The sequence below is a fragment of the Chryseobacterium sp. SNU WT5 genome (assembly GCF_007362475.1).
GTDB lineage: Bacteria > Bacteroidota > Bacteroidia > Flavobacteriales > Weeksellaceae > Kaistella.
In genome coordinates, this window is the sequence record NZ_CP041687.1 from 57,672 (window position 1) to 288,357 (window position 230,686).

Consider the following 230,686-nt stretch of genomic DNA (forward strand, 5'->3'; position numbering starts at 1 on the left):
ACGATCGCAAACATATATTTATTAGCAATTCTCGCTTTCAAAGCTTCTTCTGTAGCGAAAATTAATGGTCGGATATATAATGCATTTCCTTCACCATAAGGAATCCATTCTCTGTCTAAGTTTACCAATGCTTTCAAACCTTCCAAAAAGATCTCTTCAGTTACTTCTGGCATTGCAAGACGAGTAGCAGATTTATTAATTCGTGAGAAATTTTGTTCTGGTCTAAATAAAAAGACTTGATCATCTTTATCTTTATAAGCCTTCATCCCTTCAAAACAAGCTTGACCGTAGTTAACCGCCATCATAGCTGGCGAAAAAGGAAGCGGTCCATAAGGCATAATTTTAACATCACCCCATTTCCCATCCTCGTATTCACAAATCACCATGTGATCACTAAACATATTTCCGAAAGAAAAGTTCTCCGGATCAAATTCTGAAATTCTCGGATGAGTAGATTTTTGAATTATCATTTTTAAAATTTTTATAGATGTTCTACAAATTTAACATAATTTTTTAATTTTCAAAATTTTAAATTATTTTTACAAAAAAATAGCATGGAAAGGGAGATTAAAACTACTGAAGATGGCAGTAAAACATTATACATCAGTGCATTAAATGAAAATTACCATTCTTACCATGGAGCCTTACAAGAAGCACAACACGTCTTTATAGAAAACGGATTAAATTTGATAGATCATTGCGATATTAATATTTTAGAACTCGGTTTCGGTACAGGTCTTAATGTTTTAGCAACAATTAATGAATTTTTGAAAACTGACAAAAGTCATATCATTCATTATTTTACCTTAGAAAAATATCCCGTAAGCGAAAAAGAAGTTAAAGAACTCGATTATGGGAGTCTATTTGATGAGAATAGCGTAAAAAAGAGCTATTTAAAAATACACAGTACCGATTGGAATGAAACTTTTGAAATTCTACCAAATTTCTTCCTAACAAAATATCAGTGCAATTTTTTCGAACTTGTAAATCTCCAACTTCCTAAAATCAATTTAGTTTATTTTGATTGCTTTGGAGCTCGCGTACAACCTAATCTATGGGAGAAACCTTTGTTTGAAATGATTTCTAATAAGATGGAAACCAGCGGACTTTTAACGACCTATTCTTCTAAAGGAAGTGTTCGCAGGATTTTACATGATTTAAATTTTACCGTGGAAAAGAAAAAAGGTCCACCAGGGAAAAGAGAAATGATTAATGCAATAAAAAATTAGGAATTGGTAAAAAGTAATAACTTTGTATCTAACCTCAGAAGTATAATATTATGATTGATAAAGTTAATGTAAGAGTATATGCAACTATTGTAAAAGATAACAAAGTCCTTTCGTTAAGGGAAGAATATGTAGGAGAGCAATTATTAAAGTTTCCAGGTGGCGGGCTGGAAAATGGAGAAGGCGTTCTTGCATGTTTACAACGAGAATTACAGGAAGAACTCAACATCAACATACAAAATATAAAGCATTTATACACTCAAGAAGATTTCATGGCCTCGAGATTTCGTGACAACGAGCAACTGCTAAGCATCTATTATACCGCTGAAATCATAGACGAAAATGATTTACTCATTATGGATCCGTGCATTGAAAAAATAGAATGGGTTTCCCTCGACACCGAAGAAAACCCATTTCCTTTACCTATTGATAAAATTGCATTTGATGTTTTAAAAAAGCAATTGTTATAAGACGTCATTTAAAACCTTAGCCAAACGCAACCCGCCATACAACAATTGTCTTTCCATTAAAGACTCAAATTTATAATTATAATCATAAGAATAATTGGTATCTGCTATTGAGTTTGCATAAATTCTGTTCGCAGCTTTATGGCTGTCATACAACCACTCTTCAAGTGTTCCAGATTGTATTATTTTTTTTTCCTGTTTTGATCTTACGTCTAAAACGCGTGCATATTCAGTATAACTGTATTTCTGAAAATCTACTAATTTAGAATCCCATAAGGTGTGTAAATTAGTATTTTCTCCAAAAAATTTTATTTTAACTCTGTTACCTCCCAAATCTTCTAACCTACCTAGGTGTAAAGGCTGAGCAGCATCGCCTACAAGATGAATTAAGAAACGTAAAGCGATCTCCCGATCTAGCGGAGAAGTACTTTTATCTTTAATTTGACCTGATAGTATATTAATTTGTGTATAAATATTAGGTGCTTTTTGAGCCTTTAGTGCATTAGTAAACTCACTGAAATTCGCTTGAGGGGAAACATTTACATAATGCCATTGATCTGTTGCTTTCCAAACTCCGGTGGTATCAGATTTAATGAAATCTGGCCAGTTTGCCCAATAAGCTAGTTTTTGATCTCCTAAGATTTTCTTCAAGTGTCTTTTAGCTTTTGGGGTAAGATTGTTCTGTGCAATTTCTGCAATCACTCTGTGACCAGTTGTTCCCCATGAATAGGCGAAATTAAAACTCAGCAATGTTAAAATTACTATTGAGTTCCTTAAAATATTCTTCATATTATTTTTTAACTTTAAAACTTTGATATCCTGGATATGGCTGAAGGTAACCACTGTTCCAGTTGCTCTGTAAAAGCGATTCTATAAACTCATCACTTCTGTCTACATGAGGATTATATGGTTCTTTGATGCTTACATCTGCAATATTCCCTTTCACATTCCACCAAAATGCACTCCATCCACCACGTAACTCTTTTATAATATCATAAACAGTTTTTCCGGTAGCGCGATTCATCAGTTTTGCGAAAACTCTTCCTTCAGTTGTGGTAAGATCACGCAGTTGTAATTCGTATTCATTTGCAAGATCCTTCTGCCTTTCATTAACATATTGCCGTTGAGATTCTTTACTCAGCGTTTTTAATTCATCCTGAATATCCTGATATTGTTCCAAAGCAGTTAAGAAGAGAGGATACACGCGACTCAATTTCTTATTTAAAAAATAATAATAATTCTGATCGAGTTGATTGTTAAAGCGTGGTTTATTCACCAAAAGCAGCTCGTCCATTACTACAACATTTTCGCCGTTTATTTCATAAATTCTAGCTCTCTGACTTACATCATAGTAAAATTTATTCCCGTATTCGTCCGTTTTTAATAATTCCTGGGGATACTCACTGAGTGGTTTTGGCATTATTGAATCTCGTTGTGCGTTTGCAAATAGTCCGAAAAACAATAGAAATAGTAAGATCAGTTTGTTAAAATTCATTATTTTTACCTTCTATAAAATCAAAACTTAACGCAACAAAATTCATTCCTTTCCCATGAAATTTGAAAAAAAATCTCTCGAATTTTTAGAAAAATATCTAAATACCGCTTCTCCAACAGGTTACGAACATAACGGGCAGAAAATTTGGATGAACTATCTGAAACCTTACGTAGACAAAATTGAAGTAGATCATTATGGAACTTGCTACGGAATCATCAATCCCGACGCGGAATTTCGAGTCGTTATTGAAGCCCATGCCGATGAAATTTCCTGGTACGTAAATTATATCACCGATGAAGGGTTAATCTACGTCATCAGAAATGGAGGCTCCGACCAAATGATCGCTCCCTCCAAAGTAGTTCATTTACATGGTGAAAAAGGAATTGTAAAAGGTGTTTTTGGATGGCCAGCAATTCATACAAGAGGTGTAAATGCCGATGAGCCCATCCCAAAAATAGAAAATATTTTTATTGATTGTGGGGCAGCAAACAAAAAAGAAGTTGAAGATCTCGGAATTTTTGTAGGAACGATGATTACCTATCCCGATGAATTCTTTACATTAAATGAAAAATATTTCGTTTCCAGAGCATTGGATAATCGAATTGGCGGATTTATGATTGCCGAAGTAGCGCGCCTATTAAGGGAGAACAATAAAAAACTTCCATTCGGTTTATACATTACAAATTCGGTACAGGAAGAAGTTGGTTTGTATGGTGCAAATATGATCGCAGATACAATTAAACCCAATATCGCAATTGTTACAGATGTTACCCACGACACCTCTACTCCGATGATTGAAAAGAAAAAAGAAGGAGATACAAAATGTGGTGATGGCCCTGTGATTTTCTTTGCACCTAGCATTCATCACAATATTCGTGAATCAATCGTAGCTACCGCAAAGAAAAATGAGATCCCTTTTCAAAGAGCTGCTTCCAGTAGAGCAACAGGAACAGATACTGATGCGTTTGCCCATTCTAATGGCGGAGTTCCATCCGCATTAATTTCACTTCCTTTAAGATATATGCATACCACTGTGGAGATGGTTTCTCAGGAAGATGTTGCTCATGTCATTCAGTTAATTTATGAATCTTTACTGCAGATTACGCCTGATATGAATTTAAAATACCATTAATTAAAGTTCTAAAAAAAGCCAAAAAGTAAAATATAAAAAAGTAAAAATGAAAACAAAATTAATTGCTCCTTCTCTTTTGTCTGCCGATTTTGGACATTTGAAACGAGATATCGAAATGCTAAATGAATCGCAAGCAGATTGGCTTCATGTAGATGTAATGGATGGTAGATTTGTTCCAAATATTTCATTTGGTTTTCCTGTAATGAAAACTGTACAGGAACATTCTACAAAATTTGTGGACGTTCACTTGATGATTGTAGAACCTGAAAAATATGTGGAAGAATTTATTGAACGAGGTGCCGATTTAGTTTCTGTTCACTATGAAGCTTGCAATCACCTGAATAGAGTGATTAAATTGATTCAAGATAAAGGGGCGAAAGCAGGAGTGGTATTAAACCCAGCAACACCAGTTTTAATGTTAGAAGATATTATTGCTGAAGTTGATCTGGTATTACTAATGAGTGTAAATCCTGGTTTTGGAGGTCAAAAATTTATTCAGAATACGTATAAAAAAATTGCAGAAACCAAAGACCTTATCTTATCAAATAATTCTACAGCACTCATTCAGGTTGATGGCGGAGTGAATCTAGATAACGCAGCGAAACTTTTTGATGCTGGAGCTGATGTTTTGGTGGCGGGAAATGCAGTGTTCTCCTCAGAAAATCCAGCAAAAACGATTGAATTGCTGAAAATATAAATAAAACAGTTTTAAGATTAAAAGAAAATACCTTTCATCAGTGATGAAAGGTATTTTTTATAAAAGGATTTCCTAAGCAATTTCTTAAAAAATTTCTCTTCCTGAAAAATGGAAATTAGCTTCAATTAGAGCATTTTCATCAGAGTCAGATCCGTGTACCGCATTTTCTCCAACGCTTCTTGCAAACATTTTTCTAATGGTACCTTCTGCAGCATCTGCAGGGTTTGTAGCTCCAATTAATGTTCTGAAATCTTCTACTGCATTATCTTTTTCCAATACTGCAGCAACGATTGGTGCAGAACTCATAAAGTCAACTAATTCCCCGTAAAAAGGTCTTTCAGCATGAACTTCATAAAATTTTTGTGCGTCCGCTTTCGTAAGCTGAGTTAATTTAATTGCTTTTAATTTAAAACCTGCTTCTGCAATCTTCGCTAAAATAGCACCAATGTGGCCATCTGCAACTGCATCTGGCTTTATCATCGTAAATGTAATGTTACTTGACATAATGTTGTTTTTTTTGTGGTGCGAAAATACAAAATCTTTTATATATTTGTATCGAAAATTCTTACTAGAGCGTCCATATTTTTATTTGGCATGAAAATTGTCAATTTGTATGTGATTCTCATGTTTAATTTGAGTTTTCATGGTTATTAGTTTTTACCCAGCTTCGGCTGGGTTTTTTATTTGGCCGAATTCTCTTCAGCTTCCTCCATAATCTTCAAATAAGTGATATACCTGCTCTCTTGGATTTCTCCCTGTTCTATCTTCTCCAAAACCACACATTTTGGTTCATTAATATGCATACAGTTATGATATTTGCATTTTCTTCCTGCAACAAAAATTTCAGGAAAATAATGTTGAATTTCTTCTTTTTGAACATCTATCATTGCAAATTCACGAACTCCGGGTGTATCGATTACACTCCCACCAAAAGTCCAGAAATGCATTTGGGCAAAAGTAGTAGTATGTTTCCCTTTCAAGTGAGTAGATGAGATTTCGGACGTTTTCAAGTTCAGGTCTGGCTGCATCGCATTTACTAAAGTCGATTTCCCACTACCCGAATGTCCAAAAAACACCGAAACCTTATCCTTAATAATATCTTTCAACAGTTCTAAATTCAAATTGGAATAAGAAGAAATCTCTAAAGTATCGTAGCCAATTTCTTGATAGATGGTTTCAATTTCGGCCGTTATCTCTTTTTCTTCCCCTGAAAGGACGTCCATTTTATTAAATAGAATCAAAGGTTTGATATTGTACGCTTCGCAACACGCTAAAAACCGATCAAGAAAACCAAAAGAAGTTTCTGGATGTTTTAGGGTGAATATAAAACAAGCAATATCAATATTGGAAGCGATAATGTGCGCCTCTTTTGACAAGTTGACCGACTTTCTAATCAGGTAATTTTTCCGCGGTTCAATCTTTGTAATCCAGGCTACTTCATCCTGTTCCAACGAAAATTCAACCAGATCACCTACGGCAAGCGGGTTAGTAAGGCGGGTTTTTATTAATTTAAATTTCCCTCGAATTCTAGCTTCAAAGAATCTTCCGGTTTCATATTCTAAAACCTGATACCAACTTCCGGTGGATTTTGTAATTAATCCTTTCACTATTTTAATTTGAGGAACATTAATGTAAAAATATTTTTAAAGACTATTTTGGACTTCGATTGATTCCTCATGAATTGCTTTAAATATTCTCTCGATAAATTCAGCGGACATGCCTGATTCATCAGCCTTCTGTGTTGCATACTCGGTGATGACCTTCCATCTTTCCGGTTGGAAAATTGCGATATTATTATCTTTTTTCAAGCTTCCAATCTTCTCAGAAATTTTCATTCTTTGCGCAAGTAATTCAATAAGTTGAAAATCTAAATCGGAAATCAGTGTTCTATGACGACCCATTTCTCCATCAAATGCAGAAATATCTGAATTTCTTATTTGCAAATTAGCGATCAAACCACTTAAAACCTCAGGTGTTATTTGTTGAGCCGCATCACTCCATGCTTCGTCTGGCGTACAATGGCTTTCAATCATCATTCCCTCATAACCTACATTTAAAGCTTCTTGGGCGATACCAGCCAATCCCGTTCTGTTACCACAAATATGTGATGGATCAACAATCATTGGAATATTTGGAAATTGATTCTTAAAATCAAGCGCAATCTGCCAATTTGGAATATTTCGGTACTTTGTTTTCTGATAAGTAGAGAAACCACGGTGAATCACTCCCAAATTTTGAACATCTTGTCCTAAAAGCCTCTCTAAGGCTCCGATCCATAAAGCTAAATCCGGATTAACGGGATTCTTTACTAATATTGTTTTTTTTGTTCCTTTTAATGCTTCAGCAATTTCCTGAACCGTAAATGGATTTACCGTAGACCGAGCCCCAATCCATAAAATGTCTACATCGGCTTCAAGCGCTGCTGCAACATGATGTGCATTTGCTACTTCAGTTGCTGTTTTAAATCCATACTCTTCTTTAACTTTCTTTAGCCAGTTCAGGCCAATTACTCCTACTCCTTCAAAACCGTTTGGTTTGGTTCTGGGTTTCCAAATTCCTGCTCTAAAGACGGGAATATCTGCATTTGATTCTTTAATCCTTTTTGCGGTTTCCATCATCTGCATTTCACTTTCAGCGCTGCAAGGTCCTGCAATAATTAAGGGTTTGGGGAATTCTTTTACCCAATTGTTTTCTAAGGTCTGTAAATTCATAGTAAGTTTGGTAGGATATCGTTTAATTAAAATCTAATTTGAAAAGATCGTCGAGCTCTTTTAAAACTGGATTTATTTCAGCAAATTTATCAAAAATCTTTCGCTTCGTCATAATTTCTTTTTTCATTGAAAAATCCAGTAAATATTCAATACTAATATTGAAATGACTGACTTTATGCATAAAATGATTGAAGAAATCTGCGCGAATTTTTTCAAATTCAACTTTGGATGATTCTGAAGGATAAGTAATCTGGACTATATTTTCATCTTTCTTCTTCAATTTGAATGAACCTATAGCGTTAAAGATGATGGCATCTTTCTTTTGTAATTCCACTAAAAACTCCTGCCATTCTTTTTGTAAATCAGTTTCGCTAAAATGCTGACTTGGAAGATTTTGTTTTTTTGCATCTACCTCCGTTTCTATCTTTTCGTCGGATTTTTCTAAGGCAGCATTTATACTGAATTTTGAGGGTTTTTTCGCAATACCAATAGGTTCTGAGGTTTTTAGAATAACCTTTGCAATTTCTTCCTGGATTTTTTTCGGTTTTTCTTCTTTGACTAAAATAGACTCAGCAATTTCCTTAAGAAAAGGAGCTAAAATCAGATACTTTTTTTTTTTGTACTTGCCGTGTCTGCAGATAAGGATGATAATTGCATCAAGGCAATCTCGACGGTTAAACGAGGATTTTTAGAATTTTTATAATTGATATCCGCATGATTACAGATTTCAATGGCATCAACGAGTTGCTGTGCATTCCACTTTTTACTCTGTGCTAAGAATTTAATTTTGGTTTTTTCGCCAACCTCTATTAAACTTAAAGTTTGAGGGTTTTGTGCTAACATTAAATCTCTAAAATGATTTCCTAAACCTGCTATAAAGATATGCGAGTCAAACCCTTTCTTAATGATTTCATTCAAAGCCAGTAAAGTCTCGGTAATTTTATTTTCATGAGCTAGGTCAACAATGCTTAAATATTCATCGTAATCTAAAACATTCAGCACTTCAGCAGCTTTCGCTAAAGTTATTTTCTTCTGGGAAAAGGTAGATAATCTATCAAATATAGAAAGAGCATCCCGCAGAGCACCATCGGCTTTTTGCGCGATTAAATACAAAGCATCTTCTTCATAAGCAACACCTTCTTTATCAGCAATTCCCTTCAGATGAAGCTGTATATCTTCAATGGTGATTCTTTTAAAATCATAGATCTGGCATCTTGACAAAATTGTTGGAATAATTTTATGCTTTTCCGTAGTTGCCAAGATAAATATTGCGTGTGCTGGTGGTTCTTCTAACGTCTTCAGAAAAGCATTGAATGCTGCTTGCGACAACATATGAACCTCGTCAATAATATAAATTTTATACTTTCCTACTTGAGGTCCAAAACGTACTTGGTCTGTTAATTCGCGAATATCATTTACGGAGTTATTAGAAGCTGCATCCAGTTCAAAAATATTGTATGCAAAACCATCTTCTGAAGTGGATCCATCCCGCTCGTTAATTTTTCTCGCTAAAATTCTGGCACAAGTCGTTTTTCCTACGCCTCTCGGTCCACAAAATAACAAGGCTTGCGCCAACTGATTCTCACCAATGGCATGTTCGAGTGTTTCTGTAATATGGGATTGTCCTACAACAGTATCAAACTCTTGAGGCCGGTATTTTCTTGCAGAAACCACGAAATTTTCCATTGGTCAAAAATAGGGAAATAAATCAGAAAACAAAACAGGAAAACGACTTTCTTGCGAATGATTTCTAACTTTATATTTCATTCTTTTAAATAAAAAAACCTTCCAAATATATAAATTTGAAAGGCTTAAATGAATAGAAATGAAGATTAAGAAATACTACCTTCTTCCAATATTTCTCGATTCTGATATTCCTGAACCAAATCAATAGCATTGGCAACAACATCACTCAACGCTGTAATAAACGTTCCATCTTCTGCCATGCTCATTGCATGTTTCAATGCTTCAATTTCTTTAGGAATACATTCATAACTTACTGTACTATCAGATTCTTGAATTCCTGAAATGATCAAATCATTTATTTCCTCTTCTGTTCTACCACGTAAATGTTTTTCATTTCGGATGATGATATAATCAAACATACGACCTGCAATCTTTCCACATTCGCGAATATCTTCGTCTCTCCGATCTCCAACTCCAGAAATAATTCCTATTTTCTTGGTAGCTTCCACATTTTTCAGATAATCTTCGATCGCAGCATAACCTGCGGGATTGTGAGCAAAATCGATCAGCACCTGGAATTTCTTAAACTTAAATATATTTAATCTTCCTGGCGTAAGGGTCGCACTTGGTATAAAGGTTCTAAGAGAATTGGCAATGTCTTCAATTTGGAAACCATGAAGATAGGTCGCCAAAGATGCTGCCAAAACATTTGAAATCATAAATCTGGCTTTACCCTCCATGGTAATAGGAATATTAGTGGCTTTTGCAATCCGAATTTTCCAGTCGCCTTTTTTAATGGTTACAAATCCTTCTTCATAAACACAGGTAATTTTTCCTTCTTTTGCAAATTTCTTGATGTGAGGATTATTTTCATCTAAACTGAAAATGGCCACTTTAGCATCCAGATCATTAATAATTCTCATTGAATAATCATCATCCGCATTCAAAACGCACCATCCATCTTTTTTCACAGAATCCATTACCACTCTTTTAACTTTCGTCAAATCTTTAAGATTATGAATATCATTCATTCCTAAATGATCTTCCTTAATATTGGTAAGCACACCGATATCACAAGTACTGAAACCGAGTCCAGAGCGTAAAATTCCGCCCCGTGCTGTTTCTAAAACTGCAAATTCTACAGTGGGATCTTTTAAAATAAATTCTGCAGAAATAGGGCCTGTAGTATCGCCTTTGGTAAGCATGGTATTTTGAATGTAAATCCCATCGGAGGTTGTAAACCCTACCCTATATCCATTATTTTTTATAATCTGCGCGATTAATCTCGTCGTTGTTGTTTTACCATTTGTTCCGGTAACTGCAATAATTGGGATTTTTACGGGTTTACCTTGCGGATATAACATATCTACTATTGGTGCAGCAACATTACGAGGTAATCCTTCACTTGGTGCTAAATGCATTCTAAAACCTGGAGCAGCATTCACTTCTAATATTGCACCGCCACTTTCCTTAAGGGGTTGCGTAAGATTTTCTGCCATGATATCGATACCACAAACATCTAATCCTATAATACGGGAAACTCTCTCGGCCATAACAATATTCTCAGGATGCACCATATCAGTCACATCAATTGAAGTACCACCCGTTGAAAGATTTGCGGTCGACTTTAAATAGACAATCTCCCCATTTTTCGGAATTGATTCAAGAGTATAATTCAGCTTTTCAATAAGTTCATTGGTGTCTTTATCAACTAAAATTTCCGTTAACACTTTTTCGTGCCCATACCCTCTTCTCGGATCTAGATTTTCTTTGTCTATTAATTCTTGGATGGATAATGAGCCATCTCCAATTACATGTGCAGGAACTCGTCTCGCAGCGGCAATCATTTTATGATCGATAACTAAAATTCGGAAATCATATCCAGTTACATATTTTTCCACGATTACTTTCTGGGAGTATACCTGTGCATGCAAAAGTCCCACTTTGGCGGTTTCAAAATCATTTACATTAATAGAAGAACCTTTACCATGATTACCATCCAGAGGTTTTAGAACTAAAGGATAGCCAATCTTACGAACTACTCTTTCTAAACCTTCCTCATCCGAAACCAGGTCTCCATCCGGCACAGGAATAGCTGCTTCACTCAGCATTTTTTTAGTTAGTTCTTTATTACAAGCAATATCTACGGCAATAGAACTTGTCTTCCCGGTAATGGTAGCTTGAAATCGCTGTTGATTAACCCCATACCCCAACTGGACTAAGGAGTTTCTACCCAATCTGATCCAAGGAATTTTACGTGCTACTGCTTCCTGAACGATACTTCCAGTTGATGGTCCCAAACGTTCTTTTTCTCTTATCTCTCTTAAGTTTCTAACACATTCATCAATGTTATAATCTCTCCCTTCAATTAAGCAATGGGCAATCTCTACAGATTGCTCAGCAGCATAGACACCGGCATTTTCTTCCAAATAACTAAACACGACATTATAAACTCCCGGAGTTCTTGTTTCCCGAGTTCGCCCGAAACCTGTATCCATTCCGGCAACAGTTTGTATCTCCAGGGCAATGTGCTCAATAACATGACCCATCCAGGTACCCATATCTACCCTTTGGAAAAAACCACCTTCAACTCCTTCTGAACATCTATGGGTAATTAATGAAGGTATCAATTTCTGAAGTCGTTCGCGGAAACCCTCAATTTTGTTGGTTGGTAAATGCTCCACTTCTTCCAAATCCAAACGCATTTGAATAAGGTTTGGTCGTCTGATACTCCAAATATTGGGTCCGCGTAAAATTTGTATTTTCTCAATTTTCATATATAATTGCTGTCTTTTTTTATAAAATTAATTTATCTGAAAACCAAAGATAATAGAAAAGCTTTATAGTTACAGAAAAAATAATGAAAAAGAATAGAGGTTTATTGACTAACCATGCACTTAAGGTATAAAGTTGTTAAATATTTTAGTAACCAATTCATGAAACTACAGAGATTATTTTTCTAAATTTGCACCATATGGAAGCAGTAGGAAAATTAGTGATCATTGGGGGCGCAGTAAACAAAGGCAGCTTTTCGGAAACTGATTATGATCAAAATATAGAGAAAAACTTAAATTTCTTCGAACGTGGCATTTTAAGGAAGATTATTAACGAGTCCAGATTGAAAGAGGATTCTGTGATCGAAATTATTACTACAGCTTCACAGATCCCCCAAATTGTAGGTCCAGAATATAAAAAAGCATTTGAATTTTTAGGTGCTAAAAATGTCAATATTTTAGATATTCAAAATCGAGTTGAAGCAAACAGTGACGAAATTACTGCACGGGCAACCGCTGCGGATGTAGTGATGTTTACTGGTGGTGATCAGCTCCGGTTAACTTCTATTTTGGGCGGAAGTCGATTTCACGATATTATTTTAATGAAGTATTTAAAAGAAGATTTCATTTACGCAGGAACTTCTGCGGGTGCTGCAGCATCTTCTGAAAATATGATTTACCAAGGTTCAAGTGGTGAAGCCCTGCTTAAAGGAGAAATCAAAACAACCCAGGGTTTAGGTTTTATCGAAAATGTAATCGTTGACACGCACTTTGTTCAACGTGGGAGAATAGGCAGATTATTTCAAGCAGTGGTAAACAATCCCAGAACTTTAGGAATTGGACTGGGCGAAGATACGGGCCTTTTTATCTATAAAGATGTCATGACTGCTATTGGTTCTGGATTGGTAATATTGGTTGATGGTCGATTTATTAAAGACACCAATTTGACGATGATTGAGTTAGGAAAACCAATTTCTATCGATAATCTAGTGGTTCACGTTTTATCTCAAAATGATTATTACGATTTGAAAACTAAAGATCTTACCATTGTAAATTCCCAATATAGCCCTATTCCTCAAGAGAATTAATTTCTGAATTTTGAAAATTATTTAATAAAATGAAAATTATTATACACGGAGGATTTTTCTCCGAAAGCGATCAAAGTCACGAGGTAAAAGTTTCAAAACAGAATTCCCTACAAGCAATTGCTAAAAAATCTTTCGAATTTTTAAAAAATCATTCTGCCGTAGAGACTGTGGTTTATGCAGTGACTCTTTTAGAAGATGATGAATTATACAATGCTGGTACAGGCTCACAAATTCAAAGTGATGGCAAGATCCGAATGAGCGCTTCCTTAATGAATGGTGAAACACAAAAATTTTCAGGAGTTATAAATATTGAAAATGTAAAAAATCCCATTAATATTGCTCAGATTTTGATGAAGGAGGACGATCGCGTTCTGGGTGGAAACGGGGCAAAGAAATATGCTTCAGAAAACGGTTTTACAGAATTCTCTACTGAAATCCCACAACGTAGAAAAGAATATGAGGAGAAATTAAAAAACGGTGGAAAAGGAACAGTAGGTTGTGTAGCCCTTGACTCAAATGGAAAATTAGCAGCAGCTACTTCTACTGGAGGGAAAGGTTTCGAAATTGTAGGAAGAATCTCAGACTCTGCAACTGTTGCAGGAAATTATGCCAACGAATATTGTGCGGTAAGTTGTACCGGTGTTGGTGAAGATATTGTGAGTAATGCGACCGCTGCAAAAATTGTCGTACGAGTTACGGATGGTCTTCCATTAAAAGAAGCAGTAGAGAGAACATTTAAAGAACTTAAAGAAATCAATGGTTTTGCAGGTGCAATTGCAATCGATAAGCATGGGAATATTGCTCATCAGGATTCTCATCCAACAATGGTATTTACGAGTTTCGATGGTGAGAATTTCGATATTTTCAATTAAATTGAATTAAAAATAGAACTTAATTATAAAATTGCATCAATTTTGCAAGTGTAATCAATATCATTAAAATAAAAAATTATGAAAAGATTATTTGCAGTTGTAGTATTAGGTACATTGTGTTTCACGAGCTGTGCACAAAAAGAAGAGAAAAGAGAAGAATTTAAAGATGAACACAGCGTTGAACAAAAAAGAAATGCAGGCGTTGATTCTGCGGCATTTAATGATGAAAATCAGCGGCAAGATTCTCTTTCTGTAAAATAAATGAAAAAAAAATGCGTCTGCGGACGCATTTTTTATTTCTATAAAACTGTTTAGAATTACTAAAATATCGTTAGTATTCAAATAGAACAGATCCCCAAGTAAACCCACTTCCAAAGGCGGAAATAAGGACGAGGTCTCCTCTGCTGATTTTACCATTCTGTATAGCCTCACTTAGCGCAATCGGAATAGATGCTGCCGTTGTATTCCCGAACCGCTGAATATTATTATATATTTTTTCGTCTGGTAATCCAAAACGCTTCTGTACAAACTGTGCAATTCTTAAATTGGCCTGATGAGGAATAAACATATCCAGATCTTCAGGTATTTTCCCAGCCTTTTCAAGTGCTTCGATCATGGTTTCCGGAAATCTGGTTACCGCATGTTTGAAAACAAAATTACCATTCATCACTGGATAAATTTCCGCATCAGTTACCGCTTCCGGTTCTAACCTCATACGATCACTCCATCCAAATTTTGAACCTGGAAATTTAGTGCACAACTCTTCAGCATGTTTTCCTTCAGAATGCATATTTGTAGCTAGAATATCTCCTTTTTGGTCGTCTTCTGAAGCGGATAAAATAATTGCTCCGGCTCCATCTCCAAAAATAACAGATACTCCTCTACCAGCATCAGAAAAATCTAATCCAAAAGAATGCACTTCCGCACCAACAACCAAAATATTTTTATACTGGCCAGCCTTAATAAATGCATTTGCAACGCTCATTGCATAAACAAAACCTGAACATTGGTTCCGGACATCTAAAGCCCCAATCGTATCACAACCCAGCATTTCCTGCAATAACACTCCTGACCCTGGAAAGAAATAATCTGGCGATAGTGTTGCAAAAATAATAAAGTCGATATCTTTACCGGTCATATCAGCCATTTTCAACGCAGACTCTGCAGCTTTGAATCCAAGATAGGCCGTGGTTTCTTCTGAGTCATTCCGGTTTTTCCGGTGATGTCGTTCTTTTATACCCGTCCGTTCTGTAATCCACTCGTCATTAGTGGTCATCAATTTTGAAAGATCGTCGTTGGTTACTATATTTTCTGGAACATAATGTCCAATTCCTTTAATGAAACTTTTAATCATAAATTAAAATATTTTTGCAAAGATAAATTATATTTGACACATAGAATATTTTGGAAACTTGAAACCTAATTTTATCCTAAATTTGCGAGATGCCGTTAGAAATTTTATTTAAAAATGATTTTTGTGAATGGGTTGATGTAGAATCGCCTACCGAAGAAGATTTGAACTATCTACATAACAAATACAACATCAATGTTCTTTTGTTAGAAGATACCATAGATGCAAACCATTTACCTAAGTTCGAACAGGACGGAAATTTAAACTTCTTCCTGATGCGAGAAAATACGCAATTGGAAAGATCCAATCTCAACACTATCAGCGATATTTCAACCAAATTAGGAATTTTTTTGTTGGACAATGTGATTATAACGATTCACCGGATGAAAAATCGAAGTGTTTACGAACTCAAAAAAGAGATCCTTCTTCCAGTGAATAAAGATATCAGCAGGGATCGAATCGCTCTTAATTTGGCTTTGAAAGTGATGAAATCGTTTGATGATGAATCTAAAAATCTGATAGAAATAATGGATCAGATTGAGAGCGAAATATTTCTAAAAAACACGAATCACTCTAATCACATTAGAAGACTTTATCGTTTAAAAAGAAAATCAGGTTTAAATACAAGAATTCTCAATATTTCTACCGCATGGGTAGATAAATTTAAACTATTAGATCTAGATGAAATTGCGGTAACTGATCTAAAAGATAAGAGTAAAGATGCAATTGCGGATTTTGAACATTTGAATACTCAGGTTGCCAGTTTAATTTCGATGTTTCTCGCCATGAGTGATCAAAAGGCAAATCAGGTAATGAAAGTTCTCGCAATATATTCGATGTATTTCTTCCCGATTACTTTTATTGCGGGGATTTATGGGATGAACTTCGTTTTTATGCCTGAACTTAATTTGAAATATGGTTATTATATTACGCTCGGATTAATGGCCGGCATTACATTGATTACTTTTTTTTACGTGCGGAAAAAAGGTTGGTAACTCTTTAGATGTTAGATGTTAGATGTTAGATGTTAGATGTTAGATGTTAGATGAAATTTACGAATTCTAAAAAAGATTACATATGTTAAAGGTCACTTTTAAAAACAAAAAAAATCCCAACTTTTCAGCTGGGATTTATGATTTCTAAAAGAATTTTTTAAAAATTCAAAACACGAACATCAATTCTTCTGTTTTGTGCTTTACATTCATCAGTATCATTTGCTTCACAAACTGGAAACTGAGAACCATATCCTTCAGCTTCAACTCTGTCAGCAGCGATTCCCATTTCTAACAGTTTTAATTTAGCAGCTTGTGCACGAAGATTTGAAAGCTTTAAATTTCCCTGTTCACTTCCTGTATTATCGGTATAACCACCCAATTTCACTTTTGTATTTGGATAAGCATTTAAAATTTCAGCCAAATTGTTCAATTGCTCCTCAGAGCCTGGTTTCAAATCACTACTGCCAGTCTGGAAATAAAGGTTTTCAATAGTGAACCATTTATCTTTATTTAAAACATTCTGGTCTTCTAATTTTAATCCATTATACAAAGCAAACAACTGGCTATTTTCTCCAACTCCGATTGATTTGTTGCTCAATTTTATTTCTTGAATATTTCCAGTGTCATACACGAAATCACCATCTTCATTAAGCGTTCCTTTTACTACTACTGGAACAATAGCATTCTGGCCAGCTACGACAATAGGTGCAGCTGTTATTCCAACTAATTTTTGTAATGATTCTAATTTATCTTTTCGATTTTCTTCGATTTTATCTTTATGCATCACCGCTAAAGTCGGAGCAATTACTAAAGAAATTATCGACATTAATTTTATCAAAATATTCATCGATGGTCCAGAGGTATCTTTGAAAGGATCACCTACGGTATCTCCGGTAACTGATGCTTTGTGGGCTTCAGAACCTTTGTAATGCGTTTCACCATTGATTTCAACTCCTTGCTCAAAAGATTTTTTAGCGTTATCCCAAGCACCTCCGGCGTTATTTTGAAAGATTCCCATCAACACTCCAGAAACAGTAGCACCTGCTAAAAATCCTCCTAAAACTTCTGGTCCAAAAATGAATCCCATAATTAAAGGTGACACCAAAGCAATTGCTCCGGGAAGCATCATTTTTTTAAGCGATGCATCTGTAGAGATCGCTACACATTTCTCATATTCAGGAACTGCTTTTCCTTCTAAGATTCCAGGAATCTCCCGGAACTGACGACGAACTTCTTCTACCATCGCCATTGCAGCAGTACCTACCGCTCTAATCGCAAGAGATGAGAAGATGAATGGAATCATGGCTCCAACAAATAGTCCTGCCAAAACATCGGCTCTATAAATATCAATTCCATCAATACCTGCAATTCCTACGAAGGCAGCAAATAATGCCAACGCTGTTAAGGCAGCAGAAGCTATTGCAAATCCTTTTCCTGTAGCTGCTGTAGTATTTCCTACTGCATCAAGAACATCTGTTCTTTCTCGCACTTCTTTTGGTAATTCACTCATCTCTGCAATACCACCTGCGTTATCAGCAATCGGTCCGAAAGCATCAATCGCCAACTGCATTGCTGTAGTTGCCATCATTCCTGCGGCAGCAATTGCTACACCGTAAAGTCCTGCACAATAATAGGATCCATAAATACCACCTGCTAAAACAAGAATTGGTAACATGGTAGATTCCATCCCAACTGCGAGTCCGCCAATAATGTTGGTTGCGTGACCTGTAGAAGATTGTTTGATGATACTTTTAACCGGTTTTTTACCCATCGCGGTGTAATATTCTGTAATGATACTCATTAAAGTACCAACTACTAATCCTACGATGATTGCACCAAAAACTCCCATTTTTGTAAATTCATGACCTCTTAAAGTCATCGTTTCCGGCATTAAATAATTCACCAGGAAGTAAGAAGAAATCGCTGTTAAAACAATACTTCCCCAGTTTCCTAAGTTTAACGCATTCTGAACTGGAGCAATATCTAAACTTGTAGTTTCACCAATTTTCACAAACAAGGTTCCGATCATTGAATAGATAATCCCTGTTCCTGCAATTAACATTGGTAAAAGAATTGGAGCAAAACCTCCAAATGCATCGATAGATAAAGTCTCTCTACCCAAAACCATCGTTGCTAAAACTGTTGCAACATAAGAACCGAATAAATCGGCGCCCATTCCTGCAACATCTCCCACATTGTCTCCAACGTTATCAGCGATCGTCGCTGGGTTTCTAGGATCATCTTCTGGAATTCCAGCTTCAACTTTCCCAACTAGATCGGCACCAACATCGGCTGCTTTGGTATAAATACCTCCACCAACTCTAGCGAAAAGTGCAATAGATTCTGCACCTAAAGAGAATCCTGTAAGAATCTCAATGGTTCTTTCCATCTCATGAGAATCTACTCCCGCACCTGGCGCAAAAATTTGTTTAATGATGATGTACAAACCACCTAAACCTAAAACTGCTAAACCAGCGACCCCCATTCCCATTACGGAACCTCCAGTGAATGAAACTTTCAATGCTTTTGACAATGAAGTTTTTGCTGCTTCAGCTGTTCTTACGTTAGATTTGGTCGCAATCTTCATTCCGATAAATCCTGCAAGCGCAGAAAGAATTGCACCTAGAACGAATGCAATACCGATACTCCAGTGAGAATTGGCACTTGATCCACCCATTACAGCTAATAAAATTGCAACGACTATTACGAAATAACCCATTACTTTGTACTCCGCTTTTAAGAAAGCCATTGCTCCATCTGAAATATAACCGGCAATTTCCTTCATGCGGTCATTACCTGCATTTTGCTTACTCACCCAAGAGCTTTGAACAAAGGTGTAGATTAAGGCTATAATACCAAATATTGGTACTAAATAAAATAACTCCATAGACTACTTTTTAATGTTAATTTGTTAATGTTAATTTTATGTTAATAAAATTGATTACCGAAAGTACACTTTTTTTTTAAATTGTTGATGGTTTCTTAAAAAATAAAAATAGACAAATGCAAACATTTGTCTATTTAAAATTAATATATTATCAGAGGAATTACCCTCCAAATTTATTAGCATAATCTTTTTGCGAAGCTTGAATCACTTTTTTGGCATGTTCTGCTCCGTATACTTCATGAATGGTACACTTTGCAGGTTCATCTGGGAGATTCTTGTACGTTAAGAAATAGTGCATTAATCGCTTCACTTCAGCCTCAGGTAATTCTGTAATATCTCGGAAATGACCAAAAGCATGATCTCCTTTCATTACTGCAACAATTTTATCATCAGCTTCTCCTTTATCGATCATTTTGAAACCACCGATTGGCAAAGCTTCCATCAACATACCACCAGAGTGAATGTTGTGAGAACTCAATACACAAATATCAAGAGGATCCAAATCCCCCATATCTACATTTTGCGCCCCACTTTCAACTGCTAATTTCAAAACTTCGTCATGACAATATGTTCTAGGAATAAATCCATATAATGCAGGAATAATATTAGAAAACTGTTGTGGACGGTCAACTTTCAGGTAACCACTTTGCTTATCGATTTCATATTTGATAGTGTCACTAGGCACAATTTCTACAAATACATTTACAACATTTGGCGATTCATCCCCAACAGGGATTCCATGCCATGGGTGTGCTTTAAAATTAGGTATCATTTTTATTTTTTAATTTACAATTAAATTTTCTTTTCTAAGGTCTTCAATACATGACGAAATATAATCGTCTTCGTTCATATAATTCATTAAAAAAACAGTTTTAAAATCCTGTAAAGTACTTTCGCTACTTAGATTTTCGTATGTTTTATGCATTAAATGCACTACGTTATTTTTACTGTTAACCACTTTGTTCCAGGAATTCTTCGTGAGGTATAATTGTTGGGAGGCATTGTAATCAAATTCTTCATTAATAGTCTTTTCTACTAAAAAAAGATATTCATGTGCTGCAAGACTGCCATCAAATTTTGTAACCAGATTCGCGGGTTTTAAACGTTCTAAAAAAAGAGTAATTCTTTCATATGCTTGTACGCGGTGCTCAGATTGTCCTTTTATCGTCAATAATTTTATTTCATTTTCTTTCAGCTTGATGTAAGTAAACACAAACTGTCTTAGTAATATTAGAAAAGGAATTGCCAATAATACTGCAAAGAAATAAGGAAAATAGGCAGTGTTAAAAAAATTGTATATGATCGACATTACAGGATTTGAGGGTGCAAATTTACGGAAATTTTAATTCAACACCTTACACATATTGCAAATTTGATATGCAATATTTTATTTTCGGCTTACTTTATAAATAATTTCACGTTTCCCATTCCCTAAAGACATTTTAATCTTTTCTTCTTCACTGAAATTCATCCGATAATCAATCTTTTCAATAATCATTTTTTCATTCCCAATTCTGGCAGCAAAATCGTTTCCATAGAGTCGTTCCAGATCTTTCTCTCCATAGACATTAAGTCTTTCTCGCGGAGTTTTATATTTTTTATCTTCGATTGTTTTCTGAGAATTTAGATCCATTAATGAAAGTAAAAACAAATTACCATCTTTTCCCAACACCCGGTAAAGCTCGTGCAGTGCTTTATTTTCTGCAGAAACATGTCCTAATACATGCGAGCAGATGATAAAGTCAAACTTTTCGTTTTCGAATTCCAATCTGGTAATATCCATTTTATAGGTCGCAAGATTCGGATTGAGGTCTACATCAATATAATTTGGATTTTTCTTCAATCTATTTTTCAAAGGTTGTTCTGGTGCAAAATGAAGAACATTCGGAGTACCTTCAAAAATTGTAGTTTCATTTTTAAGATAAAGGTAGAGCAGACGGGTTCTTTCTAGAGAACCACAGTTGGCACAAACCGCATTCTCTCTGAGTTCCATACCATTTCCCTTCTCCAAAAACTTAGCAGAAGGCTTCTCACAACAAGGACAATAGAACTGATTACCTTTTAAAAACAAGGCTTTTATTTTCCTGATGTCAACATGAATTTGATTGCGTACTTTTTCAGGAACTACTTTCCTATAAAGCATTTTTATCATCGTCTGATTTTATTTTTATTTAAAAAAGCTTTTGCAAAGTAATACATATATTCGCCTTTAATTATTTGTTGAGCGGTTAAATGAGGATATTCCATCAAGATTCGATGAAAATGATTCGGAAAGTGATCCTTCTTCAGCCCCGCCGTTCCGAATGATTTTAAAATTTCCCCCTCAGAACACAACCACTCAAAAAATTGATTTTCAACCCGATCATCGCCATATGGAAAGCAGAAATATAAATCTTCTGCAAGAAGTTCATTTTTTAAAAAATTATTAACCTGCTGTACTTCTATTTTTTGATTTTTAAAAGCAAGTGTGCTGAAACGAGGGTGACTAAGACTATGGTTACCTATATTAAAACCCATTTTCTTCATCTCTTTTAATTCCGCCGTAGAAAGATATGGCCTTTGCTCCATTAAATAATCACTGAAATTGATTTGCAACAAAGCAGCAAGTTCATCAACTTTTTTCTCTTCTAATATTTTTTTTACTTTACCTTCAAGATCGATTTCTTCACACTTCATATATTCTGAAGCTACTCTTAGATTTGATTCCGAGTGATTAAGTTGGTGTAGAATAAGGCTTATTTTGTGTCTTATAAACATTTTTTTGTTATCAATGAAATCCAAATTGATAAAAAAAGTGGCGTGTATTTTTCGTTCATTCAATAATTTTGCAACAAGCGAAAAGTTTTCACTTAAACCATCATCAAAAGATAAATGGAATGCTTTTTTCGAATCGCCGAAATCATGTAAATCAATACTTTCAAAATTTCCCTGAAAAAAATCAAGGTCTTTTATGAACATTTCCTGATCTCGGTAATATCCTAATTCTGAAAAATGAGGTGCTGGCAAATCACTGACCGTATGGTAAAAGGGCAGAATCATTTTCTGACCAGACTGGCGCAAAAATTGGTCAAGAGGAATTATTTTAGTGAGCCAACTTACATTATTATAAAACTGTACACTCATAGGTTCAGGAAATTTTTAATGAGAGTTTTCTTTGTATTTTCAATGACTGCAAATTCTTGTAATTTCGCACCAAAACTTTTGAAAAACAGTTCTATTCCACGAATATTCCCACCCATAAAATCAAAGTCTTTCTCCGCGATATGATCTTGCAAAATTTGATCGACTAACATCGATGCACCATTAAATTCCTGAAGTGACTTGTCATTAATCAATGCCATAAGAATCATTTGATCATTATGATGTGCAACAACCGCCAAACTCGCTGTTTTGCTTTGATAGGAACTTTCATAAACATTAAGTGAATTTTTGTATTCAAGAAATTCCATAAAATCGATAAAACCATTCAAATCTGTGGTTTTTTGCAATCCTTTGAAATGTAATTTTATAAAATCTGTTCGATTATCATCATTTGATAAAACGCGGTAATCCAACAACTTTATACTTTTAGGGAGAACTGCTTTTCTACCTTTCATGTAATTTCTTTTTAGTTCAGAATAGTCGCGTTTAGGAATAATATAATTCTTTTTACACAAGACTTCTATATCGAAAGAATTTTTATAATTGAATGGATAGGATATTATAAGATAATTCCGACTGAGATAATCGTAGAAAGCAGTATTAATTTGTTTATTGTCGTCTTTACTAAATACTCCTAATTGTTGACAAAAAATAGGTGCTACTACAAAAGTAATCTTCCATTTGTTCTTAACCGGTACCGGCATAACTGCTTCGTAATCTCTATATACCAAAAGTTCCCACCCTTCACATAGAAAATCCAGGATTTCTTTTTGAACATAAAAATTGCGCTGACAAGAATTCTCTAGACAATGTTGGTATTTCTCAAAATCAATTTCATGATATCTAAGTCGTTTAATCATAGTAACCCTTCATCTGCAAAACTTAAATAAGAATTCTGAGCAATTATTAGATGGTCTAACAATTGGATATTCAAAATTTTTCCTGCTTCTGCAATCTGCTTGGTAATTTTTAAATCTTCAGAACTTGGTTTTAGGTTCCCGGACGGATGATTATGAGCTATAATAATTCCAGTTGAAAAATGTTCCAAAGCCGTTTTAAAAAGTATTCTTACATCGACCACCGATTGATTAATGCCACCAGAAGATAATTTGCTTTTTCCTAAAACCCGGTTATTTTGATTGAGATAGATCGCCCAAAATTCTTCAGTATGGAGATCACTCAAAAATGGTAAAAGAACTTTATAACTTTCGCAGCTACTGCTCACCTGTACTTTTTCGGGTACTTCTTGTGAGGCTCGTCTTCTTCCAATCTCTAAAGCTGTTGCAATTGAAATCGCTTTTGCCTCGCCAATTCCTTTAAATTTCATTAGATCAGAAATCTGCATTAGAGACAGGTTATGCCAGTTATTTGAAACAGAATGTAGTATTTTTCTTCCCAACTCGACTGCAGAATCCTCTCTATTCCCGCTTCCCATAATAATTGCCAATAATTCAGCATCAGATAAAGCATTCTTACCTTTTAGTAAAAATTTTTCTCTGGGTCGGTCGTCTTCAGCAAGGAATTTAATAGACATGGTTTGAATGATGAAAAATTAATAATTAGTAATTAAAAATTGAGATCTACTAATTTAATAAAATTCGTATTGCTAATCGTTCATAGATTTTAAATAATTTGTCCATCCTTCATCACAAGCTTACGATCTGTCGTATCTGCAAGATGCGTGTTGTGGGTAACAATAACGAAAGTTTGATGATATTTATCTCTTAAATCAAAAAAAAGTTGGTGCAGATCATCTGCATTTTTTGAATCTAAATTCCCTGTGGGTTCATCGGCAAAAATAATTTTTGGAGAGTTGATTAATGCTCTTGCAACAGCCGTTCTTTGGGCTTCACCACCCGACATTTCATTAGGTTTATGATGAATTCGATGTGCAATATTTAAATCTTCAAAAAGAGAATATGCTTTATCCAAAGATTCTTTTTCATTTTTTCCAGCAATTTTGGTTGGTAAAAGAACATTTTCCAAAGCTGAAAATTCAGGTAAAAGTTGATGAAACTGAAATACAAATCCAATATTTTCATTTCGGAACCGCGACAATTGTCGGTCGCTCATGTTGACAAAGGACTGGCCGGCCAATTCGAGTGTGGTGTTAAATTTATTGGGATTGCTAGGTTTATCAAGTGTTCCCAGGATTTGCAGTAAAGTCGATTTACCAGCGCCGGATTCGCCGACGATAGAGATCACTTCTCCTTCCTGAATGTGGATATCCACTCCTTTCAACACTTCTAAATTGCCGTAGAATTTATGAATATTAGTCGCTTTAATCATGGTTTCAAAAATAGTGAATTGATTTTGATATCTAGTTAATTTTTACGAGTTTTTGCGCAAGGGCGAAGTGCATTGTTGGAGTTCCTTTTTGATTTTTGAAAAAAATAAAAAGAACGACTGCACGCAGACCGACCCGAGGGGTAGGAAAAGCAATGGCGAGGGTTGCGCCCTAATAAAAATCCTTCCAAAATTAATTGAAAGGATTCATTTAAGTATCGTTTGAAACTTAGAGCAACAAAGTCAAAGGTTGTTCTAAATACGTTCTCAAAGTCTGTAAAAACTGCGCTCCGGTAGCACCATCAACTACTCTATGGTCACATGCCAAAGAAAGTTTCATGGTATTTCCGACCACAATTTGTCCGTCTTTTACAATTGGTTTTTCAACAATCGCTCCCACTGAAAGAATCGCAGAATTCGGCTGGTTGATAATTGACGTAAAAGTTTCGATCCCAAACATTCCTAAGTTAGAAACTGAGAAGGTAGAACCTTCCATTTCATTGGCTTTCAAACCTTTGGATTTCGCTCTTCCTGCCATATCTTTAACACCTGCAGAAATCTGATTGTAATTCATTTGATCTGCATTTTTCAGAACAGGAACCACCAATCCGTCAGGGATTGCAACAGCAACACCAACGTTGATATTTCCGTGGTGAATTATTTTATCTGCTTTCCAGGTCGAATTCACTTGTGGATGTTTTCTTAAAGCCATCGCGGTAGCTTTTATGATCATATCGTTAAATGAAATCTTGGTATCTGGTAAAGAATTAATTTCTTTTCTCGCTTCAATCGCTTTATCCATGTTGATTTCTACGATCAAATAATAATGCGGTGCAGTAAATTTACTTTCAGAAAGACGTTTTGCAATAATATTTCGAACTTGAGAATTCGGCGTTTCAGAATCTTCACCCTGAACAAAATTGACAGCTACTTGCGCTGGAGCAGCTACTGCAGCAGGCGTTGAAACTTTTTGTATTGGTTGTGCAGAAGTACCAGCGCTTGGTTGATAGTTTTCAATATCTTTTTTTACAATTCTGCCATTCTCGCCACTCCCTTTTAAAGACTGAACATCAATACCTTTGTCTTCGGCCATTTTTTTAGCCAAAGGAGAAATTGCCAATCTTTCAGTTGAAGAAGTTTGAACTGAAGTTTCTGTTTCTTTATCTTCAGAAACAGAAATGGTTTCTGAAGGTTTTTCAGGTGCAGGTTTGGATTCCCCTTTTTTCGGAGCACCAGATTTCAATCCTGAAATATCAGTACCTTCTGGACCAATAATTGCCAACACCGTATCTACAGGACTCGCTTCGCCCTCACCAACACTGGTATAAAGCAAAGTGCCATTGAACTCAGACTCGAAATCCTGTACCGCCTTATCGGTTTCTATTTCAGCAAGAATATCTCCTTCTTTAACTTTATCTCCAACTTTAAAGTGCCATTTTGCTACTTTACCTTCGGTCATGGTATCAGAAAGTCTAGGCATTGTAATCACTTCTACTCCTTCGGGAATTTCAGCAGTCGTTTGTTCAATGCTTGTAGATTCGTCTTCGGTTTTATGTTCCTCGTCTATTTTCTTTTCTTCTTTTTTCTCAGAAACGCCTTCATCAACCATTCCACCTTTGAGTTTAGAGATATCTTCTCCTTCCGCGCCGATAATCGCTAAGACAGAATCCACTGGTGAGGCGTCACCTTCTTCTGTTCCGATATATAATAAAGTCCCATTGAACTCTGTTTCGAAATCCTGGACCGCTTTATCCGTCTCAATTTCTGCTAAAACATCACCTTCCTTTACTTTATCTCCGACTTTGAAATGCCATTTTGCCACTTTTCCGTCCGTCATCGTATCAGAAAGTCGGGGCATGGTAATTACTTCTGCCATAATTATTATTTGTTAATATATTTAAAATGATGAAAATTGATTCTGAGAAAACTATCAAATTAATTTCTTGCAAAATCCTTTACGATCATTAAATTCAATTTAGTTATTTTCTACCTTGTCCACAAAAGGATAATCTTCCTGCGCATATACGTAATCGTACACTTTTGAAACGTCTGGATAAGGAGATTGCTCCATAAATTCCACACATTCATCTACAAACTCACGGGATTTATCTTCTAAAGCTTCTAATTGCTCTTTTGTAGCCCACTTATTTTCTAAAATTCTGTGTTTTACGATTTCGATAGGATCATTTTTCTTATGTTCTGCAACTTCATCTTTGGTTCTATACGGCTCTGCATCAGACATAGAGTGACCTCTATATCGGTACGTTCTTGCTTCAATAAATGTTGGTCCATCTCCCCTTCTTGCTCTTTCAATTGCTTCATAAGCAGCTTCGGCGACTTTCACAGGATCCATAGCATCTACAGGAAGACAAGGCATTTCATACCCTAATCCTAATTTATAAATATCTTCATGGTTAGCGGTTCTTCCGACAGAAGTTCCCATTGCATAACCATTATTTTCTACAACAAAAACTACAGGAAGCTTCCAGTTCATTGCCATGTTGAATGTTTCATGTAAAGAACCTTGACGAGCAGCTCCATCTCCAAAGAAACAGATATTCACCCCTCCGGTTTCAAAATACTTATCGGCGAACGCAATCCCAGCACCTAATGGAATTTGACCACCTACAATTCCGTGACCACCATAAAACCTTTTCTCTTTACTAAAAATGTGCATAGAACCACCCATTCCACCAGAAGTTCCTGTGGCTTTACCACAGAGTTCTGCCATAATTCTCTTTGGATCTACCCCCATTGCCATTGGATGAATGTGACAACGATAAGCGGTAATCATACTGTCTTTTGAAAGGTCCATGGCATGTGTAAATCCAGCTGGAATAGCTTCCTGACCATTATATAAATGCAAAAATCCTCTGATTTTCTGCTTTAGGTAAAGGGAACGACATTTGTCTTCAAACCTTCTCCACATTGTCATTTCTTCGTACCACTTAAGGTAAACTTCTTGCGAAAATTCTTTCATGTTTCTTTGGAAATATTCAGCAAAAATAATAAAAATCTTTGTCTTTATTACTAGCATACTAAAACAATCTTTAGATTTGAGTCATTTAAAAATATTACTTTTGAGGCAATTATTATATATATGATGAAATCTTATACGGAACCTCTTCTAAAAATATCGAAATTCATCTCAACTGTTTTCAATCCTATCAATTCCTTGCTTTTTTATTTCGTGATTTACAGTCTTAAAAACTCCTCCTTAAAAGAATCATTACAAAATTTCTTACCGATCTTTCTAATCACTATTCTTCCAATATCTGGGTGGATCTTGTGGAATGTAAAAAAGAAAAGATATTCAGACTCCGATGTTTCTAACCGCAAGCAACGCAAAAGTCTTTATTTCTTTATCGGGGGAGCGATCTCAATTTATTTGCTATTTATCTATCTGAAATTCGAAAGAATCGATTGGGTCTTGTTCTTTCTACTGGTTTTACTACTTCTTATGCAAATCAGTAACTACCTTATTAAAAGTTCAATGCATACAGCGATCAATATTTTTGTTGCAGCACTCTTTTTCACAATTTCTCCCTTAATAGGAATCTTTTGGCTTGGAGTTTCTGTAGTGGTAGCGATCAGCAGAATTATCTTAAAAAGACACAGTCCTGCCGAAGTATTTGCAGGTAGTTTTATCGGTATTTCTGTATCTTTTATTTATCTTTATACCCATATACAAACAGCAATTTAATTATGAAAATAGATCATCTTACCACTGCAGAAGAACAATTGATGAAGGTTTTATGGGATCTCAATTCAGGTTACATGCGTAATATTATCGAAGCATATCCCGAACCTAAGCCACATGCTAATACTATTTCCACTTTTCTAAAGATTTTAGTTGAAAAAGAATTTTTAACAACCACAAAAGAGGGACGTATTTTCAAATATGAAGTTGCAATTCCTATTGATGAATACCGTAATTACTTGTTAAGGAACTTAATCAATGATTATTATGATGGCTCAGTCGAAAATTTTAACACGAGTCTTAGAAGCCAAAATCTAATTTTAACTTCTAATGTAGAAAGCGAATCGGAGTTAAAACAAACTACGACTGACGACATTATTTTAACCGATTTTATTAATGAAATCACCGGTACAAAAAAGAAAAAAAAGAAGAAGAAAAAGAATAAATTGAAGTCTATGGATGAAGTTAAAATCAACGTGAAGAAAAAGAAATAATTGAGTATTCTATTTTGTAAAAAAACACTAAAATGATTTCAAAAATTCAGGCCGTTTTTGGTAAAACAAGTACGGTAATTCAGAATTATTTTATGATTCTGACCATGGCGCTCATTTGTTCCTTTTTCAGTATTGCTCTTACAGCAAGTCCTGGTAGGATGGACGACTATAATTTTTTTCATCTTAAAATAGCAATTGTTTCTGCCTTGGGAATCTCGCTGCTATTCGCCCTGAAAATGCTTTCACAAAGAATAGGAAAAGAATTGATCTTAAATTTAGTGGGAATTGCATTTTTAGTTTTAATTTACTTTTTACTTCCAGTTAGAGAGAAAAACTTTACAGAAGTTTACGCATATTTACTCATTCCTTTATTTTTACTCAGTCACATCTTAGTGGCTTTTATACCTTTTTTAAATAAGAATCAAGAACTTAGATTTTGGCGGTATAATAAAAACCTGTTTATCAATACTTTTCTAACCGCAGTATTCACCGGCGTTTTAACCGGTGGTGTTTTACTTGCTATTTTAGCCATAGATAACCTGTTCGACTTTAATTTTAACAGCAACTATTACAATTATACGTTTAATTTCTTGTCAATCGTTGGAAGCGCTTTTATCTTTTTACTTTTTAATGAAAAAGGACTGCATGATTTAGAAGTTGATGGGGATTATCCTGTAATCCTGAAGTTTTTTACGCAGTATATTCTAATTCCTTTACTCATCATCTATTTGGTCATTTTGTACTTTTATTCAGCAAAGATTTTAATTAATTGGGAACTTCCTAGAGGTTGGGTCTCCTATTTAATTTTAGCGTATTCAATTGTTGGAATATTAGCAATTCTACTGGTACATCCATTAAAAGAAGAAACCGCCAGATCTTGGGTTAAGATATTTTCTAAGGCATTTTATTATACGCTGATCCCACTGATCATCTTACTTTTTACCGCTATTTTTACAAGAATTCTCGAATACGGTTATACCGAACCTCGCTATTTTGTGCTGTTGCTGGCAATTTGGCTCACTATTGTAGGTCTTTATTTTATATTAATTCCAAGAGATACCATCAAATTTGTTCCAGTAAGTTTATTTGCTGTTGCCGTTTTTGCTTTAGCGATGCCTTATTTTAATGCATTTTCAGTTGCAAATAGAAGTCAGGAAAATGAACTCATGCAAACTTTAAAAGAACATAATCTATTAGAAAATGGGAAAATAAACTTCACTAAAAAGGTTAAAAGCAGCGTGGTTAGTGAAGTTGGTGATAAATTTCAATTTTTAGCAAAAAGAAATCAACAAGAATTTTTAAAACCCTTAGTTTCAAATAAAATTCATACTGAAATTGAAAAAAGCATTGTAAATGGGAATTATTACGGCGTAGAAAATTCGATACAAAAGCATTTTACCAATATAACCGCTGACGAACCAATCAAAAATAATGGGTATGAAAGTGTCGAATTAACTGCAAAAAGTTCTATTACCAATATTTCGGAATATACATACTTATTTAAAGCTTCTAAATTCGAAAGCGATACCTTCACATTCGATGATAATACGCTTGAATTAAGTATTTTCAGTAACTCAGAAAGTAACTCTAAATATAATTTGAGGTTAAATGACGAAACGGTCAATTTAAAACCTGATTTCGAACAGTTATTTAAAAAGTACACTTTTAGCGGGGAAACTAAAGTCGACCACTTATTTATCACTAAAAAAATCGGAAAGTATGAAATTAAAATATTATTTGATAATATCAACAAAATTAAAGATGGCCCCAACAGCGATCCACGTTATTTAATCCTTTCTCAATCAGTTTTCATATTGATTAAGTAGTTGTTAAACTTGATTTCTATTCACAATAAAAGCGACTGTAAAGAGGTCGCTTTCGTTTTTTTGGATTAAAATAATTGCGCTGAGTTGTGATAATTCTGGCAAACGTTACTTCATAATAATATGCAAATAAATTTTGAAAGGACTCCAAAATGATTTAGATAATAGCATAGGTTTCAAAGAAATTACAAATCAGTGATCATTCTGCACAATAAAACAAATAAATCTCATTTTTAGGCACAAAAAAAGCGACTTAAAAAAAAGTCGCTTACATTATTCTGGGAAATATTACCAGTTAGATCCGCCACGGCTTCCTCCACCGTAACCACCTCCACTTCCACCACGGTTTCCACCGCCGCTTCCGTAACCTCCACCACCTGAACGGTTGTTGTCGAAGCTTCTTCTTGGTTTGTCTTCTCTTGGTTTAGCTTCAGAAATGTTAAGTTCTTTACCGTCCAATTCTTTTCCGTTTAGAGACTCGATAGCGTTTTTGCCATCTTCGTCACTCATTTCAACGAAACCGAAACCTCTCGATCTACCAGTTTCTCTGTCTGTGATAATTTTGGCAGAAGATACTTCTCCAAATTCTGAAAATAAATCTTGCAACGACTGTTCTTGAGTTGCATAGTTAATGTTTGAAACAAAAATGTTCATCTTAAAAAAAAATTAAAAATTAATACTGTTGAAATTATAAATGAAACTCAACAATTGATGAACAAAAATTGATTTCAGGATATAAAAACGAGTGCAAGATACAATTATAAATGATACATGCAAATTTTTTAATAAAAAATAACTTTCTTTTAACATGGGGAAAAATGTTAATACTTCTCTCCTTTTATTATCGTTGTTTATATTTATGTACATCAGACTTTTCTTACCATATACAAAACACTAAAAATCAGTAACTTATAAATTAAATAAAAATTATAATATATGTTATGAAGTAAGCGATCAGTAGCGAATAAGTAAAAATGAATACAGCAAAAAATAAATATATGCCTATATTTTAAAATCTTTGTAACCTTTTGGCATGTACAATCGTATAATATAATGCAGTCCTAAAGTAGACTGTTTTACTACATGAGACAATTAAAAATTACCAAACAGGTTACCAACAGAGAAACCGCCTCTCTCGACAAGTATTTGCAGGAGATTGGAAAAGTTGATTTGATTACGGCCGACGAAGAAGTTGACTTGGCACAAAAAATTCGCGCTGGAGACACCGTGGCTTTGGAGAAATTGATTAAAGCCAACCTCCGTTTCGTAGTATCTGTTTCTAAACAATACCAAAATCAAGGGCTTTCTTTGCCCGATTTAATAAATGAAGGGAATCTAGGCTTAATGAAAGCTGCGAAAAGATATGATGAAACCAGAGGTTTTAAATTTATCTCGTATGCAGTATGGTGGATCCGTCAGTCCATTTTACAGGCGTTGGCAGAACAATCAAGAATTGTAAGATTGCCATTAAATAAAATTGGATCGATCAATAAAATTAACAAAGCGTATGCACATTTGGAGCAGGAAAACGAAAGACCTCCGTCTCCAGAGGAGTTGGCGGAAGTTTTGGATATGAGCGAATCGGACATTAAAGAATCAATGAAAAATTCCGGAAGACATTTGTCCATGGATGCACCATTGGTTGAAGGTGAAGATTCTAACTTATATGATGTTTTGCGTTCTGGTGAATCACCAAGCCCAGATAAAGACTTGATGTTGGAATCATTACAAATCGAAATCGAAAGAGCGTTGCAAACTTTGACCCCACGTGAGGCAGATTTGGTTCGTTTGTATTTCGGATTGAATGGAAAACATCCAATGACTTTGGAAGAAATCGGTGAAACTTTCGATCTAACAAGAGAAAGAGTTCGTCAGATCAAAGAAAAAGCAATTAAAAGATTGAAACACAATACGAGAAGTAAAATTCTTAAATCGTATTTAGGTAAATAAATCTATAAAGATAGCAGAAGAAAGGAACTCAACTCGAGTTCCTTTTTTTATGAGGGTTCGAAATTTTTTCTAACCAGTTCTTTTCTGACTCTACTCAAACTTTCAGGCGTTATTCCAAGATAGGAAGCGACCATCCATTGAGGCACACGTAATAAAATATCAGGATACATCTTTATAAAGTTTAAGTACCGTTCTTCGGCAGTTTCTGCAAGCAACGAATTAATTCTATTTTGTAAAATCCGAATATGTTTTTGAAGCAGTATATCATTATTTTCAGAAGTATTCTTGAATACTTCGTTCATTTTAGAGAAAAAAACACTACTCAAAACGCACACTTCAGAATCTTCGACGGCTTCAATATAATAGTTTGATTTTTCGTTAAAATAAACAGAACTACGATCAGAAATCAACCATTTTTCAGGTGCAAACTGAATGATATGTTCTTTGCCATTTTTATCAATGGAATACATCCGAAGCAAGCCCTTTTCCACAAAAAAAGTATCACTTCCAATCTCACCTTCTCTTAACAAGAGTTGATTTCTAGCAACCCTTTTATAAGTATAATGATTATTACAATCAGCGACTGCATCAACTGGAATTTCTAAAACTTCAGCTAAATATTTGGTGATATTTTGGTGAGAATCACTCATCATGTCTAAATCAAAGAAACGGAAATACTTTGGTGAGAAGCATCTTTAATAGCTTTTCCATTTTCTAAAACAATCATTTGTGGACTTTGATGGGTAATTCCAAATCGTTCGGCCATTTCATTGGAAATAGATCGATGAGCGATTAAATCTAAAAAGTAATACGCTACATTTTTATCAGAACTCTGAACTTCTTTTTCAAAATTTTTCAAAACTGTTTTACTGATAAAGCATCTTGTAGAATGTTTAAATAAAACCACTTTTTTTTCAAAGGATTTTTCAATTGCTTTATTTAGATCTTCTTCGGATTGTATGTTAATCCAAAATGTAGGTGATGAATCTTTTGTTTCATCGCTGCCGAATATTTTATTTAAAAAGCTCATATATTATTTTATTTATATCTAAATATGGGATCTTATAAGGTTACTACCAATTATGTTCCTGTCTTAAGTTTTCAATTTGAGCCAGATGGTGGTCACAATGCCAGGCATAAAAAGCCAAACTTTCTTTTAGAGAAATATCTCTATTTTGTTCAGGGTGATGAAAAGTACTGGTAAACTCACGATTTGTGAGTGATTTCAGTTCAAAAACCCATCTTTTGTGCAAGCCTTTCAAAATTTGTAAAGCAGGTTTTATATCGATACTGAAAGAATCCTGTAATTCTGCCCACTTTGCTTCATCATAACATTTTACCGTGGGGTTATCCTCCGTAAGTGCTAATTTAAAACGCAGAAAACTATTCATATGACTGTCGGATAAATGATTAACAAGCTGGCGAACTTTCCAACCTCCCTCTCTATATTGGGTATCAAGCTGGTCATCATTCCAATATGCTACCAAATTTTTTAATTTACCAGGAAAATCTTTAAGTGTTTTTATATGACGATCAAGGTCTTGGTCAGAAATCTTCTCAGGTAGCTGAAACTTCCCTATTGGGTATTTCTTAAGTTCTAAATTGTCCATTTTTATTGTATGTTTTGACGATTTGGCTCATCCTTTCTTTTGGCTGACCTTTTGCGTTTTGTTTTGTAAATTTACTACAAAATTAATTGTATTAAGTCGGAATCTAAATTTTAAAATATGAAAAAAGCCTTAATAATAGTTGACGTTCAAAATGATTTTTGCGAAGGTGGAGCTCTTGCTGTACCAGGTTCTAACGAAGTTATTCCTTATATTAATCTATTAATGAAAGATAATGAATATGATCAGATTATCCTAACGCAAGACTGGCATCCGGCAGATCATAAGAGTTTTGCTTCTACCAATGGTAAAAAGGTCGGTGATACCATTATTCTCAATGGCATTCCACAATTTATGTGGCCAGATCATTGTATTCAGGGAACTCATGGTGCAGAATTTCATCCCGATTTAAATCAAGATAAAGTTACCCATATTGTTCAGAAAGGAACTAATGCAGAGTTCGACAGTTACAGTGGATTTCAGGATAATAACCATTTTGTAAAAACAGGATTAGATGATTTTTTAAAATATCATGATATTCAATTATTAGAAATTGTTGGATTTGCTTTAGATTATTGCGTAAAATACACCTGTTTAGATGCTGCTCAACTGGGTTATGTTACGTGTCTGCATTTTAATGGAACCCGTGCGGTTAATGTAAAACCTGACAACGGTAAAGATGCAATTTACGAAATGCTACAAAAAACAGTTACCGTTTTAGGATAAATCAAGTAAGAATAATTACCGCTTAAACTCCGCATTTTTTGTGTGGAGTTTTTTGTTTGTCGATTTGCTTTAAAAATTCTACTTTTAGGAAAATTTTACTTTGAAAAGAATACTTCTACTATCTTCACTGTTTATCATATCTTCTTGTGTTTCGGTGAAGAAACATAATGAGAAATTGGAGATTCCTATTTCCGTGGAAAAATTAAAAGAAGATATTGATTATACCCATCGTAAATTAGAGCAACTGCATCCTAAACTGTATTGGTATATTTCCAAAGAAGAATTGGATTATAAGTTTGACAGTTTAAAAACCACCATTCAAAAACCTTTAAAACCAAATGAATTTTACCAAAAGCTGGCACCCATTATTGCAAAAGTAAGGGAAGGACATTTGCGATTATACCCCTACCAGAAACGCCTGACCAAGAAAGAAATTAAAGATCTAGAAAAACAGAAAGGATTGTTGGGACGGTACAATTTTGTGATCGATCAGGATCGTATTTTTGTGAAAGATAATGCAGACAAAATTGAAAACATGAATGTGGGAACGGAGATCTTAACAATAAAAGATATTCCAGTAAAAGATCTGCTCGACAAATATAGACCTATTGTTAATAGTGATGGCTTCAATACTACTTTTCAAAAATATTCTTTGGCGCGAAGCTGGCCAGGATTTTTCACAGCAGAATATGGAATTCTGGACAGTGTGAAAATTGAAGCGAAATACCAAAATCAGCTAAAAACATTTTACCTGCATCGAGAAAAAATCACCAAAGAAGAAAAGGTAAAAACAGAGCAGGAAAATAAAAAACTAACTAAAAGCCAAGCGGGCAAAACTAAAGATTACAATATTGTTACAAGAAGTTTCAATCGTGACTTACAGTTTCCCATGAAAGATTCCACGGTTGCTTACATGAAGATCAAAACTTTTTCCGGAACCTATTCCCGCAAATTTTATAGACAAAGTTTTGCAATGTTGAAAAAATCACCCGCAAAGTACTTAATTTTAGATGTTCGGGATAATTTGGGTGGTTCTCTATCGGAAATTAGAAACCTCTATTCTTATTTGGTAGATGAAAAATTTGAATTCGTTACTGGCGAAGTAACTTCTCGTTCCTCATTAATACAAGCCGATTATTTCGAATTTGTTCCAACATTGGCCAAACCTATCGCCGCAATCACTTATCCGCTTTATTTAATAGCTACTTCATTATCAATAAAAAAGCAAGAAAATAAATTTTATTTAAGAAATATAGGAACTTTCTCATTAAAAGAACCAAAACGAAATCACTTCGCTGGAGAAATATATGTTTTAATTAATGGAAGTAGTTTTTCTGCATCTTCCATTATCTCCTCAAAATTGAAAGCTGAGAAAAGAGCATTTCTTGTTGGAGAAGAAACAGGCGGTGCTAACGACGGAACTGTTGCGGGTAGATATGCAACCACAAAATTGCCCAATTCAAAATTAAAATTACCCGTTGGTTTAATACTTATACAACCTAAAATTCAGTTCACCGAAACTAAAAAAGGAGTTCTCCCAGACCACGAAATGATACCAACTTTGCAAGAAATTTTACAAAAAAAAGATCTTCAACTGGAATGGATCATGAATGAAATAAAAAATAATGGCAACTCTACTAAAGTGTAATTGATTCCTTCATAAAAGAAGCCTTCGATTAGAAAGCTTCTATTTATTTTATTTTTTAATGTAATTCCGTTTTCAATCTTGATGATTTGCGGATATGCATTTATAATTTAGTTGTAATGTTCTACGCCTAAGATCTCAATTTGTTTTTCTCCATCTTCAAAAGGCCACTGAATAATATCTCCTACTTTATTTCCAACAGTTGCCAAACCGATTGGGGATAGAATTGAATACTTGCCATTTTTAATTTTTTCTCTGCTGGTCTGTACAAACAGGTATTTTTCTTCTTCATTAGTAGCAGTATTCTTTATTTTTATTTCACAGTTTACCGTAACAACGTCATTTGGTAAATCTTTACGCAGTACCTGCTTCGCACTTTTAAGTTGATCTAATAGAAGTTGCTCCTCTTGAATAGTTGTTCTCTTTCTTCTCAAATGATCTTTAATTAAATCATAAATTCCCGTAGTTAAAACTATATTTTCTGACATGATATATTGGTATAAATTTATTTTTTGAATGCTTAAATAGAACTCAGACAGAAACATCAAGCACAAAGATTGTGTTGTTATTTTGCAAATTGCATCCAAAATTGAAATGAGTGAGTATTTAAATTGTACACAACCCTGCCCTGAATCTTGACAGGGTGGATTAAATGAACTCTTTAGAACTTTTCAGAAAATTGTCATCATGGAGATAGGGTAAAAATAACGAATTTTTCTCAGCGAAGAAATTCACTGAAAAAAAATAAATATTTGTTATTTCTATCATCATAACTAACGAAGGTAAGGCTAATAAAGGACAATAACAAAGATTTATCTCCTGAGGTCGGTATTGATAATTATTTTGATGTTGATAAAAGGTATCCCCTTAGTTTAAAAATGTACCTTTTGATAATACAAAAAAAGTCTATTAAATGATTTAATAGACTTCGTTAGAGAAAACCCACATTTTGTAGGGTTTATATTATTTAAAGCAGAAATAATAAATTATGCAAGAAGGTCTTCGTTGACACTATTTGGTAATGTTACTTTTAAATTAGGTTCAATTTCCATGGCACGTTTAATGGCAAAAATTGCACCTTCATTTCTGGCCCAACTTCTTCTCGAAATTCCATTATTAACATCCCAGAAAAGCATAGACTTTAATCTACGATCTGCATCTTCACTTCCATCGAGCAACATTCCGAAACCACCATTGATTACTTCGCCCCAGCCAACTCCGCCTCCATTATGAATGGAAACCCAAGTTGCACCACGGAAACTGTCGCCAATTACATTCTGAATCGCCATATCTGCCGTAAATCTTGAACCATCATATATATTAGAAGTTTCGCGGTAAGGAGAATCTGTCCCCGAAACATCGTGATGATCTCTTCCTAAAACGACCAGTCCAATTTCTCCATTTTTAATGGCTTTGTTAAAGGTTTCTGCGATTTTCATTCTTCCTTCTGCGTCTGCATAAAGAATCCTTGCCTGGGAACCAACCACTAATTTATTTTCTTGTGCTCCTTTAATCCAAGTGATATTATCCTGCATTTGTTGCTGAATTTCAGTCGGTGAATTCTTCATGATTTCTTCTAAAACCGAACATGCAATTTCATCAGTTTTCTGAAGATCTTCCGGTTTCCCACTGGCACAAACCCAGCGAAACGGTCCGAAACCAAAATCGAAACACATTGGCCCCATAATATCCTGAACATAACTTGGGAATTTAAATTCCCTTCCTAAGGTTGGATTTTCCGCCATAACATCTGCTCCAGCTCTACTCGCTTCCAGTAAAAAGGCATTTCCGTAATCAAAGAAATAAGTTCCTTTATCGGTATGTCTATTTATGGCTTTCGCATGTCTTCTTAAACTTTCCTGAACTTTCTCTTTAAATAATTCAGGATTTTCAGCCATCATTTTATTGGCTTCTTCAAAAGGAATTCCGACTGGATAATATCCTCCAGCCCATGGATTATGAAGCGAAGTTTGGTCAGACCCAATATCGATGTGTAAATTTTCTTGGTCGAATTTTTCCCAGACTTCAACTACATTTCCGAGATAAGCCAACGAAACAGTTTCTTTATTTTCCTGTGCTTTTCGAACTCTTTCAACCAGTTCATCTAAATTTTCATGAATTTCATCAATCCATTTTTGCTCGTGACGGATCTTGGTAATTTTCGGATTTACTTCTGCACAAACGGTAATACATCCGGCGATATTTCCGGCTTTTGGTTGCGCACCAGACATTCCACCTAAACCTGAAGTGACAAACAGTCCACCTTTCGGTTCTTTTTTAATTTTCCTAAAAGCATTCAAAACGGTAATGGTAGTTCCATGAACAATCCCTTGCGGGCCAATATACATATAGCTACCAGCCGTCATTTGTCCATATTGTGAAACACCCAATGCATTAAGTTTTTCCCAATCATCAGGTTTTGAATAATTTGGAATCACCATACCGTTAGTTACAACAACTCTTGGCGCTTCTTTATGACTCGGAAATAAGCCCATCGGATGTCCCGAATACATAGTCAAAGTTTGGTCATCGGTCATCTCCGACAAATATTTCATCGTCAAAAGATATTGTGCCCAGTTTTGAAAAACCGCTCCATTTCCACCGTAAGTAATTAATTCATGTGGGTGTTGTGCTACCGCGTAATCCAAATTATTTTGAATCATCAACATGATCGATTTTGCCTGTTCCGATTTTCCTGGATATTCTTTAATGGAACGTGCTTTTATTTCATAATCCGGACGAAAACGATACATATAAATTCGTCCATACTTCTCCAATTCTTCTTTAAACTCTGGTAAAAGTTCAGCATGAAATTTGGGCTCAAAATAACGCAATGCATTCTTTAATGCCAGTTTCTTTTCTTCTGCTGTGAGTATATCTTTCCGTTTCGGTGCGTGATTAATTTGGGGATCGTAAGGTTTAATTGCAGGAAGTTCATTTGGAATTCCTTGTTGTATCTGTTCTTGAAAAGTCATGATTATAATTAGGTTTTTAAACTAACCTTGTCAAGATCCAGAACCTTGACAAGATTTTCGGTTACGAAACTTTAAAGATATTCAAATTGTAAAATACAAAGCAAAGAAAAGAGGAAAAAAATCCCCTCATTTAGAATTGAATATAAAGAAACCTTACTCAGAAAGTAAGGTTTAGCGTGCTAAGAAAGAAGGTCTTCATTGGTTTCCTCGTGATTATCTTCATTGTCACTGAGACTGTAGAAATTATTTTCTTCGTCTTCTGAACCAATTGCTTCCATTGCATCATCGGCGCTTGAACCTGGAACATCCAAATCATCACCTAATCTTTCTGGACCTTTCTTTTCATGTAAAATTGGATTTCCATTTCCATCCAATGAAACATGTTCTTCTTGATTGAAAATATCTTTATCCGAACTATAGTTCATTTCTTTCAAATTTTCATTTTGTTCACTGGTGTTATCTTGTGGTATCATAATATAAAGTTTTAGTGTGATTTTAATGTGACAAAAATGATTCCAAACTTATTTAAACTGGTCGTTTGTAAAAATAGCAAGCATTAGAGTAACTGAAAAAATTCTATATTTGTGGTTGATATTTCAATTTAAAGGTGAATCGTGTGCAAATCACGAACTGTCGCGCAACTGTAATCCGCTCTCGGAAAGTCAGATCCCTGATTTGAAATTAAAAATGCTTTCGCGATTTGAAGCAGAAAATTTAATTGACAATTCTGTCAGCTTTTCTGTTCATTTCAATTATTAATGTTTTAATTCAATAACAATGAACTACGAAGAAAAAATCCAAAATTCAGAAACCCGAGTTTTTAAAGTCGTTTTCCCCAATATTACAAATCACCATAATACGATGTTTGGTGGAACGGTGATGGAAATGATGGATGAAGTTGCTTTTATGACCGCTACCCGATTTGCAAGAAAATCATTTGTGACGGTAAGTTGTGACCGTATCGATTTCAAGAAACCTATTCCAGCAGATACTTTGGTAGAATTAATTGGTCGCGTAAAATATGTAGGAAACTCAAGTTTAAAAGTAAACGTTGAAGTTTATGTTGAACAGATGTACGACGAAGTTAGAGAAAGAGCGGTGTCAGGTGATTTTACTTTGGTAGCAATTGGTCATGATAAAAAACCGATAAAAATCTTTGAAAAAGAAGATGCAAGCGAAATTAAATAACAGAAAAAATCCACTATAAAGTGGATTTTTGGTTTCATAATCAGATGTCGTCTTCCAGTGCTTGGTTTTTGTTATTTTCCCATGCCTCGTTATATGCTTTCTGTTGATTTTCCCATGCGTCAGGAGGAACTGCATTTTCAGCATACTTCCTATTTTTATTATCAACAATATCTTTTAGTTTTCTTTCTTCCGAAGAGTCATGACTAAGATCTTTCTCTTTTTGAACAGGAATGTTACGTTTCGAATTATCGATATCTTGTGCTATTTTATTTTTTGAATTTTCCATGATGTAAAGTTCTTAATGATTTACAGTGAAAATCACTCAAATACTGTTCCGAAAAAAATGTTTATTCTGACATCAACTTCCTCTACTTTAATAAACCGGTTTAGTAGAAAGAATTTCTGGATAGAAGTGCTAAAAAATAAAGATTTGTAAAAAAATACAGAATACATAGGCTTATAATTTGAAAATTTACTCCGCTCATCAAGAAATTTTGTTATTTTTTATTATTAAATTTGCCCACATTGATATTATGGAAAAAGACACGAAAAAAAGACCGTCTAAAACGGCTGAGCACAACAAAACTCTCTCAAAACCACGTATATTTTTTGGCATTTTATTTCTTTTGATTTCGATTGTCGGACTGTTTTCTTTTATTTCCTATTTAATGAATTGGAAAGCAGATCAAAGCCAGGCCGGAACCATGTTGGACAAAACGATAAAATCATCGAATATTTTCGGTAAAATCGGAGACTGGTTAGGAAATATTTTTATTTTTGAAAGCATTGGTATTGCAGCTTTTCTAGTTGCTTTTCTGTTTTTTGTTTGCGGTCTAATGATCTTAAAGAAAAATTATTTCAAACCCTGGAAAACAATCGGTCATTCTTTATTCTTTATCTGCTGGCTCCCAATTTTAATGGGTGCGGTAACTAACGGCCAAGGCGTTCTAAGTGGCGTGTATGGTTTCCAAATTATGGATTTCCTAAACTCTGTAATAGGAACTGCTGGACTTTGGTTGGTAATTTTGGTAAGTATAGGTTTATATTTTATTCTCGAATTCAATCTTAATCCATCAAACATCAGATCGAAGATGAATGAATTGAATGATAAAACAATAGGACGTGTTAAAGGAATCCTCCCCAATTCATCGGAAAATTTGGAGACTGATGACGAACTGGAAGATGCCGTAAATTCTGCAGAAGAAAAAATAACAGTAATCGATCATTCTATTCCTCAAACATTAGTTGAAAATTCTACTGAACTAAAACTCAATCAGGAAATCGAACCTATTCAAACTCCTAACAAAACATCATTTGAACCCGCTGATGAGGCTGCTTCGATATCATTGGTACCTTCAACAACTGCTTTCAATGAAAATGAAGTTAAAGTAGATGACATTAATTTTAAAGTAGAAGTTGCAAAAACAGTCGATATTCTTGATGAAAGTGATAAAAAGTCACAAGAACTGGTTGATAAACACGGTTATTACGATCATAAATTAGAACTGGCGAAATTTCAAATGCCAACCATTGATCTACTTCATGATTATGGAAACGAAGAAATTTACGTAAATAAAGAAGAATTAGAAGAAAATAAGAATAAGATTGTCGGTCTTCTAAAGAACTTCAATGTTGGTATTGCTGAAATTAAAGCAACCATAGGACCCACCGTTACCCTTTATGAAATTGTTCCGGAAGCCGGAATTCGAGTGGCTTCTATTAAAAAACTGCAAGATGATATTGCCTTGAACCTTTCTGCACTGGGTATTCGAATTATTGCGCCGATGCCGGGAAAAGGAACGATCGGTATAGAAGTACCAAGAAAAAATCCTTCTATGGTTTCTATGAGAAGTGTGATCGCTTCCCAAAAATTTCAAAATACCGATATGGATTTGCCAGTAGTGTTTGGTAAGACAATTTCTAATGAAATCTTCATGGCAGATCTAGCGAAAATGCCTCACTTGTTGATGGCAGGTGCAACTGGCCAAGGTAAATCTGTTGGGATCAATGCTATTTTGACTTCGCTTCTTTATAAAAAACATCCAAGTGAGTTGAAATTTGTAATGGTTGATCCAAAGAAAGTAGAACTTTCTCTGTATTCAAAAATTGAAAGACACTATTTAGCAAAACTTCCAGACGGTGAAGATGCCATTATTACGGACACGCACAAAGTGATCAACACGTTGAATTCTCTTTGTATTGAGATGGATCAGCGGTATGATTTGCTAAAAAATGCGTTCTGTAAAAACATCAAAGAATACAACAAGAAATTCTCAGAAAGAAAATTAAATCCTGAAAATGGCCACCGATACTTACCATATATCGTGCTGGTTGTTGATGAGTTCGCAGATTTAATTATGACAGCAGGAAAAGAAGTAGAACTTCCTATTGCAAGGTTAGCCCAATTGGCAAGAGCTGTAGGTATTCACTTAATTGTAGCTACGCAAAGACCTTCTGTAAATGTAATTACAGGAATGATTAAAGCTAATTTTCCAGCTAGAGCTGCCTTTCGTGTAATTTCTAGTGTAGATTCCCGTACGATTTTGGATTCACCGGGCGCTGATCAGTTGATTGGGAAAGGTGATATGCTGTACTTTAACGGTAATGAAATTATGCGTCTGCAATGTGCATTTGTTGACACTCCTGAAGTGGAAAAAATCGCTGAATTTATTGGAGAGCAAAAAGGATATTCTAGTGCATTTATGCTTCCTGAATATTCTGCGGATGATACAGCTTCTACCGTAGGTGCGTTTGACCCTAACGAGAAAGACGTTCTTTTTGAAGATGCTGCCAGAATAATCGTTTCAACACAACAAGGTTCTACTTCTATGCTACAACGACAATTGAAATTAGGATACAATCGCGCAGGAAGAATTATGGATCAACTGGAAGCGAGCGGAATTGTAGGCGGATTTAATGGTGCAAAAGCAAGAGAGGTTCAGATTTCTGATCTCAACTCTTTGGAACAGTTTTTGGAAGAATTGCGAAAGTAATTTTAAATCTTAAACAATAGTTTAACTTTAGATTAATTAATTCATCCAAAAAATAAAGAACAAATGAACTTATTAAAAAAAATATCCCTTGGACTTTTAGTTGTTGCAACAACTGCAAGTTTTTCTGCTCAGAAGATTGATGCAAAAGCAAAAACAATCTTAGATGCGGTGGCTTCCAACTATAAAAGTAAAAATAATGTCTATTTTAAATTTGTTTTCGGTACAGGCACGGGTAAAAAAGTAACGAAGACCGAACCTGGCATTTTCTACTCTGCTAAAGATAAGTACAAGTTAAAAATCATGGGTACTGAGCAAATTTTTGACGGGAACAAAATCTACAATATTTCTGAAGAAGATCAAGAAATTACAGTTGCGAAACCAACCGGAAGCGAGCAAATGTTCTCACCCTTAAATTATATTGAAGAGTATAAAAAAGGCTACAATGTTAAGTATGTTGGTAAGCTAAATGTAAATGGTGTAAACTCAGATTATATTAAGTTGACTCCTGTGAAAAAAAACGGGGTTAAGGAAGTTAACTTATTTGTGAATTCAGCTAATAAACAACTTGTAAAAGTTGAACAATTCAGTGATGATAATACGGTATCTGTAATTGCTATCAGTAATTATAAGGATAACCAAAAATTAAGTCCTACAATGTTTGCCTTCGATAAAGATAATTATAAAAATTATTTTGTTACCGAACTTTAGAAAGAATACAATCAGTTTAGAAAGTCGCAATGTGAAAACATTGTGACTTTTTTTGGTAAATTTGAACCATGATAAAAAAACTTGACGGTTACGTCATTAAAACTTTTTTCGGCCCTTTTCTTTTCATTTTCAGCGTGCTGTTTTTCATCTTTGTGGTGAATATCATCTGGATCCGGCTGGCTCAGTTTACGGGCAAAGGGTTAAGTTATTGGGAAATATTGAAATTGCTTTCCTATTTGTCGGCAATTGTCGTTCAGCTTGTTTTACCTTTAACTATTCTTCTATCCTCCATTATGACCTTCGGTGATTTTGGAGAACGGTACGAGCTTGCTGCGATGAAAGCTGCTGGAATCTCGTTAACTAGAGTTATGTTACCGTTGTTTATTACCACATTATTCTTTTCTATTCTTTTATTCTTCTTCTCTAATAATATTACACCCGATTTCCAGCGTAAAGCTAAGAATATGCTGTACAATATTGCAGCAACCAAACCCGCACTTAATTTTACACCTGGTCAGTTTATTCAACAGATTCCAGGGTATAGTGTGAAATTTGACAAAATTTCAGGGGAAAATGGAGAAGATCTTACTGGAGTTTTTATTAGAAAAATGGCTACTTCCTATGATGATCAACAGTCTATTATTGCGGAGAAAGGAAAATTTGTTCCTGCAACTAATCCAAACTATTTAAAATTAGTTTTGTTTAATGGCCATATTTATGAAGATCAACTTAACAGTACAGATTATAATCAAAGATTAAAGCAACCGGATCAGGCGGTAAAATTCGACACGCTGGTTTCCCATTTTAACATTTCAGAAATAATTGATAAGGCGCTAGAAGCTGAAAAAATAACAGATGACTACTCTTTTCAAAATGTAGTTCAACTTAATAAAACCATCGCAAACGCTAAAAAAAGTAATAAAGAAATATTAGATAATATTAATTATGAGCTGATAAGTCAGACTAATAATTATGTAAGTCACGTGGATAAAGTGCCTAATAAAAAATTAATTGCTGCTCCTCTAAAAATCGATACCATTAAGTTGTTAAAAAAGCAGGAAATGCTTCTTTCAGCATTTAATAAAATTGAAAATATAAAAGTTTCTACTACAGGAAAAGATCCACAAATAAAAGATATGCATGCCTATTTTTCGAGGGTTATTATGTATCAACAGCGTATTTTTGCCTACTCTGTTACCTGTATTATCTTTTTTCTAATTGGCGCCAGCTTAGGTTCTATTATTCGCAAAGGTGGTTTAGGTTTACCGGTTGTGATTGCAATCTTTATTTTTATACTATTTTATTTACTAAACTTAACGGCAGAAAACATTGCCTGGGCAGGAAATATGGATCCGTATCTGGCTGCTTGGCTACCAAACTTAGTTCTTTTCCCGTTCGGAATATGGCTTACTTATAAAGCGCTTACAGATTCTCAGCTATTCGACATTGAAAAGTATAAAAAACTACTGAAACCAGTTATCAATAAATTCACGAAGAATAAGGAACATGAGCGCTACCGATAAAAGGTATATAATAACTTATATCATTCGTGTTCCAACATTCTGAATTAACTGTAATGATCAAAAAAGGTTTATTGACTATTCAATAAACCTTTTTTTTAATTAATAAAGCAGGGATAAAATATCCTTACGTAAACTTTTTATTTTAAATATTTGGTAATAGATTCACTTGTTGGTTTTGTCGTACTAATGAAAGAATCAATTAAGTTTCCGTTTTCATCGATCAAAAACTTAGTGAAATTCCAAAGGATTGCAGTGTTCTTTACACCATTCAATTCTTTTTTAGTCAAAAATTTAAATATTGGTGCAGTATCATCTCCTTTTACAGAAACTTTAGCAGCCATTGGAAATGTTACTCCAAAATTCTTTTCACAGAAAGCACCGATTTCTTTATTTGTTCCTGGTTCCTGACCACCAAAATTATTTGCTGGAAAACCTACGATTACCAATTTTTCAGGATAATCTTTGGATAGTTTTTCCAGGTCTGCATATTGTGGAGTGAATCCGCATTCGGAAGCGGTATTTACAACTAAAATCTTTTTGCCTTTGAAATCAGCAAAATTAATCTCTCCTCCATCTAATCCTTCAACTTTATAGTCGTATATCGTTTTGTTCATATTCTCAGTAACTTTTGCCTGCGAATTTTCGCTTTTTTGGTTTTTACAACTTAGTAGGACTGCACCAGCTGTCAGTAAGAGTACTATAATTTTTTTCATTGCTTCTAAAATTTGAATATATTATTTGGCAATACCTTATTACTTTCTATTTTATTTAAAATCATCAAATAATCACTATCTTTTTTAGGAGATGAAGATTCAATTCTGAAAGGCATTATAAGACTACCTACTGCTTTATAATCTGAATAGTTTAAAGTCTCCTCTTTTTTAATCTCTTTCAAAACCATATACGTTTTTGCATCAAAGAAATAAATGGTCTTATTAACATTTTTGGTTAACTCTACCTTATGGCAGTAAATATCCCCTACCTTTTCTTTACCCAAATATTTTGCGTCAAACCCTTTGCTGTCCCAATCGATAAAATCATTATCAAAACTTTCCGCATTATAATCTGGATATTCCTGAAGTTTATTTGTTGCGTAGTTCATGGCATATCCCTTCTTACCATCATAACCTTCTACAGCCATTTCTTTTTTCCCAATTGTAATTACGGTTTTGGTAAGGTTAGGTCTTTGCTGATATATTTTGATTGGATAAACATCATTGATACCAAGGGTAACTTTACCTTGCAAGACAACTGAATTTAAGAGTTTCCAATTGGTTAACCCTCCTGATAATTCTATGTTTTTGTCAATAATCTCCTTAGCTGTTTGGGCTGAAAGGAAAAAACTCAACCCTAAGGCAAATACTAAAAATAACTTTTTCATATACTTACATTGCGCACTACAGACGCTCTTTCTTACATTAATTTTTTATTTAATAGTGCTCTAAACGAACAATACTCAAATATATACCTTTTGAAATGAAATGTTGCTGACTTTAGTTATGCTAATCACTATATTCTATCAGACTACTAATTGACCGACGGTGAAAAAATTATTCAATCAAATTTCAGTATCCTTCAAAAGCATTCTTGCCTTCTCCAGATCTTCAGGAACATCAATCCCTACCCCGACAAAATCCGTTTCTATCATTTTGATTTTCATGCCATATTCCAAATACCTTATGCATTCAATCTTTTCGGCTATTTCTAACGGTTTCATTTGCAATCTCGCGAAATTAAGCAACGCCTTTCTCCTAAAAGCATAAACGCCAATATGCTTAAAATATTTCGTTTCTATTTTGGTCTCCCTCGAAAATGGAATTGTTGAACGGCTGAAATAGAGTGCAAAACCTTGGTTATCCGTAATAACTTTAACATTATTGGGATTATCTATCTCTTTGATATCCTTTAAATTTATTTTTAACGAAGCTAAGGAAATCTGCTCATCATCATCATGATTAAAAACAGAAATAAGCTCCTTTAAAGGTTCGGTTTTGAGAAAAGGTTCGTCACCCTGAACATTTACGACGATATCACAATCAATATTTTCGACTGCTTCTGCAATTCGGTCACTTCCTGTTTCATGCTCACCAGTCATCACTACACTTCCCCCAATACTCTTAATTTCATTAAAAATAATCTCAGAATCTGTAGCTACGAGAACTTCGCTAAAAAGTTTTGTTTCTACTACATTTTGATATGTTGTTGCAATAACTGTTTTCTCACCTAAAATCTCCATTAATTTACCAGGAAATCGGCTAGCCTGATAGCGGGCAGGAATAACTGCGATTATTTTTAATTTTTTCAATCTGGTAAAAACGGTTTATGATAATTTTTTCAAGGCTTGGCCTAATCGAGGCAGCACATTTTTTATTTCATCTAAAGAAACTCCCCCAACTGAAGCACGGAACCAAGGCATTTCCCGCGAATTACCAAAAGCAGAGAAGGGAACTAAGGCAATACCAGCTTCTTCAATAAAATAAAAAACAACATCAGAAGAATCTTTTAACAACTTACCATCAGGGGTAGTTTTGCCGATATAATCCATCTTAATGGTTAAATATAATGCACCCATTGGCTGGATACTTTCAACAGCAAAACCTTGATTTTTAAGATTTTGAATTCCTTCGTGTAGAACCGTAAGACTGTTAGCAATTTCCCCTTTAAATTTATTTACAAAAGCATCAACCTCTTTGGGGTGGTTAAGCAAGACCGCTACGGCTTCCTGTTCAGGTTTTGGCGCCCAAGCTCCAACATGTCCAAGCAAAGCTTTCATTTTGTCAATAATTAACGATGGACCAAAACTCCACCCTACACGAACTCCGGTTGCTGCGAAACATTTAGAAGCGCCATCAATATAAATGGTATACTCTTTCAATTCCGGAAATAAAGAAACCGGATCAAAGTGATCACCACCAAAAGTAAGCATCGCATAAATCTGATCATACATCAGATACAAAGGTTTTTCGTCTTCACCTCTACTTTTATTTTCTTCGATAATAAGTTTACAGATCTCTGATAACTGCTCCTTGGTGAACATGGTTCCTGTTGGATTTAAAGGAGAGCAAAGCGCGATCAATACAGCACCTTTCAAATGTGGTCGTAGTTCTTCTGCAGTTGGTAAAAAGTTATTGGATTGTGACGTTTCAATCTCTACTTTTTGAGCTTCAGTCAAATAGGCATAATGATTATTATTCCATGAAGGTACTGGATAAATTACTTTCTCATCAGCATCCACTATTGTTTTAAATACCGCATAAATCAATGGTCGGGAACCACCAGCTACTAATACTTCATTTTCTGAATAATCCAGATTCCATCTGTTTTTAATATCACTGGAAATTGCCTGTCTTAAAGATAAAAGGCCATTTGCCGGCGGATAATTTGTTAAGTTATTCTTATACGCTTTGGTGATTTCTTCTTTTAAAAGATCAGGAATAGGATAAATGTTGGAGTTAAGATCTCCAATAGTTAAATTGGCAATTTCTGCTCCCTTTGACTTAAGGTCATTTACATGATTTCCAATTTTGATAATTTCGGAACCTACCAGATTCGCGGCTAGTTTAGATACTTTCATAGATATGTTTTATTAATGCTGATAAGGCGAATTAATGAGCACCTTAATCGGTATCAAATGTACAAATTTTTGGTAAATTTTGGTATTCGTCATTGAAAAATTATCGTATTACTCCTTAATCCGCGGTTGATATAACCAAGGCTAAAATACTTTTGCTAAATATAGAATCTGGAATAATATTTTACTTTTTTACCCCTGGGTTGTCGTTGTAAAGAGACATTGTCAAATTTATTTTAATTTTAAGCCTCACTAAGATCTTTTCTTAGCCAACCTACAATTCTACTATTATTAATCTTCCATTTGTTATTACTACGAATAAGAATAAAATGTTCACGACTTGAAGAAAAAGGACCGGGATTTTGCTGAATAATTTCGATTTGATCATCAGTTACCTTTGAAATAATAGAAACATGTCCAAATTTATTTAAAATTGTGGGTGAATAAATAAGTAAATCCCCCACCTGAGGTTTTGAAGAACTTGCGTTGGTAAACTGTAATAAACCTCTTGTATTATTGAATTCACCATCCATTAATTTGGGATCAAAAAAATCTTTCGCATTGCCAAAAGCGTCTGGCATTTTATGTTTGTAAGTTTCATAGTAATACCGCTTAACAAATTCTACACATTGGTATTTCATTCCCAGGTTATACCCATCTTTAGTTCTATTTCTTTCCAAAATATGACTCACACCACCATTATGGTGGACGTAAACTCCATTTAGACTATCAATTTTTTCACCAACTTCTAAATTAGAATTGAAATTAAAACGTTTAAATACGTAACTAAGTAGCACCATAAAAAGGGCTAAAAAAATTAGAAACGTAAAGTATTTCTTAATTTTCATTGATTAAATTGAATATGAATTTAATTACTAAAAGTCAAAACCTGCTTGCTCATCAAATTTCAAGGGAGTTTCTGAGTCTAAAAAGAATAAGCTTTCTTTCCTATTTTTTCTAATGCCCTTTATTCTTGTGGTCTTATTGTTTTGAAGATTGGTGACTAAAATACCGGTAGCCAATTTTTCACTTTCCGCGAAGTACGTATCGTAAATTAAATACTTATAACCTTTGTTTGTAAAACAAAGATTAGCAATCTCTTGTCCTGAATTTGCTTTCCCACCACCTCGAACGTAAAAAATATATTGAAATAACGCCCAGCTTTCTTTATTACGCTCCGCGGGAAATTCCATTTCAATCCTATCCGGTGTTCCAAACCGATACTGGATGTACTCATTATTCTTCTCTTTTATTACAACAACTCTCTTGTTGTTCGTCGTTTTGAAAGAGTAAAGAACTTCTTCATTTTCGAATAAGTATTGTGAAAATAAATTAAGAGGAATTAACAGGATTACAAGGAAAAATGAATATTTCAAAATTATATTTTATTTAAACCATCCCAAAATTTTAGAAAATGCTCTTTAATAGAGTTTGGTAATTGCGAAAAATTCTCACTGTAATGATTTTTAGAAAATTCATCTTCTTTTGAAATCCAAACTTCGTAAGCCGTATTGTTATACATAATCATACCGACCACTCTAATTACTTCACTTTCCGGTCCGTTTTTATGCTCATCAATAATCGAAATACTTTCATAATTTCCATCTTTATCAATATCTGAGTAACTGGCTCGATTATCGACGAAAGCTAACGATTTATTAATCGGATGAGTCAATTTATATTGAAATGACTTCGTGAAGACATTATCATTCCTGGTGAATTTTTCTAAGTATAATTCGTCATTGTCTGCACCACCACGATTCTTAGAAACCACAAAGTAATTCTCGGTATTTTTGTCGTTGATACCGACAGCATAAAGTTTTCGGTCACCTGAAAAATTTAATTCATTTTTTGTCAGGTTTTGCGTAAACTTGGAGGTAATCATACCCACTTGAGCATTTGCAAAAATGCTGGCCGTAGATAGAATTAGAAATAATAGATTTTTTTTCATTTGTACTTGTTAATTTTAATATTTGGTAAAGAATATATAATGATAATTCTATTTTAACATAAGACAAATTCCGTTTTTTTTAAAAAATAAAAATTTTTAATCAAAATGAATGATTTACATTTAATATCGTTTTCCGTACCAAATAAAAGACAGAAATAAAAATATCTCTGCCTTAAAGTTATCAAAATTGTTGGAACTTTATAGTTTTAAATCATCTTTTACCTGATTAATCTTCTGATTTAAAATAGTCAGTTTTTCTTTAAACTCCTCTTTATTATCAATTTGATCTTTTACAGAAACGTAAAATTTAATTTTAGGTTCTGTTCCAGAAGGGCGAACGCATACTTTGGTTCCGTCTTCTGTATAGTAAATTAAAACGTTCGATTTAGGAATTTCATCCATTATCGCTTTTTTATGATCTATCAAATTTAAAGAAGTTTGTTCTTGAAAATCTTTTACAACCGCAACTTTTGAACCTGCGATTTCTTTAGGTGGATTCTCCCGGAAATCTTTCATCATCTGAATAATCTCTTCGGCACCTGTTCTACCCTTTCTTACTACATTTACTAATCCTTCATAATACAAACCGAGATCTTTATAAATCTCAATCATGTACTGGAATATGGAACTATCGTTTGCTTTACACCACGCTGCAATCTCGCAAGCTAGTAAGATGGAACCACAAGAATCTTTATCGCGAACGAAATCTCCAGTCATAAAACCAAAACTTTCTTCACCTCCGCAAATAAACTTCTCTTCGCCTTCAAAATCGCGAATCATTTTCCCAATCCATTTAAATCCGGTTAATCCGACTTTACATTCGACACCGAATTTTTTAGCTATATCATAGAAAATATCAGAAGTCACAATAGTTGACCCAATGAATTCTTTTCCGGTGATTTTCCCTGCTTTTTTCCATTGGTCTAAAATGTAATAAGTTAAAATCGTATTGGTTTGGTTACCGTTCAGTAATTGCATTTCTCCGTCTAAGTTTCGAACGGCGATTCCCAACCTATCACCATCAGGATCTGTCCCAAGAACAATATCTCCATTGGTAATTCTGGCTAAATCCATCGCCATTTCCAGTGCCGCAGGTTCTTCGGGGTTTGGTGAGTCCACTGTCGGGAAGTTACCACTTGGGATCATTTGCTCTCGCACCAAATCTACCTTCTTGAATCCAGCTTTTGCTAAAGCTTTTGGAATAATAGGGTAAGTTGTTCCGTGAATCGACGTAAAGACGATATTCAGATTATCTCTGCCTACATTTTGATAAAGTGAGTTTTGCATACAAGCATCGATGTATACATCATCCTGTTCCTCGCCAATCCACTCGATTAAGTCGTCATTTCCTTCAAATTTAATCTTATCAAATTTCACTGAGTACACTTCCTTGATAATCGCTTCGTCATCTGGTGGCACAATCTGCGCTCCATCATCCCAATATACCTTGTATCCATTATACTCAGGCGGATTATGAGATGCAGTTAATACAATTCCAGCTTTACATTTTTTATCTCTAACGGTAAATGATAATTCAGGAGTTGGGCGATGTTCTTTAAATAATAAAACTTTGATACCGTTTGCGGTCAAAACATCTGCGCACATTTTACCAAATTCTTTTGAGTTATGGCGCACGTCGTAAGCAATTGCAACTTTAATATCCTGATTCGGAAACTGCTGGTGAAGATAATTTGCTAAACCTTGCGTTGCTTGACCAAGGGTATACTTGTTCAAACGATTTGTTCCCACCCCCATGATTCCACGCATTCCACCTGTTCCAAACTCCAATTCTTTGTAAAAGGAGTCTTCTAATTCGCTTGAATTGGTATCAATCCAATTTTGAATTGTTTTTTTGGTCTCTTGATCAAAAGTATCTGTTAGCCACAATTGGGCTTTTTCTATAGTGGTCATATTATTTATTTTTAGTGATCTAGTTCAAGAATCTTCATCCGAGTCTTGTATTTTTCTAATCAGTTAATAAGTTCTTTATGCTGCACAGTTGCAGTTTTATCGATTTTTAGAGCACTTATTGGGTCATTGTAATAGGTAAGTTTTGCCGTGTTTCTAACAGTTCCTTTTAAAGAATCTTTTACATTAAGTTCTGCATAATTTCCATTTTGGGAATCAATTTTTAAATGATCAATCATCCAGTACGGTGAGATTATACTTGCGGTATCAGAAATTTTCAAAACTGCGTCTTTGGTTTTTCCTAAAAAGTTTGCTCTACTCTTCTGCGTCATTTCAATTTCTGCCCTTCTGGAATTAACCGAACCAATAAATTTAGCACTATTTTTTAAATTAAGTTTAAAATTATCGGTCTTAATTTCGCTGGAAATATTTAATTCCACAGATTCTGATATTGCGATTTTTTCCAAATTATTTTTAGAATAAATGGTAATATTATAGAAATCAACTCCTTCTGTTTCACGGCCTTCACTGATATTCAGCGTTTTATCTTTTACCTTTATTTTTAGATTATCACCTACATTTTTATAAGTTTCTACATTAACAAAACTGCTGTCACTTCTAACATAAAAAGCTCGAAATTTTCCACTCAAATTAAGGTTGACAAAGTCTTCCACTTTCAAATCTTTGCTTACAATGTCACCTTTTGGACTCATCTTTCCGCAAGAAAACAAAAAGAAGACAAGAACGATATAAATTAGATTTTTCATTATTACAATTTAATTAATCATTATTATTCCCGGTAAAAAATTTTGTTAAAAATTACTTGCACTAAATTACCTCTTCAATATGGTAATTTTCATGCTGTCTGTTAGTTCTTATAATCATTTCTCCTAAAAATCCAGCAATAAATAATAGACTTCCCATAATCATCATTGTTAAAGAGATAAAAAACCATGCATTATTAGTTAACAGATGACCATAAATTCCTTGTGAAACATCAATTAATTTAGAAATCCCTAACCAGAGCGCTGATAAAAATCCGACGATAAACATAACAGTTCCGACAGCTCCAAAGAAATGCATTGGCCGCCCACCAAAACGGCTTACAAACCAAAGAGTAATTAAATCCAAAAAACCACGTACAAACCGCTCTGTTCCAAATTTAGAAGTTCCGTAAGGTCTAGCCTGATGCTGAACCGGCTTTTCAGTAATCTTCCTGAAACCTGCATTAGCAGCTAAAACAGGAATATACCGGTGCATATCTCCGTAGACATCAATTGATTTCACAACCTGCTTTTTGTAGGCTTTTAAACCACAATTGAAATCATGTAATTCAACACCTGAAACTTTTCTGGCAGCAGCATTAAAAAGTTTCGACGGAACGTTTTTAGTCATTACATTATCATATCGCTTCTTTTTCCAACCTGACACAATATCATAACCTTCTGTTTTGATCATGGTATATAACTCAGGAATTTCCTCAGGAAAATCTTGTAGATCAGCATCCATGGTAATAACCACATCGCCATTAGCTCTTTCAAAAGCAGCGTGTAATGCTTGTGATTTTCCGTAATTTCGAGAAAACTTGATCCCGTGAATTTGAGGATGTTGAATTTTTAAATTTTCGATAATACTCCATGAAAGATCAGTGCTTCCATCATCTACAAACCATATTTCATACGAAAGGCTGTGAGAATTGCAAACTTTATCGATTCTTAAAAAAAGTTCTTCGAGGGATTCTTCTTCGTTCAGGAGAGGAATTATAATGGATAAATTCATTTATTATAGGAGGTTATTAAGACAAAATTAGCAGTTTATTCTTGGAAACTGATTTTTGATTGAATTATTAAAATTAAATTTCTAATCTACTTCTAAAGAAACTTGCGAAAAAGGTTGATAAAATTACATAAAAAACAAGAACGGCCGCAAAGTAATAGGTGAATTGACGGAAGCTGAACATATCTTTATCTTTTATCATTTCCGGAGAAAAGCTCTGTTTTCTCTGCTGGTAATTGGTTTCTAACTCTGCGATTTCTTCTGGATTTTTTAACACTTCCTTTGCTTTGTTATACTCTGCATCCAATTCCGATTTCTGTCTTTCAAGGTATTGGAAATTAAGCAGATCTTTTGCTCCAGGATCTGCAAAGTTCAGAAATAAGAACATCGTTATCATTGAAAGAAATCCTCCAACAAACATTGGTTTAAAAGCTCGCCCAAAAACATCACGAAATCCCATTCTCGCCCCTGTCTTTTTTACTGAATTTATAGAGATGTATGCGCCCGCTACATAAATGATAGGCATTAAAAAAGCGTTCAAAAGCAATGAATTGTTAAAATAATCGGTATTCATCCCGAAAAAATACATTCCGAAGAACACCATCATTGTTGCTATAAACAACCAGAAACCAATGGTATAGACATTTTTTATCATATTGAAAGTAATAATTTTTATTTTTTTAAAGTTTAGAATTTTGAAATTTAAATTAAAGGCGTATCTTTGCAACGGCAAGTCCTAAACAACCAGCTCCTGAGACTCCTCCAGGGTGGGAACGCAGCAAAGGTAATCGGTTGTAGCGGTGTGATTTAGGTAGCTTGCCATTTTTTGTGCCTTGTAGTCTCGTATTTTCATATCATTTAAATATTTAAAGGCGATTCGATTTACCTCCCACAATTCCATCTTTCTATTTTTTAGTTCGTTCTTAAAGTGTTTTCCAGTCTAAAATTCGAATTTCTCCCCTAACGTCGGTAGAGTGAATTCAATATTTCTTTCTGAAAACAGTTGATGTGCTTCATCGTGATTAATAGTAATCGGTGGAAAAGTATCAAAGTGGCATCCGATTACTTTCTTCGTTTTCAATAATTCTGCAGCAGCGAAACTTGCCTTACGGGCGCACATCGTATAATGTGAACCCACTGGAAGTATTGCTAAATCAATGTTTCCAAATAGTTTTGGGAACATTTCCATATCTGCCATTACACCGGTATCGCCTGCCATATAAATGTTTTTACCAGAAAATCTGAAGATATATCCCGCAGGTTCGCCACCATACGTTCCATCTGGGAAAGAACTTGTATGACTTGCCGGAACCATTGAGATTTTCAAATCATCAATTTTCGCCGAACCACCGAAATTAATATCAATAGAATTGGAATGTCCAAAATAGGCACAAATCTCTGGTTGTCCAATCACAATTACGTCTGGATGATGTTCGAAAACTTCTTTCACATCAGCAATATGATCGCCGTGCGCATGGGTTATCAACACATAATCGATTTTTTGTGCAGTGATATCAAACCCAGATTTATCTTTCTGATAATTATAAAAAGGATCAGATAATATAGTTTTTCCTTTGTAGGTGAACAAAAAACAATTTTGTCCGAGAAATTGTATTTTCATTTTCAAATCTTTTAGATTCATAAAAATTGTATTAAAAATAATTCAGTCCTGCCGCGACTAAAACAGCCATGGTCAAAGTCATTATTCCAACCTGTTTTAAGAAGGGATCCAATTCTCGCGGTTCTTTGACCTGCATAATTTTTCGGCGTAAACCTGTCATCGGAAGCATTAGAATGAAAAAGATAAAGGCGTAATATTTTCCTTGTGTATGCAAACCGTTCATCATCATAAATACCAACATTAAAATTAAAGGTAATTGCAACAAAATAATTTCGTAAACCATTGCTTTTTTAAAACCTAAACGCAAGGCTAATGTTTTCTTGCCACTCGCTGCATCGCTTTCTATATCTCGCATATTATTCAAGTTAAGAACTGCTGCACTTAGTAAACCAACTGCTGTTGCGGGAACGAGCATATCCCAGTCGAAATGTTTGGTAAACAGAAAATAACTTCCACAAACCGAAACCAATCCGAAAAAGATAAAAACCATAATATCACCCAGACCTAAATAGCCATAAGGTTTTTTACCAATCGTATAGCCAATCGCTGCCAAAATACAGGCAACCCCTAATCCAACAAATGTATAAAATTCGTTCATCAAGTTTTCTCTAAAAAAAGCCAAATAAAGAAGTGCAATCGTCGCTATTAATGATAAAATAGAAAATAGAATTACGGCATTTCGCATTTGAGTTGCGGTAATTTTTCCTGAAGCCACGGCTCTTTGTTCTGCTTCTGAAACTCGAAGATGATCTGTTCCTCTGATTCCGTCTCCATAATCGTTAGCGAAATTCGACAGAATTTGATATAGTAATGTAACGACCAAAGCCATCGCAAAAATCTTCCAATCCCAAGTTCCGTTGTTTTCAATAATTCTCCATCGTGCGATAAAAGAACCTAAAATTATTCCACTCATCGAAAGTGGTAATGTCCGCAGTCGCGCTGCTTTTATCCAATCTGTCATTTTTTTTTTAGATGTTAGATACTAGATATTAGACATTAGATTAAATAAAAATTCTAAAATCTAATTTCTGACCTCTAATTTCTCATTTAAGAAATCCAATTATTATCGCCGAAGTCTGGTTTTCTTTTTTCGAGGAAAGCATTTCTACCTTCTTTTGCTTCTTCAGTCATATAAGCCAAACGAGTTGCTTCTCCCGCAAAAACTTGCTGACCAACCATCCCATCGTCGGTTAAATTCATTGCAAATTTCAGCATTCTAATCGACATTGGCGATTTTCCTAAAATCTCTTCAGCCCACTCATAAGCAGTATTTTCCAGTTCAGCATGAGGAATTACGGCATTCACCATTCCCATATCTGCAGCTTCTTGCGCAGAATAATTACGTCCTAAAAAGAAAATTTCTCTCGCTTTCTTTTGACCAACCATTTTTGCTAAATAAGCCGAACCGTAGCCACCATCGAAACTGGTAACGTCAGCATCTGTTTGTTTAAAAATTGCGTGCTCTTTACTTGCTAAAGTCAAATCACAAACCACATGCAAAGAATGTCCACCACCAACAGCCCAGCCGTTAACAACTGCAATTACCACTTTAGGCATGAAGCGAATTAATCTTTGAACTTCTAAAATATTTAATCGATGTCTGCCGTCTTCTCCTACATAACCTTGCTCGCCACGTGCTTTCTGATCCCCACCACTGCAAAAAGCGTGACCGCCATCTTTCGGGCTCGGACCTTCGCCAGTCAACAAAACTACGCCAACCGACGAATCTTCAGAAACGTGGTAAAATGCATCATATAATTCTGAGGTTGTTTTCGGACGAAAGGCATTACGCACTTCCGGCCTGTTAAAAGCAATTCTTGCGACGCCACCCTTTTTCTGGTACGTAATATCTTCGTATTCTTTGACGGTTTTCCAGTCTGTCATCTTCTGTAAAATTTTGCGTAAAGATAGGTAATTTTAGGAGGCTGTTCCAAATGAAAAAGAGTCTAAATTAGCTAAAATTAGACGGTTTGTTAGATCGTGAAGAGTTGATAATTTATAGACAGTACCGCGCTTTCTCTTACAGTTTTTGTAATTCTGCCGACTAAACCAATGGTACATCAGTAAAGATTTCACTGCAAAAAAGGAATGTATTTCCAGATTGCAAATGAATACCATAAAAACATTGATTCAATGGAGGGTAAAAGATAAAATCGTTTTATATTTCAACAACTTTCAAAAGAAAATGATTTAATTAGGGCAAATATTTTCCTACAATGTCTCGCTGATTTACTTCAAAAAATAACTTCGCTTAATAGAAACTTAATCAAGACTCATTACCATCAGATAAAAATTCATCTTCAGAAATATCATCGTTCTCTTGAAGTATTTTCTCCGCAGCGTCGAAATCTCGCTCGCTTACCAATAAATAATAGTTTTGTGACATAGGAAATACCGCAATATTGTTTACATATTCATTTTTTACGTAGCTGGGGATTTCGCGAGAAGCGAGTTTCGTTTTGGCTACCTCGATTTCATATAAGTAAGAAGATTGGAAAATAGCAACTAGTTCTGACATGTTTTCTTTTTGTGAAGTTACTTATTTTTTGTCAAAATTATAGAGAAAATATAAAGCTTTTATAAGAAAGACCTAAGAACTTCCAGCCCCGGTTGAAGCAATTGTTTGAGCTCTTTTTTCTTTTCCAAGGGTTATTTCGGAAGGCGAAGAAAAAAAGCGAGTGCGGAAAACGGGTACATCCTCGAATTTCCACACTCACTTGTAGCTTCTAAAAAGAATTATTTTTTAAATTTTTCTCAGCTCATTTTCTTTCTGTTAATAAACCAATAAACGGGTACTCCAAGTAGAATCAGGATAAAACCAGGCCAAGTATATTGAGGTTTAAAGATGATTAAGAGCACACAGAATGCGGTGCCGATTAATAAATAAATGATGGGTGTAATTGGATACAACCAGGTTTTGTAAGGTCGTTCTAACGCAGGCTTTTTGATTCTCATATAGATCACTCCAAAGACGGTTACCATGTAGAATAGAACAATAATGAATGAAATCATATCCAGTAAATCTCCATACTGACCTGACAAAGCAAGTATGCAAGCCCAACCTCCTTGCATCCAAAGCGATTTTCCGGGGACATTATTAACGTTATTTTCAGCGGCCGATTTAAAAAAGAGTCCGTCTTTTGCCATCGTTTGAAAAACTCTGGCCCCAGCTAACACTAATCCATTAATACATCCAAAAGTGGAAATCATTACTAAGATTGCCATGATGATGGTTCCTGTACTTCCGAAAATAACCTCCGAAGCAGCGACCGCTGGACGATTATTATCTGCAAAAGCAATTCCGTTACGATCCAAAGCATGTAGATAAACGAAGTTCACCAAGAGATATAAAGTCATCACTACGATGGTTCCCAGAACCATCGCTTTTACCACATTCTTCTTAGGATTTTCGATTTCACCTGACATAAATGTTACGTTCTCCCAAGCAACCGAACTAAATACAGAGCCAACCATAGCAGCAGCAATACCTCCTAAAAGCGTAATACTTCCGATGGATTTCCAGCCCGTTGGTTCCAAAGTATTGCCAACATCATTCCCAAAATCTTGATAAGCATTCCAACCAAAACTCATATTTTCTGCCCAATTTGAATTTTTAACGATAATAACTCCAAACACAATTATTGCCAATAAAGCGATAACTTTAGATGAAGTGAAAACATCCTGTAGAATTTTTCCATTCTTTAATCCGCGCGAGTTGATATAAGTAAGTAATAATATAATACCAATCGCTAAAATCTGAATCCAGGTAATTTTAAATCCTCCGTTCTGAAAAATGGGCGCCGAATCGTTTAAAGCGGGAACTAAATAGGCGGTAAACTTTCCAAAAGCCATTGCCACCGCGGCGATTGTCCCCGTTTGAATTACAGTAAATAAACCCCAACCATAAAGAAACCCGGACATTTTTCCGAATATTTCTGTAATATAAGTGTACTGACCACCAGCTTTCGGAAACATAGAGGAGAGTTCCCCATATGATATAGCTGCTGCGATCGTCATGATGGCAGTAATCACCCATACTGCAATAAGCCAGTAGCCAGAACCTAAGTTCCGCATCATATCGGAACTCACTATAAAAATTCCGCTACCAATCATAGAGCCCATAACAAGCATGGTTGCATCCCAAAGTTTGAGTTTTTTATTCATAAGAAATCTAATAAGTATTATTCTATATTTTATCTTTTCTAAAATTATAATTTGAACTAAGAGATTTACGAATAAATTTCTATTCAATTTTGAAAGAGGTAAATATATAAATTTTCTTCAATGAATTTTCAAAATTATTCTTAACAAAACAGCATAGTTTCTGTTTCACTGAGAGTAAAGTAATCAGAGAATCAAATAATTTTATATTTTTGTAAAAATTTACGCAATGAAAAAATTAGCAATTTTAATAACCATTATACTTTCGACAGTGATCTTCGCGCAAGCCACAGAATCGAAGAAAGTGGGCCCACCAGCCGGAAATGCCTTAGTTGGGGATTTTTATGGTTCACCTATCTCGTCTAAAGTCGAAAAAAGTGCAATTTCAACTAAAAAACTGGATCAAAAATTAAAGAAATCCGGAAAGGCAGAAAATGTAGTTGTGAAAGGAAAAGTAACTGAAGTATGTGAAAAGAAAGGTTGTTGGATGACCCTGGAAACAGATAATAATGAAAAGTTTTTTGTGAAAATGAAAGATTATGCATTTTTCGTTCCTACAGCGCTGGTAGGAAAAACAGTTATTCTTGAAGGAAATGCAGAAACTAAAACGATTTCGGTGGACGAACAGAAACATTATGCTGAAGACGCAAAAAAGTCACAAGCAGAAATAGATGCGATCAACAAGACTCAAGATGAAACAAGATTTATCGCCAACGGAATAAAAGTGGTCAATTAAAAGATTCAATCAAATACATAAAGCCGTCACAATCGTAATTGGAACGGCTTTTTTTAGGTCTTAACGTCGGGCTCCTTCAAGAATATCGAATACGCAGAGAGTTATTTAAAACGTTGAAACAATTTTTTTATTCTATCATAAAATCAACTTCAGCGTCTAATTTGGGAAATTTTCTATTGCAAAAGAATTTTTTTCCTGTACAGTCTATTTCTTTCCAACCTTTCTTATTGCCCACATCACCAACTTCTACAATAATTGGGGTGAATGTAATGTCTTCGTCACCAGGTTTTAACTCTTCCCTGTATTGAACTGCAATATCCAAAATACACTCAAAATCAGTGTTCAATTTTATATTTCTATAAATAAGATCGAAGTGTGTTTCTTTATTTTCCGGTATTTCAGCATACAGTTCCCAACCATTTGTTGATCCTGCCAATTCACTCATTATTTTCAATGACTCATACAGAGCCAAGGTGTAATATTTACGAGTTTCCTTTCTCTTATAATCATTTGGGAAATGGCCTCCTTCAAATAAAATCGTAGGAAGTCCCGCTATCGTTAAGTTATCACCTACTGAATTCGGATAAAATTCATCGGAATATCGTCCAATCTGGTTCGGCAAAACCCTACTTAATTTACGGTAAATACCGGCAATTACTGCTTTGGTTTTCTTTCTCGTTTCGGTAATACTTCGCTCCATATTTTCCGCTGGTGCAAGAAATGATAATGTAGCAGGATGAACTCCGTCCGTCGTAAAAATGGTCCTTTGTTCATGAAGATTTAATGCATAATCATAAGAAGCTCCCTTTAATACGTTTTTAAAGATTGCCAACTCTTTACTGGAATTTTTAATAAAATCTCGATTAAGATCAATATCGATCGCATTTCTCCGGGTCCATTTCTCAGCCCCATCAGGATTAAGCATAAATATAAAATCCATACTAATTTTTGAAAAAAGCACTTGTTCTAAATGTGGCTGATTTTTAAAGATAGCCAGTAAATCAAGCATCGCGTGGGTGGAATTTGATTCGTTACCATGCATTTGTGACCAGGCTAGAATTTTAATCTTCCCATTTCCTAAGGTCATTTTATAAATTGGTTTTCCCAGATAAGAAGTTCCAACTTTCATTACAGAATCCGCATAATTCGTCTGTAGGTATTTAAATAATTTTTCTGGGGAAATATAGCGATTAGAGAAATCAGGATTTCTGATATAATTTACTTCTTCACTCATCTAACAATAGTTTACATTATTCAAATTTATAATTTTCTTTTTTAAAAAAGTGATTAACATTTGTAAATCTATTAAACAACTCACAATGTCACTTTGTCTGTTGATTAAAATGTGGATTACATTATTTTCAAAAATAAAAATAATATACCTAATAACCAATATGTTATATTATTTACTTAAAGTTTATTTTTACTTATGATTTAAGTACATAAACTTGTTTAAAACCTTATTTGATGGTAACTTTGGTAAACACGAATGAATTAGTAAATTGCTTATAATTAGTAATTTTACATTTGTAAAATAAAAGATTATATTTAATCATTATATTTGCACTTTACAGATTATATGACAAACGAAAGCATCTTTTTACTTGGCTTCACCGCTTTTATCCTTATTTTACTCTTAATAGATCTGGGCTTACTCAATAAGAAATCGGATACGGTTTCCATGAAACAAGCTGGATTAATGAGCTTTTTTGTGGTAATACTGTCGATGTGTTTTTACTTTGTACTCACAATGTATGGTCACCTACTCCATGGGATCGACAGCATCGAAAAATTGCAGGAAGTCATTTTACGACATCACCATCCTGTAAAGATTATCCCCAATGATTTAGCGAGTAGTATTCATCTGTATAATCAAAATTTAGGGTTAGAATATTTAACAGGTTACGTAGTAGAATATGCTCTTTCAGTAGATAATATCTTTGTCATGGTGCTCATTTTTACTGCTTTTGGAGTTGCACCCCGTAATTATCACCGTGTATTATTCTGGGGAATTTTGGGAGCTATTGTAATGCGTTTCATCTTTATATTCGTAGGAGCGGCACTTATTCAGAAATTTGAATGGATAATGTATGTATTTGGTGCATTCCTGGTATTTACTGGAGTCAAGATGTTTTTTGAAAAGGATCACGATGATAAGATCGATACCCAAAATCATCCCGTCGTTAAATTTGCTAACAAGTACTTTAAGGTTCATAATCATTTTGTGGGAAGTAAATTCTTTGTGACCATCAATGGTATTAAGAAAATGACTCCTCTATTTCTGGTTCTAATAATCATCGAACTTACTGATTTGATATTTGCGGTTGATAGTATTCCTGCTATTTTCTCAGTAACTAAAGATCCATACGTTGTGTTTTTCTCTAATATTTTCGCCATTATAGGACTTCGTTCCATGTTCTTCTTATTGGCAGGGATCATTGATAAGTTCAGGTTCTTAAAAGTAGGTCTAGCAATCCTATTAACTTTTATCGGTTTGAAAATGTTATTTCATGAATACTTAGATGATCTTGGCTTTTCAACAACAGATTCATTATTTGTTATTGTGGGAATATTAGGTGGTAGTATCTTCCTTTCCCTTATTCTGCCAGAACGTAAAAAGGAGCGTACTTTGAAATATGATGATAAAAATAATGATCACTTTCGAAAATAGTTACAATTGTAAAAAAGTAACTGCTTGTATAACAAAACGATATAGTCTATATTTACTTTTGTAACATCTCTACAGTTTAGTTGATTGACAAATGTAATTTATATTTGTAAAATATTATTTACATTTGTAATATGGATTTAAATGAAAGAATATCTAAAGTGATCTCCTATTCTGAACTATCGCTGTCAGAATTCGCAGATGAAATTGAAGTGCAACGTTCGAGCATATCCCATATTACTTCTGGGCGAAATAAACCTTCGCTGGATTTTCTCATAAAAATTAAAAATCGATTTCCAGAGTTACAATGGGAATGGCTAATTCAAGGTGATGGTGAAATGCTAAAACCAGCCGACCCAGAACCTGAAATGCTTGAAAAGCCAAAGCCTACTTCTTTGCCTGATTTGTTCTCTTTAATTAACGATGAGAACTTTGGAATTACTGAATCAGAAGATACGATCATTTCACAACCTACCGGAGAATCGAAAATTTCCGCCCCAACACCAACCGAAAATAAAATAACTCATTCTCAGCGATTAGAATCAAATGATTCTAACCATGTTACAGAATCAACTGATAAAGAAGAAGTTAAGGTTAAAAGAATTGTATTGTTTTATGATAATGGTAAATTCGAGACTTTTGAACCTTAAATAAGGTCTATAAAATATATAATGTTTTAATTCTGTAAAAAATTAATTTGTACATTTGATTTTACACATAAAAAGAAGGTATAATATGAAATTGGCTGACCTCGCAAAAGAACTACAAATTTCCACAGAGAGTTTTATCAAATTTATTCAGGATTTCGATTTGGAACTTTCAGAATGTATCACTACCAATTTTGAAGTTAAAGATGATTTTGTAAAATTTGCCAGAGAGAATATCATCTTCCTTCGAAAATATGCACTCGATTTAAATCAGAATAAAACGATAGAGGATATTGCCGAAAGTATCGATCAGCCAACCGATAAAATTGCAGAAATTATAAAAAAGGAAAAACCAAAATTATTTGATAACGGGAAATATAAATCCTCCGTCTCAAGTTTTGGGATTGATAATCAATTAGGAGGAAATTATCAATTTATATATAACTATTTCGGTAAAAGTACTCCTCTACAAGACCGAGATTTTATCGGATATCGAGATTTATTTTTCTTCATTTCAAATGCGCTGGAGCCATTTCTAAATCATGTATCTGTAAAAGATTGGGGAATTCATAGGCCATCTGGAATTATTCTCTATGGTCCGCCAGGAAGTGGGAAGATTTTTTGGGCAAATAAAATTGCTGAAATTATCAATTATGATTTTAAGGAAATTAAGCGGCATTTTCTAGGAACTACTTTTATCAATAATGAAAAAACAACCTTCAATGATTATCTCATAAAATTGATGAAGGATGAAAAAGTTCTTTTATTTTTGGAAGATTTTGAAGAACTGATGGGCACAAATTCGGATGACCATTCTTTTAATGGCTGTGATGAAGAAACAAAAGAAATAATTCTGCACAATATAAGTCATTTTGAAGAGGATAAAATTCTAATGGTAGGTTCTGCTAATTCAGTACAGCCAATTGATAAAGAAATACTTGCGCCTGGACGATTTGATGTTTTAATTCCAGTATTTCCACCTAATTTAAAAGAACGATCCGAAATGCTACTCTATCATATGAAAGATAATCTTTCAGAAGATGCACTTCTTCTAAGAATATTGGAGGAAAATGAAGCCCATCAGATTCCCTTCTGGAATGCTATATCAAAGAAAATGCAGGTTTTTTCTAATACCATGCTAATTGATTTTACACAAAGCTTGAAAAAGAGGATCAGAAATATCTACTTGCAAAATCATTCTTCTGATATTAAAATCACTCAAAAGATGTTAGATGGCGCTTTAAAGGACGCTTCCTCAAAACTGACAGACAATTATCTTAATCAAATTCAGGATTTTATATTTGATGTCTCCGTGAATAATTACGATGATTTCCCACAAAGAATAGAAGCACTTAAAAAGGAATTGCTGCATTATAAAGTTGTTGACTTACCAAATAATCCGATCGGCTTTAGTCACAATGAAGACATTTAACCAATAAAAATAACCCATGTAAACAGTGGGTTATTTTTATTTTTACGGATCTCCGACTAGCATCTTTCACTAGTTAAGTTCCTCTTTTAACGGCACTTTGTTCTAAGATTCTTTTGATCTTGAAACTCCAATTTCATATACATTTGCTTGTTTCAGGTATTTCGAACGTTCTCTCGAAGTCACCGATTCAAATTCATTATTTTTAAGGACAATAATAGGATCTTCTGCGATTTCAACCTCTCCGTTTGAAAAATATTTCTCTTCTGGGCTTTCACCATCTAAATCGGATTTAGTTTCTTGCAAATGATCAGCATATTCGCGAAACTCCGGATCTGCAGAATGAATAAATTTATATTCCGGTCCAGCTTCCACGAAAAAATGAAGTTTCCTGTTGACCAGACCAGCTTCATTTGTAAGTACGGGATTATCGTTTCCATCCTTAAATGCGACTTCAACCAATGTCCCTAAATTTTGTGCAGCATAATTTTGAGCATCTTCAAAGGTTGGGAAGCCTGTCATTATATCTTGGTCATTCATCTGGTATTTTGTCAATTTTTCTTTATCAAAGGTTTCCATAATTTATTAAATTTTAGTTATTTGTATTATAGAATATCAATAACATTGCCACAGAATTAAGTATTAATAAAGTTTAACGGTATTTTAAGAAAATACCTATCTTTGAATTCTTATCAAATTATATTATGAAAAAACTATTCGTATCGATTTCTATTTTAACTTCTGTAGCATTATTCTCGCAGGAAATCACTTTAGACAAAATCTATTCGGGATACTATCGTGGTAAAGGAATTTCCGGAATTTCTTCCCTTAAAAATGGAGAGAATTATGCAGTGATCGAAGCAGGCGGAATTGCAAAATACTCTTATAAAACTACTCAAAAAGAAGGCAATCTCGTAGACGGAAGATATCAGTCTTATAATTTCAATCAGGACGAGTCTAAGATTCTTTTGCTCAAGGAAAGTGAACCAATCTACCGTCATTCTTTTCTAGGTAAATTTGATGTAAAAGAGATGGCTTCAGGAAAAGTTATCAATCTAAATAATGCAAATTTTGTTCAAGAACCAACCTTCTCACCCGACGGAAATAAAATTGCATTTATCGCAGATAACAATTTGTTTTATCAGGATTTAAAGTCTGGAAAAATTACGCAAATCACCTTTGATGGTAAGAAAAACTCAATCTTAAATGGGCTTGCAGACTGGGTGTATGAAGAAGAATTCGGCCACGCAAAACTATATGAGTGGACGCAAAATTCCGATGCTATTGTTTTTGTTAAGTCTAATGAATCTGAAGTACCAGAGATGATGATTCCAATTTATGGCAAACAACTCTACCCTTCCGAAATGCGCTTTAAATATCCAAAAGCAGGTGAAAAAAACTCAGTTGTTTCAGCTCAACTTTACCGTTTAGATAACGCTAAAACAATTGCTCTAAATCTAAGTAATTTTAAAAACTACTACATTCCTGATGTTTATAAAACTGCAAAAGCAGACGAAATTATTTTGATCACTTCTGAACGATTACAGAACGCTTCTGATATTTTAAAAGTAAATACCAAAAATGGATCGATTACGAAATTATTTACGGAATCGGATAAAAGATGGATTGATACCGATAATGTTACTTTAGAATTTTTAGCGGACAACTCTTTTATATGGGGAGCAGAACGAGATGGAAACAGACATTTGTATTGGTACGACCAAAATGGAAAATTAAAAAAACAAATCACCAAAGGAAACTGGGAAGTAACCAATTACTATGGTTATAATCCTAAAACAAAAGAAGTTCTGGTACAAACTACTCAACAAGGAAGCATTAATAGAGTAGTTTCTAAGGTGAATATTGAAAATGGTAAAGTAACTGTGATCTCAAATACAACCGGAACGAACAGTGCTAATTTTAGTAATAATTATAACTATTTCATTGAAACTTCTTCTTCAGCGGCAAAACCTTATACCTTCGTTTTGAAAGATGGAAACGGTAAAACGCTCAAAGAACTTCAAAATAATGAAGAACAATTAAAAAAACTGGAAGCGGATAATATGGTGAAGAAAGAATTTATCACTATTCCAAATGAGGTTGGCGATCAAATGAATGCTTGGGTAATGAAACCCAAAGATTTCGATCCAAATAAAAAATATCCATTATTTATGTTTCAGTATTCTGGTCCTGGATCGCAGCAAGTGGCTAATTCTTGGGATCAAGGAAACGGTTTATGGTTCAATCATATAGTACAACAGGGATATATCGTAGCTTGTGTTGATGGTCGCGGAACAGGTTACAAAGGAACAGACTATAAAAAAGTAACTTATCTAAATTTAGGCAAGTATGAAATAGAAGACCAAATTGCAGCAGCAAAATGGTTTGGTAAACAGTCTTATATTAACAAAGACAGAATCGGAATTTTCGGATGGAGTTTTGGCGGTTATATGGCAAGTTTGGCGCTGACAAAAGGAGCGGATGTTTTCAAAACTGGAATAGCAGTCGCACCAGTAACCAATTGGAGATATTACGATTCGGTATATACTGAGCGATTCATGAGAACACCTCAAGAAAACCCAGCAGGATATGATGATAATTCGCCAACGAGTTACGCACAATTGTTAAAAGGTAAATTTCTCTTAATTCACGGAACGGCAGATGACAACGTACATTTCCAGAATTCGATGGAATTTTCAGAAGCATTAATTCAAAACAAAAAACAGTTTGAATTCATGGCGTATCCAGATAAAAATCACGGTATTTACGGAGGGCAAACAAGACCTCAACTTTACCAGAAAATGACCGATTTTATTCTGAACAATCTGTAGAAATAAAATTAAGAGTATTGAAATAATGAAATACATAGCCACCCAAAATTCTGGGTGGTTATTTTTATTTTACAATTTCCCCTTTTCATCTCGATTTTTCCTTGATTGATTGATATTTAATTAAAACAGAAATGAACTAAGCTACATTTGTATCATCATTAATAAACAAATAAATTATATTATGAAAACAACTGTTAAAATGCCTTTTGGAATAATCCTTTTGTTCACCGCATTCACTCTTTTTACGCTTCTAAATTCATTCAGATTAGAGAAAAAGATTGAAAATTTCGATGAAATCAATGTGAAAAGAATTAACATCATCGAAAAAGATGGTACGATCAGAATGGTAATAGCAAACAAGGAACTTCAACATTCTGGAAGAATGGATGGTAAAGATTGGGAAAAACGGGAAAGACAGGCGGGGATGATTTTTTTCAACGATTTAGGTGATGAGTGCGGGGGATTAATTTATGCAGCAAAGAAAAATTCTGATGGAAGTGTAAATAGCGGAATGTCAATCACTATGGATCGATACCGAGATGATCAGGTACTTCAGATATTGAATGATGAATCAATCAAAGGCGACAAAATCATGTCACAGCGAGGTTTTTTCGTCAATGATTATAAAAGTTTGGAAGGAATTGATGCACGAAATAAAGCTTATAAAGACGCAGAAAAAATTACTGATGAAAAATTGAGAAATGAAAAGCTTCGTGAAATTTCAAAAAATCACGGAAGTAGTAATCTGCTGTTTTTAGGCAAAACCAAAGGTAATTCTCAAGGATTATTTATAGCCGATCAAAATGGACAACCAAAATTGATGATTTATGTAGATGATAAAGGACAACCAAAAATTCAGACTTTCGATGAAAAAGGTGAAATTAAAGATTTTCTATTGACAGGGAACAAATAAAGTATTAGTTTGGGTATTTTCTTTCGGGAAATATACCCATTTTTGATCTACTAATTATGAGTACAAAAAAATTGTTCCTGAATATTTTCTTCGTTCTGGTTTTCATCGTATTAATAAATACGATTCAAACGTACGTTTTACATATTACAAGAAGATTTGGTGACATTGATTTTTTCAAAATACCAACTCATATTTTTGGAATCTTTGCCTGCATCATCTCTCTCCTGAGCACCATTTTAGCTTGGAAAGTAACGTTGAAAATTCATGTAGGACAAATTTCTAAAATTCTTGCAGCATTCGTTACATCCGTCTTAATTTACGCAGTGCTTGGCAGTCTTTTCTACATTGCAGAGCGGTACATATTTTACGGGATAGGTACTACATTTAATATGCTTGTAGGTAATTTTGTCTTTACCACTGTGATCTATCACTTATACGTAAGTGGTCTGTCTTTATCATTCTTTTATTTTAAAGAAAGCTCAGAAACAGCTGCTAACCTTAAAAATACAGAAAAAGAAAAGGACATCCTACAATATAAAATCTTACAAAAGAATTTGGAACCGCATTTTCTTTTCAATAATCTGAGTGTGCTTTCTGGCTTAGTGAAAAAAAGGCCTCTTGAAGTTGAGTCTTTTGTTGATGACTTTTCAGACGTATATCGATATTACCTTGAACATAATGAAAAGCAATTAGTAAGTCTTGTTGAAGAACTTCATTTTCTGAGAAAATATATCTCTTTAATGAAAAAGCGATTTAAAACTGGATATTCTTTTCATATCGATATAGTAGACGAAAGTGGTTATATATTGCCTTGTGCTTTGCAGTTGTGTGTAGAGAATGCGATTAAACATAACCGAGGTTCTGAAGAAAATCCCTTACAAATTTCTGTAAAAAGAAGCGAGAATATGATCAGTATTATTAATGATTTCAAACCTGTAGATTTCACTTCGGGCTCGGGACTCGGGAATCAGTTTCTTCAAAAAAGTTATCAGCTCAATTTTGCAAAAAATATAAATTTTGTTCAGACAAATAGTCATTATACCGTTGAAATACCTCTACTTTTATGAAAGTTTTAATTATTGAAGATGAAGATCTGAACGCAGAAATCATTACTGAACATCTAAAACAATACGATACAGATATTGACATTGTAGCCCATTTAAAAAGCAAAGAAAAAACGCGTAAGTGGCTTCTACAAAATGGACAAGTGGATTTGGTGTTCAGTGACATTGAGCTTTTGGATGGCAACGTATTTTCGATGCTTAAAGATAACCTGATCACCTCTCCTATTATTTTTACGACCGCATATAATAACTTCTATCAGGATGCTTTTGATGTGAACGGAATCGCCTACCTTTTAAAACCTATCAGTTTCGATCGTTTTTCAAAAGCAATGAACAAATTTGAGAATTTAGGACCGGCTGGAAAAAAAACTGATTGGCAGGAAATTTCTAATTTGCTTCATCAAAAAACAAAACAATATAAAGAAAGAATCATCATTAAAACCGCAACGGAAATTCAGATTCTTAATATCGAGAAAACAGCGGCAATTCTTTCTAATTCTGGAAAATTAACTGCCGTTGATGATCTGGGGAAACAGCATGAATTTCGATACAAGCTTTCAGAATTGGCCGAAGAACTAAATCCAAAAACCTTTTTTCAAATTAACCGCGGGGAGCTTGTAAATATTAACTTTATCGAGAAAATAGAACCATACTTTGGTGATCGTCTTTCCATTAAAATAAAAAATTTAAAAATAAATTTAATTACTAGCGCCACTGCTACTCCCGATTTTAGGAAGTGGTTAGAATAATTATCTATTGACCCTGGTGTTTTAGGAAATAGTGAATGACCACCTAAAAATCTTAATTAATAGAAAATCAAAAGAACTGCGGAATATAAAAACAAACATTACCGCAACCCCTAATTTCATCGCGGACCATTTTCAAAAAGATAAAATCCAGTTTCAAATTATTTTTTATCCGAGCGGATTAAGACAAAAAGTTTATATTTGTTTTTATATTTATAAATATTCAAATGCAAGAAGCCCTAATATCGCCTTTTTTCACCAATAATGTTATTGTTTTAGGAATTTTGGCGCTGTCTTTAGCAGCCATTTTTTATACGTCTTCATTGAATAGTTGGAAGAAATTCTACACGATCTTTCCGGCTTTGCTTCTTTGTTATATGATTCCTGCGGTCTTAAATACCACGAATATTATTTCGAGTGAGACTAAGGAATATGAAGAATTATACTACGTTGCAACCCGTTATCTGTTACCATCTTCCCTACTTTTACTTTGTATCGGCATCGATTTGCAAGGCCTTGTCAATTTAGGTTGGAAACCAATCGTAATGTTCTTAGCAGGTACTTTTGGAGTTGTAATTGGTGGTCCTATCGCTTTATTAATTTTTAGTCAGATTCATCCTGAAACTGTATCAGGAATGGGTAATCAGGAAGCTTGGCGTGGCTTGTCAACCATTGCAGGAAGCTGGATTGGTGGAGGGGCAAACCAGACTGCAATGTTAGAAATTTTTGGTTTCGACAAAACCTTGTATGGCGGAATGATCTTAGTGGATATTGTAGTTGCTAATATATGGATGGCTATCCTACTCTTTCTCATCAGTAAAAATGATAAAATCAACCTTTGGTTAAAGGCAGATAATTCTTCCATTCAAAATTTAATTGATCGAGTTGAAAACTATTCTTTAAGTGTACAAAAGCAGCCCACTTTAAAAGATTACATGCTGATGTTTGGGATCACCTTCGGTGGACTGGCCATTTCTTACTATTTCGCGGAACTTGTTGCCAATACCTTATCAAAAATACCTGCTTTCAGCGATCCACAATCATTTTTTAATTCCTTTACTTCCAGTTTTCTCTGGCTCATCTTATTTTCTACAGTAATTGGAGTGATTGCTTCTACAACAAAATTAAGAAGTTTAGAAGGAGCTGGAGCGAGTAAAATAGGTAGTGTTTTCATTTATATTCTAGTCGCTGTAATTGGAATGCGCATGGACATTTTGCAAATTTTCGAAAATCCATTCCTTATCATTTTAGGAATAGTTTGGATGATTGTTCATGTTATCATCCTTTTTGGTGTTGCAAGATTAATTAAAGCACCATTCTTCTTTATAGCGGTTGGAAGTAAAGCCAATATTGGCGGAGCGGCTTCTGCTCCTGTTGTTGCGGGTGCATTTAATCCTAGTTTGGCACCGGTTGGCGCCTTATTAGCAATTTTGGGATACATTATTGGAACTGTAGCGGCATTATTTTCTGCGCTAATTATGGAGTGGATCACTATAAACTTCATTCTATAACTATATTTTTTATACGAAATTGTGACATATTCAAAAAAAACTATATTTGTCCAGTTCATTAATTGAATATTGTTATTAAAAACAACCAAATAATCTCTTAATAAAGAATAAATAAGAAAAAAACCTATATAAAATGGAAGTAAATCAAGATGAAATTTTAGTAAAACATCTCGCAAAGGAAGGAATTGACAATAAAATGGTGATGGGACATCCAGCCTCGCTTTTTGTATTATTTTTTACAGAAATGTGGGAACGGTTCAGTTACTATGGAATGCGTGCCTTATTGACTATATTTTTAGTATCAAAATTAACTGAAGGTGGTTGGGAATGGACGAATGAAGATGCCCTTCAACTTTACGGATGGTACACAGGATTAGTATATCTTACTCCATTATTGGGTGGGATTATAGCGGATAAGTTTACAGGTTACCGTAAAGCCATTCTCATCGGAGCTTTGGTCATGACCCTCGGGCATGCCGCGATGGCAATGGAAGGATTGTCTGCCACATTTTTCTATATAGGTTTAGCCTTGATGATTCTCGGAAACGGAATGTTTAAACCAAATATCTCATCAATGGTTGGTCAACTTTATCCTGACAGCAGTGCAAAGAAGGACTCAGGTTATACCATTTTTTACATGGGAATTAATGCAGGAGCTTTTTTAGGGATGATGCTTTGTGGATATATCGGTGAAAAAATCGGTTGGCATTTTGGTTTCGGACTCGCAGGAGTGTTCATGTTTTTTGGTTTATTACAGTTTTATTTTGCTCAAAAAATATTTGGAATTATTGGTACAAGTCCAGCTAAAAATGAAGAAGTTGCTGCTATTTTCGAAGAAGAAAATCAATTGTCAGATGCAGAAGAAGTATCAAGCAGACCAGCAGTTATTCGTGATCGACTGATCGTGATCGGTATATTTATGGTGGCGAGTTTATTTTTCTTCTTTGCCTTCGAACAGGCAGGTGGATCAATGTCTATCTTTGCAAAAGATTATACTCAAAGATCTCTTGATGGTAACGCAGGACTTATATTTAAATGGGTGGATACTTTTCTAACCATATTCCCAATAGCGATTGTTACGTATGTTCTATATCTTCTTTCTAAGCAGATTGCGAAAAAATACCCATTAACAATTGTTTTCACCGGTCTTTCTTTTGTGATTATCTGGGGATTAGGAATTTGGAAGATTAATAGAGAGTTTAATCAAGATAATGCCGAAGTTGCAGCTTCATGGTTTCAAATTTTAAATTCGTTCTTTATTATTACAATGGCTACTTCATTCAGTAAATTCTGGGAAAAGAAGTGGAATCCCTCTGGTCCAGTGAAATTAGCCTTAGGTTTAATTTTAGTAGGATTTGGATTTGTATTCTTAGCTTATGGAAGTATGAGTATTCCCTTAGGAGCAAAAACGGCTTCTGTGAGTATGATTTGGTTAATTTTAGCTTACTTTTTCCATACTGCGGGTGAACTTTGTTTATCTCCAGTTGGTTTATCATATGTAAGTAAACTTTCACCGAAAAAATTCATCGGGTTACTCTTCGGTTTATGGTTTACTGCTTCTGCGATTGCCAACTTTATTGCTGGTCAAACTGGAGCAATGATTGATAAAATATCTGAAACGTACGGAATGTCGACATTCTTTATCTTTATTGGTGCAATCCCTGTATTTGCTGCGGTATTACTATTATTATTCAACAAGAAACTTGTTAAAATGATGCACGGTATTCATTAAAAAATAAAACTGTCTTAACTGAATAGCTAAAGATTTCATGTAACCACCGAATTAATCGGTGGTTTTTTTGATTAAAATTGCGAAATGCCTTTGTAAAAACTGAAAAAAAACTATATTTGCGAATCTTAACAAATATTTAACACTAAAAAAATGGATAATACTGAAGCATTAGATGCGCCAGAACAATTTCTAGAAGGAAAGCCCGTGGGAAAACATCCCAAAGGTTTGTGGGTGCTTTTCGGAACAGAAATGTGGGAGCGTTTCAATTTTTATGGAATGCGCGCACTGTTGACGCTCTTTATGGTTAACTCTTTATTAATGAAGGAAGGTGATGTTACCATAATTTACGGTGGATTTTTGGCACTTTGTTATCTTACTCCAATGCTTGGAGGGTTTATTGCAGACCGATTCTTAGGAAATAGATATTGTATTATTGTCGGAGGAGCTTTAATGGCGATCGGGCAATTTTTAATGTTTATGAGTGCTTCTACATTCGATTCCAATTTAAGTTCTGCGCAAATGCTGATGTGGGTTGCATTAGGAGTGATTATTTTTGGAAATGGCTTCTTTAAACCGAACATTTCTTCCATGGTGGGAAGTCTCTATCCGAAACAGGAAAAATCGAAATTAGATTCAGCTTTTACCATTTTCTACATGGGAATTAACTTAGGAGCTTTTTTAGGTCAGTTTATTTGTCCTTTTTTAGGAGATGTAAAAGATGCAGGTGGAATGAGAGATATTCACGCGTTCAAATGGGGCTTTTTAGCCGCATCTATTGCCATGGTAATCGGAACTTTAACTTTTGTTCTGCTTAAAAACAAATATGTTGTAACACCGGAAGGAAGACCAATTGGTGGATTGCCAAGTGAAAACACCGCAGAAGATTTTGAAGAAGGTGAAGCTCAAACCGCTAATTTCTCCGGAAAATCAATCGGTATCGCTGTGGCTATTTTTGTATTAACATTCTTTGGCTTCCAATATCTATTTGTAGATAAGATCGGATTTGGTTCCGTTGGAATGGGAGAATTTGTGAAAGCCGTAATTTATCCTTTCATCTATTCTATGGGACTTGCTTTAGCCTATCTAATCATGTCAGCAACCGAAAATAAAGTAGAGAGAGACCGGATCTGGGTAATTTATATTGTATCCTTTTTCATCATTTTCTTCTGGGCAGCTTTTGAACAGGCAGGATCTTCTTTAACCTTTATTGCAGATAACCAAACCGACAGACATATTTTCGGCTGGAATATGCCACCATCCATGGTACAGATTTTTAATGGTTTATTTATTGTGATTTTGGCAGTTCCATTCAGTATGCTTTGGGACAAGTTGAGAGCAAATAAGAAAGAACCCGTTTCGCCTTTAAAACAAGCAATTGGACTTGGTTTAATCGCTTTAAGTTATTTAATTATCGCTTACAATGTAAAAGATTTAGGAAACTCAGGTCTTTTAGCTGTAAAATGGTTGATTTTACTTTATCTGATCCAAACAATGGGTGAACTTTGTTTATCACCAATTGGTTTATCTTTAGTTGGTAAATTAGCACCTAAGAGATTTGCATCATTGTTATTTGGAGTATTCTTCATTGCCAATGCAGCAGGTTATGCTTTATCAGGAACTTTAGGGTCAATATTACCTGCAACTGGTGACAAATTCCAAAAAGCTTCAGAATTAGGCATTAATCTTCAGGATGTTTTAGATAAAAAAGTTACTTTAAGTGCAGATCAATTATCTCTTCTTAATAAAGAACAAATTTCAACGGTATACAATAGTTTCGTTGGATTTGAAATTCATAATTTATTTGAATTCTTCATGGTATTTGTTATTCTTTGTGGAATTGCAGGAGCAATTTTAGCATTAATTTCTCCTATCTTGAAAAAAATGATGCATGGTGTAAACTAGAAACATTTTCAAAATAAAATACAAACCTCTGATTACTTCAGAGGTTTTTTTTATAAATTCGTACGTTGGAAAATTCTGAAGATATTTTAATTATTCATTTTTAAAGAATACATTTAGAAATCCACGCTTTCAGAAAATCTTTAATTAACTACGATACTTATGAATCTAACGCTCGAACAAATTCAGGATTTCAAAGGAAAATATCCTAAACAAATTTGGTCCCTCTTTTTCTCGGAAATGTGGGAACGTTTTTGTTTCTACGGAATGCGCGGAATGCTTGTATTCTTTATGATTTCACAATTGAATCTTGATGAGAAAGATGCGAATTTACAATACGGAGCCACACAGGCTTTCGTTTACGCTTTTACGTTTGTAGGAGGTTTATTTGCTGACAAAATTTTAGGATTCCGAAAATCTTTGTTTTGGGGTGGATTTCTAATGATCATTGGAAGTTTAATTTTAGCGTTCGATCCTCATCAGTACTTCTTTTTAGGAATTTCATTTACCGTAGTAGGAACCGGATTCTTTAAACCAAATATTTCTACCATGGTTGGTAAGCTTTATAAGAGCGGGGACAACCGTACCGACGCGGGTTTTTCTTTATTTTACGCAGGGATTAACTTAGGCGCCCTACTTGGCGGTTATCTTTGTATCGCTATTGGGAAAGGCGAATTACTATCTCATTTAATCCCGGAAGGATTGCATTGGAATGTCGCTTTCGGTTTAGCAGCAATAGTAATGGTCATTAGTTTGGTTAATTTCGTATTTACGCAAAGAACCTTAGGGCCGATCGGGCTTCAACCCCAAAAAGCACTTGCTAATGGAGACTTGGTCTCCATGGAGAAATGGAAGGAATATGGGGTTTATGCATTGTCTTTAATTTTCATTCCCATGATTATGGTGATGGTAGCAAAAACAGAGTATACCGATTATTTCATGTACACTATCGGACCACTAACCTTAATTTATCTATTTTATGAAATGTCCAAAGTCAGTAAAGCAGAGCGAAGCAAACTATTCGCAGCACTGATTTTCATCCTTTTCTCCATCATATTTTGGGGAATTTATGAACAAAGTGGTGGCTCGCTCAGTATTTTTGCTGCCCATAATTTAAATAACGATTTATTGGGTCTGGATCCAAACGGGGTCAACAATTCGGGTGGTGCATTTTTCATTTTATTAGTGGCGGTCCCGATCGGTTTACTTTGGATTTGGTTAAGCAAAAAGAAATTGGAACCGAATACTATCATTAAATTCGGTTTAGGTTTTATATTCTTAGGCTTAGGTTTTTACGCCATTTATGCGACTAAATTCTTTGCAAATGCTGCAGGGGTTACTTCCCTGAGTTTATTTACGATTGCGCTTTTTATCATAACCTTGGGAGAAATGTGCCTCTCACCAATCGGACTGTCGATCATGACCAAACTCTCCACCCAAAAATTGCAGGGAATGATGATGGGATTATGGTTCCTGGCTTCAGCGTACGGGCAATATGTTGCTGGTCTTATTGGAGCTAATATTGCAACCGCTAGAGAAGGTGCTTCAAATATTGAAAAATTGGAGGCATACACATCAGGTTATAAAGATTTAGGTTTATATGCAGTAATTGCAGGAATAATTCTAATTGTAATTTCACCTTTGGTCAAGAAATTGATGAGAGAAGTTCGTTAGCATTTAACCTCTCATCAGTTTAATTATCAAAATGACAATGAAAAAAATTACTGCCTTTTTTATATTTTTTATTACCCTGTCTGTATCTGCACAAGTAAAGTGGATGACTTTGGAGGAGGGAACAGCTGCACAAAAAATAACACCAAAAAAACTATTTATTGATTTCTACGCGGATTGGTGTGCACCATGCAAAATCATGGATAAAACCACGTACAATCATCCTGTTATAGCCCAATATCTTAATGAGAATTACTATCCCGTAAAATTTAATGCAGAAGGAAATGAAAAGATCACTTTATTTGGAAGAGTTTTTTCGAACACAGGTTTCGTACGTGGTAAGCAAAAGAACTCCATGCATGAATTAACAAAATATATGAATGTAAATGCTGTTCCGTCTATTGTTTTCTTAGATGATAAAGGAAATCCTATAACTATTTTACAGGGAGCATTATCTGCAAAAGAACTGGAACCATACCTTCCCTTTATTGCGCATGATGATTTCAAGAAAATCAGCACAAGAGAACAATGGGAAAATTATCAGAAAAAATTTAAATCCAGCATTAAAGATTAAGTGCTGAATTTGTAGTAATAAAATAGAAGACTTTCAACAATTTTTGGAAGTCTTTCTTATTTTAGCGAAATTCGCTCCTGAATTATAAGACATCAATTACCTCAATTTGAATTTAGAAACTTCCATAGAATTTTTAAAGGGAATCGGGCCCGAACGAGCTAAATTCATTACTAATGTTTTGGGCTTTTCAACAGTAGAAGATTTCTTGACATTTTATCCACTCCGTTATATCGATAAGAGTAAATTATATAAAATTGGAGAGTTGAAAGCTGAATCAGAGTCTGAAATTCAGTTTAAGGGGAAAATAACAGATATCCAGGAGGTAGCTTATGGCAAAGGTCAAAAAAGACTAACAGCAAAATTCCGTGATGATTCGGGGACAGTGGAGCTGGTTTGGTTTCGGTATTCAAAATGGATGAAAGAGCAACTTCCTTTAAACCAGGAGATCTATATCTTTGGAAAAGTCAACGAGTTTAATGGATTATTTTCAATGCCTCATCCAGAAATTGAAATTGATGAAAAAAAAGCACTCTCAGAAAGTCTTTTACCCATTTACCCCGGAAGTGAAAAACTTTCCAAAAGAGGTCTTAACAATAAATTCTTTCAAACGGTTATCGCAGACATTCTAAAACATCTACCAAATTTAGTTAATGAAAATCTTCCCGATACCCTAATGAAGAGCCTCAATCTGATAGGAAGAATTCCTTCTTTATATCATATCCATTTTCCTAAGGATTTAAATCATTTTCAACATGCAGAAAAAAGAGTAAAGTTTGAAGAAGCATTTTTCTTTCAGTTAGGTTTTGGTTTAAAAAAGCAGCATCACAAAGCATCCGTTGTGGGAAATCCTTTCCCAAAAATCGGTGACTATTTTACAAATTTCTATGAGCATTCAATTCCTTTTGAACTCACAAATGCACAAAAGAGAGTTTTAAAAGAAATACGAAATGATATGAAAAAGCCTATTCAAATGAACAGGCTTCTTCAAGGAGATGTTGGTTCTGGAAAAACGATGGTAGCACTTCTATCGATGTTAATCGCTATGGACAATGACTTTCAAAGTTGTTTGATGGCTCCTACAGAAATTTTGGCCCAACAGCACTTTCAATCGATTCTAGAACTTTTAGCCGGAACAGATATTAAAGTTCGTTTGTTGACGGGATCTACGAAGACTTCAGATCGGAAGGTTATTCACAAAGAGCTTCTCGATGGTGAACTTTCTATTCTGATAGGCACCCACGCTGTTCTGGAGGATATTGTGAAATTTAAAAATCTAGGACTGGCCATTATTGATGAACAGCACCGTTTCGGCGTAGCTCAAAGAGCAAGATTATGGGCAAAAAACACGATTCCACCGCATATTCTGGTAATGACCGCAACTCCAATTCCTCGGACTTTAGCGATGAGTTTTTATAGTGATCTAGATGTTTCTGTAATTGACGAGTTACCAATTGGAAGAAAACCCATTATTACAGCGCATAGAAGAGAGAAAGACCGTCTCACACTTTTCCGCTTTGCAAAAGAGGAGATTGAAAAAGGCCGTCAGGTTTACTTTGTTTATCCTTTGATTGAAGAATCAGAAACTTTAGATTATAAAAATTTACTGGAAAACTTCGACCATATTCTGGAATTTTATGAAGGTTTTAATGTAACTATGCTTCATGGCAGAATGAAACCAGCAGAAAAAGAAGTTGCAATGCAGTATTTCGCTTCGGGAAAAGCACATATTATGGTTGCAACAACGGTAATCGAAGTAGGTGTAAATGTTCCAAATGCGTCTGTGATGATTATTGAGAGTGCTGAAAGATTTGGACTATCACAACTTCATCAGCTTCGTGGTCGTGTGGGTCGTGGTGCAGAACAGAGTTATTGCATTTTGGTAACTTCAGATAAACTTTCCAGTGACAGCCGAACCCGAATGAAAACGATGGTTGAAACCAATGACGGTTTTAAAATCTCGGAAGTCGATATGAAATTACGTGGTCCAGGCGATATTTTAGGCACGCAGCAAAGTGGAGTCGTGGATTTTAAAAAACTCGATTTAATCGCCGATGGAAAAATCATTAAAGTGGCAAAGTCTACGGTGGAAAATTTACTTAAGAACGATCCCCATTTGGAAAATCCTGAAAATTTTGAGTTAAGAACCTATTATGCCAAACAATATAAAGGCAAAAATAAATGGAGCCGAATATCCTAAAGAAATAAAACAATTGAATCTAGAATATTTCTTTAATTTCCCTTTTTTTGAATACTTTTGTTTACTATGAAAAATATATTCTCCTTTGTCTTTCTATTTGTTGTCTGTGGTGCGTTCGGACAATCAAAAATAACCGTTTTGAAGACGGGAGAAAGAACTCCTGTATCCAATGCATCTGTCTTTTGCAAAGGAATATTATTAGGTAAAACGAATACTGAAGGAGCTCTAAATTTTAAAACAAAATGTAAAAAAGTTGATGTTAAGGCTGCAGGTTTTTACGAGGATGAGGTCGTTGTAGACAAAGTGATGGAACTAACTCTTTCTAAAACCGATCCGAAAACACAATCTATTGAAAGTGTCGTGATCGCCGACAAAAGTGACCCAAGAGCTTTAGTCATTTTACAGAAAGTAAATGATGAGTTTAAAAATAATTCACCTCAAAGTTTAGACAGTTACTCCTTTAAATCTTATGAGAAGATCTCCTTTGATTTTGATGAAGACAGTATCAGACAATATAATCAATATCTCGATCGCCGACTTGATTCGCTAAAATTACTTCCACAAAAGGTTCAAACCGCTGAAAAGAAAAAAGATTCTTTAGAAAGTGTGAACGTGATGAAATTGATGACGCAGAGTAAACTTTTTTTATGGGAAAGAGCATCTGAATTTCTATATTCTAAAAGCTATGGTGAAAAAGTGAATATTCTTGACAATCGGATTTCTGGATTACAGCAGCCCGTTTATGAACTACTGGCACTGCGTTCTAACAGAAATAAAATCCCAAAAGAAATTAAAGCTGAAAATCGATCTTTGTACCGATTTTTTCTCACCGACACCATTGAGATTGATGGTAGAAAAAATTATGTAATCCGTTTTCGTCAGGTTGATTATCAAAAAACGATTCAAAAACGGAAGTTTAATGGATATCTCTACATCGATACCGAAACTTACGCTGTAAAGAAGATTGAGAGCAACAGTAAGAAAAAAAGCGAGGGATCAATTACCAGCATTTGGATTCCTTTAGCCAATAAATGGTTTTTAAGCAAAGAAAATTTTAAGATAAAGATGGGTTCTACTAATTTTAAACCCTCTAAAAAAGAAAACAAAACCACAGAGAAATCAACCGATAGTAAAACTAAAAAATTTGGTAACTATGTCTTTGTGATGGCAGATTACTTTGATTTTAAAACAGATGTTGAAACTAATAAAAAAGATTATTCAGGATATTCTATGTCTGTTAAAAATTCAGATGGCAGTATACTGGACCAATACCGAACAGACTCTTTATCAGCGCGTGAAAAATTGACTTACACCAAAATTGACAGCGTTGGCAAAAAATACAAATTGGATCAAAAAGTGAATGTTTTTTCGGGATTTCTTAAAGGTAAAATTCGTGTAGGTAAGGTAGATTTTGATGCATTACAATTGATCAAATACAATCAATACGAAGGTATTCGCGCGGGTGTTGGTGCTAAAATGAATGAAAAATTTAATAAATATATTTCACCGGATGCCTATCTGGCTTACGGTTTCAAGGATCATACCTGGAAATATGGAGCTGGAATTGATTTTAAAACGACGTTAGAAAAAACATCCTTTTTCCGTGCAGAATATTATAGCGATGTTGAAGCAGCCGGACGATTTAATGAAGATCTATGGAATTTCAAAATGAAAATTATGAATTCCGGAATTGATTTAAATAATGAAAAATTCTATAAATTCGATGGTTTTAAACTTTCTTATGAGAATGACCTATCAAATGCATTTACGTTAAGATTAAGTGGTAAGAAAGATCAAGAAGAAGCTAAATTTAATTACAACTATAAAAATTTGGGTAGCCAATTTCAAAACTTCGCTACGCAGTTGACTCTTAAATACGCCCCGAATTCCAAAAACATGATGACACCATCGGGGAAACTAACCTACGAGCAGAATTATCCAGAATTCTATTTCAACTATGAGCAGGGAATAAAGGCTTTAGGTGGAGATTTCAGTTTCAGTAGATTTGATTTTTTAGCTCAACATCAATTTAAGACCAAAGCAGGCGTAACCGGTGTTCGGGTATACACAGGTTTAGTAAGCGGAGATGCTCCAATTTGGCATCAGTTTGCAATCAATGGGTTAGGCAAAGGAGAAAGTACATGGAATTTCAATTTCACCTCTTATTTGGGCTTTGCAACAATGGAAGGTGGTAAATATTATAACGACAAATTTATCGGGTATTATTTCACCCATAGAATACCATATTACTTCCGTACTTTTGGGAAAACAACATCAAGTTTCGACGTGGTTTATAAAGGAATAATTGGCGATATGAAAAATCCGCAGGATCACCAGTTTCAATTTCAAAAGCTAGATCATTTGTACCAGGAAATTGGCTTAGAAACCAATAATTTTTTGGGAACTCCGTTTAATTTAGGATTCTTTTATAGGGTTGGGTACTACTCCACTCCAATCTTCAAAGACAATTTCGCCATACAATTAAAACTCAACTTTTTAGGATTTTAATAATGAAAAATATTCAGATTAAAGCTAGTTCATTTTTTGAATTATTGAAAATGAAAGATACTTCTATGTGGGAAATTTTTGCCCAAATGATCGATGGCGAAGAAAAAGAAATTATATTTCTCGATGATGAAGAAAAGATCCTTTTCAATTATTTCCTGCCAGATAACTTAGAAAAACTTGACAATGACCGGAAGCAGTTCGCAGAAGAATATTCAGAAAAATTATCTGGATTGAATTAGACTATTTAAGGTTATCATAAAAGAAGTAAAAGTTTAATAAAAGTAAGCATACTAATAGGCACGCATTAGTTGTTGGAATTGCAGCTTTTATAATTCATTATGTTTGCAAGGTCTTTTGGTTGTTTCCATATTAGAAATAAAAATGAGCATTTTTATTCTTTTTAAGTCTCTAAAAATAAATCAATCGTTTTTTTCGTTGAGAAAACATCGTGAACACGCAAAATTTTCGCTCCTTTCTCCAGCACTTTTAAATGGATTTTCTGCGTTTCTTCTTCAATATCTAAAGCTGATTTTCCTAAAGGTTTGTAGATAAAAGATTTTCTGGAAATACCAATTAACAGCGGATATTGACCAAATGAGAGCGTTTCTAACTCATCAATCATTTGGTGTTGCTGCGCTACCGTCTTACCAAATCCAAAACCAGGATCCAGAATAATATCTTTCACTCCAAAACTTCTTAACTGTTGGATTTTTTCAGAAAAATAATAATTGATATTAAGAATAATATCCTGATCGATTAACTTCTCATGCATCAAATCATAAGTAGGATTTACATGCATTAAAATATAAGGCAGCCCTGTACTGGCAACCATTTCAAACATTTTATGGTCATAATTTCCACCTGAAACATCGTTAACGAGGTCAATTCCTTCTTCAAAACCATACTTTACCGTGTCTGAATAGAAAGTATCTAAAGAAATAAGAATCTCTGGAAATGTTCTTTTAATCTTGGAAATATATTTACCAATTCGTGAAATTTCTTCTTCTGAAGATAAAAGATCTGCGTGCGGTCTGGTTGACTGCGCACCAATATCAATGATTTCCGCACCTTCATTCACCATTTTCTCCACTTGCGTTAGCGCAGCATGTTCATTGTTAAATTTTCCACCATCTGAAAACGAATCTGGCGTAAGATTAAGAATTCCCATTATTTTGGGTTTTGATAAATCAATTAAGTGGCCACGAGAGTTTAGCGTATTAAATGAAGTTAAATCAAAGTCGGAAATAGTAGTGTTCATTTCACAAAAGTACAATTCTGACGAGGATCAGACAATAACTCTCAAACGAAATTCTTATCTTTGAAAAGTTTAGAAATCTTATGCAAAAAACATCCAAACAGTTTGACGAAGTCATTGAAAGGTGCCGAAATTTATTTAGCAACAAGCTGAGCGATTATGGTGCTTCGTTTCGGGTTTTACGAACTTCTTCGCTAACCGACCAAATTTTCATTAAAGTTAAAAGCTTACGAAATTTTCAGACCACGGGAGTCTCAAAAGTTGGCGAAACAGAGGAAGAAAATTTCATCGCTATTGTAAACTACTCTATTATCGGCTTAATACAGTTAGAAAAAGGTTTTGCAGATGATTTCAAACAGGATAATACCGAAATCCTGAGTTTATACGATCGTTATGCTCATGACGCTAAAGAGCTTATGCTTAGAAAGAATCATGATTATGGTGAAGCTTGGCGTGAGATGAGAATTTCCTCAATTACCGATTTGATTTACCAAAAAGTCCTAAGAACTAAACAGATAGAAGATAATGCCGGGGCCACTTTAGTATCCGAAGGAATCGATGCTAATTATTTCGACATGTTGAATTATGCCGTATTCTGTCTGATTAAATTTTCGGAGGAACATTAAGTATTTAAACCAAAATTCATTTAAAAATGATTAAAAATATACTGCGAATTATTATTGCACTCGTTTTTATTGCTTCAGGCTTTGTAAAAGCAGTAGATGTGGTTGGATTCTCATTTAAATTAGAAGAATATTTCTCACCATCCGTGTTTAATATCCCGTTTCTAGAAAAGCAAGCGCTTATAATAGCGGTGATCGTGGTGGCCTTTGAATTAATTTTTGGATTTTTTCTATTATTAAAAACTCAGTTGAAATTCACCCTTTCGATCTTAATCGCACTGTGTGTTTTCTTCGCTTTTCTAACATTTTATTCAGCTTATTTCAATGTAGTTACCGATTGTGGATGCTTTGGTGATGCTATGAAATTGGAACCTTGGCAAAGTTTCTGGAAAGACATTTTTCTATTGGCAGGTTTGCTTCTCATCTATTTTCTTTACAGAAATAATTTTGATCAAGCAGAAGAAAAAACAAAATTTAAGAAATACCTTTCTACTTTTGCTTTTATAACGATGGTTTTCATTATTAATTGGGGTATTACCCATGAACCCGTAATTGACTTTAGAGATTATAAAATTGGGACAGATCTAAATATAGAGAAGCAAAATATTGCCAAAAACCCTTCTGAATTTAAGACCTATTATTCAGTTAAAAATAAAAAATCAGGCGAAGTGCTGGAAGTAAACCAGGACGATTATGTTAATGAAAAAAAATATTGGGAAGAAAGCTCTCCATGGGAAATTGAAGAAGGAAAGACCACTTCAAAATTAATCAAACAAGGTTACCAATCGGAAATTTCTAAATTCAAACCCGAAACTGTAGAAGGTGTTGATCTAACTGAAGACATTTTAAAAGCGCCAAAATCAATTCTTATATTTTGTTACAAACCTCAAGATGCAAACATCAATGTTTTAGCACAGGCAGAAGCAAAGTTGAGTCAGGAAAAACATGCACTCATATTGGGTATCTCAACAAATCCAAATACCTTTAAGACTATCAATAATGCATTGATGGACGGTACAGCAATTAAAACGATTGCGCGAAGTAATCCTTTTGTTCTTACCTTGCAACGTGGGAAAATAGTGGACAAACGCTCTGCTGAAGATTATATAAAACAAAAAAATTAAACGATAATGAATCAAAATCAACACAAATCCAACAAATCAATCGCAGGATATCATCTATTGATGATTCTTTCTGCTGTTGATGGTGAATTTTCGCCAGAAGAAGGATTACTTATACAACACTACCTTGCAGAGGAATTTCCGTTCAAAATTAATTTGGACAACGAACTGGATGCGATTGCTGTTTTGCAGCCAGAGGAATGGAAAGATCACTTTGAATTTCACGCACGCTGTTTCTTAGAAGATTCTACTGAGCAGGAAAGAAAGTCGTTCTTAAAATTTGCAAAAACACTCATTAAAGCTGATGATGAAGTGACTGATCGTGAGCACGATTTCTATATGCTTCTAAAACACTGTTGGAACTCTATTAATAAATAAAAGTATTTGAAAATGAGAAAAAATATCGTTGCAGGAAACTGGAAGATGAATAAAAATGTGATTGAAGCACAACAACTGATGCTTCAACTGCTGACTTACAAAAAAAACAACACCACTAATTGCGAAGTTTGGATCGCTCCACCATCACTCTATCTATTAATGGCCAAAGATCTTTATGAATTTAATGAAGTAGGGGTTTTTTCACAGGACATGAGTGAACATGAAAGTGGTGCCTATACAGGAGAAATCTCCGCAGCCATGCTGAAATCGATTGCGGCAAGTGGTGCAATTATTGGGCATTCTGAAAGAAGACTGTACCACGGCGAGACAGATTCTCACTGTAACAGAAAAGTGAAATTAGCACTTGACAATGGTCTTACCCCTATTTATTGTAATGGGGAAACATTGGAGCAAAGGAAAGCAGGTAAGCATCTGGAGGTGGTGAAAAATCAAACAGAAACAGCACTTTTTACTTTGACTGCGGAAGAAATTCAAAAAGTAGTCATAGCTTATGAACCAGTTTGGGCAATCGGAACGGGCGAAACGGCTTCTCCAGAACAAGCACAGGAAATCCATGCGCACATCAGGAGCTTAATTGCAGATAAATATGGAAAAGAAGTTGCTGATGAAATTTCGATTCTATACGGAGGATCAGTGAAACCTGACAATGCCAAAGAAATATTCTCTCAACCTGATATAGACGGTGGTTTGATTGGCGGGGCAGCTTTAAAAATCGAAGATTTCTCAAAAATTATTGAAGGATTTAATTCTTAAAATTTTCTTTCCAACATAAAAAATGCGTCTCGATCAAGAGACGCATTTTTATTTTACATTAGAAAGGAAATTATTTCTTTTCTACTTTTCTTTGTAGAACTTCATCAACCATTCCATAATCTTTAGCTTCTGAAGAAGTCATCCAATAATCTCTATCTGATGCTTTTTCTACCCATTCATAGGTCTGTCCAGAATGCTCAGAGATGATATCGTACAATTCTTTTTTAAGCTTAAGCATTTCACGTAAATTGATTTCCATATCAGAAGCAACACCTTGCGCACCACCACTTGGTTGATGAATCATTACTCTAGAATGTTTTAAGGCAGAACGTTTTCCTTTTTCACCTGCAACTAAAAGAACTGCACCCATTGAAGCTGCAATTCCTGTGCAGATCGTTGCAACATCCGGCTTGATAATCTGCATGGTATCATAAATTCCTAATCCTGCATAAACACTACCTCCAGGAGAGTTGATGTAAATTTGAATGTCTTTCGAAGCATCAGAACTTTCTAAGAAAAGCAACTGTGCAGTAACAATATTAGCAACCTGATCATCGATGCCTGTTCCTAGGAATATAATTCGGTCCATCATCAACCTCGAAAAAACGTCCATCTGCGCAACGTTCATTCTTCTTTCTTCCATAATATACGGCGTAAGGTTTGTTGGTCCATACATTCCCATATATTGATCTGTAGCTAAGCCACTGTTTCCTAGATGTTTTACAGAGAAATCTCTAAAATCTTTTTTAATATCCATTATCTATTTTTTTCGTTATCTAAATTACAATTTCTGTTCCTTAAAAAAATTATGCCCTTTTGTCAGTTGTCGGTTTAATCTCTTATTAATTTCATTCAGTAAACTCTTCAAAACCATAATCTTTTTTACGGATTCGTAATATTCATTCTGGTCATTATCCCGTAATGAATCAAGTTTTCTAACAATATCATAAATCAACTTTTCAACAAAGTGACTTTTATGAATCAGGATATCATCTTCAATTTCGGCCTCGAGTTTCTCACCTGGTTTTGGCGGAAAAATATTGCTTTTTTCCCAGTTACTTAATTCGTCATCTTCAAGGATTGCATCGGAAACTTTCAATACAATACTTTCATCCATTAAAGTTAAGAAAAAATTACTTTGAATAATCTCGTTATTAGCCAATCCATTTTTCAATTCATGAATAATCTTCTCATTGATCGGAGATTGAGGTTCATACTCATCTTCATTAAAGTGGTTAATGATCTCCTCGATTACCGTAATTTTAAAAGGCTGATTATCTTCATCCGTTTTTTCCAAAACCCGGTCACCAAAATTAAGCATATGTTTCACCAATTTTTCCTCTAATTCCAATAATGGATTCACGGAGATTGTACTCAAAGGAACTATTTCAAGTTTTGGTCTGACTTGAGGTTCATCTCGCTGTTGAGGAGTAAATTGCTTATTTTGAATTTGTTTCTGAACATTCAATTCATTAAAAAGTGACTGCTCTGAAAGTCCAAATTTAGAAGCAACCTCTTTCAGATAAACCTCCTGTTTTAGCGCATTCTTTACAAACGCTACCGACTTTACAATGTCTCGAATTGCCTCTGCCTTTTTTATTGGATCATCTCCGGCTTCTTTTAATAAAATTTCAGCCTTGAAATCGATGAAATCTTTGGCTTGCGTTTTAATAAAATTTTCCACATAATCCTGCGGATGTTTTCTTGAGAAAGAATCAGGATCATCACCATCAGGAAACAGCAGGATCCTAATATTCATTTCTTCTGCCAATAAGAGATCGATGCTTCTAAAACTCGCTTTAATCCCAGCGGGATCACCATCGAAAAGAATCGTTACATTTTCTGTTAGTCGCTTGATCAACTTTATTTGATCTACCGTTAAGGCCGTTCCTGAACTGGCCACTACGTTTTCAATCCCGCTTTGGTGCAGTGCAACTACATCCATATAACCTTCGACAAGCAGGCAAAGATTATTCTTTGAAATCGATTGCTTCCCTTGGCTTAAACCATAGAGAACACTCGATTTATGATAAATTTCCGTTTCCGGAGAATTCAAATATTTTGCGGTTTTTATATTATTTCTTAGAATTCTGGCACCAAAACCAAGAACACGACCAGAAAAACTATGAATAGGGAACAAAACCCGTTCACGGAACCGATCGATTCCATTCGGCGCATTTTCGGGAAAAATAGAAATACCAGATTTTTCCAAAATTTCTTTGGAATATCCTTTATCCAAAGCAAATTGCGTAAAAGCATTTCGCTGTTCCGGTGAATAACCCAGTTGAAATTTTTTGATGATGTCATCCCGAAGCTCCCGTTCTTTAAAATAGGAATATCCAATCGACCGGCCTTCCTCAGTTTCGAAAAGTTGCTCTTGAAAGAAATCGTTCGCGATCTCATGAATTTTAAACAAAAGTTCTCTGTCCGTCTGCGACTGCTTTTGCTCTTCCGTGAGTTCTCTTTTATCCTCTTCAATTTCTATCCCATACTTTTGTGCAGCATGCCGGAGCGCTTCAGGATACGTGAAATTTTCAATTTCCATAAGGAAAGAGATAGCGGTCCCTCCTTTTCCGGAAGAGAAATCTTTCCAGATTTGCTTGCTGGGTGAAACGACAAAACTCGGCGATTTCTCATCATGAAAAGGGCTTAGACCTTTAAAATTGGAGCCTGCTCTTTTCAGTTGTACATATTCACCAATGATTTCTTCTACCCGAATAGCAGAAAATATTTTATCAATAGTTTGTTTAGAAATCATTTTGTAAAAATAGGAAATATGTTTTTCTTTTCATGCGATCGAAAGATTTTATCATTTTTTTTACTCTAATATTTTAATGTGATGCTAAAATAAATTCAATAAATTTGGCAAACAATTCCATTTACAATGAAAAAACTCCTACTCGCTTCAATCGTCACTTTTTCAATGATGATATCGGCACAAAAAAAATACGTTCTTGTTATTCACGGTGGCGCTGGAACAATTCTTAAAACCAGCATGACGGAAGAAAAAGAAAATGCTTACAAAGACAAACTTAAAGACGCATTAAATGCAGGATACGCCGAACTTCAAAAAGGAAATTCTTCTGTAGATGCGGTTGCCACCTCAATTATCATGATGGAAAATTCTCCGTTATTCAATGCCGGAAAAGGAGCAGTATTTACTGCAGATGGAAAAAACGAACTCGATGCTTCGATTATGTACGGAAAAGATAAATCCGCTGGAGCAATTGCAGGAGTTCATACCATCAAAAATCCTATAAAAGCAGCGATTGCCGTTATGCAGAAATCGGAACACGTAATGCTTTCTGGCGCAGGTGCCGAAAAGTTTGCCCAAGATCAAAATCTAGAAATTGTAGATCCAAAATATTTCTGGACCAAAGACCGATGGGATGGTTTACAAAAACTTAAACAAAAGGAAAATTTGAAAACTGAAAAGAAAGTTTCTCAAAATACATTACCAGAATCTTATGAAATTGACCAGAAATTTGGGACTGTTGGCGCAGTAGCTTTAGATAAAAAAGGAAATATTGCCGCTGGAACTTCAACAGGTGGAATGACCAACAAAAAATATGGCAGAATTGGCGATGCTCCGATCATTGGTGCTGGAACGTATGCTGATTCTCAAGTGGGAATCTCCGCAACCGGTTGGGGGGAGTATTTCATTCGTGCAACTGCTGCCCGAACTGTTTCGGCCAAAATGGAATATCAAAATAAAGATATTAAAACTGCAACTCAGGAAACCATTGATGAAATTGGTAAAATGGGCGGCGATGGAGGCATGATTGCTTTAGATAAAGACGGAAATATCGCAATGCCTTTTAATACCGCCGGAATGTATCGGGGCGCTATAACTCAAGATGGCGAAATTATTATTGAAATTTATAAATAGAAATGGAATTTAAAATCGCTAAAGTTGAGGATTGGCAAACAGTAATCGACGAAATTCTACCGACAATGCAACATCATATTCTATTGCTAAAAGGAAATCTAGGGGCAGGAAAAACAACATTTACTCAATTTCTACTGAAAAATTTAGGTAGCCAAGATGAAGTCTCCTCTCCTACTTATGCCATAGTGAATGAGTATGATTCTCCCAAAGGAAATGTTTTCCACTTTGATCTATATCGTATGAATAATATGGATGAAGTTGAAGATATAGGAATTCAGGAATACCTGGACAGTGCCTTTCTCAGCATCATTGAATGGCCGGAAGTTTATGAAGAGGAGTTAGCCTATTTGCCACACCATGTTATGACTATTGAAAATGACGGCGAATATCGTCTGATCAACTATCATTAAATTTTCCTGCGTTAATAATCAAATCATTGTATCTTTGCGTACTTATTCTTTTGAATGAGACGTTTTTTTATCAAAACTTATAAAATGAGTCATACCCACGTTTTTACTCCGTTTTCTGAACAGGATCTATTGCCGAAAGAGGAGAAATTAGAAATTGTAAAAAAAGGAAAACAATTTAGTATCGGAATTCCAAAAGAAACTTGCCTAAATGAGAGAAGAACTTGTATCACTCCCGATGCAGTTCAGGTTTTAGTTGCAAGCGGACACCAAATTATTGTTGAAGCAGGTGCTGGCGAAGGTTCTTTCTTTACCGATTTACAATATTCCGAGTCGGGTGCTAAAATTACTCCCAGTCCTGATGAAGCATTTGCCCAGGATTTAGTTTTAAAAATTAATCCACCAACTACAGAAGAAATCGAAATGTTAAAGCCAAATACCTATTTGGTTTCTGCGCTACAGATCAATTTACGAGATAAAGAATATTTTAAAAAACTAGGTGAGAAAAAAATAAATGCCATCGCATTTGAATTCATTGCAGATGAGTACAAACAATTATCTTTAGTAAGATTGATCGGTGAAATTGCCGGCAGTATTTCTATCCTATATGCAGCAGAACTCCTGGCACTTTCCAACGGATTAATGTTGGGTGGCGTCACAGGTGTTCGTCCTACAGAAGTCGTTATTTTAGGAGCTGGAATTGTTGGAGAATTCGCTACAAAAGCTGCCATCGGCCTTGGAGCAAGCGTTAAAGTATTTGATAATTCACTATCAAAACTTCGTCGTTTACACATGATGGTAGATGGGCGCGTTCCTACTTCTATCATTGATCCTAAAGAATTAACAAAAAGTCTTAAAAGAGCCGATGTCGTTATTGGTGCACTGGCAAAACTAAGTAACGTTCCAATTATTACCGAAGAAATGGTAGCTGGAATGAAAAAAGGAAGCGTCATAATTGATGTTACCATAGACAATCGAAAAATGATCGAGACTTCCGAGGTTACAGACATGGAAAACCCTTACATTATCAAACATGGCGTTATTCACTGTGGTTTGCCAAATATAACGTCCAAAATGCCTCGTACGACTACAAAAGCGATTTCTAATTTCTTTCTATCCTATCTTTTAAATTATGATGATGAAGGAGGTTTTGAAAATATGCTGATCCATAAAAATGAAATGAAACAATCTCTTTATATGTATAAAGGTCGACATACCAAAAAAATGATCTGCGACCGTTTTGATCTTTCTTATCATGATATCAACCTTCTAATTTTTTAAATGAGAAAAATCAAATTCTTCTTACTGGGATTAATTCCTGGGCTTATTTTAGTATTCTTTATTCTTAACAAAAAAGGAGCAAGCTGTAGCGGTTATCTGCCTAATTCAAGAGTGATTGCGGAGACACTGTCAAAGGATTTCACTTATTCTGCCCATTTTACAGCTGAAATGGCAGCGCTGAAAATAGATGAAAAATTTCTAAAAGACAGCATTATAACGAACGGAACAATCGATTTCGAAAATAGCAATGCACAAAGAAAACCCTGTCCTAGCTATATCCTAACTTATCCGAAGAACAATCCTCGATATAAGATTGGTTTTGAGAAATGCAAGGAACAATCTAATTTTGAAAGTTTTAAAAAATTAAGATAACAAACAGTTTCAGGAATCAATAAATATGAAATTAACAATCATCGGTGTCGGTTTAATTGGTGGATCGATTGCTTTAAAATTGCGTGAGAAAAAATTTGTAGATTACGTTTTCGGCGTTGATCAAAATGAGCAGCATTTAATCGAAGCAAAAGAACTGGGCATCATTGATGAAAGTTTGTCTTTGGAAGATGCAGTTCATCAGTCAGATTTAATCATTTTGGCGATTCCCGTTGATGCTTCAAGAACATTACTGCCGACAATTTTAGATTTGGTGAATGACAACCAGACGGTAATGGATGTTGGTTCTACAAAAGCCGGAATTGTAAACGCAATACAAAATCATAAAAACAGAAGCCGTTTTGTGGCTTTTCATCCAATGTGGGGAACTGAAAACTCAGGTCCAAAATCGGCGATATCAGAAAGTTTCACAGGAAGAGCGGCTGTCATTTGTGATCGAGAAGATTCTGCGATATCGCCTTTACAAACAGTTAAAGCAGTTGCAGAAAACTTAGGCATGAATCTTCTTTATATGGATGCGGAAAGTCATGATATTCATACCGCATATATTTCCCATATCTCCCATATTACTTCTTATGCTTTAGCAAATACCGTTCTGGAAAAAGAACGAGAAGAAGACACTATTTTTCAGTTGGCCAGCTCTGGTTTTTCAAGTACCGTTCGTTTGGCAAAATCCCATCCCGAAATGTGGGTTCCTATTTTCCGACAGAATAAAGAAAATGTATTGGATGTTCTGAACGAACACATCACGCAACTCCGTAAGTTTAAATCTGCCTTGGAAAAAGATAATTATGAGTATTTGGAAGAGTTGATTCGTAATGCAAATAAAATCAGAGAAATTCTACGATAAGAATAACCTTTTATTGCTATATTGATTGATCTTATTCTTTATTATCAATCACCAAAAAAGTTTGATCTTAAAACAAAATCTTATTTAAGTGATATTTTTTTATTAGAACATATGTTTTTAGAATTAAAAAATACATCAATTGGTTATAACACGCCTTTAATTAGTGGTGTTGATACTTCATTGAAATTAGGTGAGATTTGTTTGCTGGTTGGTAATAATGGCGTGGGAAAAACCACATTAATTAAAAGTATTTTAAAACAAAACCCAGTATTAGAGGGTGAGATACTATTAAATGGAGAAAAAGTAGACGAATTATCTAATGAACAAATTGCAAGGAATATCGCCATTGTTTTTTCAAAATCCGTTATTCCAGTCAATTACACCTTAAGAGATCTTATTTCATTAGGGAAGTATATCCACTATCCTTATTATTTTGAATTGAGTCAAGAAGATCAGCAAGAAGTTGAAGATATTATCAATGATCTAAATCTAATGCAGTACCGAGATTTTCAGTTGACCCAGCTATCAGACGGAAATCTACAAAAAGCATTTATTGGTAGAGCCTTGGCACAGAATTCCCCTATGATCATATTAGATGAACCAACAACTCATCTCGACGAAGAAAACAAAATTACTATTCTTACGCTACTGCGAAAATTAGCAAAATCACACCACAAGGTGATCTTATTCTCCTCTCACGACTGGAGATTGGCCAAAGAATTCGCAGATAAAATGTGGTTTATTCATAATAAAAGTATTGATGCGGGCATCACGGAAGAAGTCCTTTTGAGAAACAACGAACTACTGAATCCCCAACTTTTCCAGTTCACGGATCAATTTATAGCTCCGGAAATATTTGCACCAGAATTGCATAAAGAAATGCTCTATTCTTTTCTGCAAAAAAACTTCCAAAAGAACCTCTCAGATCTCAAATTTGAGTTCAAAGAGACATTTTGGGTAATTTCAAAGGAACATATTCAACATAAATGTGATTCTTTTGAAGAAATGGCCCAATATATTCAAAACCTTCATTAATTCCTTATTTAATCAGTGTTTTGTAAGTACTATGCATGCATAGTATTATGCTTTTCATATCTTTTAATGTTTTGACAGTGAGTTATTAACAAAAATTTAACAAATAAAATATACTATGCATGCATAATATTTTTTATATTTGACTAACCACATTATACAATAGATATGAATAAATCTCATCAGGAAAAAGTTGAAAATGTAGATCTCATCCTGAAATCTACCTGGCTTGCGGTTTCGAAGATGTATTCGGAGTTAGCTCAAGTCCACGATGCAACAGCTGTTCAAGCTTTAACGCTACTAAAAATTGACCCGAAAGAAGGAACACGAAGTACGAACCTCGGTCCCAAAATGGCCATCGAGCCAACCTCTTTAACCCGAATTATTAAACTCTTGGAGGACAACGGGTACATTTACAAAGAGAAAACCACCAATGACAAACGGGAAGTGATCATAAAACTCACAGATAAAGGTCTTAATTCAAGAAATTTATCAAAAGAGGTGGTTGTGAATTTTAACAAAAGAGTAATGGAGAAAATTCCAGTAGAAAAAATGGACACTTTCAAAGAAGTCATGACGGACATTCTGAAGATTGCAAACGAATTAAATAATAAAAAATAAATAGCAATGAAACGAAGAATAAAACACGTAACAGTTCTCGGTTCAGGAATTATGGGTTCCGGTATCGCCGCACATTTCGCCAATATTGGGGTTCAGGTGCTTTTACTTGATATCGTTCCCTTCGAACTGACCGAAGCTGAACAGAAAAAAGGACTGACCAAAGAAGATAAAGTAGTACGAAACAGAATTGCAACGGAGAATTTTGTGAAACTACAGAAATCAAGTCCTGCATTACTCTATTCGCCGAAATTTGCGGAGAGAATTACCGTTGGAAACTTTGATGATGATTTAGAAAAAATCAAAAATACAGACTGGATTATTGAAGTGGTTGTTGAAAGGCTCGACATCAAAAAATCAGTTTACGAAAAGATCGAACAATTCAGAAAACCAGGAACTTTAGTTTCTTCAAATACTTCCGGGATTCCGATTCATTTCCTGATTGAAGGACGAAGCGATGATTTCAAAAAATATTTTGCAGGGACGCATTTCTTTAATCCGGTAAGATACTTACCGCTTTTGGAAGTTATTCCTACGCCGGAAACTGATCCTGAGATCGTTAAATTCTACATGGAATATGGTGCGAAATTCTTAGGAAAAGCAACCGTAGAAGCGAAAGATACTCCAGCCTTTATTGCGAATAGAGTCGGCGTGTTCTCTATGATGAATCTGCTACATGAAATTAAAGGGTTAGGATTAAATGTTTCCGATATCGATAAGTTGACGGGACCTGTGATTGGCCGTCCAAAATCTGCAACTTTCAGAACTGCTGATGTTGTTGGTTTGGATACTTTGGTGATGGTTGCCAATGGAGTTCGTGACAGTAAAGCTGAAGCAAACGATTTCAACGATGTTTTCAAACTTCCGGACTATGTTCAGAAAATGGTAGACAATAAATGGTTGGGATCCAAATCTGAGCAAGGTTTCTACAAAAAAATTAAAAATGCAGAAGGTAAATCTGAAATTCACGGGTTGAATTTAGATACCATGGAATATGAACTTCAAGGTAAAACAGAGTTTCCTACGCTTGCTTTAACTAAAGCTATTGATAAACCAATCGACCGTTTCAAAGTTTTAATTGGTGGAAAAGACAAAGCTGGAGAATTGTATAGAAAATCTTTCGGAGCTTTGTTCGCTTACGTTTCTCATAAAGTTCCAGAGATTTCTGATGAAGTTTACAAAATTGACGATGCGATGAAAGCAGGTTTCGGTTGGGAAAATGGTCCTTTCGAAATTTGGGATGCTGTAGGAGTTCAAAAAGGAATTGAATTGGCAAAAGAAGCCGGTTATGAAGTTTCGGACTGGGTGAAAAATGTAGAGACTTTCTATAAAGTTAATGAAGAAGGTCAAAGTATTTTCTTCGATCAAACCTCTGGTAACTACAACAGTATTCCAGGACAAGAAGCCTTTATCATTCTTGATAATATTAGAAAAAACAAAACCCTTTGGAGTAATTCAGGATCTTCAATTCAGGATTTAGGAGACGGAATTATCAACTTCGAGATCCATTCAAAAATGAATGCTTTGGGTGGTGAAGTTTTAGATGGTTTGAACAGAGCTATCGACTTAGCTGAAAAAGAGTATGACGGTTTGGTGATCGGAAATCAAGGAGCAAATTTCTCTGTTGGAGCAAATTTAGCGATGATCTTAATGATGGCGATTGATCAGGATTGGGATGATTTGAATATGGCAATTGCCTACTTCCAAAAATCAATGATGCGCGTTCGTTACTCTTCAATTCCTGTAATTGTTGCTCCACACGGAATGACTTTAGGTGGTGGTTGCGAAATGACCATGCACGCAGACCGAGTTGTTGCCGCTGCAGAAACATATATCGGATTGGTTGAAACTGGTGTCGGCGTAATTCCTGGCGGTGGTGGTACCAAAGAAATGGCGTTGAGAGTTTCTCGCGAATTCCATTCTGATGATGTTAAAAATAACAGACTTCGTGATATGTTCATGAATATTGCGATGGGTAAAGTAGCGACTTCCGCTTACGAAGCCTACGATATGGGAATTTTAGAAAACCATAAAGACATCGTGGTGGTGAACAAAAACCGTCAGATCAAAACCGCAAAAATGTTAGCTTTAAGTTTAGCAGAACACGGTTACACCCAACCGATCGAACAAAAAGTAAAAGTTTTAGGTCGTGATGCACTCGGAATGTTCTTAGTTGGAACCGATCAAATGTTGACCGGGAAATATATCTCTGAACACGATAAACTGATTGCAGACAAATTAGCGAATGTTTTAGTAGGTGGAAATCTTTCTGAACCAACCATCGTAACGGAGCAATATTTATTGAATCTGGAAAGAGAAACGTTCTTACAGCTTTGTGGCGAAAGAAAAACGCTAGAAAGAATTCAGTTCATGTTAACGAAAGGAAAACCATTACGAAACTAATTTATAATTGTTCAGCCACGAAGTGGCGAAATCAAAAAGCATTGGGTGAAGCCCGATGAAATTTAAAAGATTTTTTTGGAAGCTACGAAGTAGCGTCATCAAATTAAAAAAATTAAAAAATGTCAAAACAAGCATATATAATTAAAGGATTCAGAACCGCAGTCGGAAAGGCTCCGAAAGGGTCACTTCGATTTACTCGTCCCGACGTAATGGCTGCAACCGTTATTGAAAAGTTAATGGCTGCAGTTCCACAACTCGATAAAAACAGAATCGACGATTTAATCGTTGGAAACGCAATGCCAGAAGCAGAACAAGGCTTAAACGTGGCTCGCTTAATTTCATTAATGGGATTAAATACCGATCAGGTTCCCGGAGTTACCGTAAACAGATACTGCGCCTCAGGATCTGAAGCGATTGCGATTGCATCTGCAAAAATTCAGGCTGGAATGGCTGATTGTATTATCGCAGGTGGAACAGAATCAATGTCTTACATCCCAATGGGTGGTTACAAACCAGTTCCAGAAAGTGATATGGCAAAATCCAATCCTGACTATTATTGGGGAATGGGTTACACCGCGGAAGAAGTTGCGAAACAATTCAACATTTCTCGTGAAGAGCAAGATGCCTTCTCTTTCGATTCTCATAACAAAGCTTTGAAAGCAAATGAGACAGGAAGATTTAAAGATCAGATCGTTCCGATTCCAGTTGAATATAATTATCTGGATGAAAACCAAAAAATGCAAACCAAGAAATACGATTTTGCTGTGGATGAAGGTCCAAGAAAAGGAACGAGTTTAGAAGGTTTGGCAAAATTACGTCCAGTCTTTTCAAACGGCGGAAGTGTAACGGCTGGAAATTCATCACAAATGAGTGACGGTGCAGCTTTCGTAATTGTAATGTCTGAGGAAATGGTGAAAGAATTAGGTTTAGAACCAGAAGCAAGATTAGTTGCTTATGCTGCTGCCGGTTTAGAACCGAGAATTATGGGAATGGGTCCATTATACGCAGTTCCAAAAGCTTTAAAACAAGCAGGCTTAGAATTAAAAGACATCGATTTAATAGAATTAAATGAAGCCTTTGCTTCTCAATCAGTTGCTTTGAAAAAAGAACTCAATCTTAATCCAGACATCTTAAATGTTAACGGAGGCGCCATCGCACTCGGACATCCACTTGGTTGCACCGGAACGAAATTAACCGTTCAACTTCTTGATGAAATGCGCAAACGCGGCAACATGAAATACGGAATGGTGACGATGTGCGTGGGAACAGGACAAGGGGCGGCGAGTATTTTTGAACTCTTGTAAGAGAAAAGAACAAAGAGAAAATAATAAAGAAAAGAGAGAAACTTAGAGAAAATATTTTTAACTATTAAAATATTGTCTTTACTCTTTTTTCTTTTATCCAAAAGTCTAATTATGAAACATAATTTTAAGAATTTAAACATTTGGAAACTGGCTCTTGAATTAGCAAATGAAGTTTACAACTTAACTGATCAATTTCCTAAAAATGAGGAGTTTGGATTAAAATCACAACTCAGAAGATGTTCAGTTTCCGTTACTTCAAATATTGCTGAAGGTTCAAGCCGAAGTTCAAATAAAGATTTCAATCGTTTTTTGGAAATCAGTCTTGGCTCTCTTTACGAATTACAAACTCAAATAATTATCTCTTCGAACAGAAATTATTTCGAATTAGAAAAACTTAATAAAATAGAAAATAAAATCACAGAATTACAGAGAATGATTTCTGGCTTTCAAAAAACTCTACAGTTTTAAGTCTTTACTCTTTTCTCTTTATTCTTTTATCTAAAAAAAAACAACAATGAGCGATACAACAACATTAAAAGGCGGTGAATTCATCATCAAAGATATTCCTGCAGCAGAATTATTCAGTTTAGAAGAACTGACCGAAGAGCAAAAAATGCTCCGCGAATCCATCCATGATTTTATGGAAAAAGAAGTGATTCCAAAGCGGGAGCGTTACGAACAAAAAGATTATGCGTTAACCGAAGCAACCATGCGACAATTAGGAGATATGGGAATTTTGGGAATCGCAGTTCCGGAAGCTTACGGCGGACTTGGAATGGGCTTCGTAAGCACCATGTTGGCATGTGATATTGTTTCCGGAGGAAATGGTTCTCTGGCGACCGCTTACGGCGCACATACTGGAATTGGAACACTTCCTATCCTATTGTACGGAAGTGAAGAACTCAAACAAAAATACCTTCCAGCTTTAGCGACCGGTGAAAAATTCGGAGCATATTGTTTAACTGAACCAGATGCAGGTTCCGATGCGAACTCTGGAAAAACCAAAGCAGTGTTGTCGGAAGATGGAAAACATTACATCATCAACGGTCAGAAAATGTGGATCTCCAATGCAGGTTTTGCAGATACTTTCACTTTGTTCGCCAGAATTGGAGATGATAAAAACATTACTGGATTCGTAATCAATCGTTCCGAACTGGAAGATCCAAACAGCATGACTTTCGGTGAAGAAGAACATAAATTAGGAATTCGCTCCTCTTCTACCCGTCAGGTTTTCTTTAATGATATGAAAATCCCGGTGGAAAATCTTTTAGGAGAAAGAAACAACGGTTTCAAGATCGCTTTGAATGCTTTGAACGCTGGACGTATTAAATTAGCGGCGGCAAACATCGACGGACAAAGAAGAATTACGGGTTTAGCAATCAATTACGCGAACGAAAGAAAACAGTTCGGCGTTTCTATTTCTACTTTCGGAGCGATCCGCAAGAAAATTGCAGAAATGACGACCGGAATTTTCGTTTCCGAAGCGGGAGCGTATAGAGCTGCAAAAAATGTAGAAGATAAAATTGAGGAATTCGTTGCGGGTGGAATGTCTCATGAAGAAGCAGAATTAAATGCTTTGGCGGAATACGCCGTTGAATGTTCAATCTTAAAAGTTTATGTTTCTGATCTAACGCAACACATCGCAGACGAAGGAATTCAAATTTACGGGGGAATGGGATTCTCGGCAGACGCACCTATGGAAGCAGCCTGGAGAGATGCCCGAATCGGTAGAATCTACGAAGGAACCAACGAGATCAACCGTTTGCTAGCGGTGGGAATGTTGATCAAGAAAACCATGAAAGGTGAATTGGATTTGTTGAAACCCGCCATGGCGATCGGAAAAGAATTAATGGGAATTCCTTCTTTTGAAGTTCCTGATTATTCAGCATACATGTCTGAGGAAAAAGCCCTACTTCACAACCTGAAAAAAGTATTCTTAATGGTTGCCGGAGCAGCACTTCAGAAATATATGATGGAGATCGAAAAACAGCAGCATCTTTTATTGAATGCGTCTGAAATTTTGAACCAAATCTACATGGCAGAATCTGCAATTCTAAGAGCAGAAAAACATTTCGACACCGATTCTGTACAAGCTTCAATGGCGAGATTAAACCTTTACAAAGCCGTAGAAGCGATTTCTACCGCCGCGAAAGAAGGAATCGTTTCGTTTGCAGAAGGCGACGAACAGCGCATGATGCTTTCAGGCTTAAGAAGATTTACAAAATACACCAATATGCCAAATGTAGTGGCACTTACCGAAAAGGTAGCCGCTCATTTCGTGGAAAAAGGATCTTACTAGAAATAGTTTGATATGTGGTTTTGAACGCTCTGAGAAATCGGGGCGTTCTTTTTTTGTGATTATAAGCACGGATTGTAAATCCGAGCTATCGTGTAAAAATAGTAACTTACGTTCAAACAAACAATATCGCTATCCAAAATATTACAGCAGTGAACCAGTGTTGCAGATTTCAAATTCTAGATCATCCCCACAAGAATTTAAAACTTTACGATCAGTCCACAAAAAAGAGAAGAAAATCTTAAAGGAATTTAAAGAGCATCATAATTAGTCACGTAGCTAATTTAATAACGCTCACCATTTGTAACAATTTTCTTTATCAAATGTAGAAACTATAAAGAAACTCTAACTAGCCTTTTCTATACCAGTGAAAAATAATCGAGCCCAAAAAGGGCATTAATACACATATAAAAAGCCACATTAATTTTCTGGGTGTTGAATAAGGGCTTTTCCTAATTTCTATAATGCTGAAAATTAAAACCGCAATATATAGAACTAGAAAGATGTAAAAATAAGTTTGCGTGCTCATCTTGAATTTGTCTTCTCCTTTTTTTAAAAACAGAAGGATGGAGAAGCAGATTTTTTAATCCAACTATTCTAAAATCATCATTTTGTTATTTCAACTACTTATCGTATTCAAAATCCTCTCCTTATAGAACTTATTCCGTTACACTTTTTAAGAAATTTCTTGTCTAAATCATAGTAAACTGAAAAGTGGTTTTACTTAAATCATCTAAATAGTTAATTCTTGAATCAGCAGTTCCACGACTTACTTCTTTTTTATTTATTTTAAGAGAATAGTATGATCAGATATAGTGGAAGCGAGGTCATGAATTTCTGCTCCCGGCTCTTATCTAAAATAACATACTGTAATTTATTCCTGTCCAAGTGTGAAAGCCAGGATCTAATTGTTGTGAATCTTCATTATACTTTCTATGATAATACAGTACATCGCAATTTAATTTTAGATAATTGATCTATTAATTAACTGATACGATTGAGTAAAAAAAATCATTCTTCATCGGACTTTTCTATCTGATATTTCATAAAAACCTCTTGAAAATCATCTAAATTTACCAAACCAGATTGAACGACTTTACCTTTGCTGTAGGTTTCGTATTTGTTCTTTCCAGAAATCTTACCACTTTTAAAATCCCAAATAATACCCTCTTTTATTTTTCCAAAATGGTCTGTTTCTATGCTCCCTAAAATCTTAGGTTGGAATTTTTCAGCATAACGACCGTAAAAGATTTTCAAAAGGGCATCTTCCTGACTGAAAAAGTCACCTATTTGATCGAAGACGGAGTCCAATTCATTTAAATCTGACTTAATTTCTAATCTTGAAAAAAGCTTTAATGTTTTATCTGGATTGTCGTCACCTAATGCTTCATAATTGGAGCTGACCTTGTTGCTGCTAATTAAATTATTTGAAAATATGGTGGAAATTACTGCATCTTTTGGCAAATTAACAAGATCGAAATCAATTCCTTCAATGGTAATAATGGGTGCTTTTTTATAAAAAAACGTTCTGACTTGTTTTCCATTCTTCAGTTCAATTTTGATGAGAGAATTTTCGTCTGCAGCATTGGTAATGAGAATGGCATCTTTTGATTTAGAAAAAAATAGCGTATTACCATAATTTTCTGCCATCATTCTTAAAATAATCTGGTCCAGTTTGCCCTCTTTATATTTCTTGTAGGTAATTCCGCTCTCAATTTCTGTTTTATTAAAACCAGTGAGGTCAATTTCTTGCCCGAATGCAAGGACAGAGCTCATGAATAGAGCTAGAATAGCTAAAGTATTTTTCATAATGCAGTTAAGAGGATGAAGATAAGCATTAAATAAGAATATAAGTAAATCTTCTTTTCAGACAGCTACTGCTATTGGTATGGTAACTTTAAAAATCTACTTGGTCCGACATTTTCAAATCAATATCTGCCCAGTATTTTTTGGGAAGTAGAATTTTCTTTTCCTTCACGTTGACATAGAAAAGCGAATAGGTTTTCTCTCTGTTTTCTTCCCGCTCTGATAAGGTGATTTTGTTGCTGTAAGAGTCATTTCCTATGCGGTAATTCTTTCTTGCGAAACTGAAAAGCGGTTTACGAATTTCTCTCGATTCATGGACCATACAAGTCATTGAATTTAAATTTCCAGTGAGTTTAATGTAAGGATATTGAGGACCAGGTCCTGTTGTAAGCTCGGTTACCTCCTGTTTTGGCTCTATAAGGGTAATTTTATATTTTAAAATTAAAAATTTAGCAATATCTTCAAATTCAGTAAACTCTTTTGAAGCACTTCCAATATTTTTAAAATTTACATCAAAAAATAAAGTTTGGTTCGGTTCATTAACTACATAGACTGATTTATCATCATCAGTTTTAAAATTCTGTATTCTTTTACTCCTCAGATTTTTAATCTTGATTTTCAGATCACTTTTTGATAATATATCAACTAAGGAGTTTGGTTCCTCATTAATATAACCGATGAGATAGTCGCCACTCTCTCTAATATCTACATATTTCTTAGGCAGAATCTTTCGCTCGTCCATATTTTTATCATTCGCCAAAAAGGCTTGTTGGTCGTTATACGCATAAATATATCCTACTTTACCAATCTCGACCGTGTACGTGCTGGCAATAAATTTTAATACTTCTGATTTCCCTGTTTCTACATTAAATAGTAAAGGGTCCTTTTCAGAACTCAACAGTACGATAAATGGAGATTGATGATGCAGTGTGTACATTTTCCAGTCATAGATTGGTGGAACGATTCATTTCCCTGGAAATCAACCACTCCATAAAGAAAATGATGAGCAAATTCCCGAAACTTGTAATCTTGTGCACTGACATTACTACTAAAAAATAAAACAATACCAAATAATATATTTCTCATTTTTCAATGTTTAGTCAAATATAACAAATAGTAAGAATTAATTACCGAAAAATTCTCACTATGGTGTTTTTTATTCGTACGGAGGACTTCAATTCATCAGTTTCGTTTAATAAAATGATTAAAGACTTAGACAATCAATCTTAAAGATGAAAAATATAGTTGAAAAAATAATTTGCTCTATATTTTAGCCCCGGATGCAGCGGAATCCTTTTTCTTTTGAAAAAAGAAAAAAATATAGCGGAACACGGGTCTACGCTTCAAAACAAAAACAGTTTTGACGCTCCTTATTTTACGATTTTAAGCAATCGGACAACTTTGTTACGGAGACTACCAACCGCCGCCACCGCCACCGCCACCGCCACCTCCGGAAGAACCACCACCAGAAGAACCGCTGGAACTGGAGCCGCCAGAATATGATGATGAACTCGATGATCGCGAGGAAGATGATGAGCTGGAAGAGGAGGAAGAAAATGAGAAACTGCGTGGAGAAATTGTGCTTCCTGCTAATACACCGGAGAATGAACTCGCAAAATTGTATCCCAGTTGATCCTGTAAATGAGAAGGTGATTCTGCCTTCACGGTTTGATTGAGCTGATCTCTAAATCTTTTACCCCAAATCCCTTCTACTCCAAAAACGATTGCATAAGGAAGAAATTTTTCATATAAATCACTCGTCATTTCAGGAGGATTATGAAATTTTAGTTGATTTTCTTCTGCGGTTCCGAGATACATTTTGAAACCTTCAATCTCTGCTTCCATTTTCACTTTCTCTTCGCTTGGTTTAATGATCAAATACCGGAATACGATGAGAGAAACCGTCCCAATGATCAGAAACTTGAAACAATCTGACTCGAAAGTCGACAAATCTTCTACCTTGCCAGCGGCAAGGAAAAATACCGGAACTAAAAACCCAATAGAAAAAACCAGAAAGCCAAAGAAGGAGATTTTACTTTTTAAACCCCAAAGATACAGGAGTACGACGATGAAAAACCCATCGAATAACACAATAAATAAAGACAATACTAAACCGTTGAAGCTCCAGGTAACCAACGCATTGATCACCAGTGCGGAAAAAAAGATGATCAGCATTATTTTTAGAGCTTTAAAAACGAGTTTACTATTTGCAGTAGTTTCGGTATATTTTTTATTCTCATTGGTAATCAAAACTTTAAAATCATGAACAGCATTCTTTATTTTTGTATCATAAGTTCCATTTACGGTAATTTGTTTGGTGGTCCCGAAGATCTTCTTCAATAATATTTTTTGATCATCCTGCAGCTTATCGTCCTCTTTTGCAAGTTTCTTTATGGTAAAAATTTTTGAAAAAGTCGATTTTTTAACTTCATCTTTAACCTCATCAATTTTTATAAATCCTCTTATAGCGAGATCCACCAAGTTTGCAGTGACGTGGGTGATTGAAAACTCTCCCTTGCTAATATATCCCAACATGGCTGGGGATTTATTTCCAGGCGCATTAAACTGAGGAATTACTACGGGTTTTTGGGGATCCTTACCATACTTCCTCCAATTATCATAACAAAAATAAATCAGGTAAAGAACACCTAAAATTAGAAATAAAGAAGGCCAGTTTTTATTTAACCATTTCATAAATGCAGAAGGTTCTTTTAAAACTCCAGCTTTGAAGCCTACTGCTATGGTTAAATTTTCCTTTGCATTTAAACGGTCTGCAATAAAAGTAATTTTGGTTGAACTTAAATTTTCACTCGCGCAGTTTTTTTTTGTACTACCAGACTTTCCGGTATAGCAGGAATTTTGCAAAATGGTAGTACCAATAGGTAATGTAAGGGTAGCCTGAATTTTCTCAATAGGAAAACCCCAGTCGGTACCATTGACATTCCAGTAAAACTCATCATAAGTTCCGAAATGACCTATTTGGTCTTGGGTTTTGTACTTAATTTCATAGTTGTAAGTGCCTGGTTGCAGCAAGATGTCTTTGTTCCCTATATAAATATTAAAAACGCCATTCTTGATTTCTGTATGGTAATTCTCTTCCCGACCATCTTTTTTTATGGAGATGACTTTATAAGTGATTCTCTCCTGCCCACCATTGATATTCCTGATCATTGGAAGTGCCCGAAAAAGCCCTCTTTTTATAACGTTTCCCGTAGCGTATGCCGTGATGGTTTCTGTTATGGTGATATCGGCATTTTCCGCAACTTTGATATCTGAGTTAAAAAAAAGAATTCTTTCATTCGTGTTTTGCTCTGAACTTATTATTTCATAAACTTCCGGTGGATCTTCCGTAGTTGGCTCCTGTGTAAAAGCGATACAGCAAAAGCATAAAAAAAATAATTTAAAAAATTTTTTCATCAGTATCTATTTTCATCTGTGTTTAAGGTCGCAGTTATATCTCTTTCATCAGTAATCAAGCAAAACATTTTTTTGTTTTAATACCAAACATCAATTCTGTCTTTGCTAAAATAGTTCTTCTATCTGGTAGTACCAATTTTTCTACAAAAACCTTCTTTAACAGCACCCCGTTACCAGGTAGCAAATTATAATTGCTAAACTTATCAGCTGTTTAATTAAAGAATACGTTGATTCATCAAAAGAAGTTTAAATCCCTCATTGTCATAAATAATTAGTAAATTTGAGTGAATAGAAGTACTCATTTCAATTTAAAAATAAATATAATGGAAGTAGCAGTGTGGGATACCTACGTAACAAAAAAAGATGATCGTGTAATGCATTTTGATATTATTGCACCTTCTGAAGTAAAAGACGTTGCTGTCATTCACAATTATGGTAAACAATATCTGAAATCTAAAGATCAGCCAGATCAGCAATTGACCAGTAAAGAGTGTAGTTTCTGTCATATAGAAACTGTTGAAGCTAGTCTCCAGGAAGAGATTGAAAAAAATGGATACTTTATTATTGAGTTAGAAAATTGCGATTAGCAATTAATGACCTCACCCATTACTAATCAACAAAATATAAATATTATGTGGAAAGAAAACAATGGAAAACTTCAGCGCACTTTTAAATTTAAAGATTTTTCTGAAGCTTTTGCCTTTATGACCAGAGTTGCCTTAATTGCTGAATGTCAGCAACATCATCCAGATTGGTCCAATGAATATAACAAAGTAAAAATTCGTTTGTGTACGCATGACAAGGACAATGCGATTACGGCTAAAGATCATAAACTTGCAAAGGCGATTGATAAAATAGCAGGGTAAAAGAATAATATTATTTTACGTGACTGTTTTTATAAAAAAATCTCATTATAATTGTATAATGAACTAGTAAAATATTATTGTGAAGAAGCCCCCTTTTACCTCATTGACGATCATTCATTCCTAAATTAAAACAATGAAAGAAAAGATTATACTTCTATCCATTCTGCTGTTTTCTCTGGTATTTTACGGTCAAAATATGACTGATAAAACCCCTTCGAACACAAAGACAAGCCGTGTAAAAATCTTCAACTTGAAAGATTCTTGTGATCTTACGCAAAATCAGAAGTCTGAACCTATGATTGCAATGCCTAATGCAAAGTCGGCAGACAGTATCACTTACTTGGCCTTAAAAGGCAAAGCTAGAGATGAAAAGGAATATCCGATTTTAAATACAATATTAAAGAGCGATCAATTAAAGAAATAGAGCTAAGATTTCCCAATTTTACTTCTTAATAATTCTTGGAATATCGGCCGAAAGCCTTGTAAGTAATTCGTAATTCAACAGATTACTGTAGTCGCTAAAGGACGAAACAGATAATTGTTTATCTGCCTGATCGCCAATTAAAACAACCTCATCGCCACGTTTTATATGTTCTAAAAGCGTAACATCAACCACCATCATATTCATATTAATACTTCCGATGACCACGCATCGTTCACCATTGATTAACACCCGGCCGACATTGCTCAGACTTCTTCCGTAACCGTGCGCATAACCAACAGGCACACAGGCAATTTTCATATTGGCATCAGCCATAAAGCTTGTTCCATATCCCACAAATTCGCCACGTTTTACTTTTTTCACACTCATTACCTGAGTTTTCCAACTGATCACTCGTTTTAAAGGATTTTCATTTTTTCTTTTGCTGTTATAAAAATTGACCAAAACTTCCGGACTGGGCCAAAAGCCATATTGCATAATTCCAATTCTTACCATATCCATCTGTGTTTCGGGATACATCATCGCGGCGGCAGAACAGGCAGCATGTCTTTGTTTAGGCTTTAAACCTTTATCACAAAACTGTTTGTAAATTTCGTCATAGCGCTCGATCTGTTTTTTGATCCGAAAATAATTTGCAATGCTTTCTGCTCCTGCGAAATGAGTACAAAGTCCTTTAAATTCAATAAAACTTGAATTCTTATTGAGAAAATCCTGAACCCACTTCAATTCACTGGAATTAAATCCCGTTCGATTCATTCCTGTTTCAACTTCAATATGAACGATGGCTTTTTTGCCAATCTTCTTCGCCGAAGTTAGAGCAGCAGTCAATCGGTGTTTCTCAAACACAAAAAACTCAATATCGTTTTGAATAATCCAGTTGAGATCTTCTTCATTACTTAGCCAACCCATAATCATCACGGTAGCTTTATCGCCAACAACCGCTTTTACGCGACGAGCTTCTTGACTGTCAAAAACAGAAAAGTGTTTCACATTTTCAGCCAAAGCAATTTCTACGAATTTTTCGATTGAATGTCCGTAAGCATTGCCTTTTACAACAGAAGAAAAAAGGACTCCTTTATGAAAATGTTTTCTTAAAAAATCAATATTGGTTTTGTAGGCTTTAGGATCAAGCTCCAGGTATGAATTATTGTGCATCTATTAACTCGCTTATTTTATAAAATATTTCAGCACCGGTTTCTGTAATTTCATCTGGCCAATCGTAATCCGGATTGTGTAGATTCGGCGTATTTTTCCCACTACCTAGACCAAACATCGCGCCTTTATAATGTTCCGTGAAAATTCCGAAATCTTCGCCCCATTGTAAAGGGACGTCTCTTTCTATTAAATGAAATTGACAATCTTTTGCCGCTAGTCGCACAAAATCAACAACCTCTGGATCATTTTCGTTGGCACTGAATCTTTGGGTCCAGGAAATTTCTGGCTTTAAATTATATTTGTCCGCTGCGTTAATTGCAATCGATTCTAATTCCTGTTCCAGTTCTTTCATTTCAGAATTAGCGGCTCTTCGGAAGGTGTAATGAACTTCACCATAACCGGCAGAGATTCCATAATCCTCCGTTCCCATGGTTAGGAAAATCGGAGTTAAAACAGAGAATTTTTCTTTTTTCGGATCAGGTTGAATTTTCTTGTTGAACTCATTGATAATTTCTGCAATCGCCAAAGCAGGATTATCACCATTTTCTGGCTCACCGGCGTGTGCCGTTTTACCATGAAGTTTAATAATGATAGAATTTACGGCACATGTAAAAGTATGGTTCTTCACCACAATATCATGATGGTCATATCCCGGAAGATTGTGAAGTGCAAAGACTTTATCGGGGTTCAATTCTTTAAAACGGGTATCATTGTAAATTGCGACTGCTCCTTCCCCATTTTCTTCAGCAGGTTGAAAAAGTAAAATGACTTTCGTATGCTTCATTTTCTGTAACGATAATTTTTTCGCTAAGGCACACATTACGCTCATATGACCATCATGTCCGCATTTGTGTGAAACCTCATCGGTAACAGATTGATGTTCGAAATCATTAATTTCTTGAATCGGCAGCGCATCTAATTCACATCGGAACATAATGGTTTGTTTCACTTCTTTTTCAGGATGATAAATGGCGATAACTCCTGTTCCGTTTCCTAAGTTTTCTAATAATTCGTCTGGTTTATAATTTTTTAAAAACGAAGCAATTGTTTTTGCGGTTTCAAATTCAAAGCCTGAAAGTTCAGGATTCTGGTGAAGGTGTTTTCGAAGCGTAAGAATATCGTTCATTGAGAATTATTTAAATTAAGAAAAGCCTTGTCTATGGATACTGCTAAATTACAGAACCATAAAAAAGGAATTATTAGGTAAATCCTAATCTAATAAGTTATGAAAATTTAATGGAAGTTAAATAAACTGAGGTGTTAAATTCAAAAATTTTGTTGATTTTATTATCTAGTTCGCTTTTAATTTACCACTTCGTTAATGTCTTTTATACTTCATTAATTAAACCTAATAAAAAGAAATCTTTTGTAAAATTAATGTGGATCAAGAGTTAATCACCTCTCGAAATTTAAATAAAACATTTTGTAACCTTTTAGAACTTCAGGTACTCTATAGAGTATAGAAAGGAAAATAATTTTCTTTTAGAAAACAATTAAATTGAAAGAGACTTCAAAATAACATTTGGTTTTAATTTGTAGGCATAAAGTACAAGACACTGAATATCAAGTTGTATTATCATCCTCATCTATTTTGCCTATTGCAAAATAAACTTGAATTAATATGCCAACCATTGTAACTTCGTAGAAGCATCAATTTAAAAAATTAATCAATAATAAGATAAATAAATAAAATATTTTTAAATGCAAAGTCAAATTTCATTTGAAAAAAGCAACTACTATATTAACTTAAATAATTAAAAAATGAAAACGCTAAAAAACTTAGCTTTATCAGGAACGATGCTAATGACTGCATTGTTATTCTCTACCAATGTTTCTGCACAAGAACAGAAAACACCTCAACTTACCGATGCGGAAATTGCTTCTGTGGCAGTAACGGCAAATCAAGTTGATGTAGGTTATGCTGAGACAGCCTTGAAAAAATCTCATAACAAGGATATTAAAAACTTTGCGATGACGATGAAAAAAGATCATAATGCGGTCATTAAAATGGCGGTAGATCTTGTTACAAAATTGAAAGTGACTCCAAAAACAAATGATGTTTCAAAATCTTTATTGGCAGGAGCAGTTAAAGAAAAAGCAGCATTAAATGCTAAAACCGGTAGAGCTTTTGATAAAGCATATGTCGACAATGAGGTTGCTTATCATATCTATGCAATTAATGCAGTAGAAAACATCTTAATCCCACAATCTAAAAATGCTGAACTAAAAGCGTTGCTTCAAAAAGCATTGCCTATTTTTAAAACTCACCTTGAGCATGCAAAAATGATTCAAAAAGAATTTAAATAATAGAAATCATGATTTCTTTAAAAGACTTTTTTAGAATAGGATTTTCCACCGTTGCAATGATATTTTTATTAATCAGTTGTAACTCGGGATCTAAGGATACGATTCCTGCTGTTAATGACAACTCAAGTTCGACTACAAATTCTGATTCAATTGGGGCAGTTGCAACACCAACAGTTGATTCTGCAACGGCAGTAAAAACTGAAACTACAGAAAGTGCAAATTCAAAAGCAGAAACTCATGTGGTGACCATCGAAAATATGAAGTTCAATCCAGCAACGATTACGGTAAATAAAGGAGATCAAGTCACCTTTATCAATAAAGATATTGTAGGACGTAACGCAACCGAGATAAAAAATGCCTGGGCTTCTCCAATGTTAGAGACTGGAAAATCCTGGACTTTTACGCCCGGCAAGACATCAGATTATTATTGCACCGTGCATTTGGTAATGAAAGGGAAAAGTATTGTAAAATAAAATTAGCATACCAAATGTATCAATCAATTAAGGCAATCATTCTTTAGATTGAAAAAAAACCAACTTTTTAACAAGTTGGTTTTTTATAATTAATTTTGATTAAGAATCTATACGCTCCGATGTAAGAGGTTTTTAGACCTTTCATCAAAGATTTATTTTTTGTCGTACTGACGTTTCAACTTAATCGTTTTACCAGCCATTGTCAGATCTAAGTCGTCTCTTTGACTGTGGGCTTTTACACCATCTTTCTCATAATCTGCGCCTTTCGCCCAAGCTTCAGTTTGATTGAGTACATATTCTTTATCATTCATTTTCACCGTCAAGGTATGAATAGAATCCGTATTCAAAAAAATTACTGTCGCCAAGGTACCATCTTCTGCTTTGTAAATATAAGTGTTTGCGTCATTTTGTAGGTTCATTTCATCTGGATTGGTTGCATCATTAGAAACAGTGTCAACCGATACAACCGTATCCATAACAATTTCATTTTGCGTTTGTGCTACTTCTTCTGTGGTATCTTTCTTATTACAGCTTATCACTAAAGCCGCAATTAGACTTAGAAGTACAGGTAACTGTTTCATAATATTTATTGATTTTAAAAATGTTTAAACAATTGGTTTTAAATCGATCACGCGATGAATCATTTTCAATATTTCAAAAAATTCGATGTAGCAGATTGATCATCTTCATCGATTCTTTCTAACATTAGTTCGATAACACGGATTTAAAAACCGTAAAGTTGGTCAGAGAGTTGAAAGAATTGTGCCAACCTATTTCAAGATCAAGAAAATTTATGCTTTCAAAAGAATGTTATGCTATTTTTCAAAAATGGGGCTGGAAATAAGTTTTATGTTATTCTAATCGTCCGAACGAGCTTACCTGTGCTTTCTTAAATTATATTATTTTTTCAAACAAAAGAATTTATGAAGAGTTCTCAATAAAAGAATGCTACAGAATACAATAGATCGGTTGTGATATCGTTGCGTTGATGAAATGATCGTTATGCGATTTCTTCTGAAAAAAGCATTTTAAAGGAATTGTAATCACCTCATACCGAACATATTCCTATGCAATAATCTCCAAGGTGGAAGCGTCAATCAGAAAAACATAGTTCCTGCTAAAATAGTAATGCTACCTTATTTAATACCTTAATATTAGATCTTTTAATCCTTCCATTTTATTTTTCTATTTTTGCATCCTCAAAAAATTAGTGAGAATCAAGGTTTTCCAGTGAAATTGTTTTGGTTTTCCGTCTGTTTCTATTACACGTTTACAAAAATTATTACGCTTATACGCTTAAAGGATTTATAAATTCTTTTACCAGATCATTGAAAAACACATGAAATTAGCACTTAACTTATTCGACTTCTCTCAAAAAGTAAATTACAGAACCGAAATATTAGCAGGTTTAACAGTTGCGATGACGATGATTCCGGAATCATTATCCTTTGCAATCCTGGCAGGCTTTCCACCGCTTGTTGGATTATATGCTGCATTCATTGCGGGATTAATCACTGCGATTTTTGGAGGAAGACCGGGAATGGTATCTGGTGGTGCTGGTGCAACAGTAGTTGTTTTAATTGCATTGATGAGATCCAATGGACTTGAATATGTTTTTGCTGCTGTTGCGCTTGCAGGAGTTATCCAGATCTTAATAGGAATTTTTAAGTTCAGTAAATTTATAAGACTCGTTCCCCAACCCGTGATGTACGGATTTGTTAATGGTTTGGCGGTAATTATTTTCATGTCGCAATTGGATCAGTTTAAAGTATTAACCAATGGTACTCTAACATGGTTGCAGGGAGAAGCCCTTTTTATCATGATTGGATTAGTTGCGTTAACAGTAGCTATTGTTGTTTTATTTCCTAAGATTACAAAAAAGATTCCTGCCTCACTGGTAGCTATTATTATCGTTTTCGCTTTAGTGGTAGGATTTGGCATTAACACGAAAACCGTTCAGGACATTGCGTCCGTTGAAGGTGGTTTCCCTCCTTTCCATATTCCTCATATACCCTTTACTTGGGAAGCGTTTCAAATCATACTTCCATACTCTTTAATATTTGCTGCGGTGGGTTTAACAGAAGGACTTTTAACATTAAATTTAGTGGATGAAATGACCGGAACAAAAGGAAATGGAAACCGGGAATGTATTGCACAGGGAAGTTCTAATATTGCCAATGGCTTCTTCTTTGGCATGGGCGGTTGTCCTATGATTGCACAAACACTTGTTAATCTTTCTGCCGGATCAAGAGCCCGATTATCCGGAATTATTGCAGCAATTACCATATTATTAATTATTCTTTTTGGAGCACCTATTATTGGAAGGTTACCGATGGCAGCTTTAGTTGGAGTGATGGTTATGGTTGCTCTCGGAACCTTTGAATGGGCAAGTTTTAAAATCATTAAAAAAATGCCGAAACACGATATTTTCGTGGGAATTCTGGTTGCAGTAATTACTGTTGTTCTTCATAATTTAGCGTTAGCTGTCTTAATAGGAGTGATTATATCTGCTTTGGTATTTGCTTGGGAAAGTGCCAAAAGAATTCGTGCGAGAACATTCTTGGATTCCGACGGGGTAAAACATTATGACATTTATGGTCCTTTATTTTTTGGATCAGTAATGACCTTTTCTGAAAAGTTTACAATTAGTGAAGATCCTAATCAAATCATAATCAATTTCAAAGATTCGCGGGTTACAGACATGTCTGCTATTGAAACGCTAAATAATATAACCAAGAAATACAGTGAAGCCGGGAAGACGGTTCATCTTCAAAATCTAAGCGCGGATTGCATCAGGCTATTGGACAAGGCACAGGCGGTTATTGACGTGAATATCATAAAAGACCCAGAGTATTTGGTTGCGGTTGAGAAGTAGAAAGATATCTTGCAGCGATCTCACTATTCTTCATTCTAAAACAAGCAATTTGTAGTAAATCAGTTCAAGAAATAAGTTGAAAAAAAAGTAACCAAGCGATTCATATCCTGTCTTATGGAGAATGCCAAAAGGTATTTTAATTGAAAAAGCAAAGGTTCAATTCCATGTGACAATTTCAGAAACTCCCGTTCTGGAATAATGCCGTAACATTTACCTTGATGCATAATATTTAATGCATGATCTCCCAATGAAACCGTCATACTCCCCACTTTTTTATAGAAAGTATAATCACTTATTCTAACAAAACCGTCTTCCAGCATCTCAGAAATCAGTTTATTAAATAGTTTTTGTCCGTCTGGAGATAGATTCATGATGATTAAATAGCTCATGTAAAATTAGGTAAAACATTATAAGAACTATCAATCCGGATTAAAAATTTGAAACTATTTTGAACTTGTATTTTTCATTCATCAATTACCTTAAAATAGATAAAAGCATTTATTAACACTGCACTTTATTTAAACTATTCATGAAAGATGACGTTGTGAAAAAGTTATTAATTCTAATTCTGAATTATCTTTGATACAATCTACGTTAACTAATAAAAACTCAAATCCTATTTTTCAAATTTTTTGGCATTGATCTCATTTTTTTAGGGTCCGATTGTAAAAATAATTTTTAACAAAGACCACTTGTTTTAAATATATGAAACTAAAAGCAGATGCTTAAAAAAGTTAACTTTTCCTTAAAAAAAACCATTTTAAAAATCAAATGGCAGGAAATCCTTGCGGTGTTAATTCTCTTTTTGGCTTTTGTTTTTTTTAGAAGTGAAAGAAAAGAAATGTCGTCGATCTTACCACAACTTCATCAGGAAAAACCGTTATGGATTATCGCTGGAATTCTGCTCACCTTCTTTTACATTTTTTTACAGGGATTGATGTATGTTGCAAGTTTGCGTGCGGTTGGTGTTAAACTGAAACTTTCTGACGCCATTGAATTATTCTTAAAAAGAAATTTCCTGAGTGTTTTTCTACCCGCAGGTGGAATCAGTTCGCTGGCATTTACACCCATCCAACTCCAACGCAGAAATTTTGATAAAAACAGTATCAATCAAGAGAGCGCCATCTTTGGATTTGTCGGAATTGTTACCGTTTTCCTGGTCGGAATTCCGGTAGTTGCCTACGCTGCTTTTGTTAACAAAAACTTTGGAGATTCTTGGATTTGGTTGGTTGGCGTGGGAGTTTTTATTACTACCGTTTTTTGGATGGTGAATTCACTTCGAAAAAAAGGTTTTATCTACCAATTTATTGTAAAACATTTCCCTTCAAAATCAACAAATATTGATGAGTTTTTTGGTGGAAAAATCAATAAAAAATATTTTTATCTTACCGTACTTATTTCGACGGTGATTGAGTTTTGTGGTATTTTTCATTTGCTGATTGCCATGGTTGCTTTTGGGGCAACAGGTTCCTTCTCAGCAGCGGCAGTTGGCTATACGATTTCTGTTTTATTGATGTTGGTTTCTCCTTTTTTAAGAGGTTTAGGCGCCGTAGAATTTACACTATTTATATTTTGGCAAACTTCGGGTTTTCTCACAGTCAGGGATTGGGAATCACTTTATTGTATCGTGTTTTTGAATTCTGGCTGCCTTTACTTTTGGGGATTTTTGCTTTTATGTGGAACGGCAGAAAAATCATTGCTCGAATTCTTCCCGCACTGGCGATATTTATATTAGGACTCATTAATATTATTTCGGTGATCACTCCTCCACTTGCGGATCGTCTTAAAATTGGAAAAATCTATCTTTCAGAAGACATGATGCATTTTTCAAAAATACTTACATTAATTGCAGGAATACTTTTGGTCGTGACTTCTGCTTATCTTTTGAGAGGTTTGAAAAGAGGTTGGTATTTCGCATTGATTCTCGCCATCATTTCTTTTTTTGGAAACCTTTTCAAAGCACTTGATTATGAAGAAGCGATCGTCTCTTTGATTATTATATTTTTCCTGATCGTAAGTCGGAAAGAGTATGTTTTGAAAACCAATAGAAAATATCTACGTCAGGGTTTTTCCTGGTTATTAGGACTTTTTGCCGCAGTTCTTCTCTTTAATTTTCTAAGTTTCTACTTCATCGATAAACGACATTTCGGCATTGATTTTACCTGGACAGAATCACTTTATTACACCATTCATAGTTTTCTTTTGTTTCAAGATAATGGTTTAGTTCCTCAAACTGGATTTGCACGAGATTTTGAATATATTAATTATTTCCTGGGAATTATTTCCTGGTTATTGCTTATTTTCTCTGTATTTAATGTGAAGAAACTCCTTTTTACTGAAGAGAGTTCTAATGATTTTGAGGAGGCGGAAAACTTAGTCAAAACCTACGGAACTTCTTCGCTGGATTTCTTTAAAATCTCAAAAGAGAAACATTTGTATTTTTCTGAAAACGAAGAAGGTTTTATTTCTTACAACGTCGCAAATTCCTTTGCGTTTGTACTCGAAGAGCCTATTTGCGAGGAAAAAAATAAAGGAATAATCATTCAGGAATTCGAAGATTATTGTAAAAAAAATGGTTTAAATTCAGTCTATTATCGAATAGATGAACAAAGTCTATTTCTCTTTCAACCGTTTAAGAAGCAAAAATTATTTATTGGTCAGGAAGCGATTTTGAATACCGAAACATTTAAATTAGAAGGAAAAGAAAGAAAGTCACTGAGAAACGGGTTGAATACTTTAGCTAAAAAAGGGTACATTACAGAAATTATTTATAGTCCTCAAACCGAAGAAATTTTAAATGAAATTCAAAGTATTTCTGATGAATGGTTGAAGGAATTTGACAAACAGGAAATGGTATTTTAAAACTTCGCAACATATTCTGCCAACAGCCGCTAATTTACTAGGATTTTGTCTGATAGTTATTACTTCATTGCACATCAGTTCTGCAACAGTGAATTCTATTTTAGATGAGTTTACGAGCATTGTAGCCTTATTACTTTGTCTTTCGGTGATCCTTTCTTTTATCTCCATCAAAAGTGAAAATAGAATTTGGACCCACCGAATTGAGTTGACAGCTGAAATACTTTTCGGAATTGCCATTTCTTGAATTGGAATTATCGAGTTGGTTCTTTTGAGAAAATTCTGGCTTCAATAACACGTATTGACAAAATAACGCTTACTTTTATTTAAGTTTTCCGTTGTAACTCTTTAGCAATTAAATTATGAAAAATAAAAAATATGTGCTCGACCTTTTAAAAAGTGAAAATGAGCAACTTCACAAAATGCATGAAATTATAGAGAAAGCGATAACCGAAGAAACGCTCATTACAAATACGATTCAGGAAACTGATGAGGAGAGAACTTATGGTGAAAAACTGTCCGATCGTGTCGCACAATTTGGCGGCAGCTGGAAGTTTATTATTATTTTCGGCGTTATATTAATGATCTGGATTTTCTACAATACCGAGATCATGAGAAACAAAAGTTTTGATCCGTATCCTTATATTTTGTTGAATTTAATTCTGTCGTGTATTGCCGCAATTCAAGCACCGATTATTATGATGAGCCAAAATAGAAAGGAAGTAAAAGACCGAAAAAGAGCCATCAATGACTATATGATTAATCTAAAATCAGAAATTGAAATTAGAAATCTGCATGAAAAAGTTGATTTATCAGTGATTGATCAATACAAACATCTTTGTGATATTCAACAAAAGCAATTGGAACTTTTGGAGGACCTGAACAGGAAAGTTAAAATGTTGTCGAAACCTTCAAATCCCTCGAAAATTTAAATGGTACCAGATTGAATATATTTCAAAAAATCAACTTATATTTCCGTTAAATTATCTCCTTTAATTTAAATCAAAATGACAAAAGAAGAATTGCTAAATAAAGCCATCAAATTGGCTCAGAAAGCCCATAAAGGACAAACCGATAAATTTGGAACGCCGTACATCGGTCACGTAATGCGCGTGATGAATGCCGGAAAAACTTATGATGAAAAAATTGTTGGCGTGTTACATGATATGATTGAAGATTGCCCAGAAATAACGTACGAAACTTTGGCAGAAGAAGGATTTTCTGAAGAAGTTATTTTCGCAATTAAATGTCTGACAAAAACACCAGCTGATATCGATTATACTGAGTTTATAAAACAAACTGAGCAATCACCATTAGCAGTTTCTGTAAAATTAAATGATCTACAAGACAATATGAATTTGACTCGATTTACTAACACGATGACCGAAAGAGATTTTAAGCGTCTAAATAAATATTTGACGGCTTATCTGTATTTAAAAGAAAAATATTAATTAACAGTCTTATCAGAATCAGCCACCAATGCTTTTAGTTCGTTCACTTCTGTCTCGGTTAAATCTCTCCACTTTCCTATTGGAAGATCGAGTTTAATATTTAAAACACGGATTCTTTTCAGCTTTTTAACTTCGTAACCACAGAATTCACACATGCGGCGGATCTGACGATTTAAGCCTTGTGTAAGAACAATTCTAAAAGATAAATTATCGATTTGCTCTACTTCACATTTATTGGTAACGGTATCAAGAATTGGAATTCCACCACGCATTTGCATTAGGAATTTCGGCGTGATTGGTTTGTCAACTCGTACGATATATTCTTTACCGTGGTTGTTTCTGGAACGCAGAATTTTATTTACAATATCACCATCGTTGGTCAGTAGAATTAATCCTTCACTTGGTTTATCTAATCTGCCAATCGGGAAAATTCTTTTCGGATGGTTAACGAATTCAATGATATTGTCTCTTTCTCTTTTGGTATCGGTGGTACAGACAATTCCCACCGGTTTATTCAAAGCGATATAAATAGGTTCTTCTTCTGTTTTTCTAATGGTAACGCCATCGACAAAGATCTCATCGTCATCAGAAACTTTAGTGCCCATTTCCGGCACTTCTCCATTGATGGTTATTCTGCCTTGTTCCAACATTCGGTCGGCTTCTCTGCGCGAGCAGAAACCAACTTCTGAAAGGTATTTATTTATTCTGGTTTTTTCTGAATCCATTTTTTTGTTCTATTATTGAAAGCATGATGAAAAGTTAAACGAAATGACGCAAAGGTTTTGCGATTATTATACTTTACAAATAACAATTGCAAATCTGACTGTCGACAGACAGGGATTTTTGACTTCGTCGAATCTTCGATTTCACTTAGCAAAGTTCGCAAAAAATAAATTAGATTTAAAAAGTATTAAATTTTATTTATTTTATAAAATCCTCGAATTTATATTCGTTTTCCAAATATTCTGAACTTGCATTTTCGATGGTGTATTCACCAATTTTTGTTCTTCTAAGATTAGTTAAATAAGCACCAACTCCTAGATCTTGACCGATATCGTGGGCGAGACTTCTGATGTAAGTTCCTTTCGAACAACCAACAGTAAATCTTACCAAAGGTAATTCGATCGCAATATCTGTAATGTAATTAATAGTGGTTTTACGAGATTTCATTTCGACTTCTTTTCCTTGTCGCGCTAAATCGTAAGCGCGGTTTCCCTCGATTTTAATGGCGGAGAAAATGGGCGGTTTCTGATCGATTTCGCCTAGAAACTGATCGAGAGTTTCCTTGATTTGTTCTTCGGTAATGTTTGAAATATCCTGTGGAAGAATTTCTGGTTTTTCAGTATCGTAAGATTCTGTTTGAACTCCGATTTTTATTTCGGTGAAATATTCTTTTGGTGCATCCTGAATTTGAGGAATAATTTTGGTGAATTTTCCGGTGCAGACAATTAATAATCCTGTTGCACGTGGATCTAATGTTCCGGCATGTCCTATCTTAAATTTCTTCGGGAGATTAAATTCTCTTTTGAGTTTGTATTTCAGTTTATTAACGGCTTGAAAACTCGTCCAATCCAGAGGTTTGTCGAGGAGTATTATTTGTCCTTCTAAGAAATCGGTATCAGTCATTTTTAAAAACTAAATTGGTAAGAAGTTCTGCTTTGCAGCCCGACCTGAGTGGAGCTCTTTTTGCCGCAACGAAGTGAAGGCAAAAAAGCGGGAACGGAGGGCGGAAAAAGCTGCCCAAATAAAATAATAATGAGCTTCTCGACGAAGTGAAATCGCTGTCCAATTACAACTATTGAAATTGCGTAAAGTAAACCAACAAAACGATTCCTACGATAATTCGGTACCAACCCCAAGGTTTGAAACCGTATTTATTGAGCAATCCAATGAATGATTTTATCGCAATTAATGCCACAATAAACGCTACCACATTACCAACAACAAATGCAATAATGTTATCAGACGAAGATAGAATCATCTCGTATCCTTTCATCGGATTCGGTGTTGTTTTTCCCCAAGTTTTTACGAAGATGGAATAAACCGTAACAGCCAACATGGTTGGAACTGCCAAGAAAAATGAAAATTCAGCCGCAGCTTTTCGGGTTAATCCTTGCGTCATTCCACCGATGATTGAAGCCGCACTCCTACTCGTTCCAGGCATCATGGCCAGACATTGCCAAAAACCAATGATTACGGCTTTCTTTATGGACATATCTTTCTCATCGTCGATCTTTGGATTTTTAAACCAAGAATCTGCAAATAATAAAACGACTCCACCCAAAACAAGCATTGAAGATATTGCGATCTGATTGCCTAAGATTGCTTCGATCTTGTCATCAAACAGAAATCCTAATCCTAACGCCGGAAGCACTGCAAACGCTAATTTATAATAAAATTTAAGGTTTTGGAAATCAAAAAACTTTTTCCAATAGGCTGCGACTACGGCCAAGATTGCTCCGAACTGAATCGAAACTTGAAACATTTTTAAAAATTCTGTTTCTTCCATGCCCATTAAGTTTGCTATAAACCCCATGTGTGCGGTGGAAGAAATAGGGAGAAATTCGGTAAGACCTTCTATGATTGCAATGATGATTGCTTTGAATAAATCCATTTTTATTTTTTATTAAAAACTCTTCGGTGAACTCAGAGTAACTTCTGTATTAAAAAAAACTTTGTCAAAGGTTAAATCTTTGACAAAGCAATAAAGGTATTGATTAAGAAATTAATTCTTGTTTCTTTTTAAAATAGCATAAACTTCTACCGCGAAACCTGCAATGACCAAGAATGGTGCAAGACGGATTCTACGAAATGAAAAAATATCTTCGTTCCAGACATTTGGATTATATTTTCCATCCACCGTGTTTGCATCTGCTCCCATCATTAAGAAAAATCCAACAACGATTAAAGCCAGACCGATCAGCATCAATTTATAGTTTTCCTTGCCAAAGTAGAAACCATTATGATCTGACATTTCTGTAGATTTCCGAATCGGATCTGCAGAGAATTTTTTATTTGTTTTGCTCATTTTTATGAATAATAAAGATCATCAACATTCGACCTTAAGAATCTCCATGTTGCGAAAATTGTACTGAAAACGGTAATGAAAATTCCCAGCAGGAAAATACTCACCACAAGGATAACTAATTGATCATTATCTTGCGCAAATGGGGTACCGATTTGGGTGATGAAATAATACCAGGCTCCAAATAAAACGGCTAAACCAATAACGGCTCCGATAACTCCCAAAATAATTGCTTCCTTGATAAAAGGTTTTAAAATAAATCTTCTTTTGGCACCAACGAGCTGCATAGTCTTGATAATAAATCTTTTTGAAAATATCTTTAACCGAATGGAATTATTAATTAACACTACAGCTAAAAGTAAAAACAGCAATGAAAATCCTAAAATCCACTTCATAATATTGGTTAGGTTATTATAAACTTCCACCATTAAAGTACTGTTGTTTTTCACATCTGTAATTCCTGGTGTGGCTTTTATCTGCTTAATGGCTTCATCAATTTTTGCAGGATCTACAAACTCAGGCTTCAAAGCGACTTCTACAGAAGAAGGAAATATGTTTTCTTCAAACAAGGCGCTTGTTTCAATTCCCATGCTTTTTCTGGCTTCTTCAGCTGCCATTTCTCGCGAAATGTAAGTTGCTTTCTTTACTGGTGCTAAAGCCTGGATCTTTTTGAAAGTTTCTGCCTCTGTTTTTGCGATTTTTACGGAATCTTTTATATCATAATTCTCATCAAAGTAAGCATTTACTACCAACTGCTCTTTGATATAATCTGAATATTTCTGAGCATTAATAAGGATTAACCCCATTAATCCCAGTAAAAATAAAACCAGCGCAATACTGATGACTACCGTAATATTACTAGAACGAAGTCTTCTCTTGTTAAAATCTTCAACTGTCTTAGCCATTAAATAAAAAATTTCTGCTAAAATAGAAAAAAACTTCCGTAATTTGCCGACAAACACGGAAAATCGCTGTTAAAAAAAACATAAAGAAAGTTAGAAAAAACCTTTTATTAGAAGTTGGTATCTACTTTTCTGATTTATAAAAATATATTCTTGAATGAGTGTAAGAGCTAAAAAACACCTGGGTCAACATTTCCTGACCGATGAAAATATCGCAAAAAATATTGTTGACGGATTAAGTTTCGAAAATTACAATCAAGTTTTGGAAGTCGGTCCCGGCATGGGAGTCCTTACCAAGTATCTTTTGGATAAAGATGCAGAAATATTTGTGGCAGAAATAGATACAGAATCCATCGCTTATTTGAAATCTAATTATCCTAAACTTAAAGATGAAAACATAATTGGTGATTTTCTTAAACTGAATCTTTCTGATCAATTTGAAGGACAAATTTCAGTTATTGGTAATTTTCCGTATAACATTTCATCCCAGATTTTATTTAAAATTATTGATTTTTACGATGATGTACCGGAAATGGTAGGGATGTTTCAAAAAGAAGTTGCCGAAAGAACGGCAGCGGTTCCCAGAACAAAAGCGTATGGAATTCTTTCTGTTTTGGTTCAAGCCTTATATGATGTAGAATATTTGTTCACGGTTCATGAAAACGTCTTTAATCCACCTCCTAAAGTAAAATCAGGGGTGATTCGCTTAACCCGAAACCCAAAAGAAGGGTTAGTTGGGAATGAAGTCCTTTTTAAACAAATTGTAAAGGCCGGATTTGGGCAACGACGCAAAAAATTATCGAACTCTTTGAAAGTTTTAAATATCCCGGAAGAATTATTAACTCATGAATTTATGGATAAACGTGCTGAGGAATTATCGATAGCTGATTTCATCTCGTTTACCCAAAATTGGAAAGATCATTCATAAAAAGTAAAACCATTTCATATTTGAAATGGTTTTCTTAATTTTTTCGAGAAAATTTATACTCTACCTTCTATCCTCTTTTTTCAACTCTGCAAGCAAATTTTCAAGTTCGGAAATTCTTCCTTTCAAAGTGGTAAGCTGCGTTTTATTGGTTGCTACATTACTTTTGAGCATTACATTTCTAGCACGCTCATTATGGTCTTCATCATCCTCTTCTTCGGCAATATCTTCGATATCTTCCTGAATATCATCTATATCCTCACTAATCTCTTCGATATCTTCCTGAATATCCTCGATATCTTCCTGAATTTCGTTCACATCATCCTTCAAGTCCTCAATATGTTCCTGGCTGCGGTTTACCGACATCTGAATGAAAATTGCAAGATAAATTGCCTCTAACGAAAGCACCGTTGTAAGTACCAACAGCATTTTGTCAAATTCAACAAGACCAAACAAGGGTAATAAAAAGGCAGTTAAAAAAATAATCGAATGAACAATTAAAGATGGAATAGAACCAATCCACCACATTATACCATCGGTAACCCGAACGAGTAAATCAATTTTTTCTTTCGTTTGCTCTTCTCTGTCTTTCATTTTTTATTATTTAAAATTCGTTTATTAATCCCTCCATTATGATAACCACAAAAATCTAATTAATTTTCGAGTTGAATGATTCTAAAAGAAATGATGTCTTTCTAAATCTGAGATAGCAGATATTTGTTTTTATTTTTTGGAGCGAGCTTTTTTTAATTCTCAAACTCTTTTGCAATTCCTAAACCAAAAAGTGCAAAATCATACTTTGCGGGATCTTGATCATCGAACTTTCTTAGAACCATATCGAGTTCTTCTACTGTTTTCCAATCGTTTTGTTTTCTTTGGATCAGATTAAGTTTACGGGAAATATTTCCGGTATGAACATCCAAAGGAATTGATAAGTTCTTCTGATCAATATTTTTCCAGAGACCAAAATCCACTCCTTTTCTGTCTTTTCTGACCATCCAGCGTAGAAACATCATCAAACGTTTTGCCGATGAATTTTTATATGTAGCGCTCACATGCTTCATGCTTCGGTGCTTTTGATTGTCCTTGAAAAATTCAGTTCTGAAACGGTCAAAACTGTGATAAAAATTGACCTCTTCTTTTTTTACAATAAATAAATTTTCTAAACTCTCATTTTCTTTGTAGAGTCTATTTAAATTCCTAATGAAGAAATTCAAATCTTCTTTATTAAAAGTACGGTGAACAGAAAGATGTTTAAATAATTCCATATCACTTTCCTGAAAATTTAAAACGAATTCATAAGGCGAATTTCCCATCCATGATAATATCTTCTCTGCATCATTTATAATTGATTTTCGAGTGCCCCAAGATATGGTCGCTGTTAGAAACCCCGTTATTTCAATATCCTGTTTTAAGGTAAAACGATGAGGAATTTGAATAGGATCATTTTCGATAAAATCAATATGATTGTACAAATCGGCTTTTTCGTCAAGAAAATCTTTTAAGAACGCAGCATCAGGTAAAATACCAGGATTTTTCACGGTTCTATTTATTTAATTTCTACAGGAATTAAGGCTTGCGGTAAATGAGTGTTCGCAAAAACTTCACATGCTTCATCCAAAAATACATTTAAATCGTGGTAACGGTTAGAAAAATGTCCTACGATCAACTTTTGAACATTTCCTTTTTTAGCAATTCTTGCCGCTTCTAACGCAGTAGTATGCCCAGTGTAGTCCGCCATCTCTTTCAGCTCATGTAAAAAAGTCGCTTCGTGATACAATAAATCCACTTCGTTGATCAAAGGCAGAATAGTTTCTGAATATCGGGTATCACTACAAAAAGCGTACGAAACAGATTTTGTAGGATCAGTAGTTAAAACCTTATTTTTCAACACATACCCATCACTCAAGACAAAATCTTTTCCATTCTTTATATTCTGGTAATCACAAGTTTCAATTTCCGGATACTTAGAAATCTCTTGCATATTTAGATGTCGTTCTTTTGGTTTTTCACGGAAGAGATAACCATTGCAATAAATCCGGTGATTCAGTGGGATTGTAAATACTTCTAATTTATGATCTTCATAAATTTTCTCTGATTCTTTGCTTTTCAATTCATGATAAACAACTTCAAAACCTTTATGTGTTTCCGTTAATTTAAAAATCGTTTCAAGCAGTTCTTTGATTCCTTTTGGACCGTAGACATGCAAAGGCGTATCTCGTCCTAGAAGTCGGAAAGAAGCAATCAACCCAGGCAATCCAAAGCAGTGATCGCCGTGTAGATGCGAAATAAAGATATGATTAATCTTAGAAAATCTCGCTTTTGCTTTTCTTAACTGTACTTGCGTTCCCTCCCCACAGTCGATGAGAAAGCAACGCTCTTCCATTTCCAGAAATTGAGCAGTAGGTGCTGAAGTAATGGTAGGAATTGCAGAATTGAATCCGAGAATAGTTAAATGGGTACTCAAAATATAGATGAATGTATTTAGAGATTAGTTAGAAAAATAAGTGCCATTGTTTTCGACTAATCTATATAATTTATTGTGATGTACAAATTTACAGAATATTTGCTGATATTGATAAGAAGGAATGAAATGTATCTAAGGTATTACTTTCTAAAGTTTTTATTCTTTTCAATTTAATAAATAAATTATAAATACCCTATTTACTCACAAATTCTGAAAGCGACCTTTATATCCAACGGATTTATTCGATTTAGTTTCATTAGTTTCGGAAGCAGTCATTAAATGTGCTACCAAAAAAAAAAAGATTTGTTACTTGGTACAGTGATGAAAAAGTTGAGCGGTTCTAATATACTTTCTGATTATAGAAAAGTATTGTGAAAAATCCCGAAAATAAATTTCGGGATCTAATAATTTCACTTTTATTTAATCTTTAACTTTCTAAATTTCAAATAGGATAGAATTGCCAGCGTAAACATGGCAGCAATCCCGATGTACACCCATATCGGAACCGGAACTGGATCTCCGGCCGCATAAGAATGTAGTCCACTAAGGTAATAATTCACCCCGAAGTAGGTCATTACAATAGTGCTGATGGCAAACAATGAAGCGACGTGGAACGCCCATCTCCCTCTTAATCCTGGCACCAATCGCATGTGTAAAACGAAGGCGTAAACCATGACGGAAATGAAAGCCCAGGTTTCTTTTGGATCCCAGCTCCAGTATCTACCCCAAGATTCATTGGCCCAAATACCTCCTAAGAAAGTTCCTACTACTAAAGCGTATAAACCAATTGTAAGGGACATTTCCGACACAATAGTCAGCTCTTTGATCGTAGTTTCGTTATGAATTTTATATATTTTTTTGTCTGAGAAAATATAGAAGAATAGTACAATAACTGCAATAACCATGGACAGCCCAAAGAAACCATAACTCGCCGTAATAATCGCTACGTGGATGATTAACCAATAGGATTTCAGTACTGGTACTAACGGTGTGATCTGCGGATCAAGTGCAGAACCACCGTGTGCAAATCCCATCATAATTACAGCCACCATAAATCCAGCTGATGGAATTAATGCATTTGAGTTTCTATAAAGTAATAATCCCGCAGAAATACCAATCCATGATATAAAGATAATCGCTTCATAACCATTACTCCATGGTGCATGACCTGAAATGTACCATCTTGCGACCAATCCTAGGAATTGTAGGAAATAACCTACACATCCGAGAAGTATTAAGGCCTTTATAACCTTATTTAATATTTTGTTTGGTTTGAATAATTCTATAAAACCTAAAACCAAAAGCAAGCCTCCAATAATGGTATAGAAAATTAACAAATGGAAATTGATATTGACGGTGTTCATCAAAACCTCTAATTTCACTTTTGCTTCCGTCGGAACCACATTTTTACCCCAAGTTTTTTGATAGTTCTCAAGTTCCTTCAGGGCAGAATCTGCTTTCGTCCAGTCACCCGATTTTTGAGCTGCTAATATTTCAGAAAAATAAGGACCCATTACTTTCTGAGATTCCATATCTGGTTCGAAATTTTGGTCTAACCAGGAATGCCAAGTATTGTTTGGATCATTTTTCACGGGAACAATTCGCATAAACTGTCCGCTAAAAAATTCGTTAAAAGCCTGAACACGATCGTTTACTTTTATAACTTCTTTATCATAATTGGTTTGTTCTGCTGGTTTTTTCCTAAAAGCTTCCTGGTAATCTTCTTCTAAAACATAATGAAGAGCTCCAGTTTCATCGGCAGGGAAAAGCGACATCAACGAAGTATAACCTTCTTCATTTGCTTTTGCTTTTTTCTTTAATTCGTCGCCACCTTTGTCACCAACTTTAATTAAAGGAACCATCGTCCAACTAGCAGTATCGGTATTAATAGATAGGAACCATTGGTTTGCAGTTAAAGATTTACCATCACTTCCTCGGAAGGTATCTTTCCTGTATAATTTTCTTAAAACATCTAAAGCTTGTGTATTCATCGGCACAATTCTACCATCGTAGTTTTGTACTAATAAATAAGCAAATTTTTCAGCGTGATCTTTGTCGATCTTATTTCTTGCAATAATCTCATCTGCCGTGATTGGTTTTGGTGATTTTAAAGCACCGACCTGCTGTTGTTTTTTCGGAGCAGCTTCTGCAGTCAATAAATCTGCCGCACCATGATCATGACCGTCATTGGCGGAATGCTGTACTTCCCCAGCACCATCGGTATTCCCGTGGGTATCAATATACTGTGCGTTAAAATTGAATGTCAATAACAATAGTAAAACTGCAGCAGTTTTCTTTTTGCTTATATTCTTCAGCATTTGGTTCAGTTTCCAGAAATGAGTTCCTTTCCAGAAGAAAATGACAAACATTGCAGTAAATAAGAAGAAATACCCAATGTAAGTAAGCAAAGTACCCCAGAAATCATGATTCACCGAAAGTACAGTTCCTTTTCTGTCCGGATCAAAACTTGCCTGGAATAATCGGTACCCATCATGATTCAACACATGGTTCATATAAATTTTATAAGGGGTTTGTTTTCCTTTATCAATTATTTGAACGTGACTTTCGTACGCACTTGGTGACGAACTTCCTGGATAAGTTTCCATCACGAATTTATCTAATTTTAAAGAAAATGGTGTAGTATAGACCTTTGGACCGAATCCCAGAATGATATTCATGCCATCCAGCGAGATTTGTTTAAAAGCATTAGGATTTCCTTTTTCAACAGGAAGATCTACCATTACTTTGGATTTTGGTCCTTGAACTTCAACGCTTAAATTATCAGAAACATCTTTATCTTTTTTTCTATCACCTTCGTAAGCAATCAGTTTCCCTTTCATCAAACCTTCAGGAACAACTAGTTTTAAATCATTTACGGTATAAAGACTTCTTAGGACCAAAGGTTCATATTCATCTTTTTTAGTAGTCCCTTTTGCCTGAGTTGCCATTGTCATATATTCCGCTTCTACCGGAGTTTTAATGAGCATGGTTCCATTAGTATTATTAAATTCAACAGCTCCTTCAATTGCTCTGTTGAATGAAACCAATGTTCCGTTTACTAACTTGGAATCTCCAGGCTTAATATAGATATTTTCTCGACCACTTTGTCCAGTGGAGACCAAATGGAGATATTCTACTCCCGCTGGATCCAAAACAATACTGTCTTTCTTTCTCTGAATAAAATCAATTGCTTTTACTGAAATCTTTTTATCATGATATTCATAATTCGCATTAAAGTTTTTATGCAAAGGCGACATTAAATAAGGGATATCTTGATAATTCAAAACATCACCTTTTTCCTCAATCTGAATTTTAAAGAAATTTTTATCTGTTACAATTTCATTGGTTGTTTCACCTTCCCGAATGTGCATGATTCCTTCAAAACTAATATATCGGGTTACTGCTCCACCTAGAAATATTAAAACAAATGAAAGGTGAAATACCAAAACTGGCCACTTCTCTCTGCGCCAAAGTCGATATCTCGAGATATTTCCGATGAAGTTTAATATCAATAAAAGCATCACCAACTCGAACCATTTTGCTTCGTAAATCAGTGCTTTCGCCGTTGGAGTTCCGTAATCGTTTTCCAGAAAAGTAGCGTAACCCATTGAGGCAGCGTACACTAACAACAAAACAGCCATGGTTCTGGTCGAAATAAGAATATCTTGAATTTTTTTCATGAGAATCTAAAATTTTACTTTTAACTGAAAAAAGTTCATTCTTATTTCAGCTATCTTAATTTAGAATAAATTTAACGATTGCAAAAATACAACGTATAATCTGAATTAGCGAATTTGTAACTTGTTATTTAAATAAATAAACATTAAATATTAGAAAGTAAATATAACACCCTATTAAAAAATATTAAAACTATTTTTTGATGATTTCTACACTTTTTCAATAGAGATATCCGAATTAATTGCCAAAATTTGCTGAAAGAAAAGCTCTTCATTTTCAGGGGTGATGTATAAATCATTTTTAAATTTTGAAAAAATGATTAATCCCTTTGAGGTCGTTCCGTATTTATGTAAACCGCTCCACAGGGTTTCTCCTTTTCTAATTTTTGTGATGTTTTTGATTTTCGTTTTGTAGAGGGTGAAAAACCAATGAATAATCAACTCTTCATTTCTGACGATAATTTTCAGCCATTGACTAGCCGCAAAAGACAGAATCAAAGGAAGGCCACCGATAAATCCTAGTAGAAAAACTTTTAAATCTTGCTCAACATAATAAGTATATAGAGTGAAAATCATCATCAACATGAAAAATCCGAAGTAAAGGATTAAAAAAATTTTATCGATTTTTTTACTTTTGAAAATTACACCTTCCATTTTATCTAATGATTGGTATTATTCAACATTGGTACAAATTTATAAGCACAGAACTCTTCCCTTTCAAATTCACGCTCGGATCTTTTCGTAAAACGCATCAGGATCTGCTGGTCTGTTTTTCCTAATGGAATCACCATTTTCCCACCAACTTTTAACTGGTGCAATAATTCTGTGGGTAGCACTTCTGCTCCACAAGTCACTAAAATTTTATCGAAAGGTGCAAATGTGGGCAGTCCGAGAAATCCATCACCAAAACTTTGAAATTTTGGACGCAGATGAAGCTCACGTAATTTCCTCTGAGAAAAATCATGTAAGTCTTTCTGCCTTTCAATGGTATAGACAAATGCATTTAGTGCAATTAAAACTGCCGTTTGGTAGCCGCAACCTGTACCAATTTCCAGAATTTTATCCTTTTCCTCCACTTCTAAAAGAGTCGTTTGCTCCGCTACGGTGGAAGGATGTGATATCGTTTGTTTGGCCAAAATAGGAAATGCGCGATCTTCATAAGCATAATCTTCAAAAACGCTTTCCAGAAAAAGATGTCGTGGAATTTTGTTGATTGCAGATAAGACTTTCTCATCAGAGATTCCCATTTTATCTCGAAGGTAATCGACTAAAATTTTCCTTTTTCCTTTATGTACATAAGAATCCTGCATCTCACAAAACTAAGGATTAGATTTTATATTTCAGATATTCCAAGTGAGATTTTCTTTAGTAAGGCTGAAAACTCTAATTTCTAAAGTCTAACTTCTTTTTTTATCTTTACAAAAATTAATTTTCTATGCTAAAAGCAGGTTTAGTTGGCGCAGGTCATTTGGGAAAGATTCATTTAAAATTACTTCAGCAATCAGAAAAGTATGATTTAGTAGGCTTTCACGATGCAGATAAAGAAAATGGCAAAAAATTAGAAAGCGAATTCGGTTATAAATATTTTGAAAATTTCGAAGATCTTTTAAATGAAGTCGAAATGCTCGATATTGTAACACCGACTTTATATCATTACGATTATGCGATGAAAGCAATTGAAAAAAGAATTCATTTTTTCATTGAGAAGCCGATTACACAGACTTTAAAACAAGCAGAAGAAATCCTCTACAAATGCCGTGAATTCGGAATTAAAGCACAAGTTGGTCACGTAGAAAGATATAATCCAGCCTTCATTGGGTCTAAAGATTTTATTAAAGATCCGATGTTCATCGAAATTCACCGATTGGCAGAATTCAATCCACGGGGAACGGATGTTTCTGTAGTTTTGGATTTAATGATTCATGATTTGGATATTTTACTTTCTCTGGTAAAATCAAAAGTGAAAGCTATTCATGCAAGTGGCGTTTCGGTGGTTTCGAAATCTCCGGATATTTGTAATGCCCGAATTGAATTTGAAAACGGTTGTGTTGCAAATTTAACGACGTCCAGGATTTCGATGAAAGCAATGCGTAAATCACGGTTCTTCCAGAAAGACGCTTATATATCTGTCGACTTCTTAGAGAAAAAATCTGAAGTTATTCGCATGAAACCTGCGCCCGAAAGTCCAAGTGATTTTGATATGATTATTGAAAATGCAGAAGGTGAAAAAAATCAGATTATTTTTGAATACCCAAATATTCAACCAAACAACGCTATTTTAGATGAACTAGAAAGTTTTGCTGAGGCGATTACTGAAAATAAAAACGTTGAAGTTTCTTTGGAAGACGGAACGGAGGCGTTGAAAGTGGCTTTGGAAATTGTGAGGTTGATCAGCTAATCTATTTTCTAAATTGATTCCATTTAATTAATGTCAAAAATAAAAATCCTTTCACTATTCCTCTATTCATTGATGCTGGTAAGTTGCCAGTCGAAAAGAGTTGCTGCTGACGGTGGAAAATATAACTATCATTTTATTTTAACGAAATATGTTGATTCTACGCGGGATCGATTGATTCCTGTGGCTATTTATCAACCTGTAAATTTAAAAGTTGGTAACATAACACCAATTATATTCAGTCATGGTTATGGTGGTAATAAAGGAGATGACTATGCCGTAGATTACACTTATCTCTTAGAAGCTCTAGCTGAAAAAGGGTACTTTATAATTAGCATTCAGCACGAGTTAAAAAACGATGATCTTTTGCCGATGGATGAACCTTTCAAAACGACCAGAATGCCTAATTGGCAACGTGGCGCAGAAAACATCGGATTTGTTTTGAATAAAATAAAGACGGAATTTCCGTCGTTAAATTATAATAAACTGGCAGTGATTGGTCATTCTAATGGTGGAGATATGTCGGTTTTATTTGCGCATCAACATCCAGAATTGATCAATAAATTGATTTCGATGGATAACAGAAGAATGGATTTGCCACGGACTTCTAAACCAAAAATCTATACTTTACGTTCTAATGATTATCCAGCTGATGAAGGAGTTTTACCCACAGATGAAGAAAAGGAAAAATTTGGCATTACCGTTCAATTCACGGACATCAACCATAGCAGCATGGACAATGATGCGAATAACGAAGAAAGAAAATATCTTATTTCAAAAATAGTAGAATACCTCCATGAAAAATAAATTATCAATCCTGTTTCTCTTAATATTCGCCTTAGGATTTGCACAAACGTCTACATTAAAAAAGGAGATCAAACAAATCATCAAAGGTAAAAACGCCACTGTTGCAGTTTCGGTTTTGGATTTTGAAAATAATAAATCGATTGACATCAACGGAAATAAAAAACTTCCGATGTTGAGTGTTTTCAAATTTCATATCGCTTTGGCAGTTTTGAATCAAGTTGATGAAGGAAAATTGAGTTTGGATCAAAATATTTTTATTAAAAAATCAGAGCTTTTATTAAACACCTGGAGTCCAATTCGGGAGAAATACCCTGAGGGAAATATCGAAATGCCTTTGAATGAACTGATCAAATATACGGTTGCACAAAGTGATAATAATGGTTGCGATATTTTATTAAAATTAATTGGCGGAACAGGAACCGTTCAAAGTTTCATCAACTCAAATGGAATAAAAGACTTTCAAATAAAAGCGGATGAAGAAAAAATGCATCAAGGTTACGAGTTCATGTATTGGAACTGGACAACGACGAATGCTTCAAATACTTTATTAAAAAAGCTTTTTGACGGGAAAGTAGTTTCAAAAAAATCTACAGATTTTCTAATGAAGACTTTGATAGAAACCACTACTGGAGTGACAAAAATTGTAGCTCAATTGCCAAAAGGAACTCCAGTTGCACACAAAACCGGTTCTTCAGGAAAAGATAAAAACGGATTAACGATTGCGGAAAATGATATCGGAATTATCACACTTCCCAATGGAAAGCATTATGCAATAAGCGTTCTGGTTTCAGATTCAATGGAAAGTGAAGAAACAAACACTAAAACGATTGCCGATATTTCTAAAATTGTTTTTGATTATTTTAGCAAAAAATAATTGTAGTGAAAAGAATATTTTTAATCCTATTTTTATTGATTCAAACCTTTCTATTCTCGCAAGAGAAATGGAATATCCAGTTTTACAATGAAGTTATAAATCACGAAGTTTTTATATTCGCTGATAATAAGGAAGAAATGCCAATGTCTGCCAAGTTTGATTTCAAATTAAAGAACTTAACGTGTACTCTTCCTAATGATGAAATAGTGGTAATTCCAGCTAAAGCAAAAAAGTTTTTAATTGCAAAACTGGCTCCCATTAAACCAAATGAAAGCAATTCTTTCTCTTATACCAATTCGTATAATTTCGGAAATGCAATTCAGGAGACTTTTGATGATGATTATATCTATTCTTTGCCGTATCAGGAAGGAAAAACACAGTCAATTTTTCAAGGTTATAACGGGAAGTTTTCACATCAGAATGAATTTGCACTCGATTTCGATTTAAAAATGGGAAGCGAAATTCTGGCAGTTCGTGGAGGAATCGTGGTAGAAGTGATCAATAATTTCAATCAAAACTGTCCTGATATTTCATGTGCGAAATACAATAATAGAATTTTCATCATGCACAGCGACGGGACTTTTGCCGATTATTCTCATTTGAAATACCGCGGTGCCGTCGTTAAAAAAGGAGACATTGTAAAAAAAGACCAACTCATTGGGTATAGCGGAAGTACAGGTTTCGCAAGTGGCCCGCATTTACACTTCGCGGTGTTCATCAATAGAATTGACGGAAAAAGAACATTTATAAAAACAAAATTTAGAACCTCAGAAAGTGAAGCAACACTTTTGGAAGAAGGTAAAAGCTATACTAAAAATTATTAAAGAATTTAAAAAATGAATAAGAACATTGTAGTAATCGGAGCAGGAACCATGGGAAACGGAATTGCACACACTTTTGCACAAACCGGATTTACCGTTAATTTAGTTGATGTTTCACAAGATGCATTAGATAAAGGGTTAGCAACAATTACAAAAAACCTGGATCGTATTATCTCCAAAGGAAATATGACTGAGGAGCAAAAAGCAAGTACTTTAAGTAATATTTCGACTTTTACTAATTTAGGAGATTGTGCTTCGAAAGCAGATTTGATCGTTGAAGCAGCTACAGAGAATTTAGATTTGAAGCTGAAAATCTTCAAACAAATGGATGAATTGGCTCCAGTAAGTTGTATTCTTGCCACCAACACTTCTTCTATTTCTATCACCAAAATTGCGTCGGTTACGAATCGTCCGGATAAAGTAATTGGAATGCACTTTATGAATCCGGTGCCGATTATGAAATTGGTAGAAATCATCAAGGGCTATTCTACTTCTAAAGAAACTTTTGACGAAATTTATGAAATGAGTAAAACTTTGGGGAAAGTTCCGGTTGAAGTGAATGATTATCCTGGATTTGTGGCGAACAGAATTTTGATGCCGATGATTAATGAAGCGATCGAAACTTTATACAATGGCGTTGCGGGAGTTGAAGAAATTGATACGGTGATGAAATTAGGAATGGCTCATCCAATGGGACCTTTACAATTGGCTGATTTTATTGGTTTAGATGTTTGTTTAGCAATTCTGAATGTAATGCACGACGGTTTCAAAAATCCAAAATACGCACCCAATCCTTTGCTAGTGAATATGGTGATGGCAGGAAAATTAGGTGCGAAATCTGGTGAAGGTTTCTATGATTATGCCGAAAGTAGAAAAGCGGAAAAAGTTGCTAAGATGTTTGCTAAATAATTCTAAATTTCATCGTTTTCTTATTATATTAGACAATTAACTACCGTCATTTTTTAACGAAAAATTAAAATTGACAAGAATCAATTTCAATAAAAATTCTTATCTTTGAGCCAGTTTTAAACATTAAGAAAATGAAATTACCAAAGTTTTTATTAGCCGACAATTCAGACATGCCTGAAGATTTGTTCGTAGTTCACACTGAATACCCAAGATTTGTACTGAATGTTGAGGAAGAAGAAGTAGAATGGTTCGACGACTTAGAAGGAGACGACGAAGAAACAGTAGCCGATGAGGCAACTAAAGTAGTCGAAGCGGCTTTCAAATGGTGCGACGAAGAACTCGCAAAATATGATGAAGAAGACGAAGACTAAATAAGACAAAAAAAGGAACTCAAATTTGAGTTCCTTTTTTTTGTGGGCTAATCTTACTTTATCTAATTATAGTTTAGTAAATTTTAAAAGCAACAAATTATCTTTATATAATTCCAAAGTATTTCCTACAACAACATACTTTGTTGCTGCTCCTAACATACTGAAATAATTGGTTTCCTCACTCATATTATCACAAGCCTTTCTGGTAGAACCAATATTTTTGGTTGAGAAATTACCAACCGTAGCGTCCAGCATTAGATCTGCAAAATAATTATTACAACCTCCATTCCCGCTCAATTTTCCAGATTCAATTACCAGCGTAGGTTTTTTCCCTTTTACATTATCTGCCAAAGTCCATTTAGTATTGGTAATGTTCACTTGAGACGCACCTACTTTTGTTTTAGAACTTGACATAGTGGAGCAAGAAGCGAATGTCGCAACAGTAAATATTGCCAAGGAAATATTTCTAAAAATATTCTTCTGATGGAAGTTCATTGATTTCATTTTTAAGATTTTAATAATCCAAATTTAAGTAATTATATTGAGTAAAGAATGAGTAGAACCGTTTATTCTTAATGAAAAAAGAAAAAAGCATCTCTCTTGAAATGCTTTTTTAGGTATTTAACTGATTCTTTTTATGATCTTAATTCCGCGGAAAAGTCTTTTACAAAAGTCTTGATTAAAGAATTCATCACTTCGGTTATATCTTTTTCTTCAAGTGTTTTTTCCTCATTCAACAGTTCGAAGCTCATGGCGTATGATTTCTTACCTTCTGGAAGGTTTTTACCTTCATAGACATCAAATAAATTGATGTTCTTCAAATATTTGGAAGGATTGTTTCGGGCGGACTTGTAAAGCTCTGCATAAGTCACTTTCTTATCGACTAACAGTGCTAAATCTTTTCGGGTTTTGTTAAATTTCGGAATATCTTTAAATTTCAAATTGTCTTGATTCCGTAAACTCTGCGCAGCTTCTAATTCAATTTCTGCGTAGAAACAATCCTGTTCGATATCCGCATCTTTCAACAACTCTGGGGGTACTTTTCCTAAACGTGCCAGGATTTTTCCGTTTGCGAAAAATTCCACACCATCGGAAAACCGAATATCTTCCAAGTATTTCTCTTCAATAGTGACCGGAAGTACGTCCAGAAGAACCTTCACATAGGACTTCAACTTATAAAAATCTGTGACAGATTTTGGTTGTAGCCAGTTTTCTGATTCATCTCGGCCTGTAACAAGAATTGCAAGTTGTTTTCTCTCTACATAAGTTCCTTTTTTATGGTAAATTTTACCAAGTTCAAAGAATTTAATATTCGCATTTTTTCTTTTGATATTATAATCTGCATTTTCTAACAATCCTTCCAGTAAAGACTTTCTCATGAAAGCTAAATCTCCACTTAAAGGATTTAGAAGTCGTACAGCATCAGTTTCATCTTTTACGGAAGTTAGCGAATTGTTCATTACTTCATTAAAACCATTGCTTTGTAATGTTCTCGCCCATGCATTTTCTAAAGCGTCCTGATCATCAAAATTCAGTTTCACTGGAGTGAAAGAGATCTTCTGTGGCGAATCAATCTTGTTGTATCCGTAGATTCTCAAAATTTCTTCAATAACATCAATTTCTCTAGTAACATCTGCCCTATACGAAGGAACCGATATTTCTAAACCATTCTGGATTTCATTTAAGACCTTAATTTCCAGTGCTTTCAGGATTTCTTTAATTTTTTCATTATGGATTTTAGTTCCTAGGATCTGCTCCACTTTTGAATAACGAAGAATGATATAATGATCTTCTATTTTGGTAGGATAATGCTCCAAAAGATCACCTACCATTTTTCCACCAGCGATTTCCTGAATCATCGTGATAGCATGAGTTAAAGCTGTTCTGGTCATGTTAGGATCTACTCCACGTTCAAACCGAAAAGATGCATCCGTATTTAAACTGTGAAATTTGGCCCCTTTTCTAATCCCCACAGGATTAAAATAAGCACTTTCTAAAAAGATGGTTTTAGTGGTTTCTGAAACACCAGAATTTTGTCCGCCGAAAACTCCTGCAATACACATTGGATTATCTTGTCCGTCTTTGATCATGATTTCGGTGCCATTCAAAGTTCTTTCTACCCCATCCAAGGTAGTGAATTTAGTCCCTTTTTCATTCACACCAACTTTCACTTTTTTACCTGTAATTTTATCGGCGTCGAATGCATGAAGTGGCTGACCATAGCCGTGAAGAATAAAATTGGTAATATCTACAATATTATTAATTGGGCTTAAACCGATTGCTTTAAGTCGTTCTTTCAACCATTCCGGTGACGGTCTAACTTCAATATTTTCGATTACTGCACCTAAATATTTAGGGCATAAAGCTGCATCTTCTACTTCAATCTGAAATTCAGTAGTTCCTTCAACTTCTAAAGGATTTGCATTTATCTTTTTAAAGTCAGCTTCAATCTGATGCGTTATCAAATATGCATTCAAATCTCTGGCAACTCCGTAATGCGACATGGCGTCAGTTCTGTTTGGAGTAAGTCCTATTTCATATACCTGGTCGTTGGTTAGATCGAAATAACCTGCGAAATTTTTACCGACTTCAAATTTATTTTCATCCAAAATCATAATTCCGGCGTGATCTTCACTTAAGCCCATTTCGTCTTCGGCGCAAATCATCCCCTGGGAAACTTCACCACGAATTTTGGCTTCTTTTATATCAAAAGAACTTCCATCCTTTCCATAAATTTTTGTTCCTACAACTGCCACGGGAACAATTTGTCCGGCTGTAACATTTGGCGCACCACAAACAATGTTTAAAACCTTACCGTTTCCTACATCTACCGTTGTTATTTTCAACTTATCTGCGTTGGAATGCTGTTCACAAGTCAAAACTTTTCCCACAACAATTCCTTCCAAACTACCTTTAACCGATTCAAAAGTGTCTACACCTTCCACCTCCAGACCGATGTCTGTAAGATATTCGCTGATTTTTTCGACTTTTAAATCTGTCGTTATATATTCTTTAAGCCAGTTGTTCGAGATTTTCATTTCTGTTGTAAATTTCAGATGTTAGAATTCAAATTTCACCAGTAATAGTTTTGAAATAAGAAAGGTGCAAATATCGTGATTTTGCAGGTTAAAAAAAAATTGAGATTCAAAAAATTTGAATCTCAATTATTATTTTATTAGATTTTTTTTAAACTTCTTTTTACATTCCGATAACCGGCATCGAAAGCATTAATAGTTGCTCTTGATCTTCCAGTCCATCCACAGGTTCTATAATCCCGGGTCTGTTTGGTTGAGACATCTTCATCGTGATATCATCTGCAGAAAGCACGGATAACATTTCGGTTAAAAATTTAGAACTGAAACCAATATTGATATCTTCTCCATTATAATCGCATGGAATCTGCATATCTGCTTTGTTCGCAAATTCTGTATCTTCTGCATGCAAATGAAGAATATTTCCTGACAATTTAAATCGAACTTGATTGGTAGATTTATTAGACATGATTGAAGCTCTTCTAATTGAATTCAACAAAAGACTTCGGTTAATGGTCAATACGTTTGGATTTTCTTTAGGAATAACCGCGGAGTAATTAGGATATTTCCCATCGATCAATCTACAGATCCAAATATTATTACCAAAAGTAAACTTGGCCATATTCTCATTGAACTCAATAGCTACCTCATCGCTTGAAGAAGCCAAAATACTTTTGAAAATTGCCAAAGGTTTTTTAGGCATAATAAATTCCACTGGTTCAGCATTAACCAAATCTGTTCTTTTATACACTACCAAACGGTGTGAATCTGTGGAAACGAAATTAGTTTCATCTTCCTTAAACTGGAACAAAACTCCCGTCATTACAGGACGTAATGAATCGTTGCTTGTAGCAAACAGCGTGTTATTAAGTGCTTCTGACAAAACGCCGGCAGAAATTTTTACACTTTGGGCTGCATCAAACTCAGGTAATTCCGGATAATCCTCTGCATGATCCAAGGCCACTGCAAAATTATCTTTTTCATCTAAAATTTCCAGTAATTTTCCAGTTCCGTCTTCAGCATCTTTCACTGAAAGCGTTAATGGTTGTTCGCCGTATGTTTTTACAAATTCCTGGAATATTTTCGCCGGAACTGCAATTTTTCCTTCTGCATCCGATTTCACTTCTAAAGAAGTTATTAAAGTGGTTTCACCATCAGAAGCGGTGACTTTCAGGATATCTTTTTCAATTTCAAACAAAAAGTTTTCAAGAATTGGCCTTGATTGTGAGTTAGATATTACTCCGCTCACTGTTTGTAGGGCTTTCTGTAATTCACTACTTGAAACAATAAATTTCATAAAAATAGATTATTATTAATTTCACAAATATATAAATTTAAGGCCAAAAAACGCAATAATTTTACTGATAAAAATCGTTTCTGCTAAAAAGTTACCAACATTAATACGCTTATTTTATCTCCTCTTCATCCTTCTTACTTCCATCAATATTAATACTTAATCCCAAATACATAAAATGTAAATTTTTATTACCAGCAAGAGCAAATTCTCTTTGCCACACATAACCTGCAGTCATTCCAAAATTTGGATCTATTTGGTAAGACAATCCTCCCATTAATCTATTTCTTGCAAAAAATGGGTTACTGGTAGCGACAAAGAAAACTTCATTAAAAGCAGAAGCTGAAATTGTACCTGGTTTCACTTGTGGTGAGTTTAGAGGAACTGATATATTTAGACGGTATCTAAGTCGAATACGTTCGGAGTGCTCATCCTTTGATGGATTATAAAACCAACTCTTTTCTGCCCGGACTCTATTTTCAAATTTAAAGTTTCCAGCTTTTAAATCGTAAACATCCTGCAGCCAAACCCTAAATTCTTCTTTCTCTAAAGAATGATTTTTATAATTAACATATCTTCCGATTCCAATTAAAGGTTTATGATTTTTACTTAGATAGTATCCTAGCCCTGCTTTCATTTCGTAATAATCAGGATATGAATAATCGGCAACTCCTCGCAACTGACCTTCTGTATAGACGAAATACTTTTGATTAATTTTATAATTTACGGTAACTACATTATAGCTGGAAATTGTTTCTTTCTGGGCGAATACCTCTAAAACAAAAAGAAATAGAATAAAAATAAATAATCGTTTCAACATGCTGCAAAAATAAAAATTTATTTTTATTAATTATTACTCCTTTACTTAGTTAAAGTTTCCTTGTACTCTTTATATGCTTTGTAAGCTGGCTTTATATTTTTACTTTGAAGTATTTCGTAATATTATCAACTTTATTTCTCGAAGGTTATGATTTTTGCAATTCCATTTTACCGATCAAGTTTAACTTTAGCCTTCTTAATGGAACATTAAAAAATACAAGCTCTTGATAGATTATTTATAAACATCAAATTCATAATGAATATCTATTTCCAATAATGTTGCAAATTTAAATATAGAGTCCACAAAGATTTAATTATAAAAATGCTTTTTTACACGCCTTTTTGAGTTTCCTAAAGGTATTTCATTTGCAAAGTCCGCAGAGAAAATATAATAATGACGATTTTCAAATATATATAATTCATAAAAAGCACTTATACCGTCATAATACTATTCATATAATAAAACTACACCTTATAAAACCACTGTATTATGAAGATTCACAAACAGTTATAATCAATTACGCAGTAAAGTAAATCACAGTGAAGTTGTTGATATTTTCCTAAAAATTCAGTTATTTAAACAAAAAAAATACAACGCAAGTGGCATTGTATTAATCTCAAGGCTATAAACCTTATCTTTTTTTCATTAAATGTGTAATTAAATCAGTCAAAATTTTTATCATGAGTTTATTACTTTTTGGTTGATACAAATATTGTAAAAAATAGAATAACATGCAAATTATTCATAAGAAAAATCTCTCAAAAAATCCGTAAATTTGTAGGCTTTAAATTTTACAATGATTACACCTGCAGATATAGATATTAAGAAACAAATTTTCGTAAAAAATGCGCACCTTAATAATCTAAAACATATTGACGTTCTAATTCCCAAAAACAAATTAATTGTGATTACGGGTGTTTCCGGAAGCGGAAAATCTTCTCTTGCTTTCGATACGATTTATGCCGAAGGACAAAGACGGTATGTGGAAAGTCTGAGTTCTTATGCCAGGCAATTTTTGGGAAAACTAGAAAAACCGAAAGTTGATGATATCAAAGGTTTAGCGCCTTCTATCGCAATTCAACAGAAAGTAATTTCTTCTAATCCACGATCGACCGTTGGAACTTCTACCGAAGTGTATGACTACTTAAAATTATTATTCGCCAGAGTTGGAAGAACTTTCTCGCCTGTTTCTGGAAATGAAGTTAAAAAAGATTCAGTTACAGATGTCATCAACTTTATTGAAAAAAATGAAAATCAGACTTTCTTGCTGAGAACACCTCTACACTTCGACGTTTCTAAATTTACCGAACAGGTCAATACCTTAAAATTATCTGGTTTTACAAGATTAGAAGTCAATGGAAATGTTGCTGGCATTGAAGATTTGGAAAGTTTTGGCTTCGTTCCAGAAGCAGATATGGAAATTCAGTTGGTGATTGACCGTTTTAGTTATGAGGCAGATGAAAGTTTCTTGCAAAGACTGGCGGATTCTATCCAAATGGCTTTCTATGAAGGTCATGGCTACTGTTCTTTGAAGAATATTGAGACGGGGACCATCACAGAATTCTCAAATAAGTTCGAATTGGACGGAATGGAATTCATGGAACCTAATGTTCATTTCTTCAGTTTTAATAATCCTTACGGCGCTTGTCCAGAATGTGAAGGGTACGGAAAAGTAATTGGCATTGACGAAGATTTAGTAATTCCAAATAAAAACTTATCTGTTTTTGAAGAAACGGTAGCAAGTTGGAAAGGAGAAAGCATGAGTGAATGGAAAAGAAATTTCATTAAAAAAGCCAAAGATTTTCCAATTCATAAGCCTTATCATCAATTAACCAAAGAACAAAAAAATTATTTATGGAAAGGCGACGGAAATTCAGATTTCCCATCTATCAATAATTTCTTCAAAATGCTGGAAGAAAATTTATATAAAATCCAGTACCGCGTAATGCTTTCAAGATACCGCGGGAAAACGCTTTGTCCATCTTGTGAAGGTCTGCGTTTGCGTGAAGAAACAAAATGGGTGAAAATAGACGGACACAACATTCAATCAATGATTGATTTGCCCTTAGATGAATTTCTGCCTTTAATTAAATCCCTAAAACTTAACAAACACGACGCAGAAATTGCAAAACGTTTATTGTATGAAATTACAACCCGTTTAGCTTTTTTAGAAAAAGTGGGTTTAGGTTATCTAACGATCAATCGAACTTCTAATACCCTTTCTGGTGGTGAAAGTCAAAGAATTAATCTGGCTACTTCACTCGGTAGTTCTTTGGTGGGTTCCATTTATGTGCTTGATGAACCTTCTATTGGTTTGCATTCCCGTGATACCGAAAATTTGATAGAAGTATTAAAAAATCTCCGTAATTTGGGAAATACCGTGATAGTGGTAGAACACGATGAAGATGTGATGAAAGCCGCAGATTATATTATCGATATTGGTCCGGAAGCTGGCTATCTTGGTGGTGAATTGGTTTTCGCAGGGAATTTTGATGACCTCGAGAATGCAGATACTTTAACTTCGAAATATTTGACAGGAAGATTAGAAATAAAAGTTCCGGAAACCCGCAGAAAACCAAAAGAATGGATTCATATTAAAGGAGCCCGGCAAAATAATTTAAAAAATATTGATGTTGATATTCCAATGGAATGTTTGGTAGTGGTGACCGGAGTCTCAGGAAGTGGAAAGTCGACTTTAATGAAAGAGATTTTAACCAATGATATTCAGATTAAACTGGGAATGGGTGGAAAAAAAGGGGATTACGATTCTGTAGATTTCCCGACTAAACTCATTAAAAACATTGAGTTGATCGATCAAAATCCGATAGGTAAATCTTCCCGATCAAATCCAGTTACTTATTTAAAAGCCTACGACGATATCCGGGATTTGTATTCTAAACAGAAATTAGCAAAAATGCAGGGTTTAATGCCAAAGCATTTCTCCTTTAATGTAGATGGCGGAAGATGTGATGATTGCAAAGGTGAAGGAGTCATTACCGTTTCAATGCAATTTATGGCAGATATCGAATTAGAATGTGAGACCTGTCATGGCACCCGTTTTAAAAATGAAATCTTAGAAATTAAATTCGACGAGAAAAACATTTCAGACATCCTTCACATGACGGTGGACGAAGCCTTGGAGTTTTTCCAGGATAATGATCAGAACAAAATTGTAACGAAGCTAAAACCGCTACAGGAAGTTGGTTTGGGCTATTTACAGTTAGGACAAAGCTCCTCTACTCTTTCTGGTGGTGAAGCTCAACGGGTAAAACTGGCGTCCTTCTTGGTAAAAGGTGCAACAACCGATAAGTCATTATTTATTTTTGACGAACCTTCTACTGGATTGCATTTCCATGATATTAATAAATTATTAAAATCTCTACAAGCTCTTATTGAATTAGGCCACTCAGTTATCGTGATTGAACATCAACCCGATATCATAAAAACTGCGGATTATATTATCGACGTCGGTCCAGAAGCAGGGAAATATGGTGGAGAAATTGTTTTCGCTGGAACGCCAGAAGATTTGGTGAAAAACAAAAAATCGCATACTGGTAAATATTTGAAAGAAAAATTGAGGTAAAGCAGTGCCATTTGAAGCTTAAATGGAAGCCGTCTCAATACTGAGGCGGTTTTTTTTTTTGTTTCCAAATAGTTAACCTTTGTCTGGAATATACAAGGAATTAATTTTTTAAAACAACAATATGAAAAATCTTAACAAATTTCTAATAACTCTTTTTCTGCTAACTGCTCTTTCTTCCCAAGCTCAAAATAATGCCAGAAAAGGCTGGGACGGAGTGGTTAAGGGAGGTTCTAAAGTAAATTTGAGCTACTCGTCTGCAATGCCTAGCACCTCGACGAAAGATGCTTATATTCTTAGTTCATCTGGAATTAGCGCAGATACATTTATTCCCTTTTCGTTGTTTAGAAAAGGTTGGGATGGAACAGTAAAAGGAGGAAATTTTGGAATAAATATAGGAGGCACCTACAGTTTTGGAGGCAATGGTAATCCAAGTGCTACCTTACCAAACGGCTTTGCTATTTTCGGACAAACTACAAGTTCTGTTTCCTATAAAGGGGCCGACCCAGAAATCCAAGTTTTAGAATTGGTGGTGGTCCACAAGCCAATTTTAGTTTAGGAGAACACTTTATAATATCACCGATGTTATTGGCAGAATATTTTAGCTTAACACAAAAAGCGATAAGTGCCGTACAAACCAGTCAAGTAAATGGACAGGCCAAAGAATATATTTTATGGACTCAACCTGAAACAAAAACATCTGGCTTGAATATCGTTCCCAAAATCAGACTAGAATAGAACTTAACAAAAAGTATAGGTCTATTTGCTGATGGTAGCTATGTCTTCGGGCCGAAAATTGATACCCAATTAAGCACACTAATTCCGCTGGGAAATCCAAGTCAAAGCGGCCAATATGAATCTCAGCAACTTGATCAAGGAAGGTTGATGAAAAATGAGAAATCAAGTACGCGCTATAATGCATTAGGCTTTAGTTTCGGAGTAAGTTTTAACTTTGGAGCTGATAAAGGTGGGAATAATATTAATCAACCACAACCTGAGGTAAAAACTTCAAGTGCCTGCAATTGTGTTGCTCCAACTCCTTTGTACATCAAAGAATATCCATCTTCAGGATTAACACTATCAACATCAAATCCATGGCCCACTTACATTCCTGTTTCCGATCTAAGTTCTGGAAAAAAGATGCATTTTGCTTTTATGACAGGACCATGTTACAATACAACCTCTAATCCTTGTTACGGCTATTACAAAGCCACAGTTAATGGACATTCCGTAAACTCTTCTTCTGTAGGCTACTCAAGCCAGACACACCTTGAAATACCAGTGAATTATCTGGTAGCAGGATTAAATACAATAACGGTACAGGGAATTTCGGGAACTACGATATGCACCTTAGCTACTTCTACAGTTACCGTTGGGTCTGCACCTTCCTCATCTGGAGCAGTAACACTAGTTAAAAATTGTTGCGTAAGCATATCAGGTCCCCAACATACCAGCACTTATACCGGACAAACCAGCTTCACAATGAGCGGATCCGTAACAGGTGCAGTTTTAGAAATAACTTCTCGAGGCGTCATCAGTTATGAAGCTTTTGTTAATGGGGGAAAAACTGCATGTTACTCCAAACCAATAACGGTAAGACTCGTTAATAATGTTACGCATTTTGCCATACCAACTTCAACTGTAAACGGAATGCCATTACTATCATATAATCCCAAATTCAATATTGATTGCATGAACCGGGCAACAATCAGTATAAAACATAATATTCTTGGAAAAGTACTCGTAGAAGGCCCCGATATTTCAGATAATTGGCCTACTACATCGACATTTGAAAGGAACGGACTTTTCACTGAAGATCCTGATAATCATGAATTACTTTCAACGTTCACAAATCCAAACACTAAAGAAATCGTTACAATTAAATCTGTGGTCACTGTAGATGAAAAAGGGGAAATGAAATTGATGAAAGTTCAAGAAGCTTCATCAACATTAAATGGAATAACAAAACCTTTTAAAGTACTGAATTCAAAAGAACATCAATACGTAGGCCACATAACCTTATTAAAATAACTTTAAATAAAAAATACCTGCAGGAATGCCTGCAGTAAAATAAGTGGAACGGATACCAACTGTTAATTTTATAAAATTGATATTGAATCAATAATCAACCTAAAAATAAAGTCAGATATTAGATCCAGAACTCAAACTCATTATTTATTAATACGAAAGATCTTTTCTCTACCGAACATACCAACGGGAAAAATCCACTAAAGAATCCGCTCTCTATGAAAGCGGATTCTTTTTGGAACTAAAGGTCTCAAATGTAAGAAACCTATCCCAGGAATAATTTACCTTTGAATATAATATCGGCTTCATAGTTCAACGGATAGAACAAAAGTTTCCTAAACTTTAGATCCGGGTTCGATTCCCGGTGAAGCTACTTTTTAATGTAGTTCACTTTACTACAGCGAAAATCACAAAATGATCAATCAAAAAAATCGACCTTTTAGTTTAATTTTTGAAATTTCACTATTCGATAAATTGAATTTATTTCTTATCCACCACGATTCGCTCTTTTCTATTCGCCAGTTCCCATGCAGTAGCAAATACCAATTGGGTACGTTTCTTCAAAGCAACATAGTCAATTTTATCAGGCGTATCGCTTGGCTTATGATAATCTTCATGAATACCATCAAAGTAGAAAATTACCGGAATACCGTTCTTTGCAAAATTGTAGTGATCTGAGCGATAATACAATCTGTCTTTATCATTGGGATCATCATACTTATAATTTAATTCTAAGTTGACGGTCTCTTTGTTGGCAGCCTCATTTATTTGTTTCAATTCCGTGCTCAACATTTCAGATCCGATTACATAAACGTAATCTTTTCCACAGTTTCCCGCATCACAACGTCCAATCATATCGATATTCAAATCTACTACTGTATTTGCCATTGGAAAGATGGGATTGTCTGCATAATATTTTGAACCTAAAAGTCCGTGTTCCTCACCAGTTACATGTAAAAACAAAATCGAGCGTTTTGGACCTTTTCCTGATTTCTTAGCAATCTGAAAAGCTTCTGCCATTTCTAGGAGTGCAACGGTACCACTTCCATCATCATCAGCACCATTGAACACTTGCCCATTCGACATTCCTACGTGATCGTAATGCGCAGAAACTACAACGATTTCATCCGGCTTCTCCGTTCCTTCAATAAAAGCTAAAATATTTTCAGATTGTGGTAAATTGCCCCTTCTTCCTTTCATTGCATCTGAAGGAACAGTTTGATAAAATGACGACATTGATTTAGGGTGCGAAATTCCCATTTTTTGATATTGCTCTATCAAATAACGACCTGCTTTTTTCTGACCTTCGCTTCCTGTATCTCTTCCTTCCATATCGTCTGCAGCAACGATATAAAGGTGAGTTTTTAAGTCATCAGAGGTGATAGATTCCATTGATCTTTTAAACGGTGTTCCCGAATAAGAAAGGTTTGCAGCACAACTTTGCAGGAGCGCAAAAGCTAAGGGAAGTAATAGATACTTAGAGTTTTTCATGAATTAAATTTAATTTTCAATTTTTAAATATAAGTTTAATTTTCAAATAATTAATGAATTCTAAATCATAACTCTATTACACTGCGATTACATAAGCGATTTTAGTCAAAATATACATTTTTACGTATTCATAATGAGATATTTACACTCATTAAATCTAAAAATCTTTTTATTTTTCCTAAAGTAGATCATCTCAATTAAAAATTGATTTGATAATGATATACCCTTCCTTAAATTTATAAAAATTTCTTGGCACAAGAAAGTGAATCTTTTAAAAATGGGCTGGATGCAGCGATTTACACTCGAAAACGGTAATTAATTAAGTGCTGTCGACTGTTCTTTCTTAATTTTCGCGCGATGCGTTGCAGTATTTTAAATATGAGAGAAATACTGGCTATTGTTGAAGCTTCCTTGCGATTTATGGCTCCACTTCTTTACCTATCAATTTCTAAATGGGTGAGCGAACAGATTTGTATATTAATGGAAGTGACGCAGACTGTTGACTAACATTCCGCAACGTTAACTGCGATCGCGAGACCGCCTTCCGAGGTTTCTTTGAAGCGGTCATTCATACTTTGAGCAGTTTCCCACATCGATTGAATAACCTCGTCTAAAGTGACTCTAGCTTTGCTCGGATCGGATTCTAAGGCGATATTCGCTGCGGTGATCGCTTTCATGGCACCCATAGAATTACGCTCGATACACGGGATCTGCACCAGTCCACCGATCGGATCACACGTCATTCCGAGGTGATGTTCCATGGCAATTTCGGCAGCCATCTGAACTTGACCCGGCGTACCACCCATGATTTCAGTAAGTCCAGCTGCTGCCATTGCAGAGGAAACGCCAATCTCCGCCTGACAACCTCCCATCGCCGCAGAAATGGTAGCATTCTTTTTAAAAAGCGTTCCGATTTCGCCTGCTACCAAAAGGAACCGAATCACGTTTTCATCACTTTTAAATGCTGTGAAACATTGAGAATACATAAGAACAGCAGGAATAACGCCACTTGCACCATTAGTGGGAGCCGTAATAATCCGACCGAAACTTGCATTTTCTTCGTTTACTGCCAACGCAAAACAGGAAACCCATTTGTTGATATTAGTGAAACTTAAATCAGCATCTACCAAATATTGATACCATTCCTGAATACTTTTATAGATATTTTCACCAAGCAACTTTCTATTTAATCCAGCCGCACGGCGTGTAACATTGAGTCCACCCGGGAGAACACCTTCCTTATTGACCCCTTTATAAATACACTCTTTGATCTGTTTCCAAATATAAAGAGCTTCTTTTTCTGTTTCTTCTTTGGTTCTCCAGGATTCTTCATTAAGGAAAACGAGATCCGAAATTTTACCTAATCCGAGTTTAGCTATATTTTTGTCAATATCTTTACCGTTGTGGCAAGGATACAAAGTTCTGGTACAATTGTTTTCGTAGGAATGTTCTTCCTGCGTAGCGATAAATCCACCACCCACGGAATAATAATCCTGAACAAGTTCTTCTCCATTTTCAAATACAGCTTTGAAAATCATTCCGTTTGGATGAAAATCCAGCGATTTCTTTTTATTTAAAATTAAATGATGTCCGTAAATGAATGGAATTGCTTTTTCTCCATTAAGATTTAAACTGTTCGATGATTTAATAACTGCTATTTTTTCATCAATTTTTGAAGTATCAATAAGTTTGAAATTCTCTCCAGAAAGTCCAAGCATGCCTGCGATATCTGTTCCGTGACCAATTCCTGTTTTAGCAAGCGAGCCAAAAAACTCTACATAGACTTCCTTAACTTCTGAAATTTGATGATCTGTTTTAATTTTCCTTATAAAACTTTCCGCTGCATTCCACGGCCCCATTGTATGTGAACTTGATGGTCCGATCCCTACCTTTATAATTTCAAAAACGCTTATTGATTCCATTATTTATTTTCAGTAATGTATTTAAATCCTATTTGACTTTAATACAAAGATAATTCTATTTTTGATATTTGCTGGAGAGAATTTAATCGAAAATAGTTATTGTATTTCTACAAATATGTTGAAAATTGAAGATTAATATTTTAAAGATCCAGCTATTAGTATGGTTGTTTTGTAGTCTTGTGAAAATCAAAACTTTCACCTTATTATGCTCATTTTTTTAGTAAAAAATCTGTATAAAACCTTTGTAAAATGAATATCACTGGATTATTTAAAAATTTCGGCTAATATTTTGGAGACTTGTTTCGGTTTTGTTGCAGGGAAAAGATGCGTACCGTTTTCTACAACATAATCCGGTTTTGAATATTTTACGGGAAAAACAATGTCTTTGCTTCCTAAAACCTGTATTACTTTTGGATTTTCTTTAAATTTCCAGGCAGAGACTTTCTCGACGCTCCATTTTAAATAATAGGCATCTCTAACCGTAAAATAATCCATTAACTTAGGATTTTTAGGATCCACCAGATTTCTAGCTAATGAATAAATTGCCGCCGACTTAACATTAAACATCCTTTGGGGTAAAAACTTGGGAATCCTTGTAAGTTCTCCCAATTTAATAAACCGTGATTTCTCTTTATCAGACTTAATACTTCCTAAGATTACCACCTTTTCTGCAGATTTTATTTTGTCAATCTCCTGCACAATAATTCCACCGAACGAATATCCAAGTAATGCGAAGGGTTCACTTTCGTCAATTCTATCAGCCATTCTTTTTACATAATGGTGAAAATCCTCGTTGTTTTCAGGCAGGAACCAATCCAGAAATACAACTTCTACATTTTGTGGAAATTCGATTTTCTCTAATACTTTGAAGTCGGCACCAAGTCCACTAATCACATACAATTTCATCATTCAAAAATAAAAAAAAGAGCAGACAAAGCCACTCTTTTAAACATAATATAATGTTAAATTATTTTGCGGTAATGTTGATCATCATATCGATTTCATCTTTTACAATTACATCTTTAGCTGCTGAGGCATAAGCGATTCCAAATTTCTGACGGTCAAAACTAAACTTGTCCGAAATCATATTGAACACCCCATTATTTAAAGAAATCTTCGCTGGGAAGGAAACTGGACTTGTTATTCCTTTTGCCGTTAGCGTTCCATTAACCAAATAAGGGAAAGCTTTGTTGTTATTCTTCTTTACGGCAGTAATTTTATAGGTTGCATTTGGAAATTTATCCGTTTCGAAAAAGTCACCATTTTTCAAGTGGTTGTTCAGTTTTGCTTGAGAATCACCTGATAAATCAGTTGCATTAATACTGGTCATATCCAAAGCGAAAGTTCCACCCACAATATTATTTCCTTTCATCACCACATTTCCAGCTGTTAAATTGACCACTCCATTGTGTGATGAGGCTTCGGTTTTCGCTAATTTATAGCCCCACCATTGAACACTGGAACTGATAACTTTTTTGGACTGTCCAAACGCGAAACCTCCTGCTAAAAGCGCTGCTAATATTAAGTTCTTCATTTATTCTATTTAAATTTTAGCTGCAAAAATAAATAAATATTAATGCTATGCTATATTTTAGAAGCTAACAAATATCATTTAGCAGAAATCTTTACATTCATTTGTACGTCGTTGCTGATTAACATATCCTCGAAAATATTATATTTCAGTCCATAATTTTTTCTATTGAAGGAAAACTGTGCTGAAGCTAACGAATAAACAGAATTATTTTGCGAAATTTTTACCGGAAACGAAATACTCTTAGAAATACCCTTGATGGTTAGGACTCCCGTAATTTGATAATTATAAATAGTATGCTTAACTTTCTTTACCGACTTTATTTGAAACGACGCTGTTGGAAATTTACTGACATCAAAGAAATCATCACTTTTCAGATGATTTTCCAGCATTTTCTTTTGTTTTGGACTTCCATTCATGTCTTCTGCATCAATAGACCCCATGTCCATTAAAAAACTTCCGCCAGTAAGTTCACTGCCATTAAAAATAAGGTTTCCTGATTTCAAACTGACTGTTCCAAAATGTGAAAACGATTCTGTTTTAAGCGTTTTGTATGCTTTCCAACGAATTTCTGAAGATAGAATGGTTTTGGATTGGGAAAACAAAGCAATTGTAAATAGAACGTAAAAGAGAAACAGGATTTTTTTCATTGTAGAAATAGATTTTATAAAAAAACCTCGTTGTAGACGAAGTTTTCAGTTTTTTACTCTTGATAGAATGCAGCGTAAGTGGCTGCACCATTAAGGATCGTCTTTTCATCTTTGATTAAATAAATTGGAATATCCTGAAGAATATTTTCCATTTTATCACTAATGATGAAGTTTTTATAGAATTTTTTGTTATTAATAAATGGCTCTAGTAAAACAGGAATTTGACCTGCCAAAAACAAACCTCCGGTTGCTTTCATTTTTAAGACCAAACTGTTTGCTTCGCGTGCTAAAAATATCAGAAAAGTTTCAATGGTCATAGTACAAATACGGTCTTTATTCTCTAGCGCGCCTTGAATAACTGCATGACAAAAATTATCTGCTTCGATTTCGGCAGTTAACCACTCCGGTTGCTTCTGCATCTTTACATCACGTAAAAATCGATAGATATTAAATAGTCCTGAAGCAGAAAGAACGGATTCCCAACTAACAATACCATAGATTTTTTGAAGAAACGAATAAAATTCAACCTCATCATTTGTACGGGGAGAAAATTCACAATGTCCACCTTCTGTAGCAAAGGGGCGTAAATAATTTCCATCATAGAACAAAGCTGCTTCGCCCAGACCTTCTCCAGGTGCCAGCAAAACTACATTTCCGGGAGTGAAAACAACAGAATCATGAATTTTTACAAATTGACTCTCTTCCACACATTCTATTCCATACGCCGACGCTTCTAAATCATTAATCAATAGAACCTGATCTACACCTGCATCTTTTTTAATTTCCTCGGCATCTAACTTCCAAGGGAGACGCACTGGTTCACTTTTACCTCTAATAACTGGACCTGGAACGGCGATCGCAATCTTTGATACGGATGCAATAGAATGATCCGTCATAAATTTCTTAAGAATATCACTGAAAGATAAAAAATCTTTGGTGGAATAAGCGGTTTCTTTTTTTAAAGAAACTGCTTGGTTTCTAGAACGGTAATGACCGATGATCGTTTCTTTCTCTCTAATATCTGCGGCAATAACAGATACGTCATTATTGCTTTCGGAATTCAATCCCAGCAGAAAGAGTTTGAATTTATTTTTAGATTCCATATTTGTAAGGTTATCAACCAAAGATAATATAATTGTTTTTAAAAAAGACGTAAAAAATAAAAAACCTCCTCGAAAACGAGAAGGTTCTTATCCTATTAATGAGGGATTATTTTCCTAATGGTATGTTGTAACCAACACCTACACCGATAGCTCCTGCATTATACTTTTGGCTACCAATTTCTCCTTTGTCACCTGTAAAGGTTTTCTGATATTGTAAAGAGAAGTTCCAGTCTTGATTATGATAACCGATCTCAGGTTTAATATACAAACCTCCATCGGGCCTCGCTGTATTGCTTACGTCATTTGAAGCTACTTTATCATCACCAACGATGAAACCATACCCAATGTCAGTTCCTAAATAGAAACCCATTTGCTTTGGATAAACTCTGATCAAAGCAGCTACAGGAACAACTCCGAAATCATTATTCTCTAGATTAATTCCATTAACTGTATTCGATTTTCCGAAGAAATGACTATATCCAGTCGCGATACCCAAACCAAATCCTGGAGTCACTAAGTTTTGATAAGAAAGATCTAAACCTAAATTACCTCCTGCATTTTCAGCGGGAACTGCAATTCCACCATTAATTCCGATTTTCATCATATTTCTCATGTCTGCACTTTGTGCACTCAATAATCCTGCGGTTACTAAACCTAAAGCAAAGATTGATTTTTTAACTGAATTCATAATATTAAATTTTAAGTTTTACGTGGAGTTGCTTGTCAATATCGTGCCAAAAGTGGTAACATGAGTCGCATAATCTTATTTAAAATTTACAACAAACTGATTATAAGGTAATTAAAAATCACAAAAAACTAAACGCCTATTTAAATAAAAGAGTTGTTATTTTACATCTAAAGTTACTTCACGGCTATTGAGCAAAAAAAGTCACCTCATCGGTGACTTTTATATACAATCGAATAATTGTTTTATAAATTATCTAAGCTTTGTTTCACGTCTTGATAACCTCCTCCATTATAAACATCAGTTAAACCTTGAGATTTAAAATAGTCAACTGCTTTACCACTTCTATTCCCGCTTCTGCAGAAAAAGATTTTAGGACCTGCCAGGTTGGTAACTTCTTGTTTTCTATCTTCAATTTCACCAAGAGGAATATTTTGTGCTTTTTCAATTTCGCCATCCATTTCCAATTCCATAGGCTCTCGAACGTCTATTAAACTATAATTACCTGATTTTAATACTTCTTCTATTGACATAATTTAATTTTTTTTTGATCTGGTTAAGTGTAAAGAGCAAATTTATAAAATTATGTTAGTTTTGCAATGCAATCTATGTTACACAATCAAGAAAATTATGCGCACCTTGTAAAAGCCAAAGCTAAAAAATTTGGTTTTCAAAATTGTGGTATTTCGAATGCAGACTTTTTGGAAGACGATGCTCCGAAATTTGAAAAGTGGTTAAATCATGGTTATCAGGGGGAAATGTCTTACATGGAGAATTATTTCGACAAAAGGCTTGATCCTCGCTTGCTGGTAGATGGTGCAAAATCCATCATCTCTTTATCTTATAATTATTTTCCACAGGAACCTCTTTCTCAGATTGGATCTTTAAAAATCTCAAAATACGCATACGGACAGGACTACCATGAAATCATTAAGGAAATTCTACATGAAATGGTCGTCGAACTTAAAGAAGAAATAGGTGATTTTCAATGTCGAGTGTTTACAGATTCTGCACCGATTTTAGAACGTAGCTGGGCTAGAAAATCAGGTATCGGCTGGGTTGGAAAGAATGCAAACCTCATTACTAAACAAACTGGTTCTTTTTATTTTTTAGCAGAAATCATCTGTGATCTTGAACTTGCATCTGATTCAGCAACAACAGATCATTGCGGTTCTTGCCGAAAATGTATTGATGCATGTCCTACGAATGCAATTGTATCTGACCGGCTTATTGACGGTAGCAAATGTATCTCTTATGCAACAATTGAATTAAAAAATGAAATTCCCGATCATTTCAAAAATAAAATGGAGGATTGGGTTTTTGGATGTGATATTTGTCAAGATGTCTGTCCCTGGAATCGATTTTCGAAACCTCATCAACAAGAGAAATTTAATCCAAATAATTTTTTGAAAAATATGAGAAACGAAGATTGGAAGGAGCTATCCGGCGATTTGTTTTCAGAAATTTTCCGCAAGTCACCCGTGAAAAGAACTAAATTTGCAGGACTGAAACGTAATATCGAATTTGCAACCAAGTATTCTGACCTCAGCAAGAACTTGGAAACTAAACATTAATAAAAATAAAGATGAAAAAATTTATACTAATTGTTCTAAAAACCATTTGGGCAATCATCGCGTTGGTTGCGATCTATATCATTTTTGCATTAATAATACCCTATATCAAGGTTCCCGCAGAGAAAGTTTCCGAACCAAGGATTGTTGAAGCATACATTTTAACCAATGGTGTGCATACTGATATTGTGGTTCCGATAAAAACGAAACAATACGACTGGAGTAAAGAAATACGGTTTGAAAATACCACTTCTAAAAGTACAGACTTCAACTACCTTTCAATTGGTTGGGGAGATAAAGGTTTTTATCTGGATACACCTGAATGGTCAGATCTCAAGGTTTCTACAGCATTTAAGGCTGCTTTCTGGCTGGGAGAATCAGCAATGCACTGCACCTTCTATAAAGATATGAAAGAAAGCGATGATTGTAAAAAGTTGATGCTGACTGAAAGACAGTACCAAAACTTGATTGAATTTATAAATAAGAAATTCGACCGCGATCAAAACGGACATTTAAACTTGATTAAAACAGATGCAGTTTATAATGATCATGATGCTTTTTACGATGCGAATGGTAGTTACAGTTTTCTGTATACCTGCAACACCTGGACGAACAATGCTTTAAAAGCAGCTGGTCAAAAAGCAGCTTTATGGACTCCATCTGATTTTGGAATTTTTCACCATTATCAATAGCGAGTTGCCTTAGGTTCTCTCATTTGTTTAATCGTTCGATTTTTATAAAAAGGCAGTCTTATTTGCATGAAAATAAAATTTTCCCTATTTTAAAACCTCGATCAACAATTATAATCTGACATGAAACGACAACTTCTCTATATCTTACTTTTTTTAAATTTTAATGTTTTATTTTTTAATACCGTATCTGCGCAGACTGTAACTCCTAAAATAGATTCCTTACGAATTGGTGTCGCAGGAACCACTCCGTTCGTTTTTATGGAGACAGGAAATCCTGCACCGCAAGGAATTTCTGTAAATATCTGGAATGAAATTGCAAGTGATCTCAACTGGAACTATCAATACAAATCTTATAAAACTGTTAATTTAGCCTTAGATGCTTTAAAAAAAGGAGATTTGGATTTAGTTGTTGGACCCGTTACCATTAACGCTCAACGTTCAGATTCCTTCAAATTTTCACAACCGTTTTATCAATCCAGTTTAGCAATTGCGTATAAGCAAGGTGAATTTAGTATCTGGAATGTAGTTAAACTTTTATTCAGTTTTAAACTATTAATCGCCATTGGTATTTTCCTCGTGATACTCGCTATTGTTGGAACACTTCTCTGGCTTGCAGAACGGAAAGCTTCCCCTGACCAATTCCCTGCGGAACCAGCGAAAGGGATTGGAACCGGAATGTGGTTAGCCATTGTAACGATGAGTACAACGGGTTATGGAGACAAAGCACCGGTAACATTAATGGGAAGAATTATTGCCGGAACGTGGATGATTGTCTCTATTATATCTGCAACTTCCATGATTGCCGGAATCGCGAGCGTCTTAACTTTTTCAAATTTCCAATCGGTTGACATTAAAAATATCGAGCAATTGAATGGTAAAAAAGTAGCCACAATTTCAGGTTCGCCTTCTATCAGTTTTTTAAAGGAATATAATATTAGAATAAAGCCAGTCGAAAATTTAGATCAAGCAATCAAAATGTTGAACAACAAACAGGTTGATGCCATTGTTTATGACCGACCGCAATTAATGTATTATATCAATAATCACAAAGATGAAGATCTGGAAATTTCTAAGGCCGAGTATTACCAGCAAGGCTATGGTTTTGCTTTTCCGAAAGAAAGTAACTTAATTTTCAATGTAAACCGGACTTTACTTGAATTGGCTGAAGCGCAGGAAATTTCAAAAATAACGAAGGAATATCTAGGGAATGAACATTAGAATCCAATAAAAAAGCCTCTGCAATCAATGATTACAGAGGCTTTTAGTACCCGGCACCAGAATCGAACTGGTACATCTTGCGATACTAGAGTTTGAGTCTAGCGCGTCTACCAATTCCGCCAGCCGGGCTCTTTAAATTGGTGTGCAAATATAGAATTATTTTTTTTGCCAGAAAAGTAAATTTTAATAATTTTTTGAAATTAAAACAACAGTTCGAGACCGTCAAACGCAAGAAACATATTGTCAGGAAGTTGTGCTTCCGTTCCCTCATGCAAACCCAAATGATGAGAAATATGCGTAAGGTACATCTTGGTAGGTTTCAGTTCTTCAAACAGTTCCAAAACCTGTGGTAAAATAAAATGCGCAGGATGGTAGTCTTCCTTTCTTATACAATTGACAATCAGATAATCCAAATTCTTTAATTTTACTTTCTCCTCGTCAGAAATAAAACTGGCATCCGTGATATACGCAAGATTTTTAATTTTAAATCCAAAAATAGAAATTTTGGAATGTTGCACTTCAATAGGAATAATTTCTGTTTTAAAAATTGAAAATGGCTTTTCGATTTCATGCAAATTAAAAGAAGGTGCACCAGGATACTTTACATCGGAGAAGGCATAGGGAAATCGACTTCTAACCTCATCACCTACTCTTTTCTTAGCATAAAGGTCAATATTTTTTCCGTTTTTAAAAATTAACGGTCGCAAGTCATCCAACCCAATTACATGATCATTATGCTCATGCGTCAACAAGACAGCATCAATTTGTTCTTCTTTATTTTCAAGCATCTGCATGCGAAAATCTGGTCCGCAGTCGATGAGGATCTTCTTTTCGGTATCTGTGGTAATTAAGACAGATGAACGGAAGCGCTTATCTTGTAGATTTGAAGAAGAACAAACTTCGCAATGACATCCAATTACCGGAACTCCTTGCGAAGTTCCCGTTCCTAAAAATTTCAACTTCATTTTTTTTGATGTTGGTTTAATTTTGGTAAATTTACAAAAAATTAGAATTGACAGTTATTCATCCGAAATTAACCCCAAAGCAGAAAGCTTTGGCGATCAATCTTGACCAGAATATTTATGGCACTTTTGCCGAAATTGGAGCTGGCCAGGAAACGGTACGCCATTTTTTCAGGGCGGGAGGAGCTTCCCAAACGATTGCTAAAGCAATGTCGGCCTACGACAAAGATTTTAGTGACGCTATCTACGGAAAGGAAGCCCGAAATAGATATGTGACACAAAACCGGTTACGCAAGATGCTGCGTTATGAAGTTTCATTAATAGAAGAACGGGTATCACGCGAAAGTTGCCCTGGGCGAAAGTTCTTTTCTTACGCAAACACCGTAACAACCATTAACTTCGACAAGACGATGAAAGGTCATGGTTGGGTAGGCCTACGGTTTCAGCTGGAAGAAACAGAAGATTATAACGAAATTGTACTTCATGTTAAGTTTAATGAAAACGATGCAACTCTACAGCAGGAAACCTTAGGTAGTCTGGGTGTTAATCTTATTTATGGGGCATTTAATTATTCCGATAATCCCCGGAAGATGATTAATTCCCTCTTCGACGATATATCGAAAGACAATGTTGAAATTGATATGATCGATTTCAGTGGCCCTGCATTTAATTATGTTGATAATCGATTGATGAGTTTACAATTGGTCAAAAATGGAATGACTGATGCGGTGATCTTTAATGCTAAAGGAAACAATATGTTGCCTGCAGATATTCTCTACAAAAAAAATATATTTGCAGTCCGCGGCAGTTTTCGACCTGTTACTTTGGTCAACATTGATATGTTCGTGAACGGACTTGAAATGTTCAAAAAAGACTGGGACTGCAGTGAAGAAGAGACGGAAGTATTATTCGAAATCACGATCTCCAATTTGCGGGCAGCTGGAGATATTGACGAACGGGATTTCTTGGATCGAGTTGATGTTTTAGGAAAACTTGGATATACCGTAATCATCTCTAATTTCTCAGAATATTATCGACTGATCGATTATTTCAATCCTTACACCAACGGAAAAATTGGTGTTGCAATGGGAGTTAATAATCTTTTGGACGTTTTTGATGAAAATTACTACAAGAATCTTTCTGGTGGAATTCTGGAAGCATTTGGTAAGTTTTTCAGACAAGATGTACGCGTCTATCTTTATCCCTACAAAGACCCGGAAACCCACCAATTACTATCTTCTAATAATCTAAAGGTTAATGATAATTTGAAAGAATTATACAAATATTTCAAACTCAACAAAAGAATAGTTGATATTCAAAACTACAATCCTGACTACTCTGAAATATATTCTCGAATTATCCTGGATAAAATTGCCAATCATATTCCGAATTGGGAACAGGAAGTACCAGAAGGTGTTGCAGATTTAATTAAAGAACGTGGAATGTTCGGTTATAAAGAAGAATTAAAACTAAAAGAATTTTCTTAAAAATAAAAAATATGTCAGAAATAAAAAAACGTCTTTCCATTATATTAGAAAGTCCAAAAGATAATAAGGAAGAGAAACTTCAAAAAATTTGTCAGTTATTAGATCAGGAAATTTCCTATTTCAACTGGACCGGATTTTATTTTAAAAACGGTGACAAAGAAGAATTGATTTTAGGCCCTTATGTTGGTGCTCCAACAGATCATACCATTATTCCTTACGGAAAGGGAATTTGTGGACAGGTGGCCGTATCAAACGAAACATTTGTAGTTCCAGATGTATATGAGCAAGATAATTATTTAAGTTGTTCTATCGATACCAAAGCTGAAATCGTAGTTCCGATTATGAAAGATGGAAAAAATATCGGACAAATTGATATTGATTCACATAAAGTAAATCCTTTTACTGATGAAGATCGAGATATGTTAGAATGGCTTTGTGACGAGGTTGCCAAGATTATGTAATCAAATTTGATTAAAATAAAAAAAGTGTGGATTCTTAGAAAGTCCACACTTTTTGTTTTTAGAAGAATTTTTATTCCGCCAAGTCAGCGATTCCTTTTCCATCTAAACGGTAAACCGTCCACTCATCCATTGGTTTTGCTTGAAGCGATTCGTAGAAGTCGATAGCGGGTTGATTCCAGTTGAGAACCGACCACTCCATTCTGCCGCAGTTTTCTGCTTTGGCGATTTTCGTGAGTTCAATAAGCAAAGTTTTTCCGTATCCTTTGCCGCGGTGTTCCGGTTCTACGTAAAGGTCTTCTAAGTACAAACCTGGTTTTCCTACAAAAGTGGAAAAATTATAGAAATAAAGGGCGAATCCAGCTGGAATTCCATTTTCCTCGCCGATGATTACGTGGGCGAATTTTTTTACAAATATATTTTCCTGAAGTTCTTCTACGGAAGTGACAACCTCGTCTTCCATTTTTTCATAAACCGCAAGTTTCTTTATCAGTTCAAAAATAAGTGAGGAATCTTCGGGAAGTGCTTTTCTAATAGTAACCATTTGGTAATTAATTTTATGAATATCAAAGTTAATGCTTTTATGAGAAATGAATCGCAATAATCTGCTACATATTAACCACAAAAGTCACAAAAATTAATGTTTTTTTTAAATTAGTCAAAAGTTAAAATAAGCAGAATGCAAAAATTATTTTATGAACTATTCCTAAAATAGGAAAAGGAAAAAAAGCAACGCACACGTGAATTTCTCTTCTTGTTTTGTCGATTTTATTTCTAAATTAAAATATTCATGAATTCTTGGCAAATTAGAGTTTTCAATTCTGCGAGAAATTTATTTAAAAATCCATTAACTAGCCCCGATTGAACGGCATGTTTGAGCTCTTGTTGGGCGGCGGCGAAGCCGCTGCCCAAAAAAGCGAGTAGTGAAAGCGGGATTAAGCTCCAAAAAAAAAACCTCTGAGAAGTTCTCAAAGGTTTAGTTTTATATTTTGGTCTGCTGAAAATTAAATCTCAGTATTCATATCCCAGTTTTGAAGATAATCGTGAACGTGTTTCAGGAACATTCCACCCAAAGAACCGTCTACTACCCGGTGATCGTAGGAATGTGACATAAACATTAAATTACGAATCGCAATTACATCGCCATCTTTGGTTTCTAAAACTGCAGGTTTTTTCACAATCGCACCAACTGCCAGAATAGCAACTTGAGGTTGTGGAATAATCGGTGTTCCCATAAGGTTTCCGAAGCCTCCAACGTTAGAGATCGTGTAAGTTGCACCTTGCGTATCTTCTGGTCTCAATTTTTTATTTCTTGCACGGTAAGCCAAATCGTTGATCGCTTTTGCCAAACCTGAAAGTGACAGTTGATCTGCATTTTTAATAACAGGAACAATAAGATTTCCGTCTGGAAGTGCAGTTGCCATTCCGATATTAATATTTTTCTTTTTGATGATCTTGTCGCCATCTACAGAAACGTTGATCATCGGGAAGTCCTGAATTGCTTTCACAATCGCATGAACAAAAATCGGCATATATGTCAATTTCTCGCCTTCTCTCTTTTCGAAAATATCTTTGTGTTTCGTTCTCCATCTTACGACATTCGTAACATCTGATTCGATGAACGAGGTAACGTGTGGCGAAGTGTGTTTGCTTTTCACCATTGCATCAGCAATGATCTTACGAACTCTGTCCATTTGAATCAATTCGTCACCTTCATTTAATTTTATTGGTGCAGAAACCGGAGCTGCAGCTTGTGGAGCCGGACTTGGAGTTGCTGCAACTGATGGTGTAGAAACTGCTTTTGGCGCTGCTGGAACAGTTCTGTTTGAAACGAATGATAAAATATCTTCTTTGGTAATTCTTCCGTCTAACCCGGTTCCTTTGATGGTTTGCAGTTCAGCATCAGAAATTTTTTCGTTTTGGGCAATTGATTTTACTAACGGTGATAAATATAAATCAGAACCTTCGAAACTGGTTGCGGATTTTGAACTTTCCATTGCTTCTTCCAATCCTTTTACAACATCAGGCTCTACATTTGGAATATCAGTTTTTACTTCTTCGGCAGATTTTGGTTCCTGAGGTTGCTCAGAAATCACTTCTCCTGCGCCGGCAACTTCTAGAATTGCGATTGCTTCACCGATCTTAGCAACTTCATCTTTCTGTTTCAGGATTTTAATAATTTTCCCCGAAACTGGTGTCGGAACATCGGAATCTACTTTGTCGGTTGCAATTTCTACAACAGAGTCATCTTCCTTTACGGAATCTCCTTCATTGAACATCCAACTGATAATCGTCGCTTCCATCACGCCCTCTCCCATCGATGGAAGTAGTAATTTATATTCTGCCATTTTATATTTCGATTTTCACAAAGATAAAAAATTTTCCCATTAAGAAAAAACGAAATTTTAGGGCAATTTTTTGATTTTATTTCAAAAGTTAAGTTTACAGTTTCTATCTTTGATGTTTAAATTACATTATGAAAAACCTGTATATCGTTGCCTTGTTCCAATTCAAAGAAAGTGATTTGATGGACGCCCTGGAATTACTAAAAAAATTAGTTTTTGAAACCCGAAAAGAAGAAGGTTGTTTACAGTACGACTTAATAGAGGACAAAGAAAACAAAGGCGTTTTCTTTATTGTAGAACTTTGGGAAAGCGATGAACATCACCACCAGCACAATGGCACCGATCATTTAATGAATTTCAGAAATCAATCAGCATCGATGTTAGAAAGATCTGCACAAGTATATAAAGGATACAAAACATTTTAAAAAATGAAAAAGATTTCTATTTTATTCCTATTATTTTCTGTTTTCGCTTTTTCTCAAAAATATACAAAACAGGAAATTTCTCGAATTACAGAAGGTAATATTGAAACTGCTCTTCCTATATTTCAGACTTCAGATTCTTTGCAACATTATGTTTTACTCGATCAATCGATTGACGCAAATCCCAAAGATAAATATACCAAAATTTTGGTCAACCGTATGAAACTTGCACTTCTTTCTACAGGAAGTGGTGTCGGAATCGCTGCACCACAAGTTGGAATTAATCGAAATATAATTTGGGCAAAACGGTTTGATAAAGAAGATAAACCTTTGGAATATTTTATTAATCCGAAAATTCTTTGGCGTTCAGAAGTTTTGAATTTTGGTCCTGAAGGTGATTTATCCATCAAAGTTTTCAGAGATTATTTTTATAGAAGTCAAGTTATTCAGTTGGAATATTTTGATTTAAATGGAAAGAAACACACCGAAATTGTGGAAGGTTTCACAGCGGTAATCTTACAGCACGAAATCGATCATCTTTCTGGGATTTTAATTTCTGATAAAATTGAAAATCAGAAAATGAAGACTTTCGAAAAAGTAGAATTGTATAAAGAACTGTAATTTGTTGCTCACAGATTTCACAGATTTTCACAGATTCTTATAAAAATGTTTTCTGCTAATTGCTTTGTTAGGAGTTCAATTTTAAAATTACAAATAAAAAATCACCTTATTTTAGGTGATTTTCTGTTTTATTTAATCTGTGAAAATCCGTGTAATCTGTGAGAAAAAATATTAAACGATCTGTGCTTCAAAAACATCACAAAAATGTTTTTTAATCTTCTCTTTAACTTCAGCCATTTCGGCGTCAGAAAATTCCCGTTCTAATTCTCTTTGCAAAGAAGTCACGCCTTTATCTTTAATTCCGCACGCAATAATATATTCGAAATAGCGTAAATCAGTGTTTACATTCAAAGCAAAACCATGCATGGTCACCCATTTCGAAGTTTTCACGCCCATCGCACAGATTTTTCGGGCGTAAGGTTTTCCAACATCCAGCCAAACTCCGGTTTCACCTTCGCTTCTCTCGCCTTTCAACCCATATTCTGCAATCGTACGAATAATCACTTCCTCCAAATTCCGCATATATAGATGAATGTCGGATTTAAAATTGTCCAAATCCAAAATCGGATATCCTACAATCTGTCCGAAACCGTGATACGTAATATCTCCACCGCGATTCGTCTTTACAAAAGTCGCATTGATTTCTTCTAACTTCTTCGCATTCGCCAGCATATTATGCTCGTCCCCAGACTTCCCAATCGTATAAACATGTGGGTGCTCTACAAACAATAAAAAATTCGGAGTTTCTACCTGTTCGTCGTCAGTTCGGCTGCGATTTGCCAATTTCAAATCGATGATTTCCTTCATCAATTTTTCCTGAAATTCAAAAGCCGGTTCATAATCCATCAAACCTAATTCCTGAAACTGCAAAGTTCTATTCTGTGTGCTTGTCATTTTATTTTCTGTTTTTGGGCAATCCCCTCGTTACCTTTCCTTAGCGCTGTTAGGGCTTAAAGCCCTAACAGCGCTTTCCCAACGCTAACTCGGGTCGGGCTATCCGTTGCAACCTTTTTTTTCAAAAAAGGATTTCCACTCCTATCCCTATTGCAGGATTTCGCTTCTTCAAATTTTTGTTATAAATGAAAGTATTCTTCTAGCCCGATTTTTTCCTGGGCAAATTTATAAAATTAATTTATTATGCTACGAATAAAATCTTCTCCTTTTTTTGCCCAGTCTTCATTATTAAGCAAAATATTCACGAAAGCAGTTCCGATAATTCCGCCATCTGCTTTTTCGGTAACCTTATTAAAATCAGATTTATTTTTTATTCCAAACCCAATCATCACCGGGTTTTTTAAACCTAAAGTAGAAAGTCGATTCAGGTATTCTTCATTATTGATTTCTTTCGCATTATTCCCGGTTGTAGAAGAACTTGAAACCGCATACAAAAATCCCGAGCTCAACGAATCCAGATATTTAATTCTGTCGTCCGAAGTTTCTGGCGTTACTAAAAAGATGAAATTCAGATTGTATTTTTCTAAAATTGTTCGGTAATTTTTTTCAAATTCCACGGGTGGCAAATCGGGAATGATCAATCCTGAAACGCCGGAATCTTTACATCTTTTGCAGAAATCTTCGAATCCAAAACTTAAAACCGGATTTATATATCCCATTAAAATAATCGGAATATTCATTTCTCCTTTTACTGATTGTAATTGTCTGAAAAGTTCTGCGATCGTCATCCCATTTTTCAACGCAAATTCGTGCGCTCTTTGAATCACCGGTCCATCCGCAACCGGATCAGAATAAGGCATTCCGATTTCGATATAATCTGCGCCAGAATCTTGGATGAGTTTTAATATTTCCGTTGTATCATTCAACGTGGGAACTCCCGCTGTGAAATATATGTTGAGTTTCTTTTTCATTTTCGATTAAATTTGAGATGAATAATTTATACTTCAGAATTTATAATATCGACAGATAAGTTTCCATATCCTTATCCCCTCTTCCGCTCAAACAGATCACAACGACATCGTCTTTTTCGAATTTTTTCTTTCCCAAAACTGCCAACGCATGAGCCGATTCCAAAGCCGGAATAATTCCTTCAATTTGCGTTAATTCGAAGGCAGATCTCAAGGCTTCATCATCGGTAATGCTGAAAAACTCTGCTCTGTTTTCTGTAAAAAGGTTTGCATGCATTGGTCCAATTCCTGGATAATCCAAACCTGCAGAAATCGAATGAGGTTCGATGACTTGCCCATCTTCCGTTTGCATCACAATACTTTTACTTCCATGCAACACACCTAAAGTTCCTAAAAAAGTCGTAGCCGCCGATTTCCCCGAATCCAAACCAAAACCTCCTGCTTCTGCCGCAATTAGTTGAACGCTCGGTTCATCTACAAAATGGTAGAAAGTCCCAGCAGCATTACTTCCACCGCCAACACAAGCGATCACGTAATCCGGATTTTCACGTCCGATCTTCTCTTTTAACTGCCATTTTATTTCCTCCGAAATCACACTTTGAAAACGCGATACCAAGTCCGGAAAAGGATGCGGCCCAACCACACTTCCGATAATATAATGCGTAGTCGAAGCATTATTGATCCAATCTCGCAACGCTTCATTTACGGCATCTTTCAAAGTTTTAGAACCTGAAGTGGCGGGAATTACCGTTGCTCCCAACATTTTCATTCGTCCAACATTTGGAGCTTGGCGTGCGATATCGACTTCCCCCATATAAACGATACATTCCAGATTCATCAAAGCACACGCAGTTGCCGTTGCCACACCATGTTGACCGGCACCGGTTTCTGCGATGATTCGTTTTTTTCCTAATTTTTTCGCCAGTAAAACCTGCCCTAAAGCGTTATTGATTTTGTGCGCTCCAGTATGATTCAAATCTTCTCTTTTTAGATATACTTGAGTTTGATATTTTTCACTTAAATTCTTGGCATAATATAAAGGAGTTGCTCGTCCAACATAGTTTTTTAGAAGATCTTGATATTCATTTTGGAATTCTTCCGAATTGATAATTTTTAAATAATTATGTTGTAGTTCCTCCACATTTGGATACAACATTTCGGGAACGAATGCGCCACCAAATTCTCCGTAGTATCCGTTTTCGTCGGGGTTTTTATATGTTTTCATTTTTTAATTTTATTTAGAGCCACGAAGTGGCGATTTAACAAAGAATAGGATGAAATCCTATTAATACGAATGGTGTCAATCCCAAAGGTATTTTTCCTCATATTCAACCCTATTATCAATTAATATTTTCACGAATTCATTTTTAAAATCGATCTCTTTATGATGTTCTCGCTGATTTTTAATATATTTTTTAATTGGTTCCAAGTTGTTTTTACAAACCGAAAACGCACCATAACCATCCTGCCAAAAAAATTGTTCGTACTTACTTCCTTTCGTTTTGATCCATTTAGAAGAATGGGCTTTGATTTCCTGCACCAATTTCATCAACGCAATTTTTCTTGAAAGCAAACATAAAATATGAATATGATTATCTGTTCCCCCAATTTGGATCGCTGTACTTTCAAAACTTTTGCAAATAGTTGCAATATATCTGAACGATTCTTCTTCTATTTCTATATCGATAAAATCATTTCTATGTTTTGTGCTGAAAACGATATGGACGTAATTTTTGACTAATGATTGTGCCATTGCTGCGTTTTTTTAATTCATCATTAATAGGATTTCATCCTATCCTTTATTAAGACGTCGCTTCGCGACTTAATCTATTTTTAAACTTAAGAATTTTCTTAACATCCTTATTCCCAGGTTCAATTTCAAATTTTGAATTGATATCTAATGCAAAAGGTTTTTGCTTTAATAATTTTAGATTTTCAATATTCTCTTCAGAAATTCCGCCGCTTAAGAAATAAGGTTTGTTAATTTCTAAATCATTTAAAATTTGCCAATCAAAGGATTTCCCCGTTCCACCAAATGATTTGGAATCGGTATCGAAAAGGAAGTAATCAATTTCGGATTTTAGATTTTGAATTTTGAATTTTAAATTTTCTAATTCAGTTCTTACTCTAAAAACTTTGATCAATTTTATCTCTGGATTTAGCTTTTTCTTTAATTCAGAAATAAAATCGTCACTTTCATCACCGTGAAGCTGGATGTAATTAAGACCGGCTTGTTGGGAAATTTCAATAATATTCTCTACCGTTTCATTGACAAAAACTCCAATTTTTCCGTGATGAGCGATTGATTTTATTTCATCTAAAGTCAAAAAACTCAAAACATATCGCGGCGATTTTTCGTAAAAAATAAAGCCCAAAAAATCGATATTCAAAGAAATTAGTTCTTCGATTTGATCAAGTTTTGTTAAACCGCAAACTTTTACCTTTGGTTGTTGGTTGTCGTTTTTTGCTTGTTGGTCCATTCTAACTTCTAAAATCTAATTTCTAACTTCTACTATAAATTCTTCAAACGCTTTCCCCGGATTCTCATTTCGCATGAAATATTCACCCATTAAAAATCCGTCAAATCCTTTCTTTTTCAAAAATAGATAATCTTCAATGGAGTAAATTCCACTTTCAGCAACTGACAACGTTTCTTTCGGCAGTAGGTTTTTTAAATTAACAGAATGTTGTAAATCGACTTTGAAATCTTGCAGGTTTCGATTATTAATTCCGACTAAATCAATATTTTTATTGAAATGTTTTAATTCTTCTTCGGTATGAATTTCTAGTAAAACTTCTAAACCTAATTCATGAGACAATTCCGTAAATTCCTGCACTTGTAAAGATGAAAGACAAGATGCGATCAACAAAATAACATCGGCTCCAGTGGCTTTCGCTTCATAAAATTGATATTCATCAATCATAAAATCTTTACGCAAAATCGGAATTGAAATATCATTTCGTACTTTTAAAATATCTTCTAATTTTCCGCCAAAAAATTGTTCATCAGTTAAGATTGAAATTCCACCCGATCCAAATTTTTCATACGATTTTGTGACTTCTAAAACATCAGCTTTATCATTGATAATTCCTTTACTCGGCGACTTTCTTTTGAATTCAGAGATAACTCCACTCCCCGATTTCACGGATTCTTTTAAGGAAAAAGTCTGGCGGGTAAAAAGTTCAGAATCTTTTAATTCAGTCAAAGGAATCTTCTTTTTAGAGTCCGCGACTTCAATCTTTTTTTGTTCAATTATTTTATCGAGAATATTCATCTTTAATCAATTAAAACATTTAAACAATTCAAGGCTTTTCCTTCCATAAAACTTTCTTTCGCCATCATTAAGCAATTTTCATAATTGCCATATTTTTCTGTATTCTTCAAAGCCATGGCGGCGTTTGCTAAAACAACAGCGTTTTGTTCGTAAGTTCCTTTTCCTTCTAATATAGTTTTAAAAATTTCCGCTGCTTCTTCAATACTGTTTCCGCCGAAAATGGTTTCAGGATCAATATTTCTGAATTGTAATTCTTCGGCTGAATAGATCTTCTCGCCATTTTTATCCATGATTTTCGTATCGCTCGTTAAACTGATTTCGTCGTAACCATCCAAAGCATTTACAAGCAAAAAGTCCGCGTTTTTCTTTTGCAGCAAATACTGGTAAATTCTTGCGATCTCCAAATTCGCCACACCAATCATGGTATATCTTGGTTTCGCAGGATTGATCAATGGACCTAATAAATTGAAGAACGTTTTCAAGCCAATATTTTTACGCATCGGTGCAATTGATTTCAGAGAAGTATGAAAAATCGGTGCGTGTAAATAACAGAAATTTCCTTTTTCCAAATCACTTTTCAACTCGGCTTCTGTCTCTTTAAATCGATATCCAAGAGTCTCCAAAACATTTGACGCTCCACTAATAGTTGACGCCGCGTAATTGCCATGTTTGGCTACTTTTTGCCCAGTTCCGGCAACTACCAAACTCGCTAAAGTCGAAATGTTAAATGTGTTTTTTCCGTCGCCACCAGTTCCGACAATGTCTACCAAATCATCCGTTCCCAAATTGATTTGAGGCGCTAATTGTTGCAATGCTTCGGTAAAACCTTCTAACTCCGCCAACGTGATACTTCGCATCAAAAAAACGGTAACGAATGAAGTGACTTCAATTTCATTAAAGATATCCTTTGAAATTTCGAGTAAGATCGATTTCGCCTGGGCTTTACTTAATGTTTGATGGTCGAATAAATATTGTAAAATTTCTTTCATTTTAATTCTTTAAAAAATTCTCAATAATCTTTTTTCCGTGCGGCGTTAAGATACTTTCTGGATGATACTGAACTGCCTGAACATCGTACGTTTTGTGTTGAAGCGACATAATCATTCCGTTTTCGTCAACTGAAGTAATTTCCAATTCTTCGGGGAAATCTTCAGGATTAACGGCCCAACTGTGATATCTTCCTACTTCCAAATTTTCGGGTAAATTTCTTAAAAGGGGTGCGTCTTTTTTTATTGTTTTTGCAGTGGTCGCGACACCGTGGTAGATTTCTGTTAAGTTAATCAAACTTCCACCGAAAGCTTCTGCAATTGCTTGCTGACCAAGACAAACACCCAAAATGGATTTTGTCGGGGCGTATTTTTTAATCAGTTCAATTAAAATTCCGGCTTCACTTGGAATTCCGGGACCAGGTGAAAGAACAATTTTATCGTACTTTTCGCTTTCCTCCAAACCAATTTGATCATTGCGAAATACATCTACTTTATCGCCGCTGATTTGCTCAATCATCTGAACCAAATTATAAGTAAAACTGTCGTAATTATCGAAGACTAATATTTTCATTTTTGTATTTTCTTAAATTGATTCTGCTTTCTTAACAGCCATTTTCAAGGCATTCAGTTTATTGTTCACTTCCTGCAATTCATTTTCTGCCGTAGACTTCGCCACAATTCCGGCCCCTGCTTGATAATAAAGCGTGTTGTTTTTACTTAGAAAAGTCCGTATCATAATCGCCTGATTACAACTTCCGTCGAAACCGACAAAACCTATGCAACCTCCATAAAACGAACGCGAAGTTTTCTCATAAGAATCAATTAATTCCATTGCTTTGTATTTCGGTGCGCCACTCAAAGTTCCTTGTGGAAAAGTAGTTGCAATCATTTCGTATGGATTTTGATTTTCTTCAACATCGGCTGTAACTTCACTGACCAAATGAATCACATGAGAAAAAAACTGAACTTCTTTCAATTTCGTCACCGTCGTGTTTTTTCCGCAAATACTTAAATCATTTCGCGCTAAATCTACCAACATCGTGTGTTCTGCGTTTTCTTTCGCATCTTTCTTCAATTCTTCTGCCGCTTCTAAATCTTTCTGAACTTCTCCAGTTCTTTTAAAAGTTCCTGCAATGGGATGAATGATCGCTTTTCCATTTTTAATGATCAGTTGACTTTCCGGACTGGAACCCATTAATTTGTAATCGCCGTAATCGAAGTAAAACAAATAAGGTGAAGGATTAATATGACGCAAAGCACGGTAAACATTGAATTCATCACCATTAAATTTCTGTTCAAATCTTCTACTCAAAACCAATTGAAAAACATCACCACGGAAACAGTGCTTTTTTGCAGTTTCAACCAATTCGCGATATTCTTCATCTTTTAAATTGGACGTTTCATAATCAGTTATTTTAAAAGGAAAAATAGGAGCATTTTTTTGATTAATCAAATTTTCGATTTCGATGGTATTTGATTTTAAACCGTCGATTTTATTTTCAATAATGAACATTTCATCGTTGTAATGGTTAATTGCGATTACATATTGGTAAAGGCGATATCTTAACAACGGAATTTTATTTTCTTCTGAAAGTTCTTTAAACTTGATGTTTTCAAAGAACGGAATTGCATCATAACTCGTATAACCAAAAAATCCTTGGGCGCTTTTTCCAATTTCTTTGGAAGGTTCTTCGCAAATAAAACTTTTGGTAAAATCATTGAGTAATTCACTCAATTTTTCTTTTTCTAAAGCGATTTTCTGAGGATTACCAAGAGGAAATTTAATTTCTGCTTCATTGTAATTTCGGATTTCAATTCCGGCAACCGCATTGATGGCGATGAAAGAAAAGTTGTTATCGGTATTTTGATTTCCGGCACTTTCCAACAAAATGGTATCACGAAATTTATCACGAAGTCGCAAGTAAATTCCTACCGGCGTGAAGAGATCGCTCATCACTGATTTTATGGTTGTTTTTATATTTATTGTGGTGTCGAAATTCATTTGGCTTCTATTTTTTAATAATAATATTCATAGGATTGCATCCTATTCTTCGATAAATCGTCCCTTCGGAACTTCATGTTATTTTTTTAAATTTTTGCATAAAAAAAGACTTCAACGGAGCCCGTCAAAGTCTTTTATATATGTTTTTACAAACAGAATACAAGATTTGCTTCAGACCCTAAAGGAGTTTGAATGCCACCACCAAGTATTGTTTGTTGCTATAATCATGGGAGCAAATATATAAATGTTTTTTTTATCTGCAAGTAATTTTTTAAAAAAATTATTCTCCCATATTTTTCACGGCCATTAATAATTGATAAGCACCTTTGGTCACAAACTTTTTGCTTTTATTTTCTTCTTTAAAATTTAAAAGTTCCGTAAAACCATTTTCAGAATTTGCCAGCAAATAATCCTGCTGCAGTTGCACCAATTCTGGATTTTCTAAAGTTGCCAAAGTTTGTCCTTTTTTAACATAATTTCCCGGCATAAATCTAGAGACTCGAATGTAGCCGCCGCTTGGTGCAGAAACACTTGCCATTCCCTGCGGTGGAACATCAATCTGTCCGGTCAGCATAATCTTGTGCGCAATGTCGAGATTGTTTAAAGTGTTGGTTTCAATACCCGAATTTTTGATCTGTAAATTGGTTAAAGAAACCTGATCTCCAGAGACGGTGCTCATTTCTTCCTTCACCACTTCTTCTTTGGAACAGGAAAAAATCGTCAGGCTTAAAAGTATAATAAGTAATTTTTTCATTATCATCATTTTGTTATTCAGAATCACCGCCAATCATCTTAGAGGTGATTCCTTTTCGATTCGTATTTTCTGAAATCGCAATTCCACCCAAGTGTAAAAGAACGAAAATCGGCATCCAATAAATGGCGAGTTTGTGGGTTGTTTCTGCTAAATCACTGAGAGATTCGGAGCCGATTTCAAATTTCAAAATGCCTCCCGTTATTATTTGAGCGGCAATCATTAAATAGAAACCAAGATAAATAAATCCTTGAAATCTTTCTTTGCCTGAAGTGGTTTTTGAAAAAGGATTCGGAAATTTAATTCCTTTTACGATCATATAAATGATTCTGACAACAAAGGCGAAAGTAATGATATAAGCCGCGTAAACATGCCATTCAAACATAGGATCCTGAACAGAATGAACGATGGTTCGAAGGCTTTGTTTATCTAAATTCAAACTTTGAATTTGTGAATTTTTATTAACGGCTTCTGAAATTACAGTTTTGCTCATCCAAACCATTCGGAGAAAGCCGGTGGTAAACAAAACCAGCATAAATACTGCAAAAACCCAGTGAAGGATGCGGTGTAAGACGGTATATTTTTTCATTTTAAAAATATTAAATTATTGTTGCGTTAAATTATTGAGTTGAATGATTTTCTCATTCAGTAATTTCTGAGTGTCGATGAGTTTGTTTTGAATGTCTAAACTTTGGTTGATGAGAATAGACCATTGCAGGTAATTAATTTCACCTTCATAATACAATCGGTTTGCAGTTTTCATAATGGTTTTAGCATTTTTTAAACCTTTAGATTTGTAATAATCGGTTTCATTTTTTAGTTTTTCATATTCACCAAATAGCGAAGCATATTGATGTTTAAGATTTTTTGAACCGAGTTCGTAATTATTTTCAGCAATCAACTGGTTTATTTTCTGACCTTCAATTAATGATTTTTGGGCTGTATTAAAAAGTGGAATAACGACGTCAATCATTCCGGTATGAAAACGTGATGATCTTTCATAAAACTGATCATCGGCGCCAGTTCCATACATGCTGGAATTATTATAACCAATATTAAAAGTCGGCAAAAGTTTCGATTTCTCTGCATTTAATTTGGCGAGTTCGATATTTTTCTGCTGTTCCAATTGTTTTAAAATGACTGGATTTCCTGTTTAATTTAAATCCTAACAAAACGGCAATTAAAACCTGTCAAACTTTATAAATTTGACACGATAAAACACAAGGAAATACTTAATTAGATTTTAGGTGGCTCCCAAATTTGCTGAAATACAGAGGGATAATATTTTTCAGAATAAGAAAAATTAGGTGAATAATCAACATGCATCGACTGATGCTGAATATTTAAAGTTGGTTTTTCCGGTGGAATATTTAAAGTAATTGAACTGCTTGAAAAATCGTGCGTTTTAAAAGGTAATTTCATATCCTCGGCATAGTCGTCATCTAAGATTTGTTCATCAAGATAATGCATTGTAAAAAATGCAAAGATTGAAATTTCGTGGTTTGCAACTTTATGTGAAATGTAATGTTCAATTAATCTTGGCATTTTCATAACTTGTCTAATTTCACTGAAAGAAGTGAGATAAGTAAACAGCAACAGATAAATAAACCATTTTTTCACAATACAAATTTACCAAAAATTGCAGATAGAAGTACCAAAATTGAATATTTGTAATGAATCCAAATAAATATCATGTTATTTTAAAAAGAAAACTTCAAAAATAGCCTCAATTCATCAACGAAAAGAAATTAAGACTATTCTTACAAAACGCTGCTAATTTCTACTTCCGATCTTCACTAAAATTTTACTAAATTTGCAGACTTAAAATAGCAAGAAAAATGCAGTTATCAGAACAGGAAATCATCAGAAGAGAAAAGTTAAAAACCCTTGAAAAAATGGGGATCAATGCTTTTCCGGCCGACGAATATAAAATTACAGAAACCACCAAAACCATTAAGCAGGATTTTGTCGAAGGTAAAAAAGTAACGATTGCAGGTCGATTGATGAGTAGAAGAATTCAAGGGAAAGCAAGTTTTGCCGAACTTCAGGATTCGGAAGGAAAAATTCAGGTTTATTTTAACCGTGATGAAATCTGTACTGGCGAAGATAAAACCCTTTATAATGACGTTTACAAACATCTTTTAGATATTGGTGATATCATCGGAATTGAAGGTGAATTGTTCAACACTCAGGTTGGTGAAATGACTGTTAAGGTTACAAATTTCAAAATTCTAACCAAATCTTTACGTCCACTTCCTTTACCGAAAGTGGATGCCGAGGGAAATGTTTTTGATGGCTTTAATGATCCAGAACTTCGATACAGACAACGTTATGTAGATTTAATCGTAAATCCTCATGTTAAAGAAACATTTTTAAAAAGAACTAAAATGTACAATGCAATGCGTCAGTTTTTCAATGACGCAGGCTATGTTGAAGTAGAAACACCCGTTTTGCAGGCGATTGCAGGTGGTGCCGCAGCAAGACCTTTTATGACGCATCACAATGCTTTGGATATTCCTTTATATATGAGAATTGCTAATGAATTATATCTAAAAAGATTGATTGTTGGGGGATTTGATGGCGTTTATGAATTTTCGAAAAACTTCAGAAATGAAGGGATGGACAGAACGCATAATCCAGAATTTACCGTTATGGAAATTTATGTAGCCTACAAAGACTACTATTGGATGATGGATTTTACCGAAAAAATGATAGAACATTGTGCTATGGCCGTAAATGGAACAACCATCGCTCAATTTGAAGATCAAGAAATTGATTTTAAAGCGCCTTACGCAAGAGTTTCCATGACGGAAGCAATCATCACATATACCGGCTTTGATATCACTGGAAAATCTGAACAAGAGCTTTTTGATTTTGCAAAATCCATCGGAATTGAAGTGAACGAAACGATGGGTAAAGGAAAAATAATTGACGAGATTTTTGGTGAAAAATGTGAAGGAAACTTTATTCAACCAACTTTCATTACCGATTATCCAGTCGAAATGTCGCCTTTAACCAAGAAACACAGAACCCAGGAAGGTTTAACGGAACGTTTTGAATTAATGGTTTGTGGTAAAGAAGTCGCAAATGCTTATTCGGAATTAAATGATCCAATTGATCAAAGACAGCGTTTTGAAGCACAATTAAAACTGGCCGAAAAAGGCGATGATGAAGCAGGACAATTTATAGATGAAGATTTCTTAAGAGCGTTGGAATACGGAATGCCGCCAACCTCAGGAATGGGAATTGGTATGGACCGTTTGATTATGTTTATGACGAACAATCCATCTATTCAGGAAGTTTTATTCTTCCCGCAAATGAAGCCGGAAAAAGCAACTCCAGCTTTCGAATTGGATGATGACGAAAAACTGGTTTTAGAGATTCTTAATTCTTCAGATGAACCAATGACATTGGGATTGGTGAAAGTTAAAAGTAACCTTTCTGGAAAGAAATGGGACAAAGCAGCGAAAAATCTTACGAAATACAATTTGGTTAAAGTAGAGAAAATTGATGATGTGGTTTTAATGAAAATTCTATAAACGAAAAGTTTTACAATATCTAAATCCTCAAAGTTTTGAGGATTTTTTCGTTTCAAGTTCGGTGCATTTTATGACTTCAATAACTTTGATATTTGGACGAAATTCACTATCTTTGTTAGTCTTTTGAAATGGAAGATTTACACTCCATTTTCAGCAAAATTTAATTAAAATGTATTTAAAATTCAGAGCCACTTCGCTTTGATGAATAATAAAAATATGAGCCAAAAAGAATATACAGCGAGTAGTATACAAGCACTGGAAGGGATGGAACACGTGAGAATGCGTCCGTCAATGTACATTGGAGATGTAGGAACAAGAGGTTTACATCATTTAGTTTATGAGGTCATCGATAACTCGATAGATGAGGCATTAGCTGGTCACTGTGACACGATCTCTGTAGTAATCCACGAAGGTGAATCTATTTCGGTAAGAGATAATGGTCGAGGAATACCTGTTGATATGCACGAAAAAGAGCAAAAATCAGCATTGGAGGTGGTAATGACCAAGATTGGTGCTGGTGGAAAATTCGATAAAGATTCTTATAAAGTTTCTGGTGGATTGCACGGTGTAGGTGTTTCTTGTGTGAATGCCCTTTCTAACTCACTCATCGCAACGGTTTATAAAGACGGTAAAGTTTACCAACAAAAATATTCGAAGGGAAAAGCTTTAGCAGACGTTGCTGAAATCGGTACTACTGATCAAAGAGGAACAGAAGTTTTCTTTCAGCCTGATGACACTATTTTCCAGGAATTGGTTTACAGCTATGATACGCTCGCCAGCAGACTTCGCGAACTTTCATATTTGAATAAAGGAATTACAATCACTTTAACAGATGAAAGAGTTGCAGATGAAGAAGGAGTTTTAAAATCCGATACCTTCCATTCTGAAGGTGGACTGAAAGAGTTTGTTGAATATATCGATGGAAACCGTGAAAGCATTATGAACAATGTGATTTTCATGGAAGGTGAAAAAGATAATATTCCGGTAGAAGTTGCGATGAGATACAACACTTCTTACAACGAGAATCTACACTCTTACGTTAATAATATCAATACCCATGAAGGTGGAACTCACCTTGCTGGTTTTAGAAGAGCTTTAACGAGAACGCTGAAGAAATTTGCTGATGAATTAGGACTTCCGGCCAAGGAGAAGGTAGAAGTTATGGGTGATGATTTCCGCGAGGGATTAACTGCCGTAATTTCGGTAAAAGTAATGGAGCCTCAATTTGAGGGACAAACCAAAACGAAATTAGGAAACTCCGAAGTTTCTGGTGCTGTGGATAAGATCGTTGGAGAAATGCTAACCAACTTCTTAGAAGAACATCCTAACGAAGCAAAACTGATTGTACAGAAAGTAGTTCTTGCAGCAAAAGCAAGGCAAGCGGCCAAGAAAGCACGCGAAATGGTACAAAGAAAATCGCCAATGGGCGGTAGCGGATTACCTGGTAAACTTTCTGATTGTTCTTCTAAAGATCCTGAAATTTCTGAACTATTTTTAGTCGAGGGAGATTCAGCAGGTGGAACAGCAAAACAAGGTCGTGACCGTCATTTCCAGGCAATTCTACCTCTAAGAGGTAAAATTCTGAATGTTGAAAAATCGATGCTTCATAAAGTATATGATAACGAAGAAATTAAAAATATTTACACGGCACTTGGAGTTAGCGTAGGTACAGAGGAGGATAGCAAAGCTTTGAATATCGCGAAATTAAGATATCATAAAATTGTGATCATGTGTGATGCCGATATTGATGGTGCTCACATTGCAACTTTAATTATGACGTTTTTCTTTAGATACATGAAGGAACTGATTGAGAATGGATATATCTATATTGCTCAACCACCTTTATATTTACTAAAAAAAGGAAGTAAAAAAGTTTATGCTTACAATGAAAAAGAGCGTGAAGAAATTACTTTGGAAATGTCACCAGACGGAAAAGGGGTTGAAGTTCAACGATACAAAGGTCTTGGGGAAATGAATCCTGAACAACTTTGGGACACGACACTGAATCCTGAAAGAAGAATGTTAAAGCAAATTAGAATCGAAAGCTTAGCAGAAGCAGATAACGTATTTTCGATGTTGATGGGAGACGAAGTTCCACCAAGACGTGCATTCATCGAGAAGAACGCGATTTACGCAAAAATTGATGTATAAACTATTTCTTTTAAATACAAAGCTGTTCATCTATCGAACAGCTTTTTTTTTGCACTAACAAAAAAAACCTTAAATTTAGCTATGAAAAAATTTTTAGCACTTCTAACCCTATCTTCAATGTTGATAATCGGATGCAACAAAGAAAAGACTAAACAGGAAAACAATGCAACTTCTGACAGTTCTTTAGTAAATCCATTATCCAAATTTGCGGTGGATTCTTTGAAGTTAGAAGATTCTCTACGTATCGATAAAAACCTGTCGTTAACTTTCAGTTCAAAAATTATAACATTTTCTGGATTGGAAAGCAAGACACTTCTGGATTCAATCTATGCACAAGAAGATCTTATTTTGGAAGATTATTCGAAAGAAAACTTAGCAAAAGCACTCCATCATAAAATGCAAAATTACTATGATGAGGAAAAGCTTTCTTTAAAAGAATATAAACCAGAATTCTCACAATTTTGGAATATGACTTCTGCCATGGAGATGATATCCCACCAGAATCAATATCTAACAATACAATATACCGGAGATGGTTATACTGGTGGAGCACATGGTTATTACTATGAGAAATACAAGGTATTTGATCTAAAAAACAATAAAACAGTGCAATTATCAGATGTCATTACGGAAGAAGATTCCAGTGTCTGGAAGAGGATTCTTATGGATAACTTTCTGAAAAATGATTCTGAAAACAAACAGTCAGAAATGCTTTTAGTAGAAGAAATTCCGTTAAATAATAATTTTTATTTCGACAAAGAAAATCTCTATTTTCTGTACAACCAATATGAAATAACAGCGTATGCTGCAGGTCCTGTTTTGATTAAAATTCCTTTTAGCGATATTAAACCATTTCTAAATTCGGACTTTAAAAAGAGAATGAATTTATAATAACAGTTACAAAAGCAGATATTGTCATTCGCTTTTTTTATTTTTGCTCCCCATGGAAAATATCGCCTTTATCATCAATCCTTTTTCTGCGAAGAGAAATTACCAACCATTTTTAGATTCACTTCATAAAGAGGTTCCTGAGCCTAAATTTTATATTTCTGAATCAGTAAAAGGAACAGAAGATTTTATCACAGAGCATTTTGATTCAATTGATCTATTCGTTGCAGTCGGTGGCGATGGCACTATTGCTTCTGTCGCGAGAAAGCTCATCAACACTGATAAAATTCTTGCCATATTTCCAGCAGGATCAGGAAATGGTTTCTCAAATGAAAATAATTTCACGAAAAATTTGAATGAGCTTCTATCAAAAATAAAATTGAGAAATTATCGGGAGATTGATACGTTTACAGTGAATGACAAAATTTCCATTAACGTTTCCGGGACTGGCTTCGATGGGAAAGTAGTAAAAGAATTCGAAAAAACGAACCGTGGTTTCAGCAATTACATTAAAGTTTCCATTAAAACTTTTTTAAATTATAAACCCATTAAGATAAAATTCACATCAGAATCGTTTAAAAAGCATGATGGCGAATATTTAATGTTGAACATCGCAAATACGCGCCAATTTGGGAATAACGCATATATCGCCCCACATGCAAGTACCGTAGATGGATTAGCAGAAGTCGTTTTGGTTAAAAAATTCCCTTTATATTATGGTGGACTATTTGCGGTGCGCATGTTTTCTAAAACTTTAAAAGAAAACAAATACCTCACCTTTCTTTCAGTTCCTGAAATTGAATTTACGGTAGACACTAAGGATTGGCATTTAGATGGTGAATACAATAGAATAGACTCTCCTATTCGTATTAAAGTTTTACCTAAAAGCTTGAGAATTTTAATTTAATTAATCGTTTCAGCGGATTCCAGCCCTTTTTTATATGTTTCCAAAGCCCGTTGTCTGGCAAATTTATACTCAATTATCGGTTCTGGATATTGGGAAGTTCCATATTCCGCTACCCAGTTTTTAATATATTTGAAATCGGGATCAAATTTTTTCTGCTGCTCCGTCGGATTAAATATCCTGAAATAAGGCGCCGAATCACAACCTGTCCCTGCACTCCACTGCCAGTTTCCGTTATTAGCTGATAAATCATAATCAAGCAGTTTTTCGGCAAAATAAGCCTCACCGATCCGCCAATCCATTAAAAGATGTTTGGTGAAAAAACTGGCACAAACCATTCTCACACGGTTGTGCATAAAACCAGTTTCGTTTAATTCCCGCATTCCCGCATCTACAATAGGATAGCCTGTTTTTCCATCCTGCCACTTTTTTAAACTTTCATCATCATAAAGCCAGGAAATATGATCATATTTTTTCTTAAAAGATTGATGAACTACTTTTGGGAAATGATACAAAATCTGCATGAAAAATTCTCTCCAAATCAATTCCTTCAAATAAGTTTCATTGAGTTTTCTCGCTTCAGCACCCAATTTTCGAACGCTGATCGTGCCAAAACGAAGATGAACACTTATTTCAGAAGTCGGCGTCGTAGGAAAATTTCGGGTTTCGTGATAGGTTTTTAAAATTTCACGATTTATTTTAGGAACTTCAAATTGATACTCCGTTTTTATAAAACCAATTTTTTCTAAAGTAATTTCCTGTTTTTCAAGGTCAAATAAGTTTTCTAATAATTTTTCACTTGGGTAAAACTCAGTTTTTTGTGAATGATATTTTAGCAACCACTGTTTTGAATACGGCGTATAAATGGTATAAGGTGTTCCATCAGATTTTAAAATATCATCTTTATGATAATGAACTTGATCTTTAAAAGAATGAAAAGTAATGCTTCTTGAATTTAAAAAGTCTTTAATCTCCAAGTCTCTTTTAATGGCAGAAGGTTCATAATCTTCATTACAGAAAACACTTTCTATTTTATAATTTTCAGCGAGTTCTTTAAAAACATTTAGAGGTTTTCCGTGTAGAATTTTAATCGACTTTCCGGTTTTCTCTAAAAACTGATTTAAAACCTGTAAAACCTGAACAATAAAATCTACTCTTTTATCTTCCTTATTTTCTAATTTTGAAAGAATTTCGGTATCAAAAATAAAAATGGGTAATACGTTTTCAGAAGATTCCAAAGCTTTAAAAAGTCCGTGATTATCGGTTAATCTCAAATCTCTTCTAAACCAAAAAATAGAAATTTCGTCAGTCATTATCTACCAATTTCAAGATTTCTTCTGGCGCTTCGTTTCGCAAATTAGTGTAAATCGTATGGTGAAAAGTGTTGAGTTTTTTCAGTGATCCCAACAACTGTGTTTTCTCTTCACCTGTCAGTTTACCAGACATAATTTTAGAAACTACAGTGATATCTTTCATTGATTCCTGGAAGACTTTTTTTCCTTTTTCGGTCACTGAAATTCGGGTACTTCTTTTATCATTTTCATCCGGGCTTTCTACAAATAGACCATTCCGCACCAAGCGTTTGATGATCTCAATACCTGATTGTTTTTCGTGTGCGTTTTTCTCAATCAGCTGCATTTTCGTCAACGACGGATAATCCATCATTCTAAAAAGATAGGTGAAATCTTCATTCACTAAATCGGGATGATTTTCCAATGATTTTTTAATTAAATGTTTAGAATATCTTCCCAACATAATTACCTGTTTGGCGATTTCATTTTCAAGGTCGAAAACTTCTAAATCAAACTTTTGAGTTAAATTTCTAGGGGTTTCTTTTTCGTATGCTTTCTCATTTAAATATAATCGAAAATCTTCTAAACTCGTCTGCGCGTTTGGTTGTGCTTTTTGAAAGGTATCCAACTCTGATAAAATATCAATGATTAAATTTAATTCCATGTTGTAATGGTTTATATCGTTTTGTTATAGTTTAATATTACCTAATCCACCGTCTAGACCGATAATTTGTCCAGTCATCCAGGAACTTTTTTCCGAGAGAAGAAACTCAACCAACTGAGCACTGTCTTCTGCTGACCCAATTCTTTGCAACGGATGTCTTTTTGCCGAAGCGACTCTCTTCTCCTCTGTAGAAAGCATTTGTGCGGCTAAAGAAGTATCTGAAAGTGACGGCGCAATTACATTAACCCGAATATTTGCCGACGCCAGTTCTGCTGCTAAACTTTTGGCAAAACCTTCGATCGCCCCTTTACTCGCTGCAATTGACGTGTGAAATGGCATTCCAACTTTCGCTGCAACAGTGGAGAATAATACGATACTTGCAGCTTTCGATTTTTTCAACGCTGGTAAACATTTCTGAATTATCCGAACTGCTCCCATAAAATTCTGATTGAAATCCGCTAAAAAATCTTCTTCGGTCAGTCGATTAAACGGTCGTAGATTTATGGAACCCGGACAAAAAACAAGGCCATGTAATTCCTCAGGCAAAGATATCTCATTCAGATCATCTTTGGAAACATCTAATTCAAAAAATTGTGTTCCTAAACTTGCTAATTCAGGAGTTGAATTTCGGGAAATCGCAAACAGATTTTCATCTTTTAAAAGTTTGCAAGTCGCGAGTCCAATTCCTTTTCCTGCACCTACGATAAGTATATTTTTCATTTTATATTTCTTAATTATCCTTTATTTCTCTTACATTTCTCACTGCAGTATTTCACATTTCCCCAATCTTTCGCCCATTTTTTCCGCCATGAAAAAGGTCTCTCGCAAACTGGACAAATCTTGTGGGGTAAATGTTTCTTTTTACCGTGTTTCAACGTGATTTAAGATTTTGCATAAGGCAATTGCTCAATAAACTCACTGGTATAATACGCATCTAAACCTCCGCTCAACAATAGGTCATTCGGTTTCACCAAGCCATCTTCCGCGAGACGATTTTTGGGAATATGAACCGTTTCAACACTTCCAATGACCATAATGGTTGCATTGATTTCAATATTGATGATCTCTTGTAATTTCATTTCAATTTTAATTTCTGCTTCTTTCAAAAAAGGCGTCAAACAATTTCCTAAATATTCAGGTGTCAAACCTGTGGCGTCAAACTCTGAAATTTCCTTTGAATATCTCGCCGAAGTCTGATGTGCTTCCTTCAACCATTTTTTATCGATGAAATTTAAAGTGTAGCTTTCAGTTTCTTTGATGTTTATTAAAGTATCCCGCTCCACAGAATCAGGTCTCGAAATAAATCCAAACAAAGGTGGATGCGCACCTAAATGTATTATGGAATTAAAAATCGCAACGTTTTCCTGACCACTTTTAGATTTGGTTGAAATCAAAACAACCTGCCGAATTCCTGCCAAAGAATTGATCAACTTCGTTCGATACAATTTTTCAGTCCTCGAAATATCTTCCACAGTCATTGTCAAAATCTTTTCTTCTTTCTGCATCCTATCTTTTGCTAATTTTATTTCCAGAAATCGTTCTTTGTCGGGTGCACTTGAATCGATCTATTTCACTATTTCTTTTAAACAAATGTTTTTGACTCACCCCAGAATTTACTCTCGCTCGCCACAAGTTGAAAGAACTTCTCTTTAATTCTTTTCTCATCAGCGCAATCACGTCTTTTTCTGCCAACGCGAATTGATAAGTGATGGCTTCAAAAGGCGTTCGGTCTTCCCAAGCCATTTCGATAACCCGGTCAATTTGGGCAATGGTTAAACTCAATTGTTGGTGAAATTTTTATAGTTATTAATCACAATATTTTTTGATTGAATATCGTGCATCAGATTATATAAACCGAAAAATGTTCTGTTCATATAAATAAAATGTCGAGATCCACGATTCGCATTTCTCCCTTTTATCTGGGTGTTTTTTGCATATTTCTGTCCAAGATCTGCGATGGCTTCAAAGAATTTACCATCCGAGAAATCAAAGTTTTCTTCCTGGAAAGGCGTTGTAAATAAATACAATAACTCATAGAAAATCTCGGTAAAGAATTCTTTCTCTTCCGCTGAATCATCTGGACGAATGATTTCTAATTCTAATAATTTTTGATCCAAAAACGCTCTGTTCTCTAAATTTTCGCGAACCGCCAATTCAAAATAAGGAATATAAAAATCTTCAGGAATCGTTTTCATACAACCAAAATCGATAGCGATCAAAGTACCCTCTTCCGAAACCAAAAAATTCCCTGGATGCGGATCAGCGTGAACTTTTCTAAGTTTATGAATCTGGAACATATAAAAATCCCATAAAGCCTGACCAACTTGATTTGCTAATTTTGGGTCTTTATTTTCAGCACAAAACGTAGAAAGATGTTTTCCGTGCATCCAATCCATGGTTATTATTCTATCATTTGAATATTGAGGATAATAATTTGGAAAAGCCAGATTCGGTAGATTCTCACATTTTTGTCTTATTTCTAAACTCTGCGTAATCTCTAAATTATAATCGGTTTCTTCCAGCAATTTATCTTCAACTTCTTTGAAGTATTGATCTGAGTTTTTTCCTTTAATATTGAACATCTTCATCGCAATCGGTTTTACCATCGCTAAATCAGAAGAGATCGAATCAGAAACTCCCGGATATTGAATTTTAACAGCCAGTTCTTTTCCATCTTTCATGGCTTTATGAACTTGTCCAATACTTGCAGCATTGGTAGAATTTGGCTCAAAATGATCAAACAGTTCATTGGGTTTTTTACCAAAATAATTTTTGAAGATCTTGGCAACCAAAGGTGCAGATAAGGGCGGAACCTGAAACTGAGACAAAGAAAATTTTTCCACATAAGCAGCCGGTAAAATATTCTTTTCCATACTGAGCATCTGAGCAACTTTTAAAGCACTTCCTTTTAGTTCTTTTAAACTGTCATAAATGTCGGTTGCATTACTATTATTAAGATTCTCCTTCGCTTCTTCTTCCGTCTTAGTGATTTTCTCACCGTAATATTTTAAGTAATTTACGCCAACTTTCGCACCCGTAGAAATCAATTTACTGGCTCGCTGGATCTTACTCGTTGGTATTTTATCTAATGTTTTCATTATTTATTTTTTACTTCATTAAAAAGAAATTTTCCTAAATCGATTAATTTCTTTAATGGCTTTACTTCAAATAGTTCAAAACTGGTATCAACTGATTTCTCAATAAAAATATCTGTTTTTTCAAAGTTTGGACTGGTATCTTCGATCCAAAATTTTAAGGTTGCGATGAAATGTCCCCAGTATAATTCTTCGATTCCTTTATTTTTAAATCGCTCCATCTTCTCCATTCGGTCACTAACATCATCCATTAATGGTTCAGAAATAGCTAATGATTTAATAAATCTTTGAAACTCTTTTTTAAGAGACCACAATTTTTTTACGTTTTCTAAATAATTTTTGTCTTGCCCAATCAGGTAGATCACCAAACTTCTATTTAAAGTAAGTTGCTCGAAAAAAGTATAATAAAAAGAAAGTAATTTGTTTTTCGTATGATCCATATAATAGGAATCTTCTGCCGTGATCAACATGATACTTTGATCCATAAAAAACCTGAGGTAATCTGCTTCTACTTGTTCAAAATTAGCATAGAAAGAATAAAATTCTGATTCCGTTAAATCATGTTCGTCGCAGAAGGTAAATACATTGAGTGGCTTCTTATTATTTCTAAGAACATACTTTGAATAAAGATCTAATATTTTTTCCTGAGTTAATGCTGTACTTTTCATATCTTGGTTTAAATTAAAGTACAAATTTAGTAAAAATATTTTCTATTTTAGAAATAAAAGTATATTTTTGTACCATTATTTAAAACATGAAGAAAGTTGTTATTATTGGTTCCGGATTTTCAGCGATTGCTTCTGCCTGTTATATGGCGAAGGCAGGCTATGCTGTTCAGGTTTTAGAAAAAAACGAACAACTTGGTGGCCGGGCTTCTCTGTTAGAAATAGATGGATTCAAATTCGACATGGGACCAAGTTGGTATTGGATGCCGGATATTTTCGAAAGATTCTTTTCTGATTTTGGAAAAAAAGTGTCTGATTTTTACGCGTTAAAAAAACTTTCACCAGGTTATAGAGTCTATTTCGGCAAAAATGATTATATCGATATTTCTGATGAGCCTGAAAAAATTATTGCAAAATTTGAAGAAGTAGAACCCGGAAGTGGGAAACATCTTCGAAGATTTATGGAAGATTCGCGTAAGAATTATGAAATCGCCATGACTGATTTGGTTTATAATCCCGGCAAATCTCTTTTAGAATTAGTGAGTTTTGAAACGGCAACAAGATTAAATCTCTTTGTTCAAAATATTTCACAGACCGTTCGCAAAAACATTAAAAACCCAAAACTTCAGAGTATTTTAGAGTTTCCCGTTCTTTTTCTGGGTGCTAAACCCCAGAATACGCCAGCCTTTTATAATTTCATGAACCATGCCGATTTTGGTTTAGGAACTTGGTATCCGAAAGGAGGTTTCAATGCGGTTGCTTTAGGAATGGTGAAATTGGCTAAAGAATTAGGTGTGAAATTTCACATCAATCAAGAAGTTATTAAGATAGAAACCGAAAATAATCAGGCAAAACGGGTGATTACGACCACTGATGTCTTCGAGGCAGATTTAGTTATTTCTGGAGCAGATTATGCCCACACTGAAAAATTACTAAACGCTGACCAGAAAAACTATGATGATGAGTATTGGTATAAGAAAGTTTTCGCACCGTCGTCCTTCTTATATTATGTTGCTTTTGACAAAAAAGTCCCGGAACTTCAACATCACAATTTATTCTTTGACACCGATTTCGAACAGCACGCAGTGGAAATTTATGATGAACCAAAATTACCGACAAAACCTTTGTTTTATGCCAATTTCTCTTCAAAAACCGATTTAGATTTATGTCCAAAAGGAAAGGAAACTGGATTTTTCCTAATTCCAGTTGCAGTTGATTTAGAAGACAATCAGGAAATTCATGATCAATACTTTGAATTAATTATGGACAGAGTTCAAAAAAACATCGGTGTTGATTTAAGAAGTTCAGTGATCTTCAAAAAGAGTTTTGGAGTCAACGATTTCAAAGAACGGTACAACTCTTGCCGAGGTAATGCGTACGGTTTAGCCAATACTTTACTACAGACCTCTATTCTAAGGCCAAGCATCAGCAATAAAAAAATAAAGAATCTTTTCTACACCGGTCAATTGACCGTTCCCGGACCAGGCGTGCCACCCGCGTTAATCTCCGGAAAAGTAGTGACCGATTATATTCTTCAACATCAAAACAAAATATTCTAACCATGAATAATTTAGAAATTTTTAACTCGTTTTGCGGACAATCTTCCAAAATGGTTACCGAAAAATACAGCACCTCGTTTTATAAAGCATCGTCACTTTTTAAACCAGAGATTCGTCAGCACATCTACAATATTTATGGCTTTGTACGATTGGCAGACGAAATAGTGGATACATTTCATGATTATGATAAAGTGAGATTGATGGCTGATTTTGAAAGCAATTACAAGACAGCGCAGGAACATGGCATTTCTTTAAATCCAATCTTACATTCTTTTTGTTTGACCCAAAGGGAAAAGGCAATACCGCAAGATCTAGTAGATGCATTTCTGACTTCAATGAAAATGGATTTGGGCGAGATCAAAGATTTAAATGATGAAAAATATAATGAATATATTTACGGTTCTGCGGAAGTGGTGGGTTTAATGTGTTTGAAGGTTTTTGTTGATGGAAATGTTGTAGAATACGAAAAACTGAAACCTTACGCCCAAAGTTTAGGAGCAGCATTTCAAAAGATTAATTTTTTAAGAGATATCAGTGCTGATTTTAATGATCTGAACAGAACTTATTTCCCCGGCGTTGATTTTCAAAATTTCACGCACCGAGATAAAGTAGAAATTGAAAATGATATTGCAGCAGATTTTGCACATGCTAAAATAGGAATCAAGATGCTGCCAATATCCAGTAAACTTGCCGTTTTTATGGCGTATAAATATTACTTTAACTTATTTAAGAAAATTAGGAAAACGGAGGCAAAATTACTTTTAACCAAAAGAATACGTGTTTCTAATGCAAGAAAAATGTATCTTTTCGGTGAAATGATTCTTAACAAAAACTTGAATTTGCTTTAATGAAACGATTGGCCAGCTTATTACTATTATTACTATTTAATTCGATGTTTTCACAAAATTTAAAAGAGTATCGCTCTTTAATTAAATCCAGTAAGGATTCTGAAAAAGCGTCGAAAACTTTGATAGAAAAATCGACAAAGACCTATAATACGACAAAGGAACCCATATTTGCAGGTTTTATCGCTGTTGGTGATTTTTTTATGGCTAAACATGCTTTTAATCCTTTAAAAAAGATATCGCATTTTAACCACGGAAAAAAGATGCTTGAAATGGCATTAAAGGCAGATCCTTACAATCTTGAATTGAGGTTAATGCGATTGATGGCGCAAGAAAACATACCCAAAATTTTAGGATACCATCATGATATTGAAGAAGACCGAAATATACTGATCAAAGGATATAAAAAAATAGATGATCCTGATTTGAAAAACTTTATCATCGAATATTTAAAACTTTAAAATGGAAATCGCAGGATATATTGCACTCACTCTTCTCGTTGTAGTTACTATGGAAGGAGTGACTTGGCTTACACACAAATTCATTATGCACGGTTTGGGCTGGTACTTACACGAGGATCACCATCAACCGGGTTATCCACATGTTTTTGAAAAAAATGATGCGTTCTTTATCGTTGGTGCGATCCCCAGCATTTTGCTTTTTTGGTTCGGAACGCAAGACGGAATTAACTGGAAATTCTTTGTTGGTCTGGGCGTTTTAATTTACGGAATTCTGTATTTCTTAGTACACGATGTCTTAATTCACCGTCGTTTCAAATGGTTTGATAAAACCAACAACTGGTATTTGAAAGGTTTAAGAAAAGCCCATAAAATGCACCATAAACATTTAGGAAAAGAAGAAGGCGAATGTTTTGGAATGCTTTTCGTGCCGATGAAATATTTTAAAGAAGCCCGTTTATCCACCATTAAAAAATAGATTTTGCAGTCATACTATTATTTACTCTTGGATGTTTTCAGTTTTCTGATTCCATTTCTGTTCAGTTTTGAGAAAAAAAGAATGCATTTTATCCAACACTGGAAGGCTTACTTCACCTCCATTATGGCGGTTGGAATTATCTTTATTCTCTGGGACAGTTATTTTGCCTATCAGGATGTTTGGGGATTCGATGACCGGTACTTAATCGGATTAAGAATTTTAAAACTTCCTGTCGAAGAGTGGTTATTTTTCCTTCTTATCCCTTACGCCAGTGTTTTTATTCACTATTCATTAAAATATTTTTTTCCGAAAATAGTACTTAGTGCAACCGTTACAAAATATATAACGTATGTTCTGTTTGCAGTAGGCTTGTTATTAACGGTTTTTAATTACGATAAACTATATACGTTTGTGTGCATCGGGTTATTTACTTTTTTAATGTTGCTTCAGATCATTTTCGAATGGAAATATGCACAAAGATTTTATTTAAGTTTCATCCTTATTTTCATTCCTTTCTTTTTTGTGAACTCTGCACTTACAGGAAGTTATTCTGATCATCCCGTCGTTTTTTATGACAATACCGAAAACTTAGGAATTCGTCTGGGAACGATTCCGGTAGAAGACAGTTTCTATTGTTTCGCTCTACTCTATTCGATTACGCTTTTATTCGAATATTTAAAAACTAAAAAATTCTTTAGATCCACTGATGAAAATTAATATTACCAAACAATCTGGAATCTACACTTTGACTTCGGAACAGATTTTACCACTTTCATTAAAGGAAGCTTGGGAATTTTTTACGTTGCCAACGAATTTAGATAAAATCACGCCTAAAGAAATGGAGTTTCGAATAACCAATAATCCACCGAATAAAACCTACAAAGGTCAGATCATTACTTACAAAATCGGAATTCTACCAGGCATTAGTTCGAATTGGATTACCGAAATTACTCATTTAGAAAACCAACAGTTTTTCGTTGATGAACAGCGATTTGGACCTTACGCAATGTGGCATCACGAACATCATTTTGAAGAAATTTCGGAAGGGAAAGTTTTGATGACCGACATTGTCAATTTCAAAATGCCATTTGGGATTTTAGGCGATTTGTTTGCTGGGAAACTCGTGAAAAATAAAGTAAAATTCATCTTCGAAAGTCGTTATACCATTTTAGAAAAATTCCTTACCTCATGAAAATACTTCTGACAGGCGTAACCGGTTACATTGGGAAAAGATTGCTCATTCAGTTACTGGATGAAGGTCATCATTTGGTATGTTCGGTAAGAGACAAAAACCGTTTTGGTCTGCATTTATTCAAGGATAAACTCGATCAGATCGAAGTGATTGAAAATGATTTTCTGGACAAGAAAACTTTAGACAATATCCCTAAAGATATTGAAGCCGCGTATTATTTAATTCACTCCATGTCTTCAAGCGAGGGAGATTTTGAGGAAAAAGAAAAAATTTCAGCCGACAACTTTCGAGAAGTTTTAGAAAAAACCAAAGCGAAACAGGTCATTTTTCTAACCGGAATTATCAATGAAGAAAAGCTATCGAAGCATCTTCAGTCCAGAAAGAATGTAGAAGAGGCTTTGCAAAGTTCGATGTACGGATTAACGAGTTTACGAGCCGGAATTATTGTTGGTTCGGGAAGTGCTTCTTTTGAAATCATTCGTGATCTGGTTGAGAAATTACCGGTAATGATCACTCCCAAGTGGTTGAATACGAAATGTCAACCAATCGCTATTAGAAATGTAATTCAGTTTTTAGTAGGCGTTTTGGGCAAAGAATTTACTTATAATCAGAACTATGATATTGCGGGGACCAACATTGTTACGTACAAACAAATGTTGCTGCAATATGCTGAAATCCGTGGACTGAAAAGAACGATTTTCATTGTTCCCGTGATGACTCCTCGACTCTCCTCTTATTGGTTATATTTTGTGACATCTACCAGTTATTTTCTGGCGGTAAACTTGGTTGACAGTATGAAAATTGATGTGGTCGCCAAAAAAAATAATTTAGCAGAACAGTTAGGTATTCATCTATTTTCTTATCATGAAGCAATCAATTTGGCTTTTGATAAAATCAAACAAAATGATGTTTTATCAAGTTGGTTTGATTCTTTTACCAATCAGTTTCACAGCCGTAAAGTTTGGCAATATCTGGAAGTTCCGGACGAAGGTTGTTTTAAAGATATTCGCGAAATGAAAGTTGATGATGAAGAAAAAGCTTTAGAAAGAATTTTCAGCATTGGGGGAAAAACAGGATGGTATTATGCAGATTTCCTCTGGAGAATCCGCGGATTTTTGGACAAACTATTTGGCGGCGTCGGTTTAAGAAGAGGAAGGAGAAACATGAATCATCTTGAAGCCGGAGATTCTGTAGATTTTTGGCGTGTCTTATATGCGAACCGAGAAGAAAAGCGACTTTTACTTTTTGCCGAGATGAAGCTTCCGGGAGAAGCCTGGCTGGAATTTAAAATAAAAAATGGCGTCCTTCATCAGGAAGCCACTTTTCGTCCGCTCGGTTTATCGGGTCGGTTATACTGGTATTCGGTCTTGCCTTTCCACGGTTTGATCTTCAATGGAATGCTGACAAAGCTGGCAGGAAAGTAATTATTCTGCCGCCACAGAATCATCTCCTCTCCCATCTGCAACTGCTACTGCGTTTCCGTCGTCATCGATGATAATTAATTCAGTTCTTCCGATCTGGGAAGTCTTTTCAATTATATATCCCTTCTTTTCTAAATCTGAAATTGTTGCTTCTGGAAAATTCTTTTCCGTCAAAACAGTTTCCGGTAACCACTGATGATGAAATTTAGGAGCATTTACGGCCATATTAGGACTCAGTTTAAAATCAATAATATTCACGATAGACTGATAAACGGAGGTTGGAATCGTCGTTCCACCTGGCGTTCCTACGATGATATAAGGTTTAGAGTTTTTCATAACGATCGTTGGCGTCATTGAACTAAGCATTCTTTTTCCTGGTTTAATCGCATTTGCTTCGCCACCCACAGCACCAAACATATTTGGTACCCCAGGTTTTACAGAGAAGTCGTCCATTTCATTATTCAATAAAAATCCTGCACCGGCTACCACTACCTGACTTCCGTATAATCCATTTAAAGTCGTCGTTACAGCAACTGCATTCCCTTCCTTATCAATGATCGAGATATGTGTAGTTTCTGTAGATTCTTTTGGTTGCGGAATAATTTTACCGACTTCCGCACTTGGTGTTGCACTGTCAAAACTAAATGTTTTCCATCGATTTTTAAGATATTCATCAGAAATAAGCATTGCCGTTTGATCTTTAATAAAATCTGGATCTCCCATATATTCTGCACGGTCAGCAAAAGAGCGACGTTCTGCCTCTACCATTATTTGAACAGCTTTTGTTGAGTTCTGTTGGTACTTTTCCAAGTTTTCGTAGCCACTCATTTTAAGCATTTGGGCCAGAAGAATTCCGCCGCTGGAAGGCAAAGGCATGGAAACGATCTCAGTTCCTTTATAATTAAAGGTGATCGGTTTTCTTTCAACAACTTTATAATTTTTCAGATCGTTTAAAGTAATGATTCCATTCCCGCGTTTCATTTCTTCAATGATGAGTTGAGCAGTCTTCCCTTCGTAGAAACCTTTCGCACCATTTTTCTGAATCAATTTTAAAGTTTCTGCTAAATCTTTTTGAATCAAAAGATCTCCCTGTTTCCAAGGAGTAGATTTCTGGAAAATCGTTTTAATTTTATTATGTTCTGCAAACGATTTCATATGATAATTCAGCAAATTGGCTTCTTTAAGGGTAATTGAAAAACCTTGCTCTGCTAAATCGATCGCTGGCTGAATCAGTTTTTCCATCGGAAGGTTTGCATGTTTTAACGTGGCATAAAAACCGGCAATAGAACCGGGAACTCCAACTGCTAATCTTCCATTTTGAGAAAGATCGGTATTAGCATTTCCTTTTTTATCAAGATACATGTCCCGACTCGATTTTTCAGGTGCCGTTTCGCGGAAATCAATGGTAAATTTTTCTCCGTTATTTTTTACACCTACTAAAAAACCTCCACCTGCAATATTTCCAGCTTGTGGATAAACCACTGCTAATGCATATTGCGTCGCGATGACAGCATCATAAGCATTACCGCCCATTTTCATGACTTTCGCACCTGCTTCACTTGCGAGAGGATGTGCAGAGACCACCAAACCTTTGTCTTTGGTATGGATTTCTTTTACAATTGAAATATCGGTGAACTGCGCGAAAGCAAATTGCGAAATTACGACGAGCGATAGAAAGAATTTTTTCATGTATTAAAGTTTTAACAAAAATAGGAAAAAGGAATTCAATAACAGAGATTGTATGACATGCCGTAATTGCGACCCGGCTTAAGTGGAGCTCTTTTTGCGTAACGCAGTGAAGCAAAAAAGCGGGAACGGAAGACGGAAATAGTCGCCCAAAGAATTATTTTAGCAATACTATTTCTTTACATGCGCTAATTTTCTAAATTTGTGCAACTCTTAAACTCTAAAAATGGAATCCCACACGGAAAAAATATTGATAACAGGTGCATTAGGACAAATTGGTACTGAACTCACCAACCGCTTAGTCGAAATTCATGGTGCTGAAAATGTAGTGGCTTCAGGGCTTGACCGATGGGACAAAAATCTGACCTCTGCAGGGTTTTATGAAAGAATGGATGTTACCAATACACAGTTGGTACGGCAAGTCATCAAAGACTACGAAATTACGACCGTTTATCACCTGGCGTCTCTACTATCAGGGACATCTGAGAAACAGCCTCTATTTGCATGGAAACTCAATATAGAACCTCTGCTTCAGTTTTGCGAAATGGCGAAGGAAGGTTTGCTTCAGAAAATTTTCTGGCCCAGCTCGATTGCTGTTTTTGGAAAAGGAATTCCTAAAAAAGATGTTGGGCAAGACGTGGTTTTGAATCCAACAACCGTTTACGGCATATCGAAAATGGCCGGTGAGAAATGGTGTGAATATTACCATGATAAATTTGGCGTCGATGTTAGAAGTATTCGATATCCCGGTTTAATCTCCTGGAAAACTCCTGCAGGCGGCGGTACAACCGATTACGCGGTAGAGATCTATTACGAAGCAGTGGAAGAAGGGAAATATACCAGCTTTATTTCTGAAGATACCGCAATGCCCATGTTGTACATGAATGATGCAATTAAAGCGACATTACAACTTATGGCGGCACCCCAAGAAAACCTAACCGTACATACGTCTTACAATTTAGGAGGATTATCATTTACTCCAAAAGAACTGGCAGAAGAAATTAAAAAAGAAATTCCAGATTTCACGATTGATTACAAGCCCGATTTTCGTCAGCAAATTGCCGATTCCTGGCCAGCATCAATTGATGATTCAGTAGCAAAAAAAGACTGGGGACTTTCTTATGATTATGATGTGACGGCGATGACAAAAGATATGTTGAAAAACTTAAAAGTAAAATTAGCCAGGAATTAAACCCTCTACTAAAATTAATGTTCAAAATTTTTAAATGAAAAGTAAAAATTCTTTTGGATATTTAGGCTTAATTCTCTTTGATTTTTGAATAACAAAAAGATTAGCTTTCTAAGTTTCTACAAAATAATAATCTGCAATCTCACAGGACTTTCCTACTGGTTTTGCAGATTTTTATTATACTTTCATGATATAATTTCGGAGATTTATGATTTTACTTACTTTCAATATTATTAATCCAGACCGGGCTCTTAAAAGCAGTAGTATATTGTCTGCGCAGGAACTCTTAGAAATCACGATACAAAATACCCATTCCCTTTTAAGAAGTTTGGAAAGTACGGAGATTCTTGCTACCTTCTTTATTGAGATCTCCACTGTCGCTTATTTAGAAAAATTAATAAAGAAAATAATTAATGGGGGTCACGAAATTTCTTTTTACCACATCGACTCTTCTTTAGAAGAAATAGAATCGGCAAAAAAACGGACCGAAAACCTCATTGAAAAACAAATTCGGGGAATCCGAATGAAAGAAAACGCATTTCCTTTAGACGCTCTCCATCATTTACGATTTACCTATATCTCGCTAATAGAAGATACCGCAATCATGTTTCCATTCAAAAGATTTGAAAGGAAAGCGGCCTTCACGGAGCAAAATGGCCTCAGTATTCTTCACGAGAGTATTTCACCATATTCCCAAATTCCTTACAATGATTTCATATTTCAGGTTGTTCCACTATCCTACTATCAAAGCATGGTGATCGAAACGATAAAGAAAGATGAATTTGTCTTGGTGTATCTTAATTCCTGGCAGTTTACCGATTTTGACAAATATGTTTTTGAAATGAATTTTTTTAAAAAATACAATTCAGGAAAAAAGCTCCATGATAAATTTGATATTTTTCTAGCGTGGATCAATGAAAATCAGCTTGCGTGTTCCAGGATCAAAGACTTCTTATTTTAAAGAAAACATTCCCAATCGTTGTTCAAAACGCAACCGTCGTAATTTTCTTACGATAAATTCGTCAAAAAAAATTACTGATAAATCCTGTAGCTCATTTAAAATTGATAATTTTGCAAAATGCGCAAACTATTCAATTTTGTTCGCAATTCTCTTAAGAAATCTTTTGATAATATCCGAAACGAAAAACTGAAGTACAATCTTCTTCAGGCAATTCCATTTTGGATCGGATCTTTCATTACCGGATTATTTGCTGTGATTTATGCCCAAATGTTTCAGTGGGGAGAAAATTTAATGCACGCAATGATGAACTGGCATGCGTGGTTAATTTTTATTGTGGCTCCAGTTGCATTTGTTTTATCCTGGTGGTTGGTGAAGAGATTTGCCCCATATGGAAAAGGAAGCGGGATCCCTCAGGTAATGGCAGCGGTAGAGCTGGCCAACCCAAAGGAGCATTCCAAAATCTCCTACTTACTAAGTATCAAAATTATAATTTTTAAAGTCTTCTCTTCTATTATTTTAGTTATTGGTGGTGGCGCCGTGGGCCGTGAAGGTCCTACCATTCAAATTGCCGGATCTGTTTTCAGGAAAGTAAATGAGTTTTTGCCAGACTGGTGGCCGAAGATCTCAAAAAAAAACATGATCATGACGGGTGCTGCGGCAGGTCTTTCCGCAGCCTTCAATACACCGCTTGGAGGGATCGTATTTGCCGTAGAAGAACTTTCCAAAACACATATCAATTATTTCAAAACAGCACTTTTTACTGCAGTGATTATTGCTGGGCTAACTGCGCAAACTTTTGCCGGTTCTTATTTATATTTAGGGTATCCTAAAACAAGCGACATCAGTATTATAATTATTTTCCCAGTGATATTGGTTTCTGCAATTTCTGGAGTATTTGCGAGTCAGTTATCCAGAATTATGCTGATGATCAGTGCGTGGAAAAAAAGGCTCACCAGTGATCGTTCCAATATTATCTTCCTGATCGTTTCAGCTTTAATCATAGCTACACTGGCTTATTTCATTAATAGTGAAATTTTGGGCTCTGGGAAAGGAATTATGCAACGGGTCTTGTTCACCGAAAACAAAAATGAGGATTGGTACATGCCCTTATTCAGAATGCTGGGTCCCGCTCTGTCATTTACATCTGGTGGTGCAGGCGGTATTTTTGCGCCGGCTTTGGCAGCAGGTGCAAGTATGGGCTCCGTAATCGCAGGTTGGATTAACCTAACACCGCATGAAACTAACGTGGTGATATTAACCGGCATGGTCGCTTTCCTTACTGGGATAACCAGAGCACCATTTACCTCTTCAATTATCGTGTTGGAAATGACCGACCGACACAGCCTTATATTCTACCTAATGCTTGCTGGTATGGTATCGTCGCTGATTTCTCTATTAGTGAGCCGTCATTCATTATATGATGAGCTGAAAGAGATGTATTTAGAGGAAATCAGGAAAGAGTAAGGAGCAACAAGAGTTAGCTTCTCACAAAACCGGACCAGCTTTCCACTATATCCCCTCGTTTCCGAATTCGAAACGAGGGGGATGCCGTTGCAATCTGGGCTAAAAGACCTCGCAGTCTTTTTTTTGAAAACTTCCAGGGTAACGTTCTTTATCTTGCATCAAAGTTGAGGAGCTTATTCAATTTCTATAATAAATGAAGTCAAAACCATTTCTAAATCATCTATAAAAATGGAATAAAAAAAAACATGTATAAAAAATTTTATTATCTTTATTTCTAAAATCAGAATATTATGATTTGGTCTGCAAAATTAATTAAGCATAGAAATGAAGACCGAATTGGCGTAGAATTCGAGAAGGATAAAGAAATGATCCAACGGATAAAACTTATACATGGGGCACGATGGAGTCAGCAAAAAAAACTATGGCATATTCCGGACACACGAGAAAATAGAGAACGGTTCCAAATTACACAAAAACAAGACACCGCACTTTCATCAGAGGGTCGAAAACATCACGATTTATTCATTCGGTGGCTTTCTTCCAAAAGGTACAGTCCAAATACAATCAAAACCTATTCTGATGCATTACGATCATTTTTATTTTACTACAGATCAAAAGACATTTGTGAGCTCACCAATGCAGATGTACTTGATTTTAATAATGATTACGTTTTGAAAAAAAATTTATCCGCGTCTTACCAGAACCAAATCATTAGCGCTATAAAATTATACTTTAGAACAATACGGGAAACGAAAATAGAAGCCGATAAAATTGACCGCCCCAAAAAGCCAAAGACATTACCAAATGTTTTGAGTAAAGAAGAAGTCAAGATCATTCTCGAGGCTCATGCCAATGTGAAACATAAAATGATGCTTTCTTTGATCTACAGTTGCGGTTTGCGATGCAGTGAATTACTCCAGCTACGACCACTTGACATCGATTCTAAAAGAAATATTGTTCTGATAAAGCAAGCTAAAGGTAAAAAAGACAGAATTACGCCATTATCTCCGAAGATTCTAGAATTATTGAGGGCATATTACCAGCTTTACAAACCAAAAACGTATTTATTTGAAGGTCAACAACCGGGCACCATTTATTCTGCAAAAAGCCTTCAAAGTGTATTAAAACAGGCATTAGAGAAAACCAATATAAAAAAGCCAGTCACCTTACACTGGCTACGGCACAGTTACGCTACTCACTTATTAGAAAGTGGCACTGATTTGCGATATATTCAAGAATTATTAGGACATAATAGCAGCAGAACAACAGAAATTTATACGCACGTAAGTACAAAAAGTTTACAACACATCAAAAGTCCGTTTGATGATTTATAAAGAAAAAAAATATATCTTCGTGATCAGAAATAAGTCTTACGAATATCAGACAAATACCTACCAAATACGTTGTATTTGTCTGACGAAGTAAGACATATAAACAAGTTGGGAAAAATCGCCCTTTGGGACGATTTTTCCCAACGGCCAGCTCGGCTTCGCCGACTGTCGGGAAACCATCGTTGCTTTCGCACGACGTTCTCCCAACAGTCGCCTTTGACGCATTCCGAAAAGAAGTTTGCAACTTCTTTTCAGAACGACGACAAAGCCGAGCTGGCCGTTATGTACAATTTTTATGAACCGAAAGAGTCTATTAAACCAACTTGAATTAGCTTATTCTCCTTTGACAGCTTATGAATTCGCGGTTGTTAAGGACGACAAGGCAATTGAAAGGGCGCTTGAAAAAGCAAGTCTGTATATAATCGGACAAAGGCCTGTTATCACTTTTGAAAATGTAATTCCCGACACGTCAGTTTACCAGCTTAATTTTGAAATTCATCAAAAGGGAAATCCCAATATTTTAAAATGCAAATTGCCATTTGACCAAGAAATATTTGGATTAATGGCGGACAATGTGGTTGACGTAGCATTTAATTATTTGGACAAGACAGTAAAACAAGTTAGCCCGCCATTCAATAACATTCATGGTTTCTCTTTAGTTAAGCACAAAAAAGAAGGAAAAGAGTTTCTTATTTGGTTTTCACCTGAAAAGCTTCTCCAAAATTGGTGGAAAGAGATAATTGAGTGCGAAATTGAAGGAGATTGGAAATCATTTTTACATTACAAAGTTCATTACGTTGGTAAGGCTACAAAGCAAAGTATATTAAAACGGTTGACAGGTCATTCGACATTTCAGGATATTCTTTCTTTGGAATCGCCAGTAACAGAAAAACAATTACCCGCAAACGAAGTTGTTATTCTTCCTTTTGAATTTCAAGACAATTTACAAATCCAGTCATTTGGACCAGGATCTGATACTAAGGACATGGTTGCTTCATTACTTGGAGAAAACTATCCAGACCAAGAAAAAGTATTTCTTGATGCGGAAAAGGCTTTAATAAAAGCTATGCAGCCGTCATACAACAAAGAAATGTTCGATAATTATCCTGTCAGCAAAGACGGCCTTTACAATGATAACTATGATGCGATTTCATATACATTTATTGACCCAATAGTACTGACTTACGATGAAGGAACTATTCGTGGCGGACTGACACATATTGGAGGAGATGCTATTTTGATACTTGACAACAACGAATTCAAACTAGTTAGACATGAATAAAACTGTACATAACAGGCGTTTGGCTCAATGGCGGGTGACGTGGTTAATTGAACATTCTACCTCGCATCAACTTTTGTGGTGTATTGACAGTTTTGTGCTCCGAAATCCGCCACTGCGCCAAGCGCCAAAACGTTGGTGGCAATATTAACCCAAAATTACGAAAATTGATATTTGACAAGTTAAATTTTTCCGACCCAATTTCCGCAGATTTCTTTGAAGATTTCAGTAAACTAATGACTTTTGAGGAATTACCAAATAAACATTTACTACACACCGAAGGAACTATTTGCAATCGTTTTTTTATACTACATAAAGGATTGGCAAGAGCCTATTATCACATAGATGCCAAAGATATTACGGCTCATTTTGCAATAGAAAACACCACCATAACAGCTATTGACAGTTTTATCCAAAGAAAAAAAAGTCGTTATAATATTGAATTATTAGAAGATTCTTCTTTGTCCTATATCAATCACGAAGATTGGAAAAAATTACTTGAAGAGAAGCCTCATTACGAAAAATATGCTCGTATTTTTCTGGAAAATATTTACATCGATATTGCAGAACGTATTGAAGATTTACTGTTTCACTCCGCAAAAGAGAGGTATAAGAAACTGATAAGTAAATTCCCTACACTGCTACAACGAGTGAATTTAGGGCACATTGCATCTTATATAGGAATAACGCAAGAAACTTTGAGCCGAATTAGAGCCGAAAAATAAAATGCGATTTTGATATTTGTCAAAGAGATTTGAAGTTAATAGACAGAGCTTTGTAAAAAAAACAATGGAAAATATCGTATTTGAAAGTGCTACAAAACTCGTTGAAAAAATAAAGAAACAAGAAATCACTGTTGTTGAATTAGTCACTGCTTTTTTAAATCATATTGAAAAATTCAATCCTACAATTAATGCTATTTGCGACATTAGAAAAAAAGACGAGATTTTAGATGAAGCTCGTAGAAAAGATTTAGAAATTCAGCAAGGGAAAAATCTTGGACTCCTTCACGGACTACCATTAACAATAAAAGATTCTTTCTTGGTAAAAGGACTAAAAAATTCTAATGGAGATCCTTCTTTAAGAAATTATCTTGCCACAGAAGATGCAGAATTGGTTAAAAGATTGAAAGATGCAGGAGCTATTATTATTGGAAAAACAAATACTGCACTCTTTTGTATTGACTGGCAAAGCACTAATTTTTGGAACGGACAAACTAATAACCCTTATGATATTTCGAGAGTTGCAGGTGGAAGTTCAGGTGGTTCGGCAGTTGCGGTAGCTTCGGGTTTTAGCCCTTTGGAATTGGGAGCTGATGCAGGTGGTTCTATAAGAGTTCCGGCTCATTTTAATGGAATTTGTGGTTTGCGTCCTTCTGAAAATTTTCTTTCTAACAGAGGGCATCTCAAAGTTAAAAACAAACCACAAGGAAGGAGGCACATTATTACACCAGGTCCTTTTGCAAAAAGTGCAACAGATTTACTTCTAATGATGGAAGTTTTAGGAAATAATACGAAATATGAACTCCCCGAATTATCGCCAATCAATTTAAACAATAGTGAATGGAAAAAGCAATCTTTAACTATTGCTTATTCTGAAACTATAAACGATACAGAAGTTGATGCAGAATATTTAGAACTTTTTAGGAATTTTATAGGTAAAATAAAAAATGAAAATCATATTTTAAGTATTGACCACCCAAAGTATGATGAAGAAAAAGCCTATTTAGAATGCAGTAAAATTATTGGATTTGAAATAGGAATCAACAATCCCAAAGTGCCTTTATTAGCCAGTTTTATGTACACCTTTATTCGGTTGAAATACAGAGACCACTTGTGGGCAAAAGGAATGGCTTTGGGACAACGTTTGACCAACATTGACTACGCCAAAGCAATTGACTATAAAGATGATTTTTCTGAAATTTATAATTCATTTTTGACAACTTATGACGTTTGGATTACGCCAGTTTGTTCCTTTGAAGCTTATAAACATCAAAATGCAGGAAAACCATTTACTGTCAATAATAAAAAAATAGGCTACACTAAAGCTATTGCTTCCTTTAACTTTACAACTGCATTTTCAGGACATCCAATAGTTGTTATTCCGATTGGAAAAAAGAAAAACGGAATGCCTTTAGGAATTCAAATACATTCCAAAAAATGGACAGATAAGAAATTATTAGAAATTGCTCAGTATTTTGAGAAATTCACTAATGGATTTGAAAAGCCAGTGTTATAAAAAATACTGCCACCAACAAGCGTTTTGCAAAAATGCGGTTTTGGGCTTAATTTAAAGTTTGTTTTGTATCTTTAAACTTTGTGCTTAACCGAAAGTTTTGGCTATTTTAGTCCGCATCTTCGCAAAGCGCTGGGACGTTGGGTAGCATAACATTGAAAATCAGAATTTATTAGAAAAAAAACAGATGACAAAACTAACAATATTACTTCTACTATTATTTAGTAATAATCTATTTAGCCAAGAAATAACAGAAGAACAAAGAGATTTTTATACAACAATTTTACACGGGACAGACTCTCTAAAGTTTAACAAAACTACTCACAATGCATTCAAATTTGTGGAATATAAAGAGAGTGATTTTTTTAAACAAGTAATTACTCCTGAAGAAATATCTTCCTGCACTAAATTGGTTAAACAGACTGCTCAACTAAGTTTAAATGATAAAAATCAATTGCTTTTATCCGGAGAATTGACTTCACGGTTTAATACACAACTAGCTGGTATTTTATCGATTACACTATTGGAAAATAACCTAATCAAAAAAAATGGTGAAAAATTTCAACTAAACACTTTTTACAATTCAAATAGCGGATATAGTAAAATTGATTTTAAAACAGACATAAAAAGTAAATATGCTAAAAATGAAAAGATATCTGGATATGTCAACTTTGAAATAAATTACTTAATTGGCTATGACAAAGTTGAGCTGACTCCCAACGACATTGGAAAAAATATAACTTTAAATAATTGTAACTACACTATTATTAACATTAAAGAGAATGAAATAGTCCTAAATAAACTATGTGAAAAAGAAAACGAACTTAATGTTATCAATTTTAATAAAACAGGAAAGGTAGCAAAATCTTATTCGGATAATGAGTTAATGGAAATGATTGAAAAAGATTCAACTATTTCTATGGAAAGTTTTGACAGAAAAAATAGAGAAACATATAAAATGGTCCGAAACATATTTGAAGAAAACCCAAAAATATCACTTGCAGAATTTAAAAAGATTTTTACTGTTGAAAAGTTATTAGAAATGAAAAAAGAAGGTAAATATGTTATTGTTGAAAGCATAGCTCCCTTTCAAAATAAGTTAGAACTTTATTCCCCTAAATTTCACTCCGAAATAATAAAAGTGGAAATGAAAAAACTGTGAGCAACAAAGCAACGCATTCTACAATAAGATGCTTTACATCATTACCTTAAAAATTAGACTTTCGCAAAAAATAATTGAGACAAACAGTGTCTTAAAAACCTGGAAACCTAACGTGGAAATGGAAAAGGTTTACCCATAAAGTTACGCTACCCAACACACGCTACAAGCAATTTGGGTATTAGGCTTAATTTGAAATTGGCTTTGTATTTGGAAGATTTGGCAAATCCGAAAATAGGGCTTAATTTAGTCCCAAACTGCTTGTAGCGCGGGAACGTTATGCGTCAGCATCAAACGACGGAAATATAATCATAAATAATTTATGGCATTTTTATTTTTTCTTTTCTTTCTAGTTCCATTGACGGGAATAATGATTTTCGTCTGGTGGAAAACAAATAATAAGGTTTTCGGAAAAGTAATCGGATACTTCTGGCTTTCCGTGATTGGATTAATTATTTTATCTTTAGTAGTGGAAAAATTAAAGGCGAAAAAAATATTAAAAAAGAAAGACTATTACGGACAGTACATTATCGACAGAGACTTTTTCCCAGGTAAACAGGCGGATTGGCAATATGAAACTTTTCGATTTAAAATTAATAATGATAAAATTTATTTTTATGTTACAAATCATGACAAAATAGTAAGAACTTTTAGTGGTACAATTTCAACAACAGCACCATATGGTTCAGAAAGACTTATAATAAATATGGAGCAACCGACAATTCATGTATTAAAAACTAATCCAACAGTTTATAGAAACGCTTGGAGTTTTTATTTAGTTTTCCATTCCGATAAATTTAATAATATGTACTTTAAAAAAGGAAATTGGAAACCCATAAATTGAATAAATTTTAAAAAGCCGAACGCATAATCGAGTAGACGGCTCCGCTCATAATCGAACGGAGTACGCCTCTCACACCACCGTACGTACGGGTCTCGTATACGGCGGTTCGTATCTTGATGGGTTAAGTGATAGATGAAGTTCTAACATGGCGATGTATGCACGTTTCTTTAGCCTTGAAATAGTGATTGTTGTTCCTAAAATAGGACTTTGTGCGACTGCCCATCCTCCTTTCCGAGTTCGGCTATATGCATACGCAAGGCTTTGGTCGATTCCTAATCGAATGAGGTTTTTCCTCTTCCGTTCGGGCTTCTTCCAATCATGCCAAATGCAATACCGCAGTCGGTTTCTCAGCCATCCGTCAAAGCTGAGGAGTTTTCCTTTGATACTTGTTCCTCGAAAATAGTTTAACCATCCACGCTGAACTTCGTTAATCTTTTGGATACGCTCATCAAAACTTATCGGAGCGGTTTTTCGGGTGAGGGATTTTAGTCGCTCTTTCAATCGTGTCCACGCTTTCTTACCTACTACCAATTGGTATTTTCCCTTGTCCCCTTTCTTATATGTAGATTCGAATCCGAATCCCAGTAGTTCAAATTGTACTGGCTTTCTAACTCCACTTTTCTCACCATTAATAGTGAGTTTGAGTTTCGTTTTCAAGTACTTCTCTATGGCTTTTAGCGTTGCAGTTGCGTGGCTTTTATACTGGGTATAAATACTAAAATCATCTGCGTAGCGCACAAATCGAAGTTTACGTTTTGTCAATTCTTTATCCAACTCATTGAGCAGGATATTCGACAATAACGGACTTAAAGGCGAACCTTGCGGAACTCCTTTTCTTCGTTTGTGTAATTGACCATTGATTAGAATTGGAGCTCGTAACCATTTGCGGATTAAGCGCATGGTTATTGGGCATTTTACCTTTCGATAAAGTAAGTTAAGAAGGATGCAGTGGTCTACTTCATCAAAGAAGGTCTTTAGATCAATATCTACAATAAATGGATAACCTTCATGGATATGCTCCAACGCTTTACCAACTGCTTGGCGGGCGTTTTTGTTGGGTCTGAATCCATAACTGTGAACACTAAATTCATTCTCATAGTGTGGCATCAGAACTTGTGACACCGCTTGTTGTAACACTCTATCGGTTACTGTTGGTATTCCTAAAAGTCGGGTTTTACCATTTCCTTTAGGAATCTCTACTCCAAGAATGGGTTGAGGAAGATAACACCTCTCTTTTATGGAAGAATAAAGTCGTGTTTTCTCTTTCCGAAGATAATCAGATAGTTCTTGCACGTTCATTCCGTCCACGCCAGCGCTGCCTTTATTCGCAATTACTTGCTCTAAGGCTCGTTGCATGTTGCGAGGATGTAATACTCTTTCAATCATTCTTGTTCTTTTACTTTAACCTGTTCCGCTTTCCCAAGGCTATTCCGTTTAACGGGAATTCCATTGTGAATTAAGAACCAAAATACGTTCAGTCCTTCCTTGGGTTGTGAGTCCTCCGATTTATTCATCGGCTCGTTGCTCCTAAGTACTATGACCTCTGCTGACTTCTTCGTTTTGCCAACTCGTGGCTACGAAGATCTCCCCAGGTAATGGCATCTTCTTTCACTCAATTCCTGCCGTATCTACATTTATGCACTTTTGTAATCTTAGGGCGTTACAATGATGTGCTTGCTTACCCATGCATAAATGCCTCCTATACGGTTCCTGTTCGTCAGTACCGTCCCGATAGCTATCGGGATTGTAGTCGCGCTTTATTCATTCCTTTTTATTGTTTTTTTAAGGTATTCATGAATGCTTTGCATTTCTTCAGATGTAACCTCACGGTTACCACCCTTGCGACTTACTAATGGTTCAAGGAGTTACCCTCGCCCATAAGGGACTTGCACCCTCTAGATTAATTTCCTACTTTCGTAAGAGAAAGATGCCCATGCTGGGCACACACCCCGTGTATAATTAATGGCTGGTTCTCGCCTACTTACGAAAGTCCTCGCGGACTTTCTATTCGGTTTTTATTTGCTAACATTAGTACTTAAAACACGCCACTAATCAGACACGAACACGTTGGGAATTTTAAACAAACTATATTATAAAAAATGAAAAAAATAATTTTACCACTTTTGGTTTTGACCACATTAACAATTCAAAGTTGTACAGTAATGAAAGTTTCGGAAAAAACCGACGATGGACTTTTTAAAGCATCCAAAAAAGCGGATATTCTTGTAAATAAACCTTTTAATTTAGATGAAAATAAAAGTCTTTTAGTCGTTCCAAATAATACATTTATGAAAGGGATGGCTGAAAAAATTGGTTATTTTGACAAAGTAATTACATTTGATGATTTAGAAAAAGATATTATAAAAGATAATAAGCAAGACGAAGTTGGTGCTTTAACAGGCAAAATAGGAATTAACAATGCTTATCGAAAATATAAAAAATTTTTATATCTAAAATTTGATGACAATAAAGATAAAAGTAAAAGAATCCAATTGAAATTAGTAAATCCAGAGGATTTTGATGAAATTTTTGTTAGTGATACTTTATATGACGATTTCTGGGTTGGGGTTAATGACCAAAATACTTTTAATCCTTTATTTAATGCTCTAATAACTTACATCAAAAGTAACTCTAAAACATACGGAAAATAAAACTTCTGCTAATAACTAAGCTTTCGTTTTGTCTGAAAGACAAGAAATGAAAGCCCGTTGAACGGAAGCTCCGGTAGCTTTTCCTCCCCGCTTGGTAATCTTATGGAGTTATCGTTTCTAAGGATATTAGAGCAGTTTTTTAGAAGGAATCCTTTTTTTGCGGCGTTTGGTAGATTCGAGCATTGTTGAAGTTCAGCGAAATCAACTTTGAACTAATTTGGTTCTAGTTCGGCGGACAATTATTAAATTACAGTATGGTCACAGCGACTTTCGTAATTCTGCACTATGTTTAAAATTATGATTCGTTTAAAAAAAGCTAGTACTACTGCAAAAACTTTGTTATTTCTAGTTGCTGACCGTATTAATATTATCAGATTTGCAGTATAAGCTAAGGAAATATTCATTGATCGGACATTGCAAAAATACGCTAAAGAGCGAATCGAGAAATAAAAAAAGAGATCAGTAATCTTTATCAATACTTAAATTATATTGTAATCTCTTATATTAGAGAAAAAATCATCTTTAATCCTTTCATAATCTTGCATGTTACAAAAAGAAGTTATATTTTTGCACCTCGAAATAATTAACAAAATTCATTAACATTATGAACAATTACGAAACTGTTTTCATTTTAACTCCCGTTCTATCTGATGCTCAGGTGGAGGAAGCAGTGAAAAAATTTGAAGACTTATTGACTTCAAACAATTGCGAAATCGTTGCCAAAGAAAATTGGGGACTTAAGAAATTAGCTTATCCTATTCAATTAAAAAAGAATGGATTCTACACTTTGATCGAATTCAAAGGTGAAGGAAATGTAGTAGCAGATTTAGAACTTGCTTACAAACGTGACGAGAGAGTAATCCGTTACCTTACTACAAAACTTGACAAACACGCGATCGAGTATGCAGTTACCAGAAGAACGAAAGTGAAAACTGCGAAAGTTTAATTTTAACCTTAAAAAAGAAAAGACATGGCAATAGATGATATGGCTAAACAAGCCTCAGCAGGTGGAGAATCCGAAGTAAGATTCTTAACTCCAGTAGACATCAATACAAAATCTGATAAAAAATACTGTAGATTTAAAAAATTTGGTATCAAACATGTAGATTATAAAGATGCTTCTTTCCTTCTTCAGTTCGTAAACGAACAAGGTAAAATTTTACCAAGAAGATATACTGGAACTTCTTTGAAATACCAGAGAAAAGTTTCTGCAGCAATCAAAAGAGCAAGACATTTGGCAATGTTGCCTTACGTAGCTGATTTATTAAAATAATATTAATCATTGGTTGTTGGTTATTGGTTGTTGCTGCTAGTTCGCTAACTTCAAACCTCCAAAATCTAACTTCTAAATAAAAAAGGACAACAACAATGGACATTATCCTAAAAAAAGACGTAGAAAACTTAGGTCTTGAATTCGATACCGTAAGTGTAAAACCAGGTTATGCAAGAAACTACTTGTTACCTCAAGGGATCGCACTTTTGGCTACACCAAAAAATAAAGCGGCTCTAGCAGAAACTTTAGAAGCTAGAAAAGAAGAAGAAGCTAAATTGGTAGCTGCTGCAAATGCAATTGTAGAACAATTGAAAAAAACAAATATCACAATCGCAACTAAAGTTGGGTCTGGTGATAAATTGTTTGGATCAATCAACAACGCAAACCTTTCTGAAGAATTATCTAAAGTTGGAGTGCAAGTTGACAAAAAATACATCAAGATTCCAGGGAACAACATCAAGAGAACTGGTAAATCTACTGCAGTAATTAGACTTCACAGAGAGGTTGAATACAACTACGAATTCGAAATCGTATCTGACGCTCCACCAGTGGTAGAAGCTCCGAAACCAGTTGCTAAGCCAAAAGCTGCAGCAGTAACGGAAGAAACTCCAACTGAAGAAGCATAAGCGTTTTCTTACATAATTATAAATCCGATATCAAATTGATATTGGATTTTTTTGGTTATAAAGCGGATTTTCACTTATTCTCCACATTTCTAACAAAGAAAAAAAATTCTATAACTAATACATTGTAAATATTAATAGGGTGAAAACTAACAAGTGTTTTTTACTATATTTAGCCTTTACGCAGGAAAGAGCTTAGTGAGAAAAGTCACGACAAACTTATTCATTCTTTTTTTTGTACCTCTTGAACATAAATACAGTTAGAATTTGTAATCTAAAAGATTAACTTAATTGGTATACCACGATGCGGAATAATTAGGCTGATTCTTGCACTAAAAAGCCATTGTGAGTTCAGTGTTTCCCATACAATCGATTACAGCTGGTCAAGTCCTTTCCTCTATTTATGCATTTGATTTTTCACATATTAAAAGTGATCACAACCAAACAAAAAAAAGCTTCAGGAATATATTCTGAAGCATTTTTTTTAAAATTTTTTGGGTGTTATATTAGTATCTACTAACAGGTGTTTTTACATTACCTAAAACATCTGGGAAATAATAATCTGCAAGATGCTCAAATTCATCTCCACGCATAAACATGCTGGCATCCACTTCTTCGTAGGTACTTCTTCCTGCAGCTGCAATGAGCTCATTACACGTACGCAAAGTATTTTTATGGAAATGATATACCCGCTCACTCTTATCTGTTACATCAAGACCTTTAATAAGCATCTTATCTTGTGTTGCTACTCCTGTAGGACAAGTATTGGTATTACATCTTAAAGCCTGAATGCAACCTAATGCAAACATAAAACCTCTTGCATTATTACACATATCTGCACCCATAGAAACTGCGCGAAGAATATCTAGAGCTGTTAACACTTTTCCACTTGCAATAACTTTCAATTTATCTCTGACGTTGAAGTTTGTCAACGTTCTGTTTACAAATATTAAAGCAGGTTCTAATGGCATCCCTACTCCATCTGAAAATTCAGGAGGTGCAGCACCTGTACCACCTTCAGCACCATCAACGGTGATGAAATCCGGGTAAATTTTCAAAACATTCATTTGTACGCAGATATCTTCAAATTCCTTGGTATCTCCTATACATAACTTAAAACCTACTGGTTTACCATCTGAAAGCTCCCGTAGTTGCTGTACGAATCTCAATAATCCTGCTGCATCTGAAAAAGAAGAGTGAGATGGAGGTGAAATAATAGTTATTCCTGGTTGTACGTGACGGATCGCTGCAATTTCTGGAGTATTTTTAGATCCTGGAAGAACTCCACCATGACCTGGTTTAGCTCCCTGAGAAATCTTGATCTCTATCATTTTTACGGCAGGAATAGAAACATTTTTCTTGAAAATCTCGGGAGAGAAAAATCCATGATCATCTCTACATCCGAAATAACCTGTTCCGATCTGCCAGCAAAGATCACCACCTTCTAAATGGTATGGTGAAATTCCACCTTCTCCAGTATTATGATAGAAACCTCCTTTTTTAGCTCCTCTATTTAAAGAGATCTGTGCTCTGTCACTCAGTGATCCAAAACTCATCGCAGAAATATTAAATAAAGAAGCCTCGTATTTCTGAGTACATTGTGCGCCACCAACTAAAACGGTCGGTAAATGTTCTGAGGGCGATTTTGCATAAATCGAATGTTTAATCCCCTCATATTTTCGATTATTTATCTCTAACTGCGTTCCAAAAGGTACCGTATCACTAATATTTTTTGATCTTCGGTAAGCAGCGGAACGTTCGTTCCGGGGAAATGGTTTACCGTCCGTTTCTCTTTCAATAAAATACTGCTGCATTTCAGGAGAAATACCTTCGAAAATGTAGCGAAAGTAACCTAACACGGGAAAATTTCGGAGAATGGCATGTTTGGTTTGGAATGCATTATACAAACCTAAAATATAAATACAACTCAATAGAATTGGAATCCACAAATGGGCTTTAAGCAATAAAGAAAGCGCCCAAGTTACTACCAAAACTACAAGTCCCCATCTAATGAATTTATCTCTCATTATAACTTTTTTATTTACATGCAAAACTAATAATAATAACCCGACAAAAAAAACAAGTTTAGATTGAAAAACTCTTTTTAACCCTATATTTATCTCCAATTATTTGTGGTCAAATTAATGCTGTTTAATAAGATCAAAATAGTATACGATATAGGTATTGATTTCGAATCTTCTCCACTTTTTTATTACATTTTAGGTAAAAATTATCATCTTTCATAATGAAAAACAGAAACTTCTTTTTTTCTAAAAATTTACGTTCTATACTGAATAGATATTATCTATTATCTTCTTATATTACCTCGAATTATACCAATTAAGCAGGGACAAAATCAGGATAATTTTTTGGCTTACTATTTGAAAAGCTTTATTCCTTAACTTTAACAAAATTATAAGATGACTAAAAATACAATATTAGTTGCTACGATGGCAATAGCTACAGTAGGGACAACTGCACAGTCTTGTGTTGCATTGGCGACCTCAACAGTAGGGTTAGCAGTTTTAAAACAAATTCTACTTGGAGGAATTACCAAAGGTTTAAACATTTTCAGTAACAAAGACAGCTTTATGGGGAACCAACTCATCGAAGCTGCACTACCACAACAACTTCGTGATCTCAATAACACTCTTCAAAAAGTAGGGTTAAGTAATTTGGTACAAAAAGAAAAGGAATATATCGCTGAAGCTGCAGCGTTTACAGTAAACACTTCGCGTCCTATTTTAATTAACGCTGTAAATTCATTAACAGCAGAAGATGCAGGTCGAATTGCTCAAGGTGGAACTGGTGTGGCGACACAAATTTTACGGGAGAGAACTTCATCCCAACTGATGGCAGCGATTGCTCCTAAAGTTGATGCAAAACTAAATGAATTCGGACTCGTGCAATCATTAAATACCGCATTATCCGGCACTAATTTATTAGGAAGTATTTTAGGTGGACAAAATTCATCCAACATGTTAACAAGCGGTTTAAGTAATTTTGCAGCGCAGCAAATGGTTAATGGATTATTTAATATCATTGAAAGCCACGAACAGCAAAACTCAACTACTATTCTGAACTCCATTAAAGCTCAGCAATAAAAAGATATTTTCATTATATTTGAATTCCGGCCAACGGAATTCTTTTCATTTAAACTTACAAGAAATGGCAGATCAAACAGCTCCTGAGCAAAGTAAAAATCCGGAAGATTTTTATAATTCTTTGAAAGAAAAATTAACAGCTCATCATAATTTCCCAGAAGATTATCTCTTCAAATTTATCATAACCAGTGATGAGTCGAAACTTACAGAAATCTATCGCGTTTTCGACGATATAAAATTTACGATGAGTACTAGAGATAGTAAAAATGGAAAATATACTTCCCTAAGTATCAATGCTTTCGTTTTAGATGCTGAACAAGTAGTTAAAATATACAAGCAAGTTGCTTTGATAGAAGGAGTAATGATGTTGTAATGTAGTTAAAATGAATATTTTAATAACTGGAGGCACTGGACTCGTAGGTAAATCTCTAGTGAAGAAACTTACAGAAATTGGACATATCGTCAGAATCCTAACCAGAAATCCCTCTCAAAATTCGAATGAATTAAAATGGAACATTTCCGAAAAATACATTGATGAAAAAGCATTTAATGATTTAAACTGTATCATACATCTGGCGGGAGCAACAATCAGTGAGCGCTGGACCGAAAGTTATAAAAAAGAAATGTACTCCAGCAGAGTTGACGCAGCTGAACTTATCCAAGATTATTGTGTTAAACTCGGCATTCGATTAGATTCATTTATTTCTGCTTCCGGTATTAACTATTATGGAACGTTTACCTCCGATCAGATTTTGAAGGAGAACTCACCCATTGTCCAGCATGATTTTTTGGCAAATCTTTGTGAAAAATGGGAGAAATCTGCTTACCTCTTTTCATCAATAGCTGATCGTGTGGTTTGTTTACGAACGTCTATGGTTCTGGCAAAATCTGGCGGTGCTTTTCCTCTCCTCAAAAAAATCGTTGACTTTAATGTGGGCTCAGCTATTGGATCAGGAGACCAGTGGATGAATTGGATTCATGTTGATGATTTAGTAAACATGTACGTGTTCGCAGTTGAAAATTCAAGAGTAAGTGGAGGTTTTAACGCAGTTAGCGATGATTTGGTTACTAATGAAAGTTTTATGAAAAAACTTGCTGCATCTTCAAACAAATTATTTTTACCGATCAACGTTCCCAGGTTTGTAATGAAATCAGTACTAGGTGAAATGAGCACCATTATATTGGAGGGCACCAGAGCGGACAATAAAAAAATCAAATCTCTGGGATTTGATTTAAAGTATTCGAATTTAAATAATGCTTTTAAAAGCTTGATTTAATTAATTTACTATAAAGAATTTCGCAACCTCAACTGGTCTTCCAATCATTGCAACCCCATCTTTTATCAAAATTGGACGTTGAATAAGCGATGGGTTTTCTACAAGAACCTTCACCCATTCATCTTCGCTTAATTCTTTATCTAAGTAATTTTCTTTAAATATTTTTTCATTTTTACGAATCAGATCTTTCGCTGCCATTCGTAATTTCTTCAGCACCGTACGTATTTCAAGTTCACTTAACGGATTCTTTATAAAATCAATGATCTCAAATGGAACGCCGTTTTCATCTAAGTATTCTAAAATTCCTCGACTTTTAGAACAGGAGTTATTATATAGGATTTTAACCATTGTAGTAGATTTAGAAATGTTAAATTAAATAAAAAGCCAGCAGATGAACTTTTAGCACTAGAATAGTCCGTGAAGTTCAGTTTCAATTCTTTCCAGAATAAGACCAAAATCTTCAGGTCTTTCGACGAAATCCAAATCATCAACTTCAATGATTAACAGGTTGCCTTCGTTGTATTCGGAGATCCATTTTTCATATTTCTGATTCAATTTAGAAAGATATTCTATGCTTATAGAAGCTTCGTATTCACGCCCTCTTTTATATATTTTCTTCACCAAATTGGGTACATCTGATTTTAAGTAAATTAGCAAATCCGGTGCCGAAACAAAACTCTTCATTAAATTAAAAACGGACGAGTAATTCTGAAAATCACGATCACTAAGTAAATTCATGTCATTCAGGTTCTCAGCGAATATATGTGCATCTTCGTAGATGGTTCGATCCTGAATAATATTTTTGCCACTTTCACGAATTTCTTTGACCTGTCGAAACCTACTTCCTAAAAAATAAATTTGAAGGGCAAAACTCCATTGACTCATATCTGCATAGAAATCCTCCAGGTAAGGATTATGATCTACATCTTCAAATTGAGCCTCCCAACCATAATGCTTTGACAGCATTGTGGTTAATGTGGTTTTCCCAGCTCCAATATTTCCTGTAACAGCGATATGCATTATTTCCTAAGTTATAATTTGATGTATTAATAAAAAAAACCTTTCCAATAAAAATTTCTGTAAAAACCAACTCAATCAAGGCCTTTATCATCTTTTTCTTTTGGGCGGTAAAGATAAAGGTTGTTGTCTTTGATAACAAAATAAGACGATGAGTTTTTATCCACAAACTGAATATTTTCAGTCCGGAATAAGTCTGTTAATAATGAACCATTGATCATTTGAACAGAACACCTATTGATCACTAAAATTCTATTATTTTCACGACGTAACTTTCGGGGTTTCGTAACTTCATATGAATCTAAAGTATTCCCTTTCATATCAAAAACCTTTAACTGTTTGGGATACAAAAAGTAAAACTTTTGATTGAAAACTAAAAAATCAACCACATTGGTTAGATCTTCAAAAAAGGGATAAGATCCTACCTGTCGATTATCTCTAAAGTTATACTGGACAATTCGTTTTGAGCTTTCATCTACCAGCCAGGCCTGCTGTAGATCTTCTACAAAAGCCAACTTAATGAAACCAAAATTTTGCCGCAAATCGACTGTCTGAATTTCATTTAAATTTCTATCAAAAAAACGAAGTTCCTGTGCATTTTCTGAAAACGACGAAATATTCAAAGGATTTTGAACAGACTGGATCTTAAATGGCAAAGTAAGCTTTAACCTGGCCTTTTGCTGGCCTAAGGAATCATATTTTGTAAAACTGAAATCCTTATTTTTATATAAATAAACATTACCGTAATCGTCTACCAATATCTCTTTAGTTTCTGCTAATTTTAAGGTATCAAATGGCAGTATTCTCTGCGCAGAATGGGTGCAAAATAAAAACAAAAAGACTATTTTACAAACTTTCAGCATTTATTTATTTTATAGACACTTCATAAATCTTAGACCATAATTTGCCTGTAATTAACATATTATCACCTTTAAAAGCGATCCCGTTTAATACATCATTTGTAACATCTTTCGTATTTTCTTTGGCAATATCCGTAAAATCAAATTTGCCGACTACTTCTCCATTAGCTGGATTTATTTTTAGAACTACAGGTTTCTGCCAAACATTTGCATAGATGAAACCCTGGTGATATTCCAGTTCATTCAATTGGTCATAAGCTTCAGAATTTCCTGCAACCGCAATATAACGAACCATTTTAGAAGGATCGGTAGAATTTAGAAAATAAAGATTTTTTGTACCATCGGACGCAATAAAGTTTTTACCGTCATACGCTAAACCCCAACCTTCGCCCATCACATTCGGGTTAGGAAATTCGTTTAATAATTTTAAAGAGTTTTTATCGTAAACAAATATCTTTTTATTCCGCCACGTTAACTGAAAAATTTTATCACCCACAATCGTACAACCTTCAGAGAAAATATCTTCTGCCTGGCGCGTTTCAGCAATCGCATTTGTAGTTCCTAACGTATATTTCAAAATTCTTGACTCCCCTAATTGCCCATCAGATTCATAAACAATATTCCCTTCTAACTCAAATCCCTGAGTAAAATTCTTAGGATCGTGAGGATATTCTTTTACCACTTCATAATGGAGTACAGCTTCAGGATTTTTTGCGAAGACATTAATGGTTGCATCCTGAGTTAGAACTTCGCCTCCTTTCTTTTTGATATTAAAAGTTACTGCGTTGTCTCCTAGTGTAAAATATTTTGGATCAATTACCAATTTGGATGTTTCTTTATCACCAAAACTTATGGAAATACTTTCCGCATTATCTGTCACTTCCTTTGGAATTTCTACTGCATCACCGAAATGATAACCTTTGCTTTCCATAGAAAGATTATAATCATTTAGATTATTCAGAATTTCTTTATCATTATTACATGACACAAGGAAAACACAACAGAAAAGTACACCTATAATTTGAAGTTTCATTTAGTAAATTTTTTCAAAAATACTGAATTTTAATAATACTGCAGTAAAGTTTTTCCGATCATAAATTAACCAACTCAAATATTAATTATATTTGCTACTCTTAATCAATGAAAATGAAAAAATCAATATTACTTTTATTTTTAATTTCTGGTCTTTTTTCTGGACAACAGTTTAAAAAACAGGATACACTCAAAGGTTCAAATACTAGATTTAGAGATTTTTGGGACGTTAGAAAATATGAAATATCAGTTGAACCAAAATTTGCTGATCAATCTGTTTCAGGTACCAACAAAATTACCTTTGAAATTATTAAGGATATAATGAATCCAGTTTTTCAAATTGATTTACAGCAACCGATGAATTATAAAATTATTGATTCTGATGTAAAGCTTTGTTCCTCAAAACGAGAAGGTGATTTTATTTTTATAGAAACTAAAAAAGATTATAAAAAAGGGGAAATCCATTCATTCACTATTCAGTTTTTTGGAAATCCTATTATTGCTAAAAATGCACCTTGGGATGGTGGTTGGGTCTTTAAAAAAGATGCTCATGGAAACCCATGGATGTCGGTTGCACAAGAAGGAATCGGTGCTTCTGTATGGTTACCGTCGAAAGATATCTGGAGTGATGAACCCGACAATGGCATGATTATGAAAATTATCACGCCAAAAGATTTGGTTGGTGTGGGTAATGGAAGATTGATCGCTCACATGACAGAAAAAGATAAAAACATTTATACCTGGGAGGTTAAGAATCCTATTAACCTCTACTCTATTGTTCCTAATGTTGGAAAATATCTAAATTTCAAAGAAACTTATGCCGGTGAAAAAGGACCACTCGATTTGGATTATTGGGTTTTAGATTACAATCTAGAGAAAGCCAAAAAACAATTTCAGCAAGTTAAGCCAATGATGAAAGCATTTGAATATTGGTTTGGACGCTATCCTTTCTATGAAGATTCCTATAAACTGATCGAAACTCCCTATCTTGGCATGGAACATCAGAGTGGTGTTGGCTATGGAAATAATTATGAAAATGGTTATTTAGGACGTGATTTATCTGGAAGTGGAGTTGGTTTAAACTGGGATTTTATTATTGTTCATGAAAGCGGACATGAATGGTTTGCGAACAACATCACCGCAAAAGACAAAGCAGATATGTGGATTCATGAAGGTTTTACCAATTATTCGGAAACGTTATTTGTGGAAAATTATATGGATAAAGCCTCGGCCGAGAAATATGTGGTAGGGATTCGCAGAAACATCAAAAATGATGAACCAATTATCGGTCCGTACGGAATAGCGAAATCAGGAAGTGGCGACATGTATTATAAAGGCTCGAATATGATTCACACCATTCGCCAAGTCATTAATAATGATGAAAAATTCAGACAAATATTGCGGGGTTTAAACAAAGACTTCTATCATCAAACTGTTACTTCAAAACAAGTTGAAGATTACATTTCTAAAAATTCAGGTATCAATTTTCACACCGTATTTGATCAGTATTTAAGAACTACGAATATTCCGACTTTAGAATATACACAAAGTGGAAATGAATTGAAATTTCGATATACTCATATCGTATCAAATCTGAAATTACCTGTAAGAATCAACGATAGTATTGAAATAAACCCTACCAAAGAATGGCAGACTTTAAAGTTAACTTCTGCTGATCCAGTTCAATTTAATGAAAACTATTTCATCAGTTATCAAAATCAAAAATAGTTTACTAAACAATTTATAAAAAATGCCACTCTCTTCCGAAAGTGGCATTTCTATTATGATTATATTTTACTGACAGTTTAAGACATCCGAAACCATTAGTCTTTGACTTGATGTATTCGCAGGTACTGCAACATCATCCGAGGGAATGAAATTAACAGTCGATAAGGTAGCTGGAACATAAATTTTAACAGTCATTTCCCGATAACCATGTGGTTGATAGGAAACCCAATAACCTTTGGGATGTAGACCCCACGTTCCGTAAGCGATTTCTGATTTTTCTGGATTAATCCCTCCTAACATAGCTAAGCGCTCCAGATCGGCATAACTTGAAGAAGAAGAACTGAAATAATTTCTAATTTTATTTTCTGCATCCAAGGCTACTTGAACCGGTTTTGGCAAACTGCTTTTCGCTTTCGACATCATGCTATCAGGAATAAAATCTAAACCCATTTTTGATAATTGCAGGAATTCTTTTTTTGATAATAATCTCGCGGCTACTATCTGCAAATCAGAACTCATATTTTTGAAGCTTGATTTCGCAATCACGCCCCAAATCAAAGACTGTACTTGTTCTTGTGGAATATCTTGATGCAGATACCAGTTCTTGACCAAGGAACTGATGACTTCTTTTTTGGGCCCTTTTAGCGGCGCATATAAATAACCATCTCCAGAACTTGGTGCATACGTACCTGCTTTTAGACAAAAACTTTTCAAATTGATTGTATAGTAGCCCGGTCGAAGTACATACCCTTCTCTTTGTGAAAAACTATTGTTGCAAAGATTAATATATTTCTCATTCTCTGCGAATGATGGATTCTTCACATCCGCTTTGTTACAATCTTTGAAATTAGTGGTAATCGCTTCTGAAGTTATACTGCCAATTAGTTTTCGTCCGACTAATGAACCTGCTTTATCCAACACCTTATCTTTCAGTATATCAAAAATTTGTGCATTCACAGAAAACATGGTCAATAGTACAAATAATTGTATTATTCTTTTCATATCTATAGTTTTTATTTAATGCACAATTTAAATACAAAATACTGAAACGCAAATCTGTAAATACCGTTTTTTAACCCTAAATCCACTTAAGAATTTTTCATCATGATCCTGAAAGTAGTGCCAGTTCCTAACTCCGAAGCCGCAATTTTAATATCGCCATTATGATATTCTTTGATCACTCTCTTCGCTAAAGACAACCCTAAGCCCCAGCCTCTTTTTTTGGTGGAAAAGCCTGCTTTGAAAGCATTTCTTATCTGAGACCGTGTCATTCCCGACCCAGAATCAATAATATCAATGATGATATGTTTATTCTTTTCATACAGATTGACTTCGAGCCTACCTTCGCCTTTCATTGCGTCAACCGCATTTTTCACAATATTTTCGATTACCCAACTCAATAAAATCCTATTGTGAGGGATGAGTATTTGTTCTTTTGGAAGTACCAACATCAACTGTACTTTTCTTGAAATGCGGGATTTTAAATAGTCGTAATTCTGCTGAATAGTCTCATTAATATTTAAATCTTTGAGTTCAGGGACAGAACCTATTTTAGAAAATCGCTCGGAAATGGTTTTAAGACGGTTAATATCATTTTCAATTTCTTTTACCCCTTCAGAATTGGGATTTTCCATCCTCATAATTTCAATCCAGCCAATCATAGATGACAAAGGTGTCCCGATTTGATGGGCCGTTTCTTTTGCCAATCCGGCCCAGACATAACCTTCGTCCGTCTTTTTAATCGTTCGCAAGAACCAAAACGAAAAAAGCAAATAAGTTCCGATAAGAAAAGCCAGGCCATAAGGATAGTATCTCAAATTATTTAGAAAATTTGAATTGTCATAGAACACCAACTGTTCCTGGGTATCAGAAATTTTAATTTTTATTGGTTTATAAGAGCTTTCCATCGATCTTAATTGCGACTTGAGTTTCATGGGATTATTAATAATCTCTTCGGGTAAATTACGCGTATTGTCTTTGTACGGTATTCTTGACTCATCGGTAACGATGACAGGAATTTGATTATTTTCTTCTAAAACAGCAAGCAACAAATTTTGAATATTATCATCTAACTGGACATTTTCCTGTAGAATCTGCATGGCAGTGGTAAACACATGCATCCTTTCTATTTCCTTTTGGCGTAGTTTTTTTACTAAATAATTGGAAGCCAGTGTCAATGATAGAACAATGAGTGTGAGCAGTATAAAAACAAACCAATTGTTCAGACTCGATAAAGAAAATGTTTTTCTCATTTAGTATTTCTTCAAATTATTTAAGAGTGTTTAGCACTTCATACAAAGCGTTACTTACGTTCCCACCCTGATAATTATTTATGATGATAGCAACAACATATTTCTTTCCGCTTTTGGATGTGTGATAACCTGCATATGATTTAGTATCCTTCATAGTGCCACTTTTCAGTTTCATCCCATTTCCTTGGGTCGGGAAACCGTCATAAAACTCATTAAACCACGGTTGTTTTTTGCTCCAGAGAAGCGACTGCACTTCTGCACGTGCAGCAACATAATTCTGCGGAGACAAACCACTCCCATCTGCAAAGTTGATCATCGCAGGATTGATTCCTCTTTTGGTCCAAAAATCTTTTAAATAAGAAATACCCGCCTCAAAACTTCCTCTATTTTTCTTTTCCTTTCCCAAAGTTTTAATTAAAGTTTCACCATACATATTGATGCTTTTACGCATAAACCAAAAGATAATTTTATCCAAAGTCGGTGATTTATATTCTAAAATCTGATTATTCTTCGGTGCAAAATTTTCTTTCTCTCCATCAATTTTTTGCTGAGATGTGGAAGATATTTTTCCATTAAATGCTATTCCAGCTTCTTTTAACCAAGTGGTGATTTCATCTCCTAAAGTTAAAGGCGGATTTGGAGTAGATCCAGAAACAGTTATTGTTTTGTTAGGTAAAACCCCATTGATATAAGCAACATCCGAATGTGGTGCTGTATAGATTAAGCTTTGATCAGAATTCCCACCAGTTTTGATGTCATTGACCCATTTAACTTTCGGTAAATTCACATTAAATCCCTTAATACTTCCGCCAGTCATCTGAATATCGAATTGATTTTCCCTCCAGTTTACACTCCAAACTCCGGCACCGTAATAGTTTCCCATGTCATTCCAAGGCCATCCACCAGGAACGGTTTGAAAATCAAAATAAGAATCATCGATAATAAGATCTCCTGAAATTTTGGCAATATTGTTTTCTTTTAAAGCAGCAATTAATTTCTGTTTAAAATCTTCTGGTTTATAACCGCTGTACCGCCAGCTTCCCAACGTAGGATCTCCGGTAGAATAAATAAAAAGATCACCATTTAAATTACCGGCTGAAATGGTTCCCGAATAATTAGCCGTTGTGACATACTGAAAATCCTTTCCTAGAGTCTCTAAAGCAGCTGCCGCAGTGAATATTTTTTGTGTTGATGCAGTTGAGAGACCATTATTTCCGTTGGATTCATAAACAAAATTTCCATCTTCATCTGAAACATACATAGATAAGTTTGCTGCATAAGCAGAAGATGAACTTAATAATTTCTTGGTTGCAGCATCTAAGTTCTGCGCTACATTTTGGGTAAGATAGAATTGAGAAATCAGCAGAAAGATCGGAACCAGCTTTTTCATAAAGAATTTTTATTTTCAAATATAAAGAAATATAATTTTTCACAAATAAAAAGCTGTTACAAAAGAATATATTCCATTATCGAAAAATCAATTAAAACACCAATAAACTTGCATATATCATAAAATAATCGTAAACTTTGTGTAATAATTTTAAAATTTGAAGCCATGTCATCAATTATCACTGGTCTTTTTAAAAGCCAAAGCCAAGCGAAAGCTATTGCTGCCGACTTAGAAAATTCAGGTTTTCAAGACGCAGATTATATTATTTACCTGCATGCCGAAAATATTAGCAAAGAAGTGAAAACTTCCATCTGGCAATATTTTTTTAAAGACAAAACGAAACTTGAAGATGAGAGTTTGGTCGTAAGCGTAAAGGTGAAAACCCCTGAACAAGTTGATAAGGTGAAAGCATTGTTTGCGAAAAACAATTGCATTCATCAAAATTATATTGAAAACATAAAATTTCGAGACGCGCAATCTTTACAATACCTTAAGAGAATTGTTTCATTACGGGCAAAGTCAGAAATTTATAACGCTCCAGAAGTTAATTATCGTGACCAATCCATTGGTATGAATTCTGAAGTTCTTTTTGGAAAATCATAAGCGCTAAGAAGGTCTTTTTTTAGAAAGCGATGAGAAGCATTTTTTTATTTTAGCTTTTACCTGACTATTCGTCGTTTTTTTCTTATTTTCGTGCTATAATTGGCTTCAATAAATGGTTTACGATTTAGAACAGGAAAATAAAGAAATTCTCGCTAGGTATAAGGATCTTATCACAAATACCTACCGTAATTTGGATGAGGAAAATAACAAACTCATTCGAAAGGCTTTTGATATTGCCATAGATGCGCATAAAGATCAGCGTAGAAAAACTGGCGAACCGTATATTTATCACCCAATCGAAGTTGCAAAGATTGTCGCTAACGAAATTGGTCTTGGTACCACCTCTATTGCATGTGCACTTTTGCACGACGTAATTGAGGATTCCGATTACACCTACGAAGACCTTCTCAAAATATTCGGAAAGAAAATTGCTGATATTGTTAATGGTCTTACCAAAATCTCGGTAATGAATCATCAGAACATTTCGATTCAATCCGAAAACTACCGTAAATTATTACTGACCCTATCTGAAGATTTCCGCGTTATTCTTATAAAAATTGCAGACCGGCTTCACAACATGCGTACGCTGGACAGCATGGCACCCGATAAGCAAAAAAAGATTGCTTCCGAAACAGTATATATTTATGCACCTCTTGCCCACCGACTTGGCCTTTACAATATCAAATCTGAGCTGGAAGATCTTTCTCTAAAGTTTAATAATTCTGAAGTCTATTTAGATATTTCAGAAAAATTAAAATCGGCGAAGGAAAGTCGTGAAAAGTATATTGAAGAATTTAAGAAAGAAGTTACTGAACAACTCGAGGATGAAAACCTAAATGTTTCGATAAAAGGAAGAGCCAAAGCAATTTCGTCGATTTATCGTAAAATGCTGAAACAAAACGTTTCATTTGATGAAGTTTTCGATAATTATGCGATCAGAATTATTTATAAATCCGATGCGAAAAACGAGAAATTTCTAGCATGGAAAATCTACTCCATTGTCACCGATCTCTATCACAGTAATCCGCAAAGGATGCGCGACTGGATTTCTCAACCGCGGTCTACAGGATACGAAAGTTTACATCTTACTATTTTAGGTCCTGATAAGAAATGGATTGAAGTCCAAATTCGTTCTGAACGAATGGATGACATTGCCGAAAAAGGAGTTGCTGCTCATTACAAATACAAAGAAGGTTTCCGCCAAAATACGGACGAGAAAAAGTTCGAACAGTGGGTTACCGAAATCCGGGAGGTTCTTGAAAATCAACAATCCTTAACAACTACTGAACTTTTAGATGACATTAAATTAAATCTTTATTCTAAAGAAGTATTTGTTTTTACACCGAAAGGAGAAATCAAAATTTTACCGATTGGTTCTACTGCTTTAGATTTTGCATTTTCCGTACACTCAGATTTAGGCACAAAATGTTTAGGGGCAAAAGTGAACGGAAAACTAGTTCCTATTTCTTATGTTTTGCAAAATGGTGATCAGGTTGATATTCTATCTTCTCAAAATCAAAAACCTAAATCGGACTGGTTAGATTTCGTGGTTACCTCGAAAGCTAAGTCTAAAATTAAAGCAATTCTAAACTCTGAGAAAAACAATTTATCAGAAGAAGGAAAGGAAATTCTTCAGCGGAAGATGCGTCACGCCAAGATTAATTTTAACGATGAGGAAATTAATAAAATGCAGAAGTTTTTTGGTTTAAAGACTTCACAAGAATTATTTCTAAAGTTTCAAAGTGGCAGTCTCGATACAAGTGATGTAAAAAAATATACAGAAGGAAAAGGTATTTTAAGTAATATCATGCAGCGTTTCCGAAAATCGCCAACGAAAAATCAGGTTTTCACAGAAGTACCGGAAACAAATCTAGACATGATTGTTTTTGGTAAAGAAGAAGAAAAAATGAACTATTCTTACGCAAAATGCTGCACTGTAATTCCTGGAGACAGAATTTTTGGTTTCATCACCATTTCAGACGGCATTAAGGTTCATAATGACAACTGCCCAAATGCTATTAATCTACGGGCACAGTATGACTACCGAGTGCTGCCTGCAAAATGGGTGAATGAAGAAAAGTTCAAAAATAGAATCAAAATCGAAATTGAAGGTCTGGATCGTATGGGTATGATTAACGACATCACCACCGTGATCAGTAACAATATGAATATGGATATGAAAAGTATGTCTATGGAATCCAATAATGGTATTTTCTTAGGAAATATTAATTTGGAGGTACGAAATCGTGTTCAACTGGACGAAACCTTTAAACAATTAAAAAACATTAATGGGGTCTCTCGTGTGAAACGACTCTAAATATTAAATTAACTTTATGCTCATTACCGACTACTTTAAAAAGTTTCTTCATAGCTCACAGTCTTCAGGAATTATTTTAATCGTTTGTGTTCTCATCTCGCTGTTTATTGCAAATTCTTCCGCAGGAGTAGAATTTCAGCAGCTGTTAGACACCCAAATTGGACCTAGTCTCTTTCATTTAAATTATCCGATAAGCATTTGGATTAATGATGGCTTGATGGCCATTTTCTTCTTGCTTGTAGGCCTTGAAATTAAGCGGGAAATCGTGGAAGGAGAACTCTCAACATTTAAGTCGGCCTCTTTACCAATTATCGCTGCGGTAGGCGGAATGCTTGTCCCGGGTTTAATTTATTATTTCTTTAACAAAGGGACCGAATATGCAGGCGGATGGGCAATTCCAATGGCGACTGACATCGCTTTTTCTTTGGCTATCATTTCTATGCTCGGAAAACGGGCGCCACTTTCACTGAAAATATTTTTGGCTGCATTGGCTATCGTTGATGATTTGGGCGCAATCTTAGTTATTGCTATTTTTTATACCGATCAAATTCATTGGATGTATATAGGGTTAAGTGCGGCTATGGTTATAATCTTAGTCTTATTAAATACTTTTAAAGTTAAAAAGCATATTTATTATATTATTCCAGGGCTATTTATGTGGTATTTCATGCACCATTCCGGGATTCACGCAACAATTGCTGGCGTTTTATTAGCTTTCACCATACCTACCAATATTTCGACCACAGAAATTTCACCTTTAGAAAAAATGGAACAGAAATTACACCTTCCTGTGAATTTTCTTATTATGCCCATTTTCGCTTTGGCAAATACCAATATCATGTTTAGGGAAGGTATGGTAGATGAACTTTTCAGCAATTTTGGGTACGGGATTATCTTTGGGTTAGTAGCAGGAAAAGTAATTGGGATAAACCTCTTCTCCTACATTTTCATTAAATTAAAAATCAGCAGTTTACCGGATAAAAGTAGTTGGTCGCAAATGTTAGGTGCTGGATTATTGGCCGGAATTGGATTTACCATGTCCATTTTTATCGCGTTGCTCTCTTTTAAAGGCAACGTGGAAATTCAGGATGAAGCCAAATTTGCAGTTCTTGTTGCCTCAGTAATATCAGGATTTGCGGGATTCTCTTTGCTAAAATACGTGGGCAAAAAAAGAGAGCGTTTAGAAGACTAAGAAATATTTCCTCCTCAATCGATTACATTTTAATATGATGATGTTCTTCAATCTCTGGAGAATCAGAATCGGCATCCATTTTAAAAAGTAATTTGTTAGACGTCATTTCGTCGGCGATCATTTTTTCTACTCGAACCTTTTTAATGGCTATATTTAATTCGTTTCCGAGGAGAATCAAGATAATATTGATGTTAACCCAAACCATTACTAAAATAATGGTACCAATGGAGCCATATAAGACATTATACCGAGCGAAATTTCTAACATATATTGCAAAAAAGTAGGTAAGAAGCATAAATAAAATAGTGGTCAAAATCGCACCCGGAACCGCTTGTTTAAAGGTTGTTATCTTCAAACAACCAACCCAATAGAATAAGGCTAATAATATAAAGTAGAAAATTGGGAATGAAATGAATCCAATAATCTTAGACATATTATCCACCAGCCAGGAAATATTAATTTCGGGTGTGAACAATTTCAAAACGACTTCGCTATAATAAACACCTAATAAAGAGGCAATTATCAAAACAATAAAAGCGATTGTAATCACGAAGGCGACTAAAAATTCTTTTATAACCCCTCTTCGCAAATTCGTATTAATATTAAACCCATTAATCAAAGAGTGCGTTCCATTGACAGCGAATACCATGGCAAAAACGATGGTAAGATTACTGATATTTTTAATATTTGGAATAATGAAATTTTGGATGTAATCCGTGACATCGCTCTGCATGCGAGATGGTAAGATATTATGCAGTAAAATTTCAAAAATATAAAACTGCAGTTTATCATAATGAGGCAGATAAGGCAGAAGTGACAGAAGGAATAAAATAAAAGGAAAGAGACTTAAAAAGAAACTCCAGGAAATACTTGCGGCAATTCTTCCGATTTGCATTTTAAACACACCCTGACCATATATTTCAAACATTTTCAATAGAGAAATTCCTAAAAAAGGGATATGAATCTGATCCAGAAAATCTCTAATTTTAATGATGAATCGAGGAGTTTTAATGCCCATTAATTTATATTTGCAAAACAAAGATAAGAAATGAGAATCAATTTACTCTGCATGGGCAAAACTGCCGATCCTGAAATCAATACTTTGATCAATTATTACCGCGGTAGACTTCCGAAATATTGGAATTTCGAGATGATCGAAATCCCCGATGTAAAAAATGCAAAAAACCTTACTCCTGATTTACTAAAAAAAGAGGAAGGAAAATCTTTTTTACATTATATCGATAACACAGATATGGTTGTAATTCTAGATGAGAAAGGGAAACAATTTACCAGCAGAGAATTTGCAAACAAAATCGATGGTTGGATGAATGCGTCCATTAAAAAAGTCTCTTTTGTGGTGGGCGGAGCTTACGGTTTTTCAGATGAAATGTATGAAAGAGCTAATGAGAAAATCTCTTTATCTAAAATGACTTTTACCCATCAAATGATTCGCCTTTTCTTTGTGGAACAAATTTACCGCGCAGATCAGATCCTACAAGGCAAACCCTATCACAATGACTGATATCATGTCGATTGCTCACAAATTATAGTAAATAATTTACAATTAAAGTTGAATAATTCCTAATTTTTGCCCTCTCAAATTTTACTCTAAAACCTTTCAGCCCTCAACTTATAACTCAAACCTTTTTTCGTATTTTTGCTTCATGAGTAAAGATCTGTCTCTACGAACAGTAACTGTAATGCGGTATATTTTACCTTTGCGAGAAGGTGGCTCTTTGCCAGCACTTGCAGAAGCTGATGACGAATTTAAATACGTTTTGAAATTCCGTGGTGCTGGTCATGGAGTAAAGATGTTGATATCGGAACTTCTGGGTGGTAAGATCGCGGAAGTTTTAGGACTTCCAATTCCGGAGTTAGTGTTCGCTAATCTTGATGTCGATTTTGGGCGAACAGAAGCGGACGAAGAAATACAGGATTTACTCAAATTTTCTGAAGGTTTAAATTTAGGGCTTCACTTTTTATCCGGCGCAATAGCATATGACCCTTCGGTTAAAGTTGATCCTCTTTTGGCTTCCAAAATTGTTTGGTTAGACGGTTATATCACCAATATCGACCGTACTTTTAAAAATACCAATCTTTTGATGTGGCATCAAGAATTATGGGTAATCGATAATGGTGCTTCTTTCTACTTCCATCATTCTTGGATGAATTTTGACAAGCATGCTTTAAGTCCGTTTTTGTATATTAAAGATCATGTCCTCCTTTCGCAAGCCACAATGCTCGATGAAGCAGATCAATTTGCGAAAACGGTTCTAACAGACGAAGTTTTACGAAATATCGTCGATCTAATTCCGCTGGAATGGTTGGATTGGAATGATACAGATGACTCCCCAGACGAGATAAAAAAAGTATATTTCAATTTTTTGAAAACACGCCGTGATCATTCTGTTAATTTTGTAAAAGAAGCGCATCATGCAAGAGGTTAAAATTTACGAATACGCGGTAATACGATTGGTACCAAAAGTTGAAAGAGAAGAATTTTTCAATATAGGATTAATTCTATTTTCAAAAAGAGAAAAGTACATCCGTTTTGAATTTCACCTTTGTACAGAGAAATTTCAGTCGATGAAATCAAAACTTGATTATGGCGATATCGTGAAAAACCTTGAAAATTTCAAACATGTTGCAAAAGGAGATCAAGAAGGCGGGCCAATTGCCTTATTGGAGATTCCAGAAAGATTCCGTTGGTTAACAGCTGTCCGCAGCTCAGTGATCCAAACGTCGCGTCCACACCCTGGAAAAACACAGGATTTGAATGGAACCTTTGACAGGTTGTTTGAGGAACTGGTGAAATGACGTAAATATGATTTCGAAGTTCACGAAATTTAAATTGAGTTTAAACAATAAAGGATGATGCGTTTTGACTTTGTATCATTTTTTGAGACTTACAAACGAGTCAAAGATTATCGCTCCCCAACAATCTTTAATCATCAAAAGACTTACACAATTCCACTTTCCTATTGTAACTTCGATACAACGGAAAACGAAACAGTACAAATGCGCACGACGGTAGAAACCCTGAAAACAAAACTAAATGAAGATAAATATTGAAGAGAATGTTAGACTTGAACTAACAGCAAAAAAACACGCCCAATTTTTGTACGATGCGGTGAATGACAATCGGGAACATCTTTCTGTATTTTTACCGTGGATAGAAAATATGCAGTCGGTAGATGATTTTGAAAATTATGTTAAAAGTTGCGAATCTCTTTACAAACAAGAGAAAGAAGTGAGTTTTGTTATCATATTAAATGAAAAATTGGTCGGTAGAATTGGTTTACATCATTTAAATCTTCAAAATAAAAATGGTGCTATTGGATATTGGTTGATCAAAGACGCAGAAGGACAGGGAATAATATCCAAATGCTGCAAAAAACTTATCGACTATGGATTTAATGAGTTAGGACTAAATAGAATTGAGATAAAATGTGCATCCGAAAATAATAGAAGCCAAGCAATTCCCCAAAGATTCAATTTTACAAAAGAAGGAATTATGAGGCAAGCAGAATTTGTCAATGAAAGTTTTTTAGACATAATATTGTACTCAATTTTGAAAA

General features: G+C 34.8%; 227 protein-coding genes, 2 tRNA genes, 1 other RNA gene and 1 riboswitch (2 of these 231 only partly in view). Of the genes, 114 read left to right on the forward strand and 116 right to left on the reverse strand.

The window, feature by feature from the left end; genetic code table 11:
• On the reverse strand, positions 1-470 hold the 5' portion of the coding sequence (locus tag FNJ88_RS00245; RefSeq protein WP_143851163.1) for a branched-chain amino acid aminotransferase. It extends 598 nt beyond the left edge of the window; the window shows 470 of its 1,068 coding nt (coding positions 1-470); it begins with the start codon at positions 468-470; its stop codon lies off the left edge, out of view.
• 84 nt (positions 471-554) lie between these two features.
• Here FNJ88_RS00245 and mnmD point away from each other — a divergent pair, with 84 nt between their 5' ends.
• Together mnmD and FNJ88_RS00255 are read left to right on the forward strand one after the other, a co-directional pair.
• Positions 555-1,229 carry a tRNA (5-methylaminomethyl-2-thiouridine)(34)-methyltransferase MnmD gene (gene mnmD, locus FNJ88_RS00250; protein ID WP_143851164.1) on the forward strand — a complete coding sequence of 225 codons (675 nt, stop codon included), beginning with the start codon at positions 555-557 and terminating at the stop codon, positions 1,227-1,229.
• A 50-nt stretch (positions 1,230-1,279) separates the two neighbouring features.
• Entirely contained in the window at positions 1,280-1,696 is a 417-nt protein-coding gene (locus FNJ88_RS00255) for an NUDIX hydrolase (RefSeq protein WP_143851165.1), read from the forward strand.
• On the opposite strand, the gene FNJ88_RS00260 is transcribed toward FNJ88_RS00255, so the two are convergent.
• Positions 1,691-2,482 (reverse strand): S1/P1 nuclease, encoded by a 792-nt coding sequence (locus tag FNJ88_RS00260; protein WP_143851166.1) that lies wholly within the window; start codon positions 2,480-2,482, stop codon positions 1,691-1,693. The two genes, FNJ88_RS00255 and FNJ88_RS00260, sit on opposite strands and share 6 nt — an antisense overlap.
• A 1-nt stretch (position 2,483) precedes the next feature.
• Positions 2,484-3,188 (reverse strand): DUF4294 domain-containing protein, encoded by a 705-nt coding sequence (locus tag FNJ88_RS00265; protein ID WP_143851167.1) that lies wholly within the window; start codon positions 3,186-3,188, stop codon positions 2,484-2,486.
• Between the two features lie 55 nt (positions 3,189-3,243).
• Between FNJ88_RS00265 and FNJ88_RS00270 the strand changes: the two genes are divergently transcribed.
• Together FNJ88_RS00270 and rpe are read left to right on the forward strand one after the other, a co-directional pair.
• On the forward strand, positions 3,244-4,320 hold the full coding sequence (locus FNJ88_RS00270; RefSeq protein WP_143851168.1) for a M42 family metallopeptidase: 1,077 nt from the start codon (positions 3,244-3,246) through the stop codon (positions 4,318-4,320).
• Positions 4,321-4,366: 46 nt separating this feature from the next.
• Positions 4,367-5,017, forward strand: a complete 651-nt coding sequence (gene rpe, locus FNJ88_RS00275; protein WP_143851169.1) for a ribulose-phosphate 3-epimerase — start codon at positions 4,367-4,369, stop codon at positions 5,015-5,017.
• An 84-nt stretch (positions 5,018-5,101) separates the two neighbouring features.
• On the opposite strand, the gene FNJ88_RS00280 is transcribed toward rpe, so the two are convergent.
• The 6 genes from FNJ88_RS00280 to cphA all read right to left on the reverse strand — a co-directional run bounded on the left by FNJ88_RS00280 (position 5,102) and on the right by cphA (position 12,191).
• On the reverse strand, positions 5,102-5,521 hold the full coding sequence (locus FNJ88_RS00280) for a nucleoside-diphosphate kinase (protein WP_143851170.1): 420 nt from the start codon (positions 5,519-5,521) through the stop codon (positions 5,102-5,104).
• Between the two features lie 176 nt (positions 5,522-5,697).
• Positions 5,698-6,624, reverse strand: coding sequence for a ribosome small subunit-dependent GTPase A (gene rsgA, locus FNJ88_RS00285; protein ID WP_143851171.1), 927 nt, complete (start codon positions 6,622-6,624; stop codon positions 5,698-5,700).
• Positions 6,625-6,660: 36 nt separating this feature from the next.
• A complete protein-coding gene (locus FNJ88_RS00290; protein WP_143851172.1) occupies positions 6,661-7,728 on the reverse strand; it encodes a chorismate mutase in 1,068 nt (355 codons plus the stop codon).
• 22 nt (positions 7,729-7,750) lie between these two features.
• Entirely contained in the window at positions 7,751-8,062 is a 312-nt protein-coding gene (locus tag FNJ88_RS00295) for a hypothetical protein (protein WP_143851173.1), read from the reverse strand.
• A 266-nt stretch (positions 8,063-8,328) separates the two neighbouring features.
• Positions 8,329-9,414, reverse strand: a complete 1,086-nt coding sequence (gene dnaX, locus FNJ88_RS00300) for a DNA polymerase III subunit gamma/tau (RefSeq protein WP_143851174.1) — start codon at positions 9,412-9,414, stop codon at positions 8,329-8,331.
• A gap of 146 nt (positions 9,415-9,560) precedes the next feature.
• Positions 9,561-12,191, reverse strand: a complete 2,631-nt coding sequence (cphA, locus tag FNJ88_RS00305) for a cyanophycin synthetase (protein WP_143851175.1) — start codon at positions 12,189-12,191, stop codon at positions 9,561-9,563.
• Positions 12,192-12,388: 197 nt separating this feature from the next.
• On the opposite strand from cphA, the gene FNJ88_RS00310 reads away from it, so the two are divergent.
• From FNJ88_RS00310 to FNJ88_RS00320, 3 genes are all read left to right on the forward strand, one after another.
• Positions 12,389-13,276 (forward strand): cyanophycinase, encoded by an 888-nt coding sequence (locus tag FNJ88_RS00310; protein ID WP_143851176.1) that lies wholly within the window; start codon positions 12,389-12,391, stop codon positions 13,274-13,276.
• Positions 13,277-13,305: 29 nt separating this feature from the next.
• Positions 13,306-14,148, forward strand: a complete 843-nt coding sequence (locus FNJ88_RS00315) for an isoaspartyl peptidase/L-asparaginase (RefSeq protein ID WP_143851177.1) — start codon at positions 13,306-13,308, stop codon at positions 14,146-14,148.
• A gap of 78 nt (positions 14,149-14,226) precedes the next feature.
• Entirely contained in the window at positions 14,227-14,409 is a 183-nt protein-coding gene (locus tag FNJ88_RS00320; RefSeq protein ID WP_143851178.1) for a hypothetical protein, read from the forward strand.
• 70 nt (positions 14,410-14,479) lie between these two features.
• Here the strand turns inward: FNJ88_RS00320 and FNJ88_RS00325 are convergent, their stop codons facing one another.
• Positions 14,480-15,502 (reverse strand): 3-oxoacyl-ACP synthase III family protein, encoded by a 1,023-nt coding sequence (locus FNJ88_RS00325; protein ID WP_143851179.1) that lies wholly within the window; start codon positions 15,500-15,502, stop codon positions 14,480-14,482.
• Between the two features lie 89 nt (positions 15,503-15,591).
• Between FNJ88_RS00325 and FNJ88_RS00330 the strand changes: the two genes are divergently transcribed.
• Positions 15,592-16,494: a CorA family divalent cation transporter gene (locus FNJ88_RS00330; RefSeq protein ID WP_143851180.1), complete on the forward strand. Its 903-nt coding sequence runs from the start codon at positions 15,592-15,594 to the stop codon at positions 16,492-16,494.
• A 157-nt stretch (positions 16,495-16,651) separates the two neighbouring features.
• On the opposite strand, the gene FNJ88_RS00335 is transcribed toward FNJ88_RS00330, so the two are convergent.
• From FNJ88_RS00335 to pdhA, 10 genes are all read right to left on the reverse strand, one after another.
• Positions 16,652-19,381 (reverse strand): sodium-translocating pyrophosphatase, encoded by a 2,730-nt coding sequence (locus FNJ88_RS00335; protein WP_143851181.1) that lies wholly within the window; start codon positions 19,379-19,381, stop codon positions 16,652-16,654.
• Between the two features lie 160 nt (positions 19,382-19,541).
• The gene (locus tag FNJ88_RS00340; protein WP_143851182.1) at positions 19,542-20,153 is read right to left on the reverse strand and encodes an inorganic pyrophosphatase; all 612 of its coding nucleotides are present in this window, start codon (positions 20,151-20,153) and stop codon (positions 19,542-19,544) included.
• 9 nt (positions 20,154-20,162) lie between these two features.
• Entirely contained in the window at positions 20,163-20,690 is a 528-nt protein-coding gene (locus FNJ88_RS00345; protein WP_143851183.1) for a hypothetical protein, read from the reverse strand.
• Between the two features lie 78 nt (positions 20,691-20,768).
• On the reverse strand, positions 20,769-21,533 hold the full coding sequence (locus FNJ88_RS00350) for a class I SAM-dependent methyltransferase (RefSeq protein ID WP_143851184.1): 765 nt from the start codon (positions 21,531-21,533) through the stop codon (positions 20,769-20,771).
• Complete coding sequence (locus FNJ88_RS00355) at positions 21,530-22,504, reverse strand: polysaccharide deacetylase family protein (RefSeq protein WP_143851185.1); 975 nt, start codon at positions 22,502-22,504, stop codon at positions 21,530-21,532. Before FNJ88_RS00355 ends, FNJ88_RS00350 begins: the two co-directional genes overlap by 4 nt.
• Entirely contained in the window at positions 22,501-23,382 is an 882-nt protein-coding gene (locus FNJ88_RS00360; protein ID WP_143851186.1) for a hypothetical protein, read from the reverse strand. The genes FNJ88_RS00355 and FNJ88_RS00360 overlap by 4 nt, the downstream gene beginning before the upstream one ends.
• Complete coding sequence (radC, locus tag FNJ88_RS00365; protein WP_143851187.1) at positions 23,379-24,056, reverse strand: RadC family protein; 678 nt, start codon at positions 24,054-24,056, stop codon at positions 23,379-23,381. The genes FNJ88_RS00360 and radC overlap by 4 nt, the downstream gene beginning before the upstream one ends.
• An 89-nt stretch (positions 24,057-24,145) precedes the next feature.
• Positions 24,146-24,811, reverse strand: coding sequence for an ABC transporter ATP-binding protein (locus FNJ88_RS00370; RefSeq protein ID WP_143851188.1), 666 nt, complete (start codon positions 24,809-24,811; stop codon positions 24,146-24,148).
• A gap of 226 nt (positions 24,812-25,037) precedes the next feature.
• A complete protein-coding gene (locus FNJ88_RS00375) occupies positions 25,038-26,684 on the reverse strand; it encodes a 2-oxo acid dehydrogenase subunit E2 (RefSeq protein ID WP_143851189.1) in 1,647 nt (548 codons plus the stop codon).
• Between the two features lie 99 nt (positions 26,685-26,783).
• Positions 26,784-27,788: a pyruvate dehydrogenase (acetyl-transferring) E1 component subunit alpha gene (gene pdhA, locus FNJ88_RS00380; protein WP_143851190.1), complete on the reverse strand. Its 1,005-nt coding sequence runs from the start codon at positions 27,786-27,788 to the stop codon at positions 26,784-26,786.
• A 120-nt stretch (positions 27,789-27,908) separates the two neighbouring features.
• On the opposite strand from pdhA, the gene FNJ88_RS00385 reads away from it, so the two are divergent.
• From FNJ88_RS00385 to FNJ88_RS00395, 3 genes are read left to right on the forward strand one after another with little or no spacing between them, the layout of a single operon-like run.
• Positions 27,909-28,511 (forward strand): phosphatase PAP2 family protein, encoded by a 603-nt coding sequence (locus tag FNJ88_RS00385; protein ID WP_143851191.1) that lies wholly within the window; start codon positions 27,909-27,911, stop codon positions 28,509-28,511.
• A 2-nt stretch (positions 28,512-28,513) separates the two neighbouring features.
• Positions 28,514-29,002 (forward strand): BlaI/MecI/CopY family transcriptional regulator, encoded by a 489-nt coding sequence (locus FNJ88_RS00390; protein ID WP_143851192.1) that lies wholly within the window; start codon positions 28,514-28,516, stop codon positions 29,000-29,002.
• 32 nt (positions 29,003-29,034) lie between these two features.
• Positions 29,035-30,828, forward strand: coding sequence for a DUF4153 domain-containing protein (locus FNJ88_RS00395; RefSeq protein WP_143851193.1), 1,794 nt, complete (start codon positions 29,035-29,037; stop codon positions 30,826-30,828).
• 285 nt (positions 30,829-31,113) lie between these two features.
• On the opposite strand, the gene FNJ88_RS00400 is transcribed toward FNJ88_RS00395, so the two are convergent.
• Positions 31,114-31,479: an RNA recognition motif domain-containing protein gene (locus FNJ88_RS00400; RefSeq protein ID WP_143851194.1), complete on the reverse strand. Its 366-nt coding sequence runs from the start codon at positions 31,477-31,479 to the stop codon at positions 31,114-31,116.
• A 429-nt stretch (positions 31,480-31,908) separates the two neighbouring features.
• On the opposite strand from FNJ88_RS00400, the gene FNJ88_RS00405 reads away from it, so the two are divergent.
• Positions 31,909-32,775, forward strand: a complete 867-nt coding sequence (locus tag FNJ88_RS00405) for an RNA polymerase sigma factor RpoD/SigA (RefSeq protein ID WP_143851195.1) — start codon at positions 31,909-31,911, stop codon at positions 32,773-32,775.
• Positions 32,776-32,822: 47 nt separating this feature from the next.
• On the opposite strand, the gene FNJ88_RS00410 is transcribed toward FNJ88_RS00405, so the two are convergent.
• Genes FNJ88_RS00410 through FNJ88_RS00420 form a run of 3 tightly spaced genes read right to left on the reverse strand, consistent with a single transcriptional unit; the run spans position 32,823 to position 34,385 of the window.
• Positions 32,823-33,428 carry a Crp/Fnr family transcriptional regulator gene (locus FNJ88_RS00410; RefSeq protein WP_143851196.1) on the reverse strand — a complete coding sequence of 202 codons (606 nt, stop codon included), beginning with the start codon at positions 33,426-33,428 and terminating at the stop codon, positions 32,823-32,825.
• 2 nt (positions 33,429-33,430) lie between these two features.
• A complete protein-coding gene (ytxJ, locus tag FNJ88_RS00415; RefSeq protein ID WP_143851197.1) occupies positions 33,431-33,805 on the reverse strand; it encodes a bacillithiol system redox-active protein YtxJ in 375 nt (124 codons plus the stop codon).
• 43 nt (positions 33,806-33,848) lie between these two features.
• On the reverse strand, positions 33,849-34,385 hold the full coding sequence (locus FNJ88_RS00420; protein ID WP_143851198.1) for a YfiT family bacillithiol transferase: 537 nt from the start codon (positions 34,383-34,385) through the stop codon (positions 33,849-33,851).
• Between the two features lie 117 nt (positions 34,386-34,502).
• On the opposite strand from FNJ88_RS00420, the gene pncA reads away from it, so the two are divergent.
• On the forward strand, positions 34,503-35,108 hold the full coding sequence (pncA, locus tag FNJ88_RS00425) for a bifunctional nicotinamidase/pyrazinamidase (RefSeq protein WP_143851199.1): 606 nt from the start codon (positions 34,503-34,505) through the stop codon (positions 35,106-35,108).
• A gap of 100 nt (positions 35,109-35,208) precedes the next feature.
• Positions 35,209-36,756, forward strand: coding sequence for a S41 family peptidase (locus FNJ88_RS00430; protein WP_143851200.1), 1,548 nt, complete (start codon positions 35,209-35,211; stop codon positions 36,754-36,756).
• A 107-nt stretch (positions 36,757-36,863) separates the two neighbouring features.
• On the opposite strand, the gene FNJ88_RS00435 is transcribed toward FNJ88_RS00430, so the two are convergent.
• The 3 genes from FNJ88_RS00435 to FNJ88_RS00445 form a co-directional block, all read right to left on the reverse strand.
• The gene (locus FNJ88_RS00435) at positions 36,864-37,241 is read right to left on the reverse strand and encodes a GreA/GreB family elongation factor (RefSeq protein ID WP_143851201.1); all 378 of its coding nucleotides are present in this window, start codon (positions 37,239-37,241) and stop codon (positions 36,864-36,866) included.
• A gap of 498 nt (positions 37,242-37,739) precedes the next feature.
• Entirely contained in the window at positions 37,740-39,728 is a 1,989-nt protein-coding gene (locus FNJ88_RS00440; protein ID WP_143851202.1) for a urocanate hydratase, read from the reverse strand.
• A 179-nt stretch (positions 39,729-39,907) separates the two neighbouring features.
• Positions 39,908-40,201 carry a hypothetical protein gene (locus tag FNJ88_RS00445; protein WP_143851203.1) on the reverse strand — a complete coding sequence of 98 codons (294 nt, stop codon included), beginning with the start codon at positions 40,199-40,201 and terminating at the stop codon, positions 39,908-39,910.
• 98 nt (positions 40,202-40,299) lie between these two features.
• A riboswitch (cobalamin riboswitch) is annotated at positions 40,300-40,419 on the forward strand.
• Positions 40,420-40,505: 86 nt separating this feature from the next.
• Here FNJ88_RS00445 and FNJ88_RS00450 point away from each other — a divergent pair.
• The gene (locus FNJ88_RS00450) at positions 40,506-40,916 is read left to right on the forward strand and encodes an acyl-CoA thioesterase (protein WP_143851204.1); all 411 of its coding nucleotides are present in this window, start codon (positions 40,506-40,508) and stop codon (positions 40,914-40,916) included.
• 40 nt (positions 40,917-40,956) lie between these two features.
• On the opposite strand, the gene FNJ88_RS00455 is transcribed toward FNJ88_RS00450, so the two are convergent.
• Positions 40,957-41,202, reverse strand: coding sequence for a hypothetical protein (locus FNJ88_RS00455; RefSeq protein WP_143851205.1), 246 nt, complete (start codon positions 41,200-41,202; stop codon positions 40,957-40,959).
• A 247-nt stretch (positions 41,203-41,449) separates the two neighbouring features.
• Here FNJ88_RS00455 and FNJ88_RS00460 point away from each other — a divergent pair, with 247 nt between their 5' ends.
• The 3 genes from FNJ88_RS00460 (at position 41,450) to FNJ88_RS00470 (ending at position 46,140) form a co-directional block, all read left to right on the forward strand.
• A complete protein-coding gene (locus tag FNJ88_RS00460; RefSeq protein WP_143851206.1) occupies positions 41,450-43,909 on the forward strand; it encodes an FtsK/SpoIIIE family DNA translocase in 2,460 nt (819 codons plus the stop codon).
• 63 nt (positions 43,910-43,972) lie between these two features.
• Positions 43,973-44,617: a LolA family protein gene (locus FNJ88_RS00465; RefSeq protein ID WP_143851207.1), complete on the forward strand. Its 645-nt coding sequence runs from the start codon at positions 43,973-43,975 to the stop codon at positions 44,615-44,617.
• 68 nt (positions 44,618-44,685) lie between these two features.
• Complete coding sequence (locus FNJ88_RS00470) at positions 44,686-46,140, forward strand: LptF/LptG family permease (protein ID WP_143851208.1); 1,455 nt, start codon at positions 44,686-44,688, stop codon at positions 46,138-46,140.
• Positions 46,141-46,277: 137 nt separating this feature from the next.
• On the opposite strand, the gene FNJ88_RS00475 is transcribed toward FNJ88_RS00470, so the two are convergent.
• The 11 genes from FNJ88_RS00475 to FNJ88_RS00525 all read right to left on the reverse strand — a co-directional run bounded on the left by FNJ88_RS00475 (position 46,278) and on the right by FNJ88_RS00525 (position 56,001).
• Positions 46,278-46,853, reverse strand: a complete 576-nt coding sequence (locus FNJ88_RS00475; RefSeq protein ID WP_143851209.1) for a glutathione peroxidase — start codon at positions 46,851-46,853, stop codon at positions 46,278-46,280.
• Positions 46,854-46,858: 5 nt separating this feature from the next.
• Positions 46,859-47,521: a histidine kinase gene (locus tag FNJ88_RS00480; RefSeq protein WP_143851210.1), complete on the reverse strand. Its 663-nt coding sequence runs from the start codon at positions 47,519-47,521 to the stop codon at positions 46,859-46,861.
• 177 nt (positions 47,522-47,698) lie between these two features.
• On the reverse strand, positions 47,699-48,376 hold the full coding sequence (gene kdsB / locus FNJ88_RS00485) for a 3-deoxy-manno-octulosonate cytidylyltransferase (RefSeq protein ID WP_262711469.1): 678 nt from the start codon (positions 48,374-48,376) through the stop codon (positions 47,699-47,701).
• An 84-nt stretch (positions 48,377-48,460) separates the two neighbouring features.
• Positions 48,461-49,714: a pyridoxal phosphate-dependent aminotransferase gene (locus FNJ88_RS00490; RefSeq protein WP_143851212.1), complete on the reverse strand. Its 1,254-nt coding sequence runs from the start codon at positions 49,712-49,714 to the stop codon at positions 48,461-48,463.
• A gap of 239 nt (positions 49,715-49,953) precedes the next feature.
• Entirely contained in the window at positions 49,954-50,559 is a 606-nt protein-coding gene (locus FNJ88_RS00495; RefSeq protein ID WP_143851213.1) for a CHAP domain-containing protein, read from the reverse strand.
• 27 nt (positions 50,560-50,586) lie between these two features.
• Positions 50,587-51,087 carry a hypothetical protein gene (locus tag FNJ88_RS00500; protein ID WP_143851214.1) on the reverse strand — a complete coding sequence of 167 codons (501 nt, stop codon included), beginning with the start codon at positions 51,085-51,087 and terminating at the stop codon, positions 50,587-50,589.
• A gap of 2 nt (positions 51,088-51,089) precedes the next feature.
• Entirely contained in the window at positions 51,090-51,662 is a 573-nt protein-coding gene (locus FNJ88_RS00505) for a hypothetical protein (RefSeq protein ID WP_143851215.1), read from the reverse strand.
• A 198-nt stretch (positions 51,663-51,860) separates the two neighbouring features.
• A complete protein-coding gene (locus FNJ88_RS00510) occupies positions 51,861-53,573 on the reverse strand; it encodes a phospho-sugar mutase (RefSeq protein ID WP_143851216.1) in 1,713 nt (570 codons plus the stop codon).
• A 59-nt stretch (positions 53,574-53,632) separates the two neighbouring features.
• Positions 53,633-54,337: a GIN domain-containing protein gene (locus FNJ88_RS00515; RefSeq protein ID WP_143851217.1), complete on the reverse strand. Its 705-nt coding sequence runs from the start codon at positions 54,335-54,337 to the stop codon at positions 53,633-53,635.
• A gap of 61 nt (positions 54,338-54,398) precedes the next feature.
• Complete coding sequence (locus FNJ88_RS00520) at positions 54,399-55,349, reverse strand: glycosyltransferase family 2 protein (RefSeq protein ID WP_143851218.1); 951 nt, start codon at positions 55,347-55,349, stop codon at positions 54,399-54,401.
• A gap of 73 nt (positions 55,350-55,422) precedes the next feature.
• The gene (locus FNJ88_RS00525) at positions 55,423-56,001 is read right to left on the reverse strand and encodes a DUF4199 family protein (RefSeq protein ID WP_143851219.1); all 579 of its coding nucleotides are present in this window, start codon (positions 55,999-56,001) and stop codon (positions 55,423-55,425) included.
• A gap of 72 nt (positions 56,002-56,073) precedes the next feature.
• Between FNJ88_RS00525 and ffs the strand changes: the two genes are divergently transcribed.
• Positions 56,074-56,171: signal recognition particle sRNA small type (gene ffs, locus FNJ88_RS00530), an RNA gene on the forward strand.
• A gap of 115 nt (positions 56,172-56,286) precedes the next feature.
• Here ffs and FNJ88_RS00535 read toward each other — a convergent pair.
• From FNJ88_RS00535 to FNJ88_RS00555, 5 genes are all read right to left on the reverse strand, one after another.
• Positions 56,287-56,967 carry a metal-dependent hydrolase gene (locus tag FNJ88_RS00535; RefSeq protein ID WP_143851220.1) on the reverse strand — a complete coding sequence of 227 codons (681 nt, stop codon included), beginning with the start codon at positions 56,965-56,967 and terminating at the stop codon, positions 56,287-56,289.
• A 31-nt stretch (positions 56,968-56,998) separates the two neighbouring features.
• The gene (gene menA, locus FNJ88_RS00540; protein WP_143851221.1) at positions 56,999-57,928 is read right to left on the reverse strand and encodes a 1,4-dihydroxy-2-naphthoate octaprenyltransferase; all 930 of its coding nucleotides are present in this window, start codon (positions 57,926-57,928) and stop codon (positions 56,999-57,001) included.
• An 86-nt stretch (positions 57,929-58,014) separates the two neighbouring features.
• Positions 58,015-58,851, reverse strand: a complete 837-nt coding sequence (locus FNJ88_RS00545; protein ID WP_143851222.1) for a 1,4-dihydroxy-2-naphthoyl-CoA synthase — start codon at positions 58,849-58,851, stop codon at positions 58,015-58,017.
• 382 nt (positions 58,852-59,233) lie between these two features.
• Entirely contained in the window at positions 59,234-59,485 is a 252-nt protein-coding gene (locus tag FNJ88_RS00550) for a putative signal transducing protein (RefSeq protein ID WP_143851223.1), read from the reverse strand.
• 236 nt (positions 59,486-59,721) lie between these two features.
• Positions 59,722-61,131 (reverse strand): APC family permease, encoded by a 1,410-nt coding sequence (locus FNJ88_RS00555; RefSeq protein ID WP_143851224.1) that lies wholly within the window; start codon positions 61,129-61,131, stop codon positions 59,722-59,724.
• 226 nt (positions 61,132-61,357) lie between these two features.
• Here FNJ88_RS00555 and FNJ88_RS00560 point away from each other — a divergent pair, with 226 nt between their 5' ends.
• Positions 61,358-61,864, forward strand: coding sequence for a DUF4920 domain-containing protein (locus tag FNJ88_RS00560; protein WP_143851225.1), 507 nt, complete (start codon positions 61,358-61,360; stop codon positions 61,862-61,864).
• Between the two features lie 127 nt (positions 61,865-61,991).
• Here FNJ88_RS00560 and FNJ88_RS00565 read toward each other — a convergent pair whose 3' ends face one another.
• Complete coding sequence (locus FNJ88_RS00565) at positions 61,992-63,098, reverse strand: M14 family zinc carboxypeptidase (RefSeq protein WP_143851226.1); 1,107 nt, start codon at positions 63,096-63,098, stop codon at positions 61,992-61,994.
• Positions 63,099-63,443: 345 nt separating this feature from the next.
• On the opposite strand from FNJ88_RS00565, the gene FNJ88_RS00570 reads away from it, so the two are divergent.
• From FNJ88_RS00570 to FNJ88_RS00580, 3 genes are all read left to right on the forward strand, one after another.
• Positions 63,444-64,535, forward strand: coding sequence for a TerC/Alx family metal homeostasis membrane protein (locus FNJ88_RS00570; protein ID WP_143851227.1), 1,092 nt, complete (start codon positions 63,444-63,446; stop codon positions 64,533-64,535).
• A gap of 131 nt (positions 64,536-64,666) precedes the next feature.
• Positions 64,667-65,182 carry a helix-turn-helix domain-containing protein gene (locus FNJ88_RS00575; RefSeq protein ID WP_143851228.1) on the forward strand — a complete coding sequence of 172 codons (516 nt, stop codon included), beginning with the start codon at positions 64,667-64,669 and terminating at the stop codon, positions 65,180-65,182.
• An 85-nt stretch (positions 65,183-65,267) separates the two neighbouring features.
• The gene (locus FNJ88_RS00580) at positions 65,268-66,611 is read left to right on the forward strand and encodes an AAA family ATPase (protein ID WP_143851229.1); all 1,344 of its coding nucleotides are present in this window, start codon (positions 65,268-65,270) and stop codon (positions 66,609-66,611) included.
• A 102-nt stretch (positions 66,612-66,713) separates the two neighbouring features.
• Here FNJ88_RS00580 and FNJ88_RS00585 read toward each other — a convergent pair whose 3' ends face one another.
• Positions 66,714-67,187 (reverse strand): hypothetical protein, encoded by a 474-nt coding sequence (locus FNJ88_RS00585; RefSeq protein ID WP_143851230.1) that lies wholly within the window; start codon positions 67,185-67,187, stop codon positions 66,714-66,716.
• Positions 67,188-67,312: 125 nt separating this feature from the next.
• Here FNJ88_RS00585 and FNJ88_RS00590 point away from each other — a divergent pair, with 125 nt between their 5' ends.
• From FNJ88_RS00590 to FNJ88_RS00645, 12 genes are all read left to right on the forward strand, one after another.
• Entirely contained in the window at positions 67,313-69,439 is a 2,127-nt protein-coding gene (locus FNJ88_RS00590) for a S9 family peptidase (protein WP_143851231.1), read from the forward strand.
• A 181-nt stretch (positions 69,440-69,620) separates the two neighbouring features.
• A complete protein-coding gene (locus FNJ88_RS00595; RefSeq protein WP_143851232.1) occupies positions 69,621-70,352 on the forward strand; it encodes a hypothetical protein in 732 nt (243 codons plus the stop codon).
• A 56-nt stretch (positions 70,353-70,408) separates the two neighbouring features.
• A complete protein-coding gene (locus FNJ88_RS00600) occupies positions 70,409-71,419 on the forward strand; it encodes a sensor histidine kinase (protein WP_143851233.1) in 1,011 nt (336 codons plus the stop codon).
• Complete coding sequence (locus tag FNJ88_RS00605; protein ID WP_143851234.1) at positions 71,416-72,165, forward strand: LytR/AlgR family response regulator transcription factor; 750 nt, start codon at positions 71,416-71,418, stop codon at positions 72,163-72,165. Before FNJ88_RS00600 ends, FNJ88_RS00605 begins: the two co-directional genes overlap by 4 nt.
• A gap of 224 nt (positions 72,166-72,389) precedes the next feature.
• A complete protein-coding gene (locus FNJ88_RS00610; RefSeq protein ID WP_143851235.1) occupies positions 72,390-73,673 on the forward strand; it encodes a DUF819 domain-containing protein in 1,284 nt (427 codons plus the stop codon).
• A 133-nt stretch (positions 73,674-73,806) separates the two neighbouring features.
• Positions 73,807-75,405, forward strand: a complete 1,599-nt coding sequence (locus FNJ88_RS00615; RefSeq protein WP_143851236.1) for a peptide MFS transporter — start codon at positions 73,807-73,809, stop codon at positions 75,403-75,405.
• A 150-nt stretch (positions 75,406-75,555) separates the two neighbouring features.
• Entirely contained in the window at positions 75,556-77,307 is a 1,752-nt protein-coding gene (locus FNJ88_RS00620) for a peptide MFS transporter (protein ID WP_143851237.1), read from the forward strand.
• A 159-nt stretch (positions 77,308-77,466) separates the two neighbouring features.
• Positions 77,467-78,978, forward strand: coding sequence for a peptide MFS transporter (locus tag FNJ88_RS00625; RefSeq protein ID WP_143851238.1), 1,512 nt, complete (start codon positions 77,467-77,469; stop codon positions 78,976-78,978).
• A 37-nt stretch (positions 78,979-79,015) separates the two neighbouring features.
• A complete protein-coding gene (locus FNJ88_RS00630) occupies positions 79,016-79,549 on the forward strand; it encodes a thioredoxin family protein (protein ID WP_143851239.1) in 534 nt (177 codons plus the stop codon).
• A gap of 106 nt (positions 79,550-79,655) precedes the next feature.
• Entirely contained in the window at positions 79,656-81,746 is a 2,091-nt protein-coding gene (gene recG, locus FNJ88_RS00635; RefSeq protein ID WP_143851240.1) for an ATP-dependent DNA helicase RecG, read from the forward strand.
• A 66-nt stretch (positions 81,747-81,812) separates the two neighbouring features.
• Positions 81,813-84,254 carry a DUF5686 family protein gene (locus tag FNJ88_RS00640; protein ID WP_143851241.1) on the forward strand — a complete coding sequence of 814 codons (2,442 nt, stop codon included), beginning with the start codon at positions 81,813-81,815 and terminating at the stop codon, positions 84,252-84,254.
• 2 nt (positions 84,255-84,256) lie between these two features.
• On the forward strand, positions 84,257-84,493 hold the full coding sequence (locus FNJ88_RS00645) for a hypothetical protein (protein ID WP_143851242.1): 237 nt from the start codon (positions 84,257-84,259) through the stop codon (positions 84,491-84,493).
• Between the two features lie 161 nt (positions 84,494-84,654).
• Here the strand turns inward: FNJ88_RS00645 and folP are convergent, their stop codons facing one another.
• Entirely contained in the window at positions 84,655-85,512 is an 858-nt protein-coding gene (gene folP / locus FNJ88_RS00650) for a dihydropteroate synthase (protein WP_228414540.1), read from the reverse strand.
• A gap of 80 nt (positions 85,513-85,592) precedes the next feature.
• Between folP and FNJ88_RS00655 the strand changes: the two genes are divergently transcribed.
• The 4 genes from FNJ88_RS00655 to tpiA are packed head-to-tail and all read left to right on the forward strand — an operon-like array spanning position 85,593 to position 88,405.
• Positions 85,593-86,135, forward strand: a complete 543-nt coding sequence (locus FNJ88_RS00655; RefSeq protein ID WP_143851243.1) for a DUF1599 domain-containing protein — start codon at positions 85,593-85,595, stop codon at positions 86,133-86,135.
• Between the two features lie 26 nt (positions 86,136-86,161).
• Positions 86,162-87,256 carry a BT_3928 family protein gene (locus FNJ88_RS00660; protein WP_143851244.1) on the forward strand — a complete coding sequence of 365 codons (1,095 nt, stop codon included), beginning with the start codon at positions 86,162-86,164 and terminating at the stop codon, positions 87,254-87,256.
• Between the two features lie 6 nt (positions 87,257-87,262).
• A complete protein-coding gene (locus tag FNJ88_RS00665; RefSeq protein WP_143851245.1) occupies positions 87,263-87,631 on the forward strand; it encodes a TerB family tellurite resistance protein in 369 nt (122 codons plus the stop codon).
• Positions 87,632-87,643: 12 nt separating this feature from the next.
• A complete protein-coding gene (tpiA, locus tag FNJ88_RS00670) occupies positions 87,644-88,405 on the forward strand; it encodes a triose-phosphate isomerase (protein ID WP_143851246.1) in 762 nt (253 codons plus the stop codon).
• A gap of 70 nt (positions 88,406-88,475) precedes the next feature.
• On the opposite strand, the gene clpP is transcribed toward tpiA, so the two are convergent.
• Positions 88,476-89,162: an ATP-dependent Clp endopeptidase proteolytic subunit ClpP gene (clpP, locus tag FNJ88_RS00675; protein WP_143851247.1), complete on the reverse strand. Its 687-nt coding sequence runs from the start codon at positions 89,160-89,162 to the stop codon at positions 88,476-88,478.
• A 24-nt stretch (positions 89,163-89,186) separates the two neighbouring features.
• Positions 89,187-91,163, reverse strand: coding sequence for a DNA primase (gene dnaG, locus FNJ88_RS00680; RefSeq protein WP_143851248.1), 1,977 nt, complete (start codon positions 91,161-91,163; stop codon positions 89,187-89,189).
• Between the two features lie 126 nt (positions 91,164-91,289).
• On the opposite strand from dnaG, the gene FNJ88_RS00685 reads away from it, so the two are divergent.
• From FNJ88_RS00685 to FNJ88_RS00735, 11 genes are all read left to right on the forward strand, one after another.
• The gene (locus FNJ88_RS00685; protein WP_143851249.1) at positions 91,290-92,294 is read left to right on the forward strand and encodes an isoaspartyl peptidase/L-asparaginase family protein; all 1,005 of its coding nucleotides are present in this window, start codon (positions 91,290-91,292) and stop codon (positions 92,292-92,294) included.
• A 2-nt stretch (positions 92,295-92,296) separates the two neighbouring features.
• Positions 92,297-92,704, forward strand: a complete 408-nt coding sequence (gene tsaE, locus FNJ88_RS00690) for a tRNA (adenosine(37)-N6)-threonylcarbamoyltransferase complex ATPase subunit type 1 TsaE (RefSeq protein WP_143851250.1) — start codon at positions 92,297-92,299, stop codon at positions 92,702-92,704.
• 84 nt (positions 92,705-92,788) lie between these two features.
• Positions 92,789-93,982, forward strand: coding sequence for an alanine dehydrogenase (locus tag FNJ88_RS00695; protein ID WP_143851251.1), 1,194 nt, complete (start codon positions 92,789-92,791; stop codon positions 93,980-93,982).
• Entirely contained in the window at positions 93,983-94,354 is a 372-nt protein-coding gene (locus FNJ88_RS00700) for a hypothetical protein (protein ID WP_143851252.1), read from the forward strand.
• 25 nt (positions 94,355-94,379) lie between these two features.
• Positions 94,380-95,222 carry a prephenate dehydrogenase gene (locus FNJ88_RS00705; protein ID WP_143851253.1) on the forward strand — a complete coding sequence of 281 codons (843 nt, stop codon included), beginning with the start codon at positions 94,380-94,382 and terminating at the stop codon, positions 95,220-95,222.
• A gap of 111 nt (positions 95,223-95,333) precedes the next feature.
• Positions 95,334-96,257, forward strand: coding sequence for an ABC transporter ATP-binding protein (locus FNJ88_RS00710; protein WP_143851254.1), 924 nt, complete (start codon positions 95,334-95,336; stop codon positions 96,255-96,257).
• 165 nt (positions 96,258-96,422) lie between these two features.
• Entirely contained in the window at positions 96,423-96,875 is a 453-nt protein-coding gene (locus FNJ88_RS00715) for a MarR family winged helix-turn-helix transcriptional regulator (protein WP_143851255.1), read from the forward strand.
• A gap of 6 nt (positions 96,876-96,881) precedes the next feature.
• The gene (locus FNJ88_RS00720; protein ID WP_143851256.1) at positions 96,882-99,275 is read left to right on the forward strand and encodes a 3-hydroxyacyl-CoA dehydrogenase/enoyl-CoA hydratase family protein; all 2,394 of its coding nucleotides are present in this window, start codon (positions 96,882-96,884) and stop codon (positions 99,273-99,275) included.
• Between the two features lie 119 nt (positions 99,276-99,394).
• Positions 99,395-100,579 (forward strand): acetyl-CoA C-acyltransferase, encoded by a 1,185-nt coding sequence (locus FNJ88_RS00725; RefSeq protein ID WP_143851257.1) that lies wholly within the window; start codon positions 99,395-99,397, stop codon positions 100,577-100,579.
• 111 nt (positions 100,580-100,690) lie between these two features.
• Complete coding sequence (locus FNJ88_RS00730) at positions 100,691-101,047, forward strand: four helix bundle protein (protein WP_143851258.1); 357 nt, start codon at positions 100,691-100,693, stop codon at positions 101,045-101,047.
• 46 nt (positions 101,048-101,093) lie between these two features.
• Positions 101,094-102,878 carry an acyl-CoA dehydrogenase family protein gene (locus FNJ88_RS00735; RefSeq protein WP_143851259.1) on the forward strand — a complete coding sequence of 595 codons (1,785 nt, stop codon included), beginning with the start codon at positions 101,094-101,096 and terminating at the stop codon, positions 102,876-102,878.
• A 346-nt stretch (positions 102,879-103,224) separates the two neighbouring features.
• Here FNJ88_RS00735 and FNJ88_RS14585 read toward each other — a convergent pair whose 3' ends face one another.
• From FNJ88_RS14585 to FNJ88_RS00755, 4 genes are all read right to left on the reverse strand, one after another.
• On the reverse strand, positions 103,225-103,404 hold the full coding sequence (locus FNJ88_RS14585; RefSeq protein ID WP_143851260.1) for a PLDc N-terminal domain-containing protein: 180 nt from the start codon (positions 103,402-103,404) through the stop codon (positions 103,225-103,227).
• 482 nt (positions 103,405-103,886) lie between these two features.
• Positions 103,887-104,684 (reverse strand): hypothetical protein, encoded by a 798-nt coding sequence (locus FNJ88_RS00745; protein ID WP_143851261.1) that lies wholly within the window; start codon positions 104,682-104,684, stop codon positions 103,887-103,889.
• Positions 104,685-104,772: 88 nt separating this feature from the next.
• Positions 104,773-105,618, reverse strand: coding sequence for a hypothetical protein (locus FNJ88_RS00750; RefSeq protein WP_143851262.1), 846 nt, complete (start codon positions 105,616-105,618; stop codon positions 104,773-104,775).
• A 476-nt stretch (positions 105,619-106,094) separates the two neighbouring features.
• Positions 106,095-108,098, reverse strand: coding sequence for a DUF2207 domain-containing protein (locus FNJ88_RS00755; protein ID WP_143851263.1), 2,004 nt, complete (start codon positions 108,096-108,098; stop codon positions 106,095-106,097).
• A gap of 323 nt (positions 108,099-108,421) precedes the next feature.
• On the opposite strand from FNJ88_RS00755, the gene FNJ88_RS00760 reads away from it, so the two are divergent.
• The 3 genes from FNJ88_RS00760 (at position 108,422) to FNJ88_RS00770 (ending at position 109,388) form a co-directional block, all read left to right on the forward strand.
• Positions 108,422-108,685, forward strand: coding sequence for a DUF2024 family protein (locus FNJ88_RS00760; RefSeq protein WP_143851264.1), 264 nt, complete (start codon positions 108,422-108,424; stop codon positions 108,683-108,685).
• 45 nt (positions 108,686-108,730) lie between these two features.
• Positions 108,731-108,964: a 4a-hydroxytetrahydrobiopterin dehydratase gene (locus tag FNJ88_RS00765; protein ID WP_143851265.1), complete on the forward strand. Its 234-nt coding sequence runs from the start codon at positions 108,731-108,733 to the stop codon at positions 108,962-108,964.
• A 133-nt stretch (positions 108,965-109,097) separates the two neighbouring features.
• Entirely contained in the window at positions 109,098-109,388 is a 291-nt protein-coding gene (locus FNJ88_RS00770; RefSeq protein ID WP_143851266.1) for a hypothetical protein, read from the forward strand.
• An 18-nt stretch (positions 109,389-109,406) separates the two neighbouring features.
• Here FNJ88_RS00770 and alr read toward each other — a convergent pair whose 3' ends face one another.
• Both alr and FNJ88_RS00780 read right to left on the reverse strand, forming a co-directional pair.
• Entirely contained in the window at positions 109,407-110,561 is a 1,155-nt protein-coding gene (gene alr, locus FNJ88_RS00775; protein ID WP_143851267.1) for an alanine racemase, read from the reverse strand.
• Positions 110,551-111,687, reverse strand: a complete 1,137-nt coding sequence (locus FNJ88_RS00780; RefSeq protein WP_143851268.1) for an amidohydrolase — start codon at positions 111,685-111,687, stop codon at positions 110,551-110,553. Before FNJ88_RS00780 ends, alr begins: the two co-directional genes overlap by 11 nt.
• Before the next feature lie 635 nt (positions 111,688-112,322).
• Between FNJ88_RS00780 and FNJ88_RS00785 the strand changes: the two genes are divergently transcribed.
• A complete protein-coding gene (locus tag FNJ88_RS00785; protein ID WP_143851269.1) occupies positions 112,323-112,868 on the forward strand; it encodes a DUF4142 domain-containing protein in 546 nt (181 codons plus the stop codon).
• An 8-nt stretch (positions 112,869-112,876) separates the two neighbouring features.
• Entirely contained in the window at positions 112,877-113,341 is a 465-nt protein-coding gene (locus FNJ88_RS00790) for a plastocyanin/azurin family copper-binding protein (protein ID WP_143851270.1), read from the forward strand.
• A gap of 152 nt (positions 113,342-113,493) precedes the next feature.
• Here FNJ88_RS00790 and FNJ88_RS00795 read toward each other — a convergent pair whose 3' ends face one another.
• Positions 113,494-113,922: a lysozyme inhibitor gene (locus tag FNJ88_RS00795; protein ID WP_143851271.1), complete on the reverse strand. Its 429-nt coding sequence runs from the start codon at positions 113,920-113,922 to the stop codon at positions 113,494-113,496.
• A 758-nt stretch (positions 113,923-114,680) separates the two neighbouring features.
• Here FNJ88_RS00795 and FNJ88_RS00800 point away from each other — a divergent pair.
• Positions 114,681-116,216, forward strand: a complete 1,536-nt coding sequence (locus FNJ88_RS00800; protein WP_143851272.1) for a SulP family inorganic anion transporter — start codon at positions 114,681-114,683, stop codon at positions 116,214-116,216.
• Positions 116,217-116,275: 59 nt separating this feature from the next.
• Here FNJ88_RS00800 and FNJ88_RS00805 read toward each other — a convergent pair whose 3' ends face one another.
• Positions 116,276-116,605, reverse strand: a complete 330-nt coding sequence (locus FNJ88_RS00805) for a hypothetical protein (protein ID WP_143851273.1) — start codon at positions 116,603-116,605, stop codon at positions 116,276-116,278.
• A 332-nt stretch (positions 116,606-116,937) separates the two neighbouring features.
• Here FNJ88_RS00805 and FNJ88_RS14405 point away from each other — a divergent pair, with 332 nt between their 5' ends.
• From FNJ88_RS14405 to FNJ88_RS00825, 4 genes are all read left to right on the forward strand, one after another.
• Complete coding sequence (locus tag FNJ88_RS14405; protein ID WP_143851274.1) at positions 116,938-117,951, forward strand: YbhN family protein; 1,014 nt, start codon at positions 116,938-116,940, stop codon at positions 117,949-117,951.
• 83 nt (positions 117,952-118,034) lie between these two features.
• The gene (locus FNJ88_RS00815; protein WP_228414589.1) at positions 118,035-119,078 is read left to right on the forward strand and encodes a phosphatidylglycerol lysyltransferase domain-containing protein; all 1,044 of its coding nucleotides are present in this window, start codon (positions 118,035-118,037) and stop codon (positions 119,076-119,078) included.
• Between the two features lie 359 nt (positions 119,079-119,437).
• The gene (locus tag FNJ88_RS00820; RefSeq protein ID WP_143851276.1) at positions 119,438-120,007 is read left to right on the forward strand and encodes a DUF1003 domain-containing protein; all 570 of its coding nucleotides are present in this window, start codon (positions 119,438-119,440) and stop codon (positions 120,005-120,007) included.
• Positions 120,008-120,082: 75 nt separating this feature from the next.
• Positions 120,083-120,526: a phosphohydrolase gene (locus FNJ88_RS00825; protein ID WP_143851277.1), complete on the forward strand. Its 444-nt coding sequence runs from the start codon at positions 120,083-120,085 to the stop codon at positions 120,524-120,526.
• On the opposite strand, the gene rluF is transcribed toward FNJ88_RS00825, so the two are convergent.
• The 5 genes from rluF to FNJ88_RS00850 form a co-directional block, all read right to left on the reverse strand.
• The gene (gene rluF, locus FNJ88_RS00830; protein WP_143851278.1) at positions 120,523-121,251 is read right to left on the reverse strand and encodes a 23S rRNA pseudouridine(2604) synthase RluF; all 729 of its coding nucleotides are present in this window, start codon (positions 121,249-121,251) and stop codon (positions 120,523-120,525) included. The genes FNJ88_RS00825 and rluF overlap by 4 nt on opposite strands.
• 196 nt (positions 121,252-121,447) lie before the next feature.
• A complete protein-coding gene (gene truB / locus FNJ88_RS00835; protein WP_143851279.1) occupies positions 121,448-122,152 on the reverse strand; it encodes a tRNA pseudouridine(55) synthase TruB in 705 nt (234 codons plus the stop codon).
• Between the two features lie 169 nt (positions 122,153-122,321).
• Entirely contained in the window at positions 122,322-123,140 is an 819-nt protein-coding gene (locus FNJ88_RS00840) for an undecaprenyl-diphosphate phosphatase (protein ID WP_143851280.1), read from the reverse strand.
• 111 nt (positions 123,141-123,251) lie between these two features.
• Positions 123,252-123,554, reverse strand: coding sequence for a DUF3098 domain-containing protein (locus tag FNJ88_RS00845; RefSeq protein ID WP_143851281.1), 303 nt, complete (start codon positions 123,552-123,554; stop codon positions 123,252-123,254).
• 2 nt (positions 123,555-123,556) lie between these two features.
• Positions 123,557-124,456, reverse strand: coding sequence for a cell division protein FtsX (locus tag FNJ88_RS00850; RefSeq protein ID WP_143851282.1), 900 nt, complete (start codon positions 124,454-124,456; stop codon positions 123,557-123,559).
• A gap of 154 nt (positions 124,457-124,610) precedes the next feature.
• Here FNJ88_RS00850 and rsmA point away from each other — a divergent pair, with 154 nt between their 5' ends.
• Positions 124,611-125,381, forward strand: a complete 771-nt coding sequence (rsmA, locus tag FNJ88_RS00855) for a 16S rRNA (adenine(1518)-N(6)/adenine(1519)-N(6))-dimethyltransferase RsmA (protein WP_143851283.1) — start codon at positions 124,611-124,613, stop codon at positions 125,379-125,381.
• A gap of 60 nt (positions 125,382-125,441) precedes the next feature.
• Here rsmA and FNJ88_RS00860 read toward each other — a convergent pair whose 3' ends face one another.
• The 6 genes from FNJ88_RS00860 to FNJ88_RS00885 all read right to left on the reverse strand — a co-directional run bounded on the left by FNJ88_RS00860 (position 125,442) and on the right by FNJ88_RS00885 (position 132,832).
• Positions 125,442-125,972 carry a DUF1003 domain-containing protein gene (locus FNJ88_RS00860; protein ID WP_143851284.1) on the reverse strand — a complete coding sequence of 177 codons (531 nt, stop codon included), beginning with the start codon at positions 125,970-125,972 and terminating at the stop codon, positions 125,442-125,444.
• Between the two features lie 152 nt (positions 125,973-126,124).
• Complete coding sequence (locus tag FNJ88_RS00865) at positions 126,125-126,919, reverse strand: TIGR02757 family protein (protein WP_228414541.1); 795 nt, start codon at positions 126,917-126,919, stop codon at positions 126,125-126,127.
• Between the two features lie 8 nt (positions 126,920-126,927).
• Complete coding sequence (locus FNJ88_RS00870; RefSeq protein ID WP_143851285.1) at positions 126,928-127,845, reverse strand: ribonuclease Z; 918 nt, start codon at positions 127,843-127,845, stop codon at positions 126,928-126,930.
• A gap of 416 nt (positions 127,846-128,261) precedes the next feature.
• Positions 128,262-131,525 (reverse strand): cytochrome c biogenesis protein CcsA, encoded by a 3,264-nt coding sequence (ccsA, locus tag FNJ88_RS00875; protein WP_143851286.1) that lies wholly within the window; start codon positions 131,523-131,525, stop codon positions 128,262-128,264.
• Positions 131,526-131,732: 207 nt separating this feature from the next.
• Entirely contained in the window at positions 131,733-132,176 is a 444-nt protein-coding gene (locus FNJ88_RS00880) for a PH domain-containing protein (RefSeq protein ID WP_143851287.1), read from the reverse strand.
• Between the two features lie 5 nt (positions 132,177-132,181).
• Positions 132,182-132,832, reverse strand: coding sequence for a protein-L-isoaspartate(D-aspartate) O-methyltransferase (locus FNJ88_RS00885; RefSeq protein ID WP_143851288.1), 651 nt, complete (start codon positions 132,830-132,832; stop codon positions 132,182-132,184).
• Positions 132,833-132,957: 125 nt separating this feature from the next.
• On the opposite strand from FNJ88_RS00885, the gene FNJ88_RS00890 reads away from it, so the two are divergent.
• The 6 genes from FNJ88_RS00890 to FNJ88_RS00915 all read left to right on the forward strand — a co-directional run bounded on the left by FNJ88_RS00890 (position 132,958) and on the right by FNJ88_RS00915 (position 137,699).
• Positions 132,958-133,920: a Gfo/Idh/MocA family protein gene (locus FNJ88_RS00890; protein ID WP_143851289.1), complete on the forward strand. Its 963-nt coding sequence runs from the start codon at positions 132,958-132,960 to the stop codon at positions 133,918-133,920.
• A gap of 30 nt (positions 133,921-133,950) precedes the next feature.
• Positions 133,951-134,724 (forward strand): alpha/beta hydrolase, encoded by a 774-nt coding sequence (locus FNJ88_RS00895; protein ID WP_143851290.1) that lies wholly within the window; start codon positions 133,951-133,953, stop codon positions 134,722-134,724.
• Positions 134,714-135,598 (forward strand): class A beta-lactamase, subclass A2, encoded by an 885-nt coding sequence (gene bla / locus FNJ88_RS00900; RefSeq protein ID WP_143851291.1) that lies wholly within the window; start codon positions 134,714-134,716, stop codon positions 135,596-135,598. Before FNJ88_RS00895 ends, bla begins: the two co-directional genes overlap by 11 nt.
• Before the next feature lie 5 nt (positions 135,599-135,603).
• On the forward strand, positions 135,604-136,422 hold the full coding sequence (locus FNJ88_RS14530) for a M23 family metallopeptidase (RefSeq protein WP_143851292.1): 819 nt from the start codon (positions 135,604-135,606) through the stop codon (positions 136,420-136,422).
• Between the two features lie 12 nt (positions 136,423-136,434).
• The gene (locus tag FNJ88_RS00910; RefSeq protein ID WP_143851293.1) at positions 136,435-137,328 is read left to right on the forward strand and encodes a 3-hydroxybutyryl-CoA dehydrogenase; all 894 of its coding nucleotides are present in this window, start codon (positions 136,435-136,437) and stop codon (positions 137,326-137,328) included.
• 131 nt (positions 137,329-137,459) lie between these two features.
• Positions 137,460-137,699: a hypothetical protein gene (locus FNJ88_RS00915; protein WP_143851294.1), complete on the forward strand. Its 240-nt coding sequence runs from the start codon at positions 137,460-137,462 to the stop codon at positions 137,697-137,699.
• 66 nt (positions 137,700-137,765) lie between these two features.
• Here FNJ88_RS00915 and FNJ88_RS00920 read toward each other — a convergent pair whose 3' ends face one another.
• From FNJ88_RS00920 to FNJ88_RS00935, 4 genes are all read right to left on the reverse strand, one after another.
• A complete protein-coding gene (locus tag FNJ88_RS00920) occupies positions 137,766-138,203 on the reverse strand; it encodes an META domain-containing protein (protein WP_228414542.1) in 438 nt (145 codons plus the stop codon).
• Positions 138,204-138,334: 131 nt separating this feature from the next.
• Positions 138,335-140,737, reverse strand: a complete 2,403-nt coding sequence (pheT, locus tag FNJ88_RS00925) for a phenylalanine--tRNA ligase subunit beta (RefSeq protein ID WP_143851295.1) — start codon at positions 140,735-140,737, stop codon at positions 138,335-138,337.
• Positions 140,738-140,897: 160 nt separating this feature from the next.
• Positions 140,898-142,028, reverse strand: a complete 1,131-nt coding sequence (gene dnaN / locus FNJ88_RS00930) for a DNA polymerase III subunit beta (protein WP_143851296.1) — start codon at positions 142,026-142,028, stop codon at positions 140,898-140,900.
• A 109-nt stretch (positions 142,029-142,137) separates the two neighbouring features.
• Positions 142,138-142,845, reverse strand: coding sequence for a DUF2490 domain-containing protein (locus tag FNJ88_RS00935; protein ID WP_143851297.1), 708 nt, complete (start codon positions 142,843-142,845; stop codon positions 142,138-142,140).
• Between the two features lie 796 nt (positions 142,846-143,641).
• Here FNJ88_RS00935 and uvrA point away from each other — a divergent pair.
• The 4 genes from uvrA (at position 143,642) to FNJ88_RS00955 (ending at position 148,826) form a co-directional block, all read left to right on the forward strand.
• A complete protein-coding gene (gene uvrA, locus FNJ88_RS00940; protein ID WP_143851298.1) occupies positions 143,642-146,428 on the forward strand; it encodes an excinuclease ABC subunit UvrA in 2,787 nt (928 codons plus the stop codon).
• A 121-nt stretch (positions 146,429-146,549) separates the two neighbouring features.
• On the forward strand, positions 146,550-146,984 hold the full coding sequence (locus FNJ88_RS00945) for a hypothetical protein (protein WP_143851299.1): 435 nt from the start codon (positions 146,550-146,552) through the stop codon (positions 146,982-146,984).
• A 326-nt stretch (positions 146,985-147,310) separates the two neighbouring features.
• Positions 147,311-148,456, forward strand: a complete 1,146-nt coding sequence (locus tag FNJ88_RS00950; RefSeq protein WP_143851300.1) for a hypothetical protein — start codon at positions 147,311-147,313, stop codon at positions 148,454-148,456.
• Positions 148,457-148,754: 298 nt separating this feature from the next.
• Positions 148,755-148,826, forward strand: a tRNA-Arg gene (locus tag FNJ88_RS00955).
• Positions 148,827-148,933: 107 nt separating this feature from the next.
• On the opposite strand, the gene FNJ88_RS00960 is transcribed toward FNJ88_RS00955, so the two are convergent.
• A complete protein-coding gene (locus tag FNJ88_RS00960) occupies positions 148,934-149,944 on the reverse strand; it encodes a M28 family metallopeptidase (protein ID WP_143851301.1) in 1,011 nt (336 codons plus the stop codon).
• 378 nt (positions 149,945-150,322) lie between these two features.
• Here FNJ88_RS00960 and FNJ88_RS14480 point away from each other — a divergent pair, with 378 nt between their 5' ends.
• Positions 150,323-150,451, forward strand: coding sequence for a hypothetical protein (locus FNJ88_RS14480; protein WP_262711459.1), 129 nt, complete (start codon positions 150,323-150,325; stop codon positions 150,449-150,451).
• Here the strand turns inward: FNJ88_RS14480 and FNJ88_RS00965 are convergent.
• From FNJ88_RS00965 to FNJ88_RS00995, 7 genes are all read right to left on the reverse strand, one after another.
• Positions 150,448-151,866, reverse strand: coding sequence for an L-serine ammonia-lyase (locus FNJ88_RS00965; protein ID WP_143851302.1), 1,419 nt, complete (start codon positions 151,864-151,866; stop codon positions 150,448-150,450). The two genes, FNJ88_RS14480 and FNJ88_RS00965, sit on opposite strands and share 4 nt — an antisense overlap.
• A 264-nt stretch (positions 151,867-152,130) precedes the next feature.
• Positions 152,131-152,772, reverse strand: coding sequence for an alpha/beta hydrolase (locus tag FNJ88_RS00970; RefSeq protein ID WP_143853842.1), 642 nt, complete (start codon positions 152,770-152,772; stop codon positions 152,131-152,133).
• 61 nt (positions 152,773-152,833) lie between these two features.
• On the reverse strand, positions 152,834-153,400 hold the full coding sequence (locus FNJ88_RS00975) for a YceI family protein (protein ID WP_143851303.1): 567 nt from the start codon (positions 153,398-153,400) through the stop codon (positions 152,834-152,836).
• A 74-nt stretch (positions 153,401-153,474) separates the two neighbouring features.
• Positions 153,475-154,047, reverse strand: coding sequence for a YceI family protein (locus FNJ88_RS00980; RefSeq protein WP_143851304.1), 573 nt, complete (start codon positions 154,045-154,047; stop codon positions 153,475-153,477).
• Between the two features lie 53 nt (positions 154,048-154,100).
• Positions 154,101-155,150 (reverse strand): glucokinase, encoded by a 1,050-nt coding sequence (locus tag FNJ88_RS00985; RefSeq protein ID WP_143851305.1) that lies wholly within the window; start codon positions 155,148-155,150, stop codon positions 154,101-154,103.
• Between the two features lie 106 nt (positions 155,151-155,256).
• Entirely contained in the window at positions 155,257-155,838 is a 582-nt protein-coding gene (locus FNJ88_RS00990; protein WP_143851306.1) for a hypothetical protein, read from the reverse strand.
• A gap of 242 nt (positions 155,839-156,080) precedes the next feature.
• Positions 156,081-156,368: a rhodanese-like domain-containing protein gene (locus FNJ88_RS00995; protein WP_143851307.1), complete on the reverse strand. Its 288-nt coding sequence runs from the start codon at positions 156,366-156,368 to the stop codon at positions 156,081-156,083.
• A gap of 75 nt (positions 156,369-156,443) precedes the next feature.
• Between FNJ88_RS00995 and queG the strand changes: the two genes are divergently transcribed.
• The 3 genes from queG (at position 156,444) to FNJ88_RS01010 (ending at position 159,316) form a co-directional block, all read left to right on the forward strand.
• Positions 156,444-157,409, forward strand: coding sequence for a tRNA epoxyqueuosine(34) reductase QueG (gene queG / locus FNJ88_RS01000; RefSeq protein WP_228414543.1), 966 nt, complete (start codon positions 156,444-156,446; stop codon positions 157,407-157,409).
• 11 nt (positions 157,410-157,420) lie between these two features.
• Complete coding sequence (locus FNJ88_RS01005; RefSeq protein ID WP_143851309.1) at positions 157,421-158,098, forward strand: TIGR02117 family protein; 678 nt, start codon at positions 157,421-157,423, stop codon at positions 158,096-158,098.
• 120 nt (positions 158,099-158,218) lie between these two features.
• Complete coding sequence (locus tag FNJ88_RS01010; RefSeq protein ID WP_143851310.1) at positions 158,219-159,316, forward strand: transporter substrate-binding domain-containing protein; 1,098 nt, start codon at positions 158,219-158,221, stop codon at positions 159,314-159,316.
• Positions 159,317-159,363: 47 nt separating this feature from the next.
• Here the strand turns inward: FNJ88_RS01010 and FNJ88_RS01015 are convergent.
• Positions 159,364-159,445, reverse strand: a tRNA-Leu gene (locus tag FNJ88_RS01015).
• A 71-nt stretch (positions 159,446-159,516) separates the two neighbouring features.
• Positions 159,517-160,281: an MBL fold metallo-hydrolase gene (locus FNJ88_RS01020; protein WP_143851311.1), complete on the reverse strand. Its 765-nt coding sequence runs from the start codon at positions 160,279-160,281 to the stop codon at positions 159,517-159,519.
• A 56-nt stretch (positions 160,282-160,337) separates the two neighbouring features.
• On the opposite strand from FNJ88_RS01020, the gene FNJ88_RS01025 reads away from it, so the two are divergent.
• Positions 160,338-161,765 (forward strand): TonB-dependent receptor, encoded by a 1,428-nt coding sequence (locus tag FNJ88_RS01025; protein WP_143853843.1) that lies wholly within the window; start codon positions 160,338-160,340, stop codon positions 161,763-161,765.
• Positions 161,766-161,776: 11 nt separating this feature from the next.
• The gene (locus FNJ88_RS01030) at positions 161,777-162,226 is read left to right on the forward strand and encodes a GAF domain-containing protein (RefSeq protein WP_143851312.1); all 450 of its coding nucleotides are present in this window, start codon (positions 161,777-161,779) and stop codon (positions 162,224-162,226) included.
• A 70-nt stretch (positions 162,227-162,296) separates the two neighbouring features.
• Here the strand turns inward: FNJ88_RS01030 and FNJ88_RS01035 are convergent, their stop codons facing one another.
• Positions 162,297-162,767 carry a GNAT family N-acetyltransferase gene (locus tag FNJ88_RS01035; RefSeq protein WP_143851313.1) on the reverse strand — a complete coding sequence of 157 codons (471 nt, stop codon included), beginning with the start codon at positions 162,765-162,767 and terminating at the stop codon, positions 162,297-162,299.
• A 460-nt stretch (positions 162,768-163,227) separates the two neighbouring features.
• Positions 163,228-164,571: a dihydrolipoamide acetyltransferase family protein gene (locus FNJ88_RS01040; protein WP_143851314.1), complete on the reverse strand. Its 1,344-nt coding sequence runs from the start codon at positions 164,569-164,571 to the stop codon at positions 163,228-163,230.
• A gap of 128 nt (positions 164,572-164,699) precedes the next feature.
• Here FNJ88_RS01040 and FNJ88_RS01045 point away from each other — a divergent pair, with 128 nt between their 5' ends.
• Complete coding sequence (locus FNJ88_RS01045) at positions 164,700-164,993, forward strand: putative quinol monooxygenase (RefSeq protein ID WP_143851315.1); 294 nt, start codon at positions 164,700-164,702, stop codon at positions 164,991-164,993.
• A 3-nt stretch (positions 164,994-164,996) separates the two neighbouring features.
• Positions 164,997-165,611: a peptide deformylase gene (locus FNJ88_RS01050; protein WP_143851316.1), complete on the forward strand. Its 615-nt coding sequence runs from the start codon at positions 164,997-164,999 to the stop codon at positions 165,609-165,611.
• A gap of 171 nt (positions 165,612-165,782) precedes the next feature.
• Here the strand turns inward: FNJ88_RS01050 and lipB are convergent, their stop codons facing one another.
• The 13 genes from lipB to FNJ88_RS01115 form a co-directional block, all read right to left on the reverse strand.
• On the reverse strand, positions 165,783-166,505 hold the full coding sequence (lipB, locus tag FNJ88_RS01055; RefSeq protein ID WP_143851317.1) for a lipoyl(octanoyl) transferase LipB: 723 nt from the start codon (positions 166,503-166,505) through the stop codon (positions 165,783-165,785).
• Positions 166,506-166,738: 233 nt separating this feature from the next.
• Complete coding sequence (gene trpA / locus FNJ88_RS01060) at positions 166,739-167,476, reverse strand: tryptophan synthase subunit alpha (RefSeq protein WP_143851318.1); 738 nt, start codon at positions 167,474-167,476, stop codon at positions 166,739-166,741.
• A gap of 40 nt (positions 167,477-167,516) precedes the next feature.
• Complete coding sequence (gene trpB / locus FNJ88_RS01065; protein WP_143851319.1) at positions 167,517-168,698, reverse strand: tryptophan synthase subunit beta; 1,182 nt, start codon at positions 168,696-168,698, stop codon at positions 167,517-167,519.
• A 75-nt stretch (positions 168,699-168,773) separates the two neighbouring features.
• Positions 168,774-169,226, reverse strand: a complete 453-nt coding sequence (tnpA, locus tag FNJ88_RS01070; protein WP_143851320.1) for an IS200/IS605 family transposase — start codon at positions 169,224-169,226, stop codon at positions 168,774-168,776.
• A 49-nt stretch (positions 169,227-169,275) separates the two neighbouring features.
• Positions 169,276-169,953 (reverse strand): phosphoribosylanthranilate isomerase, encoded by a 678-nt coding sequence (locus FNJ88_RS01075; RefSeq protein ID WP_143851321.1) that lies wholly within the window; start codon positions 169,951-169,953, stop codon positions 169,276-169,278.
• A gap of 15 nt (positions 169,954-169,968) precedes the next feature.
• Positions 169,969-170,748, reverse strand: a complete 780-nt coding sequence (trpC, locus tag FNJ88_RS01080; protein ID WP_143851322.1) for an indole-3-glycerol phosphate synthase TrpC — start codon at positions 170,746-170,748, stop codon at positions 169,969-169,971.
• A gap of 2 nt (positions 170,749-170,750) precedes the next feature.
• Positions 170,751-171,737: an anthranilate phosphoribosyltransferase gene (gene trpD / locus FNJ88_RS01085; protein WP_143851323.1), complete on the reverse strand. Its 987-nt coding sequence runs from the start codon at positions 171,735-171,737 to the stop codon at positions 170,751-170,753.
• A gap of 1 nt (position 171,738) precedes the next feature.
• Positions 171,739-172,308: an anthranilate synthase component II gene (locus FNJ88_RS01090; RefSeq protein ID WP_143851324.1), complete on the reverse strand. Its 570-nt coding sequence runs from the start codon at positions 172,306-172,308 to the stop codon at positions 171,739-171,741.
• Between the two features lie 12 nt (positions 172,309-172,320).
• Complete coding sequence (locus FNJ88_RS01095) at positions 172,321-173,739, reverse strand: anthranilate synthase component I family protein (protein WP_143851325.1); 1,419 nt, start codon at positions 173,737-173,739, stop codon at positions 172,321-172,323.
• Positions 173,740-174,019: 280 nt separating this feature from the next.
• Entirely contained in the window at positions 174,020-174,493 is a 474-nt protein-coding gene (locus FNJ88_RS01100) for an efflux RND transporter periplasmic adaptor subunit (protein ID WP_185145840.1), read from the reverse strand.
• A 13-nt stretch (positions 174,494-174,506) separates the two neighbouring features.
• Positions 174,507-175,079 carry a cytochrome b/b6 domain-containing protein gene (locus tag FNJ88_RS01105; RefSeq protein ID WP_143851327.1) on the reverse strand — a complete coding sequence of 191 codons (573 nt, stop codon included), beginning with the start codon at positions 175,077-175,079 and terminating at the stop codon, positions 174,507-174,509.
• Positions 175,080-175,094: 15 nt separating this feature from the next.
• Positions 175,095-175,616, reverse strand: a complete 522-nt coding sequence (locus FNJ88_RS01110; protein WP_185145841.1) for a TolC family protein — start codon at positions 175,614-175,616, stop codon at positions 175,095-175,097.
• 110 nt (positions 175,617-175,726) lie between these two features.
• Positions 175,727-176,035 carry a hypothetical protein gene (locus FNJ88_RS01115; RefSeq protein ID WP_143851329.1) on the reverse strand — a complete coding sequence of 103 codons (309 nt, stop codon included), beginning with the start codon at positions 176,033-176,035 and terminating at the stop codon, positions 175,727-175,729.
• Between the two features lie 293 nt (positions 176,036-176,328).
• Between FNJ88_RS01115 and lysS the strand changes: the two genes are divergently transcribed.
• The 4 genes from lysS (at position 176,329) to FNJ88_RS01135 (ending at position 181,975) form a co-directional block, all read left to right on the forward strand.
• Positions 176,329-178,029: a lysine--tRNA ligase gene (gene lysS / locus FNJ88_RS01120; protein WP_143851330.1), complete on the forward strand. Its 1,701-nt coding sequence runs from the start codon at positions 176,329-176,331 to the stop codon at positions 178,027-178,029.
• A gap of 216 nt (positions 178,030-178,245) precedes the next feature.
• Positions 178,246-180,180 (forward strand): DNA topoisomerase (ATP-hydrolyzing) subunit B, encoded by a 1,935-nt coding sequence (gyrB, locus tag FNJ88_RS01125; RefSeq protein WP_143851331.1) that lies wholly within the window; start codon positions 178,246-178,248, stop codon positions 180,178-180,180.
• Positions 180,181-180,261: 81 nt separating this feature from the next.
• Positions 180,262-181,071, forward strand: coding sequence for an RsiV family protein (locus tag FNJ88_RS01130; protein ID WP_143851332.1), 810 nt, complete (start codon positions 180,262-180,264; stop codon positions 181,069-181,071).
• A gap of 52 nt (positions 181,072-181,123) precedes the next feature.
• Entirely contained in the window at positions 181,124-181,975 is an 852-nt protein-coding gene (locus FNJ88_RS01135; RefSeq protein ID WP_143851333.1) for a diacylglycerol/lipid kinase family protein, read from the forward strand.
• On the opposite strand, the gene FNJ88_RS01140 is transcribed toward FNJ88_RS01135, so the two are convergent.
• Genes FNJ88_RS01140 through FNJ88_RS01175 form a run of 8 tightly spaced genes read right to left on the reverse strand, consistent with a single transcriptional unit; the run spans position 181,972 to position 187,691 of the window.
• A complete protein-coding gene (locus FNJ88_RS01140) occupies positions 181,972-183,285 on the reverse strand; it encodes a cryptochrome/photolyase family protein (RefSeq protein ID WP_143851334.1) in 1,314 nt (437 codons plus the stop codon). The genes FNJ88_RS01135 and FNJ88_RS01140 overlap by 4 nt on opposite strands.
• Positions 183,278-183,928, reverse strand: coding sequence for a MarR family winged helix-turn-helix transcriptional regulator (locus tag FNJ88_RS01145; RefSeq protein ID WP_143851335.1), 651 nt, complete (start codon positions 183,926-183,928; stop codon positions 183,278-183,280). The genes FNJ88_RS01140 and FNJ88_RS01145 overlap by 8 nt, the downstream gene beginning before the upstream one ends.
• Before the next feature lie 24 nt (positions 183,929-183,952).
• The gene (locus FNJ88_RS01150; protein WP_143851336.1) at positions 183,953-184,648 is read right to left on the reverse strand and encodes an SDR family NAD(P)-dependent oxidoreductase; all 696 of its coding nucleotides are present in this window, start codon (positions 184,646-184,648) and stop codon (positions 183,953-183,955) included.
• Between the two features lie 14 nt (positions 184,649-184,662).
• Positions 184,663-184,803 carry a DUF2256 domain-containing protein gene (locus FNJ88_RS01155; protein WP_143851337.1) on the reverse strand — a complete coding sequence of 47 codons (141 nt, stop codon included), beginning with the start codon at positions 184,801-184,803 and terminating at the stop codon, positions 184,663-184,665.
• A gap of 6 nt (positions 184,804-184,809) precedes the next feature.
• The gene (locus tag FNJ88_RS01160) at positions 184,810-185,433 is read right to left on the reverse strand and encodes a flavin reductase family protein (RefSeq protein ID WP_228414544.1); all 624 of its coding nucleotides are present in this window, start codon (positions 185,431-185,433) and stop codon (positions 184,810-184,812) included.
• Position 185,434: 1 nt separating this feature from the next.
• On the reverse strand, positions 185,435-185,671 hold the full coding sequence (locus FNJ88_RS01165; RefSeq protein ID WP_143853845.1) for a TIGR03643 family protein: 237 nt from the start codon (positions 185,669-185,671) through the stop codon (positions 185,435-185,437).
• A gap of 35 nt (positions 185,672-185,706) precedes the next feature.
• Positions 185,707-187,026: an ABC1 kinase family protein gene (locus FNJ88_RS01170; protein ID WP_143851338.1), complete on the reverse strand. Its 1,320-nt coding sequence runs from the start codon at positions 187,024-187,026 to the stop codon at positions 185,707-185,709.
• Positions 187,026-187,691: a TetR family transcriptional regulator C-terminal domain-containing protein gene (locus FNJ88_RS01175; RefSeq protein ID WP_143851339.1), complete on the reverse strand. Its 666-nt coding sequence runs from the start codon at positions 187,689-187,691 to the stop codon at positions 187,026-187,028. Before FNJ88_RS01175 ends, FNJ88_RS01170 begins: the two co-directional genes overlap by 1 nt.
• Before the next feature lie 86 nt (positions 187,692-187,777).
• On the opposite strand from FNJ88_RS01175, the gene FNJ88_RS01180 reads away from it, so the two are divergent.
• From FNJ88_RS01180 to FNJ88_RS01210, 7 genes are read left to right on the forward strand one after another with little or no spacing between them, the layout of a single operon-like run.
• Positions 187,778-189,247 (forward strand): phytoene desaturase family protein, encoded by a 1,470-nt coding sequence (locus FNJ88_RS01180; RefSeq protein WP_143851340.1) that lies wholly within the window; start codon positions 187,778-187,780, stop codon positions 189,245-189,247.
• A 2-nt stretch (positions 189,248-189,249) separates the two neighbouring features.
• Entirely contained in the window at positions 189,250-190,095 is an 846-nt protein-coding gene (locus FNJ88_RS01185) for a phytoene/squalene synthase family protein (RefSeq protein WP_143851341.1), read from the forward strand.
• Positions 190,095-190,553: a hypothetical protein gene (locus FNJ88_RS01190; RefSeq protein WP_143851342.1), complete on the forward strand. Its 459-nt coding sequence runs from the start codon at positions 190,095-190,097 to the stop codon at positions 190,551-190,553. The genes FNJ88_RS01185 and FNJ88_RS01190 overlap by 1 nt, the downstream gene beginning before the upstream one ends.
• A gap of 1 nt (position 190,554) precedes the next feature.
• Positions 190,555-191,028 carry a sterol desaturase family protein gene (locus FNJ88_RS01195; protein WP_185145842.1) on the forward strand — a complete coding sequence of 158 codons (474 nt, stop codon included), beginning with the start codon at positions 190,555-190,557 and terminating at the stop codon, positions 191,026-191,028.
• Between the two features lie 3 nt (positions 191,029-191,031).
• Positions 191,032-191,745 (forward strand): lycopene cyclase domain-containing protein, encoded by a 714-nt coding sequence (locus FNJ88_RS01200; RefSeq protein WP_143851343.1) that lies wholly within the window; start codon positions 191,032-191,034, stop codon positions 191,743-191,745.
• Positions 191,735-192,220 (forward strand): SRPBCC family protein, encoded by a 486-nt coding sequence (locus FNJ88_RS01205; protein ID WP_143851344.1) that lies wholly within the window; start codon positions 191,735-191,737, stop codon positions 192,218-192,220. The genes FNJ88_RS01200 and FNJ88_RS01205 overlap by 11 nt, the downstream gene beginning before the upstream one ends.
• On the forward strand, positions 192,217-193,644 hold the full coding sequence (locus FNJ88_RS01210; protein ID WP_143851345.1) for an SDR family oxidoreductase: 1,428 nt from the start codon (positions 192,217-192,219) through the stop codon (positions 193,642-193,644). The genes FNJ88_RS01205 and FNJ88_RS01210 overlap by 4 nt, the downstream gene beginning before the upstream one ends.
• Here the strand turns inward: FNJ88_RS01210 and ggt are convergent, their stop codons facing one another.
• Positions 193,645-195,330, reverse strand: coding sequence for a gamma-glutamyltransferase (gene ggt / locus FNJ88_RS01215; RefSeq protein ID WP_143851346.1), 1,686 nt, complete (start codon positions 195,328-195,330; stop codon positions 193,645-193,647).
• 223 nt (positions 195,331-195,553) lie between these two features.
• Between ggt and FNJ88_RS01220 the strand changes: the two genes are divergently transcribed.
• The 9 genes from FNJ88_RS01220 (at position 195,554) to FNJ88_RS01260 (ending at position 205,789) form a co-directional block, all read left to right on the forward strand.
• Positions 195,554-196,519, forward strand: a complete 966-nt coding sequence (locus tag FNJ88_RS01220; RefSeq protein ID WP_143851347.1) for an NAD-dependent epimerase/dehydratase family protein — start codon at positions 195,554-195,556, stop codon at positions 196,517-196,519.
• Between the two features lie 205 nt (positions 196,520-196,724).
• Entirely contained in the window at positions 196,725-197,477 is a 753-nt protein-coding gene (locus tag FNJ88_RS01225) for a polysaccharide deacetylase (protein ID WP_143851348.1), read from the forward strand.
• A 117-nt stretch (positions 197,478-197,594) separates the two neighbouring features.
• A complete protein-coding gene (locus tag FNJ88_RS01230) occupies positions 197,595-198,941 on the forward strand; it encodes a chloride channel protein (RefSeq protein ID WP_143851349.1) in 1,347 nt (448 codons plus the stop codon).
• Positions 198,942-199,231: 290 nt separating this feature from the next.
• Positions 199,232-200,275: a site-specific tyrosine recombinase/integron integrase gene (xerA, locus tag FNJ88_RS01235; protein WP_143851350.1), complete on the forward strand. Its 1,044-nt coding sequence runs from the start codon at positions 199,232-199,234 to the stop codon at positions 200,273-200,275.
• Positions 200,276-200,567: 292 nt separating this feature from the next.
• Positions 200,568-201,554 carry a hypothetical protein gene (locus FNJ88_RS01240; RefSeq protein ID WP_143851351.1) on the forward strand — a complete coding sequence of 329 codons (987 nt, stop codon included), beginning with the start codon at positions 200,568-200,570 and terminating at the stop codon, positions 201,552-201,554.
• Positions 201,555-201,787: 233 nt separating this feature from the next.
• Positions 201,788-202,276 carry a Crp/Fnr family transcriptional regulator gene (locus tag FNJ88_RS01245; RefSeq protein ID WP_143851352.1) on the forward strand — a complete coding sequence of 163 codons (489 nt, stop codon included), beginning with the start codon at positions 201,788-201,790 and terminating at the stop codon, positions 202,274-202,276.
• 64 nt (positions 202,277-202,340) lie between these two features.
• Positions 202,341-203,789: an amidase gene (locus tag FNJ88_RS01250; protein ID WP_143851353.1), complete on the forward strand. Its 1,449-nt coding sequence runs from the start codon at positions 202,341-202,343 to the stop codon at positions 203,787-203,789.
• A 184-nt stretch (positions 203,790-203,973) separates the two neighbouring features.
• Positions 203,974-204,948: a hypothetical protein gene (locus FNJ88_RS01255; RefSeq protein WP_143851354.1), complete on the forward strand. Its 975-nt coding sequence runs from the start codon at positions 203,974-203,976 to the stop codon at positions 204,946-204,948.
• 319 nt (positions 204,949-205,267) lie between these two features.
• Positions 205,268-205,789: a hypothetical protein gene (locus FNJ88_RS01260; RefSeq protein WP_143851355.1), complete on the forward strand. Its 522-nt coding sequence runs from the start codon at positions 205,268-205,270 to the stop codon at positions 205,787-205,789.
• Between the two features lie 69 nt (positions 205,790-205,858).
• Here the strand turns inward: FNJ88_RS01260 and ltrA are convergent, their stop codons facing one another.
• Entirely contained in the window at positions 205,859-207,175 is a 1,317-nt protein-coding gene (gene ltrA / locus FNJ88_RS01265) for a group II intron reverse transcriptase/maturase (protein WP_143851356.1), read from the reverse strand.
• Between the two features lie 713 nt (positions 207,176-207,888).
• On the opposite strand from ltrA, the gene FNJ88_RS01270 reads away from it, so the two are divergent.
• From FNJ88_RS01270 to rplI, 4 genes are all read left to right on the forward strand, one after another.
• Entirely contained in the window at positions 207,889-208,440 is a 552-nt protein-coding gene (locus tag FNJ88_RS01270) for a hypothetical protein (protein ID WP_143851357.1), read from the forward strand.
• Positions 208,441-209,044: 604 nt separating this feature from the next.
• Positions 209,045-209,386: a 30S ribosomal protein S6 gene (gene rpsF / locus FNJ88_RS01275; protein ID WP_143851358.1), complete on the forward strand. Its 342-nt coding sequence runs from the start codon at positions 209,045-209,047 to the stop codon at positions 209,384-209,386.
• A 24-nt stretch (positions 209,387-209,410) separates the two neighbouring features.
• Positions 209,411-209,713, forward strand: coding sequence for a 30S ribosomal protein S18 (gene rpsR / locus FNJ88_RS01280; protein ID WP_143851359.1), 303 nt, complete (start codon positions 209,411-209,413; stop codon positions 209,711-209,713).
• Positions 209,714-209,808: 95 nt separating this feature from the next.
• Entirely contained in the window at positions 209,809-210,339 is a 531-nt protein-coding gene (rplI, locus tag FNJ88_RS01285) for a 50S ribosomal protein L9 (protein WP_143851360.1), read from the forward strand.
• Positions 210,340-210,842: 503 nt separating this feature from the next.
• Here rplI and FNJ88_RS01290 read toward each other — a convergent pair.
• Entirely contained in the window at positions 210,843-212,363 is a 1,521-nt protein-coding gene (locus tag FNJ88_RS01290) for an FMN-binding glutamate synthase family protein (protein WP_143851361.1), read from the reverse strand.
• Positions 212,364-212,756: 393 nt separating this feature from the next.
• Here FNJ88_RS01290 and FNJ88_RS01295 point away from each other — a divergent pair, with 393 nt between their 5' ends.
• The 3 genes from FNJ88_RS01295 to FNJ88_RS01305 all read left to right on the forward strand — a co-directional run bounded on the left by FNJ88_RS01295 (position 212,757) and on the right by FNJ88_RS01305 (position 214,717).
• Positions 212,757-213,440 (forward strand): DUF4197 family protein, encoded by a 684-nt coding sequence (locus FNJ88_RS01295; protein WP_143851362.1) that lies wholly within the window; start codon positions 212,757-212,759, stop codon positions 213,438-213,440.
• Between the two features lie 64 nt (positions 213,441-213,504).
• Positions 213,505-213,813, forward strand: coding sequence for a DUF493 family protein (locus FNJ88_RS01300; protein WP_143851363.1), 309 nt, complete (start codon positions 213,505-213,507; stop codon positions 213,811-213,813).
• Between the two features lie 10 nt (positions 213,814-213,823).
• On the forward strand, positions 213,824-214,717 hold the full coding sequence (locus tag FNJ88_RS01305) for a TIGR01777 family oxidoreductase (protein ID WP_143851364.1): 894 nt from the start codon (positions 213,824-213,826) through the stop codon (positions 214,715-214,717).
• On the opposite strand, the gene FNJ88_RS01310 is transcribed toward FNJ88_RS01305, so the two are convergent.
• The 4 genes from FNJ88_RS01310 to FNJ88_RS01325 all read right to left on the reverse strand — a co-directional run bounded on the left by FNJ88_RS01310 (position 214,718) and on the right by FNJ88_RS01325 (position 217,627).
• On the reverse strand, positions 214,718-215,065 hold the full coding sequence (locus FNJ88_RS01310; RefSeq protein ID WP_143851365.1) for an ArsC/Spx/MgsR family protein: 348 nt from the start codon (positions 215,063-215,065) through the stop codon (positions 214,718-214,720).
• Positions 215,066-215,122: 57 nt separating this feature from the next.
• Entirely contained in the window at positions 215,123-215,737 is a 615-nt protein-coding gene (locus FNJ88_RS01315; RefSeq protein ID WP_143851366.1) for a deoxynucleoside kinase, read from the reverse strand.
• 71 nt (positions 215,738-215,808) lie between these two features.
• Positions 215,809-216,597 (reverse strand): hypothetical protein, encoded by a 789-nt coding sequence (locus FNJ88_RS01320; protein ID WP_228414546.1) that lies wholly within the window; start codon positions 216,595-216,597, stop codon positions 215,809-215,811.
• A 4-nt stretch (positions 216,598-216,601) separates the two neighbouring features.
• On the reverse strand, positions 216,602-217,627 hold the full coding sequence (locus tag FNJ88_RS01325) for a glutaminyl-peptide cyclotransferase (protein ID WP_143851367.1): 1,026 nt from the start codon (positions 217,625-217,627) through the stop codon (positions 216,602-216,604).
• A 113-nt stretch (positions 217,628-217,740) separates the two neighbouring features.
• Here FNJ88_RS01325 and FNJ88_RS01330 point away from each other — a divergent pair, with 113 nt between their 5' ends.
• Complete coding sequence (locus FNJ88_RS01330; protein WP_143851368.1) at positions 217,741-219,354, forward strand: M1 family metallopeptidase; 1,614 nt, start codon at positions 217,741-217,743, stop codon at positions 219,352-219,354.
• Between the two features lie 66 nt (positions 219,355-219,420).
• On the opposite strand, the gene FNJ88_RS01335 is transcribed toward FNJ88_RS01330, so the two are convergent.
• From FNJ88_RS01335 to dacB, 3 genes are all read right to left on the reverse strand, one after another.
• Positions 219,421-220,356: a hypothetical protein gene (locus FNJ88_RS01335; RefSeq protein ID WP_143851369.1), complete on the reverse strand. Its 936-nt coding sequence runs from the start codon at positions 220,354-220,356 to the stop codon at positions 219,421-219,423.
• A gap of 86 nt (positions 220,357-220,442) precedes the next feature.
• On the reverse strand, positions 220,443-221,606 hold the full coding sequence (locus tag FNJ88_RS01340) for a sensor histidine kinase (RefSeq protein ID WP_143851370.1): 1,164 nt from the start codon (positions 221,604-221,606) through the stop codon (positions 220,443-220,445).
• Positions 221,607-221,622: 16 nt separating this feature from the next.
• Complete coding sequence (dacB, locus tag FNJ88_RS01345; RefSeq protein ID WP_143851371.1) at positions 221,623-222,996, reverse strand: D-alanyl-D-alanine carboxypeptidase/D-alanyl-D-alanine-endopeptidase; 1,374 nt, start codon at positions 222,994-222,996, stop codon at positions 221,623-221,625.
• Positions 222,997-223,161: 165 nt separating this feature from the next.
• Here dacB and FNJ88_RS01350 point away from each other — a divergent pair, with 165 nt between their 5' ends.
• From FNJ88_RS01350 to nhaA, 3 genes are all read left to right on the forward strand, one after another.
• Positions 223,162-223,599: a hypothetical protein gene (locus FNJ88_RS01350; RefSeq protein WP_143851372.1), complete on the forward strand. Its 438-nt coding sequence runs from the start codon at positions 223,162-223,164 to the stop codon at positions 223,597-223,599.
• 112 nt (positions 223,600-223,711) lie between these two features.
• Positions 223,712-225,916, forward strand: coding sequence for a RelA/SpoT family protein (locus FNJ88_RS01355; protein ID WP_143851373.1), 2,205 nt, complete (start codon positions 223,712-223,714; stop codon positions 225,914-225,916).
• 16 nt (positions 225,917-225,932) lie between these two features.
• Positions 225,933-227,108 carry a Na+/H+ antiporter NhaA gene (gene nhaA / locus FNJ88_RS01360; RefSeq protein ID WP_143851374.1) on the forward strand — a complete coding sequence of 392 codons (1,176 nt, stop codon included), beginning with the start codon at positions 225,933-225,935 and terminating at the stop codon, positions 227,106-227,108.
• A 22-nt stretch (positions 227,109-227,130) separates the two neighbouring features.
• Here the strand turns inward: nhaA and FNJ88_RS01365 are convergent, their stop codons facing one another.
• Positions 227,131-228,126, reverse strand: a complete 996-nt coding sequence (locus tag FNJ88_RS01365) for a YihY/virulence factor BrkB family protein (protein ID WP_143851375.1) — start codon at positions 228,124-228,126, stop codon at positions 227,131-227,133.
• A gap of 30 nt (positions 228,127-228,156) precedes the next feature.
• On the opposite strand from FNJ88_RS01365, the gene rlmH reads away from it, so the two are divergent.
• From rlmH to FNJ88_RS01385, 4 genes are all read left to right on the forward strand, one after another.
• Positions 228,157-228,630, forward strand: coding sequence for a 23S rRNA (pseudouridine(1915)-N(3))-methyltransferase RlmH (rlmH, locus tag FNJ88_RS01370; RefSeq protein ID WP_143851376.1), 474 nt, complete (start codon positions 228,157-228,159; stop codon positions 228,628-228,630).
• Between the two features lie 142 nt (positions 228,631-228,772).
• Positions 228,773-229,555: a HipA family kinase gene (locus FNJ88_RS01375; RefSeq protein WP_143851377.1), complete on the forward strand. Its 783-nt coding sequence runs from the start codon at positions 228,773-228,775 to the stop codon at positions 229,553-229,555.
• A complete protein-coding gene (locus tag FNJ88_RS01380; protein WP_143851378.1) occupies positions 229,542-229,925 on the forward strand; it encodes a DUF3037 domain-containing protein in 384 nt (127 codons plus the stop codon). Before FNJ88_RS01375 ends, FNJ88_RS01380 begins: the two co-directional genes overlap by 14 nt.
• A gap of 238 nt (positions 229,926-230,163) precedes the next feature.
• A protein-coding gene (locus FNJ88_RS01385) for a GNAT family N-acetyltransferase (RefSeq protein ID WP_143851379.1) crosses the window boundary here: on the forward strand, positions 230,164-230,686 show its 5' portion. It continues 32 nt past the right edge of the window; the window shows 523 of its 555 coding nt (coding positions 1-523); it begins with the start codon at positions 230,164-230,166; the stop codon falls past the right edge of the window.

What these genes read in the sequence shown, in the direction of transcription:
- FNJ88_RS00350 (WP_143851184.1), bottom strand. Translation starts at nt 21,533, where the DNA reads ATGATAAAAATGCTTTATAGGAAAGTAGTTCCTGAAAAAGTACGCAAT.
- FNJ88_RS01300 (WP_143851363.1), top strand. Translation starts at nt 213,505, where the DNA reads ATGGCAGATCAAACAGCTCCTGAGCAAAGTAAAAATCCGGAAGATTTT.
- FNJ88_RS00420 (WP_143851198.1), bottom strand. Translation starts at nt 34,385, where the DNA reads ATGGACAATTTAGAACTTAAGAAATACCCAATAGGGAAGTTTCAGCTA.
- alr (WP_143851267.1), bottom strand. Translation starts at nt 110,561, where the DNA reads ATGCACAATAATTCATACCTGGAGCTTGATCCTAAAGCCTACAAAACC.
- FNJ88_RS01295 (WP_143851362.1), top strand. Translation starts at nt 212,757, where the DNA reads ATGACTAAAAATACAATATTAGTTGCTACGATGGCAATAGCTACAGTA.
- FNJ88_RS01255 (WP_143851354.1), top strand. Translation starts at nt 203,974, where the DNA reads ATGACAAAACTAACAATATTACTTCTACTATTATTTAGTAATAATCTA.
- FNJ88_RS14585 (WP_143851260.1), bottom strand. Translation starts at nt 103,404, where the DNA reads ATGAGCACGCAAACTTATTTTTACATCTTTCTAGTTCTATATATTGCG.
- FNJ88_RS00945 (WP_143851299.1), top strand. Translation starts at nt 146,550, where the DNA reads ATGAAAAATCTTAACAAATTTCTAATAACTCTTTTTCTGCTAACTGCT.
- FNJ88_RS00370 (WP_143851188.1), bottom strand. Translation starts at nt 24,811, where the DNA reads ATGATTAAAGCGACTAATATTCATAAATTCTACGGCAATTTAGAAGTG.
- radC (WP_143851187.1), bottom strand. Translation starts at nt 24,056, where the DNA reads ATGTCTATTAAATTCCTTGCTGAAGACGACCGACCCAGAGAAAAATTT.
- FNJ88_RS01075 (WP_143851321.1), bottom strand. Translation starts at nt 169,953, where the DNA reads ATGGACCAACAAGCAAAAAACGACAACCAACAACCAAAGGTAAAAGTT.
- FNJ88_RS00505 (WP_143851215.1), bottom strand. Translation starts at nt 51,662, where the DNA reads ATGAAAAAAAATCTATTATTTCTAATTCTATCTACGGCCAGCATTTTT.
- FNJ88_RS00770 (WP_143851266.1), top strand. Translation starts at nt 109,098, where the DNA reads ATGAAAGAAAAGATTATACTTCTATCCATTCTGCTGTTTTCTCTGGTA.
- trpD (WP_143851323.1), bottom strand. Translation starts at nt 171,737, where the DNA reads ATGAAAGAAATTTTACAATATTTATTCGACCATCAAACATTAAGTAAA.
- FNJ88_RS00985 (WP_143851305.1), bottom strand. Translation starts at nt 155,150, where the DNA reads ATGGAATCTAAAAATAAATTCAAACTCTTTCTGCTGGGATTGAATTCC.
- FNJ88_RS01135 (WP_143851333.1), top strand. Translation starts at nt 181,124, where the DNA reads ATGGAAAATATCGCCTTTATCATCAATCCTTTTTCTGCGAAGAGAAAT.
- tsaE (WP_143851250.1), top strand. Translation starts at nt 92,297, where the DNA reads ATGGAATTTAAAATCGCTAAAGTTGAGGATTGGCAAACAGTAATCGAC.
- FNJ88_RS01165 (WP_143853845.1), bottom strand. Translation starts at nt 185,671, where the DNA reads ATGGCTTGGGAAGACCGAACGCCTTTTGAAGCCATCACTTATCAATTC.
- FNJ88_RS01035 (WP_143851313.1), bottom strand. Translation starts at nt 162,767, where the DNA reads ATGGTTACTATTAGAAAAGCACTTCCCGAAGATTCCTCACTTATTTTT.
- rpe (WP_143851169.1), top strand. Translation starts at nt 4,367, where the DNA reads ATGAAAACAAAATTAATTGCTCCTTCTCTTTTGTCTGCCGATTTTGGA.
- FNJ88_RS01180 (WP_143851340.1), top strand. Translation starts at nt 187,778, where the DNA reads ATGAAGAAAGTTGTTATTATTGGTTCCGGATTTTCAGCGATTGCTTCT.
- FNJ88_RS00335 (WP_143851181.1), bottom strand. Translation starts at nt 19,381, where the DNA reads ATGGAGTTATTTTATTTAGTACCAATATTTGGTATTATAGCCTTAATC.
- FNJ88_RS01315 (WP_143851366.1), bottom strand. Translation starts at nt 215,737, where the DNA reads ATGCATATCGCTGTTACAGGAAATATTGGAGCTGGGAAAACCACATTA.
- tpiA (WP_143851246.1), top strand. Translation starts at nt 87,644, where the DNA reads ATGAGAAAAAATATCGTTGCAGGAAACTGGAAGATGAATAAAAATGTG.
- FNJ88_RS00575 (WP_143851228.1), top strand. Translation starts at nt 64,667, where the DNA reads ATGGATTTAAATGAAAGAATATCTAAAGTGATCTCCTATTCTGAACTA.
- xerA (WP_143851350.1), top strand. Translation starts at nt 199,232, where the DNA reads ATGATTTGGTCTGCAAAATTAATTAAGCATAGAAATGAAGACCGAATT.
- clpP (WP_143851247.1), bottom strand. Translation starts at nt 89,162, where the DNA reads ATGGATATTAAAAAAGATTTTAGAGATTTCTCTGTAAAACATCTAGGA.
- FNJ88_RS00315 (WP_143851177.1), top strand. Translation starts at nt 13,306, where the DNA reads ATGAAAATTATTATACACGGAGGATTTTTCTCCGAAAGCGATCAAAGT.
- FNJ88_RS00555 (WP_143851224.1), bottom strand. Translation starts at nt 61,131, where the DNA reads ATGAATAAAAAACTCAAACTTTGGGATGCAACCATGCTTGTTATGGGC.
- FNJ88_RS00465 (WP_143851207.1), top strand. Translation starts at nt 43,973, where the DNA reads ATGAACTTATTAAAAAAAATATCCCTTGGACTTTTAGTTGTTGCAACA.
- FNJ88_RS00270 (WP_143851168.1), top strand. Translation starts at nt 3,244, where the DNA reads ATGAAATTTGAAAAAAAATCTCTCGAATTTTTAGAAAAATATCTAAAT.
- FNJ88_RS00355 (WP_143851185.1), bottom strand. Translation starts at nt 22,504, where the DNA reads ATGAGTGTACAGTTTTATAATAATGTAAGTTGGCTCACTAAAATAATT.
- FNJ88_RS01160 (WP_228414544.1), bottom strand. Translation starts at nt 185,433, where the DNA reads ATGCAGAAAGAAGAAAAGATTTTGACAATGACTGTGGAAGATATTTCG.
- FNJ88_RS01010 (WP_143851310.1), top strand. Translation starts at nt 158,219, where the DNA reads ATGAAACGACAACTTCTCTATATCTTACTTTTTTTAAATTTTAATGTT.
- FNJ88_RS00895 (WP_143851290.1), top strand. Translation starts at nt 133,951, where the DNA reads ATGTCAAAAATAAAAATCCTTTCACTATTCCTCTATTCATTGATGCTG.
- gyrB (WP_143851331.1), top strand. Translation starts at nt 178,246, where the DNA reads ATGAGCCAAAAAGAATATACAGCGAGTAGTATACAAGCACTGGAAGGG.
- FNJ88_RS01140 (WP_143851334.1), bottom strand. Translation starts at nt 183,285, where the DNA reads ATGACTGACGAAATTTCTATTTTTTGGTTTAGAAGAGATTTGAGATTA.
- FNJ88_RS14405 (WP_143851274.1), top strand. Translation starts at nt 116,938, where the DNA reads ATGCTTAAAAAAGTTAACTTTTCCTTAAAAAAAACCATTTTAAAAATC.
- folP (WP_228414540.1), bottom strand. Translation starts at nt 85,512, where the DNA reads ATGAACACTACTATTTCCGACTTTGATTTAACTTCATTTAATACGCTA.
- FNJ88_RS00790 (WP_143851270.1), top strand. Translation starts at nt 112,877, where the DNA reads ATGATTTCTTTAAAAGACTTTTTTAGAATAGGATTTTCCACCGTTGCA.
- mnmD (WP_143851164.1), top strand. Translation starts at nt 555, where the DNA reads ATGGAAAGGGAGATTAAAACTACTGAAGATGGCAGTAAAACATTATAC.
- FNJ88_RS01090 (WP_143851324.1), bottom strand. Translation starts at nt 172,308, where the DNA reads ATGAAAATATTAGTCTTCGATAATTACGACAGTTTTACTTATAATTTG.
- FNJ88_RS00630 (WP_143851239.1), top strand. Translation starts at nt 79,016, where the DNA reads ATGAAAAAAATTACTGCCTTTTTTATATTTTTTATTACCCTGTCTGTA.
- FNJ88_RS00390 (WP_143851192.1), top strand. Translation starts at nt 28,514, where the DNA reads ATGAAAATAGATCATCTTACCACTGCAGAAGAACAATTGATGAAGGTT.
- FNJ88_RS00610 (WP_143851235.1), top strand. Translation starts at nt 72,390, where the DNA reads ATGCAAGAAGCCCTAATATCGCCTTTTTTCACCAATAATGTTATTGTT.
- trpB (WP_143851319.1), bottom strand. Translation starts at nt 168,698, where the DNA reads ATGAAAACATATAAAAACCCCGACGAAAACGGATACTACGGAGAATTT.
- FNJ88_RS00800 (WP_143851272.1), top strand. Translation starts at nt 114,681, where the DNA reads ATGAAATTAGCACTTAACTTATTCGACTTCTCTCAAAAAGTAAATTAC.
- lysS (WP_143851330.1), top strand. Translation starts at nt 176,329, where the DNA reads ATGCAGTTATCAGAACAGGAAATCATCAGAAGAGAAAAGTTAAAAACC.
- rsmA (WP_143851283.1), top strand. Translation starts at nt 124,611, where the DNA reads ATGAGTGTAAGAGCTAAAAAACACCTGGGTCAACATTTCCTGACCGAT.
- FNJ88_RS01020 (WP_143851311.1), bottom strand. Translation starts at nt 160,281, where the DNA reads ATGAAGTTGAAATTTTTAGGAACGGGAACTTCGCAAGGAGTTCCGGTA.
- FNJ88_RS00715 (WP_143851255.1), top strand. Translation starts at nt 96,423, where the DNA reads ATGAATAAATCTCATCAGGAAAAAGTTGAAAATGTAGATCTCATCCTG.
- FNJ88_RS00385 (WP_143851191.1), top strand. Translation starts at nt 27,909, where the DNA reads ATGATGAAATCTTATACGGAACCTCTTCTAAAAATATCGAAATTCATC.
- FNJ88_RS00950 (WP_143851300.1), top strand. Translation starts at nt 147,311, where the DNA reads ATGAAAAATGAGAAATCAAGTACGCGCTATAATGCATTAGGCTTTAGT.
- FNJ88_RS00795 (WP_143851271.1), bottom strand. Translation starts at nt 113,922, where the DNA reads ATGAAACAGTTACCTGTACTTCTAAGTCTAATTGCGGCTTTAGTGATA.
- FNJ88_RS01245 (WP_143851352.1), top strand. Translation starts at nt 201,788, where the DNA reads ATGACTTTTGAGGAATTACCAAATAAACATTTACTACACACCGAAGGA.
- FNJ88_RS00685 (WP_143851249.1), top strand. Translation starts at nt 91,290, where the DNA reads ATGAAAAAACTCCTACTCGCTTCAATCGTCACTTTTTCAATGATGATA.
- FNJ88_RS00595 (WP_143851232.1), top strand. Translation starts at nt 69,621, where the DNA reads ATGAAAACAACTGTTAAAATGCCTTTTGGAATAATCCTTTTGTTCACC.
- FNJ88_RS01145 (WP_143851335.1), bottom strand. Translation starts at nt 183,928, where the DNA reads ATGGAATTAAATTTAATCATTGATATTTTATCAGAGTTGGATACCTTT.
- FNJ88_RS14480 (WP_262711459.1), top strand. Translation starts at nt 150,323, where the DNA reads ATGAGAGAAATACTGGCTATTGTTGAAGCTTCCTTGCGATTTATGGCT.
- ggt (WP_143851346.1), bottom strand. Translation starts at nt 195,330, where the DNA reads ATGAAAAAATTCTTTCTATCGCTCGTCGTAATTTCGCAATTTGCTTTC.
- lipB (WP_143851317.1), bottom strand. Translation starts at nt 166,505, where the DNA reads ATGACAAGCACACAGAATAGAACTTTGCAGTTTCAGGAATTAGGTTTG.
- FNJ88_RS01130 (WP_143851332.1), top strand. Translation starts at nt 180,262, where the DNA reads ATGAAAAAATTTTTAGCACTTCTAACCCTATCTTCAATGTTGATAATC.
- FNJ88_RS01005 (WP_143851309.1), top strand. Translation starts at nt 157,421, where the DNA reads ATGAAAAAATTTATACTAATTGTTCTAAAAACCATTTGGGCAATCATC.
- FNJ88_RS00840 (WP_143851280.1), bottom strand. Translation starts at nt 123,140, where the DNA reads ATGGATTTATTCAAAGCAATCATCATTGCAATCATAGAAGGTCTTACC.
- FNJ88_RS00625 (WP_143851238.1), top strand. Translation starts at nt 77,467, where the DNA reads ATGAATCTAACGCTCGAACAAATTCAGGATTTCAAAGGAAAATATCCT.
- pheT (WP_143851295.1), bottom strand. Translation starts at nt 140,737, where the DNA reads ATGAAAATCTCGAACAACTGGCTTAAAGAATATATAACGACAGATTTA.
- FNJ88_RS00395 (WP_143851193.1), top strand. Translation starts at nt 29,035, where the DNA reads ATGATTTCAAAAATTCAGGCCGTTTTTGGTAAAACAAGTACGGTAATT.
- dnaG (WP_143851248.1), bottom strand. Translation starts at nt 91,163, where the DNA reads ATGATTTCTAAACAAACTATTGATAAAATATTTTCTGCTATTCGGGTA.
- FNJ88_RS01325 (WP_143851367.1), bottom strand. Translation starts at nt 217,627, where the DNA reads ATGAAACTTCAAATTATAGGTGTACTTTTCTGTTGTGTTTTCCTTGTG.
- truB (WP_143851279.1), bottom strand. Translation starts at nt 122,152, where the DNA reads ATGACTGATACCGATTTCTTAGAAGGACAAATAATACTCCTCGACAAA.
- FNJ88_RS01240 (WP_143851351.1), top strand. Translation starts at nt 200,568, where the DNA reads ATGAACCGAAAGAGTCTATTAAACCAACTTGAATTAGCTTATTCTCCT.
- FNJ88_RS00320 (WP_143851178.1), top strand. Translation starts at nt 14,227, where the DNA reads ATGAAAAGATTATTTGCAGTTGTAGTATTAGGTACATTGTGTTTCACG.
- FNJ88_RS00975 (WP_143851303.1), bottom strand. Translation starts at nt 153,400, where the DNA reads ATGAAGAACTTAATATTAGCAGCGCTTTTAGCAGGAGGTTTCGCGTTT.
- uvrA (WP_143851298.1), top strand. Translation starts at nt 143,642, where the DNA reads ATGATTACACCTGCAGATATAGATATTAAGAAACAAATTTTCGTAAAA.
- FNJ88_RS00880 (WP_143851287.1), bottom strand. Translation starts at nt 132,176, where the DNA reads ATGGAAGGTGTAATTTTCAAAAGTAAAAAAATCGATAAAATTTTTTTA.
- FNJ88_RS00765 (WP_143851265.1), top strand. Translation starts at nt 108,731, where the DNA reads ATGTGGAAAGAAAACAATGGAAAACTTCAGCGCACTTTTAAATTTAAA.
- FNJ88_RS00970 (WP_143853842.1), bottom strand. Translation starts at nt 152,772, where the DNA reads ATGAAATTGTATGTGATTAGTGGACTTGGTGCCGACTTCAAAGTATTA.
- dnaX (WP_143851174.1), bottom strand. Translation starts at nt 9,414, where the DNA reads ATGGAAAATTTCGTGGTTTCTGCAAGAAAATACCGGCCTCAAGAGTTT.
- rpsF (WP_143851358.1), top strand. Translation starts at nt 209,045, where the DNA reads ATGAACAATTACGAAACTGTTTTCATTTTAACTCCCGTTCTATCTGAT.
- queG (WP_228414543.1), top strand. Translation starts at nt 156,444, where the DNA reads ATGTTACACAATCAAGAAAATTATGCGCACCTTGTAAAAGCCAAAGCT.
- FNJ88_RS00760 (WP_143851264.1), top strand. Translation starts at nt 108,422, where the DNA reads ATGGAAGTAGCAGTGTGGGATACCTACGTAACAAAAAAAGATGATCGT.
- FNJ88_RS01050 (WP_143851316.1), top strand. Translation starts at nt 164,997, where the DNA reads ATGAAAAAGATTTCTATTTTATTCCTATTATTTTCTGTTTTCGCTTTT.
- FNJ88_RS01350 (WP_143851372.1), top strand. Translation starts at nt 223,162, where the DNA reads ATGTCATCAATTATCACTGGTCTTTTTAAAAGCCAAAGCCAAGCGAAA.
- FNJ88_RS00585 (WP_143851230.1), bottom strand. Translation starts at nt 67,187, where the DNA reads ATGGAAACCTTTGATAAAGAAAAATTGACAAAATACCAGATGAATGAC.
- FNJ88_RS00885 (WP_143851288.1), bottom strand. Translation starts at nt 132,832, where the DNA reads ATGCAGGATTCTTATGTACATAAAGGAAAAAGGAAAATTTTAGTCGAT.
- FNJ88_RS00535 (WP_143851220.1), bottom strand. Translation starts at nt 56,967, where the DNA reads ATGAAAATACAATTTCTCGGACAAAATTGTTTTTTGTTCACCTACAAA.
- FNJ88_RS00260 (WP_143851166.1), bottom strand. Translation starts at nt 2,482, where the DNA reads ATGAAGAATATTTTAAGGAACTCAATAGTAATTTTAACATTGCTGAGT.
- ccsA (WP_143851286.1), bottom strand. Translation starts at nt 131,525, where the DNA reads ATGAAAAAAATTCAAGATATTCTTATTTCGACCAGAACCATGGCTGTT.
- FNJ88_RS00510 (WP_143851216.1), bottom strand. Translation starts at nt 53,573, where the DNA reads ATGACCACTATAGAAAAAGCCCAATTGTGGCTAACAGATACTTTTGAT.
- FNJ88_RS00725 (WP_143851257.1), top strand. Translation starts at nt 99,395, where the DNA reads ATGTCAAAACAAGCATATATAATTAAAGGATTCAGAACCGCAGTCGGA.
- trpC (WP_143851322.1), bottom strand. Translation starts at nt 170,748, where the DNA reads ATGAATATTCTCGATAAAATAATTGAACAAAAAAAGATTGAAGTCGCG.
- FNJ88_RS01095 (WP_143851325.1), bottom strand. Translation starts at nt 173,739, where the DNA reads ATGAATTTCGACACCACAATAAATATAAAAACAACCATAAAATCAGTG.
- FNJ88_RS00710 (WP_143851254.1), top strand. Translation starts at nt 95,334, where the DNA reads ATGTTTTTAGAATTAAAAAATACATCAATTGGTTATAACACGCCTTTA.
- FNJ88_RS01175 (WP_143851339.1), bottom strand. Translation starts at nt 187,691, where the DNA reads ATGAAAAGTACAGCATTAACTCAGGAAAAAATATTAGATCTTTATTCA.
- FNJ88_RS01185 (WP_143851341.1), top strand. Translation starts at nt 189,250, where the DNA reads ATGAATAATTTAGAAATTTTTAACTCGTTTTGCGGACAATCTTCCAAA.
- FNJ88_RS01335 (WP_143851369.1), bottom strand. Translation starts at nt 220,356, where the DNA reads ATGAAAAGAATAATACAATTATTTGTACTATTGACCATGTTTTCTGTG.
- FNJ88_RS01365 (WP_143851375.1), bottom strand. Translation starts at nt 228,126, where the DNA reads ATGGGCATTAAAACTCCTCGATTCATCATTAAAATTAGAGATTTTCTG.
- FNJ88_RS01210 (WP_143851345.1), top strand. Translation starts at nt 192,217, where the DNA reads ATGAAAATACTTCTGACAGGCGTAACCGGTTACATTGGGAAAAGATTG.
- FNJ88_RS00935 (WP_143851297.1), bottom strand. Translation starts at nt 142,845, where the DNA reads ATGTTGAAACGATTATTTATTTTTATTCTATTTCTTTTTGTTTTAGAG.
- FNJ88_RS00990 (WP_143851306.1), bottom strand. Translation starts at nt 155,838, where the DNA reads ATGAATTCAGTTAAAAAATCAATCTTTGCTTTAGGTTTAGTAACCGCA.
- ltrA (WP_143851356.1), bottom strand. Translation starts at nt 207,175, where the DNA reads ATGATTGAAAGAGTATTACATCCTCGCAACATGCAACGAGCCTTAGAG.
- FNJ88_RS00920 (WP_228414542.1), bottom strand. Translation starts at nt 138,203, where the DNA reads ATGAAATCAATGAACTTCCATCAGAAGAATATTTTTAGAAATATTTCC.
- FNJ88_RS00345 (WP_143851183.1), bottom strand. Translation starts at nt 20,690, where the DNA reads ATGTCGATCATATACAATTTTTTTAACACTGCCTATTTTCCTTATTTC.
- FNJ88_RS00440 (WP_143851202.1), bottom strand. Translation starts at nt 39,728, where the DNA reads ATGACTTTTCAAGAACAGATACAACAAGGAATTCCAAATGAACTTCCT.
- dnaN (WP_143851296.1), bottom strand. Translation starts at nt 142,028, where the DNA reads ATGAAATTTATTGTTTCAAGTAGTGAATTACAGAAAGCCCTACAAACA.
- FNJ88_RS00550 (WP_143851223.1), bottom strand. Translation starts at nt 59,485, where the DNA reads ATGTCAGAACTAGTTGCTATTTTCCAATCTTCTTACTTATATGAAATC.
- FNJ88_RS00910 (WP_143851293.1), top strand. Translation starts at nt 136,435, where the DNA reads ATGAATAAGAACATTGTAGTAATCGGAGCAGGAACCATGGGAAACGGA.
- FNJ88_RS00340 (WP_143851182.1), bottom strand. Translation starts at nt 20,153, where the DNA reads ATGATACCTAATTTTAAAGCACACCCATGGCATGGAATCCCTGTTGGG.
- FNJ88_RS00480 (WP_143851210.1), bottom strand. Translation starts at nt 47,521, where the DNA reads ATGAAAAAGTTATTTTTAGTATTTGCCTTAGGGTTGAGTTTTTTCCTT.
- FNJ88_RS00290 (WP_143851172.1), bottom strand. Translation starts at nt 7,728, where the DNA reads ATGAATTTACAGACCTTAGAAAACAATTGGGTAAAAGAATTCCCCAAA.
- FNJ88_RS00615 (WP_143851236.1), top strand. Translation starts at nt 73,807, where the DNA reads ATGGAAGTAAATCAAGATGAAATTTTAGTAAAACATCTCGCAAAGGAA.
- FNJ88_RS00745 (WP_143851261.1), bottom strand. Translation starts at nt 104,684, where the DNA reads ATGAAAAATACTTTAGCTATTCTAGCTCTATTCATGAGCTCTGTCCTT.
- FNJ88_RS00545 (WP_143851222.1), bottom strand. Translation starts at nt 58,851, where the DNA reads ATGACAGACTGGAAAACCGTCAAAGAATACGAAGATATTACGTACCAG.
- trpA (WP_143851318.1), bottom strand. Translation starts at nt 167,476, where the DNA reads ATGAAAAAGAAACTCAACATATATTTCACAGCGGGAGTTCCCACGTTG.
- FNJ88_RS00360 (WP_143851186.1), bottom strand. Translation starts at nt 23,382, where the DNA reads ATGATTAAACGACTTAGATATCATGAAATTGATTTTGAGAAATACCAA.
- FNJ88_RS00330 (WP_143851180.1), top strand. Translation starts at nt 15,592, where the DNA reads ATGCCGTTAGAAATTTTATTTAAAAATGATTTTTGTGAATGGGTTGAT.
- FNJ88_RS00570 (WP_143851227.1), top strand. Translation starts at nt 63,444, where the DNA reads ATGACAAACGAAAGCATCTTTTTACTTGGCTTCACCGCTTTTATCCTT.
- FNJ88_RS00325 (WP_143851179.1), bottom strand. Translation starts at nt 15,502, where the DNA reads ATGATTAAAAGTTTCATTAAAGGAATTGGACATTATGTTCCAGAAAAT.
- tnpA (WP_143851320.1), bottom strand. Translation starts at nt 169,226, where the DNA reads ATGGCACAATCATTAGTCAAAAATTACGTCCATATCGTTTTCAGCACA.
- FNJ88_RS01310 (WP_143851365.1), bottom strand. Translation starts at nt 215,065, where the DNA reads ATGGTTAAAATCCTATATAATAACTCCTGTTCTAAAAGTCGAGGAATT.
- FNJ88_RS01195 (WP_185145842.1), top strand. Translation starts at nt 190,555, where the DNA reads ATGGAAATCGCAGGATATATTGCACTCACTCTTCTCGTTGTAGTTACT.
- FNJ88_RS01340 (WP_143851370.1), bottom strand. Translation starts at nt 221,606, where the DNA reads ATGAGAAAAACATTTTCTTTATCGAGTCTGAACAATTGGTTTGTTTTT.
- FNJ88_RS01260 (WP_143851355.1), top strand. Translation starts at nt 205,268, where the DNA reads ATGGCATTTTTATTTTTTCTTTTCTTTCTAGTTCCATTGACGGGAATA.
- FNJ88_RS00455 (WP_143851205.1), bottom strand. Translation starts at nt 41,202, where the DNA reads ATGGAAAATTCAAAAAATAAAATAGCACAAGATATCGATAATTCGAAA.
- FNJ88_RS00280 (WP_143851170.1), bottom strand. Translation starts at nt 5,521, where the DNA reads ATGTCAAGTAACATTACATTTACGATGATAAAGCCAGATGCAGTTGCA.
- FNJ88_RS00850 (WP_143851282.1), bottom strand. Translation starts at nt 124,456, where the DNA reads ATGGCTAAGACAGTTGAAGATTTTAACAAGAGAAGACTTCGTTCTAGT.
- FNJ88_RS00845 (WP_143851281.1), bottom strand. Translation starts at nt 123,554, where the DNA reads ATGAGCAAAACAAATAAAAAATTCTCTGCAGATCCGATTCGGAAATCT.
- FNJ88_RS00450 (WP_143851204.1), top strand. Translation starts at nt 40,506, where the DNA reads ATGAACTACGAAGAAAAAATCCAAAATTCAGAAACCCGAGTTTTTAAA.
- FNJ88_RS00805 (WP_143851273.1), bottom strand. Translation starts at nt 116,605, where the DNA reads ATGAGCTATTTAATCATCATGAATCTATCTCCAGACGGACAAAAACTA.
- nhaA (WP_143851374.1), top strand. Translation starts at nt 225,933, where the DNA reads ATGCTCATTACCGACTACTTTAAAAAGTTTCTTCATAGCTCACAGTCT.
- FNJ88_RS01100 (WP_185145840.1), bottom strand. Translation starts at nt 174,493, where the DNA reads ATGAAAAAATTACTTATTATACTTTTAAGCCTGACGATTTTTTCCTGT.
- FNJ88_RS00720 (WP_143851256.1), top strand. Translation starts at nt 96,882, where the DNA reads ATGAAACGAAGAATAAAACACGTAACAGTTCTCGGTTCAGGAATTATG.
- FNJ88_RS01205 (WP_143851344.1), top strand. Translation starts at nt 191,735, where the DNA reads ATGAAAATTAATATTACCAAACAATCTGGAATCTACACTTTGACTTCG.
- rlmH (WP_143851376.1), top strand. Translation starts at nt 228,157, where the DNA reads ATGAGAATCAATTTACTCTGCATGGGCAAAACTGCCGATCCTGAAATC.
- FNJ88_RS00655 (WP_143851243.1), top strand. Translation starts at nt 85,593, where the DNA reads ATGCAAAAAACATCCAAACAGTTTGACGAAGTCATTGAAAGGTGCCGA.
- FNJ88_RS01190 (WP_143851342.1), top strand. Translation starts at nt 190,095, where the DNA reads ATGAAACGATTGGCCAGCTTATTACTATTATTACTATTTAATTCGATG.
- FNJ88_RS00600 (WP_143851233.1), top strand. Translation starts at nt 70,409, where the DNA reads ATGAGTACAAAAAAATTGTTCCTGAATATTTTCTTCGTTCTGGTTTTC.
- rluF (WP_143851278.1), bottom strand. Translation starts at nt 121,251, where the DNA reads ATGGATTCAGAAAAAACCAGAATAAATAAATACCTTTCAGAAGTTGGT.
- FNJ88_RS01380 (WP_143851378.1), top strand. Translation starts at nt 229,542, where the DNA reads ATGCAAGAGGTTAAAATTTACGAATACGCGGTAATACGATTGGTACCA.
- FNJ88_RS01170 (WP_143851338.1), bottom strand. Translation starts at nt 187,026, where the DNA reads ATGAAAACATTAGATAAAATACCAACGAGTAAGATCCAGCGAGCCAGT.
- FNJ88_RS01225 (WP_143851348.1), top strand. Translation starts at nt 196,725, where the DNA reads ATGATTTTACTTACTTTCAATATTATTAATCCAGACCGGGCTCTTAAA.
- kdsB (WP_262711469.1), bottom strand. Translation starts at nt 48,376, where the DNA reads ATGGAGATTTTAGGTGAGAAAACAGTTATTGCAACAACATATCAAAAT.
- FNJ88_RS01040 (WP_143851314.1), bottom strand. Translation starts at nt 164,571, where the DNA reads ATGGCAGAATATAAATTACTACTTCCATCGATGGGAGAGGGCGTGATG.
- FNJ88_RS00375 (WP_143851189.1), bottom strand. Translation starts at nt 26,684, where the DNA reads ATGGCAGAAGTAATTACCATGCCCCGACTTTCTGATACGATGACGGAC.
- FNJ88_RS00995 (WP_143851307.1), bottom strand. Translation starts at nt 156,368, where the DNA reads ATGTCAATAGAAGAAGTATTAAAATCAGGTAATTATAGTTTAATAGAC.
- FNJ88_RS00435 (WP_143851201.1), bottom strand. Translation starts at nt 37,241, where the DNA reads ATGTCAGAAAATATAGTTTTAACTACGGGAATTTATGATTTAATTAAA.
- FNJ88_RS00590 (WP_143851231.1), top strand. Translation starts at nt 67,313, where the DNA reads ATGAAAAAACTATTCGTATCGATTTCTATTTTAACTTCTGTAGCATTA.
- rpsR (WP_143851359.1), top strand. Translation starts at nt 209,411, where the DNA reads ATGGCAATAGATGATATGGCTAAACAAGCCTCAGCAGGTGGAGAATCC.
- FNJ88_RS00730 (WP_143851258.1), top strand. Translation starts at nt 100,691, where the DNA reads ATGAAACATAATTTTAAGAATTTAAACATTTGGAAACTGGCTCTTGAA.
- FNJ88_RS00640 (WP_143851241.1), top strand. Translation starts at nt 81,813, where the DNA reads ATGAAAAATATATTCTCCTTTGTCTTTCTATTTGTTGTCTGTGGTGCG.
- FNJ88_RS00825 (WP_143851277.1), top strand. Translation starts at nt 120,083, where the DNA reads ATGACAAAAGAAGAATTGCTAAATAAAGCCATCAAATTGGCTCAGAAA.
- FNJ88_RS00890 (WP_143851289.1), top strand. Translation starts at nt 132,958, where the DNA reads ATGCTAAAAGCAGGTTTAGTTGGCGCAGGTCATTTGGGAAAGATTCAT.
- pncA (WP_143851199.1), top strand. Translation starts at nt 34,503, where the DNA reads ATGAAAAAAGCCTTAATAATAGTTGACGTTCAAAATGATTTTTGCGAA.
- FNJ88_RS00815 (WP_228414589.1), top strand. Translation starts at nt 118,035, where the DNA reads ATGCATTTTTCAAAAATACTTACATTAATTGCAGGAATACTTTTGGTC.
- FNJ88_RS00645 (WP_143851242.1), top strand. Translation starts at nt 84,257, where the DNA reads ATGAAAAATATTCAGATTAAAGCTAGTTCATTTTTTGAATTATTGAAA.
- FNJ88_RS00915 (WP_143851294.1), top strand. Translation starts at nt 137,460, where the DNA reads ATGAAATTACCAAAGTTTTTATTAGCCGACAATTCAGACATGCCTGAA.
- FNJ88_RS00400 (WP_143851194.1), bottom strand. Translation starts at nt 31,479, where the DNA reads ATGAACATTTTTGTTTCAAACATTAACTATGCAACTCAAGAACAGTCG.
- FNJ88_RS00580 (WP_143851229.1), top strand. Translation starts at nt 65,268, where the DNA reads ATGAAATTGGCTGACCTCGCAAAAGAACTACAAATTTCCACAGAGAGT.
- FNJ88_RS01230 (WP_143851349.1), top strand. Translation starts at nt 197,595, where the DNA reads ATGCGCAAACTATTCAATTTTGTTCGCAATTCTCTTAAGAAATCTTTT.
- FNJ88_RS00700 (WP_143851252.1), top strand. Translation starts at nt 93,983, where the DNA reads ATGAGAAAAATCAAATTCTTCTTACTGGGATTAATTCCTGGGCTTATT.
- FNJ88_RS00660 (WP_143851244.1), top strand. Translation starts at nt 86,162, where the DNA reads ATGATTAAAAATATACTGCGAATTATTATTGCACTCGTTTTTATTGCT.
- ytxJ (WP_143851197.1), bottom strand. Translation starts at nt 33,805, where the DNA reads ATGAGCTTTTTAAATAAAATATTCGGCAGCGATGAAACAAAAGATTCA.
- FNJ88_RS01290 (WP_143851361.1), bottom strand. Translation starts at nt 212,363, where the DNA reads ATGAGAGATAAATTCATTAGATGGGGACTTGTAGTTTTGGTAGTAACT.
- FNJ88_RS00410 (WP_143851196.1), bottom strand. Translation starts at nt 33,428, where the DNA reads ATGATGAGTGATTCTCACCAAAATATCACCAAATATTTAGCTGAAGTT.
- FNJ88_RS00515 (WP_143851217.1), bottom strand. Translation starts at nt 54,337, where the DNA reads ATGAAAAATCTAATTTATATCGTTCTTGTCTTCTTTTTGTTTTCTTGC.
- FNJ88_RS00495 (WP_143851213.1), bottom strand. Translation starts at nt 50,559, where the DNA reads ATGAAAATTAAGAAATACTTTACGTTTCTAATTTTTTTAGCCCTTTTT.
- FNJ88_RS00860 (WP_143851284.1), bottom strand. Translation starts at nt 125,972, where the DNA reads ATGAAAGACAGAGAAGAGCAAACGAAAGAAAAAATTGATTTACTCGTT.
- FNJ88_RS01330 (WP_143851368.1), top strand. Translation starts at nt 217,741, where the DNA reads ATGAAAAAATCAATATTACTTTTATTTTTAATTTCTGGTCTTTTTTCT.
- FNJ88_RS01150 (WP_143851336.1), bottom strand. Translation starts at nt 184,648, where the DNA reads ATGAAAAATATACTTATCGTAGGTGCAGGAAAAGGAATTGGACTCGCG.
- rplI (WP_143851360.1), top strand. Translation starts at nt 209,809, where the DNA reads ATGGACATTATCCTAAAAAAAGACGTAGAAAACTTAGGTCTTGAATTC.
- FNJ88_RS00605 (WP_143851234.1), top strand. Translation starts at nt 71,416, where the DNA reads ATGAAAGTTTTAATTATTGAAGATGAAGATCTGAACGCAGAAATCATT.
- FNJ88_RS00565 (WP_143851226.1), bottom strand. Translation starts at nt 63,098, where the DNA reads ATGAGTGAAGAAGTAAATTATATCAGAAATCCTGATTTCTCTAATCGC.
- FNJ88_RS00695 (WP_143851251.1), top strand. Translation starts at nt 92,789, where the DNA reads ATGAGTCATACCCACGTTTTTACTCCGTTTTCTGAACAGGATCTATTG.
- bla (WP_143851291.1), top strand. Translation starts at nt 134,714, where the DNA reads ATGAAAAATAAATTATCAATCCTGTTTCTCTTAATATTCGCCTTAGGA.
- FNJ88_RS01115 (WP_143851329.1), bottom strand. Translation starts at nt 176,035, where the DNA reads ATGCCAAGATTAATTGAACATTACATTTCACATAAAGTTGCAAACCAC.
- dacB (WP_143851371.1), bottom strand. Translation starts at nt 222,996, where the DNA reads ATGAAAAAGCTGGTTCCGATCTTTCTGCTGATTTCTCAATTCTATCTT.
- FNJ88_RS00310 (WP_143851176.1), top strand. Translation starts at nt 12,389, where the DNA reads ATGGAAGCAGTAGGAAAATTAGTGATCATTGGGGGCGCAGTAAACAAA.
- FNJ88_RS00560 (WP_143851225.1), top strand. Translation starts at nt 61,358, where the DNA reads ATGAAAAAATTAGCAATTTTAATAACCATTATACTTTCGACAGTGATC.
- FNJ88_RS00960 (WP_143851301.1), bottom strand. Translation starts at nt 149,944, where the DNA reads ATGAAAAACTCTAAGTATCTATTACTTCCCTTAGCTTTTGCGCTCCTG.
- FNJ88_RS01030 (WP_143851312.1), top strand. Translation starts at nt 161,777, where the DNA reads ATGTCAGAAATAAAAAAACGTCTTTCCATTATATTAGAAAGTCCAAAA.
- FNJ88_RS00705 (WP_143851253.1), top strand. Translation starts at nt 94,380, where the DNA reads ATGAAATTAACAATCATCGGTGTCGGTTTAATTGGTGGATCGATTGCT.
- FNJ88_RS00460 (WP_143851206.1), top strand. Translation starts at nt 41,450, where the DNA reads ATGGAAAAAGACACGAAAAAAAGACCGTCTAAAACGGCTGAGCACAAC.
- FNJ88_RS01045 (WP_143851315.1), top strand. Translation starts at nt 164,700, where the DNA reads ATGAAAAACCTGTATATCGTTGCCTTGTTCCAATTCAAAGAAAGTGAT.
- menA (WP_143851221.1), bottom strand. Translation starts at nt 57,928, where the DNA reads ATGACAGATTGGATAAAAGCAGCGCGACTGCGGACATTACCACTTTCG.
- FNJ88_RS01320 (WP_228414546.1), bottom strand. Translation starts at nt 216,597, where the DNA reads ATGCTGAAAGTTTGTAAAATAGTCTTTTTGTTTTTATTTTGCACCCAT.
- FNJ88_RS00525 (WP_143851219.1), bottom strand. Translation starts at nt 56,001, where the DNA reads ATGATAAAAAATGTCTATACCATTGGTTTCTGGTTGTTTATAGCAACA.
- cphA (WP_143851175.1), bottom strand. Translation starts at nt 12,191, where the DNA reads ATGAAAATTGAGAAAATACAAATTTTACGCGGACCCAATATTTGGAGT.
- FNJ88_RS00820 (WP_143851276.1), top strand. Translation starts at nt 119,438, where the DNA reads ATGAAAAATAAAAAATATGTGCTCGACCTTTTAAAAAGTGAAAATGAG.
- FNJ88_RS01305 (WP_143851364.1), top strand. Translation starts at nt 213,824, where the DNA reads ATGAATATTTTAATAACTGGAGGCACTGGACTCGTAGGTAAATCTCTA.
- FNJ88_RS00755 (WP_143851263.1), bottom strand. Translation starts at nt 108,098, where the DNA reads ATGAAAAAATTTTTTAAATTATTTTTTTTATGCTTTTGCTGTATCGCT.
- FNJ88_RS00265 (WP_143851167.1), bottom strand. Translation starts at nt 3,188, where the DNA reads ATGAATTTTAACAAACTGATCTTACTATTTCTATTGTTTTTCGGACTA.
- FNJ88_RS00665 (WP_143851245.1), top strand. Translation starts at nt 87,263, where the DNA reads ATGAATCAAAATCAACACAAATCCAACAAATCAATCGCAGGATATCAT.
- FNJ88_RS00735 (WP_143851259.1), top strand. Translation starts at nt 101,094, where the DNA reads ATGAGCGATACAACAACATTAAAAGGCGGTGAATTCATCATCAAAGAT.
- FNJ88_RS00445 (WP_143851203.1), bottom strand. Translation starts at nt 40,201, where the DNA reads ATGATACCACAAGATAACACCAGTGAACAAAATGAAAATTTGAAAGAA.
- FNJ88_RS00470 (WP_143851208.1), top strand. Translation starts at nt 44,686, where the DNA reads ATGATAAAAAAACTTGACGGTTACGTCATTAAAACTTTTTTCGGCCCT.
- FNJ88_RS00490 (WP_143851212.1), bottom strand. Translation starts at nt 49,714, where the DNA reads ATGAAAGTATCTAAACTAGCCGCGAATCTGGTAGGTTCCGAAATTATC.
- FNJ88_RS01105 (WP_143851327.1), bottom strand. Translation starts at nt 175,079, where the DNA reads ATGAAAAAATATACCGTCTTACACCGCATCCTTCACTGGGTTTTTGCA.
- FNJ88_RS00785 (WP_143851269.1), top strand. Translation starts at nt 112,323, where the DNA reads ATGAAAACGCTAAAAAACTTAGCTTTATCAGGAACGATGCTAATGACT.
- FNJ88_RS00620 (WP_143851237.1), top strand. Translation starts at nt 75,556, where the DNA reads ATGGATAATACTGAAGCATTAGATGCGCCAGAACAATTTCTAGAAGGA.
- FNJ88_RS00520 (WP_143851218.1), bottom strand. Translation starts at nt 55,349, where the DNA reads ATGAATTTATCCATTATAATTCCTCTCCTGAACGAAGAAGAATCCCTC.
- FNJ88_RS00965 (WP_143851302.1), bottom strand. Translation starts at nt 151,866, where the DNA reads ATGGAATCAATAAGCGTTTTTGAAATTATAAAGGTAGGGATCGGACCA.
- FNJ88_RS01355 (WP_143851373.1), top strand. Translation starts at nt 223,712, where the DNA reads ATGGTTTACGATTTAGAACAGGAAAATAAAGAAATTCTCGCTAGGTAT.
- FNJ88_RS00255 (WP_143851165.1), top strand. Translation starts at nt 1,280, where the DNA reads ATGATTGATAAAGTTAATGTAAGAGTATATGCAACTATTGTAAAAGAT.
- FNJ88_RS00750 (WP_143851262.1), bottom strand. Translation starts at nt 105,618, where the DNA reads ATGTACACACTGCATCATCAATCTCCATTTATCGTACTGTTGAGTTCT.
- FNJ88_RS00780 (WP_143851268.1), bottom strand. Translation starts at nt 111,687, where the DNA reads ATGAACGATATTCTTACGCTTCGAAAACACCTTCACCAGAATCCTGAA.
- FNJ88_RS00475 (WP_143851209.1), bottom strand. Translation starts at nt 46,853, where the DNA reads ATGAAAAAAATTATAGTACTCTTACTGACAGCTGGTGCAGTCCTACTA.
- FNJ88_RS01270 (WP_143851357.1), top strand. Translation starts at nt 207,889, where the DNA reads ATGAAAAAAATAATTTTACCACTTTTGGTTTTGACCACATTAACAATT.
- FNJ88_RS01220 (WP_143851347.1), top strand. Translation starts at nt 195,554, where the DNA reads ATGGAATCCCACACGGAAAAAATATTGATAACAGGTGCATTAGGACAA.
- FNJ88_RS01250 (WP_143851353.1), top strand. Translation starts at nt 202,341, where the DNA reads ATGGAAAATATCGTATTTGAAAGTGCTACAAAACTCGTTGAAAAAATA.
- pdhA (WP_143851190.1), bottom strand. Translation starts at nt 27,788, where the DNA reads ATGAAAGAATTTTCGCAAGAAGTTTACCTTAAGTGGTACGAAGAAATG.
- FNJ88_RS00980 (WP_143851304.1), bottom strand. Translation starts at nt 154,047, where the DNA reads ATGAAAAAAATCCTGTTTCTCTTTTACGTTCTATTTACAATTGCTTTG.
- FNJ88_RS00405 (WP_143851195.1), top strand. Translation starts at nt 31,909, where the DNA reads ATGAGACAATTAAAAATTACCAAACAGGTTACCAACAGAGAAACCGCC.
- FNJ88_RS01375 (WP_143851377.1), top strand. Translation starts at nt 228,773, where the DNA reads ATGAGTAAAGATCTGTCTCTACGAACAGTAACTGTAATGCGGTATATT.